At 62.7% G+C, this 228,595-nt stretch carries 203 protein-coding genes and 4 tRNA genes (1 of these 207 cut by a window edge); 100 read left to right on the forward strand and 107 right to left on the reverse strand.

What is annotated here, in order from left to right:
- Positions 1-172 precede the first annotated feature (172 nt).
- The gene (locus J2W40_RS08345; protein WP_310223549.1) at positions 173-1,498 is read right to left on the reverse strand and encodes a PQQ-dependent sugar dehydrogenase; all 1,326 of its coding nucleotides are present in this window, start codon (positions 1,496-1,498) and stop codon (positions 173-175) included.
- Between the two features lie 51 nt (positions 1,499-1,549).
- Positions 1,550-1,723: a hypothetical protein gene (locus J2W40_RS08350; RefSeq protein ID WP_310223551.1), complete on the reverse strand. Its 174-nt coding sequence runs from the start codon at positions 1,721-1,723 to the stop codon at positions 1,550-1,552.
- Positions 1,724-1,953: 230 nt separating this feature from the next.
- On the opposite strand from J2W40_RS08350, the gene J2W40_RS08355 reads away from it, so the two are divergent.
- Positions 1,954-2,163, forward strand: coding sequence for a hypothetical protein (locus tag J2W40_RS08355; RefSeq protein WP_310223553.1), 210 nt, complete (start codon positions 1,954-1,956; stop codon positions 2,161-2,163).
- A gap of 9 nt (positions 2,164-2,172) precedes the next feature.
- Here the strand turns inward: J2W40_RS08355 and argC are convergent, their stop codons facing one another.
- The 4 genes from argC to J2W40_RS08375 are packed head-to-tail and all read right to left on the reverse strand — an operon-like array spanning position 2,173 to position 5,846.
- Positions 2,173-3,117 carry an N-acetyl-gamma-glutamyl-phosphate reductase gene (gene argC / locus J2W40_RS08360; RefSeq protein WP_310223555.1) on the reverse strand — a complete coding sequence of 315 codons (945 nt, stop codon included), beginning with the start codon at positions 3,115-3,117 and terminating at the stop codon, positions 2,173-2,175.
- The gene (locus J2W40_RS08365; protein WP_310223557.1) at positions 3,114-4,022 is read right to left on the reverse strand and encodes a C40 family peptidase; all 909 of its coding nucleotides are present in this window, start codon (positions 4,020-4,022) and stop codon (positions 3,114-3,116) included. Before J2W40_RS08365 ends, argC begins: the two co-directional genes overlap by 4 nt.
- Positions 3,982-4,389 (reverse strand): MarR family transcriptional regulator, encoded by a 408-nt coding sequence (locus J2W40_RS08370; protein ID WP_069064834.1) that lies wholly within the window; start codon positions 4,387-4,389, stop codon positions 3,982-3,984. The genes J2W40_RS08365 and J2W40_RS08370 overlap by 41 nt, the downstream gene beginning before the upstream one ends.
- A 59-nt stretch (positions 4,390-4,448) precedes the next feature.
- Entirely contained in the window at positions 4,449-5,846 is a 1,398-nt protein-coding gene (locus J2W40_RS08375) for a leucyl aminopeptidase family protein (protein ID WP_310223560.1), read from the reverse strand.
- A 145-nt stretch (positions 5,847-5,991) separates the two neighbouring features.
- On the opposite strand from J2W40_RS08375, the gene J2W40_RS08380 reads away from it, so the two are divergent.
- Both J2W40_RS08380 and J2W40_RS08385 read left to right on the forward strand, forming a co-directional pair.
- Positions 5,992-6,192 carry a hypothetical protein gene (locus J2W40_RS08380; RefSeq protein WP_069064833.1) on the forward strand — a complete coding sequence of 67 codons (201 nt, stop codon included), beginning with the start codon at positions 5,992-5,994 and terminating at the stop codon, positions 6,190-6,192.
- Positions 6,192-7,019, forward strand: coding sequence for a DUF4163 domain-containing protein (locus J2W40_RS08385; RefSeq protein ID WP_310223563.1), 828 nt, complete (start codon positions 6,192-6,194; stop codon positions 7,017-7,019). Before J2W40_RS08380 ends, J2W40_RS08385 begins: the two co-directional genes overlap by 1 nt.
- A gap of 100 nt (positions 7,020-7,119) precedes the next feature.
- Here J2W40_RS08385 and rimO read toward each other — a convergent pair whose 3' ends face one another.
- From rimO to serS, 5 genes are all read right to left on the reverse strand, one after another.
- Positions 7,120-8,502 (reverse strand): 30S ribosomal protein S12 methylthiotransferase RimO, encoded by a 1,383-nt coding sequence (rimO, locus tag J2W40_RS08390; RefSeq protein ID WP_310223565.1) that lies wholly within the window; start codon positions 8,500-8,502, stop codon positions 7,120-7,122.
- A 46-nt stretch (positions 8,503-8,548) separates the two neighbouring features.
- A complete protein-coding gene (locus J2W40_RS08395) occupies positions 8,549-9,526 on the reverse strand; it encodes a potassium channel family protein (RefSeq protein WP_409050359.1) in 978 nt (325 codons plus the stop codon).
- Between the two features lie 65 nt (positions 9,527-9,591).
- Positions 9,592-10,623: a peptidoglycan DD-metalloendopeptidase family protein gene (locus J2W40_RS08400; protein ID WP_310223569.1), complete on the reverse strand. Its 1,032-nt coding sequence runs from the start codon at positions 10,621-10,623 to the stop codon at positions 9,592-9,594.
- Positions 10,624-10,670: 47 nt separating this feature from the next.
- Positions 10,671-11,435: a 5'/3'-nucleotidase SurE gene (gene surE / locus J2W40_RS08405; protein WP_310223572.1), complete on the reverse strand. Its 765-nt coding sequence runs from the start codon at positions 11,433-11,435 to the stop codon at positions 10,671-10,673.
- Positions 11,436-11,543: 108 nt separating this feature from the next.
- Positions 11,544-12,824 (reverse strand): serine--tRNA ligase, encoded by a 1,281-nt coding sequence (gene serS / locus J2W40_RS08410; protein WP_310223574.1) that lies wholly within the window; start codon positions 12,822-12,824, stop codon positions 11,544-11,546.
- A 95-nt stretch (positions 12,825-12,919) separates the two neighbouring features.
- Between serS and J2W40_RS08415 the strand changes: the two genes are divergently transcribed.
- The 6 genes from J2W40_RS08415 to J2W40_RS08440 all read left to right on the forward strand — a co-directional run bounded on the left by J2W40_RS08415 (position 12,920) and on the right by J2W40_RS08440 (position 15,753).
- Positions 12,920-13,360, forward strand: a complete 441-nt coding sequence (locus J2W40_RS08415; RefSeq protein WP_310223576.1) for a host attachment family protein — start codon at positions 12,920-12,922, stop codon at positions 13,358-13,360.
- A gap of 194 nt (positions 13,361-13,554) precedes the next feature.
- Positions 13,555-13,740, forward strand: coding sequence for a hypothetical protein (locus J2W40_RS08420; protein WP_310223578.1), 186 nt, complete (start codon positions 13,555-13,557; stop codon positions 13,738-13,740).
- A 6-nt stretch (positions 13,741-13,746) separates the two neighbouring features.
- The gene (locus J2W40_RS08425) at positions 13,747-14,316 is read left to right on the forward strand and encodes a hypothetical protein (protein WP_310223581.1); all 570 of its coding nucleotides are present in this window, start codon (positions 13,747-13,749) and stop codon (positions 14,314-14,316) included.
- Positions 14,317-14,403: 87 nt separating this feature from the next.
- On the forward strand, positions 14,404-14,559 hold the full coding sequence (locus J2W40_RS08430; protein WP_310223583.1) for a hypothetical protein: 156 nt from the start codon (positions 14,404-14,406) through the stop codon (positions 14,557-14,559).
- A gap of 294 nt (positions 14,560-14,853) precedes the next feature.
- Positions 14,854-15,318 (forward strand): RNA polymerase-binding protein DksA, encoded by a 465-nt coding sequence (gene dksA / locus J2W40_RS08435; RefSeq protein WP_069064824.1) that lies wholly within the window; start codon positions 14,854-14,856, stop codon positions 15,316-15,318.
- Between the two features lie 66 nt (positions 15,319-15,384).
- Positions 15,385-15,753 (forward strand): PilZ domain-containing protein, encoded by a 369-nt coding sequence (locus tag J2W40_RS08440; RefSeq protein ID WP_310223928.1) that lies wholly within the window; start codon positions 15,385-15,387, stop codon positions 15,751-15,753.
- 162 nt (positions 15,754-15,915) lie between these two features.
- Here the strand turns inward: J2W40_RS08440 and J2W40_RS08445 are convergent, their stop codons facing one another.
- Positions 15,916-16,074 carry a YdcH family protein gene (locus J2W40_RS08445; protein WP_069064823.1) on the reverse strand — a complete coding sequence of 53 codons (159 nt, stop codon included), beginning with the start codon at positions 16,072-16,074 and terminating at the stop codon, positions 15,916-15,918.
- A gap of 188 nt (positions 16,075-16,262) precedes the next feature.
- Between J2W40_RS08445 and J2W40_RS08450 the strand changes: the two genes are divergently transcribed.
- The 6 genes from J2W40_RS08450 (at position 16,263) to J2W40_RS08475 (ending at position 25,622) form a co-directional block, all read left to right on the forward strand.
- Positions 16,263-16,442: a YdcH family protein gene (locus J2W40_RS08450; protein ID WP_043151224.1), complete on the forward strand. Its 180-nt coding sequence runs from the start codon at positions 16,263-16,265 to the stop codon at positions 16,440-16,442.
- Positions 16,443-16,552: 110 nt separating this feature from the next.
- Positions 16,553-17,032 carry a DUF1465 family protein gene (locus J2W40_RS08455; protein ID WP_310223586.1) on the forward strand — a complete coding sequence of 160 codons (480 nt, stop codon included), beginning with the start codon at positions 16,553-16,555 and terminating at the stop codon, positions 17,030-17,032.
- A gap of 188 nt (positions 17,033-17,220) precedes the next feature.
- Entirely contained in the window at positions 17,221-19,212 is a 1,992-nt protein-coding gene (locus tag J2W40_RS08460; protein WP_476470234.1) for a BamA/TamA family outer membrane protein, read from the forward strand.
- Positions 19,212-23,402, forward strand: coding sequence for a translocation/assembly module TamB domain-containing protein (locus J2W40_RS08465; protein ID WP_310223590.1), 4,191 nt, complete (start codon positions 19,212-19,214; stop codon positions 23,400-23,402). Before J2W40_RS08460 ends, J2W40_RS08465 begins: the two co-directional genes overlap by 1 nt.
- 3 nt (positions 23,403-23,405) lie before the next feature.
- Positions 23,406-24,797: an L-serine ammonia-lyase gene (locus tag J2W40_RS08470; protein ID WP_310223592.1), complete on the forward strand. Its 1,392-nt coding sequence runs from the start codon at positions 23,406-23,408 to the stop codon at positions 24,795-24,797.
- 171 nt (positions 24,798-24,968) lie between these two features.
- On the forward strand, positions 24,969-25,622 hold the full coding sequence (locus J2W40_RS08475; protein ID WP_310223594.1) for an outer membrane protein: 654 nt from the start codon (positions 24,969-24,971) through the stop codon (positions 25,620-25,622).
- Positions 25,623-25,689: 67 nt separating this feature from the next.
- Here J2W40_RS08475 and J2W40_RS08480 read toward each other — a convergent pair whose 3' ends face one another.
- The gene (locus tag J2W40_RS08480; RefSeq protein WP_156106348.1) at positions 25,690-25,848 is read right to left on the reverse strand and encodes a hypothetical protein; all 159 of its coding nucleotides are present in this window, start codon (positions 25,846-25,848) and stop codon (positions 25,690-25,692) included.
- A 184-nt stretch (positions 25,849-26,032) separates the two neighbouring features.
- On the opposite strand from J2W40_RS08480, the gene J2W40_RS08485 reads away from it, so the two are divergent.
- Entirely contained in the window at positions 26,033-26,449 is a 417-nt protein-coding gene (locus J2W40_RS08485) for an acyl-CoA thioesterase (RefSeq protein ID WP_310223597.1), read from the forward strand.
- A gap of 4 nt (positions 26,450-26,453) precedes the next feature.
- Here the strand turns inward: J2W40_RS08485 and J2W40_RS08490 are convergent, their stop codons facing one another.
- From J2W40_RS08490 to J2W40_RS08505, 4 genes are read right to left on the reverse strand one after another with little or no spacing between them, the layout of a single operon-like run.
- On the reverse strand, positions 26,454-27,218 hold the full coding sequence (locus J2W40_RS08490) for a TIGR02186 family protein (protein ID WP_310223599.1): 765 nt from the start codon (positions 27,216-27,218) through the stop codon (positions 26,454-26,456).
- Positions 27,218-28,132, reverse strand: coding sequence for a sulfite exporter TauE/SafE family protein (locus tag J2W40_RS08495; protein WP_310223601.1), 915 nt, complete (start codon positions 28,130-28,132; stop codon positions 27,218-27,220). The genes J2W40_RS08490 and J2W40_RS08495 overlap by 1 nt, the downstream gene beginning before the upstream one ends.
- A 58-nt stretch (positions 28,133-28,190) precedes the next feature.
- Positions 28,191-29,231 carry a hypothetical protein gene (locus J2W40_RS08500; protein ID WP_310223603.1) on the reverse strand — a complete coding sequence of 347 codons (1,041 nt, stop codon included), beginning with the start codon at positions 29,229-29,231 and terminating at the stop codon, positions 28,191-28,193.
- Positions 29,228-30,616, reverse strand: coding sequence for a glycosyl transferase family protein (locus J2W40_RS08505; RefSeq protein WP_310223605.1), 1,389 nt, complete (start codon positions 30,614-30,616; stop codon positions 29,228-29,230). Before J2W40_RS08505 ends, J2W40_RS08500 begins: the two co-directional genes overlap by 4 nt.
- A gap of 310 nt (positions 30,617-30,926) precedes the next feature.
- Between J2W40_RS08505 and J2W40_RS08510 the strand changes: the two genes are divergently transcribed.
- On the forward strand, positions 30,927-31,106 hold the full coding sequence (locus J2W40_RS08510; protein ID WP_310223607.1) for a hypothetical protein: 180 nt from the start codon (positions 30,927-30,929) through the stop codon (positions 31,104-31,106).
- 3 nt (positions 31,107-31,109) lie between these two features.
- Here J2W40_RS08510 and J2W40_RS08515 read toward each other — a convergent pair whose 3' ends face one another.
- Entirely contained in the window at positions 31,110-31,508 is a 399-nt protein-coding gene (locus J2W40_RS08515) for a low affinity iron permease family protein (protein WP_310223610.1), read from the reverse strand.
- 68 nt (positions 31,509-31,576) lie between these two features.
- Here J2W40_RS08515 and J2W40_RS08520 point away from each other — a divergent pair, with 68 nt between their 5' ends.
- From J2W40_RS08520 to J2W40_RS08535, 4 genes are all read left to right on the forward strand, one after another.
- A complete protein-coding gene (locus J2W40_RS08520) occupies positions 31,577-31,897 on the forward strand; it encodes a hypothetical protein (RefSeq protein ID WP_310223931.1) in 321 nt (106 codons plus the stop codon).
- A gap of 145 nt (positions 31,898-32,042) precedes the next feature.
- A complete protein-coding gene (gene sucC / locus J2W40_RS08525; protein WP_310223614.1) occupies positions 32,043-33,242 on the forward strand; it encodes an ADP-forming succinate--CoA ligase subunit beta in 1,200 nt (399 codons plus the stop codon).
- A 96-nt stretch (positions 33,243-33,338) separates the two neighbouring features.
- Positions 33,339-34,088 (forward strand): electron transfer flavoprotein subunit beta/FixA family protein, encoded by a 750-nt coding sequence (locus tag J2W40_RS08530; RefSeq protein WP_310223616.1) that lies wholly within the window; start codon positions 33,339-33,341, stop codon positions 34,086-34,088.
- Positions 34,085-35,014 (forward strand): electron transfer flavoprotein subunit alpha/FixB family protein, encoded by a 930-nt coding sequence (locus tag J2W40_RS08535; RefSeq protein WP_069064937.1) that lies wholly within the window; start codon positions 34,085-34,087, stop codon positions 35,012-35,014. Before J2W40_RS08530 ends, J2W40_RS08535 begins: the two co-directional genes overlap by 4 nt.
- 57 nt (positions 35,015-35,071) lie before the next feature.
- Here the strand turns inward: J2W40_RS08535 and J2W40_RS08540 are convergent, their stop codons facing one another.
- The 7 genes from J2W40_RS08540 to relB form a co-directional block, all read right to left on the reverse strand.
- Entirely contained in the window at positions 35,072-35,428 is a 357-nt protein-coding gene (locus J2W40_RS08540) for a glycine zipper 2TM domain-containing protein (protein ID WP_310223617.1), read from the reverse strand.
- A 134-nt stretch (positions 35,429-35,562) separates the two neighbouring features.
- The gene (locus J2W40_RS08545; protein ID WP_037479446.1) at positions 35,563-35,772 is read right to left on the reverse strand and encodes a hypothetical protein; all 210 of its coding nucleotides are present in this window, start codon (positions 35,770-35,772) and stop codon (positions 35,563-35,565) included.
- 75 nt (positions 35,773-35,847) lie between these two features.
- Positions 35,848-36,042, reverse strand: coding sequence for a hypothetical protein (locus tag J2W40_RS08550; RefSeq protein ID WP_069064935.1), 195 nt, complete (start codon positions 36,040-36,042; stop codon positions 35,848-35,850).
- Between the two features lie 87 nt (positions 36,043-36,129).
- The gene (locus tag J2W40_RS08555; protein ID WP_037479442.1) at positions 36,130-36,345 is read right to left on the reverse strand and encodes a cold-shock protein; all 216 of its coding nucleotides are present in this window, start codon (positions 36,343-36,345) and stop codon (positions 36,130-36,132) included.
- 191 nt (positions 36,346-36,536) lie between these two features.
- Positions 36,537-37,565 (reverse strand): hypothetical protein, encoded by a 1,029-nt coding sequence (locus J2W40_RS08560; protein WP_310223621.1) that lies wholly within the window; start codon positions 37,563-37,565, stop codon positions 36,537-36,539.
- A 164-nt stretch (positions 37,566-37,729) separates the two neighbouring features.
- Entirely contained in the window at positions 37,730-38,008 is a 279-nt protein-coding gene (locus tag J2W40_RS08565; protein ID WP_310223623.1) for a type II toxin-antitoxin system RelE/ParE family toxin, read from the reverse strand.
- Positions 38,005-38,175 carry a type II toxin-antitoxin system RelB family antitoxin gene (relB, locus tag J2W40_RS08570; protein WP_310223624.1) on the reverse strand — a complete coding sequence of 57 codons (171 nt, stop codon included), beginning with the start codon at positions 38,173-38,175 and terminating at the stop codon, positions 38,005-38,007. Before relB ends, J2W40_RS08565 begins: the two co-directional genes overlap by 4 nt.
- An 89-nt stretch (positions 38,176-38,264) precedes the next feature.
- Here relB and J2W40_RS08575 point away from each other — a divergent pair, with 89 nt between their 5' ends.
- Positions 38,265-38,585 carry a DUF433 domain-containing protein gene (locus J2W40_RS08575; protein WP_310223626.1) on the forward strand — a complete coding sequence of 107 codons (321 nt, stop codon included), beginning with the start codon at positions 38,265-38,267 and terminating at the stop codon, positions 38,583-38,585.
- An 889-nt stretch (positions 38,586-39,474) separates the two neighbouring features.
- On the opposite strand, the gene J2W40_RS08580 is transcribed toward J2W40_RS08575, so the two are convergent.
- Positions 39,475-40,533: a DUF262 domain-containing protein gene (locus tag J2W40_RS08580; protein WP_310223629.1), complete on the reverse strand. Its 1,059-nt coding sequence runs from the start codon at positions 40,531-40,533 to the stop codon at positions 39,475-39,477.
- A gap of 95 nt (positions 40,534-40,628) precedes the next feature.
- Complete coding sequence (gene uvrA / locus J2W40_RS08585; RefSeq protein ID WP_310223631.1) at positions 40,629-43,631, reverse strand: excinuclease ABC subunit UvrA; 3,003 nt, start codon at positions 43,629-43,631, stop codon at positions 40,629-40,631.
- A 442-nt stretch (positions 43,632-44,073) separates the two neighbouring features.
- Between uvrA and J2W40_RS08590 the strand changes: the two genes are divergently transcribed.
- On the forward strand, positions 44,074-46,491 hold the full coding sequence (locus J2W40_RS08590) for an NACHT domain-containing protein (protein ID WP_310223633.1): 2,418 nt from the start codon (positions 44,074-44,076) through the stop codon (positions 46,489-46,491).
- 26 nt (positions 46,492-46,517) lie between these two features.
- Positions 46,518-47,432 carry an IS1595 family transposase gene (locus tag J2W40_RS08595; protein WP_310223635.1) on the forward strand — a complete coding sequence of 305 codons (915 nt, stop codon included), beginning with the start codon at positions 46,518-46,520 and terminating at the stop codon, positions 47,430-47,432.
- Between the two features lie 573 nt (positions 47,433-48,005).
- Here the strand turns inward: J2W40_RS08595 and J2W40_RS08600 are convergent.
- Both J2W40_RS08600 and J2W40_RS08605 read right to left on the reverse strand, forming a co-directional pair.
- Positions 48,006-48,782, reverse strand: a complete 777-nt coding sequence (locus J2W40_RS08600; protein WP_310223637.1) for a DUF1828 domain-containing protein — start codon at positions 48,780-48,782, stop codon at positions 48,006-48,008.
- Positions 48,779-49,321: a hypothetical protein gene (locus J2W40_RS08605; RefSeq protein ID WP_310223638.1), complete on the reverse strand. Its 543-nt coding sequence runs from the start codon at positions 49,319-49,321 to the stop codon at positions 48,779-48,781. Before J2W40_RS08605 ends, J2W40_RS08600 begins: the two co-directional genes overlap by 4 nt.
- 109 nt (positions 49,322-49,430) lie before the next feature.
- On the opposite strand from J2W40_RS08605, the gene J2W40_RS08610 reads away from it, so the two are divergent.
- The 4 genes from J2W40_RS08610 (at position 49,431) to J2W40_RS08625 (ending at position 53,240) form a co-directional block, all read left to right on the forward strand.
- Complete coding sequence (locus J2W40_RS08610; protein ID WP_310223640.1) at positions 49,431-49,757, forward strand: pentapeptide repeat-containing protein; 327 nt, start codon at positions 49,431-49,433, stop codon at positions 49,755-49,757.
- A 590-nt stretch (positions 49,758-50,347) separates the two neighbouring features.
- The gene (locus J2W40_RS08615) at positions 50,348-51,400 is read left to right on the forward strand and encodes an ArsO family NAD(P)H-dependent flavin-containing monooxygenase (RefSeq protein WP_310223642.1); all 1,053 of its coding nucleotides are present in this window, start codon (positions 50,348-50,350) and stop codon (positions 51,398-51,400) included.
- Positions 51,401-51,489: 89 nt separating this feature from the next.
- Positions 51,490-52,365, forward strand: coding sequence for a phosphotransferase family protein (locus J2W40_RS08620; RefSeq protein WP_310223644.1), 876 nt, complete (start codon positions 51,490-51,492; stop codon positions 52,363-52,365).
- 530 nt (positions 52,366-52,895) lie between these two features.
- The gene (locus J2W40_RS08625; protein ID WP_310223646.1) at positions 52,896-53,240 is read left to right on the forward strand and encodes a UrcA family protein; all 345 of its coding nucleotides are present in this window, start codon (positions 52,896-52,898) and stop codon (positions 53,238-53,240) included.
- Positions 53,241-53,452: 212 nt separating this feature from the next.
- Here the strand turns inward: J2W40_RS08625 and J2W40_RS08630 are convergent, their stop codons facing one another.
- Together J2W40_RS08630 and J2W40_RS08635 are read right to left on the reverse strand one after the other, a co-directional pair.
- Positions 53,453-54,196, reverse strand: coding sequence for a LytR/AlgR family response regulator transcription factor (locus J2W40_RS08630; RefSeq protein WP_310223648.1), 744 nt, complete (start codon positions 54,194-54,196; stop codon positions 53,453-53,455).
- A 5-nt stretch (positions 54,197-54,201) separates the two neighbouring features.
- Positions 54,202-55,314: a sensor histidine kinase gene (locus tag J2W40_RS08635; RefSeq protein ID WP_310223933.1), complete on the reverse strand. Its 1,113-nt coding sequence runs from the start codon at positions 55,312-55,314 to the stop codon at positions 54,202-54,204.
- A 158-nt stretch (positions 55,315-55,472) separates the two neighbouring features.
- Between J2W40_RS08635 and J2W40_RS08640 the strand changes: the two genes are divergently transcribed.
- The 3 genes from J2W40_RS08640 to J2W40_RS08650 all read left to right on the forward strand — a co-directional run bounded on the left by J2W40_RS08640 (position 55,473) and on the right by J2W40_RS08650 (position 56,729).
- Positions 55,473-55,682, forward strand: coding sequence for a hypothetical protein (locus J2W40_RS08640; protein WP_310223650.1), 210 nt, complete (start codon positions 55,473-55,475; stop codon positions 55,680-55,682).
- A gap of 83 nt (positions 55,683-55,765) precedes the next feature.
- Positions 55,766-56,020: a hypothetical protein gene (locus J2W40_RS08645; RefSeq protein WP_310223652.1), complete on the forward strand. Its 255-nt coding sequence runs from the start codon at positions 55,766-55,768 to the stop codon at positions 56,018-56,020.
- Positions 56,021-56,180: 160 nt separating this feature from the next.
- Positions 56,181-56,729, forward strand: coding sequence for a hypothetical protein (locus J2W40_RS08650; RefSeq protein WP_310223654.1), 549 nt, complete (start codon positions 56,181-56,183; stop codon positions 56,727-56,729).
- Positions 56,730-56,834: 105 nt separating this feature from the next.
- Here J2W40_RS08650 and J2W40_RS08655 read toward each other — a convergent pair whose 3' ends face one another.
- Both J2W40_RS08655 and secA read right to left on the reverse strand, forming a co-directional pair.
- Positions 56,835-57,185 (reverse strand): PilZ domain-containing protein, encoded by a 351-nt coding sequence (locus J2W40_RS08655; RefSeq protein ID WP_310223657.1) that lies wholly within the window; start codon positions 57,183-57,185, stop codon positions 56,835-56,837.
- A gap of 130 nt (positions 57,186-57,315) precedes the next feature.
- Positions 57,316-60,051, reverse strand: coding sequence for a preprotein translocase subunit SecA (gene secA / locus J2W40_RS08660; RefSeq protein ID WP_310223659.1), 2,736 nt, complete (start codon positions 60,049-60,051; stop codon positions 57,316-57,318).
- A 626-nt stretch (positions 60,052-60,677) separates the two neighbouring features.
- Between secA and J2W40_RS08665 the strand changes: the two genes are divergently transcribed.
- Together J2W40_RS08665 and J2W40_RS08670 are read left to right on the forward strand one after the other, a co-directional pair.
- Complete coding sequence (locus J2W40_RS08665) at positions 60,678-61,655, forward strand: tetratricopeptide repeat protein (RefSeq protein ID WP_310223661.1); 978 nt, start codon at positions 60,678-60,680, stop codon at positions 61,653-61,655.
- Positions 61,656-61,658: 3 nt separating this feature from the next.
- A complete protein-coding gene (locus J2W40_RS08670; RefSeq protein WP_310223663.1) occupies positions 61,659-67,037 on the forward strand; it encodes a glycosyltransferase in 5,379 nt (1,792 codons plus the stop codon).
- 57 nt (positions 67,038-67,094) lie between these two features.
- Here the strand turns inward: J2W40_RS08670 and pyrF are convergent, their stop codons facing one another.
- From pyrF to J2W40_RS08705, 7 genes are read right to left on the reverse strand one after another with little or no spacing between them, the layout of a single operon-like run.
- The gene (gene pyrF, locus J2W40_RS08675; RefSeq protein ID WP_310223665.1) at positions 67,095-67,769 is read right to left on the reverse strand and encodes an orotidine-5'-phosphate decarboxylase; all 675 of its coding nucleotides are present in this window, start codon (positions 67,767-67,769) and stop codon (positions 67,095-67,097) included.
- The gene (locus J2W40_RS08680) at positions 67,766-68,173 is read right to left on the reverse strand and encodes a lipopolysaccharide assembly protein LapA domain-containing protein (protein ID WP_310223667.1); all 408 of its coding nucleotides are present in this window, start codon (positions 68,171-68,173) and stop codon (positions 67,766-67,768) included. The genes pyrF and J2W40_RS08680 overlap by 4 nt, the downstream gene beginning before the upstream one ends.
- A 33-nt stretch (positions 68,174-68,206) precedes the next feature.
- Positions 68,207-69,079, reverse strand: coding sequence for an aldose 1-epimerase (locus J2W40_RS08685; RefSeq protein ID WP_310223669.1), 873 nt, complete (start codon positions 69,077-69,079; stop codon positions 68,207-68,209).
- A 17-nt stretch (positions 69,080-69,096) separates the two neighbouring features.
- The gene (locus J2W40_RS08690; RefSeq protein ID WP_310223671.1) at positions 69,097-70,509 is read right to left on the reverse strand and encodes a sugar porter family MFS transporter; all 1,413 of its coding nucleotides are present in this window, start codon (positions 70,507-70,509) and stop codon (positions 69,097-69,099) included.
- 18 nt (positions 70,510-70,527) lie between these two features.
- On the reverse strand, positions 70,528-71,436 hold the full coding sequence (locus tag J2W40_RS08695) for an SMP-30/gluconolactonase/LRE family protein (RefSeq protein ID WP_310223672.1): 909 nt from the start codon (positions 71,434-71,436) through the stop codon (positions 70,528-70,530).
- Positions 71,405-72,163 carry a D-xylose 1-dehydrogenase gene (xylB, locus tag J2W40_RS08700; RefSeq protein WP_069066577.1) on the reverse strand — a complete coding sequence of 253 codons (759 nt, stop codon included), beginning with the start codon at positions 72,161-72,163 and terminating at the stop codon, positions 71,405-71,407. The genes J2W40_RS08695 and xylB overlap by 32 nt, the downstream gene beginning before the upstream one ends.
- The gene (locus J2W40_RS08705; protein ID WP_310223935.1) at positions 72,160-73,305 is read right to left on the reverse strand and encodes a fumarylacetoacetate hydrolase family protein; all 1,146 of its coding nucleotides are present in this window, start codon (positions 73,303-73,305) and stop codon (positions 72,160-72,162) included. Before J2W40_RS08705 ends, xylB begins: the two co-directional genes overlap by 4 nt.
- A 208-nt stretch (positions 73,306-73,513) precedes the next feature.
- Between J2W40_RS08705 and J2W40_RS08710 the strand changes: the two genes are divergently transcribed.
- Complete coding sequence (locus J2W40_RS08710) at positions 73,514-73,717, forward strand: hypothetical protein (protein WP_310223675.1); 204 nt, start codon at positions 73,514-73,516, stop codon at positions 73,715-73,717.
- A 107-nt stretch (positions 73,718-73,824) separates the two neighbouring features.
- Here J2W40_RS08710 and J2W40_RS08715 read toward each other — a convergent pair whose 3' ends face one another.
- Positions 73,825-74,232: an EF-hand domain-containing protein gene (locus tag J2W40_RS08715; protein ID WP_310223677.1), complete on the reverse strand. Its 408-nt coding sequence runs from the start codon at positions 74,230-74,232 to the stop codon at positions 73,825-73,827.
- A gap of 280 nt (positions 74,233-74,512) precedes the next feature.
- Between J2W40_RS08715 and purB the strand changes: the two genes are divergently transcribed.
- The gene (purB, locus tag J2W40_RS08720) at positions 74,513-75,829 is read left to right on the forward strand and encodes an adenylosuccinate lyase (protein ID WP_310223679.1); all 1,317 of its coding nucleotides are present in this window, start codon (positions 74,513-74,515) and stop codon (positions 75,827-75,829) included.
- Between the two features lie 52 nt (positions 75,830-75,881).
- On the opposite strand, the gene J2W40_RS08725 is transcribed toward purB, so the two are convergent.
- Positions 75,882-76,952, reverse strand: coding sequence for a LacI family DNA-binding transcriptional regulator (locus J2W40_RS08725; protein ID WP_310223681.1), 1,071 nt, complete (start codon positions 76,950-76,952; stop codon positions 75,882-75,884).
- Positions 76,953-77,027: 75 nt separating this feature from the next.
- Entirely contained in the window at positions 77,028-79,172 is a 2,145-nt protein-coding gene (locus J2W40_RS08730) for an alpha-glucuronidase family glycosyl hydrolase (protein WP_310223682.1), read from the reverse strand.
- Between the two features lie 199 nt (positions 79,173-79,371).
- Here J2W40_RS08730 and J2W40_RS08735 point away from each other — a divergent pair, with 199 nt between their 5' ends.
- The 4 genes from J2W40_RS08735 (at position 79,372) to J2W40_RS08750 (ending at position 85,658) form a co-directional block, all read left to right on the forward strand.
- The gene (locus tag J2W40_RS08735) at positions 79,372-81,747 is read left to right on the forward strand and encodes a glycoside hydrolase family 3 N-terminal domain-containing protein (RefSeq protein WP_310223684.1); all 2,376 of its coding nucleotides are present in this window, start codon (positions 79,372-79,374) and stop codon (positions 81,745-81,747) included.
- A gap of 14 nt (positions 81,748-81,761) precedes the next feature.
- Positions 81,762-82,973 (forward strand): D-mannonate dehydratase ManD, encoded by a 1,212-nt coding sequence (manD, locus tag J2W40_RS08740; RefSeq protein WP_310223686.1) that lies wholly within the window; start codon positions 81,762-81,764, stop codon positions 82,971-82,973.
- Between the two features lie 133 nt (positions 82,974-83,106).
- A complete protein-coding gene (locus tag J2W40_RS08745; protein WP_310223688.1) occupies positions 83,107-84,390 on the forward strand; it encodes an MFS transporter in 1,284 nt (427 codons plus the stop codon).
- Positions 84,391-84,458: 68 nt separating this feature from the next.
- The gene (locus tag J2W40_RS08750; protein ID WP_310223937.1) at positions 84,459-85,658 is read left to right on the forward strand and encodes an SGNH/GDSL hydrolase family protein; all 1,200 of its coding nucleotides are present in this window, start codon (positions 84,459-84,461) and stop codon (positions 85,656-85,658) included.
- 10 nt (positions 85,659-85,668) lie between these two features.
- On the opposite strand, the gene J2W40_RS08755 is transcribed toward J2W40_RS08750, so the two are convergent.
- Positions 85,669-86,148 (reverse strand): Lrp/AsnC family transcriptional regulator, encoded by a 480-nt coding sequence (locus J2W40_RS08755; RefSeq protein ID WP_310223939.1) that lies wholly within the window; start codon positions 86,146-86,148, stop codon positions 85,669-85,671.
- Positions 86,149-86,247: 99 nt separating this feature from the next.
- On the opposite strand from J2W40_RS08755, the gene putA reads away from it, so the two are divergent.
- Positions 86,248-89,844, forward strand: a complete 3,597-nt coding sequence (putA, locus tag J2W40_RS08760; RefSeq protein ID WP_310223689.1) for a trifunctional transcriptional regulator/proline dehydrogenase/L-glutamate gamma-semialdehyde dehydrogenase — start codon at positions 86,248-86,250, stop codon at positions 89,842-89,844.
- Between the two features lie 4 nt (positions 89,845-89,848).
- Here the strand turns inward: putA and J2W40_RS08765 are convergent, their stop codons facing one another.
- On the reverse strand, positions 89,849-90,319 hold the full coding sequence (locus J2W40_RS08765) for a nuclear transport factor 2 family protein (protein WP_310223691.1): 471 nt from the start codon (positions 90,317-90,319) through the stop codon (positions 89,849-89,851).
- A gap of 164 nt (positions 90,320-90,483) precedes the next feature.
- Between J2W40_RS08765 and J2W40_RS08770 the strand changes: the two genes are divergently transcribed.
- A complete protein-coding gene (locus tag J2W40_RS08770; protein WP_310223693.1) occupies positions 90,484-91,821 on the forward strand; it encodes an aromatic ring-hydroxylating oxygenase subunit alpha in 1,338 nt (445 codons plus the stop codon).
- 7 nt (positions 91,822-91,828) lie between these two features.
- On the opposite strand, the gene J2W40_RS08775 is transcribed toward J2W40_RS08770, so the two are convergent.
- Entirely contained in the window at positions 91,829-93,877 is a 2,049-nt protein-coding gene (locus tag J2W40_RS08775) for a transglycosylase domain-containing protein (RefSeq protein WP_310223695.1), read from the reverse strand.
- 108 nt (positions 93,878-93,985) lie between these two features.
- On the opposite strand from J2W40_RS08775, the gene J2W40_RS08780 reads away from it, so the two are divergent.
- A complete protein-coding gene (locus tag J2W40_RS08780; RefSeq protein WP_310223697.1) occupies positions 93,986-94,183 on the forward strand; it encodes a hypothetical protein in 198 nt (65 codons plus the stop codon).
- A 26-nt stretch (positions 94,184-94,209) separates the two neighbouring features.
- On the opposite strand, the gene J2W40_RS08785 is transcribed toward J2W40_RS08780, so the two are convergent.
- Positions 94,210-95,520 carry an MFS transporter gene (locus J2W40_RS08785; RefSeq protein ID WP_310223699.1) on the reverse strand — a complete coding sequence of 437 codons (1,311 nt, stop codon included), beginning with the start codon at positions 95,518-95,520 and terminating at the stop codon, positions 94,210-94,212.
- A gap of 138 nt (positions 95,521-95,658) precedes the next feature.
- Between J2W40_RS08785 and pgsA the strand changes: the two genes are divergently transcribed.
- Genes pgsA through J2W40_RS08800 form a run of 3 tightly spaced genes read left to right on the forward strand, consistent with a single transcriptional unit; the run spans position 95,659 to position 96,927 of the window.
- A complete protein-coding gene (gene pgsA / locus J2W40_RS08790; protein ID WP_310223701.1) occupies positions 95,659-96,222 on the forward strand; it encodes a CDP-diacylglycerol--glycerol-3-phosphate 3-phosphatidyltransferase in 564 nt (187 codons plus the stop codon).
- A gap of 10 nt (positions 96,223-96,232) precedes the next feature.
- Positions 96,233-96,487 (forward strand): molybdopterin converting factor subunit 1, encoded by a 255-nt coding sequence (gene moaD / locus J2W40_RS08795; protein WP_310223941.1) that lies wholly within the window; start codon positions 96,233-96,235, stop codon positions 96,485-96,487.
- Positions 96,484-96,927, forward strand: a complete 444-nt coding sequence (locus tag J2W40_RS08800) for a molybdenum cofactor biosynthesis protein MoaE (protein WP_310223703.1) — start codon at positions 96,484-96,486, stop codon at positions 96,925-96,927. Before moaD ends, J2W40_RS08800 begins: the two co-directional genes overlap by 4 nt.
- Here J2W40_RS08800 and J2W40_RS08805 read toward each other — a convergent pair.
- Positions 96,924-97,853 (reverse strand): hydrogen peroxide-inducible genes activator, encoded by a 930-nt coding sequence (locus J2W40_RS08805; RefSeq protein WP_037476606.1) that lies wholly within the window; start codon positions 97,851-97,853, stop codon positions 96,924-96,926. The two genes, J2W40_RS08800 and J2W40_RS08805, sit on opposite strands and share 4 nt — an antisense overlap.
- Positions 97,854-97,892: 39 nt before the next feature.
- On the reverse strand, positions 97,893-98,666 hold the full coding sequence (locus J2W40_RS08810) for a sulfite exporter TauE/SafE family protein (RefSeq protein WP_310223705.1): 774 nt from the start codon (positions 98,664-98,666) through the stop codon (positions 97,893-97,895).
- Positions 98,667-98,837: 171 nt separating this feature from the next.
- Between J2W40_RS08810 and epsC the strand changes: the two genes are divergently transcribed.
- Complete coding sequence (gene epsC, locus J2W40_RS08815) at positions 98,838-99,551, forward strand: serine O-acetyltransferase EpsC (protein WP_310223707.1); 714 nt, start codon at positions 98,838-98,840, stop codon at positions 99,549-99,551.
- Positions 99,551-99,901, forward strand: coding sequence for a DUF2794 domain-containing protein (locus J2W40_RS08820; protein ID WP_310223709.1), 351 nt, complete (start codon positions 99,551-99,553; stop codon positions 99,899-99,901). The genes epsC and J2W40_RS08820 overlap by 1 nt, the downstream gene beginning before the upstream one ends.
- 90 nt (positions 99,902-99,991) lie before the next feature.
- On the opposite strand, the gene J2W40_RS08825 is transcribed toward J2W40_RS08820, so the two are convergent.
- Complete coding sequence (locus J2W40_RS08825) at positions 99,992-101,050, reverse strand: hypothetical protein (RefSeq protein WP_310223711.1); 1,059 nt, start codon at positions 101,048-101,050, stop codon at positions 99,992-99,994.
- Positions 101,051-101,188: 138 nt separating this feature from the next.
- Here J2W40_RS08825 and J2W40_RS08830 point away from each other — a divergent pair, with 138 nt between their 5' ends.
- Entirely contained in the window at positions 101,189-102,121 is a 933-nt protein-coding gene (locus J2W40_RS08830; RefSeq protein WP_310223713.1) for an NAD(P)H-dependent flavin oxidoreductase, read from the forward strand.
- On the opposite strand, the gene J2W40_RS08835 is transcribed toward J2W40_RS08830, so the two are convergent.
- Both J2W40_RS08835 and J2W40_RS08840 read right to left on the reverse strand, forming a co-directional pair.
- Positions 102,116-102,994, reverse strand: a complete 879-nt coding sequence (locus tag J2W40_RS08835; protein ID WP_310223715.1) for an alpha/beta fold hydrolase — start codon at positions 102,992-102,994, stop codon at positions 102,116-102,118. The two genes, J2W40_RS08830 and J2W40_RS08835, sit on opposite strands and share 6 nt — an antisense overlap.
- A 150-nt stretch (positions 102,995-103,144) precedes the next feature.
- Positions 103,145-105,109 (reverse strand): hybrid sensor histidine kinase/response regulator, encoded by a 1,965-nt coding sequence (locus J2W40_RS08840; RefSeq protein ID WP_310223717.1) that lies wholly within the window; start codon positions 105,107-105,109, stop codon positions 103,145-103,147.
- Between the two features lie 186 nt (positions 105,110-105,295).
- Between J2W40_RS08840 and J2W40_RS08845 the strand changes: the two genes are divergently transcribed.
- Positions 105,296-106,204 carry a sugar kinase gene (locus tag J2W40_RS08845; protein WP_310223719.1) on the forward strand — a complete coding sequence of 303 codons (909 nt, stop codon included), beginning with the start codon at positions 105,296-105,298 and terminating at the stop codon, positions 106,202-106,204.
- A gap of 14 nt (positions 106,205-106,218) precedes the next feature.
- Here J2W40_RS08845 and J2W40_RS08850 read toward each other — a convergent pair.
- From J2W40_RS08850 to cyoA, 8 genes are all read right to left on the reverse strand, one after another.
- Positions 106,219-106,292, reverse strand: a tRNA-Gly gene (locus J2W40_RS08850).
- A gap of 35 nt (positions 106,293-106,327) precedes the next feature.
- The gene (locus J2W40_RS08855) at positions 106,328-106,861 is read right to left on the reverse strand and encodes a response regulator transcription factor (RefSeq protein ID WP_310223721.1); all 534 of its coding nucleotides are present in this window, start codon (positions 106,859-106,861) and stop codon (positions 106,328-106,330) included.
- Complete coding sequence (locus J2W40_RS08860; protein WP_310223723.1) at positions 106,851-108,176, reverse strand: ATP-binding protein; 1,326 nt, start codon at positions 108,174-108,176, stop codon at positions 106,851-106,853. Before J2W40_RS08860 ends, J2W40_RS08855 begins: the two co-directional genes overlap by 11 nt.
- On the reverse strand, positions 108,173-108,886 hold the full coding sequence (locus tag J2W40_RS08865) for an SURF1 family protein (protein ID WP_310223725.1): 714 nt from the start codon (positions 108,884-108,886) through the stop codon (positions 108,173-108,175). The genes J2W40_RS08860 and J2W40_RS08865 overlap by 4 nt, the downstream gene beginning before the upstream one ends.
- On the reverse strand, positions 108,883-109,254 hold the full coding sequence (cyoD, locus tag J2W40_RS08870) for a cytochrome o ubiquinol oxidase subunit IV (RefSeq protein ID WP_310223727.1): 372 nt from the start codon (positions 109,252-109,254) through the stop codon (positions 108,883-108,885). The genes J2W40_RS08865 and cyoD overlap by 4 nt, the downstream gene beginning before the upstream one ends.
- Complete coding sequence (gene cyoC / locus J2W40_RS08875) at positions 109,251-109,895, reverse strand: cytochrome o ubiquinol oxidase subunit III (protein WP_310223729.1); 645 nt, start codon at positions 109,893-109,895, stop codon at positions 109,251-109,253. The genes cyoD and cyoC overlap by 4 nt, the downstream gene beginning before the upstream one ends.
- Positions 109,896-109,899: 4 nt before the next feature.
- The gene (cyoB, locus tag J2W40_RS08880; protein ID WP_037472343.1) at positions 109,900-111,918 is read right to left on the reverse strand and encodes a cytochrome o ubiquinol oxidase subunit I; all 2,019 of its coding nucleotides are present in this window, start codon (positions 111,916-111,918) and stop codon (positions 109,900-109,902) included.
- Between the two features lie 186 nt (positions 111,919-112,104).
- A complete protein-coding gene (gene cyoA, locus J2W40_RS08885) occupies positions 112,105-113,244 on the reverse strand; it encodes a ubiquinol oxidase subunit II (protein ID WP_310223732.1) in 1,140 nt (379 codons plus the stop codon).
- 165 nt (positions 113,245-113,409) lie between these two features.
- Here cyoA and J2W40_RS08890 point away from each other — a divergent pair, with 165 nt between their 5' ends.
- On the forward strand, positions 113,410-114,762 hold the full coding sequence (locus J2W40_RS08890; protein WP_310223734.1) for an MFS transporter: 1,353 nt from the start codon (positions 113,410-113,412) through the stop codon (positions 114,760-114,762).
- Here J2W40_RS08890 and J2W40_RS08895 read toward each other — a convergent pair.
- Together J2W40_RS08895 and J2W40_RS08900 are read right to left on the reverse strand one after the other, a co-directional pair.
- Complete coding sequence (locus tag J2W40_RS08895) at positions 114,759-115,604, reverse strand: glycosyltransferase (RefSeq protein ID WP_310223736.1); 846 nt, start codon at positions 115,602-115,604, stop codon at positions 114,759-114,761. The genes J2W40_RS08890 and J2W40_RS08895 overlap by 4 nt on opposite strands.
- 5 nt (positions 115,605-115,609) lie before the next feature.
- On the reverse strand, positions 115,610-116,881 hold the full coding sequence (locus J2W40_RS08900) for an ammonium transporter (protein WP_310223738.1): 1,272 nt from the start codon (positions 116,879-116,881) through the stop codon (positions 115,610-115,612).
- A gap of 121 nt (positions 116,882-117,002) precedes the next feature.
- Here J2W40_RS08900 and J2W40_RS08905 point away from each other — a divergent pair, with 121 nt between their 5' ends.
- From J2W40_RS08905 to J2W40_RS08920, 4 genes are all read left to right on the forward strand, one after another.
- Complete coding sequence (locus tag J2W40_RS08905; protein ID WP_310223740.1) at positions 117,003-117,338, forward strand: hypothetical protein; 336 nt, start codon at positions 117,003-117,005, stop codon at positions 117,336-117,338.
- Between the two features lie 69 nt (positions 117,339-117,407).
- Positions 117,408-118,652: a TolC family protein gene (locus J2W40_RS08910; RefSeq protein ID WP_310223743.1), complete on the forward strand. Its 1,245-nt coding sequence runs from the start codon at positions 117,408-117,410 to the stop codon at positions 118,650-118,652.
- 4 nt (positions 118,653-118,656) lie between these two features.
- Positions 118,657-119,817, forward strand: a complete 1,161-nt coding sequence (locus J2W40_RS08915; protein WP_310223745.1) for an efflux RND transporter periplasmic adaptor subunit — start codon at positions 118,657-118,659, stop codon at positions 119,815-119,817.
- Positions 119,818-119,820: 3 nt separating this feature from the next.
- A complete protein-coding gene (locus J2W40_RS08920; protein ID WP_310223746.1) occupies positions 119,821-122,994 on the forward strand; it encodes an efflux RND transporter permease subunit in 3,174 nt (1,057 codons plus the stop codon).
- A 39-nt stretch (positions 122,995-123,033) separates the two neighbouring features.
- On the opposite strand, the gene hppD is transcribed toward J2W40_RS08920, so the two are convergent.
- Positions 123,034-124,077 (reverse strand): 4-hydroxyphenylpyruvate dioxygenase, encoded by a 1,044-nt coding sequence (gene hppD, locus J2W40_RS08925; protein ID WP_310223748.1) that lies wholly within the window; start codon positions 124,075-124,077, stop codon positions 123,034-123,036.
- Positions 124,074-124,946: a phenylalanine 4-monooxygenase gene (phhA, locus tag J2W40_RS08930; RefSeq protein WP_310223750.1), complete on the reverse strand. Its 873-nt coding sequence runs from the start codon at positions 124,944-124,946 to the stop codon at positions 124,074-124,076. The genes hppD and phhA overlap by 4 nt, the downstream gene beginning before the upstream one ends.
- 94 nt (positions 124,947-125,040) lie before the next feature.
- Between phhA and J2W40_RS08935 the strand changes: the two genes are divergently transcribed.
- Entirely contained in the window at positions 125,041-125,511 is a 471-nt protein-coding gene (locus tag J2W40_RS08935) for an Lrp/AsnC family transcriptional regulator (RefSeq protein ID WP_310223752.1), read from the forward strand.
- Between the two features lie 4 nt (positions 125,512-125,515).
- Here J2W40_RS08935 and trmFO read toward each other — a convergent pair whose 3' ends face one another.
- From trmFO to J2W40_RS08955, 4 genes are all read right to left on the reverse strand, one after another.
- Positions 125,516-126,859: a methylenetetrahydrofolate--tRNA-(uracil(54)-C(5))-methyltransferase (FADH(2)-oxidizing) TrmFO gene (gene trmFO / locus J2W40_RS08940; protein WP_310223755.1), complete on the reverse strand. Its 1,344-nt coding sequence runs from the start codon at positions 126,857-126,859 to the stop codon at positions 125,516-125,518.
- A 473-nt stretch (positions 126,860-127,332) separates the two neighbouring features.
- Entirely contained in the window at positions 127,333-128,103 is a 771-nt protein-coding gene (locus tag J2W40_RS08945; RefSeq protein WP_310223757.1) for a hypothetical protein, read from the reverse strand.
- Positions 128,100-128,597, reverse strand: a complete 498-nt coding sequence (locus tag J2W40_RS08950) for a hypothetical protein (RefSeq protein ID WP_310223759.1) — start codon at positions 128,595-128,597, stop codon at positions 128,100-128,102. The genes J2W40_RS08945 and J2W40_RS08950 overlap by 4 nt, the downstream gene beginning before the upstream one ends.
- A gap of 306 nt (positions 128,598-128,903) precedes the next feature.
- Positions 128,904-130,208, reverse strand: coding sequence for a dicarboxylate/amino acid:cation symporter (locus J2W40_RS08955; RefSeq protein ID WP_310223761.1), 1,305 nt, complete (start codon positions 130,206-130,208; stop codon positions 128,904-128,906).
- Between the two features lie 301 nt (positions 130,209-130,509).
- On the opposite strand from J2W40_RS08955, the gene J2W40_RS08960 reads away from it, so the two are divergent.
- Positions 130,510-131,877 carry a M20/M25/M40 family metallo-hydrolase gene (locus J2W40_RS08960; protein ID WP_409050357.1) on the forward strand — a complete coding sequence of 456 codons (1,368 nt, stop codon included), beginning with the start codon at positions 130,510-130,512 and terminating at the stop codon, positions 131,875-131,877.
- Positions 131,878-131,986: 109 nt separating this feature from the next.
- On the opposite strand, the gene leuA is transcribed toward J2W40_RS08960, so the two are convergent.
- Entirely contained in the window at positions 131,987-133,660 is a 1,674-nt protein-coding gene (gene leuA / locus J2W40_RS08965) for a 2-isopropylmalate synthase (protein ID WP_310223765.1), read from the reverse strand.
- A gap of 334 nt (positions 133,661-133,994) precedes the next feature.
- Here leuA and alaS point away from each other — a divergent pair, with 334 nt between their 5' ends.
- From alaS to J2W40_RS08985, 4 genes are all read left to right on the forward strand, one after another.
- Positions 133,995-136,649, forward strand: a complete 2,655-nt coding sequence (gene alaS, locus J2W40_RS08970) for an alanine--tRNA ligase (protein WP_310223767.1) — start codon at positions 133,995-133,997, stop codon at positions 136,647-136,649.
- Between the two features lie 259 nt (positions 136,650-136,908).
- Positions 136,909-138,306: a TolC family protein gene (locus J2W40_RS08975; protein ID WP_310223769.1), complete on the forward strand. Its 1,398-nt coding sequence runs from the start codon at positions 136,909-136,911 to the stop codon at positions 138,304-138,306.
- Positions 138,303-140,030, forward strand: coding sequence for an ATP-binding cassette domain-containing protein (locus tag J2W40_RS08980; protein ID WP_310223771.1), 1,728 nt, complete (start codon positions 138,303-138,305; stop codon positions 140,028-140,030). Before J2W40_RS08975 ends, J2W40_RS08980 begins: the two co-directional genes overlap by 4 nt.
- Positions 140,027-141,331, forward strand: a complete 1,305-nt coding sequence (locus tag J2W40_RS08985; RefSeq protein WP_310223773.1) for an HlyD family type I secretion periplasmic adaptor subunit — start codon at positions 140,027-140,029, stop codon at positions 141,329-141,331. Before J2W40_RS08980 ends, J2W40_RS08985 begins: the two co-directional genes overlap by 4 nt.
- Before the next feature lie 156 nt (positions 141,332-141,487).
- Here J2W40_RS08985 and J2W40_RS08990 read toward each other — a convergent pair whose 3' ends face one another.
- Positions 141,488-141,874, reverse strand: coding sequence for a hypothetical protein (locus tag J2W40_RS08990; RefSeq protein WP_310223776.1), 387 nt, complete (start codon positions 141,872-141,874; stop codon positions 141,488-141,490).
- 308 nt (positions 141,875-142,182) lie between these two features.
- Here J2W40_RS08990 and J2W40_RS08995 point away from each other — a divergent pair, with 308 nt between their 5' ends.
- Positions 142,183-145,230 (forward strand): M10 family metallopeptidase, encoded by a 3,048-nt coding sequence (locus tag J2W40_RS08995; RefSeq protein ID WP_310223778.1) that lies wholly within the window; start codon positions 142,183-142,185, stop codon positions 145,228-145,230.
- Between the two features lie 81 nt (positions 145,231-145,311).
- Here J2W40_RS08995 and pth read toward each other — a convergent pair whose 3' ends face one another.
- From pth to J2W40_RS09015, 4 genes are all read right to left on the reverse strand, one after another.
- The gene (gene pth / locus J2W40_RS09000; protein ID WP_069066625.1) at positions 145,312-145,881 is read right to left on the reverse strand and encodes an aminoacyl-tRNA hydrolase; all 570 of its coding nucleotides are present in this window, start codon (positions 145,879-145,881) and stop codon (positions 145,312-145,314) included.
- Positions 145,882-146,053: 172 nt separating this feature from the next.
- On the reverse strand, positions 146,054-146,677 hold the full coding sequence (locus J2W40_RS09005; protein ID WP_310223782.1) for a 50S ribosomal protein L25/general stress protein Ctc: 624 nt from the start codon (positions 146,675-146,677) through the stop codon (positions 146,054-146,056).
- A gap of 248 nt (positions 146,678-146,925) precedes the next feature.
- Complete coding sequence (locus J2W40_RS09010; RefSeq protein WP_310223784.1) at positions 146,926-147,813, reverse strand: TraB/GumN family protein; 888 nt, start codon at positions 147,811-147,813, stop codon at positions 146,926-146,928.
- 6 nt (positions 147,814-147,819) lie between these two features.
- Positions 147,820-148,725, reverse strand: coding sequence for a TraB/GumN family protein (locus tag J2W40_RS09015; RefSeq protein ID WP_310223786.1), 906 nt, complete (start codon positions 148,723-148,725; stop codon positions 147,820-147,822).
- A gap of 136 nt (positions 148,726-148,861) precedes the next feature.
- Between J2W40_RS09015 and J2W40_RS09020 the strand changes: the two genes are divergently transcribed.
- The 4 genes from J2W40_RS09020 (at position 148,862) to ppdK (ending at position 155,489) form a co-directional block, all read left to right on the forward strand.
- Positions 148,862-149,734, forward strand: a complete 873-nt coding sequence (locus tag J2W40_RS09020) for a glycine--tRNA ligase subunit alpha (protein WP_310223788.1) — start codon at positions 148,862-148,864, stop codon at positions 149,732-149,734.
- On the forward strand, positions 149,722-150,201 hold the full coding sequence (locus tag J2W40_RS09025; RefSeq protein WP_310223789.1) for an endonuclease domain-containing protein: 480 nt from the start codon (positions 149,722-149,724) through the stop codon (positions 150,199-150,201). Before J2W40_RS09020 ends, J2W40_RS09025 begins: the two co-directional genes overlap by 13 nt.
- Positions 150,198-152,648 carry a glycine--tRNA ligase subunit beta gene (gene glyS, locus J2W40_RS09030; protein WP_310223790.1) on the forward strand — a complete coding sequence of 817 codons (2,451 nt, stop codon included), beginning with the start codon at positions 150,198-150,200 and terminating at the stop codon, positions 152,646-152,648. The genes J2W40_RS09025 and glyS overlap by 4 nt, the downstream gene beginning before the upstream one ends.
- 138 nt (positions 152,649-152,786) lie before the next feature.
- Entirely contained in the window at positions 152,787-155,489 is a 2,703-nt protein-coding gene (gene ppdK, locus J2W40_RS09035; RefSeq protein WP_310223791.1) for a pyruvate, phosphate dikinase, read from the forward strand.
- Positions 155,490-155,542: 53 nt separating this feature from the next.
- On the opposite strand, the gene J2W40_RS09040 is transcribed toward ppdK, so the two are convergent.
- Positions 155,543-156,022, reverse strand: coding sequence for a hypothetical protein (locus J2W40_RS09040; RefSeq protein WP_310223792.1), 480 nt, complete (start codon positions 156,020-156,022; stop codon positions 155,543-155,545).
- A gap of 140 nt (positions 156,023-156,162) precedes the next feature.
- Here J2W40_RS09040 and J2W40_RS09045 point away from each other — a divergent pair.
- Both J2W40_RS09045 and J2W40_RS09050 read left to right on the forward strand, forming a co-directional pair.
- Positions 156,163-156,239: transfer RNA gene (locus J2W40_RS09045), tRNA-Arg, on the forward strand.
- 56 nt (positions 156,240-156,295) lie between these two features.
- A tRNA-Arg gene (locus tag J2W40_RS09050) sits at positions 156,296-156,372 on the forward strand.
- Between the two features lie 15 nt (positions 156,373-156,387).
- Here J2W40_RS09050 and J2W40_RS09055 read toward each other — a convergent pair.
- The 7 genes from J2W40_RS09055 to J2W40_RS09085 all read right to left on the reverse strand — a co-directional run bounded on the left by J2W40_RS09055 (position 156,388) and on the right by J2W40_RS09085 (position 163,155).
- On the reverse strand, positions 156,388-157,836 hold the full coding sequence (locus tag J2W40_RS09055) for a cobyric acid synthase (protein ID WP_310223794.1): 1,449 nt from the start codon (positions 157,834-157,836) through the stop codon (positions 156,388-156,390).
- Between the two features lie 46 nt (positions 157,837-157,882).
- Entirely contained in the window at positions 157,883-158,101 is a 219-nt protein-coding gene (locus J2W40_RS09060; RefSeq protein ID WP_310223797.1) for a hypothetical protein, read from the reverse strand.
- 31 nt (positions 158,102-158,132) lie between these two features.
- Positions 158,133-159,392: an N-succinylarginine dihydrolase gene (locus tag J2W40_RS09065; RefSeq protein ID WP_310223799.1), complete on the reverse strand. Its 1,260-nt coding sequence runs from the start codon at positions 159,390-159,392 to the stop codon at positions 158,133-158,135.
- On the reverse strand, positions 159,389-160,405 hold the full coding sequence (locus J2W40_RS09070; RefSeq protein ID WP_310223801.1) for an arginine N-succinyltransferase: 1,017 nt from the start codon (positions 160,403-160,405) through the stop codon (positions 159,389-159,391). Before J2W40_RS09070 ends, J2W40_RS09065 begins: the two co-directional genes overlap by 4 nt.
- Positions 160,406-160,423: 18 nt before the next feature.
- Positions 160,424-161,635, reverse strand: coding sequence for a hydrolase (locus J2W40_RS09075; RefSeq protein WP_310223804.1), 1,212 nt, complete (start codon positions 161,633-161,635; stop codon positions 160,424-160,426).
- Between the two features lie 45 nt (positions 161,636-161,680).
- Positions 161,681-162,580, reverse strand: coding sequence for a DUF481 domain-containing protein (locus J2W40_RS09080; protein WP_310223806.1), 900 nt, complete (start codon positions 162,578-162,580; stop codon positions 161,681-161,683).
- An 89-nt stretch (positions 162,581-162,669) separates the two neighbouring features.
- Complete coding sequence (locus J2W40_RS09085; protein WP_310223807.1) at positions 162,670-163,155, reverse strand: RNA pyrophosphohydrolase; 486 nt, start codon at positions 163,153-163,155, stop codon at positions 162,670-162,672.
- 187 nt (positions 163,156-163,342) lie between these two features.
- Between J2W40_RS09085 and J2W40_RS09090 the strand changes: the two genes are divergently transcribed.
- Positions 163,343-164,725 (forward strand): cryptochrome/photolyase family protein, encoded by a 1,383-nt coding sequence (locus tag J2W40_RS09090; RefSeq protein ID WP_310223809.1) that lies wholly within the window; start codon positions 163,343-163,345, stop codon positions 164,723-164,725.
- A gap of 36 nt (positions 164,726-164,761) precedes the next feature.
- Positions 164,762-166,027 carry a class I SAM-dependent methyltransferase gene (locus tag J2W40_RS09095; RefSeq protein ID WP_310223811.1) on the forward strand — a complete coding sequence of 422 codons (1,266 nt, stop codon included), beginning with the start codon at positions 164,762-164,764 and terminating at the stop codon, positions 166,025-166,027.
- 46 nt (positions 166,028-166,073) lie between these two features.
- Here the strand turns inward: J2W40_RS09095 and J2W40_RS09100 are convergent, their stop codons facing one another.
- From J2W40_RS09100 to chrA, 3 genes are all read right to left on the reverse strand, one after another.
- The gene (locus tag J2W40_RS09100) at positions 166,074-166,790 is read right to left on the reverse strand and encodes an SDR family NAD(P)-dependent oxidoreductase (protein ID WP_310223943.1); all 717 of its coding nucleotides are present in this window, start codon (positions 166,788-166,790) and stop codon (positions 166,074-166,076) included.
- Between the two features lie 127 nt (positions 166,791-166,917).
- The gene (gene purF / locus J2W40_RS09105) at positions 166,918-168,378 is read right to left on the reverse strand and encodes an amidophosphoribosyltransferase (protein ID WP_333972528.1); all 1,461 of its coding nucleotides are present in this window, start codon (positions 168,376-168,378) and stop codon (positions 166,918-166,920) included.
- Between the two features lie 166 nt (positions 168,379-168,544).
- On the reverse strand, positions 168,545-169,741 hold the full coding sequence (chrA, locus tag J2W40_RS09110; protein ID WP_310223814.1) for a chromate efflux transporter: 1,197 nt from the start codon (positions 169,739-169,741) through the stop codon (positions 168,545-168,547).
- 208 nt (positions 169,742-169,949) lie between these two features.
- Between chrA and ccmC the strand changes: the two genes are divergently transcribed.
- The 8 genes from ccmC to J2W40_RS09150 all read left to right on the forward strand — a co-directional run bounded on the left by ccmC (position 169,950) and on the right by J2W40_RS09150 (position 176,969).
- Complete coding sequence (gene ccmC / locus J2W40_RS09115; RefSeq protein WP_310223816.1) at positions 169,950-170,678, forward strand: heme ABC transporter permease CcmC; 729 nt, start codon at positions 169,950-169,952, stop codon at positions 170,676-170,678.
- Positions 170,679-170,683: 5 nt separating this feature from the next.
- Positions 170,684-170,815, forward strand: a complete 132-nt coding sequence (locus J2W40_RS09120; RefSeq protein WP_310223818.1) for a hypothetical protein — start codon at positions 170,684-170,686, stop codon at positions 170,813-170,815.
- Entirely contained in the window at positions 170,812-171,258 is a 447-nt protein-coding gene (gene ccmE, locus J2W40_RS09125; RefSeq protein WP_310223819.1) for a cytochrome c maturation protein CcmE, read from the forward strand. The genes J2W40_RS09120 and ccmE overlap by 4 nt, the downstream gene beginning before the upstream one ends.
- Before the next feature lie 160 nt (positions 171,259-171,418).
- A complete protein-coding gene (locus tag J2W40_RS09130; protein ID WP_310223820.1) occupies positions 171,419-173,347 on the forward strand; it encodes a heme lyase CcmF/NrfE family subunit in 1,929 nt (642 codons plus the stop codon).
- Positions 173,344-173,871, forward strand: coding sequence for a redoxin family protein (locus tag J2W40_RS09135; RefSeq protein ID WP_037474627.1), 528 nt, complete (start codon positions 173,344-173,346; stop codon positions 173,869-173,871). The genes J2W40_RS09130 and J2W40_RS09135 overlap by 4 nt, the downstream gene beginning before the upstream one ends.
- Complete coding sequence (locus J2W40_RS09140; protein ID WP_310223822.1) at positions 173,868-174,278, forward strand: cytochrome c-type biogenesis protein; 411 nt, start codon at positions 173,868-173,870, stop codon at positions 174,276-174,278. Before J2W40_RS09135 ends, J2W40_RS09140 begins: the two co-directional genes overlap by 4 nt.
- Positions 174,275-174,916 (forward strand): tetratricopeptide repeat protein, encoded by a 642-nt coding sequence (locus tag J2W40_RS09145; RefSeq protein WP_310223823.1) that lies wholly within the window; start codon positions 174,275-174,277, stop codon positions 174,914-174,916. The genes J2W40_RS09140 and J2W40_RS09145 overlap by 4 nt, the downstream gene beginning before the upstream one ends.
- A 127-nt stretch (positions 174,917-175,043) precedes the next feature.
- A complete protein-coding gene (locus J2W40_RS09150; protein WP_310223825.1) occupies positions 175,044-176,969 on the forward strand; it encodes a potassium transporter Kup in 1,926 nt (641 codons plus the stop codon).
- A 56-nt stretch (positions 176,970-177,025) separates the two neighbouring features.
- On the opposite strand, the gene J2W40_RS09155 is transcribed toward J2W40_RS09150, so the two are convergent.
- Positions 177,026-177,499 (reverse strand): Hsp20 family protein, encoded by a 474-nt coding sequence (locus tag J2W40_RS09155; RefSeq protein ID WP_171899275.1) that lies wholly within the window; start codon positions 177,497-177,499, stop codon positions 177,026-177,028.
- Positions 177,500-178,017: 518 nt separating this feature from the next.
- On the opposite strand from J2W40_RS09155, the gene J2W40_RS09160 reads away from it, so the two are divergent.
- Both J2W40_RS09160 and J2W40_RS09165 read left to right on the forward strand, forming a co-directional pair.
- Complete coding sequence (locus J2W40_RS09160) at positions 178,018-179,268, forward strand: lipoprotein-releasing ABC transporter permease subunit (protein ID WP_310223827.1); 1,251 nt, start codon at positions 178,018-178,020, stop codon at positions 179,266-179,268.
- A complete protein-coding gene (locus J2W40_RS09165; RefSeq protein WP_310223829.1) occupies positions 179,261-179,938 on the forward strand; it encodes an ABC transporter ATP-binding protein in 678 nt (225 codons plus the stop codon). The genes J2W40_RS09160 and J2W40_RS09165 overlap by 8 nt, the downstream gene beginning before the upstream one ends.
- 40 nt (positions 179,939-179,978) lie before the next feature.
- Here the strand turns inward: J2W40_RS09165 and J2W40_RS09170 are convergent, their stop codons facing one another.
- A complete protein-coding gene (locus J2W40_RS09170; protein ID WP_310223831.1) occupies positions 179,979-181,151 on the reverse strand; it encodes a Yip1 family protein in 1,173 nt (390 codons plus the stop codon).
- Positions 181,152-181,279: 128 nt separating this feature from the next.
- Here J2W40_RS09170 and dnaE point away from each other — a divergent pair, with 128 nt between their 5' ends.
- Positions 181,280-184,825, forward strand: a complete 3,546-nt coding sequence (gene dnaE, locus J2W40_RS09175; RefSeq protein ID WP_310223833.1) for a DNA polymerase III subunit alpha — start codon at positions 181,280-181,282, stop codon at positions 184,823-184,825.
- Here the strand turns inward: dnaE and J2W40_RS09180 are convergent, their stop codons facing one another.
- Positions 184,826-185,890: a PA0069 family radical SAM protein gene (locus J2W40_RS09180; RefSeq protein WP_310223835.1), complete on the reverse strand. Its 1,065-nt coding sequence runs from the start codon at positions 185,888-185,890 to the stop codon at positions 184,826-184,828.
- A 105-nt stretch (positions 185,891-185,995) separates the two neighbouring features.
- Between J2W40_RS09180 and rnr the strand changes: the two genes are divergently transcribed.
- Positions 185,996-188,296 carry a ribonuclease R gene (rnr, locus tag J2W40_RS09185; RefSeq protein ID WP_310223836.1) on the forward strand — a complete coding sequence of 767 codons (2,301 nt, stop codon included), beginning with the start codon at positions 185,996-185,998 and terminating at the stop codon, positions 188,294-188,296.
- A gap of 58 nt (positions 188,297-188,354) precedes the next feature.
- Here rnr and J2W40_RS09190 read toward each other — a convergent pair whose 3' ends face one another.
- Complete coding sequence (locus tag J2W40_RS09190; RefSeq protein WP_069067086.1) at positions 188,355-188,810, reverse strand: universal stress protein; 456 nt, start codon at positions 188,808-188,810, stop codon at positions 188,355-188,357.
- Between the two features lie 186 nt (positions 188,811-188,996).
- Between J2W40_RS09190 and J2W40_RS09195 the strand changes: the two genes are divergently transcribed.
- The 4 genes from J2W40_RS09195 to J2W40_RS09210 are packed head-to-tail and all read left to right on the forward strand — an operon-like array spanning position 188,997 to position 192,744.
- A complete protein-coding gene (locus tag J2W40_RS09195; protein ID WP_310223838.1) occupies positions 188,997-190,292 on the forward strand; it encodes a pyruvate dehydrogenase complex dihydrolipoamide acetyltransferase in 1,296 nt (431 codons plus the stop codon).
- The gene (locus J2W40_RS09200; RefSeq protein WP_037474587.1) at positions 190,292-190,693 is read left to right on the forward strand and encodes an acyl-CoA thioesterase; all 402 of its coding nucleotides are present in this window, start codon (positions 190,292-190,294) and stop codon (positions 190,691-190,693) included. Before J2W40_RS09195 ends, J2W40_RS09200 begins: the two co-directional genes overlap by 1 nt.
- 22 nt (positions 190,694-190,715) lie before the next feature.
- Positions 190,716-192,131, forward strand: a complete 1,416-nt coding sequence (gene lpdA / locus J2W40_RS09205) for a dihydrolipoyl dehydrogenase (RefSeq protein WP_310223842.1) — start codon at positions 190,716-190,718, stop codon at positions 192,129-192,131.
- Positions 192,109-192,744: a phosphatase PAP2 family protein gene (locus tag J2W40_RS09210; RefSeq protein ID WP_310223844.1), complete on the forward strand. Its 636-nt coding sequence runs from the start codon at positions 192,109-192,111 to the stop codon at positions 192,742-192,744. Before lpdA ends, J2W40_RS09210 begins: the two co-directional genes overlap by 23 nt.
- Here J2W40_RS09210 and J2W40_RS09215 read toward each other — a convergent pair.
- From J2W40_RS09215 to J2W40_RS09265, 11 genes are all read right to left on the reverse strand, one after another.
- Entirely contained in the window at positions 192,721-194,163 is a 1,443-nt protein-coding gene (locus J2W40_RS09215; protein ID WP_310223846.1) for a DUF2142 domain-containing protein, read from the reverse strand. The genes J2W40_RS09210 and J2W40_RS09215 overlap by 24 nt on opposite strands.
- Positions 194,164-194,293: 130 nt before the next feature.
- The gene (locus J2W40_RS09220; RefSeq protein ID WP_310223848.1) at positions 194,294-195,238 is read right to left on the reverse strand and encodes a hemolysin family protein; all 945 of its coding nucleotides are present in this window, start codon (positions 195,236-195,238) and stop codon (positions 194,294-194,296) included.
- 8 nt (positions 195,239-195,246) lie between these two features.
- A complete protein-coding gene (gene ybeY, locus J2W40_RS09225; protein WP_310223850.1) occupies positions 195,247-195,762 on the reverse strand; it encodes an rRNA maturation RNase YbeY in 516 nt (171 codons plus the stop codon).
- 117 nt (positions 195,763-195,879) lie between these two features.
- Complete coding sequence (locus J2W40_RS09230) at positions 195,880-196,884, reverse strand: PhoH family protein (RefSeq protein WP_310223852.1); 1,005 nt, start codon at positions 196,882-196,884, stop codon at positions 195,880-195,882.
- A gap of 100 nt (positions 196,885-196,984) precedes the next feature.
- Complete coding sequence (miaB, locus tag J2W40_RS09235; protein ID WP_310223854.1) at positions 196,985-198,334, reverse strand: tRNA (N6-isopentenyl adenosine(37)-C2)-methylthiotransferase MiaB; 1,350 nt, start codon at positions 198,332-198,334, stop codon at positions 196,985-196,987.
- 9 nt (positions 198,335-198,343) lie between these two features.
- Positions 198,344-199,102 (reverse strand): lysophospholipid acyltransferase family protein, encoded by a 759-nt coding sequence (locus J2W40_RS09240; RefSeq protein WP_310223945.1) that lies wholly within the window; start codon positions 199,100-199,102, stop codon positions 198,344-198,346.
- A gap of 2 nt (positions 199,103-199,104) precedes the next feature.
- Positions 199,105-199,527 carry a Fur family transcriptional regulator gene (locus tag J2W40_RS09245; RefSeq protein ID WP_037474568.1) on the reverse strand — a complete coding sequence of 141 codons (423 nt, stop codon included), beginning with the start codon at positions 199,525-199,527 and terminating at the stop codon, positions 199,105-199,107.
- Between the two features lie 137 nt (positions 199,528-199,664).
- Positions 199,665-200,093: a Ros/MucR family transcriptional regulator gene (locus J2W40_RS09250; RefSeq protein ID WP_310223870.1), complete on the reverse strand. Its 429-nt coding sequence runs from the start codon at positions 200,091-200,093 to the stop codon at positions 199,665-199,667.
- 113 nt (positions 200,094-200,206) lie between these two features.
- On the reverse strand, positions 200,207-200,686 hold the full coding sequence (gene rimI / locus J2W40_RS09255; RefSeq protein WP_310223872.1) for a ribosomal protein S18-alanine N-acetyltransferase: 480 nt from the start codon (positions 200,684-200,686) through the stop codon (positions 200,207-200,209).
- Positions 200,683-201,312 (reverse strand): tRNA (adenosine(37)-N6)-threonylcarbamoyltransferase complex dimerization subunit type 1 TsaB, encoded by a 630-nt coding sequence (gene tsaB / locus J2W40_RS09260; RefSeq protein ID WP_310223874.1) that lies wholly within the window; start codon positions 201,310-201,312, stop codon positions 200,683-200,685. Before tsaB ends, rimI begins: the two co-directional genes overlap by 4 nt.
- 86 nt (positions 201,313-201,398) lie before the next feature.
- Complete coding sequence (locus J2W40_RS09265) at positions 201,399-201,974, reverse strand: NifU family protein (protein WP_310223876.1); 576 nt, start codon at positions 201,972-201,974, stop codon at positions 201,399-201,401.
- A 95-nt stretch (positions 201,975-202,069) separates the two neighbouring features.
- On the opposite strand from J2W40_RS09265, the gene J2W40_RS09270 reads away from it, so the two are divergent.
- The 4 genes from J2W40_RS09270 (at position 202,070) to J2W40_RS09285 (ending at position 208,473) form a co-directional block, all read left to right on the forward strand.
- On the forward strand, positions 202,070-202,540 hold the full coding sequence (locus J2W40_RS09270; RefSeq protein WP_310223877.1) for a pyridoxamine 5'-phosphate oxidase family protein: 471 nt from the start codon (positions 202,070-202,072) through the stop codon (positions 202,538-202,540).
- A 306-nt stretch (positions 202,541-202,846) separates the two neighbouring features.
- The gene (locus J2W40_RS09275) at positions 202,847-204,232 is read left to right on the forward strand and encodes a DEAD/DEAH box helicase (protein WP_310223880.1); all 1,386 of its coding nucleotides are present in this window, start codon (positions 202,847-202,849) and stop codon (positions 204,230-204,232) included.
- A gap of 121 nt (positions 204,233-204,353) precedes the next feature.
- Complete coding sequence (locus J2W40_RS09280) at positions 204,354-207,245, forward strand: M16 family metallopeptidase (RefSeq protein WP_310223882.1); 2,892 nt, start codon at positions 204,354-204,356, stop codon at positions 207,243-207,245.
- Positions 207,246-207,348: 103 nt separating this feature from the next.
- Positions 207,349-208,473 carry a glycosyltransferase family 4 protein gene (locus J2W40_RS09285; protein ID WP_310223884.1) on the forward strand — a complete coding sequence of 375 codons (1,125 nt, stop codon included), beginning with the start codon at positions 207,349-207,351 and terminating at the stop codon, positions 208,471-208,473.
- A gap of 4 nt (positions 208,474-208,477) precedes the next feature.
- On the opposite strand, the gene J2W40_RS09290 is transcribed toward J2W40_RS09285, so the two are convergent.
- Positions 208,478-209,086 (reverse strand): TetR/AcrR family transcriptional regulator, encoded by a 609-nt coding sequence (locus tag J2W40_RS09290; protein ID WP_409050358.1) that lies wholly within the window; start codon positions 209,084-209,086, stop codon positions 208,478-208,480.
- Between the two features lie 117 nt (positions 209,087-209,203).
- Between J2W40_RS09290 and J2W40_RS09295 the strand changes: the two genes are divergently transcribed.
- From J2W40_RS09295 to J2W40_RS09310, 4 genes are all read left to right on the forward strand, one after another.
- On the forward strand, positions 209,204-210,376 hold the full coding sequence (locus J2W40_RS09295; RefSeq protein ID WP_310223888.1) for an efflux RND transporter periplasmic adaptor subunit: 1,173 nt from the start codon (positions 209,204-209,206) through the stop codon (positions 210,374-210,376).
- Between the two features lie 3 nt (positions 210,377-210,379).
- A complete protein-coding gene (locus J2W40_RS09300) occupies positions 210,380-213,532 on the forward strand; it encodes an efflux RND transporter permease subunit (RefSeq protein ID WP_310223890.1) in 3,153 nt (1,050 codons plus the stop codon).
- 2 nt (positions 213,533-213,534) lie between these two features.
- Positions 213,535-214,935: an efflux transporter outer membrane subunit gene (locus tag J2W40_RS09305; protein ID WP_310223892.1), complete on the forward strand. Its 1,401-nt coding sequence runs from the start codon at positions 213,535-213,537 to the stop codon at positions 214,933-214,935.
- A 108-nt stretch (positions 214,936-215,043) separates the two neighbouring features.
- Positions 215,044-215,988, forward strand: a complete 945-nt coding sequence (locus J2W40_RS09310; protein WP_310223894.1) for a glutaminase — start codon at positions 215,044-215,046, stop codon at positions 215,986-215,988.
- Here J2W40_RS09310 and J2W40_RS09315 read toward each other — a convergent pair.
- The 3 genes from J2W40_RS09315 to J2W40_RS09325 all read right to left on the reverse strand — a co-directional run bounded on the left by J2W40_RS09315 (position 215,985) and on the right by J2W40_RS09325 (position 219,279).
- Positions 215,985-217,772, reverse strand: coding sequence for a cation:proton antiporter domain-containing protein (locus J2W40_RS09315; protein WP_310223896.1), 1,788 nt, complete (start codon positions 217,770-217,772; stop codon positions 215,985-215,987). The genes J2W40_RS09310 and J2W40_RS09315 overlap by 4 nt on opposite strands.
- 86 nt (positions 217,773-217,858) lie before the next feature.
- A complete protein-coding gene (locus J2W40_RS09320; RefSeq protein WP_310223898.1) occupies positions 217,859-218,581 on the reverse strand; it encodes a GIN domain-containing protein in 723 nt (240 codons plus the stop codon).
- On the reverse strand, positions 218,533-219,279 hold the full coding sequence (locus J2W40_RS09325; RefSeq protein ID WP_310223900.1) for a head GIN domain-containing protein: 747 nt from the start codon (positions 219,277-219,279) through the stop codon (positions 218,533-218,535). Before J2W40_RS09325 ends, J2W40_RS09320 begins: the two co-directional genes overlap by 49 nt.
- A gap of 119 nt (positions 219,280-219,398) precedes the next feature.
- Here J2W40_RS09325 and J2W40_RS09330 point away from each other — a divergent pair, with 119 nt between their 5' ends.
- Positions 219,399-220,982 (forward strand): M28 family metallopeptidase, encoded by a 1,584-nt coding sequence (locus tag J2W40_RS09330; RefSeq protein ID WP_310223903.1) that lies wholly within the window; start codon positions 219,399-219,401, stop codon positions 220,980-220,982.
- Positions 220,983-221,020: 38 nt separating this feature from the next.
- Here J2W40_RS09330 and J2W40_RS09335 read toward each other — a convergent pair whose 3' ends face one another.
- Complete coding sequence (locus J2W40_RS09335) at positions 221,021-221,638, reverse strand: YceI family protein (protein ID WP_310223905.1); 618 nt, start codon at positions 221,636-221,638, stop codon at positions 221,021-221,023.
- A gap of 165 nt (positions 221,639-221,803) precedes the next feature.
- A complete protein-coding gene (locus tag J2W40_RS09340) occupies positions 221,804-221,929 on the reverse strand; it encodes an entericidin A/B family lipoprotein (protein WP_310223947.1) in 126 nt (41 codons plus the stop codon).
- Positions 221,930-222,068: 139 nt separating this feature from the next.
- On the opposite strand from J2W40_RS09340, the gene J2W40_RS09345 reads away from it, so the two are divergent.
- From J2W40_RS09345 to J2W40_RS09355, 3 genes are all read left to right on the forward strand, one after another.
- Positions 222,069-222,143 (forward strand) — tRNA-Val (locus J2W40_RS09345).
- A 115-nt stretch (positions 222,144-222,258) separates the two neighbouring features.
- Complete coding sequence (locus J2W40_RS09350) at positions 222,259-224,478, forward strand: S9 family peptidase (protein ID WP_310223907.1); 2,220 nt, start codon at positions 222,259-222,261, stop codon at positions 224,476-224,478.
- Between the two features lie 98 nt (positions 224,479-224,576).
- Positions 224,577-226,307, forward strand: a complete 1,731-nt coding sequence (locus tag J2W40_RS09355) for a putative 2OG-Fe(II) oxygenase (RefSeq protein ID WP_310223909.1) — start codon at positions 224,577-224,579, stop codon at positions 226,305-226,307.
- A gap of 6 nt (positions 226,308-226,313) precedes the next feature.
- Here J2W40_RS09355 and J2W40_RS09360 read toward each other — a convergent pair whose 3' ends face one another.
- On the reverse strand, positions 226,314-227,024 hold the full coding sequence (locus J2W40_RS09360) for a class I SAM-dependent methyltransferase (RefSeq protein WP_310223911.1): 711 nt from the start codon (positions 227,022-227,024) through the stop codon (positions 226,314-226,316).
- Positions 227,025-227,189: 165 nt separating this feature from the next.
- Here J2W40_RS09360 and J2W40_RS09365 point away from each other — a divergent pair, with 165 nt between their 5' ends.
- The 3 genes in view from J2W40_RS09365 to J2W40_RS09375 are tightly spaced (at most 45 nt apart) and all read left to right on the forward strand, a layout consistent with a single transcriptional unit that may run on beyond the window.
- Positions 227,190-228,215, forward strand: a complete 1,026-nt coding sequence (locus tag J2W40_RS09365; protein ID WP_310223912.1) for an aspartate-semialdehyde dehydrogenase — start codon at positions 227,190-227,192, stop codon at positions 228,213-228,215.
- Positions 228,216-228,260: 45 nt separating this feature from the next.
- Positions 228,261-228,503: a FitA-like ribbon-helix-helix domain-containing protein gene (locus J2W40_RS09370; protein WP_310223913.1), complete on the forward strand. Its 243-nt coding sequence runs from the start codon at positions 228,261-228,263 to the stop codon at positions 228,501-228,503.
- Positions 228,503-228,595, forward strand: partial view of a type II toxin-antitoxin system VapC family toxin gene (locus J2W40_RS09375; RefSeq protein ID WP_310223915.1) — the 5' end (the start) only. Its footprint extends 345 nt past the window's final position; only the first 93 of its 438 coding nucleotides appear in the window; it begins with the start codon at positions 228,503-228,505; the stop codon falls past the right edge of the window. Before J2W40_RS09370 ends, J2W40_RS09375 begins: the two co-directional genes overlap by 1 nt.

Genomic DNA, 228,595 nt, shown 5'->3' on the forward strand with positions numbered 1-228,595 from the left:
CGGACAAGGGATCAATCAAAGGCAAAATCAAACGAGCAGGGTGGAACGATGCATTCCTTCTCTCAATGCTTGGTCATATGCGATAGCCCTGCCCTACAAGGGGAGGATGCGGAACCGTGCAGGGCGGTCCATCTTAACGACTGCTGGGGTGCCACGGACTTACCGTCTAGCGCTACTGCGCCTTCGTCACCCGCCACACCACGCCGCCGACATCGTCGCTGACCAGCAGCGCGCCCTTGGCGTCGGCGGTTACGTCGACCGGACGGCCACGAGCATTGCCATCGGCATCCAGAAATCCGGTCAGCACATCGACTGGCTTGGCCTTGCCCGCTTCGCCATCGGCAAAGCCCACGAACACGACTTTGTATCCCGCAGCCGGCTTGCGGTTCCAACTGCCATGCAAGCCGACAAACGCTCCCTTGGTGTAAGGTGCGCCCAGCGTCACCTTGTCCGCGAAGGTCAGGCCCAGCGGCGCGACGTGATTGCCCAGGGCATAGTCGGGCCGCTTGGTATATTCCCGCAATTCCGGGCGCTGCGGCTGCACCCGCCGATCTTCATACCCGCCCCAATAATTCCACGGCCAGCCATAGAAGCCGCCAAATTCCACCCGCGTCAGATAGTCGGGGACGAGATCCGCGCCCAGCATATCGCGTTCGTTGACCACACCCCATAGGGCACCGCTATCCGGCTCGAAGGCGAGTCCGACGGGATTGCGCAGGCCCGATGCGAAGATGCGATAGCTGCCATCCTTGGGATCGACCTCCAGCACGGCAGCCCGGTTGGTTTCGGTATCCATGCCGTTTTCGCCGATATTGCTGTTGGAACCGACACCGACATAGATCAGTCCGTCGGGGCCAACTGTCAAGCTGCGGGTCCAGTGCATATTGGGGGCTTGCGCGGGCAGGTTCAGAATCTTGCGGCCAGCCACACTGATCTTGAGGTCGCCCGGCTTGTAGGGAAAAGCCATCAATGCGTCGGTATTGGCGACATAGAGCGTGTCATCAACGAGCGCCATGCCATAGGGCGAGTTCAGCCCGGTCAGGAACGCCGTCTTCGTTTCCGCGCGACCATCGCCATCGGCGTCGCGCAACAGGGTGATGCGGTTGGCTGACGGGTCGCCCGCGCCAGCCTTCGCCATCAGATAATTCATGACCCGCTGAACGATGCCGTCTTTGGGGCGGGGTGGGCTGTTGGTTTCAGCCACCAATATGTCGCCATTGGGTAGCTGCAACATGGAACGCGGATGCGCCAGGCCATCGGCGAAGCGCGTCACCGCCAGTCCAGCGGCCGGAACAGGTTGCTCACTGCCTGCCCACGGTTTCACCTTGGCGATGTTGATTGTCGGGATCGTTTCGCTGCGCGGTGTCGTGAAAACCGGCTCGCGCCCCATATCCGCGCCGGGCGGCAATTTGGCTTTGTCTCCCTGCGCCAGATACAGGAACGCGCCACCAGCTACAGCAATGGCGATGAGGGGTAGGGCAATGACATGCTTGTTCATGCCTACCCATCTATGTCGCCGTGCCGCGCCGGGCAAGGCGGATGGACGGGCTTATTTGCCGCGTTCGCGCAGCCAAAGCAGCAGGGCGATGAAGATACCGAGCGCCAGGCCGGACAGCAGGCCGATGCTGGGTTGTCCCATCATGCCGCCGGTGATCGCGCCGCCCAGGATCAGGAAAGCGATGATGGCGCCCGCGCCGGTGGGGTCTTTCTTGCGCTTCGTCATGCCCCGCCCTTGCCACGGCAGGGCGGCCAATACCAGCGGCTTTGATCCGCGATCCCGTCGGACTGTTTCGGGACAGGCCGTGCCAGCATGGGGCAATATGTCCCGCGATAGGACTTGGCTAACGGATCGTTCACGCTGCTAACCCGCCTCCCATGCCAAAGCGGGGAAATGGCACGGCAATTGAAGCACTTGCCCGACCAGCCTATTGCTATAATCGTCGGGGGATCATCATGCAGCTACCATATCTTTCGGATCGAAAGAGCTATGACGACGCGACCGAGCTGATGGCGATATTCGGTGCCGATGCGGGCTATGAAGCCGCCGCCCGCGCCGACCGCAGCCTGGACCTTGGCAATCACATCCATTTTTGCCACTGGCGTCAGATCGAGCGCCTGATCATCCTGCTGGCGGATGACCAGCCGGTCGGCACCATTCACTGACCGGCGACGTTAGAGGCGCAAGCCCGCTATTTCGGACAGGCCCGCCAATATGTTGAGATTCTGCACCGCCGCGCCGGCCGCGCCCTTGCCCAGATTGTCGAGCGCCGCCACCAGCCGCGCCTGACCACTGTCGGCGTTGCCGAACACGAACAGCGCCAGCCGGTCGGTCGCGCCGACATGCTCCAACTGCACTTGCCCCATCGCAGCGCTCTCCGCCAGAGAGGCAACGCTGACCAGCGGTGACCCGGCATAGGCGTCCGCCAGAGCGGCATGGACGTCTCCAAGCGACGGCGCACCCGGCATGGCGCGCAGTTGCAGCGGCACTTCCACCACCATGCCGCGATAGCCATTGGCGACGGCCGGTGCGAACAGCGGAGGATGCACCAGCCCCGAATAGCGGGTCATTTCCGGCACATGCTTGTGGCCAAGGCCAAGCCCATAGGCGCGGAATGCGGTCGGCGCGCCGTCCGCGCCCTCATATTCAGCGATCATCGCCTTGCCGCCGCCCGAATAGCCCGACGCGCCCGACACCGTCACCGGCCAGTCGGCTGGCACCAGCCCTGCGAGCGTCAGCGGGCGGACGAGTGCCAAGAAACCGGTTGGCCAGCAACCCGGATTGGCGACGAAGCGCGAGGCCGCCAGCTTCTCGCGATGGCCCGGCTCCAGTTCGGGAAAGCCATAGGTCCACCCGTCCGCCACGCGATGCGCCGTCGATGCATCGATCACCCGCGTATGATCATTGTCGATCAACGCCACGGCCTCGCGCGCGGCATCGTCGGGCAGGCACAGGATGACGATATCGGCAGCGTTCAGCGCATCGCGCCGCGCTGCCGCATCCTTGCGGTCCTTCTCGTCCAGCGTGATCAGCGACAATTCGGGGCGTCCCGCCAGCCGGTCGCCGATTTCGATACCGGTCGTGCCGACGCCGCCGTCGATGAAGATTGTGTGGCTCATGCGCCGATCCTCCGCCGTGCGATAATGGGTTGGGCATGGTCGTCGGCCAATCGCGCGACGACATCGGCCAGCGGCTCCTTGACCACCGCCATCCAATGCGCGTTGGCGTGCAGCAGCGTCTTGCCATCGGTCATGATGCCGACATGGCCCGGAAAGAAAATCAGGTCGCCCCGCCGCAACGCCGCGTCGCTTTCGATCGGCAGCCCGATGCCCTCGCATTGCAGGTCGGTGTCGCGCGGCACGGCGATGCCGCATTGGCCAAGCGCCGCCTGCACCAGCCCCGAACAGTCGATCCCGCGATGACCGCGCCCGCCCCAGACATAGGGCTGGCCGAGATAGGCTTCGGCAACCGCGACCCAATCGCTGTCCGCTTCGCTGATCGCTTTGGCATGGCGAACATGCACATAGCCTTCGGCGCAACTGACGAACGCCCCTTCGACTTCGCCGGTAAACTGCGCGCCCATCGGCCAATAGTCCAACACCTGCGCCTTGATGTCGGGCTTGCGAAACAGCGGCGCGGTGTGCGCGGTGATGCGATGCGTCACCGTTTCGGCGACGTCCAGCGCCTCGCGCCGGATATAGCCGACATAGCCGTCATGGCCGCAAAAGCCCCACGCCCAGTCGGTCATCACGTCGAGCGCATGAAATGTCTCGCCGCGCAACAATTCGGTCACGGCTTCGGCGCTGGGGGAGGGGGCCGACAGGATCGGCGTGCCCGGCATCACGCAGGTAAAGGGCACCGCGCGCGCATAATGGGCGGAAAAAAGAATGCCCGCCAGCGCCAGGTCGGCCAAGTCGCCGCGCGCGGCGTGGATACGGCGGTCAAGCGCGACCGAACGGCCATCCAGCTTGAACCGGCTTCTTTCAGGCGGTGCGTTCCGCTTTGCTGTTGTCGTGCCTATCATCGCGCGCGGTTCCTGCGATGAAATGATGAAAGGCGTCAAGGAATTCCGCCCCCTTGGGGGTCCGGGTGATGAAAATATTGCGCCGATCGGCCACATCGCGCTCGCGGCGAAGATAGCCCAGCGCCGATAATTTGTTCAGCGCGCGGGTGATGACGGGCTTCGACACATGCAGCGCTTCGGCAAGGCCACGCACCGTATGCGGCCCGGCACCGATATAGACGGTCATCATCAACGCCATCTGCCGGTTGGTGAGGTCGGGTTTGCCCGACCTTACATAATCCACCAGCGTCCGCATCCATTGGCGAAGCGGCTGAACTCCGGGGCGTTCAATGGCGGCAACCTGATCTTGTGCTGTGTGGACGTTCATGCGGGCTTAACGCACGATGCCCAATCGGGTTGCGTAACGGTCCTGCGGAATGTGACGCTTTACTTAGCGGGCTGGTAACGCTGCTGTAACAGCTTGAACGCGGCGCGCAGCCCCAGCGCCTCGCCGCCTTTGGGACGACCCGGCTTGGTCGATGGCCGCCAGGCAAAGGTGTCGAGATGCAGCCAGGGCGTTTCTTCCGGCACGAAGCGCTGCAGGAACAAAGCGGCGGTGATCGCGCCTGCAAAGCCGCCTTCGCCCGCATTATTGATATCGGCGATGTCGGACTTCAGCATGTCGGCATAACCCTCCCACAAGGGCAGCCGCCAGGTCGGATCATCCACGTCCGTTCCCGCCTGCGCCATGTCGGCGGCCAGTCGGTCGTCATTGGCGAACAGGGCGGGCAGGTCCGGTCCGACCGCGACTCGCGCTGCGCCGGTCAGCGTAGCGAAATCGACGATCAGTTCGGGTTTCTCCTCGCCCGCGCGGGCCAGCGCATCGCCCAGCACCAGCCGCCCTTCGGCATCGGTATTGCCGATCTCGACGGTCAGCCCCTTGCGGCTACGCAGCACATCACCGGGGCGGAACGCATTGCCGCTGATCGCATTTTCCGCCGCCGGGATCAGCAGGTGCAACCGCACGGGCAGCCGCGCCGCCATGATGAGCTGCGCCAGCGCCAGCGCATGCGCCGCCCCGCCCATATCCTTCTTCATCAGGCGCATGCCTGAAGACGGCTTGATGTCGAGGCCACCGCTGTCGAAGCTGATGCCCTTGCCGACGATGGCGATGCGCGGCGCGGCCGGATCGCCCCAGTTGAGTTCAATGAGGCGCGGCGCGAAGTGCCGGTCGGCGGCCCGCCCAACGGCGTGGATCATCGGATAGCCATGCGCCAGCGCGTCGCCGCGCGTTACCTCCACGGTCGCGCCAAAGGGCTTTGCGACCGCTTCCGTCGCCGCTTCCAGTTCGGCCGGGCCCATATCGGCGGCGGGCGTATTCACCAAGTCCCGCACCAGCGCGACCGCCCGCGCCAGATCGACCGCGGGATCAATCCGCGCAACGTCGCTGGTCAGCAATTGGCGCGGTCCCACCGGAACATCCTCGCGGCGATAACGGTCGAACCGATGCTGCCCCAGCATCCATCCCAGCATCGCCGCACCGGGTGATCCTTCCGCCAGGCGATAGCGCCCTTCGGGCAACGTCTCAGCCAGGCGCGCCAGGCACCAGGGGCCAAGCGCCGCCTTGTCCGCCACCCCGGCAACGACCATCCAGTCGCCGTCCCGCTCGCCCGGCAGGATCGCCGTCTCATTTGGCTTGGCCCGGAATTTCTGCGCCGCCAGCAGCGCGCGACGCTGTTCCGGGCGGCTCGCCAGCCAAGTGTCCAGCGCCTTGGCCTCGACCAGATGGATCGGATGGGCGGGCTGGCCCGTGTCGGCTTTGATCATGTCGGCAAAATCGGTCATGGCAGGCATGTAAGGGAAAGCGTCGAGCCAAGGGAAGGCGTAATTTATTCGTCGCCCCTGCCGCACGGTCGGCCCTTTCTTCCTTTGCACTATCGCGCGCGCGCGCCTAGTTTCGAAGCCATAACCACAGCCAAGGAGAGTGACGATGCTTCATGCAGACGATCGTGGCCTACAGGCCCTTCGCGCGCGCGCCTACACGCTCGCGGAAACAGGACATTTCGAAAATATCCGCGCAGTCGAACAGGCGCTGATCGCCGAGGGCTGGCCCAATGCCGCCCAGGCGCTCGACAGCGAATATGCCCGCAAGGCGGTCGGCGAACGCTGCCGCATGGCGCAGGCGCATTGATGCGGCGGGCGCACGCACCAAGCGGCCTGATCGCGGTGTTGCTGGTTGCAGCCTGCGCCCCGTCGTCCGACGCCCCCGTCGGCAATGCTGCCGAGAATGAAGCGGCCGCCCGCTATGCCGATCGCATGGCGGGCACGCCGCCCCCCGCGCCGCCGTCCAAGCCCTTTGCGGTGAAGGAAACGGCGGGTGGCCTCGAATTCGCCTATGCCTATCCCGCGGAGGCCGCCGCCGTCCCCGCACTGGTCGACAAGTTCGCGCGTGACATGGCTGCGACCAAGGCCGACGCACTGAAAATGGCGAAGGAAGACAGCGCAGCCGCAAAAGGGTCCGGCTATCCCTTCCGCCCGCACAGCCTGGAAACACAATGGAGCGTCGCGGCCGACACGCCCCGCTTCCTCGCGCTCCAATCGCAAACCTATGTCTATACCGGCGGCGCGCATGGGATGACCGGCTATGATGCGGTACTGTGGGACAAGGCGCGCAAACAGGAAAGCAGTGTCAAGGCGCTGATGACCTCACCCGCGGCCTTCTCCACCGCGATCCGCGACCGCTTCTGCGCCATACTCGACCAGCAACGCGCCGAAAAACGCGGCGCGCCCGTCGTGCGCGGCGATGATGACTTCACCCAATGTATCGACCCGATGGAACAGGTGCTGGTGCCGACATCGAAGGACGGCAAGCTGATCGACGGCCTGACCGTGGTGGTCGGCCCCTATAGCGCCGGTCCCTATGCCGAGGGCAGCTATGAGGTCGGGTTGTCGGTGGACGCGGCGATGCGGAATGCGATCAAGCCGGACTATCGGGATGCGTTCGTGGCGGTAAAATAGCCCCGTCATCCCAGCGAAAGCTGGGATCTCTCTATCTTCCTTCTACCACCACAGAAGAAGCGAGATCCCGGCTTTCGCCGGGATGACGAGCGTTCATGATCTAAACCGGCACGCCATAAAGATCATGCTCGTCGGCATCCTCGATCAGCACGTCGAAAATATCGCCAGCCTTCCGCCCTTCGCCGACATCGCGCAAAAACACATTGCCGTCGATTTCTGGCGCATCCGCCTGTGACCGGGCAGTCGCGCCGATGGAGCCATCCTCCTCGTCCGGCTCGCCGACTTCATCGACGATCACCGGCAGCACGCGCCCGACCTTGGCCGCGAGCTTGGCGGCGCTGATCGCGGCGGTCTTTTCCATGATCCGCTGATAGCGTTCTTCCTTGACCGCCTCCGGCACCGCGCCGGGCAGGGCGTTGGCCGCAGCCCCCTCGACCGGTTCGAAGCGAAACGCGCCGACGCGGTCGAGTTGCGCTTCGTCCAGCCAATCGAGCAGATATTGGAAGTCGGCTTCCGTCTCGCCGGGAAAGCCCACGACGAAGCTCGACCGGATCGTGATGTCGGGGCAGATGGCGCGCCATTTATGAATGCGGTCCAGCACCTTGGCTTCATTGGCCGGGCGCTTCATGGCTTTCAGCACCGACGGCGATGCGTGTTGGAACGGAATGTCGAGATAGGGCGTCAGCAGCCCCTGCGCCATCAACGGAATGACCTGATCGACATGGGGGTAGGGATAGACATAGTGCAGCCGCACCCAGGGGGCTTTACCGTCCGCGTCCCGCAATTGCCCCAGTTCGCGCGCCATGTCTGTCATGTGCGCGCGCACCTCGCGGCCCTTCCACTGGCGCGGCTCATGCCGGGTGTCGACACCATAGGCCGATGTGTCCTGGCTGATGACCAGCAATTCCTTGGTCCCCGCCGACACCAATTTTTCCGCCTCGCGCAGCACCGCGTCGATGCGCCGCGATACCAGGTCGCCCCGGATCGAGGGGATGATGCAGAAGGAGCAGCGATGGTTGCAGCCTTCGGAAATCTTCAAATAGCTGTAATGGCGCGGCGTCAGTTTGAGGCCACCTTCGGGCACCAGGTCGACAAAGGCGTTGGGGATCGGGGGCGATGCGTCATGCACCGCATTGACGACCTGCTCATATTGATGCGCCCCGGTGACGGCCAGCACCTGCGGGAATTTCGCGCGGATCAACTCCGCCTCGTCGCCCATGCAGCCGGTGACGATGACGCGGCCATTTTCGGCCATCGCCTCGCCGATCGCCTCCAGCGATTCTTCCTTCGCCGAATCGAGAAAGCCGCAGGTGTTGACCAGCACAACGTCGGCCCCGGCATAATCCGCAGACATCTGGTAGCCGTCCGATCGCAGCTTGGTGAGGATGCGTTCGGAGTCCACCAGGTTTTTCGGACAGCCGAGCGAAACCATGCCGATCTTCGGCGCGTCAGGAAATTTGGTTGCCATGATTGCCGCGCACATAGGGATTTTCGCGCCCAATGTCACGCGCTGCGGTCAGCCCGCGGGTTTACGCGATGCGCGGGCCATTGCCTTCCGCAATCTCGATGATGACATCGCCGCTCTGAAGGCTCTTCGCCTCCGGCTCCCAGAAGCCGACCGGCCGATCGTCGCGATAGATGCGCACACCAAGCCCGGTGGTGATCGCCGCCAGCGGCTGGCCGATTTCCTCCGGCAAAACCGCTCGTTCATTCAGCTTCACGCGCCCGCCAGACGCGGCAAGATCCGCCATATAATCGGCAATATGCTGGCCGCCAGTGCTGCCCGCCAGCAGGAGGCCGGCAAAGCTCACCGGATTGATTACCGTCGTCGCGCCGGCCTGACGCGCGGGCAACTCATTATCCTCGTTACGCACCACGATGCTGATTGGCAGGCGCGGGGCCAGGTGCCGCGCGGTCAGCGTGATCAGGATGGAGGTATCGTCGCGCCCGGCCGACACGATCATGCTGCGCGCCCGGTGGATCGCCACATCCTTCAATGTCCGGTCACGGGTCGAATCGCCGCACAGGACGTTGCAGCCGCGCGACTCGGCCAACTCCAGCGCTTTTTCGCTGCCATCGATCACCACGATCTCGCGCGGGTCGGTGCCGCGCGCCAACAGCTCATGCACTGCTTCCTGTCCGCTGGTGCCGAAACCCGTGACGATGATATGATTGTGCAGATCGGCCTGAATACGCGCCATACGCCACCTATGAAGGATGTTGCGGAGAAAAAGACTATAGGCCGTGCCAAGAAAGATCAGCCAGACGAACAGTCGGATCGGCGTGACGAACAGCGCTTCGAACAGGCGCGCTTCCGGCGTGACCGGCACGATATCGCCATAGCCCACCGTGGTCACGGTGACCGTTGTGAAATAGAGCACATCGATGAAGCTGATGTGATCGTCGAGATTATCCTTGAGCCCGTCCCGCCCGACCCAGTGCAACAGCAACACCAGCGCGATCAGCCCGAATACGAGCCCCACGCGCCAACTCAGGTCCACCCACATCGGCATAGACGATCGGCGCCGCAGGAAACCGGCCGTGCTGTTCGTTGAAAATGGCTTGTCTATCCTCATGGCGTCGGCAACTGGGTGACGGGGTTCACCGGCACCCGGTCTTTGCGCAGTTCGAAATGCAGCTTGGGCTGGCTGGCATAGCCGGTGTCGCCGGTCAGGCCGATCACCTGGCCCCGCGTCACCTTCTGCCCGCGCACCACATCGACGCGGCTGGCATGCCCATAGGCGCTGACCCAGCCGCTACCATGGTTGATCAGCACCAGCCCGCCGAACACAGCCACCTGGTCCCCGGCATAGGCGACCACGCCATCGGCACTGGCCTTGATCGGGGTGCCTTCGGGTACGCCGATGTCGATGCCGTTATTTTTCGCACCACTCGCGCCGGGACCAAAGCGCGAGACGATGGTGCCCTTGACCGGCCAGGCGAACCGGCCGGTCAGGCGGCTCGGCTGGGCGATCGGCACATTGCTCGGCAGCGGGCGGGGCGCGGCGGACGCTACCGCCACCGGCGCATTCTCGGCCGCCGCAGGCTGCCCCCCGGTCAGCACGTCGTCAATGTCGATGCGAAACGCAGCGGCGCGCTGTTCCAGGTCGGGCGCACGCACCGGCGTATTGCCGGGCAGCAGCAGGCGGCGTCCGCGCCGCAGCGTATAGGGCTCCTCCAACCCGTTGACCGCGACGATCTGGCGCCATGGCACGCCATAGGCAGCCGCGATCGCGATCCCCGTCTCGCCCTCAGCTACCAGATGATAGCGGCCGCCGGGAATGGACAAGGCCTGTCCCGCGCGCAGGGCGAAGGGCGGCGTCAGCCCATTGACGCGCGCGATCATTTCCGACCCCGCGCCGGTGCGGTTGCCGATGCCGCGTAGCGTATCGCCGGGCTGCACGACATAGCGCGATGCCGTGACCGTCTGCGCATTGGCGACCACCTGCTGCGCGGTCCATACCGGTTCGGGTTCGACCAGTTCCACTGTGGAGGCATCGGCGTCCAGTCGCGGCGGCGGCGTGTCGCCACCCGTGCGGGTGCTTTCGGTCGGGATGCAGCCGCTCAGCAGCAAGAGGACAAAAGGTAAGCGCGCGCGAGACATCGACGCCTGTCTATCGCAATAGTGCGAACTTGCCACCCCCTGCGCTGTCAGGCGGAAAAGGCAGCCGCCGTCACCGCCATGGCGCTGTCCTGCGTCAGGTCATAATGCAGCGGCGTGACCGTGATATAGCCCTCCGCGATCGCCGCCAGGTCGCTGCCTTCGGGCACCGCATCGCTGCTGCCCAGCGAGAACCAGAAGTAGCGATAGCCGCGCGGGTCGGTGCCTTCGACGATCTTGGTGCGATCAACATCGTGGAAGCCCTGCCGCACCACGCGGATGCCTTTGATCGCGTCGGGGTCTATCGCCGGGAAATTGACGTTGAACAACATGCGCGGGGTCACGGGCAGCGCGATCAGCGGGCGCAGCACCTTCTCGCCCCAGGCCTGCGCCGCGGCGAACGGCACATCGTCGCCCATCCCCGCCCGCGCATAGACCTGGCTCAGCGCGATGGACCGTATGCCCGAAATCGTCCCCTCCATCGCGGCGGCGACCGTGCCCGAATAGGTCACATCCTCGGCCAGATTAGCGCCGCGATTGACGCCGGAGAGGATGAGGTCCGGCTTGGCATCCTTCATCAAATGCCCCACCGCCATCATCACCGCGTCGGTCGGGGTGCCGGTGACGCTATAATGGCGCTCGCCATGTTGGCGGATGCGCAGCGGTCGGGTCAGCGTCAGGCTATGCCCGGCCCCCGACTGCTCCTCGCTCGGCGCGACGATCCAGATATCGTCGGACAATGTCCGCGCAATCGCCTCCAACACCTTGAGGCCGGGCGCATGCACGCCATCGTCATTGGTCAGCAGGATACGCATCAAAAACACTCCGTTCGGGCTGAGCTTGTCGAAGCCTTCTGCTGAGCGAAGCGAAGCCAGCCTCGCTTGCGCTCGGCAAAGCCCTTCGACTTCGCTCAGGGCGAACGGCTAGGACTTCGGCTCCAACACCGTCACCCCACCCATATAAGGCACCAACACCTCCGGCACGATCACGCTGCCATCGGCCTGCTGATAATTTTCCAGCACCGCGACCAGCGTCCGCCCGACCGCCAGCCCCGATCCGTTCAGCGTATGCAGGAAGCGCGTCTGCTTCTCCCCCTCCGGCCTGTAGCGCGCGTTCATGCGCCGCGCCTGGAAGTCGCCGCAGTTGGAGACGGAACTGATCTCGCGATAGGTCTGCTGGCTCGGTAGCCACACCTCCAGATCCCATGTCTTGCGCGCGCCAAAGCCCATGTCGCCGGTGCAGAGCAGCATCTTGCGATAGGGCAGGGCAAGCGCCTGCAATATCCCTTCCGCCGCCGCGCACATACGCGCATGCTCGGCTTGCGACTCGTCGGGCGCGCAGATGGTGACCAGTTCGACCTTCTCGAACTGATGCTGGCGGATAAACCCGCGCGTATCGCGCCCCGCCGACCCGGCTTCGGACCGGAAACAGGGGGTCAGCGCGGTCAGCCGCACCGGCAGTTCGGCCAGCGGCACGATCTGGTCGGCGACCAGATTGGTGAGCGACACTTCGGCAGTCGGGATCAGCCAGCGGCCATCCGTGGTGCGGAACAGGTCTTCGGCGAATTTCGGCAATTGCCCGGTGCCAAACAGCGCTTCATCCCGCACCAGCAATGGCGGGTTGGTTTCCTCATAGCCGTTCACACCGGTCTGCGTGTCGAGCATGAACTGCGCCAGCGCCCGGTGCAGCCGCGCCATCTGCCCGCGCAGCGCGGTGAAGCGCGCGCCGGACAGTTTCGCACCGCCCTCGAAATCTAGCCCTAGCGCCGGGCCGAAATCGGCATGGTCCTGCGGCGCAAAGTCAAAGGCGCGCGGCGTGCCCCAGCGACTTACCTCGACATTGGCGTCCTCATCCGCCCCCTCCGGCACATCGTCGGCGGGCAGGTTGGGGATTGCCGCCAGTCTGTCTTGTAATGTTTCGCTGTGAGTCTGCTCATCTACCTCAAGCCACATCATATCTTCTTTGAGCTTGGCCACTTCGGCTTTCAGCGCCTCGGCCTTGTCCTTATCGCCAGCCGCCATGGCCTGGCCGATCAGCTTGCTCGCCTCGTTGCGGCGGGCTTGCCCGACCTGCAACTGGGTCTTGATCGCCCGGCTCTGCTCGTCGAGCGCCAAGATTTCGGCGGACAGGGGCGCCAGCCCGCGCCGGGCAAGGCCAGCGTCGAAAGCGGCGGGATTTTCGCGGATGAAACGGATGTCGTGCATGGCCAGTCCTATGCCGCCCTGCGATCGGCCACGCAACCCTGCGCGCTGTCATCCGTTACAGGTCTATCCCCTGAAAAAGAGAGAAGGAAAAGGCGATGCAAATAGATCCAGGCGCACTTGTGCTGGTAGCCGATGGCCGCAAGATGTTGTTTTTCCGTAACAAGGGTGATGCCGCCATCCCCAATCTGGAAACGGAACAAGTCGAAAAGCAGGATAACCCCGCCGATCGCGACCAGGGCACCGACATGCCCGGCCGCGCCTTCAATTCGGTTGGCGGTCATCGCAGCGCCATGTCGGAAACCAATTTCCACGATCTGGAGGAAGACCGGTTCGCCGCGCAGGCCGCCGACATCCTCAAGCATCGCGCCTTTGCCAACGACTATGAAAAGCTGATCATCGTCGCACCGCCCGGCACGCTGGGCGAAATGCGCAAACATTATCACAAGGAAGTGCAGGACCGCTTGGCCGGCGAGATTGCCAAGGATCTGGTCAACCATCCGATCGCCGACATCGAAAAGATCATCGCCGACAATTGATCCCGCGCTGACAAAGCACAAACGAAAAGGGCGGCCTCCGATACCGGAAGCCGCCCTTTCTTTATGACCTATGTTGAAAGCGTCAGGCGGCAGCCTGCGCCTTGCGATCGGCAAAGCGGCGACGGGCGACCAGCGCCACGGCGGCCGCGCCGAACAGCAGCACCATCGGCGGGGCGGGGACATCGGTGCCGCCCGTGCTGCTCGAACCGCCGCTGGACGAGGAACTGCTCGACGACGCGCTGCTCGATGAGGTCGAGGACGACGTGCTGCCGGTGCTGCCGAAGCTGGACGAGCCACCTGACGACGAGGATGAACTGCCCGACGAGGAGCTGCTCGAAGACCCGCTGCTGCCACTGCTGCCGCCCGTCGAACCGGGATGATCCGGCTTGTCGGGCTTGCCGCCGCTCGATCCACCCGAACTGCTGGAGGAGGAGCTGGACGAAGAGGACGACGAGCTGGAACTGGACGAGGACGAGCTGCTGCTGACGCCCGACGATGTCGAGACGTTGCCGCTCGATGTGGACACATTGCCGCTGGATGTCGAAACGCCCCCGGTCGAGGTCGAAACGCCCCCGGTCGATGTGGACACGCCGCCTGTGGAGGTCGAAACGCCGCCGGTGGACGTGGACACGCCGCCGGTCGTCGAACTGGTCGAGCTGCTGATGCCGCCGGTCGAGCTGCTGGTCGAGGAGATCACGACCGAACCCCCGCCGCTGCCGCCACCGCCGCCACCGAAGAAGCCGCCCATGAAGCCGCCGCCGCCAAATCCGCCGCCGCCGCCCATGACGATCGGCACGGCACCGCCGCCGCCCGACATCATCGGCATTTCCGCCGGTGCCATCGGGATGGGAGCGGGAAGGGGGATGGGCGCCTGCTGGCTGGTGACGGTCACCGTCTGGGGCGCGCAGGTCATGGCGGTCTTCACCACCTTGCGCTTCACCGTCCGCACGGCATAGCGCTTCTTGGGTGCAGCCTTGGTGCTTTTGGAGCTATGGACCACTGCCGGGCGCGCGCTTTCGGCCACATGGACGGCACCGCCGCCAATGATCGCGCCGCCGCAGGTGCAGGCGCATAATTTAGCCAATGCCATCCGTACCGACATAGGTTCCACTCTTCTTTTATGTTACCTTGCCGCCCGCTACCGGCAAATCCGGAAAACAGGCTGGCGGGTATTCCCTATCCGCATCAACGCAAAATAAAGCGTTAACTGCAACGGCGTTAACCCTCAATAGCAGCCGCCTGTCGAGCGGTAATCCATATTTTTACGAAGTGATATGGTTAACGTCCCACTATGGAACGGCGTTTGGGGGATGGGTAAAGAGGGAGCAGGCAACGCCCTGCGTCCGCCTCTGCGCAAAAATCCGCTCTCCCGCATGCGAGTCTCTGGAATGGCCGCTTGTGTCGCTGCCAGCCGATGGCTATGAGCGCCCCCAATGCATTATCACGGGCGACCGGTCGTTGAAACGCCGGGGCCTTGCGAGTCGGAGAGCCACATGGCATCGGTCCTAAATTCCGATAAAGACGGTGAAAAACCGCCCAAATCGACTGTAACGCTTCCCGCCGACTATCGTCCTTCGCCTGACGAAGAGTTTATGAATCCGCTGCAGCTGGAATATTTCCGCCAGCGGCTGTGGAGCTGGAAGAAGCAGATTTTGGCTGATTCCGAAGGGACGCTCGCCGTTCTGCAGAACGAACCGCTCCGCGAACCCGACCTCAACGACCGCGCATCGAGCGAGACCGACTGGTCGATCGAATTGCGCACGCGCGATCGCCAGCGCAAGCTTATTTCGAAGATCGAAGCGGCGCTCCGCCGGATCGACGATGGCGAATATGGTTACTGCGAAGTCACGGGCGAACCGATCTCGCTGGGCCGCCTGGAAGCCCGGCCGATCGCCACGATGACGGTCGAAGCGCAGGAACGGCATGAACGCCACGAAAAGATTTCCCGCGACGATTAACGGTTTTTCCATCCCTCGCGCGTAAATCATTGCCATTCTACTGAAATTTTACGCGCAGGTTGGATGATGGACGAAGACCGGAATATCGCTGATCGGGGACCGGCACGCACCGCGCCGCGCGACAGCCTGTTCCTGCTCACCAGCTTTGCCACGCCCGAAGGCGCGCCGCTGGGCAAGGCCCGCATCCGCAATCTCTCCGCCACTGGCCTGATGGCCGATTGCGAGCGTGCGATACCCGCAGATGCCAGGGTCGAATTTGAATTGCGCGGCGTTGGCAAGGTCAGCGGCGTGGTCGCCTGGTCGCGCGACGACAAGATCGGCATCGCCTTCGATGCGCCGATCGACCCGCAACTCGCGCGCAAGCCGGTATCGACCGGTTCCTCGCAACAGCAGATGCCCGACTATCTGCGCACCAACCCGCTGCTGCGCCGTTGAAGTCCACGCGCCCCACGGCGCGCCTCCCAATCGCATAAAATAGCCCCGATCATCCTCAAGGATGCGGGGCTTTTTGCTTCATGGGGTCTGTGGCCTGGGGTGAGGTCGGATCGGCAGTCGGACGCTGCCGGATCCTGACCTCCTCCCTGGCGAAGATGCGGCTTAATGCTTGGCCGACATCTCCTCCTTCAGCCGCAATTTCTGCTTTTTGAGCGAAGCCACCAACGTGGCGTCGGGCATGGGCCGACTCGTTTCGGCCTTGATTCGGGCATCAAGGCCGGCATGCTTTGCCGAAAGAGCGGAAATATGGCTGTTCTCCATGACATTCTCCTTACGAGGGGTGATGGACGTAGAAGTAAATCATGATTCGCGTGGCTTGTCTCGCGTCGATTCGGGCTTTGCGATGGTCGCGCGAAAATTTGCGATGGCCCGCATGGGCTCGCCCCGCTATCAGTCCACCATCTGCCACGTTTTGGATGCAAGGGAGCGCCGTGAGCCGGGAAGACATCATGCGCCGACTGGAACTGTTGCGGGTGGAGCATCGCGATCTCGACACGGCCATCGCCGCGCTGGTCGATAGCGGCGGCGGCGACCAGATGCAGATCGCCCGGCTGAAAAAGCGCAAGCTGCGGCTGCGCGACGAAATCGCCCAACTGGAAGACGAACTGGTGCCCGACATCATCGCCTGACCCGGCAAATCTGGTTAGCGCTGCGCTAACCGATCATAAATGGGACAGGATGCTGATCCTGACGCAAGGTCGGGCCTGACAAGGTTGCAGATTCATGTCAGTGATCGCCAATGCCCAGCACAATTTCTCTTGATCGCGGTCTGCATCGTGGCCTCGTGGACGGGCTCTATCTTGAGGCCATGCTGATGGCTGACGAGGCTCGATCCTATTTTGATGGCAGCGACGTACGGGGAGAGGGTATGGATGACCCACTCCGCCGCGTTGCCTTTGCCTGCGAATCGCTCAAGGTCACTACCCGGTTGATGCACATTATTGCTTGGCTACTTAGCCAGCGTGCCTGGCAACGCGGTGAGATAGGCGATACTGATCTGTGCGATGATAAATATCGGCTGGGTCGGGCCAGTGAAAGCGATCCGCTGCTCATTGCCAGCTTTCCCTTCGCTGCTCGCGCGCTGATAGAGGCGAGTCATGATCTTTACGACCGGGTAGCACGGTTGCAGGATCGTCTGGATCGCATGGTCGGCCCTTCTGCCATGTCGGAAAACAATCCTGCGCGGGCCTTGCTGGATCGCCTTCACACGGCATTTTGAGACCGGCGTTCCGCTATTACGACTTCCGGCTAAACGTCAAATCGCGACGAAACCCTGATTGATCGACGTTATGCCACTGGCGTTGGTACCAGCATTTGGTCTAGACCAGCGTCATGACCCATGGTTTGCGGACCCGATGCCGCTTTGTTGGCCGCCCGCAAGCCGCCCGGCTCTTCCTTGTGCCACTGTTGCTCGCGGCTCCGTGCGTCGCGAGAGCACAGGACGCGCAACAGTCGAGTTCAGCCCCTGAAGACGCGATGGCGGAAATCGATACGCAACTCGACGCGATGCCCGACATAGGGCTGGACTGGCCAGACTTGGGTCAGGCCGATACGGTCGTGCCGCTGACGGATGATGACGCAGACGTGGAAACCGCCACGTCGGACATGCCAATGCCAGTCGTCACGCCGGACTCCGAGGCTGACGAAGGTGTTGCTACCTTTGCCGACATTGGCGCGGAACGCCGCTACACGGTGGCATTGAATGGTCTCGACACCATTGCCGACGCCCAGTTCAAACTGCGGTTCGATGAATTGTCAGCTCTGCGCCAAGGAGAGAATAAGGCAGCGAACCTCGCCCAGATTAATCGTCGTATCAAGGAAGATAGTGATCTTCTCGACCGGCTGCTGCGTGCAAAAGGCTATTATGCTGCGCGTATTCGGGGTGCGGTATCCGCGCCGCCTGCGGGGAGCGACCGCCTCGCGGTGCGCTTCACGATCATACCGGGGACGCAATATCTGCTCGCTTCTGTGGATGTCGCGGGCATGGCCGAAACCGGCTCACGCGAACCCGCACTGCGGGCCGCCTTCTCTCCGAAAGTCGGCGACCCGGTGGACGCGGACCAAATCCTTGAAGGCCGCGACGCACTTGCCACGGCTCTATTGGAAAGCGGCTACCCCTTCGCCAAGGTGGACGAACCTGAAGTGCGGATCGACCATGAGGAACGGCAGGGCGACCTCGACCTCATCGTCACGCCCGGCGGCTATCGCACCTTCGGCGCGATCCGCCTGAGCAATGCGGAATTGTTCAGCGCCCGCCATGTCCAGAATATCGCCCGCTTCGATCCGGGCGATCCCTATATGGCCTCCGATGTGGAGGATCTGCGCCGCGCCATCGTCGCGACCGGCCTTGTGTCATCGGTGACGTTGAAGCCGACCGATGCGGGCGATGGCGAGCATGTCGATCTGGCGATCGACGTCCGCCCCGCACCGTTGCGCACCATCGCAGGCGAACTGGGCTATGGCACGGGCGAAGGCTATCGCGCCGAAGTCAGCTGGCAGCATCGCAATTTCTTCCCGCCCGAAGGCGCGGTGACGGTGCGCGGGGTCGTCGGCACGCAGGAACAGACCGCCTCCTTCACCTATCGCCGCAATAATTTCCGCCGCCGCGACAATGTGCTGACCGGCCTGCTGTCGGTCAGCAACATCCGGCGCGAAGCCTTTGATGCGCGGACCATCACGCTCTCTGGGGCACTGGAGCGGACCACCAACATCCTGTTCCAAAAGGACTGGGTCTGGCGCGTCGGCGCGGAACTGATCGCATCGGACGAAGCCGATGCCTTTTCCGGCGGTTCACGCCGCACCTTCCTCATCGGCGCGGTGCCGCTCAGTCTCACCTATGACGGCAGCGACGACCTGCTCAACCCGACCAAAGGCTTCCGCCTCGGCGGCCGGATCAGCCCCGAACTCTCCTTTCAAAACGAAACCTTCGGCTATGCCAAGGTGCAGCTCGACGGCAGCCTCTATCAGCCGATGGGCGAAAAGCTGGTGGTCGCCGCGCGCGCCCGCTTTGGCAGTATCCTTGGCTCGACCGTCGAACAGATCGCGCCATCGCGCCGTTTCTACGCGGGCGGCGGCGCATCGGTGCGCGGCTATGGCTATCAGGCGATCGGCCCGCGCTTCGGCGAGGATGACAATCCCGTGGGCGGCAAGAGCCTCGCGGAATTTTCGCTGGAGGCGCGGGTGCGCTTCGGCAATTTCGGCGTCGTGCCGTTCATCGACGCGGGTAATATTTCGACGAGCTTCTTGCCGCGCTTCCGCGACCTGCGCATCGGTACCGGCCTTGGCCTGCGCTATTACAGCAATTTCGGCCCGATCCGCGTCGATGTCGGCACGCCGATCAATCCGCAATCGGGCGATCCCAAGATTGCCGTCTATGTCTCGCTCGGTCAGGCCTTCTGATGACGGACGAAGACCCCACCCCCATCCCCATCACCGCCGCGCCGATCCGCCGCCGCGCCTGGGACGGGCGCTGGCAACGCTGGGTCGCGGGGCTGCTCGCGGCGCTGCTGCTGATCGTGGCGGGATCGCTCGCCTGGCTCGATACCGGGTCGGGGCATCGCTTCCTCGTGTCGCGCATCGCGACCATCAAGTCCCAGTCAGGCCTGCAGATCAGCGTCGGCCGGATCGACGGCAGCATCTATCGCAAGGCAGTGCTGCATGACCTGGTCCTGTCCGACCCCAATGGCCGCTTCTTCGATGCGCCCAGGGTCGAACTGGAATGGTGGCCCTTCGCCTGGCTGTCCAACCGGCTCGACATCGACCGGCTGGTGATCCCGCGCGCGACCCTGCACAAATTGCCGAAACTCAACCCGACCCAGCGGCAGGGACCGATCCTGCCCGGCTTCGATATTCGCCTGATGCAATTTTCGGTCGGCCAGTTGGCGATCGCGCCCGGCGTCACGGGCCGCGCCCAGATCGCGACGATCGCGGGCGACGCCGATATTCGCGGCGGCCGCGCGATCATCGACATTGCGGCGCGCACCCTCGATGGCCGCGACGCGCTCAGCATCGCGCTCGACAGCCGCCCCGACGATGATCGCTTCCGCCTCGACGTCACCGTCAACGCGCCCAAGGGCGGCGTGCTGGCGACGATGGCAGGCCTCACACAGGATGGCAATCTGCGTATCGGTGGCAAGGGCAGCTGGACTCAGTGGGACGGTCGCCTGTCCGCCACGCTGGACGCTGCCCCCGCCGCCGATTTCGTCCTCGCTGCGCGCAGCGGCGCCTATTCGGCGCGCGGCACGGTCGAGGGGTCGGCCATCGCCGGGGGCAGCCTGATCCAGCGCCTCTCATCCCCCCGCCTGACCGTGCGCGCCAATGGCACCCTGGTCGACCGGGTGATCGACGGCACGGCATCGCTCCGCTCCGCCGCGATCGACCTCAGCGCTGACGGCGCGATCGACCTGCGCAACAATGCGCTCGACAATATGCGGCTCGACCTCACACTTGCCCGCCCCGAAGCCTTGCTCAAGACGATGCGCGGGCGCGATGTCGTTGCCAAGATCCGCCTCGATGGCCCGTTGTCGCAGCTTGGCTATGAATATCTCCTCACCGCGCGCGAACTGACGTTCGACAAGGCCCGCATCAGCGACGTGCGCGCCGAGGGCAGGGGCCGCACGGTCGGGTCGGGCCCGACCTTGATCCCGCTGCGCCTGCGCGCGCGCCGCCTGGACGGGCAGGGCGATCTGGTCGAAGGCATCGTGCGCAATTTCGCGCTCGACGGCGTGCTGCAACTCAACGGGCAGCAGATCGTCAGCAACCCGATGGACCTGCGCTCCGACAAGCTGCGCGGCAAGCTGACCGTCCTCGCCAATCTCAAGACAGGCCGTTATGACATGGGCCTGGATGGTCAGATCGTCGGCCTCGCGATCCGCGGCTTCGGGGTGGTCGATGTCACCTCCAAATTGCGCGCCATGCCGCGCGCCGATGGCGGCTTTGGCCTCAGTGGCAGTGCGGCGGCGCGGGTGCGGCGGCTGGACAATGATTTCCTGCGCACATTGGGCGGCGGGCTGCCCACGGCACGCAGCGACCTGACGCTGCGCCCGGATGGCACGCTGGCGCTGACCAATATGCGCCTCACCTCGCCGCTGCTGACGCTTGCGGGCAATGGCGTGCGCTTCCGCGACGGCACGCTGCATCTGGAGGGCCAGGGGCAGCATGATCAATATGGCCCGCTCACTCTGACGCTCGACGGCAATATCGAACGGCCGACGATCGACCTGATGCTCGCCCGGCCGATGGATGCGCTCGGCCTGCGCGATGTCCACGCCCACCTCATCCCCGACGCCAATGGCTATAGCTATACGGCGGAGGGCGGATCGACGCTCGGACCCTTCACCGGGCGCGGCGTCATCCTGCTGCCCCAGGGCGGGCAGGCGGTGGTGCGCGTCGCCAATCTCGCCGTGTCGGGCGTCACCGCCAGCGGCGACATCCGCCCGGTCACCGGCGGGCTCGATGGCCAATTGGCTGTCAGCGGTCCCGTCACCGGCTATGTCGGCTTCAAGCCGGTGGGCGACATCCAGCAGGTCCAGCTCAAACTGACCGCCAATGATGCGAGTTTCGAAGGGCCGACGATCATCACCGTCCGGCGCGGCACGCTCGACGCGACGATCCTGCTCGATCCGTCGGGCACCACGCTCAAGGCGACGGCGCAGGCGCGCGGGCTGCGCGTCGGCGGCGCGCTGCTGGGCCGTTTCGCCGCCAATGCCGATCTGGTCGATGGGCGCGGCACGATCCGCGGCAGCCTGTCGGGCCAGCGCGGCCGCCTGTTCGACTTGCAGGGGGAGGCGCAGGTCGATGCCGACCGCATCCGCGTCACCGCTGGCGGCACCATCGACAAGCGCCCGATCCGGCTGACCCGCGCGGCGTTGCTGACCCGCACCGACGATGGCTGGCGCCTATCGCCCGCGACGATCAGCTATGCGGGCGGGTCGCTGCAATTGTCGGGCGAACTGGGCGCGACCGCCAACCATATCGAAGCGCGCATGGACAAGCTGCCGCTCGGCCTGCTCGACATTGCCTATGACAATCTGGGGCTGGGCGGCATCGCTACCGGCTCGCTAAGCTATGCGCAACCGCGCGGCGGCCTGCCCACCGGCACGGCGGAACTGCGCCTGCGTGGCCTGTCACGCTCCGGCCTGTCGCTCAGCTCGCGCCCGGTCGATGTCGGCGTCAACGCGGCGCTGGGGGCGGATCGTCTTGCGACCCGCATGGTGTTCGTCGCCGATGGCAAGACGATCGGCCGGGGCCAAGCGCTGCTTACCCCGCTTGGCCGCACCGGCAATCTGGTCGAACGGCTGAACGCCGCACCCCTGTTCGCGCAGCTACGCTATAGCGGCGCGGCCGATACGCTGTGGCGGCTGACCGGGATGGAGATTGTCGACATGGGCGGGCCGGTCAACGTCTCCGCCGACATGCGCGGGACGCTGGGCGATCCCCGCATCACCGGCACCTTCGCCACCGACAATAGCACGATCAACAGCCCGGTTACGGGCATGCGGCTGGCCAAGGTCAAGGCGCGCGGCCGCTTCTCCGGCGCGCAACTCGTCATTTCCAGCTTCGCCGCTGCGTCGCAAAATGGCGGATCGGTCAGCGGCACCGGCCGCTTCACCTTCAACGGCATAGCGGGCGTCGACATGGACCTGGCGATGCAGGCGGACAATGCCGCGCTGCTGGAACGCGATGACATTGCCGCGACCATGACTGGCCCCATCACCCTGCGATCCGATGGCACGGGCGGGACGATCGGCGGCGATGTCATCCTCAACAAAAGCCGCTTCACGCTGGGCCGCGCCGCCGCCGTCGCCGCCATCCCCGAATTGCGCGTCGTTGAAATCAACCGGCGCGGCGAGGAAATCGAAACGGTCCGCACCACCGTCCCCTGGGCGTTGGCGATCAAGGCGCGCGCACGCAACCGCCTGACCGTCACGGGCCTCGGCCTCGACAGCGAATGGCGCGCGGACCTGGACCTGGGCGGCACCGTCACCAACCCGGCGATCGCCGGGCGCGCCGAGCTGGTGCGCGGCAATTATGAATTTGCCGGCCGCCGCTTCGAACTGCGCGAAGGCCGCATCCAGTTCGATGGCAAAACGCCGACCAACCCGACGCTCGACATCGACGCCGTTGCCGATGTCAGCGACCTGACCGCCACCATCCATGTCGGCGGCACCGGCCTCAAACCCGACATCACCTTCAACAGCGTCCCCGCTTTGCCGCAGGACGAACTGCTCTCGCGCATCCTGTTCGGTACGTCGATCACCAACCTGTCCGCGCCCGAAGCGCTGCAACTCGCTTCGGCTGTCGGCTCGCTCCAGGGCGGCGGCGGGCTTGATCCGATCAACGCCGTGCGCAAGGCGGCGGGGCTGGACCGACTGCGCATCATCGCCGCAGATCCGACCCAGGGGCAGGGGACGTCGATCGCCGCGGGCAAATATCTCACCCGCAAAACCTATGTCGAGTTGATCACCGACGGGCAGGGCTATAGCGCCACCCGCATCGAATATCAGGTCACCCGCTGGCTGTCGCTGCTCGGCGCCATCTCGACGCTCGGCCGCCAGAGCGCCAACGTCCGCGTGTCGCGGGATTATTAAGCCATGACCAAGTCCCGCATCGACGCCGCCGCTGCGATCAGCGTCATGGACCTGTTCACCATCGGCATCGGTCCGTCCAGCTCGCATACGGTCGGCCCGATGCGCGCCGCGCGCCTGTTCATGGACTCTCTCCCGGCGCAGCCGGTGCGGGTCTCCTGCGATCTCTACGGTTCGCTGGCGCTGACCGGGCGCGGCCATGCCACCGACACGGCGATCCTGCTCGGCCTGTCGGGCTACAGCCCCGAAGCGCTCGACCCCGACACCATCCCCGCCATCCTCGCCGCGATCCGCACCGACGGCCGCATCCGCGCAGGCAGCGCCCATGACCAGTGGATCGCCTTCGAAGAAGCGCGCGACCTCCTCTTCCACATGGGCGAATTTCTCGAAGCCCATAGCAATGGCATGCGCTTTACCGCCTGGCTCGCCGGGCATGGCGAACCGCTGGTGCGCGACTATTATTCGATCGGCGGCGGCGCGGTGCTGCCCGGCGATCGCGTCGCCGACGACGCCCCGCTCGGCCATAATGTCGTCCAGCCCTATCCCTTCTCGTCGGGCGCGGAGATGCTGGCGCAGGGCGAAGCGACCGGCCTCTCCATCGCCACCCTCGTCCTGCGCAACGAAGGCGCGTGGCGCACCCAGGGGGAAACCGACGCCTTCCTCGACAGCGTGATCGACGCCATGAGCGCCTCGATCGACCGCGGCCTCCAGCAGGAAGGCTTGCTCCCCGGCGGCCTCAAGGTCCGCCGCCGCGCCCGCGCCATTCATCAGCGCCTGCGCCTACAACAGGACGCGCTTGGCCCGGCGCAGATTTTCGAATGGGTCAGCCTGTTCGCGCTGGCGGTGAATGAGGAAAATGCCGCCGGGGGCCGCGTCGTCACCGCGCCGACCAATGGCGCGGCGGGCGTCATCCCGGCGGTCCTGCATTATTATCGCCGCTTCGTCCCCGGCGCGGATCGCGATGGCGAGCGCCGCTTCCTGCTCACCGCCGCCGCCATCGGCTTTCTCTACAAGAAGCGCGCCTCCATCTCCGCCGCCGAAATGGGGTGCCAGGGCGAAGTCGGCGTCGCTTGCTCCATGGCCGCTGCTGGCCTCGCCGCCGTGCTGGGCGGCACCAACGGCCAGGTCGAAAATGCCGCCGAGATCGGCATGGAACATAATCTCGGCCTCACCTGCGATCCGATTGGCGGCCTCGTCCAGATCCCCTGCATCGAACGCAACACCATGGGCGCGGTCAAGGCGATCAACGCCGCCTATCTCGCGCTGCAGGGCGATGGCCATCATATCGTCAGCCTCGACGCCGTCATCGAAACGATGCGCCAGACCGGCGAGGATATGGCCAGCCGCTACAAGGAAACCTCGCTTGGCGGTCTGGCCGTCAATGTCGTGGAGTGTTGATACGGTTCCCTTCCGTTCATCGCTTTGCGCCGTCAAATCTGCGACGAAACGACAGCAATTGTGTCATATCTGCAACATAAGTCCTTGTTTATCTTAAGTTCATGAAACTTACGGCTCCCCGCGGCTTTCAGCGTCTCTCCCCTGCAGGGGGATGACAATGGAGTTTAGAATATGCGTAAGTTGATGGTCGCAACCCTTCTCGGCAGCGCCGCAGTCGCCGCCCCAGCGATGGCACAGAATGTCGGCCCGACCTTTACCGGTCCTCGCGTCGAAGCGATCCTGGGCTATGATCATGTCGGTGCCGGCAGCGATGTGGATAATGACAATGGCCGTGACGACCAGTCGATCGACGGCCTGCTTTACGGCATCGGTGCCGGGTATGACGTCAATCTGGGCAGCGCGGTTGTCGGCGTGGAAGGCGAATGGACCGGCTCCACTGCCAAGTCCGATCGGTTTGACCCGACCGACCAGTTCGGTTTCGGTCGCGTCAGCCAGGGCCGCGACCTCTATGTTGGTGCGCGCGCCGGTATCCTCGCCAATCCCGCTACGCTCATTTACGTGAAGGGCGGCTATACCAACAGCAAGCTCAATGTTCTCGCGGGCAACACCAATGAAACCACAGATACCGCGTTCAAACTGGACGGTTGGCGGATCGGTGGCGGTGTCGAGCGCGCGATCAACACCAACACCTTCGCCAAGGTGGAATATCGCTATTCCAAATATAGCGACGCGAAGATCGAGTTTGCCAATGGCGCAACCACTGAAGATTTTGGCATCGACACGGATCGCCATCAGGTCGTGGCTAGCGTAGGCTGGCGCTTCTAAAGACTTGAATGAAAGGGAAGGGGCCGATTGAAAATTCGGCCCCTTCCTTCTCCCGAAATGCAGGCTTTTAGCCCTTCTGCACTATGTCCAGGAAACGCTTGTAGATCGTGATCACCTGATCTTCGATCGGTTTGGTCGGATCGGGTTTCTTGACCCCTGATCGTATCGCCCATGCCTGCGTAAGCTGTGCGGCTACCTGAGCCGCCGTGTCGCTCGTGATCGCCATGATTATACCCTCAATCGTTTCGCTGTCAGCAGGATGGCGCAAGGTTATGTCAAGTCAATGTCATTTGCTGCAACGCAGCATAAGAGAATGAACGGCTTGGCAAATTTTTTCCGGGTCGGCCGATAGCCCTTTCGGCGGTACAGACCCCTAGCGCCATCGGGCCAATCATGGTATTAACATCGTTGTGAGTAACGCGATTCCCCACCAATATCCCGTCGGTATCGACGCCGCTGACATCGACTTTATGGGTCATGTCAATAATGCCAGCTATCTCAAATGGGTGCAGGAGGCTGTGTTGGACCACTGGCGCGCGCTGGCTCCTTCGGAAGCGGTAGCGCAGCATCTTTGGGTCGCACTCAAACATGAAATCACCTATCGCAAACCAACCTTCCTGAATGACGACGTGATCGCCACTGTGCTTCTGGAAAAGGTGCAAGGCGCGCGGGCTTTTTACGAGACCGTTATTCGTCGCGGTGAAGAAGTGCTGGCCGAAGTCAAATCCAGTTGGTGCTGCGTCGATGCCTCCACTTTGCGCCCAGCGCGCCTCGCCCGCGAGGTGATCGACCATTTTTTTGCGCCGGAAGAAAAGCCGGCGCAATAAATCTTTACAGACGGCGGGCAATCGCACCTGCGGTCCACCCCATGCCGACCGCGAGAGCGATGGCGACCAAGCCGTAAAGGAAGGACCAGTTTTCTGCCGCGCTGGCCATAAACTGTTCGAACCCAGATTTGCGAACGGTAATATCCCGCACTGCCGCAGCGACCACGCGGCCATCCTGCACGAGAAAGGTTTCGGCGGTATAGTTGCCGACGATCACGCGCGCGGATAGCGGCAAGCGAGCACGGTACAATACGCCGTCGCTGATCTCGACCGCTCCGGGACGTTCGACGAACAGGCCAGCGCGGTCGCGCAAGTCGACCAGCCCCGTCTGAAAGCGGTCCAGTTCGGCGCTATCGTTGAGCGAGGAGGGGGAAAGCTGCAGCTTGTCGACACCCAGCTCGTAGATGGCGGCGGTGCGCTCATCGACAATTGCTTCGATCGGACGGGATGAAGCCATGGCGTAAAAAGTTGGGGCTGACTCGAAGCGGGCGCTGTCGGCATTGACCCACATGCCGGCAACCTGGCGCTTTTCGCGCATCAGGATTGACTGATCGGGGCCCTTGAGTACAACCACTATATCAGCGGGCTTTTGTGGCCTGACGCCGCCGGGATAGACGATCGCACCGAACAACAGCAGGTCGGCACCTGTGAAGCTATATTGAATGATCACTTCGCGCTGGGAGACGTCGGGCACCAGTTGGGGCTCGTCCGCGGCGCTCAACATCATTGCGACGGGTAGTAGTAGAACTGGGAAAAGGCGGGAGCGCATCAGCGCACCTCAATCGTGAAAATCTCGTCCGGCCGCCATACCAGCCCCAGCGTCATGCGGGCCGCAACCAGCAGCACGATCGCCGCGAGCAGCACGCGCAGATATTCTGGCCGCATCGTCATCGACAGGCGCGTTCCAATTTGCGCGCCAGTCACGCTGCCGATCAGGAGCAGCATGGCCAGTACCAAATCGACGGCCTTGGTCGTCATCGCGTGCATCATTGTCGTGGCCATGGTGACAAACAATATCTGGAACAGCGACGTGCCTACTACGGACTGGGTGGTCATGCCGAGCAGATAGAGCATGGCAGGAACAAGGATAAAGCCCCCGCCCACGCCCAGCAGCATGGTCAAGATGCCGGTCGCCATGCCCAGCAGCAGCGGTGCGAGTGGTGAAATATAAAGCCCTGATCCATAGAAGCGCCACCGCATCGGCAGCGCAGCCACCAAAGGATGGTGCCGCCGCTTGCGCGCAGGTGGGCGCTTTCCGGTCTTGAGTGCGATCAGCGCCTGTATGGATTCCTTGGCCATCAGCAAGCCGATACCACCCAGCATCAGGACGTAGAGAAGCCCGATCACCGTATCAATCTGACCCAGATATTGGAGCAGGCGAAAAATGAGCACACCCAGGCCAGCGCCGACAACACCGCCCGCAATCAAGACGCCGCCCATGCGAAAATCCACGGTGCCGCGCGCAATATGCGTGACCACACCGGAAACAGAAGCGCCCGTTACCTGCGAGGCGGCCGATGCGGCAGCGACGGTAGGCGGGATGCCGTAGAAAATAAGCAGTGGCGTCGTCAGGAAGCCGCCACCTACGCCGAACATGCCGGATAGCAGGCCTACGACCCCGCCCAGGCCGATAATGACCAAGGCGTTGACCGACAAATTGGCGATGGGCAGGTAAAGATCCATGGCCTTTGACGGGTAGAACTAAAGGACGGAGATATAAAGCCGTTGTGGCGCTCCGCCGTCAAAAATCCGCGCCGAGCGTGAGGGCAAGGCCCGACGCGGGTGCAGCGCGCCCGCCAATCCGTTCCCGCCACTCGATCGATAGCCGCGCGTTCATCGGCCTCAACGGCAGCCGGATCTGGACTTCAGGCCCGATATCGAGCCGATCCGCGCTTGGCTGCGCACCGCCTGATAAGGCCCCACCCAGCCGCAATGCCGTGTTCGGAACAGGCGCAAACAAAGACAATTTCCCGTCGATAAAGGCGTCGCGCTGGCGGAAGCCAACAATGCCCGCTTGCGCATAGGCTTCGGCTTGCAACCCGAATGCGACGGGTGTCGGACCAAAGCCGCCGACGGCCATTACTGCCATGGCGTTGCTCCCACCCGTATCAATTGCGATCCGCCGCTCGATAGCGAAATTGACAGGCAGGGCGCGCAGTGGCTGAATAGCTAGGCCCACGGCAACTTCCGGGGCGGCTGGGCTATCAAGCGCGGCACTCATACGGGCATAGGCTGTCGCACGGTGGGCGGCGACAGGGTTCAGAACATAATCCAGTCGAGCGCCGATCTGCGATCCGCCCAAGCGTCCGGTTCTCGCGATATCGGCCCGCCGCATACCGCCGTCGCGCCAAAGCATCCAGCCACTGCCACTCCAATGATCCGACGATGGCGGGGATTCGACCGCCAGCCCAAGAGATTGAGGAGGGGGATAAGAAGAGACAATGTGGAGCGACTGATTAGCAGTGGTGGGCGGTCGTTTAATCGGCATCACATCGACGGCTGATTGACCTGTCTTGTCTATGGGTGGGAGGCTTATGGCTGTAAAAGGATCAGCTTTGCGAAAGCGGCTTATCGTCTCACGGTGAGATTCTTGAGTTGCCTTGGCCGACGCAACGGGGATGGTCTGGCGCGGCGCAATGGCTGCGGTTGCGGTGAGGCCGTCAATTAGCGGCAACGGGCTGAGGGGGGATGGACCGGGCTGTGCGGCAATACGTAGAGTAATCCAAGCGATCATCAACAGCGCCATAAAGCGCAAAGGTTGACCGCTTTTGTTGCTGGTCACGGATCAGCGCTCAAATCAGGGAAGTGATGCTGGGTCTTGTCCCAGGTCAGCGGCGTACCCAGCAATGATCGTGCATAGAGCGAGATGGCGCGCTGGGTCGCCATGATAGCGATAAGATTTGCAAGAAAGGTGCGCGGGATGGCGCCCAGACCATAGCGCCAGCCATAGGCATGGCTGACAAACACAACACGCATGAGGATGCGCCATACCATCAGGAAGAAATTGACCCGAAGCAATGCATTAACCACTGGCGAGGGCGCGCGATGATAGTCTGGTTGGAACTGGGCGGCGATCCACAATATCGGCCAGAGCAGGCAGGCAGCATAGGCCGCGCACAGCACCAGGGCAGCGATCGCTGCCCGCCGATCCCGCACACGCATCCATAGTTCTGCGGTGCCGCCGCGCCAGCCCATGCGGTCCCATCCCGCCAGCGAAATGCCGACGATCCAGCGCGCCTTTTGCTTGACCGCTGCTTCGATCGTGTCGGGGAAATATTCGCGGGTTGCGACCAGATTGCCGTTTGCATCGCGAATGCGCACAAATACGCCATGACCGCCGCCATCGCGTATGCGCAAACCCGCTTCATAATCTTCCGTCAGTGACGAGGGGTCAAACGGGCCATGTACGGGATTATCCGCTAAAGCAGCCAGAGCATCGCGTTCAAAGGCGCAGGCGACGCCGGCAGACGGTATCGATGCGCCCAAGGCTTCGCGCACGGTCAGATATTTGCCATGGCTCTCTGCAAATTCGTCGCAATAATGATTGGCGATGGCGCGAGAGAACCAGGAGCCTTCGCCGGGTAATGGGAGAACGGGCAACTGCACAAGTTGAAACCGGTCGATCATGAAATCGAACAGGCGAATTTCATCAGGGTGGACGACATCTTCCGCATCATGGAGGACGACCGCTTTGTAGCGAAAATCCAACTGCTCCTCCTCGGCCACCATGGCGCGCCAAAGGACGTTGAGGCAGTCTGCCTTCGTGCTGGGGCCGGGCAGCGGATTGATCCCAACCACCACGCGCGGGTCGCCCTCGGCCACAGCGGCGATGGCATCGATCGTATCGGGATCATTGGGATAGGTGCCGACGAAGATGCGATAGTCGGCATTACCCCAGCAGCTAAGTGCATGGGTCAGCATCGGACCGATCACCTCGACTTCCTTCCAGGCCGGGATGAAGATGGCGATCCTGCCCGGATTTGCCGAAGCGGGCAGCGTTGCCGTCGTCATGCGGGGATAGCGGGCGTAGATGACAAGATCGCGCCACATCCGGCGCGACAGGAACAAGAGGTCGATGAGAAAGTCGTCAATCCCGCCTATGGCGAGGCCGACGACGGCGAATAGCAGGATTTCATGATGCAGGGTCGCAAGGAAAGCGACCGCCATGTCCCCCAATTTCCCGCCCTTCCCCTGCAAGCGTGATGCAGGATGCCATTGGCGCAGGGGGATGCCAACCCTTTTTACTGTGATTATCCGGGATGTTATCGCTTCTTATCATGGCTGCCTCGCAATCGCGTATATTTGGCCCGTGGATGAATGGGCCAGGTCGCCTGTCATTTGCGTCGAATGGCGTGTCGATACTCTACCGCTTACTTCGCGATGATCGCCGATCGTGATACAAGCTGAGTCGCTGCTTCTGCCTATGCCTTGCCAGCGCAGCCAATCGACCAGTCTCATGCAAAGAGAGGACGGCGACATGACTAGGGAGACGGATATCAATTATTTGCTGCACCGGCAGCAAATGTCCCTGATCCGGGCGCAAAGCTGCCCATCGCATCAGGCGCGTATCGCTTATGAAAATCTGGCGCGCGGTTATATCGACCGGGTGGATGCCTATCGACGGCATAATGAAAGCATGACCGGCCGGGCACATTGAGGCTTATCGTCGTTTGAGCAGCCGCTCGATAACCAGATGATAGTCTTCATCGTCCCGGTACTCCTGTTCCAGAACCGCCTTGATACGATGAAGTTCGGTTTCGGTCAGATGTTCGATACCGATGAAGTCGTTGCGCGCATTATCGACTGCGCGGATCAGTTCGTCCAGCTTCGCCTGTATGGCTGACCCGTCGCGATTTTGCGCATTCTGGATCAGGAATACCATCAGGAAGGTGATGATGGTGGTTCCGGTATTGATCACCAATTGCCACGTATCGGAATAGCCGAAAAGCGGGCCGGTCGTCAGCCAAATCAGGATGGTGGCGCTGGCCAGGATGAAGGCCAGCGGCTGGCCGGTCCATCCAGCGACGCGATGGGAAAGCCGGGTGAATATCCTGTCCATGTGCCTTTGCTCCCCTATGGCGCGCGATGACCATTGCGCCAGTCATCGCCTGTTGCCATCAGGGGCGGATGACCGCCATCCTCTTTCGCCCCATGACCGTCGCGCTGTGCCTTCTGCTGCCCGCCTGCGCCAGCCTTTCACCCGAATCACGGCTACGCGCCGGATTGGTCGAAGCCGGTCTAGCGCCCAAACTGGCGGGGTGTATGGCCGAAGAGATGGCTGACAGGCTCAGCCTCACACAGTTGCGCCGACTGCAATCGCTGGCATCGGTCCGCAAGTCGCACATCGGGACGCTTGGTGTCGACCAATGGCTGCATAAGGTGCGCGCGCTCGGCGATGGGGAGATATTTTTGGTGACGAGCAAGGCGGCTGTGGGCTGCAGTTTTTAGCGCCGATTTCGCAATATTTTGGCCGAGGGCTTCGCAAAGGTTTTGCAATTTTGCAAAGTCGTTTTGCGAAATCACTCTGGCCATCAAAACAGGCCTGTGCTTTATCCGTCGCATCACGGTTCGACGGAAAAGGACGGCAAGCCCCATGAATATTCATGAATATCAAGCCAAGGAATTGCTCGCGAAATATGGCGCGCCGATCGCGGCTGGCTACTCCGCTTTCTCCGTCGAGGAAGCCGTCGAAGCCGCCAAGAAGCTGCCGGGACCGCTTTATGTCGTGAAGTCGCAGATCCATGCCGGTGGCCGCGGCAAGGGCAAGTTCAAGGAACTCGCCCCTGAAGCCAAGGGCGGCGTCCGCCTCGCCTTCAACCTGGATGAGGTCAAGGCCCACTCGACCGACATGCTGGGCAACACGCTGGTGACGATCCAGACCGGTGATGCCGGCAAGCAGGTCAATCGCCTCTACATCACCGACGGCGCCGACATCGACAAGGAATTCTACCTCGCTTTGCTGGTCGATCGCGGCAGCAGCGAAGTCGCGTTCGTCGTGTCGACCGAAGGCGGCATGGACATTGAGGAAGTCGCGCATTCGACGCCCGAAAAGATCCACAGCTTCTCGGTCGATCCCGCCACCGGCTTCATGCCGCACCATGGCCGTTCGATCGCCGCTGCGCTGGGCCTCACGGGTGACCTCGCCAAGCAGGCATCGAAGGTCGCCTCGTCGCTTTACGCCGCGTTCCTGGACACCGACGCCGAGCAGATCGAAGTCAATCCGCTGGCGCTGACCAAGCAGGGCAATTTGCTGGTACTCGACGCCAAGGTCGGTTTCGATGGTAACGCCATGTTCCGCCACAAGGACATCGCGGAGCTGCGCGACCTGACCGAGGAAGATGCGGCCGAAGTCGAAGCCTCCAAATATGACCTCGCCTACATCAAGCTGGACGGCAATATCGGCTGCATGGTCAACGGCGCTGGCCTGGCCATGGCGACCATGGACATCATCAAGCTGAACGGCGAATTCCCGGCCAACTTCCTCGACGTTGGTGGTGGTGCCACGACGGAGAAGGTGACGGCAGCGTTCAAGATCATCCTGCAGGATCCGGCCGTGAAGGGCATCCTGGTCAACATCTTCGGCGGTATCATGAAGTGCGACATCATCGCCGATGGTATCGTGGCCGCAGCCAAGGAAGTGAACCTGTCGGTTCCGCTGGTGGTTCGCCTGGAAGGCACCAATGTCCAGCAGGGCAAGGATATTCTCGCGGCTTCGGGCCTGGCGATCGTCCCCGCGGACGATTTGGGCGATGCGGCACGCAAGATCGTGGCGGAAGTGAGGAAGGCAGCCTGAGGCCGCTTTCAACCTGAACTGACACCATTTGGGTGCGGGTAGTCCGGTAACGGGCTGCCCGCGCCCGTGTTGGCGTTTATAATGGAGGATGTTGAAATGAAGATCCTTGTGCCCGTTAAGCGGGTCATTGATTATAATGTGAAGCCGCGCGTGAAAGCGGACGGCACGGGCGTCGATCTGGCGAACGTCAAGATGAGCATGAACCCGTTTGACGAGATCGCGGTCGAGGAAGCCATCCGCCTGAAGGAAAAGGGCGTGGCAACCGAGGTAATCGCCGTGTCCATCGGCGTCGCCAAGGCGCAGGAAACGCTGCGCACGTCGCTGGCGATGGGCGCTGACCGGGCGATCCTGATCCAGACCGACGAGGATGTCGAGCCGCTGGGCGTGGCGAAGCTTCTGGCCAAGGTGCAGGAAGAGGAAGGCGCTGGCCTGATCATCCTGGGCAAGCAGGCAATCGACGATGACAGCAACCAGACCGGCCAGATGCTCGCCGCGCTGCTGAACCTGCCGCAGGGCACGTTCGCGTCGAAGGTCGAGGTCGAAGGCGACAGCGTGTCGGTGACGCGCGAAGTCGATGGCGGGCTGGAGACGGTGAAGCTGTCGACGCCTGCGATCATCACCACCGACCTGCGCCTCAATGAGCCGCGCTATGCGTCGCTGCCCAACATTATGAAGGCGAAGTCCAAGCCGCTCGCGCAGAAGACGCCCGCTGACTATGGCGTGGATATCGGCGCGCGGCTGGAGACGCTGAAGGTGATCGAACCGCCCAAGCGCACCGCCGGCGTCAAAGTCGCCGATGTCGATGAACTGGTTGCCAAGCTCAAGGCCATGGGAGTTGCCGCATGAAGACGCTTGTCTGGGTTGAACATGAGGGCGGCGCGGTCAAGGACGCGACGCTTTCGGCCATCACCGCCGCTGCGAAGCTGGGCGAAGTGCATCTGCTCGTCGCTGGCGAAGGCGTCGATGGCGTTGCCGCTGCCGCCGCGCAGATTGCGGGCGTGGGCAAGGTGCATGTCGCCGACGATGCCGCCTATGGCCATGCGCTTGCCGAGAATATCGCGCCGCTGGTCGTTGAACTGATGGGGCATCATGATGCTTTCATCGCGCCCGCCACCAGCAACGGCAAGAATATCGCGCCGCGCGTCGCGGCTCTGCTCGACGTGATGCAGATCAGCGATATCCTGTCGGTCGAGAGCGAGGACACGTTCACGCGGCCGATCTATGCGGGCAATGCGATTGCCACGGTCAAGAGCAAAGATGCCAAGAAGGTCATAACCGTTCGCGGTACGGCGTTCGAGAAGGCGGCTCGCGAAGGTGGTTCGGGCACGGTGGAAGCGGTGGCTTCGACCGGAGACAAGGGGCTGTCGTCCTTTGTCGGCGCGGAAATCGCCAAGCTGGAGCGGCCCGAACTGACCAGCGCCAAGATCATCGTGTCGGGTGGCCGGGCGCTCAAGGATGGGCCGACGTTCGAGGAAGTCATCTATCCGCTGGCCGACAAGCTCGGCGCTGCGGTCGGGGCCAGCCGGGCCGCGGTCGATGCGGGCTATGTGCCCAACGACTATCAGGTCGGGCAGACCGGCAAGATCGTCGCGCCGGAAGTCTATGTCGCCGTGGGCATTTCCGGGGCGATCCAGCATCTTGCCGGAATGAAGGACAGCAAGACCATCATCGCCATCAACAAGGATGAGGATGCCCCGATCTTCCAGGTCGCCGATATCGGCCTGGTGGGTGATCTGTTCAAGATCGTGCCGGAACTGACCAGCAAGCTGTAAGGGTTGGGCAAGACACAAAAAAGGGCGCGGACCATGTGGTCCGCGCCCTTTTTTGCGTCATTCGCAGTTGACGTCATTCCTGTCGATGGCTCGACCGGCCAGAGCGCCGGCGCCGCCGCCAAGGATGGTGCCGAGCGTCTTGGAGCCGCCGGGGGCGATGACGTTGCCGAGGACGCCGCCAGCCAGGGCACCGACGATGGTGCCGGTGGTGCCGTCGTCGCGCTTGCAATAATAGCGGCCGTCGCGGTCGCGGTAGATCTGGTCATTGTCGCGTAGCACGCGGCGTTGGCCGCGGGGCGGGCCGCGACGGTCGCTGGGACGGTCGTAGCCGTAGCCGCCGCCACGATTGTCAGTGGCGCAGGCTGCCAAGGGCAGCATGCTGAGGATCGCGGCAGCGAGAATGGGTTTGCGCATGGGGTGGCTCCTTCTTTGGGATGGCCGAGCAGACGAGGATGCCGTCCGTCCGAGCCGCTAGAGGGAGCGGCGGCTCAGGACGGACGGCGACCGGCGGCGAACGGGGGGTGAGCGGCCGCCGGTATCCGAAGAAATCAGTTGAAGTTGGTCGCCGATGCCACCGAAGGGCTGGTCATGGCAGGCGTCGTCGGGCGCAGCGTGGTGTCGCTCTTGTCGGCCAGTTCCGCCTTGGCTTCGCCATAGCGGGCGACGATGTCGTCCTTGAACTGGGTCAGCTTGCCGTCGTCATACAGCTTCTTGCCGACATAACCTGCGATGGCGCCGAAAATCAGGGTGCGGATCATGATATACTCCTTGGGGATGGGGTTCGCCAGTCATAACCGGCGGCGGCCCCAGGAGTTCCGCAGCGATGTGGATTGTCAGGCGGCGTCGAGCGCTTCCGGTGCGGTCTTGTCGCGGCGGGCGCGGCCCGCGTCGGTCAGATCCTGGCGGCCGGCCATGGCGAGCCATGCGGCTTCAGCACGCAGGCAGCGGTCGCGGACATTATTGAGGGTGGCGGCGTCGGCGTCGGTGCGCGCCTTGGCAGCGAGAGTGCGGTAATCAGGAGCGGCCATGCTGTATATCCTCTTGAAAAAAGGGAAAATGGAAAGGGCGCGGGGCTTTTTTGCAAAGCGCCGCGCCCGATCCGAAGGCCGTCTGAATTACTCGGCGTGCGAGATATTCACCGCAGCCATCTTGCCGCGCTTGTCCTGCTCCAGGTCATAGGACACGCGGTCCTTTTCACGCAGGGTAGCCAGGCCAGCACGCTCGACGGCGCTGATGTGAACGAACGCGTCCGCGCCGCCATTGTCGGGGGCGATGAAGCCATAGCCCTTGTCGGCGTTGAAGAACTTGACGACGCCAGTGATGCTGCTCATAAATTATTCCTTCTTTGCTGTCGGCGCACCCCGTGTGGATACGCCGGGTTGCTAAGGGGCAGGGAAAGAAGGAAGTAAGGTGCCGCAAAGCGCCAAAAACCGTCGATTTGCGACTGTAGCCTCCCCTATGTAGGGCAAGGCGCAGCAAATAGCAAATGCCATGCGCGCGGCCGACCCGATGCGGGCTCCGTTCAGCCGGATGCAGCGGCGCGTCCGACCCCGAAATAGGCGTCGCGGGCACGGGCGGCGGCTTCCTCATAGGGGCGGCGATCGGCGGCGACGCGGGCGTTGACGGCGTCTTCCTCGTCCGGCGTCAGGTCACGCTCATAGGCGTCGATCTCATAGATGCTGTCGCTTTCCTCGCCAACGAAGCCGGGCGGAGGGGGATAATCGGTGCGCCATTGTTCGAGAAATTCATCCCACCAGATGCCGCGCAGATGGGTGACGGCCTCTTCGGGCGGCAGGGTGGTGAGGTCCAGCTCCGGTTCGCGGGGCGGATCGGGCGGAAGTTCACACCGTTCCTGGAAGGCGGAAAAGGGCGGATAGGCGGCCTTGGCGGTGCCGGTCATCAGCGTCATGCGCGCGGCGACGAACAAAGCGGCGGAGGCACCGGGCGACAGGGCGGTGGCGGCAGTCTCGACCGCTTCGGGCGTGGCGGGGCTGGTGCCGTCGAGCAGGCGGGCATCGTCCATGTCGCGCGCCATCGTCTCGGCACCGGGGCGGGGCAGGCCGAGCTGGTCGGCCTCCGCCTGCGCTTCGTCGGCCGGGCAGAGCATGTCGAGATAGGCGGCGAAATCCTGTGCGACGACGCGGGCGAGCGCGGCGTCGCTGCCCGGTGTCGGGCAATCGGCCATGCGATCGAGCCGGGCGAGCATCGACATGGCGAGGCGATTGTCGTGGCGGTGGCGGGTGACTTCGAAATTATCCTCATCCTTGCGGATGGTTTCGGTCTGGCCGACGATGGCGCGGGCCATCAGATCATCGGCGAGGCGCGCGCGGGCGATGAGGATCGCCGCGTCCCAGCCCAGGCGAAAGGCCGCGCCGTCCTGACGAATGCGCAGATTATAGGCCGAGCGCGCCGTGATGCGGACCGCTTCGCAGGCGAGGCGGATGACGCCGGTGGCGGCGAGGGTTTCGAGAAAGCGCCGCTGCCGCGCGGGGGACCAGCCATCGGCGCGGGTTTCGGGCGACGGGGTGAGGGTGGGGAAGTGGTACGACATGAGTGCGCGCGCCTCCGGCAATGGGATTTGCGGCAAGGGTAGGCAGAAAGGGGGGATGTAGGAAAGAACAAAATGGGAACGGTGTGGTCGTCATTGCGAGCGGAGCGAAGCAATCCAGGACCCGACGGTGGATTGCTTCGCTCCGCTCGCAATGACGGAGGCGTTCAGGGATATTGCTGGCGCGCGTGGACGAGGGTCAGCACTTCTATTGCCTCCGCGGCGACGCGATAGATCAGGATATAGTTGGGATGGACGACGACCTCACGCGTGCCGGGCGCGCGCCCCGGCCGGTGCGCGCAGGGATGCAGCGGAAGGTTATCGGCGGCGTGCCGAATGGCAGCGTGGAGGCGATCCGCCGCTGCTTTGTTGCGGGGACCGATATAGTCAAGGATGGTGAGCAAGGCGGCTTCGGCCTCATCATCCCAGACGACCGACAGGGTCATTTATATTTATCGAGGACGGCCTGCGCTTTGGCCATCACTTCGTCGTGTGGGATGCGCGGCTTGGTGGAGATGAGCGCCCGTTCCACTTTGGCGCGGACCCATGCATCATGCGCGTCGGCATCCTCGCTGGTCGCAAATTCGGACTCGATGGGGGTTAGCTTGGTCATGGAAATGATATAGCAAAACTGCCGTGGATTATCCATATCGGATGATGACGAGATTTGTCCGTATCGGACAATCTGATAGGTTCCATCCGATGACCATTGAAGGCTTCCCCCGTATCGCCATCGATCCTGCCGTCTGCGGCGGACGGCCTATCATTGCGGGTACGCGGATGCGTGTCAGCGACATTTGGGAGATGCTGGCTGGCGGTGGGACGATGGGGGAGATTGTCGAGGATTTCCCCTATCTGTGTGAGGACGATGTTCGGGAGGCAATGGCGCTTGCATCGATGATGCTGGGTCATCCTGAGCATTTGGATTATGAGCGCCTTCTGCGCCGGGATCGTCAGGCCATGTATGTCCACGAGTTGGACGAAGAGACGATCGAGGCATTGAGGAATGTGGAAATCCCCTAAGAATCCTTCGCGCTCAACCATATTATGGACGATCCCGAAGCCCGCTAACGTCTTGTCCTACAGCTATTTGTGGCGACTCCGATGGGATGGCGATGTGACGCCTTTTTATGGGTTACTGCCTAAGCGGCTGTTTCGATCAGTGCTGGATGCGGTGATTGCGGGGACGGAGGAGGCAGAGTTGAAGGCGGAGTGAGGCGAGAATTTGGGGATTGTTGCACCTATCACCGCAACCAAATCTTATTCGCACATAAGTTGAGCCATGGAACGAAAGTCAGCAATCCACTCGAGAAATGCAATTTCACCAGAGCTGCGTGACCTCCAAAATATTAAATCAGTCGGATGGCGAAAGACCAAACCTTGATAATGGGTCTGCAAAGCGGCAGCGTCTGCGAGTGCTGTATTACTTAAGTGCGCCGAAGCGTTTCTGATAATGCGTAGATGATCAGGCGCAAATGTAGGATATGCTAAACCACCACGAAGTTGTAGGTGGTTACTGGGAGTATATACTGCAAAAAACTGCGCAAGAGCAGTAGAATCTCCCCACGTAACCTCTTTCCAGTAGTCTGTTATCTCTTTTCCAGGCTTAGCTATGTGCCCAAGAAAACTAGATTTGACCAAATAGCAGACCCTTCCCTCTCCAATTGCTTCTGGATGGCGGGGTACGACCATAGAAGAAACTGTCGTCGTCCCAGTCATCGATCGTAAAGTCGTTTCTCGGCAGAAAGCGCACCAAGATTGCCAGATATAAGAGACTAGTCCTTCACAGCTTTGCCAATGACTAAGCCTCGAAAATCCAGTTGCGATCGATCGCTTCGATGCTTGATCGAAAAGATGTTCGCCAACAGATAGGCGGGCTTCGAAAGCCTTCAGAGACTTTCTCAACATCAATCTAAACCGGCAATTTTCCGTTCAAAGCCATAAGTAAAAAGCGAGTGCGATCGACGCGTTGAGCTTTACGGTTAGTCGCCTTTAAACAGGCTTTGACGTATGGCCCATAAGGACCGACCTCATCTTTGGATTCGTGAGCGGCTGCAAGAGCGAGAATACCTTGGTTCGCAAGATATACATCGTTACAAAACCTCCCCGTAGGCATCATCTCTAGATCAGATTCTCCATTTGGAATGCCCCAAAAATTATGAACCATCGCCGAAATGAGGGAATGAAAGGCATAAGATTTCGTTGCGAATGTTCCAGATATATCAGGAAAGTTATTCATAATAAATCGCAAGGATTCATAAACTTTCTCTGTCATTTCTGATAATCTAGGAAATTCTTCATCATTTTCTTTATATAATTTAGTAAATGATGTTGGCTCTCGGTGTTGAATCCCACGCGCAATTGTATCTACCAAATCAGCGATAAATTCCGCGTCTGACATCCTAATAATTTGCTTTTGAGTTAGCACCCCAAATCTATTCAACATTGGCGAAAATTCATCAGCAACACCATTAACGAACCATTTAAATTCGCCGTGAAACTGAGAGTGCCGTTGTTCCGCTGGGTTTAGTGGAACTGTAAACGCATTCATTCTACGAAACATCTCTAATATTTCGTTCTGATCAGGCGAAAAAATAGTTACAACCGGAACAGAATAAGAGAGAATCCGTTCCTTTACATCGTTATCCATCTCACTAAATTTCTGCCCGCGGTATTCCTTGCTGCTTGAAGATAGCGTAAATTTGTCGCCTAAAAATTCAAATATTGTGGTCAGTCGTTGTTGACCATCAACAATATCCTTAGAAATCTTATTTGTTTTTAAACTGAGACGTTCGTGAATATAAACCGACGAAAACGGATATGTATTCAATATCGTATCAATAAAGTAACTCTTTGCCGAAACCGGCCAAAGTCCTGCTGACCTTTGATAGATTGGATTGGCTTTGAGAACTTCCGACTCCATTTGATCGCGAATCTCAGCAATCGAAAGGTGGCCTGCTGTTGTTCGCATACGTCTGTCCTTCAAGCTGTAGGCAATATGGCGGTGTATATATGGAAATGTGGTGAATGATGTCGACTGGCAAATCATCAGTGGATTTTAATCGCTCACTCCGCCGCCACACTCTCCAACCCCAACAGCGGCGCAAGATAATGCCCCGTAAATGACCGTGGCTCCTTCGCGACCTTTTCCGGCGTGCCCTCGGCCACAACTTCGCCGCCTTTGACACCGCCCTCTGGTCCCATGTCGATGATCCAGTCGGCGGTCTTGATGACGTCCAGATTATGTTCAATGACCACGACGCTATTGCCCTGGTCGACCAGCGCGTGGAGCACTTCGAGCAGTTTGCGGACATCTTCGAAATGCAGGCCGGTGGTGGGTTCGTCCAATATGTAGAGCGTCTGGCCGGTGGCTCTGCGGGCAAGTTCCTTGGCGAGTTTGACGCGCTGGGCTTCGCCGCCCGACAGGGTCGTGGCCTGCTGGCCGACCTTGACATAGCCCAGGCCCACTTCGGCGAGCATGGCCATCTTGTCGCGGATGGGGGGGACGGCCTTGAAGAATTCGACCGCATCCTCGACCGTCATGTCGAGCACGTCGGCGATCGAGTGGCCCTTGAACTTCACCTCCAGCGTTTCGCGATTGTAGCGCGCGCCGTGGCACACATCGCATGTCACATAGACGTCGGGGAGGAAGTGCATCTCGATCTTGATCAGGCCATCGCCGGTGCAGGCTTCGCAGCGGCCGCCCTTGACGTTGAAGCTGAAGCGGCCGGGTTTGTAGCCGCGCGCCTGGGATTCGGGCAGGCCCGCGAACCAGTCGCGGATGTTGGTGAAGGCGCCGGTATAGGTGGCCGGGTTGGAGCGGGGGGTGCGGCCGATGGGCGACTGGTCGATGTCGATCACCTTGTCGCAATGTTCGAGGCCCGTCACCTTGTCATGCGCGCCGGCCAGGATGCGCGCGCCGTTGAGGGCGCGGGCGGAGGCGGCGTAGAGCGTGTCGATGGTGAAGCTGGACTTGCCGGAGCCGGAGACGCCGGTGATGCAGGTGAAGGTGCCGAGCGGGATCGACGCGGTGACGCCGCGCAGATTGTTGGCGCGGGCGTTGTGGACGGTGAGCTTCTTGCCGGTGCCCTTGCGGCGTTTCTTGGGCACTTCGATGCGGCGGGTGCCGTTCAAATAATCGGCGGTGAGGGAGTTTTTGGCTTTGAGGATCTGCTTGAGCGTGCCTTGCGCGACGATCTCGCCGCCGCGAATGCCGGCGCCCGGTCCCATGTCGACGATATAGTCGGCGTGGCGGATGGCGTCTTCGTCATGCTCGACGACGATGACGCTGTTGCCGAGGTCGCGCAGGCGTTTGAGGGTGACGAGCAGGCGGTCATTGTCGCGCTGATGCAGGCCGATCGAGGGTTCGTCGAGGACGTAGAGGACGCCGGAGAGGCCGGAGCCGATCTGCGACGCCAGGCGGATGCGTTGGGATTCGCCGCCGGAGAGGGTGCCGCTGGTGCGGTCGAGGTTGAGATAGTCGAGGCCGACATTGTTGAGGAAGCCCAGGCGCTCGACGATTTCCTTGAGGATGGCCTTGGCGATCTGGTTCTGCTGGTCGTTGAGCTTGGCGGGCATCGCGGTGAAGAAGGCGAGCGCGTCCACGACCGAGCGGCGGGTGGAGAGGGAGATGTCCTCGCCCGCGATCTTGACGGCGAGCGCTTCGGGCTTGAGGCGGGCGCCGTGGCAGGTTTCGCAGGGCTGGGCGCGTTGATATTTGCTCAGTTCCTCGCGCATCCAGGCGGATTCGGTCTGGAGCAGGCGGCGGTTGAGGTTGCCGATGACGCCCTCGAACGCTTTTTTCACTTCGTAGCTTTTGCGGCCGTCCATGAATTTGAGCGTGACCGGCTTGCCGCCGGTGCCGTGGAGGATGATGAGCTTCACTTCGCCGGGGAGGTCGGCCCAGGGGGTGTCGAGGCTGAACCCGAATTCCTTGGCGAGGGAGCCGAGGACTTGCATGTAGTAGGGCGATGGCGGGTTGGACTTGGCCCAGGGGACGACCGCGCCTTTCTTGAGGGAGAGGGCTTCGTTGGGGACGACGAGTTCGGGGTCGAACTCCTGCCGCTCGCCCAGGCCATCGCAGGCGGGGCAGGCGCCCATCGGGGCGTTGAAGGAGAAGAGGCGCGGCTCGATCTCGGCGATGGTGAAGCCGCTGACGGGGCAGGCGAATTTTTCGCTGAAGACGATGCGGTTGGCGGGGATGCCGGTGTTTTTCATGCCTTTGGCGGGTTTGCCCCCACCGCCGTTCGTGTCGAGCGCAGTCGAGACACCTTGCGCGGCGTCTGGGGCGGGTTTCTCGACTTCGCTCGAAACGAACGGACTTTGTCGGGCTACCTCAGCCACCGTGCCATCCGCCAGATCTACGAATGCCAGCCCGTCCGCCAGCTTCAACGCCTGTTCAAAACTGTCGGCCAGGCGCGTGCCCATGTCGGGACCGACGGCGAGGCGGTCTACGACGACTTCGATGTCGTGCTTATATTTCTTGTCGAGCGCGGGGGCGTCTTCGATCAGCATCATTTCGCCGTCGATGCGGACGCGGGTGTAGCCCGCCTTTTGCCATTCCGCGAGTTCCTTGCGATATTCGCCCTTGCGGCCGCGCACGACGGGGGCGAGCAGGTAGAAGCGCGTGCCTTCGGGCAGGAGCATGACGCGATCGACCATCTGGCTGACGGTCTGCGCGCTGATGGGCAGGCCGGTCGCGGGGCTGTAGGGAATGCCGACGCGCGCCCAGAGCAAGCGCATATAATCGTAGATTTCGGTTACGGTCGCGACGGTGGAGCGGGGATTGCGGCTGGTCGTCTTCTGCTCGATGCTGATCGCGGGGCTGAGGCCTTCGATATGTTCGACATCGGGCTTCTGCATCATCTCCAGAAACTGGCGCGCATAGGCGGAGAGCGATTCCACATAGCGGCGCTGCCCCTCGGCATAGATGGTGTCGAAGGCGAGCGAGGATTTGCCCGACCCCGAAAGCCCGGTGATGACGATCAGGCTGTCGCGGGGCAGATCGACATCGACGCCCTTGAGATTATGTTCACGCGCGCCGCGGACGGATATGTGGGTAAGGCTCATGTGGGGCGTTGTTCCAGATTTGTTCTAATTGGGCAAGGCCATCGGCCGGTCGCCCTGACAAATGGGGCGGGCGCAGGGTTTTGAGAAGAGACAATCCGCGCGAGGCGCGCGCAAAGGGGTTTGCGCTGCACCAAAGGTTATGGGGTGAGAGGCAAAGAGAGTTTGCTTTTGCTTTGGCCGGAACTGGCCGATTTCGGAATGTCGCCTTACCGGCGGGTAAGATGGACAACCGCTGGTCCTCTTAGGCCGTCCCAAAAGGACTAAGTTTGACGCCGCGATACCAAAAACGCGAGATTCGAAATCGCTCGGGTCGGCGGCGCTAGCACGCATTATATATGACTTTCGCTGTATGCTAATGCTTGGCTAACATTTTGAGATAGCCTACCGTTAGTCATGAAAATTCGTACAATGGCGTAATTGATGTCTCGAGGGGACCTGACTAATGAGCGAAGAACAGCTGCCATTGCGAGGTGTAGCACTACCCTTGTCAAGAAAGTTGACTATATCTGTAGACTGGAAAAATTTTGCTACCGAAGCAGCGGAAGCTGTCGCTTCATTTTTTATTAAAAGCTCAGCGGATGCAGGCGTCAGCGGATTTTCAGCACTTGTGAAAGCATTTAATAGCGTTGCTGTCGCTCAAACTCCATCTGAAAAGGCTTGGTCTCTAACCGCATTGAGCTTCGCCTGGGCAGTTGGGAATTTAACCGACAAAGCCAATTTAGACCCCGAACAGTTCAAACGCATTATAATCAATTGTTACGAAATTGCCAAACAAGAAGTAGATAATGGCGAATATTATCTTCCAGATTCATTTGTTAATTATCCAAACACAATACCTATATACAAGGTCATGCTAGATTTTGTAGTTAAATGTGCGTTGGAATCGCAAGTTAACATGAAAGATACCGAACTCGTATTTCGGCACAAGATGGATATTTCTTTTAACAGGGCAGTTTTTGAAATTTGGTCGCGATCCCCAGCGGAATATAAATCAATTCTTGAATATTTCAATTCACCCGGCGCAAAATCGGTAGAGCTTGATTTAAACTGGAAGGCTTATCGAGCTAGATTAGTGCATAGTTTTGACGTCATTCCAGTATTTGGACAGGAGAATGACGCGAACTCTTTAGCTTCTTTATATATTCCGCTCAGAGCTACGTGGATTGAGGAAGAAGATTCACACATTTTAAGGGTCGCGGACGGCATCGACATACGAAGCAGCTCAAAGATAGATTTGCTCGACAATTTACTATCAACCTGGGTTGAAAGCAGCGGAGATAACGATGCGCTGCGATTAGTCGGTGGCGGACCTGGTAGCGGCAAATCTACTACATTGAAAGCACTCGCTAGGAAATATGCACAGCGCGAGGATTGGCGTCCATTGTTTATTCCGTTGCAACATATCGGTATTGACAGTGACCTTCGCGAAAGCATCAATCAACACTTTACACAAAAAACTGACGGCGCATTTACGCAACCCCCGTTAGCAAGACCAGCAATAGAAAATGGTCCACCTTTGCTGCTGATATTTGACGGACTAGATGAGCTTGTCGCACCCAAAGAAACAGCCAATGATGTCATTAACACGTTCGCGGCTAGGCTATCCAGTCTCATTGCTGCTCTAAAAGGCGACGGGTCACGCCAGATTCGAGTGGTCATAAGCGGCCGAATGCCTGCTTTTCAGGCAGCTGGAAAATTTCTAGCGCCGCCCAAGATAGGTAGACTGGAGGTGTTTGGTTATCTCCCAATCAACAACCCAGAATTAGTTGGCCAAAACTCTCTTTGGTCAATTGATCAGAGATCCGAATGGTGGTCAAAATATTCGACAGCGAATTCTTTGTCATCGACTATGCCTCCAGCACTTGAAGCCGAAAGCTTAGCCGGAATCACCCATGAACCCCTGCTTTGTTATCTTTTAGTTCTAGCGGGTTATGCCACTAAAGATTGGGAAAAAGCAGCAGACAATCCAAATCGTATCTATGCCGCTTTAATGAAAAATATATATGATCGAGGTTGGGGTGACGGTGTGCCAAAGAGGCATGGGCCCGGCAGAACCATGTCTCTCGCAGATTTTCTTCTGCTTATGGAAACAATTGGACATGCCGCTTGGCTTGGCGGGGACACTCGGGTAGCAACCGAAGACTCTTTTGTTTCAACTAGTAAAATTACGCGAGCGGAAACTGCTTGGAAGTTATTTATAGATGACAATGGCTCAGACGTAACTAACTTGGCCATGAACTTTTATCTGAAAGCGGCGGAGGGTTATTACCGGGGTTTTGAGTTTACACACAAGAGCTTTGGCGAATATTTAACCGCCAGATCACTCATAGCGGTTGCCGAGTCCATTCATGATCTCGCCGAACGTCGGGTCGAATTAGCCATGATCGAGTGGGCAAAAGCCACCTCTACGGGGCAAATGACATCAGAAATACTTACGTTTATGCGAAACGAAGTTCGCCTGCGATGCAGCGAATCTGCCGATTCCATTGGAAAGATAAAAGATTTAAAAGATGCTTTCGTTGTTATTGCCAAGGAATCTATTGATAATGGTTTTCCGATCGAAAATGCAGCAAGCTGGCGTTCTCAGGAAATAAGACACAATAATTGCGAAATATCAACTTGGTCTATATTAAACTCATCCGCACTTTCCATTGCTGAATTTTTGTCAAAAAAAGACGCAATAATTGATGTCGGATGGAAATCTAGCTTTGATTTAAGAAATATTATCATGAAATTGAGTGCGACGGCAAACATGAATATATTTTCTTCTTGTTTGTCATACATAAAAGCTGAGAAAGCTTTTCTCTATGGGATTCCTTTTTTCTCAGGGGATTTTAGGGCAATTATATACTTTACTTAGCAGCGTAATCCTGTCATACGATGTTTATGGCACAGAACATCACTGACCCAATCTTCCACGACGAAGACAAGGCGCGCGCCCATATCGAAGCCTCGCGCTGGAATGGCGAAGTGTCCTGCCCCCATTGCGGATCGCTTCGCGTTCGCCGAATGGAAGGCAAGACGCAGGCTGGCATGTTCCTGTGCAACGATTGCCGCGACAAATTCACCGTGCGTACTGGCACCGTCATGGAACGCAGCCACGTTCCACTGCATAAGTGGCTGCTGGCAACGCACCTCATGGCGGCGTCGAAGAAGGGTATGAGCGCCAAGCAAATGGAACGTATGCTGGGTGTCACCTACAAGACGGCTTGGTTCCTTTGCCACCGTATCCGTGAAGCTATGGACGGCGCGGTTCCTACTGGCCCTCTGGGTGGCCCCAACACCGTTGTCGAAGCCGATGAAACCTATGTCGGCGGCAAGGCTAAAAACCGCGCAACCCGCAAGCCAGCCCCTAAGAAGGCGGTTGTCGCGCTGGTCGAGCGTGATGGCCACGTTCGCAGCTTCCATGTCGCCAACGTTAACGCCAAGGACGTGCGCGGCCTGATTGTCACGAACATCGATCGCGCCTCGCACCTAATGACCGACGAAAGCCCGGTTTACACCCGCCTTGGGCGCGAGTTCGCTGGTCATTCGGTCGTGAACCACAGCGCCAAGGAGTATGTCACAACGGGTGGTTTCAAGCACAGCAACACCGCTGAAAACTTCTTCTCGATTTTCAAGCGCGGTGTGATCGGCACCTATCATCACATGAGCGAAGCGCACCTTGGCCGCTACACGGCTGAGTTCGACCTCCGCTACAACACCCGCGAATTGACGGACGGGGAGCGTGCGGCGCTGATCCTCAAAGGCGCGGAAGGCCGCCGCCTTACCTATCGGCGGGTTGATAAACTCGCCGCCTAAGCATCCTGCGCTGCCCCGCCAGATCGGGGACCGCCGCAAGCGATGGACCGGCTGAGGCTGGACTCTCGCTGTAAATCTGCCAACATGGCTGGGTTGGTGGCCTCGATCCTATAGCCAAATAGGGCACCGGGGACCCAGCAGCCATGCCAACTGCATGTAGGAGCCCGGAATGGATGTTCCGCTAACGGCCACCCGAAACGCAGGCGGAGGCAACATGGTATCACTTGAAGCGGTCTAGAACGCAGAGAGTGAGGGGATTGCTCGCAACCGACCTAACAGGTTGCACTAGAACGTTTTCGTATCCCTTTAAGGGCTGCGAGCGCTTGCGGCCTTGGGACCTCGCCATGAGTATCAAGACTGCTGTAACTGTGAACGTGACCTTTGACGTAGCCGCCACCGTAAGGTGGATATGCTTACTGTTTTTGGTCCTTTTCCAGTGAACGGCTAGGGGCGGGCTTTTGAGCCCGCCTCGGCTTACCCATAGCTTCATGAGGCTTATGCGGAGTCTCCAGCATGCGCTTTAAGGCCGTCTCCCGACGAGCCTCTGTCTCCGCTTCGGAGTAGGTGTCATCGTCAGTTGATGGCATGGCCTAAACCGACCTCCTTAATGACCCGTCCAATTGCCGCAGCTTCATCCCCTCTGAACTGTAGTAGAGCATCCAGCCTGTTGGTTGCTTGCTGACGCACCGCAGCACTGATCGATTTTTCGCGTTCGAGAAGCGTGACGATCTTAACCGGAATTCGCTCCTCGTGTTCCGCCCTAAGCTGCACAAACAGTGCTTCTAAGACCCGTGCATCACTGGTCCCTAAGAACAAGGCGACTGGATCACGCCCTTCCGCCTGAATAAGATAATCGGGCGGAAAATCGGCCAAGTTAGCGCTGATTGCTTGCCCAGCTTGAATGAGTACACCTTCCCCAAGCCGCTCACGTAAAATACGCTCCACATCAAGTCGGAACGTACTCGCTACCCTTTCCTCCGCAAGGAGCAACAGGTCGCCCACGCGCAGTAGGAAAGAAACGAAGCGCAGTGCGGCAGCAGGAAGTTCGACCCTAGTACGCGCCGACAGGAAAAACTCCTTATCATCCTCATCAAGGATGACGTCATATTCCTCCATCAGCGCCGTCAACGCATCGGCGCGGCTTTTGTTTTTACGATCCAGCCCGTTGGCCTCAAGGGCCGGAAAAACCATTCCGTTATCTTGGATTTCGAATCCGTCATCAACTTCCTTTACATAGAAGCCAATGCGGTCCCCATCTGGGAACGAGAAGGCAGTGCTGACAGCCAATCCCATTGGCACATCGCGCACCGTAAGCTCATTGCAAAAGGCTTGGCAGAGTTCCTCTTTCATCCGAACAGGCCCTCGGTTTCTGCACCAATCACAACCCTAAACGCCCTATATGCAATGTTTTGCGCGGTGATCTGGCTCATCGAAAAGCCATCTAACACGGCACCACCCGCCGCAGTTCGTGGACGATGATATACTCCTTTGCGAGGTATGCGAATCCCTAAATTGCGCTGCCTGGTGCAGCCAGTCGCAAACTCATGGATTGCCCCCTTGCCCGAATGAGCATGCCAGCCATCGTGGTCGCCATGGAATTCGAGGCAAGCAATCACTGCAAAGTCCTTTGGACCTCGCTCCAGTGAAATCCAAGCGAGGTAATTGCCCTTGCCTAAATGGTAGGCAATCAACAAGCGCCCCGTGGCAGTTCCGACCTGCCAATGATCGACCCGCCAGTGCCATTGATTTCCAAGCTGGAATGACGATCGCTTAGAAAGAGGGAAGGCATCTTTACCCATCTTCCCTTGTTTGGAATCGAGCGCGCCGCATCGCCATTTCCCGGCTTGCGTGATCTTCTTTTGGGTGGTGACGAATTGCCGTGCCCGCATCGCCAGCAGCCTACTGTTCGCGAGCGATCCGTCAACCCGCTAAGTAAAGTATATAATTGCCGATTTTAGAGGAGCCATACTGTCAAACTCGCTCTTTGATGTAGGTAGAATGTATAATATTAACTTTAGTGGTTCCCAATTGCAGGGCTGTGGTTTTTACGGTTGCGAAATATCGGAGTGTGATTTTAGTGACGCAAATCTTTCCGATGTTTCTTTTGTCAATTCAGCTATCAGTAATGCGACGTTCGATAAAGCGGACATGTCAGATTTACAGTTGGATATAAACAGTATTCGCAAATCGAAGTTGCACACCTTTCGTGGGAGAGAGGATGAAATATTTCTCCGTCCGCAAGCCGATGAATCGGAGCTGACTTATGCCGATCGGCCTCAAGAACTAGATGAATTTGTACAATCTCTCCGTAAATCAAATGTTTAAATCATGACATTTCCGCTAACCAAAAATGACGGTCTCGTTTCGCGTGCATTAGAACGCACAAATTTCGATACTTCAGTGAAATGAGCGCTTTTAAAGAGGAAAAGGATGCGGATTCTCTGGAGGGTCGCCCTCAACGGTTCTAGACGCCCTGCGATTTGGCATGCCTATGCCACTGTCGCCAACGTGCTGGTTGACCAAATTTGGTCGAAGATCGACTGGAATCTTTCCTATTCCCCGAGACGCGGCGCACGTCCTAAACGAGTGCCCGCATTCGGGAAGCGAAAGCTAAACGCTCAGCGGCGTGAAATGGCGCTTAGAAGACCAAACCGCAATTTCTCTCCCCCCGCGCATTTCCAGTCCATCCGTAACACCAGGGATGCGGTTTTGTGGACGCCGCTGACGTTGCTAAATCCCTCAGCATTTTTTGGGCGTGATAGCCAATCGCCCTGATGCCACCTGACCACCCAGCCTTTCCGCGAAATGTCTGGCCAAGTGTGCCTTGCTGGCGCACCTTCGGCGCTACCGTGCCGCTGCCTGATCCTGCCGCCTGCGCGGCGGACGGGCGGGGCGCCGAGTGAGGATGTGAGGCTATGACCGATCCTGTCGTGCGCGATATCGTTATCATCGGGGGCGGGCAGATGGGGCTGTCGCTGGGCTATTATCTGCGCCGGGCGGGGGCGGATTTCCTGATTTTGGATGCGGAAGACGGGCCGGGCGGGGCGTGGCGGCATGGGTGGGAGTCGTTGCGGCTGTTTTCGCCCGCTGGCTATAGTTCGCTGCCCGGCTGGCTGATGCCGCCGCCGGCGCATGAAGGCTATCCGACGCGCGATGACGTGCTGGCCTATTTGCGGGACTATGAGGCGCGCTATGCGCTGCCGATCGAGCGGCCGGTGCGGGTGGCGGCGGTCGAGCGGGCGGGCGATCGTCTGGACGTCGTGACCGACAAGGGGCGCTTTGCCGCGCGGATGGTGGTCAGCGCGACGGGCACCTGGTCGCACCCCTATATTCCCGACATGGCGGGGCGGGCGCTGTTTGCGGGGGTGCAGGTCCATTCCGCCCATTATGTCGGGCCGGATGCCTATGCGGGGCAGAGCGTGCTGGTGGTGGGCGGTGGCAATAGCGGGGCGCAGATCGTGGCGGAGCTGGCGCCGGTGGCGCGCACGAGCTGGGTGACGACGCACGATCCGCTGTTCCTGCCCGATGATGTCGATGGCCGGGTGCTGTTCGAGCGGGCGGTGGCGCGCATGAAGGAGGGGCCAAGCGATGTGCCGGTGGGCGGCATTGGCGATATCGTCATGGTGCCGCCGGTCAAGGCGGCGCGGGCGCGCGGCGACCTCAGCACCCGGCGGCCGTTCACGCGGATGACGGCGACGGGCGTGGTGTGGCCGGACGGGTCGGAGACAAAGGTCGATGCGATCATCTGGTGTACCGGCTTTCGCCCGGCGCTGGCGCATCTGGCGGAGCTGGGCGTGGTGGAGGCGGATGGCCGGGTTCTGGTGGAGGACCAGCGGTCGATCAAGGAACCGCGGCTGTGGCTGGCGGGCTATGGCGACTGGTGCGGGGCGGGATCGGCCACGCTGATGGGCGCGGCGCGGACGGCGCGGGATCTGGCGGCGAGGCTGGTCGAGGCGCGGGCCGGATAGGCGATGGGGCTGAGCGGGGTTGAGGGGCGCGTTCCTCCCGCCGCAAAAGGGCTGGCCAAGCGCGCTTCGCTGCGGCACATCGCGCGGTGATGCGCCTGCCTGATCCTTCCACCTTCATCGCCGCCGGGGCCAGTGCCGAGGTGTTCCGGCTGGGCGAGGGGCGGGTGTTGAAGCTGTTTCACGACGGGATCGACCCCAGCATCATCGCGCGCGAATATGCGATCGCGCGGGCGGTGCAGGCGAGCGGGCTGCCGGTCGCGCGCGCCTATGGCCTGCAGGAAGCGGGTGGGCGGCAGGGGATCGTCTATGCCGACATGGTCGGCCCGGACCTGCTCGCTTATATGGCGCGCAATCCGCATCGCGGGCGCTGGGCACTGGGCGAGATGGCGCGGTTGCAGCAGCGGATTTCGGACTGTCATGTGCCGACGCTGCGCAGCCGCAAGGCGATATTGCGCGTCGACATAGAGGCGGCGCCGGTGGGCGAGCGGCTGCGCGCGGCGGCGGTCGACCGGCTGGACCAGTTGAACGAGGGTGATGCGCTGTCGCATGGCGACCTGCACCCCGCCAATCTGATCGTGACCGAGGAGGGGCTGGCGGTGATCGACTGGTCGCGCGCGGCGCGGGGCATGGCGGCGACCGATGTGGTGCGGACGGAAATGGTGATGCGCTTCGGGCCGGGCGGGGATGTCGGTGGCGAGGGCGGCGCGGCCGTGCTGGGCTGGGCCGCGGCGAAGATGCGCGATGCGGCGAGCGCTTATTATGTGCGGCGGCACCGGGCGCTGACCGGGCTGGACCCCGAAGCGCTGGCGGCGTGGCGGGCGCTGGTGGCGCTGGCGTGGATGCGGCAGCGGGCGCCGTCACGCGATGCGGCGTTCGAGGCCTATCTGGTGGCGGCCTTGCAGGTGGCGGGGCTGCCGCCGCTGGAGCGGGATGCGGCGGCCATGTCGTTGGTCGGGCCTGATTGACGGTTGGTCCCCGGCCGATGCCGCCCACCGGGTCGCGAAGGCGGGTCATCGAACGGAGGGCGCATGGGGCGGGCGCGACGCTATGGTGGGGCCAAGTTCAGCGACGGTTCAGCGCCGATGGTGTCGTCTCTTAACTGACAGTTTATCCTGATCCCGGTGTGCCCGACAGCAACCTGGATACGCCCCCGGTCATCCCTTGCGCCGGGGGCGTTTTCTATTGTCCCTCCCATCGTTACGATTCGCGCTTTCCGTTACGGCAGATGTCGTTTGTCGGGCGGCCGCATGTCGTTCGTCCTGCGGTTTGTCGGCGCGATTTTGCGCTTCGTCGGCGCAGGCGTCGTTCGCCGATGACGCGGGCTGCCGGTCGAAGCGGGCGGGCATCGGGCGGGGCGCGCGGCTAAACAAAATGGGCGAACGGGGCAGGATGCCGACCCCAAGACCCCGGCTCCCCCCGTTCGCACCCCGGCCCGCTGCGCAGCCCCCCATTTGGCGGCGGACCGGCCCAACCAGATTTTGTAAGGAGATAGATGATGTTCCGTTCGACCCTGTTTGCCGCCGCCGCTTCCGCCATCCTGTTCGCCAGCGCCGGTGCCGCTTCCGCCGAGGATTTCGTGTCCAATGGCCGCACCGCCCAAGTCTATCATGGCGACCTCGACCTATCGAACCCCGCGCATCAGGCGCAGTTGCGCAGCCGCATCGCGCGGGCCGCCAAGCGGGTGTGCAGCACCAGCGAGCTTGCCACCGAGCAGGCGTGCAAGGCCAAGGCCATGGCCCATGTCGCAGCACCGATCAACGCCGCCATCGCCCGCGCAGAGACGCGCGACCGCTATGCCGATGCGCGGGTCAAGGATGGGCTGCCGCTGGTCGCGAACTGATTGGCAGCGCGACGTGATGGAGAGAAGGCCCGGTGATTGCCGGGCCTTTTTTTGTGTTTCGACATCCTCCCCTGGCAGGGGAGGTGGCAGGGCGTAGTGCTGACGGAGGGGTGTCACCCTATCGATAGGGTGACACCCCTCCACCGGCTTCGCCGGTCCCCTTCAACAGAGTCACGTGCCTCTGTTGAACCTTACAGGGGAGGATTTTTTGTTTAGCGGCCGGTCATGGCTCTGGCGTTGGCGAGGAAAGTGCGGCCGATGCGGATTTCGTTGCCGTCGGCGAGCGCGGCGAACCAGACGCCGCTGCCGTCGTGGCGCAGGCGGGCGATATGGTCGCGGCGGACGATGTGGGAGCGGTGGAGGCGGACGAATTGCTGCGGGTCGAGCCGTTCCTCCAGGCTGCTGATCGTCTGGTGGAGGAGGTAGCTGTGGGTGCCGACATGGAGGCGCATATAGTCGCGCTCGGCCTCGATCCGGTCGATCTGGTCAGTGGCGATGCGGATCAGCTCGGAGCGGTGCGGCACCCAGAATTCCTCGGCCCAGTCGGTCTGGGCTTCGGTCGAGATGGCAGGCGCGTCGGTGGAGGGCAGGCTGCGCGCGGCCTCCACCCGGTCGATCGCACGGGTCAGCCGGTCATGCGCGACGGGCTTGAGCAGATAGTCGACGGCGGCGAGATCGAACGCCTCGACCGCGAAGCCTTCGAAGGCGGTGACGAAAATGACGGCGGGGCGCAGGCCCATGCGGCCGACCGCGCGGGCGACGCCGATGCCGTCGAGCAGCGGCATGGCGATGTCGAGCAGGACGAGGTCGGGCTTCAAGGCTTCGATGAGGCGCAGGGCGGCTTCGCCGTCGCTGGCGGTGCCACACAGCGTCAGGCGCGGTTCGCGGGCGCACAGCATTTGCAGCCGTTCGATCGCGAGCGGTTCGTCATCGACGATCATGGTGCGGATGGACATCGGGATCAGCAACTCTGGCGGATGATGGGGAGGGTGATGAGGACGGAGAAGCCGCCGCCCTCACGCGGACCATAAGCGATGCGGCCCTGATCGCCAAAGCGCGCGGTCAGCCGGTCGCGCACATTGGCGAGGCCGATGCCGCTGCCGCGATCGGCGTCGCCGGGCGGCTGGTCGCCATCGTCAGTGACGTTGATGTGCATCAGCTCGCCATCGGCGCGGGCGGTGATGCGGATCTGCACCGGGCTGGACGTGCGCGAGACGCCATATTTGATCGCATTTTCCACCAGCGGCTGGAGGATGAGGCCGGGGACGCAGGCGGTCATCAGGTCGGCGGGAATGTCGATGACGCTGGTCAGCCGTTCGGGGAAGCGGACGCCCTCGATATCGAGATAGAGTTGCTGGAGATGGACTTCCTCGGCCAGCGGCACGTCGTCCAGCGGATCGCCGGTCAGGCTGGTGCGGTAGAAGTTGGAAAGCGACAGGATCATCTTTTCCGCTTCGTCCGGCTTGTTGCGCATGACGAGGGTCGAGAGGCTGTTGAGTGTATTGAACAGGAAATGCGGGTTCACCTGATAGCGCAGCGAGCGCAGTTCGGCTTGCTGCGCGGCGCGTTCCAGCCGGGCGGCGCGGCGTTCGGTGCGGTGGACTTCGCTGGCGTAAGACAAAGCGAGGTAGAGCGCGGCCCAGGCGGAGAGGAAGAAATAGCGGCTGATCGCATCCTCGACGATCTGGATCAGCGCGAAATATTCTTCGCTGCGATATTTCATCCGGTCGCCATCAGTGAAGATGTTGACCGGGTCATAGACGTTGAACATGTAGAAATTGGCCGACGCCATGGCGAGCGCGAAGGGCGCGGCGAGCGAGAAGGCGGCGACGACGCGGACGCTGAGGGGCTTCGTGTCGAAGCGGCGCAGCATCAGGTAGAAGATCCAGGTGGTGACGATGCCGATGACGGTGACGATGGCGCGGCGCGCGGCGAGTTCATAGGGGGCATCAAAGCCCATGACTGTGGCGCGCAACGTGACCAGCACGGCGTAGAATAACCAGAAGCCGAGAATGGAATAAAGTGCGATCGCGGGCGAAACGCCGCGTTCGCCGTCGTCGGGCGCATATGTCATGGCATCCTGTTTACCCGCGTGCGTGATGCTTGTCGCCCCATCGCGTGGCTGCTGGTCGAAGCGGTTGGCGCGTTGGTCGAACGGCATGCGGGAACCGGGATGCGGCCCGGTCCGTTGATCGGGGGAGATGCCTGTGTGGCATCGAGCAGGAGAGACGCATGACCCCGATTGATCATTCCCAGACCAAAGGCCATGAGCAGGCCGACACGGCGCGCAGCAGCGACGCGCAGGACCATGTTCGCGACGCCGAGGAAAAGCTGGACGAGGAATTGGAGGATTCGATGGACGCTTCCGATCCGCCGTCCAGCACGCGACCCGGCGACAAGGGTGAACCCGTGCCATCTTCGGGCTTTACGCCGGAGGATTAATGGTTTTTCGATCCGAACGATGATAGAGTTTGCGGGCGGCAGATGAAACCATCGCCGCCCGTAATGAGAGGAGCCTGCACCCTATGCCGACATCCGCAACCCCCGCCGTCGAGCGCATTGCCCGCGTCCTGGCCGGACGCCACCTGAGCCAGAATGGTGAGGGTAGCGATCCCCATGCAGCGAGTGCGGTGGATGCAGCATGGTGCAACCATGTCGAGGATGCCTATGCGATCCTGCACACGCTACGCGAGCCGGACGCGCAGATGGCGCAAGCGGGCGACGTGGCGGTGTGGCGCAGCATGATTGGCGCGGTGTTAGCGCGCCGGTCGGAGGCGTGAGGGACGGCGCGACCAACCGAACCTTGGCTTCGCATTTTCATGTTGCGCTGCACAAGGAAATCTGATCCCTTGTGAATGGCGGCGGAACAGGCGCTTAAGCCTTCAGTAACCATAGAGGGCGCATGTTCTGACGATCGACTACACGTCGGAGGGCATGAATATGGGTACGAGTGCAAAACCTGCAGACGGCGCCATCACCTTGGCGGAACTGCGCGAATTCGCGAGCTTCTCGTCTGCCACGCAACGCTATATTCGCCGGTCGCTCGACATCGGCCTGCATCGCCGCGATGCGATGAAGCTATGGTCGCGCGACATGGTGGAGGAAGCCTCCATCCGGGCACAGGCGCGCATCTATGGGCGGCTGGACGAGATCAAGGCGCGCGTCCCCGATGATAGCGGTCTGGAGCAGGTCGAACCCTTCATGGCGCCGCTGGTGACGATGTCCGCCTTCGACCTGGGGCAGGATCGTCTGGCGAGCTTTTCCTCCTATCGTTTCCTGTACGAACGCCTGCTGGGCGCGGGCGCACGACCCTGGCTGCCGGGCGCCTTCTGCGCGGCGGCGAGCCTGCCGCATCTGCACCCTGAAAAGCGGCGCATCTTGTTGCAGTCGATCAGCGAAGCGGCGGCGACGGCGGCGGGCTGGTCCAATCGCGAGCCGAGCTTCTATCCTGAATGGGTGGAAAAGGTGGATCTGAGCAAGGCCAACTGACTGCGCACGGCGATGCCCGCATCCGGGGGGAGCGGGCATCGTCACGGAGCGCGGTCGGCCCTTAGCCGGACTTTGCCGGGGCGCGCCGTTCCGTTTGGATTGCCGTCAGGCGTAACGGCCGGGGGCGATTTTCTTCAATATGATGGGTGGTTCCGTGGTGCGAACCGATGGCCCGTCGATCACGGCGAGCGGGTCTATGGCGTGGCTGAGCAACAGGCCGCAGCGATCCGCGCCGTGCCAGATCACCGTGCCGCATACCTCCAGATGATCGCTGATCAAGGTGATGCGCGCGCCGATGGGTGGCAAATAGGCGGTGTCGAGCAGGGCACCATAGACCGAGATGTTGAGAATGGTCACCGGCTCGCTGACACCCTCCCACAGCAGGGTAGCAGGGGTGTTGGCGACGAAACGGCTGTCGCGACGGCGGTCGGGCTGATGTTGGGGCAGGTGTGTCATGACGTTCTCCGGGCTCCCCCCAGGATCGGCCACGATCATGATCGGGTTGCGTTACCGAAACCACACATCATCTGCTCAATGCTATATTAACCATGGCGGGCGGGCCACGCCGTGACCCACCCGCGCGGCATCAGGCCAGCGCGCCGTGGCAATGCTTGTATTTCTGGCCCGAACCGCAGGGGCAGGGGGCATTGCGGCTGATATCGAGATTGGCGAACTGATTGTCCGGGGCGGTGTCGAGCGGCCGGGTGGGAATGGTGGTGGTGATACCGCCCGTCTGGCCCGCGTCGATGTCCGCGCTGTTATCCTCGCCGGAAAAAGGATCAATGTGGGTGGTGATGAAGTCGGGCAGCACCGGCAGGTCGAATTGCGGCAAGGGCGCTTCGTCCATGCGGAACTGCACCCGCGCGATTGAACCCGTCACATCTTCGCGGATATTTTCGAGCATCCGTTCGAACAGCGCGAAGGCTTCCTGCTTATATTCGTTGATCGGCGTCTTTTGCGCATAGGCGCGCAGATGGACGACCTGGCGCAGGGCGTCGAGCGTCGCCAGATGCTCCTTCCAATGATGATCGAGGCTTTGCAGCAGGATCGACTTCTCGATCATATGCCAGTCGGACGCATCGACATTGGCGACCTTTCCGGCAACGGCTTCGTCGGCCATCGCCACAAGCCGTTCCTCGATCATTTCCGGGTCGATGGCATCTTCGGCGAGCCAGGCGTCGAAATCGACGTCCAGTCCCAGAATTTCTTCCGTGCGTGCCTTGAGCTTCACCATGTCCCATTGTTCGGGATAGGTGCCGGGCGGGCAGGATGCGCCGACAATGTCATTCACCGTTTCATGGCGCATGTCGGTAACGACGTCGTCCACTGTATCGGCGTCCATGATGTCGGAGCGCTGCTCGTAGATCACCTTGCGCTGGTCATTCATGACATCGTCATATTCGACGACCTGCTTGCGGATGTCGTAATTGCGCGCCTCGACCTTCTTCTGCGCGGTCTCGATCGCCTTGCTCAGCCATTTGGACGGGGGCAGCGCCTCGCCATCTTCCAGGTTGGAGCGGATCATCTTGGCGAACATGGTGTCCGGGCCGAAGATGCGCATCAGGTCATCGTCGAGGCTGAGATAGAAGCGCGACAGGCCAGGGTCGCCCTGACGGCCAGAGCGGCCGCGCAACTGATTGTCGATGCGGCGGCTTTCATGGCGCTCGGTCGCCAGCACGAACAGGCCGCCCGCCGCCAGCACTTCCTGCTTCTCCACCTCGATCTCGGCCTCGATCCGCTGGATCGCCGCTTCACGCTCCGGCCCTTCGGGCATGTCGCGCAATTCGTCCTCGACCCGCATTTCGAGATTGCCGCCCAGTTTGATGTCAGTACCGCGCCCGGCCATGTTGGTGGCGATCGTCACCACGCCCTTGCGCCCGGCCTGCGCCACGATATGCGCCTCGCTCTCATGGAAGCGGGCGTTGAGGACGGCGTGGGGCACGCCTTCCTGATTGAGGAATTCAGACAGCATTTCGGACTTTTCGATCGACACCGTGCCGACGAGGACCGGCTGGCCGCGTTCGGCATGTTCCTTGATCGTCCGGGCGATGCCGCGGAATTTATCCTCGATATTCTTGTAGAAACTGTCCTGCTCGTCGATCCGCAGCACCGGCTTGTTGGTGGGGATGGTAACGACGTTCATCTTGTAGATTTCGTAAAATTCGGTCGCTTCGGTCGAAGCGGTGCCGGTCATGCCCGAAATCTTGGGATACATGCGGAAGTAATTCTGGAAGGTGACCGACGCCAGCGTCTGGTTTTCCGGTTCGATCTGGACGCCTTCCTTGGCCTCCACTGCCTGATGCAGGCCGTCCGACCAGCGGCGGCCGTCCATCATGCGGCCGGTGAACTCGTCAATGATGATGACCTTGCCGTCCTTGACGATATAGTCGATGTCGCGGCGGAACATGACGTTGGCGCGCAGCGCCTGGTTCACATGATGCACCACCTGGGTATTTTCGAAATCATAGAGGTTGGTGCCCTGGAGCAGCCCGGCATCCTCCAGCAGACGCTCGATCCGCTCGGTGCCATCCTCGGTCAGGGTGACGGAGCGCTGCTTTTCGTCCTTCTCATAGTCGGCTTCCGTGACCTGCTTCACGATCGCATCGACCGAAACATACAGCTCGGACTTGTCGTCGGTCGGTCCAGAAATGATCAGCGGCGTGCGCGCTTCGTCGATCAGGATCGAATCCACCTCGTCGACGATGGCATAGTTGAAAGGCCGCTGGACCATCGACGCGCGGTCATATTTCATATTGTCGCGCAGATAGTCGAAACCCAGCTCGTTGTTTGTCGCATAGGTGATGTCGGCGGCATAGGCGGCGCGGCGCTGATCCTCGCTGATGTTCGGCACGATGACGCCGGTGGTCAGCCCCAGGAAACGATAGACCTGTCCCATCCAGTCGCAATCGCGGCTGGCGAGATAGTCGTTGACGGTGACGACATGGACGCCCTTGCCCTCCAGCGCGTTGAGGTAGGTAGCGAGCGTCGCCACCAACGTCTTGCCCTCACCCGTGCGCATTTCGGCGATCTCGCCGCGATGCAGGACGATGCCGCCCACCATCTGCACGTCGAAATGGCGCATGCCCAGCACCCGGACGGACGCTTCGCGCACCGTGGCAAAGGCTTCGGGCAGCAGATCGTCCAGCGTCTCGCCAGCCGCCAGCCGCTCGCGGAACTTGACGGTCTGCGCGGCCAGATCCGTATCGTTCAGCGCCTGCATCGCGGGTTCGAACGAGGCGATCCGATCGACGATCTTGCCCAGCGACTTCACATAGCGTTCGTTGGACGAACCGAAGATGGACTTGGCGAGTGCGCCGAACATGGACATTCCTGACTCAAAAGGGAGGCGCGGCCCATTGAAGGACAGGCGCGCGGACATGCGCGGCGATTTAGGGATGGCTCAACGGTTAGTCAATCAAGGTGCGCGCGGCGCGTCCTGCTGTCTGACCCTCGTCGGGGGCGACGGATACGGCTATTTGGGCGGGGCGGCGTCATGTCGGTGAAGGATTGTCCGCCCTCAATCAATCAACCGTGTGGATAGAGCGACTTGCAAGGCCGATGCGCCCCACGCCGCAACGGCCGATTTCCGCCCTATTTATGCAACATAGATTAGTGCATCCGCCGATAAAAAAACTGTTTTTTCAGTAAATGGCCGATTAAAGCATCATGGCTACGCCGATGGCCTGATTCCGATCCGAGTTTTCCCATATCTGTCACAACATTCTGATTTTAAATAGTTTAGCCTTTCATCGTGGCTGTGTGGTGACGGCATAGGTCGCAACCGCTGTCGTTAAGCCAAGCTATGGGATTGCAATCGGGGTGCATGGCGGGCATGCGCGCCGGTCGCAAAGGCGCTTACAGCACAGGATGCTGTCGATGTCTGATTCGGCCGGAACGGAATTTTGGCGGCGTGGGCTCGTCACGCGAGATAGAAATTTAGAGTAAACTATGAAATTAGTCGATCCTGTCTCGAACATACCGTTTGCGACGCCCCCATTGAAGATGCCGCCTTTCCTGGCGCGGTTTCTGGCGCGCATCGCGGTCAGGCAGGGGCGGGCCGCGGCGCGCAGGGCGGACTGGGGGCAGGCGTTGGACGCCTATGGCCGCGCCTTGCGGCTGGTGCCGAAAAATGCCCGCATCTGGGTTCAGACCGGGCACGCTTATGGCAATCTCAACATGCCGGAGGCCGCGCAACTTGCCTATCGCAACGCCACCGTCGCGCAGCCCGATGACCCGATCGGCCATCATCATCTGGGCCATGTCCATCACCAGACGCATATGCACGACCAGGGGATACGATCGCTGGCGCGGGCGCTGCTGCTCGATCCGGACAATCGGGACATTGCCGGGATATTGCGTGCGGAAAAGGGCGAGGAAGGGTGCCAGGAATGTCTCGTCCAGGCCGCGTTCGCCCATGCCGACGAATGTCGCCCCGCCCGTACCATGGGGTGGCGAGCGACCTGGTTGCGCTCCAGGGCGCGGAAGGCTGCGCGGGCGCGGGATTGGAAGGACGCCGAAAAATTATTCACGGCCGTAGCCCAGCTTGAACCCAATGACCCGGACGTCTTCCTTCAGCTTGGCCATGCACTCAACCATCAGAACCGCCAGCCCGAAGCCGAACTGGCCTATCGTCGCGCGATTGCCTGCGATCCGCTCTATGTCGATCCATGGCTGCATCTTGGCTATGTGCTGACGGCGCAGAACCATCACGGGACGGCGCGCAAGGCGTTTGCGATGGTGCTCCGGCTTGCCCCCGACCGATTGGCGGCCCATCCCATATTGGCCGGTGCCCAGGTCGTCCATGCGCAGCCAAGCCCCAATCCAGTCGAACCCCCATCCGAATCCATGAAGTGCCCGCCCGAACTGGCCGAACGCGAAAAAGCCATCTGGAACCTTCTGGCCGCACATATTCAAGGAAAGCATTAATCAATGCGCATCGTCGTAGATATGCAGCCCTGCCAAAATGGCAGTCGCCATCGCGGCATTGGCCGATACGCCATGTCGATGGTTCGGGCGATGGTCGAATCAGGCAGAAACCACGAATTCATCATCGCGCTCAATCGGTCCTTTCCTGATTCCATTGCCGATATTCGTCGCGCCTTTGATGGCCTGCTTCCGCCCAGCGCGATCGTCACTTATTCCGTGCCGCCGATGGCGACCGCCGCCGATCCGTTCAACGCCTGGCGTAATCGCGCCGCCGAAATGGTGCGCGCGCATTTCCTTGAAAGCCTGTCGCCGGATATCGTGTTCATCCCCAGCCTGTTTGAGGGCTTTTGGGACGACACAATTGTATCGGTCGAGCGTGACGCGCCCTATCTGACTGTCGTAACGCTGCATGATCTGATCCCGTTGGAAGATCCCGCCCGGCATTTGGGTGGGGAACATGATCGGGCGGCCTATTTTCGTCGCCTCAACGATGCCCGTCATGCCGACCTGCTGTTGGCGGTGTCCCGCTATGCGGGGGATGATGCGATCGCCAAGCTCGGCATTGCCGATCACAAGGTGGTGGTCGCCTATGGCGGGGTGGACGATCAGTTTCGCGCGCCCGCATGGGATGCCGCGCAGAAGGCGGCGTTGCTGGAAAAATACGGGATTAGCCGCCCCTATGTGTTGACCGCCAGCCCGCTGGAACCGCGCAAGAATATCGAAGGGCTGATTGCCGGCTATGCCAGCATGGCCAAGCGCGTGCGCGAACGGCATCAGCTTGTGCTTGCCGGCAAGATGGACGGCTTTGCCCAGCGCTATATTCACGATCTGGCCCGTGGCGAAGGCCTGGACCCCGAAACCATCGTTCTGCCGGGCTTTGTGTCGGACGCCGACCTGCCCGCGCTTTACCATTATAGCAGCACATTCGCTTTCCCCTCGTTCAGCGAGGGCTTCGGCCTTCCCCTGCTGGAGGCCATGGCGTGTGGCGCGCCGGTGGTGGGGTCTTCGCGCACCAGCATTCCGGAAGTGGTGGGGCGCGTTGACCTGGCACCCGATCCCGCCAATATCGTCGAAATCGGACAGGCGATCGAGCGCATCCTGACGGACCGGGCGTTCGAAAGGCAATTGCGCGACTTCGGACCGCGCCGCGCCGCCCAGTTCACCTGGGAAAAGTCGGCTGTCGTCGCCCTGGACGCGCTTGAGCAGCTATGGCGGGACAACCGCATGACCGTATCTGCCAAGGCACCGGCGCTCGATCCCGTAACGCCCACGCGCATGTCCATGGCCCTGTTGACGATGGATGTGCCGGCCGAACATCGGCTGGCCGGGCTTAACAACGCGCTTGCCGCCGCGCTCGCCGACAAATTTGATCTGACCATCATCACCACTGGCCGGATGCCGACAAGCGAGTGGCTGCGTGCTAATTGCGCCATCCGAAATGTGGATTGGTTCGAAACCCACGGCGACCAGTTCGACCATATTCTGTACAGCGCGGACCTTATGGCGGATGCCGCCTTTCGCCGGTTGATGCGTCGCCAGAAAGGCGATCTGATGCTGGCGGCGCGTCTGGGTCATCCCGGTGCCGATACGCTGACCGGCCGTCGCCTGTTCGATGGCGCTGAACTGGCCATGTTCGAGGCATCCGGTTTTGGCGGCCTGTCGCGCGTCGCTGCCAATCAGGTGCCTGTGGAGGCGATGGTCGATCTGCTGGTGCGGGATTTGGCGGATCGGGCCGACAGCCTGTATGTCGAGGCGGACTCGGCTGTGGACGATGCGGCGTGCCGCATGTCCATCCTACCCATCGCGCTCTCCGATCAGGCGCGCCAGGCCTTATGCGATAAGGTCGGCCTCCCGGCGGAGGCCGCTGTCATCGTTGCCGTGACGCAGGATGACGATGCCGCTACGCGGGTCATTCAGCATTTTCGTATGGCCGTCGTCGATATGGCTGATGCGCCGGCGCTGGTGGTTTTCTGCAAGGAGGATACGCCGCAACGCGACGGTTCGACGGTCAGCAAATTGGTGTCCGGCATCATCCGGGTCACCGGCGATCTGGATGCCCTCTATTGCGGGCTGCTCTCCGCTGCCGATGTCCTGATCATGGACGGCCGCTTGCCCGAAGCGATCCGCGCCAGGATCGAGATTGATTGTCCAGCGCCGCGCCTGTGCCCGATGGAAGCGCTCGATAAGGCGATGTTGATCGACATGGTCGACAGGGTGAGAAAGATACTGCCGGAGGGGAACATCACCGGCGCGTCCAATCCCGGTGCGGTCGATGTCGCGCGTCAGATCAGCGTGCTTCCGCCAAAGCGGCACCGCCGGGCAAATGGATTGAGCCGTTTCATCGCGCGATTGCCGGCTGACGTGCGGGGCAGGCGGCCCGATGGCAACGACCTTGCCAAGGTCGCCGTGGCGCTGGCGCGCAATGAGGCGCATGCGCAGCCGCCGCAAATCTATATCGACGTGACCGCCTTTGCGAAACCCGATCCCACCCACCGGCTCGATCGGGTGACCAAGGACTGGCTTGAGGCGGTTTTCCAGCGCGGCGGCAACAGGGTTAAGGCCGTTTATGCCCATGGCGATAATTTCGTCGTCAGCAATCAGTTTGCCGCCCATGTGTGCAATATCGCCAATAGCTGCCTGAGGGATCATCTGCTCCGGCCGCAAATCGGCGATCATATCCTTGGTTCGGATTTGCTGCATTCCTTTGCGAAGGGCAGCTTCGACCTGCTGCGCGCGGTGCGGAATGACGGCGTCGCGCTGGACTATATCATTCTCGATAGCCTGGCCTTTCAGCGCGATGCTTTGCGGCCGTTGTTCGCCCACATCCTGATGACATGGATCGAGGAAGCGACCCCGACAAATGGCATGACATTGGCGGGCCTGTCGGTAGAGCAGGCCAAGGCGCACTCGTCCGAGTGGACGGAACGCCATACCTGCGTGCAGGCCTTGAACGACGCCCATATTCCGGTGGCGGTTCTGGATGGACCGGCGCTTTTGGGCGATTCGTCGTCCATGCCCGATGCCCGCGCTCATTTGCCAGCGACGGTGGTGGAGGCCATTGAGAGGTGGGACGTTGAACGGCGCAAGCCGCTCTCGCTCTCTCGCGGCGGCACCCATGCGGCGGATCTGGGCCATGTGGTCGCCGGGCATATATTGGGCAGCTACAGCCTTGCGATCATCAATCGGATGCTGGCGCGATCGCTGGAGGCGAGTTTCCCCGGTCAGGCGCGCTTCCTGGCCATCGAAACCGACCCGATAGATCATACCGAGGGCGTGCCAGCCGATGAAAAGCCGCTCATGATCGAGCTGGCGACGCGGACGGCACCCGATGAAGGCAATGAAGTCGTTATCAGCCATCATTATCCGGTCATCATACCGAGCGGCTCCTATCGTTTGATGATGGCGCTGTTCTTTTGGGAGGAAAGCGCCGTTCCTCACCAGACGGTTCAGCTATTGGCCAAGAGTTTCGACGCGATCATTTCGCCGGCGCGCACGGTGACCAATGCGCTGCTCGATTCCGGCTTGCCTATTCCGATCGCGACCATCGGCCAACCGGTCGACATCGAACCCTATCAGGCGCTGGCCAGTGCGCGGCGCGCACGCGGCAAGCAGGTCCGTTTCCTCCATGTCTCCTCCTGCTTCAAGCGCAAGGGCATCGACGTGTTGCTGGAGGCATGGGCGAAGGCCTTTACGGCGGCCGATCCGGTGTGCCTGATTATCAAGACCTTCCCCAATCCGCATAATGATGTCGAGCAGCAACTGGCGGACCTGGGCAGACGCTATCCCGATCTGGCGACAGTGGAGATCATCAATCGTGACGTCGAGCGTGAGGAATTGCTGCAATTCTATGCGGACGCCGATGTCATGGTGCTGCCGTCGCGGGGCGAGGGCTATAATCTGCCGGCGCTTGAGGCGATGGCGTCGGGCCTGCCGCTGATTGTGACCGGCCATGGCGGGCAGCGCGATTTTTGCAGCGAGCGGGAGGCGCGGCTGATCGACTATCGCTTTGCGCGTTCGGAAAGCCATGTCAGCGGGCATCATTCGCTGTGGGTGGAACCCGATGTCGACGATCTCGCGGCGGCGCTGCAAGAGCAGGCCGATCCTGACCAGGCGGCGGTGATCGAGGAGCGGCGGCAACGCGCGCTGGCGGCTGCCGCGCGCGAAAGCGACAAGATGGCCTGGCTCCATCGCTATACGGCGATGGTGGAAAATCTGCTCGATCGGGCCGATCGACAGAAAGCGCGGGTCGCCTGGGTCAGCACATGGGGCGTGCAATGCGGTATCGCCCAATATTCCCAATATCTTATCGACCATTTCTCACCCGCCGCCCAACGCGAGATGACCATTTTGTGCGACCATCGCACGGCGCGGCATATGCCCTCGATCACCCGGCATATTCCCTGCTGGGCGGCCGACAATGTGCCCAAGATTGATGATATATTGAAGGCCGCCGATGATGTTCAGGCCGAAGCGCTGGTCATCCAGCATCAGGATGGGCTGCTGTCCTGGGATCAGCTTGGCCGCATGGCGTTCGATGATCGTCTGGCTGGAAAAGTAACGGTGGTCGTCCTGCACAATGCCGGAAACATGGTGAGGGCCAGTGCACAGGAATTGACGACATTGCTGGAGGGGCTAGGCAAATTCAGCCGGGTATTGGTCCACAATATCGCTGACATGAATTTCCTGCTGTCGATGGGGCTAAAGCATAATATCGGGCTGTTGCCCCATGGTGCCTTCGCGCCGGACCAGGCACCATGGCCCAAGCGTTTCAGCCAGCAGGACGCGCCGATCATTGGCTGCCATGGCTTCTTCTTCCAGCATAAGGGGATAGACAAGCTCATTCGCGCGGCTGCTATTCTGCGTCAGGAATGGCCCAATCTCAGGCTCCGTCTCGTCAATGCGCAATTCCCTGGAGAAGGGCACCAGGCCTATATCTCCGAGTGCAAGGCGCTGGCGCAATCGCTGGGCGTCTATGATGCGATCGAATGGCATCAGTCATTCATGCCGATCGAGCAGGTGAATAGCCTGCTGTCCGACTGCGACATTATCGCGCTGCCCTATAGCGAAAGCACGGATTCAGCGAGCGGTGCTGTGCGCGTCTCGCTGGCCAGCATGGTGCCGCTCGTGGCGACGCGGGTGAAGATATTCGCGGAACTGGGCGATGCTGCGGCATGGGCGGACAATAATGAGCCGGAGGTGCTGGCCGATGTCATCGCCGAGCTGTTGCGCAGCCCCGAAATGCGCCGCACGGTGCAGGCCGCGATGCATGAATGGCTCCACGCCCATGACTGGAGCCGCGTGGCGGGAATGCTGGAGGGCATGATACAGGGGCTGGTTCAGGAAAAGCGCCTGCACTGGGACACGAGCCGTATGCAGTCTTGAGGGCCATGGCGTCTGATCCTTCCCTGGTGGAGGGTCAGACGCCTTGCGCTTAAACGGCTATAGCGTCGCTTCGATCTCGCGCGCTGCCATGTCGGGATTTTCCGCCAGGCTGATCGGCCGCCCCACCACCAATATCGACGCACCCCGGTCCAGCGCCTGGCGCGGGGTCACGGCGCGTTTCTGGTCGCCCATTGCGCCGCCAGCGGGCCGCACGCCCGGCACCACGAAAAAGCCGTCATGCCAGGCCTTCTTGGCCATCGCCACTTCCTCGCCCGAACAGACGATGCCGTCCAGCCCGGCGCTTTGCGCGAGGTCAGCGAGCCGCCGCACCTGGTCCTCGGCCTTACCGCCGACCCCGATGTCGAGCAGGTCGCCATCGTCCAGGCTGGTCAGCACGGTCACCGCCACCACCTTCGTATTGACGCCCGCCGCCGCCTTGGCATCCTCCAGCATGGCGCGGCCGCCTGCCGCATGGACGGTCAGGATCGCAGGCTCCAGCAGATGCAGCGCCTGCACCGCCTTGGCCACCGTATTGGGAATATCATGCAGCTTGAGGTCGAGAAAGATCGGCAGGCCGAACTTCATCATCTCCAGCACGCCATGATGGCCATGGGCGCAGAAAAATTCGAGGCCCAGTTTCAGGCCGCCGACATGATGGCGCACCTGCCCGGCCAGATGTTGCGCCTTGGCGAGGTCTGGCGTGTCGATGGCGACATAGATGGGGCTGCTCATGCTGGTCCTGCGGGCGAAAGAGGCGAGGGTGGGGAAGGGGTCGGCGTTACCGGGGTCAACGCCGGACCTGCTGCTGCGGGAGCCGCAGGAGCGGGTTCTGCGGCCACGGCGGCTGTCTCGACGGGGCTGGCGGGTGCCAAAGGCGGCACAGGCGGCGTGGTGACCGCTGCCAGCGCCCGTTCGGTGCTGTCGAGCCGCCGCTTCAAGCGCCAGCGTGTGGCGCGCGCCACGATCCAGAAGGGCAGGGCACCCAGAAGATAGGCACCGATCAGCAGGACCGGCAGCTTGGTTTCCATCACCAGATCGCCCCACAGGCGAACGGTCACGGGAACATAATTCGCCATGCAGAAGAAGGCGAGGGCGACGGCGATGACGACCCAGAAGGCAGTCCGCAAAAATTGCATCGGCTTTACCTCATGCTGCTGTTGCGATGCAGCTTAGGCGATCCTTGCGGATTTCGGAAGCGCCTGATCGCTTTTGTCGATTTCGATGCACATGGACAGGCTGCGGGTTGCGCCGGGGGGCTGTATCGCCATGCCGTCGGCCCGGTTCAGGGCGTCGGGCATATGGCTGACTGGCTCCAGGCAAAAGGCATCGGAGCCGGGCGGCCGATAGACATGCAGCCAGTCCGCGCCGCTCGCCGTCAGCATCAGGCGCAGCCCGTCCCCCCGTTCCACGATCGCCAGACCGTCCCAGCCGCCGTAGACATTGTCGATCAGGCTGTCGCCCTGCACCGGGGCGAGCCGCGACCAGTCGCCGAGCGTGTCGGCAGGCACGGATCGTTCGGGCAGCATGTCAGGGGTGGACAGCCACAGGCTGCCCGCCGCGAATTGCAGGCGCGTGTCGGCATCGGCGTGAAAATAGGGATGAAAACCCAACCCGACCGGCGCATCACCATCAGCATCATTGGTCAGCGCCAGCGTCAGGACGATCGCATCGGGGCTGAGCGCAATATGCTGCCGCGCGGTAAACGCCCATGGCCAGCGCGCATCCGGGCGATGTACCAACGTAAATTGCGCGGCATCATCGCTCTGTTCCGTCACCGCCCAGCCGCTTTGCCAGCCATGGCCGTGGAGGCTGTGCGGATGATCGCCGAAATTGAGCGGCAGGTGATAGTCCTGCCCTGCGAAACAGAAGCGCCCGTCCGCGATGCGATTGGCATAGGGCACCAGCGGAAAGCTCGCCATATCGAGCGGATCGACGCTCCCCTCCGGCGCGCGCCGCAACAAATCGGTGCCATCGAGCGCGAGCCAGCGCAGCGCCCCGCCGCAAGCGGGCGAGAGCGCTGCCTCCAGCCCTCCCGCCCGCAACAGGATCGTCTCGTTACTCAGCCGACCATATCCTCTAGCTCGCGACCCTTGGTCTCATACACCATCTTGCGCACGAAGAAGAAGGAGATCGCGGCGAACAGGGCATAGCCCATATAGGTCCATACCAGCCCCGGCGAGACGGCCAGCGAAGGGAAGCTGACCGAAATCGCTGCATTGGCGATCCACTGGGCAAAGCCGGCGATGGCCAGGCCCGAACCGCGAATCTGGTTCGGGAACATTTCGCCCAGCATCACCCACATGATCGGACCCCAGCTCAGGTTGAAGAAGATCACATAGAGATTGGCGGAAATGAGCGCCATCAACCCGTTATGGCCGGGCAGCGACACCGCGCCATCCGCGCCGGTGACGGCGGTGGAGAAGGCATAGGCCACGACCGACAGCGTTACCGCCATACCGGCCGAACCGATCAGCAGCAATGGCTTGCGACCGATCTTGTCCACCAGCGCGATCGCGCCAAGGCACGCGCCGATCGACAGCACGCCCGACAGGATGTTGATCTGCAGCGCATTGTCTTCGGAAAAGCCCACCGCTTCCCACAGCGTCGCGCCATAATAGAAGACGACGTTGATGCCGACCAACTGCTGGAACACTGCCAGGCCAATGCCGGTCCACACGATCGGACGGATCTTGCCGCTCGTCTTTTCAATGAGGTCGGACAATTTGGGCCGGTGGTGATCGGCGGCGAGGCTGGCGCGGATTTCCGCGACCTTGCGTGCGGCTTCCAGCGGGCCGAACAGCCGGGTCAATACCACTTCGGCGTCCGCATCCCGGCCGCGTGCGACCAGATAGCGGGGGCTTTCGGGGATGAAGAGCAGGGCGACGAGATAGATAGCGGCAGGAATCGCCTGCAACCAGAACATCCAGCGCCACGCCGGGAAGTCGAGCCACAGCGGCGCGGTCGATCCGCCCGCATAGCGCGCCAGCACGAAATTGGCGATGAACGCGCCGGTCAGGCCGGAAATGATCATCACCTGCTGGACGCTCGACAGCCGCCCGCGCACCGCCGCTGGCGTGACTTCGGAAATATAGACAGGCGAAATGACGCTGGCCGCGCCCACGCCCAGGCCGCCGATGATGCGGGCGAAGATGAAGATGGCGGATGACCCGGCCGCGCCCGCCAGCAGCGCGCTGACGAGGAACAATATGGCCGCCAGCATCATGACGCCGCGGCGACCGATGAGGTCGGCCATCCGTCCCGCCATGAACGCGCCGACCGAAGAGCCGACCAGAATAGCGCCGACATTGATGCCGATGCCCAGCTTGCCCAGGTCAAAGGCGCTTTCCAGCCCCTTCTGCGTGCCATTGATGACACCCGAATCATAGCCGAACATGAACCCGCCGATCGTCGCCACCGCGACGATCGCTGCGATGAAGGCCATGTTGACCTTCTCGGCGCTCCCCTCATTCATCCGTCATTCTCCCAAATCTTATATCGTTGCGACATGGCCCGGCAATCCTGCGACGCCGGGGTCGAAGGCGAACAGATCACCCGCAAGGGGCTGCTCTGTCAACGCTGTCATGTCCAATCCCTTGCGCGCGGTCGTGGCATAGGCGACCGACAGGTCGTCGCCGCCGAACGCGATCTTGGTGATGTTGGCGACGGGAAAGCGGATTTCGCGTATCAGCGTGCCCGCCGGATCATAGCGCCGCACCGCCCAGCCACCGAAGAGGCCCGTCCACAGGCAGCCTTCGGCATCCACCGTCGGCCCATCGGGATAGCCCGCGCCATCCTCAATCGTTGTAAAGAGCGACGTTTCGCCGATCGCGCCATCGGCGTCGAGCGTGGTGCGCCAGATATGGCGACCGAGCGTATCGGTATGATAAAGCGTTCGGCCATCGGGCGAAAGCGCCGGACCATTGGTGATGGAGACCGGGGGCAGGCCGACATTGACGCAGGTGCCCTGATGCAACCGATAGATGTGACCGCTATCAGCCTTTTCCGCATCATCCATAGATCCGAACCATAGCGCCCCGTCCGGCGCAACGGTCGCGTCGTTGAGCCTGTTGCCGGGCAAATGCGCTTCGGGTGCGTGCAGCAGTCGGAAGCTGGCGCTCGCCGGGTCGAAGCGGTGGATGCCCGACTGCAGCCCGACCGCGAACATGCCGTCAGCGGTCGGCACGATCCATCCGACCTGTCCGGGCGTGGTCCAACTCCGCGCAACATTGAGCGCGGGGTCGAAACGGTGGACGCAATGGCCCTTTATATCCACGAACCACAGCGCGGCGTCGCGTGCGACCCAGATCGGGCCTTCGCCCAGTATCGCGCCGACGCTCAGCACGCTTTTTGGCGTTGGCCCGACCATCTCAGCGCCAGCCGGCATCAATGAAATAGTCATGGCCGGTGCAATAGCGGGCATCGTCCGACGCCAGGAACATGGCCAGCGCGGCGACGTCGACCGGCATGATGCGCCCGTCCAGGCATTGCGCGGCGACGATTTCCGCTTCGCCTTCGGGCGTGTACCATTTGAGCTGGCGCGGCGTTTTGACATTGCCCGGAATGATCGTGTTGACGCGGATATTGTCGCGGCCAAGGTCGCGGGCCAGGCTGCGGGTCAGCCCCTCGATCGCCGCCTTGGCGGTCTGGTACAGCACCAGTTCGGGCAAGGCGAGGTGCCAGCTGATCGACCCGAAATTCAGAATCACGCCACCGCCCGCGCGCTTCATCGCCGGAACGGCCGCCTGCGCGGCGAAGAACAAATGGCGCAAATTTACCGCCATCCGCTCGTCCCAATAGGTCGGCGTAACCTCTTCGATCGTATGGCGATCATCATTGGCGGCATTGTTGATCAAGATGTCGATACCGCCCAGTTCCGCCTCGACCTGCGCCATCATCGCCTGCACCGCGTCGATGTCGCACAGGTCGATCGCGTGAAAAATCGGCGTGAAGGCCGCATCGCTAAGGCGCGCTACCAGCGCTTCGCTCTCGGCCACGGCGATATCGCAAAAGGCGACATGCGCGCCCTGCGCAACAAACCCCTCGACCAGTCCCTCGCCAATACCGCTGCCACCGCCACTGATGAACACCCGTTTGCCCGCAAGGCTGGGGTAGGATGCGCGTTTCATGCGTCGGCTTTCTCTTTGGCGGCTTTCAGCAGGCCGCGTTCGGCCAGGTTCATCATCAGCGCGGTCAGGCCATAGGTCCATGGCGTCGCGTCCTTCGACGTCACGACTTCGTTCACCAGCTTGCCGAGGCGGGGGGTGGCGATAGCAACGATATCGCCGACCTTGTGGGTAAAGCCGCGACCCGGCTCGTCGCGGTCCTGCACCGGCGCGAACAAAGTGCCCAGGAACAGCGCGAAGCCATCGGGATATTGATGCTCCGACATGGTCTGGCGCATCAGCTCCAGCGGATCGCGGCTGATCTGGTTCATGCTGCTGCTGCCCTCCAGACGATAGCCTTCCGGCCCGTCGATGGTCAGCGCGACTTCGGCATTGCGTACATCGTCGATGGTGAAGCCGTCGTCGAACAGGCGGATGAGCGGACCCAGCGCGCAGGAGGCATTATTGTCCTTCGCCTTGCCGAGCAGCAGCGCCGAGCGCCCTTCGAAATCGCGCAGATTGACGTCATTGCCCAGCGTCGCCCCGATAGCGCTCCCGGCCGAATTGCCGATCAGCACGATTTCAGGTTCCGGGTTGTTCCAGGTGGAATCGGACCGGATGCCGATCTGCGCGCCCGCACCCACGGTCGCCAGCACCGGCGCCTTGGTGAAGACCTCCGCATCCGGGCCGATCGCGACCTCCAGATATTGCGACCACAGATCGTCTTCGATCAGCGCCGCCTTGAGCGCGGCGGCCTCAGGCGATCCGGGCACCACGGCGCGGATCGACCCGCCGACCCGCTCTTCCAGGCGGCCGCGAATGGCCGCAGCGGCACCGGCATCGCCGCGCGCCCGTTCCTCGATGACGCGCTCGATCGCCGAAAGGGCAAAGGTCACGCCCGCCGCCTTGACGCATTGCAGGTCGACGGGGCTGAGCAGCGGGAGTTCCAAAGAATCGAGCGCACCCAATGCTTCGCCGCCATCGCTGCCGAGCGGGAGCATCTCCACCAACTGGGCGACGGTGGGGGCCACCTTGCTCATGTCATAGGCGATGCCTTGATCGACCAGGATCGGGCTGGGGCCAGCGGCTGTCAGCACGCGACCGAGAAAGCGGCCCGCGCGCCAATCGGCGGGCAGGGCGTCGAGCAAGACATGGTCCCCCGGCATCATCAACTCCTAAACAAATACTCTTGATTGATAGCGCTACCAACATAAATCCGGGGATGAAGTCAAGGGGGCACGTCGCGAATCTTCGGCTATCGCTGCCATCCCGCCCTGCGCTCATGACGGTGTATGGAAAAAATGCTTGCCCGCGCGCGCAGGCGCATATGTCATCTTTTCATCGTTGCCGGACTTTGCCATAACCTGTCTCATTATGGATAACTCAGACAAGGGCGCGCCGCAGGACGGCGCAGATGATGCTCCCGCCGCAGGATTGCCGGACGATGAGCCTACCACCCTGGATATGGTGAACGCAGTTAGCCGTTCGATAAGCAAGACGGCCTGGACCGGCGCGGCGGTAGGCATCGGCTCGGCCGCGATCGTCGCAGCGCTGCTCTACACCCGCAAGCGGTCCTGATACGCGCAAAAAAAAGGCGGCATGGCGTTGCTGCCATGCCGCCGTCGGTGCGACCCGACTGACCCTTATCCCTTCCTTCGTGACAGGTCGGGAAATTCTCGTCTGTGTCAGCCCGCGCCACCGCTCAGATAGGTGACGAGTTCAGGCTTGCTGATCGTTGCATTCTTGTCGGTATCAGCGGTCACAAAGGCTCCGTTGGCCCAGGCGGTGACCTCCGCTTCGGGAAGGGTCTGACCCGTGGCCTTGGTTTCCTGCGCCTTCAGCGCCACCATCCAGCGGGAAAATTCCGTCTGGCTGAGCTTGCCATCACCATCTGTATCATAGGCCGGAAATTCGGTATCAACGATGGTCGCCACCGTGTTGGCGGGATTGGCGGGCGTCGCCGCCTGCGGTGTTGCCATTTCGGGCTGGGCCGGGGCAGTCTGTGGCGTGGCGGTATCAGGCATCATATCTTGCTGCGCCATGGCGGGCGCGGCGATGGCCAGAGCGGTAGTGAACAATAGAGTGCGGATCATGACAATCTCCTCTTAAGCGACCCGTTTTTCGCGATATTGAATTAGCATCAATACTGCTTGAATAGTGCAATAAGAATAGATGAACTGCCGCTATTGTTCCTGAACATCCATTTATCTTGCCCCATTCGTCTTGCGAATCGCGTCAATTCATCTTGTTTGGCGTATCGGCTGCGTGCGGCATGCCGACCGGCACGGATAGGGCCGCCCGCCGATTTGCCCCGCGCTGCCGACGCTGCTAGGCGGCGCGGCATCCTATCTCCTCCAGTTGCAGGATTCGCTCATGGTCCCTCGCTATTCCCGCCCCGCAATGACCGCCCTCTGGGAGCCGGAAGCCCGCTTCAAGATCTGGTTCGAGATCGAGGCGCATGCGACGGAGAAGCTGGGCGAGCTGGGCGTCGTGCCGCCTTCGGCCGCCAAGGCCTTGTGGGACTGGTGGGCGACAAACCCGGTGATCGACGTCGCCGCGATCGACGCGATCGAGGCTGTCACCAAGCATGACGTCATCGCTTTCCTCACTTGGGTTGCCGAACAGGTGGGCGACGAAGCCCGCTTCATGCATCAGGGGATGACGTCGAGCGATGTCCTCGACACCTGCCTCGCGGTCCAGCTTGCCCGCGCGTCGGACCTGCTGATCGAGGATCTCGACCAGTTGCTCGCGGTCATCAAGCGCCGCGCCTTCGAACATAAGCTGACCCCGACCATCGGCCGCAGCCATGGCATCCACGCCGAACCCGTCACCTTCGGCCTCAAAATGGCCGAAGCCTATGCCGAATTTTCCCGCTGCAAGGCGCGCCTGATCGCGGCCCGCGCCGAAGTCGCCACCTGCGCCATTTCCGGCGCGGTCGGCACGTTCGCCAATATCGACCCGCGCGTGGAAGATCATGTCGCCGAGAAACTGGGCCTCGCGATCGAACCCGTCTCGACCCAGGTCATCCCGCGCGATCGTCACGCCATGTTCTTCGCGACGCTCGGCGTCATCGCCTCGTCCATCGAACGCCTCGCGGTCGAAGTCCGCCATTTGCAGCGGACCGAAGTGCTGGAGGCGGAGGAATATTTCTCGCCCGGCCAAAAGGGCAGCAGCGCCATGCCGCACAAGCGCAACCCGGTGCTGACCGAAAACCTCACTGGCCTTGCCCGCGTCGTGCGCGCCGCCGTCGTGCCCGCGCTCGAAAATGTCGCGCTCTGGCATGAACGCGATATCAGCCATTCGTCGGTCGAGCGTTTCTTCGGCCCCGATGCGACGATCACGCTCGACTTCGCGCTGGGTCGCCTGACCGGGGTGATCGACAAGCTGCTCGTCTATCCTGAGCGGATGATGAAGAATCTCGATAAGATGGGCGGCCTTGTCCACTCGCAGCGGGTGTTGCTCGCGCTCACGCAGGCCGGTGTCAGCCGCGAGGACAGCTATCGCTATGTCCAGCGCAACGCGATGAAAGTGTGGGAATCGGACGGCCAGCTATCGCTGCTGGAACTGCTCAAAGCCGACACCGACGTTACCGCCGCGCTGCCGCCCGAACAGATTGAGGAAAAATTCAACCTAGATTATCATTTCAAGCAGGTCGACACGATCTTCCACCGCGTCTTCGGCGAGGCGTAAATCTATAGACTCTGTTCCCCGGCGAAAGCCGGGGAACAGGAACTACAGGCCGTTATCGCACACCCAACCTCGGCCGCATCCTCGGCGCGGCGTCCGACTGCCGCCGCACCAGCTTATGCGCCAGCACCAGATGTTCGGACGCCATGTCCGCGCCGCGCCGTCCTTTCAGCAACCGCACCAGCACCTCCACCGCCGCGCGCGACATGTCGCTGATCGGCTGGCGGATGGTGGTCAGTTCGGGCCAGATGGTGGTGGCGAGCGACGTGTCATCGAACCCGCACACCGTCAGGTCGCCCGGCACATCCAGCCCGCTGCGATGCGCGATCGCCACGGTCGCCGCCGCCATATCGTCGTTGCTGGCAAAGATGGCGGTGGGCGGATCGAGCAGCGACAATATCTGTTCGGCCGCGTCCAGCCCCGACCGATAGGTGAAATAGCCCTGCGCAATCAGTTCATCTAGCACCGGCAGGTTCGCTTCGCTCAGCGCCGCGAGATAGCCCTCGAACCGCTTGCCGCTCGCAGTCTGGTTGGGGTTGCCTTTGACGAAGCCGATGCGCGAATGGCCAAGCGTGATGAGGTGGCGCGTCATTTCATAGGCGGCTTGAAAATCGTCGATGCTGACCGCGGCGAGGTCGCCGGGCGCCCGGCCCGTCGCCACCGCGACGGCGGGAATATCGGCGGCCTTCAACGCCGCCACCATTTCCTCCAGGTCGCACAGCGGCGGCGGCAGGATGACGCCGTTGATCCGCCCGCGCAGCAGATGATCGACCACCGCCTTCACCGATGTCTGCTCGTCCCATTTCTCGACGACCAGATCGACGCCGCTGCGGCTCGCCTGGTCCAGGCTGCCGACGAGAAATTCGCTCAGATAGGAGGAAGACGGGTTGCTGTAGAGCAGGCCGATCCGCAGTTCATCGCCCCCCGCCAGGCTGCGCGCGGCCGCGCTGGGGGCATAGTTGAGCGCGACGATGGCGGCATCGACCTTCGCCTTGGTCGCCGGGCGCACCACCTGCTCGCCATTGATGACGCGCGACACCGTCATGGGCGATACCCCGGCATGGCGCGCCACGTCGTTGATCGTGGGGGCATTGCGCTGACGGCGGGAGGATCGGGTATCGGTCAATGCGGGGTACTTTCGGGTCGGTAATGATGTCGCCGAAGTGGTAGCGACATCACCCCGTCGGATTAAAGCGAAAAATCACGGATTGCCCGGCGCATAGGGGAATTTGCGCATTTTATAGGCTTCCAGGCTCTCCGGCGGCGACGCGGCCCCGGCGGGCAGGGGGCGACGGGCGATCGACTGGAAATAAGCGATGCTCGCGTCACGCCACCATTGCGCTTCCCTTTGCTGGATGGCGAGGAAAGTCTGCGTCTGCGCAAAGCGCTCCCCATCGACCATCGGACGCAGCCCTTCCCACGTCGCGCGCATCCCCGCGACATAGGCAACGCCCCGGTCATAGCGATGGACCATCCCATCCCACAGCGTCTCGCCCGACGCCAGCCGATAGCCCCAAGGCAGATGATGGAACCACAGCAAGTCCCGCTCCGGCGTCGTGCGCGGATCGGCGAACCGTTTGGCCAGCGGCGGCGCGTATTGGGCGATGGCATTGCTGCCGCTCTTGGTCCGGTCAAAGCCGATCCCGGTCGCATCCGCCTTATGATAATAGACCGGGTTCCATTCGGGCCGCGCCAATTCCGACACCCAGGGACCGGGACCATAATGGTGGCCGGTGTCCATCACATGGGCCAGGCCCAGCGGCGTCATATAATCCACCGCCGCCTCGCGTGATCCCATCATCATCGCGACCACCGGCTCGACCACCGCCTTGTCGGGCGTGAAGGTCAGCGCCGTCCATTCGCGCGCCACCGCATCGGCGGTCAGGTCCGGGTTCCAAGCCATCCGCCCGAACGCATACCAGTCCGCCTGGTTGAAGATCGACCCGCTCCAGTCGCGATCCGTGCCGATATTGGCGACGCCCGCAATCCCGGTAAGCCTGTGCCCGTCCAGCGACCCGTCGATCACCTTGGCAACGGTCGATCCCTTGCCCTTGGCAAAGGTATCGCTTTTCAGCGTCTCCTCGAACAGCGGCCCCAAATAGGTCAGATGCGTCGATTGCCCCAGATATTCCTTGGTGATCTGAAACTCCATCATCAACGGCGTCCTGGACATCGCTCCGAACAGCGGATGGAACGGCTCGCGCGGCTGAAAGTCGATCGCGCCATTCTTGACCTGGACGATGACATTGTCAGCGAACTGGCCATCGAGCGGCTTGAAATCGGCATAGGCTTGCTTCGCGCGATCGTCGGGATTGTCATGCGCGTAGACGAAGGCGCGCCACATCACGATCCCGCCATGCGGCTTCATCGCGGCGGCCAGCATGTTCGCGCCATCGGCATGGGTGCGCTTATAATCCTGCGGACCCGGCTGCCCCTCGCTATTGGCCTTGACCAGGAAGCCGCCAAAATCGGGGATCGCCTTGTAAATCTCGTCGGCCTTGGCCTTCCACCAGGCAGCAACGGTCGGGTCGAGCGGATCGGCGGTCTTGAGCCCATCCAGTTCCATCGGCGCGGTCCATTTGACCGACAGATAGACCTTGATGCCATAGGGCCGGAACACATCGGCCAGCGCCGCCGCCTTGGCGATATAGGGCGCGGTCAGGCTATCCGACTTGGCATTCACATTGTTGAGGACGGTGCCGTTGATGCCGATCGACGCATTGGCGCGGGCATAGTCGGCATAACGCGGCCCCTTCCAGTCGGGCAGCCGCCACCAGTCCCAGATCGAAGACCCTGAATAGCCGCGCTCGACCGTGCCATCCAGATTGTCCCAATGATTGAGCAGACGCAGGCCGATGCGCGGCGCGCTGCGTATATCCATCGCATCGAGCGCCGCGCCCGATTGCGCCAGCCGCAGCCAGTGGAAGGCGCCATGCAGCAGCCCCATCTCGCCCTGCGCCGCGATCAGCGTCACCGGCTTGCCTTCGACCCGGATCGACCGGATCGCATAGCCTTCCTGGCCCAGCCCCTCCAGCTTGAGCGGCAGCGCGGGCGCGGTCCGCGGCGTCGCCAGCCACAGCGCACCCGGCGCGACGATATTGGACAGGGTGGGTGTTGCGCCGGTCAGGCCTGTGATGCCACGGAGCAATTCGTTTCGTGCGGCCTGCATCGTGGCGCTGTCGCCGGGCGCAGCGATCACTTGTCCATGGGCTGCGATCCGTGCAGATGTTGCAGCGTCTGCGCGCATGTAGCGCAGCCAGAGGTCATAGCCATCTTCTGCCCGTGCCAAGGGTGTCAGGCTGGCCAAGGCGACAGCCATCATCCAGCAAAATAGGCGCGCGATCATCCGTTCCTCTCCCCGGTGTCAGCTTCGTCAACCCGTGATCGGGCATTGACAAGCGCGACTTGCCTTACCAATGGTAACGCTATCAGGAGCGGTCCGGCAAGCAGAAACATGACCGTGCGGCACAGTGGGAGAGAGGAATCATGAATCATTATCGCGCCATATTGATCCGGGGGACGGTTTCGATCGTCCTGATGACGTAATGACCATGACTGTTGCGCGACGCCAGGCGCTTGGACTGTTGGCTTCCACGTCGCTCGCCACGGCAACCCCGGCCGTGGCCGCGAAAAAGAACGGCCCGCTCTACAAGGATGCGACCGCGCCGATCGACCTGCGCGTCCGCGACCTTCTCGGCCGCATGACACTGGAGGAAAAGGTCGGCCAGATCATCGCGCTCTGGGCGACCAAGGCCGACATCATGGACGGCCTGACCTTCTCCCCGGCCAAGGCGAGTAAGGCCTATCCGGCGAGTTTCGGCCAGATCACGCGCCCATCCGACAAGCGCGGCGCGCCCGACGGGTCGCAACAGGCGGGCGGCGTCGGCGCGCGCTGGCGCACCCCGGCGGACACCGTCGCCTTCATTACCGCGATCCAGAAATGGGCGATCGAGGACACCCGACTGGGCATCCCCGTGCTGTTCCATGAAGAATCGCTGCACGGCTATATGGCGACCGAGGCCACCAGCTTCCCGATGGCGATCGGCCTGGCGGGCAGTTTCGACCGCCAGCTAATGCACGACATCCAATCCGTCACCGCCCGCGAAGTCCGCGCCCGCGGTGTGCATCTTGCTCTGTCCCCGGTGGTCGATATCGCCCGCGATCCGCGCTGGGGGCGCATCGAGGAAACCTTCGGCGAAGACCCCTATCTCTGCGGCGAAATGGGCGTCGCCGCTGTGCTGGGCCTGCAAGGCGAAAGCAAGCAGCTTGGCCCGGACAAGGTGATGGCGACGCTCAAGCACATGACCGGCCATGGCCAGCCCCAAAGCGGCCAGAATATCGCGCCCGCGTCCATCTCCGAACGCGAATTGCGCGAGAATTTCTTCCCGCCCTTCCGCGAAGTCGTCCGCCGCACCGGCATCGCCGCCGTTATGCCCAGCTATAATGAAATCGATGGCGTCCCCAGTCATCAAAGCCAGTGGCTGCTCGGCGACATATTGCGCGGCGAATGGCATTTCGACGGCGCAGTGGTCAGCGATTATGGCGCGGTCCACGAACTCGACACCATCCACCATGTCCAATCCGACCCGGAAGCATCGGCCCGCGCCGCGCTACGCGCCGGGGTAGATTGCGAACTGCCCGACGGCCTGACTTATCGGACGCTGGTGGCTCAGGTGCGCGCGGGCAAGGTGCCGGTCGAAGCGGTCGATATGGCCGTGCGCCGCATGTTGACGCTCAAATTCCGCGCCGGCCTGTTCGAAAACCCTTGGCCGCGGAAAGATTATGCCACGCTGACCGGCAACGCCGAAGCGCGCGCCCTCGCTTTGAAAGCCGCGCACAAGTCGATCGCGCTGCTCAAAAATGACGGCACGCTACCCCTGACCGCAGGCGCGCAGCAGCGCGTCGCCGTCATCGGCCCCAATGCTGCCGTCGCGCGCCTTGGCGGCTATTCCTCGATCCCACGCCAGGAAGTGTCGCTGCTCGACGGCATAGAGGCCAAGCTCAAGGGCAAGGCGCAGGTGGTTCATGCCCAGGGCGTCTTCATCACCCAGAGCGAGGATCGTTCGGCGGACGAGGTGCTGCTCGCCGATCCCGCAAAGAACCGCGCCCTGATCGCCCAGGCGGTCGAGGTCGCGAATAGCGCCGATGTCATCATCCTCGCGATCGGCGACACCGAACAGACCAGCCGCGAAGGCTTTGCCAAAAACCATCTCGGCGACCGTACCAGCCTTGATCTGCTGGGCGAACAGAATGCGCTGTTCGCAGCCATGAAGGCGACCGGAAAGCCCGTGATCGTTTGCGCCATCAACGGTCGCCCGCCCAGCTATCCAACCGTAGTGGAGGGCGCGAATGCGCTGCTCGAATGCTGGTATCCGGGGCAGGAGGGCGGCACGGCGATGGCCGATATTCTCTTCGGTGACGTCAATCCCGGTGCAAAACTGCCTGTCAGCGTCGCGCGGAATGAGGGACAAATTCCCATTTTCTACAATCGTAAGCCTTCCGCTACGCGCGGCTATCTGTTCGCCGAAAACACCCCGCTCTTCCCATTCGGATTCGGCCTCAGCTACACCCGCTTCGAATTTGGCCAACCCCGCCTGTCCGCACCGCGCATCGGTTCTGGCGGGCAGGTGACGGTCGAGGTCGACGTGCGAAATGTGGGCGACAGGGCAGGGGACGAAGTCGTCCAGGTCTATGTGCACGACCAGGTCGCCAGCGTCACCCGCCCGGTCAAGGAATTAAAGGGGTTTGAGCGAATCACTCTCGCGCCGGGCGAAAGCCGCACTGTCCGCATCACGCTCGGCCCCGATGCCTTCGCGCTTTGGAATCTCGACATGCACGAAGTGGTCGAACCCGGCCTCTTCGACATCATGGTCGGCCCGGACAGCGAAACTCTCCAGACCGTCACGCTTGAAATCATCTGAACAGGACCGCGTTCATGCCTAAAATCCTTGATGCAAAAGTCATCATCACCTGCCCTGGCCGCAATTTCGTCACGCTGAAGATCGTCACCGAAGACGGCGTCTATGGCCTTGGCGACGCGACGCTTAACGGTCGCGAACTTTCTGTGGCCAGCTATTTGCAGGACCATGTCATTCCCTGCCTGATCGGGCGCGATGCCCATCGGATCGAGGATATCTGGCAATATCTCTACAAGGGTGCCTATTGGCGGCGCGGGCCGGTCACCATGTCGGCCATCGCCGCCGTCGATACCGCGCTGTGGGATATCAAGGGCAAGCTGGCGGGCCTGCCCGTCTATCAACTGCTCGGCGGGGCCAGCCGCGAAAATGTGATGGTCTATGGCCATGCCAACGGCACCACGATCGAGGATACGGTAGCGGTCGCGCTCGATTATCAGCGGCAGGGCTATAAGGCGATCCGCATCCAGTGCGGCGTGCCCGGCATGGCGTCCACCTATGGCGTGTCGAAGGACAAATATTTCTACGAACCCGCCGACGCCGACCTGCCGACCGAAAATGTCTGGAACACGTCCAAATATATGCGCGTCGTGCCCGAATTGTTCAAAGCCGCGCGCGAAGCGCTGGGCTGGGACGTCCACCTGCTGCACGACATCCATCACCGCCTGACGCCGGTCGAAGCGGGCCGTCTGGGCAAGGATCTGGAACCCTATCGCCCCTTCTGGCTGGAGGATGCGACGCCCGCAGAAAATCAGGAAGCCTTCAAGCTGATCCGCCAGCACACCACGACGCCGCTGGCCGTGGGCGAGATTTTCAATTCCATCCACGACTGCCGCGAGCTGATCGAAAACCAGCTGATCGACTATATCCGCGCCACCGTGGTCCATGCAGGCGGCATCAGCCATTTGCGCAAGATCGCAAACCTCGCCGATCTCTATCAGGTCCGCACCGGCTGCCACGGCGCGACCGACCTGTCGCCAGTCTGCATGGCCGCGGCGCTGCATTTCGACCTCAGCGTCCCCAATTTCGGCGTGCAGGAATATATGCGCCACACGCCCGAAACCGACGCGGTCTTCCCCCACGCCTACACCTTCGCCGACGGCGCGATGCATCCCGGCGACGCACCGGGCCTGGGCGTCGACATCGACGAGGAACTGGCCGCCCAGTACGAATACAGCCGCGCCTTCCTGCCGGTGAACCGGCTGGAAGACGGCACGATGTTCAACTGGTGATCGGCTTATCCATTCACATGTTGTTTTTCACGGCACCCACATCCGTTCGTGCTGAGCTTGTCGAAGCACGTCCGCGCCCTTCGACAGGCTCAGGGCGAACGGATGTAGGCGGAACTGGCGGGTGAATGAGTCAATGAATATAGCGATCCCCAAACCCTCCGGCAAAGTCCGCTGGATCGTCTGCGCGTTGCTCTTCTTCGCTGTCGTGCTGAGCTATGTCGATCGCCTCGTCCTGCCAACGCTCAAGCCCGATCTTCAGGCGCGCTATGACTGGAGCGAGAGCGGCTATGCCGACCTCGCCATCTGGTTTCAGGCGGGCTATGGCATTTCCTACGTCTTTTTCGGCCGCCTGATCGACAAGATCGGCGCGCGGGCCGGCTATACGCTGGCGGTGTCGCTGTGGACCATCGGCCATGTCGCGCACATCTTCTTCACCTCGACGGCGGGCATGTTGATCGCCCGCATTCCGCTCGCAATCGGCGAGGCTGGCACCTTCCCCGCCGCCATCGCCGCGACCAATGAATGGTTCCCCAAGAAGGAGCGCGCCTTCGCGATCGGCATCTTCAACGCCGGGTCCAATGTCGGCGCGATCCTGACCCCGCTGATCGTGCCGATCATCGCCGTGACCCTCGGCTGGCGCTGGGCCTTCATCCTGACCGGATTGCTGACGGTCATATGGCTCGCCGCCTGGCTCAGCTTCTACCGCAGCCCGCGCGAGAAAAAGAGCCTCACCGCGGAGGAACTGGCCTGGATCGAAACCGATCCCGTCGAGCCGCAACGTCCCGTCAAATGGGCGACCCTGTTCCGCCTGCGCCAGACCTGGGCCTATATGGCCGGGCGCTTCCTGATCGATCCGGTCTGGTGGACCTTCCTCTTCTGGCTGCCCGATTTCTTCAACAAACAATATGGCGTCGAGATGCTCGACTTCGGCCCGCCGCTGATCGCCGTCTATCTGCTGGCAGATGTCGGGTCGGTCGCGGGCGGGTGGGCGTCGTCGCGCTTCATCGGCCGGGGCTGGAGCATCAATCGCGGGCGCAAGACCGCGATGCTGCTCGCCGCGCTCTGCGCCGTCCCCATCGCCTTTGCCACGCACGCGCCCAATATGTGGGTAGCGGTTGCGCTAATTGGGCTTGCCTGCGCCGGACATCAGGGCTTCTCCGCCAACCTGTACGCTTTGCCGGGCGACGTCTTCCCGCGCTGGATGGCCGGGTCGGTCGTTGGCCTCGGCGGCCTGGCGGGCGCTGTCGGCGGCATGATGATGGCCAAGTTCGCCGGGGTCATCCTCGAAACCGTCGGCAGCTATGGTCCCATCTTCGCCGTCGCCTCCTGCGCCTATCTCGTCGCGCTCGCCACCATCCACCTCATCATCCCGCGCTATCAGACAGTCGATAGCGCCGCCATCAGGGCTGAACCATGACCCGCCCCCTCCTGCCGCGAAAAGGGCAAACCAGTGTACGGGTCGCTGTTCGCTTGGCCTGCATCGCCATGGCCTTGGCCGCCATGCCCGCCCATGCGCAAAGCTGCACCCCGGCCTGGGTCGCGGGCTGGGCCTCGTCCCAATTCCGCCCCACCGGCGACGCCGCGCTCCCGCCCGGCACGCTGGCGAACCAGACCCTGCGGCAGATCGTCCGCCCCTCGGTCAGCGGCAACCGGGTCCGTGTCCGCCTGTCCAACCTCGCCGGCACCCGGCCGCTCCCCATCCTGGGCGCCAGCATAGCCCGCGCGACCAGTTCCGCCGCGCCCACCATCGATCCCGCCACCCGGATTGCGCTCCGCTTCGATGGCAAGCCCGACGTCATCATCCCGCCCGGCGCGGACTATCTGTCCGACCCAGTGACGCTATCGGCCAAAGCGCTCGACACGCTCGCCATCTCGATCCGCTACGCCGCCGCCGATCCCGAACAGACAGCGCATCCCGGATCGCGCGCGACTTCCTGGCATCTGCCCGGCGACCATCTGTCCGACCCGCAATTCGCCGGAGCGGCGACCTTCGACCATTGGTTCAACCTCGCCGCGCTCGAAGTCGAACGCTGCGCCCCCGCCCAACTCATCGTCGCGCTGGGCGACTCGATCACCGACGGCAAGAACAGTAGCACCAACGGCAATGATCGCTGGACCGACCGGCTGGCCGAACGCTTGCAGGCCGATCCAAAGCGCCGCCACATCGCGATCGTCAATCAGGGGATCGGTGGCAACCGGCTACTCGACGATGGCCTTGGTCCCAACGCACTCGCCCGGCTTGACCGCGACGTTTTGGCGCAGCCCGGCGTCACCCATCTCATCCTGCTGGAAGGGATCAACGATCTCGGCACGCTCACCCGCGAAGCCCCTGTCAGCACCGCCGCGCATCAGGCCCATGTCGCCCGCATCATCGGCGTCTATCGCCAGATCATCGCCCGCGTCCGCGCCAAAGGGATCAAGGTGATCGGCGCGACCGTCATGCCCTTCGTCGGCAATGATTATTATCACGCCGATGCCCAGAATGAAGCCGACCGCCAGGCCGTCAATGCCTGGATCAGGCAACCCGGCAATTTCGACGCGGTAATCGATTTCGACGCCGCAACCCGCGACCCCGCACGCCCCGACCGCTTGGCCCCCGCCTATGACAGCGGCGATGCACTCCACCCGTCACCGCGCGGCTATCGGGCGATGGGCGATGCGATCCCGCTCAACCTGTTCGACTGACCGGCAGACGCTATTTCCGCCGTCCCCCGGCATCCAGCACCGTCTCCATCGCCACGAAGGTGGAGGTGCTGGCAACATGGGGTAGGGCGGAAATCTTCTCGCCCATCACCATGCGATAGCGCCGAATATCCGCCGTCCGTACTTTCAGCAGATAGTCGAAGCTGCTCGCGATCATATGGCATTCCTCGACTTCTGCGATCCGCCGCACTGCCGCATTGAACTCCCGCAGCGCCGATTCGCGCGTGTCGCTCAGCTTGACCTCGGCAAAGGCGACATGGTCCATCCCCAGCTTGGCCGGATCGACGATGGCGCGGAATCCATGGATCACGCCGGTTTCGATCAATCGTTTCAACCGCACCTGGCACGGCGTCTTGGACAGGCCGACCAGCGTCGCGAGATCGGTCACGGTCATGCGCCCGTCCTCCACCAAAGCGGCGATGATCTTGCGGTCGAATTCGTCCAGATCGACTATTGCGGCGGCTTTATCCATCATTGCTGCCTAGCATAGAGGCATGAATAAGTCATATCCGCCATCCAAACGGACCGGATAAGGCAGATCGACGTCATTACATGCGATATTAGGCACGGTATGACCGTCCAGCCCCCCTTTGCCGCCTTCGCCCCCGCCATCCGCGCCCAATCCCCGCTGCGCCAGGCGATCACCGACGCCTATCGCCGCGATGAAGCCGAGGCGCTTGCCCCGTTGATGGTAGCGGCGACGCTGCCCGACGCGAACCGCGCCGCAGCGCGCGAAACAGCGCATAAGCTCGTCACGGCCCTGCGCGCCAATCACAAGGGCACCGGCGTCGAGGGGCTGGTGCAGGAATATGCGCTGTCCAGCCAGGAGGGCGTCGCGCTGATGTGCCTCGCTGAAGCGCTGCTGCGCATCCCCGATGCCGCGACCCGCGACGCGCTGATCCGCGACAAGATCGCCGACGGCGACTGGGGGTCGCATCTGGGCACCGACAAGTCGCTGTTCGTCAACGCCGCCACCTGGGGGCTGGTGGTCACCGGCAAGCTGGTCGGCAGCGTCGATGATCGTGGCCTTGGCGCAGCGCTGACGCGCCTCGTCGCACGGGCGGGCGAACCGGTCATCCGGCGCGGCGTCGACCTCGCCATGCGGATGATGGGCGAACAGTTCGTCACCGGCGAAACCATCAAGGAAGCGCTCAAGCGCGCCAAGGTGATGGAGGCCAAGGGGTTCGCCTACAGCTATGACATGCTCGGCGAAGCGGCAACGACGGCGGATGACGCCGCGCGCTATTATACCGATTATGAACAGGCGATCCACGCCATCGGCAAGGCATCGGCCAAGCGCGGCGTCTATGCCGGTCCCGGCATTTCGATCAAGCTGTCCGCCCTCCACCCACGCTATGCCCGCGCCCAGGCCGACCGCGTCATGACCGAGCTTCTGTCCCGCGTGCAGCAACTCGCCGCGCTCGCCAAAAGCTATAATATCGGCTTCAACATCGACGCGGAGGAAGCCGACCGGCTCGACCTGTCGCTCGACCTGCTCGAAAGCCTGGCGCTGCATCCCGCTTTGTCCGACTGGAACGGGCTTGGCTTCGTGGTCCAGGCCTATGGCAAGCGCTGCCCCTTCGTCATCGACTGGATCGTCGATCTTGCCCGTCGCGCCGATCGCCGCATCATGGTCCGCCTGGTCAAGGGCGCCTATTGGGACGCAGAGATCAAGCGCGCGCAGGTCGATGGCCTTGCCGATTTCCCGGTCTACACCCGCAAGTTGCACACTGACATCGCCTATATCGCCTGTGCGCAAAAGCTGCTCGCGGCGAAGGATGCGGTGTTCCCGCAATTCGCCACCCATAATGCCCAGACGCTCGCCACCATCCATGCGATGGCCGGGCCGGATTTCAGCATCGGCACTTATGAATTTCAGTGCCTCCACGGCATGGGCGAGCCGCTCTACGAACAGGTGGTCGGCGCGGGCAAGCTCGATCGCCCCTGCCGCATCTATGCGCCAGTCGGCACACATGAGACGTTGCTCGCCTATCTCGTCCGTCGCCTGCTCGAAAATGGTGCGAACAGTAGCTTCGTCAACCGCATCGCCGACCCAGCCGTGTCGGTGGAGGAGATGATCGCCGATCCGGTCGATACCGTCCGCGCCATGCCACAACCCGGCGCCCGTCATGACCAGATCGCGCTCCCGGCCGCCATCTTCCCTGATCGACGCAATTCCGATGGCATCGACCTCAGCGACGAGAAAGCCTTGGCAGGCCTGACACAAGCGCTCCAGCACAGCGCGACGCTGGACTGGACCGCTGCGCCGGAAGGCGGGGCTGGCGAGGGGCGACCTGTCCGCAACCCCGCCGATCATCGCGATATCGTTGGCACTGTGGTCGAAGCAACGGTGGATGATGTCCGCGCCGCTGCGATCCGGGCGGCCGCATCGCTCTGGCGCAACACGCCGGTTGCCGATCGCGCTGCCACGCTTGATCGCGCCGCCGACGCGATGCAGACGCGCATGCCGATCCTGCTTGGCCTCATCGTCCGCGAAGCGGGCAAGTCCATCCCCAACGCCATCGCCGAAGTGCGCGAGGCGATCGACTTTCTACGCTATTATGCGCAGCAGGCCCGCACGACCTTCGGCCATCAGCAACCGCTCGGCGTGGTCACCTGCATCAGCCCTTGGAACTTCCCGCTGGCAATCTTCACCGGCCAAGTTGCCGCTGCGCTGGTCGCGGGCAATGCGGTCCTGGCCAAGCCTGCCGAGGAAACGCCGCTGATCGCCGCCGAAGCCGTTCGCCTGCTCCACACCGCAGGCGTGCCGACCGACGCGCTCCAGCTTTTGCCGGGGGATGGCGCGATCGGGGCCGCGCTCGTCGCCGCGCCGCAGACTGGGGCCGTGATGTTCACCGGATCGACCGAGGTTGCCCGCCTGATCCAGCGCCAGCTTGCCACCCGCCTGTCGCCGCAGGGCCGGCCGATCCCGCTCATCGCCGAAACCGGCGGGCAAAATGCCATGATCGTGGATTCATCGGCGCTCGCCGAGCAAGTCGTCGCCGACGTCATCGCCTCGGCTTTCGACAGCGCGGGCCAGCGCTGCTCGGCGTTGCGCGTCCTGTGCCTGCAGGAGGATGTCGCCGATCGCACATTGACGATGCTCAAGGGCGCGCTCGCCGAACTCAGCCTTGGCCGCACCGATGCGCTCAAAGTCGATATCGGCCCGGTCATCACCGCCGAAGCCCAAACGGGCATCAACGCCCATATCGACGCCATGCGGGCGATGGGACGGGCGGTGGATCAACGCCCGCTGGCGCCCGAAACCGCGCATGGCACCTTCGTTGCGCCGACCATCATCGAGATTGACAGCCTGGCGGACCTGGATCGCGAAGTCTTCGGCCCGGTCCTCCATGTCTTGCGCTTTCGTCGCGACGGATTGGACGTGCTGGTCGATGCGATCAACGCCACCGGCTATGGGCTGACCTTCGGGCTGCACACTCGGCTCGATGAAACGGTCGCGCGAGTCACGCGCCGGGTGAAGGTCGGCAATATCTATATCAACCGCAACGTCATCGGTGCGATCGTCGGGGTTCAGCCCTTTGGCGGCTGTGGCCTGTCGGGTACCGGACCAAAGGCTGGCGGTCCGCTCTATCTGGGGCGGCTGGTCGCCACGCCGCCGGTTCTGGCAGCGCGGGTCAGCCGCCTGCAGACGCCGCTTCATGCCTTTGCCGACTGGCTCGATGCGCAGGGCTATGGCGAGGCCGCGAGCGAGGCGCGCCGGGCGGGCGATGCGTCCGCGCTGGGTGTCGAACTGACGCTGCCGGGGCCGGTTGGCGAGCGCAATCTCTACACCCTCCATCCGCGTGGGGCGATGCTGCTGCGCCCTGCTACCCGTGCCGGACTATTCCGGCAGATGGCCGCGATCCTTGCCACCGGCAACAGCGCAACGGTGCAGGGCATGACGGTCCCGCCAAGCCTGCCGCCGGAGGTGGCTGCGCGCTTCACAGCAGATCCGATCGCGCCCATAGCCGCGATACTGGTCGAGGGAGATGCCGAGCGCGTCGCCGCTGCGGTCCAGGCCGCCGCCGATCTGCCCGGCCGGATCGTGCCGGTCCATGCAGAGACGGCGGAGGGCTATTGCCTCGACTGGCTGTTGGAGGAAGTCTCGACCTCGATCAACACGACGGCCGCAGGGGGCAATGCCAGCCTGATGATGATCGGCTAAAGGCTCAGCCTCCGATCATTACCTGCAGCCGGGAAATGCGCGAGCGGTGGATGCGCCAGCGGCCATCCACCCGTTTATAGTCTTCATGATAATGGCCGCAGCCATGCAGGGTCATGCTGGTGCCGCTTGCGTCCCAAATCTGGTCCTCCATCGCGATCACACCGCGCGCGTCATCCGCGCCGATGATCTCGATTTCATGACAATGGCCATGATGGACCGTGCGTTGCGTGCCGATCGCGGCCTGGATGAAGGCGATGATGGTGTCGCCGCCTTCATAGACCCAGTCGTTGCTTTCTGCTGCCCGGCCTTCGTCGCCTTTGCCGTCGATGCTGAGCGACGCGCGTGCGTCGAACAGGGCGTCGTCGCAGAAGATGTCGCGCAATCCGGGCCAGTCCTTATTGTCCATCAAGCGGAAATAGCGGGCCTTGAGCTGTTTGATCGCCTCAATCGCCAGCAATGTCTCGACGCCGTCCATGCCACCATCTCCCATCAATTATATCGCCCTATTATGCGGTCGAACATCGTTCCGCCCCACCTGCGACAAGTGCCAGCCCGCGCCGCCTGACAGAAGTGCAAGGCGACGGGGCAGGCCATGACGCCTATTCCTTGGGTACAAGAACGCCAGCAGGAGAGAGCAGCATGGACCAGCCCGCCATTCATCCGCTGACCATGGACGGTCGCGATCCCGCCGCGTTGCGCGGCGATCCGATCAGTGGCGATCGCTATACCAGTCGCGAATTCATGCAGCAGGAATGGGATCATCTGTGGACCCGGATCTGGCATGTCGCGGGGCGGACGGCGGAGTTGGAGGAGCCGGGCGACTATGTCGTTCACGACTTCCGGCATGAAAGCGTCATCTGCATCCGGCAGGATGATGGGAGCATCAAGGCCTTCTACAATGCCTGCGGGCATCGCGGCATGCGCCTGACCGAGGGCAGCGCTTTTGCCGAGGCGTTCACCTGTCCCTATCATGGCTGGAAATGGGGCAAGGACGGCGTGTTGCACTATGCGCAGGACCCGCATGATTTTCCGCAGGGCAACCCTTGCGGCAAGTTGAAGCTGAAGGAACTGCGCTGCGCCACTTGGGGCGGGTTCGTCTGGTACACGATGGACGATGCCGCGCCCGCCCTGCTCGACTATCTGGCACCAATGCCGGAGCTTTATAAAAATTACCCGATGGATACCGGCGTCCGGGTGTTCTGGATGAAGATCAACCTCAACACCAATTGGAAGTTCGCGACCGACAATTTCTCCGAAAGCTATCACACCCGCACCGCTCATCCGCAGGTGCCGCCATGGATCGACCAGGATGTCGATACCGCCCGGCATGAAATGTATCCCGCAGGCCACGGGCGCACTGTCCAGCCGATGCGGCCCTCGCTCAGCGACCGGCTGCCCGACGGGGTGCCGCACCCGTTCGACCATATCTTGCGCCAGTGGGACATCGATCCGGACAGCTACCCGGACTATGAGACCAAGGCGATGCAGGGCTGGCTGGACCTCAAGGCGGCCAAGCGTCGGCTATGGCGCGAGCGGGGCTATGTTCATTATGAACATATGGACGATGAGCAGATCACCGACAGTCCGCATACGGTGATCTTCCCCAATGTCACCATTTCCTTCCTGCCTGACAATATCCTGTTCTTCCGCACAGAACCCCATGCCGATGATCCGGGGAAATGCACGTTCGATCTGTGGTGCATGGCCTTTCCGGTGGCGGGGCAGGCGGAAGTGGAATCGATCATGGCGGGTCCACAACCGTTCAGCGAAGCGGACATGCTATGGCGTGATTTCGACAATGGCCGGGGCGTGCCAGAGATTGAGGGGCAGATCGTCTATCAGGACATGATGCTGGCCGAAGGGATGCAGCGGGGCATGCACTCGCGCGGCTATGGCGACGCCTATCTGAGCGCCCAGGAAACGCGGGTGCGCTATTTCCATGAGGTGTTGAACGATTATCTGGCGGGACGGCGATAAGCCTGGATCAGGGTGCGCCGTCCGCATTTTCCGGTGGCTGGGTCGGGGCGATGCGCGGAGGTAGGGTGCCGGCTGGTGCGGCGGGCTGGTCGATCGGCAAGCGGATTTGATTGCCACCGATATTAACCGTTACGCCGTCCCCATCGACACCCACGCCGACATTACCGATGCCGGTTTCGACCGCGATATTGGCGATGGCATTGACGAGGTCGGCGTCCTGGGTTTCTTCGGGCGCATCCGCAACGGGCTCGTTGATCGCCCCGCTCATGAAATTGCGCCAGATGCGGGCGGGCATGCCACCGCCTGCTGCGCCGCCGGGGAGCGGTTTGTTGTCGTCATTGCCGACCCAGACGGCGGTGACGAGGCCGCCCGCATAGCCGACGAAAATGGCGTCGCGGCTGTCCTGCGTCGTGCCCGTCTTACCGAAGGTACTGGTGCGCAGCGCCGCCGCGCTGCCCGTGCCGCGATTGGCGGCGGAAGAGAGCAGATCGCGGATCATCGCGAGTTCGCCGCTGTCGAAGGCGCGCTGCCGCTCCATCAGCCGTTCGAACCAGCCCCGTTCTTCGGGCGGCAGGCCATGGGCGAGGACGGGATAGGCTCCGGCTGCGACCGCCGCATAGGCTTCGGCCAGTTCGATCAGCGGGATTTCCGACGTGCCAAGCGCAAGGCTCAAATCTTCGGTCAACGGCGCGGTGATGCCGAGATCGCGCGCGACCTTGATCACGGCATCGACGCCGACCTTTTGCGTCAGGCGAATGGCGGCGACGTTGCTGGATGCGGCAAAGGCCTGACGCAGGCTGATGCGGCCGCGATATTTGCCGCCATGATTGGCTGGGCGGTAACTGCCGGTGGTGATCGGCGTGTCGTCGATCATGTCTTCGGGCGTCATGCCCGCGCGGAAGGCGGCGAGATAGACGAACAGCTTGAAGGTCGATCCGGGCTGGCGCTTAGCCTGCACCGCGCGGTTGAAGCTGCTTTTGTCGTAATTCTTGCCGCCGACCATGGCGACGACGCTGCCGTCGGGCTTCATTGCGACGAGCGCCGCCTGCGCGCCGCCCAGCGGCGCACGGCGGACAGCGGCTTCGGCGAGGCGCTGGATGCGCCAGTCGAGCGTCGTTTCGATCTTCTGCTCGCCATAGACCGCGCCCGCCCGGTCGCGCGCCTGCGGCAGCACCCAGTCAGCGAAATAGGTGCCGGTGGTGGCGTCGGGCACGTCATGGACGTTGAGGCGGGCAGGCGGCAGGGCGTTGCGCTCCGCCTGGGTCAGATAGCCCGCATCGACCATCGCCTGCGTCACCAGCGCGGCGCGGGTGCGCGCGCCTTTGAGGTTGCTGGTAGGCGCGAGGCGCGAGGGGGCCTTGAGCAGGCCCGCCAACATCGCGGCCTGTGGGATGGTGAGGCGGTCGGGCGAGCGGTTGAAATAATGGCGGGCAGCGGCGCGCAGGCCATAGACATTATCGCCGAAATAGACGTTCGACAGATAGCGTTCCATGATCTGGTCCTTGGTCAGCCAAGCCTCCAGCCAGAGCGCGATCATAGCTTCGCGGGCCTTGCGCCCCATGGTGCGGTCGCTGGACAGGAACACGCCCTTGGCGAGTTGCTGGGTGATGGTGCTGCCACCCTGCGAAGCGCCATCATTCCACAGATTATGCCAGGCCGCACGCGCGATGCCGCGCGGGTCGATGCCCCAATGGCTGGCGAAGCGGCGGTCCTCGATCGCCATGAAGGCCTGGGGCACATGGGTGGGGAGGTCGGCCATCGTTACGGGCGTGTCAATGACCGCGCCGCGCCGGGCGATGAGATGACCGTCCGCCGACATGAGGCTGAGGCTGGGCGGGGCGATCGGTTTGAGCGACTGCGACAAGGGCGCGGTAATGGCGAGCCAGGCGATGGCGATCATCACGATGGCGAGGCCCGCTGCCATGATCCAGCCCATTATCTGCAACCGTCGCCGCCATGGCGTGGGCGGCGCGAAGGCGCTGGGCGGCCCCGCGCCAAATTCGCGCGGCTGCGTGGATGGATCAATAGGGCCAGGCTCAGTCATTGGTGTCGACATGCTGTGTTATTCATATGACACAGTCAAGCCTGTCCCGCAGTGGGACAGGCGAAAATTGCCCATCAAATACAATGGTCGAAATGGTAAATAATGCGTTAACCTGTCGCTATGCGAAACCGAACCCTTGTCCTGACCACAGAATCGGCCCGTCATCCCTTTCGCCAGCGGCTGCCCGCCCATGTGCTGCGCGTGATGGAAAAATCCCCCGCTAGCAAGGCGCGGGTGGTGGATGACGATAATGACTGGAAGCTGTTCGGCTTGAGCTTCTGCGCTTTCTTTATCGCCTTCTACAGCTTCATTTCCTGAGGGACGCGCCATAGGGGCAGCCCTCATCAATGACATATCGGGCCGTCGCAAGCCTTATGCAGCTTCCACGCCATCGCCGCACAGGGCAGAGTCAGGAAGGCGACGAGCAGCAACTGCATTACCACGGGCATGCCAGCAATGCTGAGGCCGATCGCGCAGAGCGAGCCGATGACCATCGCACCTGAATTGACGATATTATTGGCCGCGACGGTGCGGGCCGCTTCGCATTTTTCGACCGTCGTGGTGAGAAAGGCATAGAGCGGCACGACGAACATGCCGCCGAAGGTCGAGACTCCGAGCAGGCAGAGCGACAGCGGAATGGCCAGCGGATGCGCCATGAAGTCGCGCAACGACAGCATCTCGCCAGCGGGTTCGGGTGGCCACATAACGCACACGAAATGGAAAGCCACGATGCACAGGCCCATGCCGATGACGGAGGCAGGCGCATATTTGGCGGAGACATGACCCTGAAGCAGGCGGTTGATCGCGACCGAACCGATGGCGATGCCGATGGAGAAAATCGCGAGGAACAGGCTGGCGACGGCCTTTTCGGCAGTCAGGACGTTTTTAACGAGGGGCGGGAACTGAATGAACAGGATCGACCCGACCGCCCAAAACAGGCTGATCGACATGATCGCCAGAAACAGCCGACGGATATGCATCGTCCCGCGCACCAGCGCGACCGACGAGCGGATGATATGATAGTCGATCGGTTGTGCGGAGAGGAGCGAGGGCGCGGAGGGTACTTGCCGTCCGGCGACATAGCCGATCAGTGCGGTGATGATGATGCAGACCGCCGCAATCTCGACCGGGATGATCCCCGCCAGGATCGTGCCAGCCAGGATCGCGATATAGGTGCCTGCCTCGACCAGGCCGGTGCCGCCCAGCACTTCTTCATCATGGAGATGCTGGGGCAGGATCGCATATTTGATCGGGCCGAAGAAGGTCGAGTGGATGCCCATGGCGAACAGCGCGGCGAGCAGCAGCGGAATGGCGATCGTATGGACGCCGATGCCGCTCCAGATGAGGCCGAGGCCGACCGCGCCGACCAGCATGATGAGGATTTCGGCCGCCTTTACCCAGCGGATAATGAGCGCCTTGTCGCGTTGATCGGCGAGTTGGCCGGAGAGGGCGGAGAGCAGGAAGAAGGGCAGGATGAACAGCCCCGTCGCCAGCGCGCTGAACCAGGTTTCGGACCGCTCATCATTATAAACCTGATACACGACGAACAGGACCATCGCGTTCTTGAACAGGTTATCGTTGAAGGCGCCCAGCAACTGGGTGACGAACAGCGGCAGGAATCGGCGCTTGTTCAAGAGCCTGAGAGAGGCTTGCATGGATAGGGGCGTCTTCTTTCCCGTTAGCGACCGGGGCGGGGTCTAGCGGTTGGCGGCGTCCCTGTCCAATGCCCCTTGCATGGAGGTCGATATGCCGTCTGGCTTGTGCGCCGCGCCCGACTGTGGCAGGCGGCGGCTATGCTGACGCTGCCTAATCTGCTCACGCTTTCGCGTATCGTCACGGTGCCGTTGCTCGTCGCGCTGCTTTGGCCTGCAGAGATGGGCGCGCGCTGGACCACCGGCTATGCGCTGGCCTTCGGTCTTTACTGCCTGATGGGCGTGACCGATTATTTCGACGGTTATCTGGCGCGGGCGCAGGGGACGGTGTCGAAGCTCGGCGTCTTCCTCGATCCCATCGCCGACAAGATCATGGTCGGCGCGGTCATTTTGATGCTGGCGGCGACGCGCGATATTGCCGGGCTGCACATCATTGCGGCCATGGTCATCCTGCTGCGCGAGATTGCGGTGTCTGGCCTGCGCGAATTTCTGGCGGGCTTGCAGGTGTCGATGCCGGTGTCGCGATTGGCGAAGTGGAAGACGACGTGCCAGATCGTCGCACTGGGCGCGCTGATCCTGGCGGGGGCGGTGCCGCATCTTGTGTTCGTGCAGACCGTGGGCATCGTGACGCTGTGGGCCGCCGCTATTCTGACGTTGATGACGGGCTGGGATTATCTGCGCGTCGGCATCCGGCATATGGACTGAGGCGATGGCGATGCTGTCGATCGTCTATTTCGCTTGGGTGCGCGAGGCCATTGGGCGTGATGAGGAGCAGATCGAGCGGCCTGATCCGGGCATGACGGTTGCCGATCTGGTGGCGATGCTTGCGGCGCGGGGTGACGGCTATGCCGAGGCATTGGGCGATCCGGCGCGGTTGCGCGCGGCGGTCGATCAGCGATTCGTGCCGATGGACAGCCTGATCGGCGCGGCGAAGGAAGTGGCGCTGTTCCCGCCAGTGACCGGCGGATGAAGCGGGTCGCGATCCAGGCGGACGATTTCGATGTCGGCGGCGAACTGGCGGCGCTCGAAGCGCTAGGCGGCGGCGGGGTAGCGAGCTTTACCGGCGTGGTGCGCGGCGGCGACGGGCTGGTGGCGCTGGAACTGGAACATTATCCCGCGATGACACAGGCGCAGGTCGGGCGGATCGTCGATGAGGCGATGGGGCGCTGGCCGCTGCTGGGCGTGCGCGTGATCCATCGCTTCGGGCGGCTGGAGCCGGGCGCGCGGATTGTGTTCGTCGGCACCGCGTCGCGCCACCGCACGGCAGCGCTCGAAAGCTGTGCCTTCCTGATCGACTGGCTGAAATCGGATGCGCCCTTCTGGAAGAAGGAGCATTTCGCGGGTGGCGCGACGCAGTGGGTGGCGGCGCGCGACGAGGATGCCGTCAAAGCCCAGGGTTGGGACAGCTAGGCGGCTTCGGGCAGGCGGCAGTTGAGTGCGGCGGCGTCGCGGAGGATTTCGGACAGCAAGTGAAATTCTTTCTCGCGCGGGCTGTTCTTGCGCCAGACAAGGGCAATGTCGCGCCAGGCGCGTTCGGACTTGAGCGGGCGGGCGGCGATGCGGGTATGTTCCAATATGCCGGCCGCGATCGCCATTTCGGGGATCATCGTGACGCCCAGGCCATTATCCACCATCTGGATGAGCGTATGGAGCGAGGTGCCCATCATCGTCGCGCTGGCGCGTAGTTCGGGGCGGTTGCAGGCGGCGAGCGCATGATCCTTGAGGCAATGGCCATCCTCCAGCAGCAATAATTTGCTTTCATCAATCATGTTTGGGCCGATCCATTCGGGCAGGTCGACCGGCTCGTCATGGGGGAAGGCGACGAAAAGCCGGTCCTGAAACAGGATTTCGCTGTCCAGTTCGCCGATCGGGAAGGGCAAGGCCATCAGCACGCAATCGACATTGCCATGGCGCAGCGATTCGACGCCCGCTTGGGTCGTTTCTTCGCGCAGATAGAGTTTGAGTTCGGGCCGGTCGGCGCGCAATCGGGGGAGCATGCGCGGCAGCAGGAAGGGGGCGATGGTCGGAATGACGCTCATACGCAATTCGCCGGTCAGGGGCTTGCCGGATGCTTCGGCGATGGCGGCGAGTTCTTCCGCTTCGCGCAGCACGCGATGGGCTTTCGCCACGATGCGGTCGCCGAGCGCCGTGAAGCGGACGACGCGGCGGGTACGTTCGACCAATGTCACGCCGACCAGCGATTCCAGTTCGCGGATACCGGCCGACAGGGTGGATTGGGTGACATAGCAGCTTTCGGCCGCCTTGCCGAAATGGCCCTGTTCCTTGAGCGCGACGAGATATTGCAACTGTTTGAGGGTGGGGAGGTAGCTGGACATTTATCGGTTTCCTCGATCAGAAAGCCGAATATAAGTTTCTTAGCCGATAAATCCAAGCCATTTGACCACGCCGAACAGCGACGTCAGCGTGAGGATGATGCCGACTGCCGTGAAGAGGACGCGGGGGGCAACACGGCGGGCAAGGATCGCGCCGAAGGGGGCTGCCACCACGCCGCCGATCAGAAGTCCGACCGTGTAGGTGGTGAAGGTCTCCCAACCCAGATGAAACAGGAAGGTGATGCTGATCGACAGCGTCAGGACAAATTCGACACTGTTCACCGTGCCAATGGTGTGGCGCGGGCTAGCCCCTTGCAGCAAGAGGTTGGAGGTAACGACAGGCCCCCAACCGCCGCCGCCGGTTGCATCCATGAAACCACCGACCAGACCCAGCGGTGCCACCCATTTGGGATCGCGCGGCTTGGGCGGCAGATGAAAGCCCCGCCAGATCAGGTAGACGCCGATCGAGGCGAGATAGACCTGCACGAAGGGCTTGATTATGGCCCCGTCGATATTCGACAGCAGATAGGCACCCGCAACACCGCCGATGACGCCGGGGATGATTAGCCGGGCAAAGAGCCGCCAGTCGACATTCTTGTGCAGGATGTGGCTGATCGCCGAAACCCCGGTGGTGAAGGTTTCGGCCGCATGGACGCTGGCCGAGGCGCGGCTGGGAGGGACGCCGAGCGCCAGCAGCAGCGTGCTGGAGATCACGCCATAGGCCATGCCAAGTGCGCCGTCGATCATCTGTGCGCCGAAGCCGATGAGGATGAAGGGCAATATGTCGCCGAAATTGGCGATGAAGGCGTCGATCATCCATGGTCCCCTGACTTTATTCTCTACCTGTATGATAGTCATATTCGAAAAGGCAAAGCAAGTTTCCGTTTGGGCGGCGATATCCCCCCTTTTTGGGCATCACTGGAAATGCAGATGTCTCTTCTCTATATCCGCTGTCAGGTTCAGTTTTCATCAGGCAGGGGCGCGTTCATGTTGCGCAATCTCATTTCCTATCTGGATTCGGTAAAAAGCCGCGATCCTGCGCCCCGCTCCCGCGCGGAAATCCTGCTTTATCCGGGCGTCTGGTCGCTCGGCTATCATCGCATTGCGCATCGGCTCTATCGGGCGCGGCTCTATTTCCTGGCGCGCCTGGTCAACCATATATCGCGTTTCCTGACCGGGAACGATATTCATCCCGGTGCCAAGATCGGCAAGCGCTTCTTCATTGATCATGGTTTTACCGTGATCGGCGAGACGGCGGAGATTGGCGACGATGTGACGCTGTACCAGAATGTGACGCTGGGTGGGACTGACCCGGCTAATGGCATTGCGGGCAAGCGGCATCCGACCCTGTGCGACGGCGTGATCATCGGGTCGGGCGCGCAGGTATTGGGGCCAGTGACGGTCGGCGCACGGGCGCGCGTGGGTGCCAATGCGGTGGTGACCAAGGATGTGGCCGAAGGCGCGACCATGGTCGGCATTCCGGCGCGGGCGATGCTGGTCGATGTCACTGCCTATCAGCGCGATTTCATGCCCTATGGCACGCCCTGTTCCGATTGTTTCGATCCCGAAAAGCAGAAGTTGGAACTGCTGCAGTGCGAGGTCGAGCAGTTACAGAAGCGGCTGGCCGAATTGATGGTGGAAAAGCAGCGGCCGTCGCTGCCCGATGATGCCAGCCTGTTTCAGGAGCGTGACCGGGCCTGATGAGCAATGTGACGCCGTTTCCCCATCCAGGGACGGGACCGGGCGAGCGCCAGGTGGGGTTCGAGCGGTTGGAGTTGCAGCGGATCATGGACCTTTATGGGCGAATGGTCGCCGCCGGGCATTGGCGCGACTATGCGATGGATATGGGGCGCGAGGTCGCGATCTTCAGCGCCTTTCGCCGCACCGCCGAGCGCCCTGAATATCGTATCGAGAAGCGACCGGCGCTGCGCCATCGGCAGGGCATGTGGGTGCTGGTTGGGGAGGGGGGCCAGATCCTCAAGCGCGGGCAGGATTTGCAGAATGTGCTGGCCCCGGTCGAGCGGAAATTGATGCGGGTGGTCGAGGGGTGAGGTGGGCGCTGGCCCACCCCGCTGCGACTAACCTCGCCTTCGGCTCGGTAAGTCTCGCTGCCCCTCCCGCTGGCGGGAGGGGTGCTTGGATCATGCTGGTGCGCTGCCGGCGTAGGGGAGGCGGTTGGTCAGGGACGGCGGCAAAGTGCCCACTACGAGCATGCGGGCATGGTGCCAGAGTGCCGAGAGCAGCAGCAGCGACGAACCGATGACGAGCGCCGTGAAGGCGGCCGATAGTTCGACCGCGCCTGCCTGCTTGAACAGAGCGTAGAGGGCGAAGAGGACATAGGCTAGGCTCGACACGAGTAGCGCGCGTCGGTCGATCGCGAGGCCGACCAGGCCGAAGGCGATGTAGAGCAGGATCACGACGATCGCCTTGCCCATGCTGATGTCATCGCCCCGGAACACACCGAGCAGATTGAACAGCGAATGGGCGATCATCGGCGCGGCGGTCAGGTGCAGCCAGAAGGCGACATCGGCGCGGCGCGTGGTGCGTGTCCGATCGCTCATGTCCCAGCGCATGGCGAGCGCGAAGATGGCGAGGCCACCGGCCAGCAGCAGCAGATAGGCCAGCCGGATATCGCCGGGGAAGGCGGCAAGGACAAGGCCGCCGACGACGCCAGCGGCGGCGGCCGCGCCCGCCGCGACCGTGATCGGCACCATGAAGCGCCGCCAGTGCATCCAGGCGGCCAGCGCGCTGACGGCCGCGACGCCCGATATGATCAGCGAAGCCACCCGATCGCCAACGTCGGGAAATAACTGTCCCGCCAACGCGCCCAACGCGAAGGCGACACCGCCGACAAAGCCCGCGAGCAGCAGAATGGAGGGCAGCGCCATGCGCCGTTGGCGGGTGAAATATTCCGCCAGACCCCAACTGACCGCCGCGACCAGCGCGCCCGACATGAAGGAGGGATGATGTTCCGCCGCGCCGAGTCGCACGCTGTTGCCGAGCCAGCCGACCGCGACGAGCAGGATGATGCCGGCGATGGCGACGAAAATGTCGTTGAAGCCGGTCAGGAGGCGGAAATTTTCTTCATCGACCACGGGGCTGGCGCGCAGTTGTGCGACATGATCGCGCAGCGCCTGTGCGGCCTGCGGTGACAGGACGCCCGCCGTAACGGCATCCTGCAAGTCGCCTTCGCTATACATCGTCCAGCTCTCCTGTCGGTTTCGACCGCACGACGCTACCACAGCTGTATTATGTCATCAACACAGTTCCTTTTGCTCTTTTTCGGGACGCTGCGCGATGATAGCGCGGTGGGGCAAAAGAGAGAGGAAAGTCCGCCCATGTCCCTGCCGTCTGCGCTCGAAGGCCGCTTGTCGCTGCCGCTGATCGGATCGCCGATGTTCATCATTTCGCAGCCCGAACTGGTGATCGCCCAATGTCGTGCGGGAATTGTCGGTGCTTTTCCGTCGCTCAACGCCCGGCCTTCGGGCATGTTCGAACAATGGCTGCAACGACTGGGCACGGAATTGACGGACGCGGATGCGCCGTTCGCGGTCAATCTGATCGTCCACAAGAGCAACAGCCGGTTGGACGAGGATCTGGACCTGTGCGTCCAATATCAGGTGCCGATCATCATTACCTCGCTGGGTGCGCAGGAGCGGGTGAATGCGGCGGTGCATAGCTATGGCGGCATTGTGTTGCACGACGTCATCAACGACAGGTTCGCCAGGAAGGCGATCGAGAAGGGGGCCGATGGCCTGATCGCGGTTGCGGCCGGGGCAGGGGGCCATGCGGGCACGTTGTCGCCCTTTGCTTTGGTGCAGGAAATCCGGGCCTGGTTCGACGGGCCGCTGGCGCTGTCGGGGTCGATCGCGACCGGGCGCGCCATTGCGGCGGCGCGGATGATGGGGGCTGACCTTGGCTATATGGGGTCGCCCTTCATCGCCACGACCGAGGCCAATGCGGATGGAGCCTACAAGCAGATGATCGTGGACAGCAGCGCGGGCGACATCGTCTATTCCGACGTGTTCACTGGCGTCCATGGCAATTATCTGCGCCCCAGCATCGTCGCGTCGGGCATGGACCCGGACAATCTGCCCAAGGCGACCGAAATGGATTTTGCCAGCATGACCGGCGGTGACAAGAAGGCGTGGCGCGACGTGTGGGGATGTGGCCAGGGGATCGGCGCTATTGGCAAGATTCAGCCCGCTGCCGACTTCATCGCGCAGTTGAAGGCGCAATATCGGTCGGCGATCGACGGCTTCACCTCATAGGAAGGCGCGCAACTCGGCGATGAAGCGGTCGAACTGGTCGTGATGGAGCCAGTGGCCAGCATTGGGAAATTCGACCAGCCGCGCATCGGCGAAATGCGCCATGCGGCCGTCCTTCGCCGGATTGGAGGCCCAGCTATCTTGCCCCAGACACAGCAGGGTCGGGCAAGTGATGCGCGACCAGAAATCGGGCAGGTCTGCGTCACTGCCCGCCTGCGGCGCGGCGCTGCTGAGATAAGGGTCGAACTTCCAGCTGAAGCTGCCATCCTCATTGCGGTTGACGCCGTGGATGGTGAGGTGCAGCGCCTGTTCGACCGAAAGATGCTCATTGCGTTCGCGCATGCGGCCGACCGCTGCCTCTATCGTGGCATAGCGTCGGGGCGTGCGGCGGGCATTGGCACGGCGCGTGTCGATCCATTGCCGCCAGACGTCAAGCGATGCTTCCTCGGCTTTTGCCTTCAAGCGGTCAGGTGACAGGCCGAGCCCTTCGAGAGCGACGATGCGCTGCACCTTGTCGGGGAACAGGCCAGCATAACGCAGCGCGATCGACCCGCCGAGCGAATGGCCGACGATGGTGACGGGCGGTCGGTCGAGCAGATCGACGAGTTGGGCCAGGTCATAAATATAATTGGCCATCATATAGGAACCGTCGGGCGACCAGGCGCTGTCGCCATGGCCGCGCAAGTCCGGCGCGATGACATGATAATCCTTCGCCAGCGCGCGCGCCGTCCAGTCCCAGCTACGCCCATGATCGAAGCCGCCATGGATGAGGATCAGCACCGGCGCGGCGCTATTGCCCCAATCAAGATAGTGGAGACGGGTGCGCAGGGAGGTGAAGAAATGCGAGGTCGGGGTCAGGGCGGTCGGCGTGTCCATGCAGTCCTGCTGGCCGGAGGAGAAGGTTTTTAAGCTTGCGCACTCCCTTTGGCGAACTCCACCCCGCTTGCAAGCAAAGAGCGACCAAAATCGTGGAATTTTTCGAATGTTTCAATGCTGTTTCCAGCAGTATGACGGACTTCCTACACTCTATTCGCCATCGACGTGGGGCAGGATATGGGGCGCGCGCGCAGCCGCCGCTGCGCGACCAGCCTGCGCCACGACCCGCGCCAGTTCCGCTTGGCGGAAGGGTTTGTCAAGACGAGGGCGGCTGCTGGCATGGGGCGGCAATTCCGCGAATCCGGTGATGATGATCACGGGTAGTCCCGGCCGTATCTTGTCGATCGCATCAGCCAATTGTGCGCCTGTCATGCCTGGCATGGCGTGATCGGTCACGACCAGATCGACATCCCCTTGCTCCAGCATGCGCAAGGCTTCGGCAGCGTTCGATGCCTGGAACACGGTATGGCCCAGATCCTCCAACATGCCGGCCGTGTTGGTCAGCACCAGTTCGTCGTCATCCACTGCCAAGATCACGAGCGGGACGGATGGGCTATTACTATAATCGACGGGCATCACGGCATCCGTGGTGGGTCCGGCCTGCGACACGGGGAGCCAGAGCGAGACGGTCGTACCTTCGCCGAGTTCGCTGGCGATGGTGAGCGAGCCGCCGCATTGCTGAACAAAGCCATGGACCATGGAGAGGCCAAGGCCAGTGCCTTTACCCACACCCTTAGTCGTGAAGAAAGGTTCGCGGGCGCGCGCGATCGTGGCGGCATCCATGCCTTCGCCCTGGTCGGCAACGGTCAGTTCGACATAGGTGCCGGGCGACAGGTCGGGCCGGTTGTCCGGCTCGATGGTCCAGTTTTGCGCTGCGATGATGATGTTTCCGCCTTTGGGCATGGCATCGCGCGCATTGACCGCCAGGTTCAGGATCGCGAGCTCCAACTGGGCCGGATCGGCATGCACATTGGCTAACGACATAGGAAAACGGGTTTCGATGTCGATGGCGCTGCCCAGCGTCGTTTGCAGCAGGTCCGCCATGCCCAGCACCAGCGCGACCGGATCGACGCTCTGCAGTTTCAATTCCTGCTTGCGGGCGAAGGCCAGCATCCGCTGCGTCAGCGTTGCGCCGCGTTCGGCCGCCGCCATGGCATTGTCGAGATAGCGGCTGATATCCGCGCCGCTTGCCATGCGTTGGCGGGCGAGGTCGAGGCTGCCGACAATGACGGCAAGCAGGTTGTTGAAATCATGGGCGACGCCGCCGGTCAGCTTGCCGATCGCGTCCATTTTCTGCGTCTGGATGATGGCGTCACGCGCGGCGTCGAGCGCCTGTTGCGATTCGCGCCTTTCGGTCAGGTCGCGAGTGACCTTGGCAAAGCCGAGCAACTGGCCATGGGGATCGCGGATGCAGTCGATGACGACATTGGCCCAGAAGCGCGATCCATCCTTGCGGATGCGCCATCCCTCGGCTTCGAACCGGCCGTCGCGCTCGGCGGTATGGAGCGCGCGCGAGGGAAGCCCCGCCATCCGATCCTCCTCCGAATAGAAGCGGGCAAAATTTTGGCCCAGTATTTCGTCGGCTTTATAGCCTTTGAAGCGTTCGGCCCCCATGTTCCAACTGGTGATCGTGCCCACCGGATCGAGCATGTAGATGGCATAGTCGGTGACGCTTTCGACGAGCAGGCGAAACCGCTCCTCGCTGGAGCGGAGCGCTTCCTGCACCGCGCGCCGTTCGGTCAGATCGCGCGTGACCTTGGCAAAGCCGAGCAACTGGCCGTCCTGCGCGTCGCGGATCGGGTCTATGACGACATTGGCCCAAAATTGCGTGCCGTCCTTGCGGACGCGCCAGCCTTCGGCTTCGAACCGGCCGTCATGGTCGGCTGTGTAGAGGGCAAGCGCGGGAATGCCGGTGGCTTGATCTTCCGGCGTATAGAAGCGGGAGAAATGCTCGCCGATGATCTCGTCGGCGGCATAGCCCTTGAACCGCTCCGCACCCGCATTCCAGCTGACCACCACGCCATCGGCATCGAGCATGTAGATGGCATAGTCGGTAACGCTTTGAACCAGCAGTTCGAAGCGGTTGCCCGTATAACCGGATAGACCCTTGTTCATTATATTCCCGATCAGGACGCCATGGTCATGACGTCATCCCCTTGCCTTTAGGCAAACGCCGCAACCGCCCGATCGTTCCACATGTCGGGAAGGATGTCGTGGGGGCGGTGGGATGGCTTGACTTGGGCAGCCGCTCTGCGCCACCACGCCCCGGCAAAGACGGGTTTGGCTGGACGGGATGTGGGCATGGGCGAGGGTGTGACGGTCACGGTGATTGGTGAGGCCATGCTGGAACTGAGCCGGGGAACGGGCGATAGTTGGAACCTGCGTTATGGCGGCGATGTCATCAATACGGCGGTGCATCTCGCCCGCTTTGGTAACAGAGTCCGGCTGGCAAGCGCGATGGGCAGCGACCCGATGAGCGCCGACCTGTGCGCGGCGTGGGAAGCTGAAGGGGTCGATACATCGCTGGTGCTGCGCGCCGCCGATCGGTTGCCGGGCCTCTATGCGATCGAGACGGACGCGAGCGGGGAACGCAGCTTCCATTATTGGCGCAGCGAAGCAGCGGCACGGCGGATGTTCGCGCTGCCCGATAGCGCGGCGATGGTCGAGGCGGCGGCGCAATCGGACCTGCTCTATTTCTCGTTGATCACGCTTGCGATCCTGCCCGACGAGGGACGGGAGGCGTTGCTAGACCTGTGCGCGGCGGTGCGGGCGCGGGGCGGCAAGGTGGCCTTCGATGGCAATTACCGGGCGCGCTTGTGGGACGATGCGGCCACCGCGCGGCACTGGCGCGACCGCGCGATCGCGCTGGCCGATATCGGTCTGCCGACGCTGGCGGACGAAGTCGAGATGGGCGAAGCGGACGATGCGCAGGATGCCGCGATCCGCTGGGGCGCGGGTGAGGGCCGTGAGATCATCGTCAAACTGGGCGGTGATGGCTGTCTGGTCGATGGGCAGGTGGTGCCCATTCCCCGATCACTGGAAGTCGTGGATTCGAGCGGCGCGGGCGATGCCTTCAACGGCGGCTATCTCCACGCCCGACTGGGCGGCGCGACTCCGGTGGACGCCGCGCTGGCCGGGCATCGGCTGGCCGGATGGAATATCGGGCGGCGGGGCGCGATTCCGCCAAAGGATGCCGACGCGCCTTACTAATCTATTGGTGAGCGTGGAGCGGGTGAGGGGAATCGAACCCCCGTCGTCAGCTTGGGAAGCTGCTGCTCTACCATTGAGCTACACCCGCGTTCGATTGCCCATTGCCACGGCGGAAATGCGCCGTCAACCAACCTGGCGCTTGGCCAGTTTGCGCGCCAGCGTGCGGCGGTGCATGCCCAGACGGCGGGCGGCTTCGGAGATGTTGAAGTCGCTGTCCTTGAGCGCTTCGTGGATATGCTCCCATTCCAGCGTCTTGATCGACGTCGGGCGGGGGGCGAGCGGGGTGTCGGGGTCGCCGCCGGAGCGGGCGAAGGCGGCCTCTATGTCGTCGGTGTTGGACGGCTTGGCGAGATAATGGGTGGCGCCGAGCTTGATCGCATCGACGGCAGTCGCGATGCTGGCAAAGCCGGTCAGTACGACGATGAGCATCGCGGGGTCATGGGCGTGCAGCGCCTGGACGCAGGCAAGGCCGGACTGGGGGCCGAGCTTGAGGTCCACGACGGCAAAGCCGGGGCGGTGGTCGGCGAGGCGGGCGTTGACGCTTTCCAGACTGTCGGCGAGCAGGACGCTATAGCCGCGCCGCTCGAACGAGCGTTTGAGCGTGCGGGCGAAGGCTTCGTCATCCTCAACGATCAGCAACAGCCGTTCAGACGTCATGCTTGCCCTCCTCCAAGGCCAGGGTCGCGAGCGGCAGCCGCAGCAGAATCATCGCGCCGCCCTCTACGCTGTTGCTGGCATTGACCCGTCCGCCCAGCTTGCGCACGACATTGACCACCAGGAAGAGGCCGAGGCCGCCGCCCTGCTTGCCCTTGCTGGACCTGTAGGGTTTGCCGACATCGGCCAGCATCTCTTCGCTAAAGCCTGGGCCATTGTCGCGCACGGCGATATGGAGCCAGCGATTGTCGCGGCTGACGAGCATGTCGATATAGGTCGCGCCGGCTTCCCGCGCATTGTCGAGCAGGTTGGTGACGGCCTGGCGGATCACCGGATCGGCGACGATGCGGGGATAGTCGTGCGGGCCAAAGTCGCAGCGCAGCGGCATGCCGGGATTGGCGCTGCGCCAGTCGCGGGCGATGGCATCGACGAAATCGCGGACATTGGTGATCTGCGGCGCTTCGCCGCGCGCTTCGCCGGCCGACATCAGGATGCCGGACAGGATCGCCTTGCAGCGTTTGATGGCGGTTTCCATCTCGCCGACTTCCTCGACCAGGGCGGGATGGCCAGTGATTTCGGGCATGTGGCGCCAATCGCCCAGCACGACGGCGAGTTGCGCGAGCGGCGTGCCCAATTCATGTGCCGCGCCCGATGCGAGCAGGCCCATGCGGACGATATGCTCCTCCTCCGCCGCCTGCTGCCGCAACCGGGCGAGATAGGCTTCGCGCTGTTGCAGGTTGCGGGTGATGCGGGTCATGAACAGGACGAGCAGCACCGCGATCATCGTCAGGCAGATCCAGGTGCCGATGATATGCAGGTCGAACAGACGGCCTTCGAACGCTTCGCTCAGATCCAGCGGGCGATAGACGAGCGAGAGCATCGCGGCGCAGAGCGAGGAGATGGCGACGATGCCCCAGACGCTCCAGCGGTGGAGCAGGACTGCACCCAGCGCCACCTGCACCAGATAGAGCGAGATGAACGGGTTGGTCGCGCCGCCGCTCAGATACAGTTGGGTGGTGAGCGCCAGCACGTCGAAGAGCAGCGCCAGGAAGAGTTCGGCATGGGAAATGTCGGTGCGCCGCCGCAATATCATCATGCTGCCAAGGTTCATGGCCGCCGCGATGCAGGGCACGACCAGCATGGACGGGAAGGGCAGGCGGATGTCCATGCCATAATGAACGATCAGGATGGTCGCAACTTGCCCCGCGATCGCGATCCAGCGTAACTGGACCAGTAGCGCCATATTCTTGCGCCCGGCTGCATCGGCGGACCATTGGCTGGGAAGCCAGCGCGCGCGCAGGGGCGTGTTGCCCTTCATGCCCGGCGATCTTTTCCTGACTGGCGCATGACGAAGATATAGGCACCCGCGACCATCGCCGCCAGCGTGAACCAGGTGATGGCGTAAACGAGATGGTTGTTGGGGAATTGCACCACGGTCAGCCCGCCGATGGGCAGGGCGTCGGGCTGCGCCCCGGCGTCGGCGTCGATGAAATAAGGCAGCGTCGCGGGCAGGGCGCGGGCGGCGGCGATGGCGGCAACGTCGCGCGAATACCAGCGGTCGGCAGCGGGGTCATTATCGCGCAGGAAACCGCCGCCCGGTTCGGTCAGGCGCAGCAGGCCGGTAATGCGGACTTGCCCCGTCGGGCGGGTGTAACTGGTGCGGGCGTCGGGCGGCACGAAGCCGCGATTGACCAGCAGCGTCGAGCCGTCCGCGCGCTGGAGCGGGGTCAGCACCCAAAAGCCAGGGCCGCGGACGGTCGAGGCCTGTACCAGTGTCGCGCGGTGGTGGAGGAAGGTGCCAGTCGCGGCGACGCGGCGATATTCGTCGGATTTGGTCGCTCTGGCGGGCGCTGGCACCGGCGGGGCGTGAATACGGACAGCGACCCGGAAAATCAAATCGCGTTTCCACGCCAGCCGTTCGACCTGCCAGACGCCAAGCGTACATAGGGTCGTAAACAGCAAAGCCGCGATCAGCGTCAGGCCGATCGCGAACCCCGCCCGGCCATGGCGGGGGTTCGCGGCTGTCACGGCATCTGGCTCATGTCATGCGTCATGGCGGGCATCATGTTGGTGTTGAGATGATACATGACCCACATCGAACCGGACAGGGTGATGACCACCAGGACCAAAGTGAACATCAGCGCCATCATCGACCAGCCGCCTTCCGAACGGGTGTTCATGTGCAGGAAGTAGATCATGTGGACGACGATCTGCACGACCGCGAAGGCCATGATGACGAGCGCGGTGGTCTGTGTATTGGCGAAATAGCCGGTCATGACCAGCCAGAAGGGGATGGCCGTCAGGATGACCGACAGGCCGAAGCCGATCATATAGCTGCCCATCGTGCCGTGGGCGCCATGCGCCTCGCCGTGAGTGTCGTGATCGTGCGCGCTCATCGCAGCATCCCCATGAGATAGACGAAGGTGAAGACGCCGATCCAGATGACGTCGAGGAAGTGCCAGAACATGCTGAGGCACATCAGGCGGCGCTGGTTCGCCGCGATCAGCTCCTTTTTGGCGACCTGTACCATCAGCGTCACCAGCCAGATGATGCCGAAGGTGACGTGCAGACCATGGGTGCCGACCAGCGCGAAGAAGGCGGACAGGAAGCCCGACCGCTGCGGCGTCGCGCCTTCATGGATGAGGTGCGCGAATTCGTAGAGTTCGATGCCGAGGAAGGCGAGGCCGAACAGGCCGGTGATCGCTAGCCAGCCCTGGGTCGCGGCGACCTTGTTCTTTTCCATCGACAACATGGCAAAGCCATAGGTGATGGACGAGAAGAGCAGCATTGCGGTGTTGAGCGCGACGAGGTTCAGGTCGAACAGGTCGCGCGGGCCAGGCCCAGCGGCAAAGCTGCCGCTCAGCACTGCATAAGTCGCGAACAGGCAGGCAAAGATGAGGCAATCGCTCATCAGGTAGATCCAGAAGCCCAGCGACGTGCTGGAGCCTTCGGGATGATGCGGTTCCTCGCCCAAGTGGAAGAGGGGCTTGCCGTCCTGGTCGAGGAAGGCGGGGTCGATCTTGGAGCGTGTGGCCATGATGTTAGCCCTGTGTTGCGAGCAGCGCGCTGCGCTCGCCCTCGGTGCGCTCGACCACATCCTGAGGGATGTAGAAGTCGCGCTTATAGTTGAAGGTATGGCCGATCGCGACGGCGAGGATGCCGACGAAGGACAGGCCCGCCAGCCACCAGATGTACCAGATCATGCCGAAGGAGAAGGCCACGGACAGGCCGGCGATGATCAGGCCGGTTGCGGTATTGGACGGCATATGGATCGCCTTGTACCCGGTCAGGGGACGCTGATAGCCGCGCTTCTTCATGTCCGCCCAGGCGTCACCATCATGGATGACGGGCGTGAAAGCGAAATTATAGTCTGGCGGGGGCGAACTGGTCGCCCATTCCAGCGTGCGGCCGTCCCAGGGATCGCCGGTCGTGTCGCGCAATTGATCGCGATTCTTGATGCTGACTGCGAACTGGATGAACATGCAGGCGATGCCGGCCGCGATCATCACAGCGCCCAGCGCCGCAATCTGGAACCAGATCTGCAAGCTCGGATCGTCAAACACGCGCATCCGGCGGGTGACGCCCATCAGGCCCAGCACATAGAGCGGCATGAAGGCGGTCCAGAAGCCCACGACCCAGAGCCAGAAGCTGCGCTTGCCCCAGGTGGTTTCCAGGCGGAAACCGAATGCCTTGGGCCACCAATAGTTGATCGCTGCGAACAGGCCGAACAGGACGCCGCCGATGATCACATTATGGAAATGCGCGATCAGGAACAGCGAGTTGTGCAGCACGAAGTCGGCGGGTGGCACGGCGAGCAGCACGCCGGTCATGCCGCCAACGGTGAAGGTCAGCATGAAAGCGACCGTCCACATCATCGGCAGTTCATAGCGGATACGGCCGCGATACATGGTGAAGAGCCAGTTGAAGAGCTTGGCACCCGTGGGAATCGAGATGACCATCGTCGTGATGCCGAAGAAGCTGTTGACGCTGGCACCCGATCCCATGGTGAAGAAATGGTGCAGCCAGACGAGATAGCTGAGCAGCGCGATGACGATGGTGGCGTAGACCATCGAGCTATAGCCGAAGAGGCGCTTGGACGAGAAGGTCGAAGTGACTTCGGAGAAGACGCCGAACAAAGGCAGGATCAGGATATAGACTTCCGGGTGACCCCAGATCCAGATCAGGTTCACATACATCATGGGGTTGCCGCCCATGTCGTTGGTGAAGAAGGCCGTACCGATGTAGCGGTCGAGACTGAGCAGCGCCAGCACGGCGGTCAGCACCGGGAAGGCGGCGACGATCAGGACGTTGGCGCAGAGCGAGGTCCAGGTGAAGATGGGCATCTTCATCATCGTCATGCCGGGCGCGCGCATCTTGACGATGGTCGCGATCAGGTTGACGCCCGATAGCAATGTGCCGATGCCCGCTATCTGCAAGCCCCAGATATAATAATCGACGCCGACGCCCGGCGAATAGGCGATGCCCGACAGCGGCGGATAAGCGAGCCAGCCAGTGCGCGCAAATTCGCCCACGAACAGCGACATCATGACGATGATCGCGCCCGCCGTGGTCATCCAGAAGCTGAAATTATTGAGGAAGGGGAAGGACACGTCGCGCGCGCCGATCTGGAGCGGGACGATATAGTTCATGATTCCCGTAATCATCGGCATCGCGACGAAGAAGATCATGATGACGCCATGCGCCGTGAAAATCTGGTCGTAATGATGCGCGTTCAGATAGCCTTCAGAACCGTTGAAGGCCATCGCCTGCTGCAGACGCATCATGATCGCGTCGGCAAATCCGCGCAGGAACATGATGAGCCCCAGGATCATATACATGATGCCGATGCGCTTGTGATCGACGGTCGTGAACCAGTCGTTCCAGAGCGTGCCCCAGAGTTTGTATTTCGTGACCAGCCCGAACACCACCGCGCCCCCCAGCGCGACCATGAGGAAGGTGCCGACGACGATCGGCTCATGCAGCGGGAGCGAACTCCAGTCGAGACGACCGAAGATCAGCTTCCAGATGCCACTATTTTCGGAGGCGGGATGCGGGGACATGGGCGTTACGGCCTTGATGTAGAGAGAAGGGGGAGGGGGAATGATCCTCCCCTGGAAGGGGAGGTGTCTGGCGTAGCCAGACGGAGGGGTGTCCCGCTATCGAGAGGGTGACACCCCTCCGTCAGCCCTTCGGGCTGCCACCTCCCCTGCGAGGGGAGGATGGCGTGGGGGAGGGGGGCAGGTGCCTTAATTCCCATGGCCTCCTCCGTGCCCGTCATGGTCCTGCTGACCCGGTGCCTGGTTGCCCTGCGCGGCGGGGGTCTGCTCGGCAGCCGGGGTCATGCCGGCGGGCTGGGCGATCTCGCCCTTCTTGCCGGGTTCGACCGGGTGATAGCCGCCGACGTCGATCGTGCCGTCATGGCGCAGGCCCTTGGTGTCGTGGGCCGATTCCTTGCCAGCGCCACCATGCATGTCGGTCATCATGATCTCGTCCATGCAGCGCTTGCCCGGTTGCGCGCACATGTTGAGCGCGGCGTGGAACAGGCGGGGTTCGACGCCAGCGAAATAGATCGGCTTCACCTTCTCGCTCGGTTGTTCCAACTTCACATAAGTTGCGCGGTCGAGCGTCGCGCCGCTGGCCTTTACGCGGGCGAGCCACTGGTCGAACCCGCCCTGATCCATGGCGTGGAACTTGAAGCGCATGTTGGAGAAGCCTGCGCCGGAATAGTTGGCGGAGAAGCCGTCGAACGTGCCGGGCTTGTTGGCGACGGCGTGGAGCGTCGTCTGCATGCCGGGCATCGCATAGATCTGGCCAGCCAGCGCGGGCACGAAAAAGCTGTTCATGATGGTGGAGGAGGTGATCTTGAACTCGATCGGGCGATCGACCGGCGCGGCCAGTTCATTGACCGTCGCGATGCCGAGTTCGGGGTAGATGAACAGCCACTTCCAATCCATCGCCACCACTTCGACCTGCAGGCGCTTGGCCGCAGGATCGACCTTGCGCGCCGAATCGATGCGCTCGATCGGACGATAGGGGTCGAGCAGATGGGTGCTGGTCCAGGTCACCGCGCCTAGCGCAATGATGATCAGCAGCGGGGCCGACCAGATCAGCAGTTCCAGGCTGGTGGAATGATCCCAGTCGGGGTCGTAATCCTTCGCCTGCGCCTTGGCGCGATATTTCCACGCGAACCAGCCGATCGTGCCCATGACGGGCAGGACGATCAGCAGCATCAGCGCGGTCGATATCAGGATGAGGTCGCGTTGTTGCATTGCAACATCGCCCGACGGTGCCATGACTACCCAGTCGCATGCGCCCAGCGGCAGCAGCAGGAGGGGAGCGAATCGGCGCAGAAATGCGCGGCTTGGGGCGGGCGTGCGGGCGATCATGGGGTTCGTCTAGTCGGGAACATTGCGGGGTGACATTGGACCTTTTGTCCTATCCCTGCGCAGTGGCGAAATAGGGCATGGCTGTATTCGACCACCAGAATGATTCGTCGTGCAGCCTTGTGCGGCCCCGAATCGTTCCCGCAGCATGAAGGCCCGTTTCACGCCATGACTTCCGCGACGACCACGCCCGGCCCTGGCCTGGAGACCAACTCCACCCAGGCGGAACGCGACATGCGCAACCTTCACGCCCATGACGGCAAGAAGATTGCGCCGGGCGAGATCGCCATCGGCGTGATCATCGGCCGGACGTCGGAGTTTTTCGACTTCTTCGTCTACGCGATCGCATCGTGCATTGTCTTTCCCGCGCATGTCTTTCCCTATCTGTCGCCGCTGGAAGGGACGCTTTGGTCGTTCGCCATCTTCGCGCTGGCTTTCGTGACGCGGCCGATCGGGTCGCTGATCTTCATGGCGGTGGACCGGCAATTCGGGCGCGGGGTGAAGCTGACGATCGCGCTGTTCCTGCTGGGCGGATCGACCGCGGCCATCGCCTTCCTGCCGGGCTATGAGACGATCGGCCATTGGTCGGCGGTGCTGCTGGCGCTGTTCCGCGCGGGGCAGGGCGTGGCGCTGGGCGGGACATGGGACGGGCTGGCCTCGCTCCTGTCGCTCAACGCGCCGCAGGCCAAGCGCGGCTGGTATGCGATGATGCCGCAATTGGGCGCGCCGCTGGCGCTGATCGTGGCAGCGGGTCTGTTCGCTTTCTTCCTGTCCACCCTGTCCACCGCTGATTTCCTGAGCTGGGGTTGGCGCTATCCCTTCTTCGTCGCTTTCGCGATCAACGTCGTGGCGCTGTTCGCGCGGTTGCGGATCGTGGTGACGGAGGAATTTGCGCGTTTGTACGAAGCGCGTGAATTGCAGCCCTCGCCCGTGATCGAAACCGTGCGCAGTGAAGGACGCAACATCGTGATCGGCGCTTTTGCGCCGCTGGCCAGCTTCGCGCTGTTCCATATGGTCACGGTGTTTCCGCTGTCGTGGATCGCGCTCTACACCGACCAGCCGCTGGAACGCTTCCTGATGATCGAGGTCATCGGTGCGTTCGTGGGCGTGCTGGCAATCATCGTGTCGGGCTTCGTCGCGGATATGATCGGGCGGCGTCGCCTGCTCGGCTATTCGGCGATCGGCACGGCCTTTTTCGCGGTGGCCGCGCCGTTGCTGCTCAATGGCGGCGATCTGGGCGAAGTCGCGTTCATGGTGATCGGTTTCATCCTGCTGGGGCTGAGCTTTGGTCAGTCGTCAGGTGTGGTGGCGTCCAACTTCCGGTCGGCGACGCGCTATACTGGATCGGCGCTGACGTCGGATCTGGCCTGGTTGGTGGGCGCGGGTTTCGCGCCGCTGGTGGCGTTGCTGATCTCGACCGAGTTCGGGCTGGCGGCGTCGGGCGCTTATCTGCTGTCCGGGGCTATCGTCACCGGCTTTGCCCTGTTCGTGAACAAGGAACTGGCGGGCCGCGACCGCTAAAGCGCTTTGCGCATTCGGGCGAGTGCCTTGCGGTCGAACCAGCCGGTGAGGCCGGGGCGCGGGCGGTAGCGGGGGAGCCAGTCGGGATAGAGGCTGGCGAGGCGCGGGGGTAGGCCGTCTGGCCCCTCCCGCGTCATGATGTCCGACACGATCCGGTTCTGGAAGAAGCGCACCGAATAGCTTATCAAACGTTTGTATTGCATCGTCCAGGTCGAAGGGCGGGCGAGGCTGACCTGTTCGCACAGAAAGCCCGCTGCGTCGCACGCCAGCACCCGGCCATGCTGCCAGTCGGCATCGTTGGCAAGGTTGGTATGCGCCCAGGCGGCGACCAGGCCATCATCGCCAATCAAATCGTCGGGCAGACGCAGGCCGCGCGCGCGGATCGCCGCAACGAACGGTCCCGACAGAGCGTAGAGATCGCCGAACAGGCCGCCTTCGATTTTGAGGTTGCGGCGGTAGAAGTCGGCCATGCGGCCGTTCATCGGCATGCCCGCGCTGGCATTGGCTTGGGGGTTGGCGGCGAGGTCCGCGACCAGCGCGTCGATCGACCCGGCGACGATCTGCGCGTCGCCGTCCATGAAGATGACGGCCTCCTCCGTCCCCGTCAGCAGGCCATGGACCATATGGTTCCAGGTGCGCGACTTGCCGCCCGCCTTGATGTCGTGGACGATGACATTGGCGCGTCCGTTCGCCGCCGCCGTGGCACGGGCGACGGTGGCGTCGGTCGTGCCGTTGACCAGCACATGGAAGTAGGTGTCGGGCCGGTCGAGCGGAAGCGAGGCCAGGCAGGCACCGATCCGGCGCTCCTCCTGATGGGCGAAGATGGCGACGGCGACGGCCATGGCGTCTAGCGGAAGTCCCAGCCCTGTTGGCCATGCTGGGCCAGATCGAGGCCATCGGCTTCCTCCTGCGCGGTGGCACGCATGGGGATCAGCATCGACACGATGAGTGCGGCAATGGCGCTGCCAACCATGGCCCAGAGCGCGACAATGACAAGGCCGATGGCTTGGGATGTCAGTGCGCCGGTCAGGGTGATGCCGATGTCGAAGCCGACGCCGCCCATCAGCGGCAGGGCGAAGACGGGCAGGAACAGGATGCCAGTCGCGCCGCCAAGGCCATGGATGACGAAGACGCTGGCGCTGTCGTCTACCCGTCCAGCGACGAGGGGTTGAGCGAGGCGGCAGACGAACGCGGCGATGACGCCGATCAGCATCGCCCCCCCGGTGCCGACCAGCGCGGCGGAGGCGGCGATGGCGGCGATCCCGGCCAAAGCACCGGACAGGATGCCGGTGGCGGTGGTGCGCTTGCCCAGCACATGGTCGAGCAGCGCCCAGGTCAGCGCAGCGGCGCAGGCGGCGAAATGATGGTTGAGCAACGCGGTCGCGGCATCGTCCGTCGCGCCGAGCGCCCAGCCGCCGACCATGCCGGACAGGCCGATCCACAGCAGCGCCCCACCCGCAACGCTAAGCACCGGCGCATGGCCGACACTGGCGGGATCGCGCCTGCGCCCGGCGATCAACGCCAGTGCAAGGGCGGAGAAGCCCGCGACGCCATGGACGACCAGGCCGCCGGCAAAATCCATCACGCCCAAGTCCGCGAGCCAGCCACCGCCCCACACCGCATGGGTGATCGGCGCATAGACGAGCAGCAGCCACAGCGGCGCGAAGGCGAGGAACCAGCCGATCCGCGTGCGTTCTGCGACGGCGCCGACCAGCAGGCAGGCGGCGAACAGGGCAAGGGTGAGTTGGAACAGGACGAAAGCGGATTCGGGAACTGTCAGCCCGTCGCGCAATTGCGCGAGATTGGCGAGCAGCAGGTTCGCCCCGCCGCCGAGCCAGACGCTGCCCGGTGCATAAGCGAGGCTGTAGCCGATAATCGCCCAGGCCAGCGACACGGTCGCGATGACGCCCGCGCCCTGCGCCATAACCGAGAGCGCGTTGCGGACATTGACCTGGCCCGCATGGCGCAGCATCAACCCCGGCAGGGCCGCAAGCAGGACCAGCAGCGCGCAGACCATCATCCAGCCCGTATCGCCGCTGTCGGCGACGGCGATCTGGGCATAAGCGGCTTGCGGCGCGGCCAGCGCGGCGATCAGGGGCAGGGTTAGAACAAAGCGCATCGGCAATCCCGGCAATCCAAACAGGCCCCCGTCCTAGCGCGGACAGGGTAAAGTTTTTGATAAGCAGCCGCCCCTATCAGCGGACGATGACAGGCGCGTGCAAGACTGTTAAGGGCAAGCCATGCGGGGTTTGCTGTCTTTCTTTGCGGCGGTCATGATTCTCCTCTCCATGGGGATGGGAACGCTCGCGCATGCGACCGAGGCCTTAGGGTGCGTCGAAGATGAGAGCAGCCTGTCGATCAGTGCGGCCGACATGCATGGCGACCTACAACCCGGCGACGCGGATAATGGCCTGCTGCATCATCATGGCGGCTGCCATGGCCATCATGTCGGCACGGCGGGATCGCGCGTCGCTTTCGATGGGACAGTAGCCATCCGCGATCGGTTGATGATCCCCCCGGTGCCGCGCCTGTCCGCTGTGGAACCTGCCCGGACATTGCGCCCGCCCATCGCCTGATATCGACCGAATAGACCGCGCTCGCCCGGCGTCGCGGTTCCTTTCTCGTTGATTTCAGGAATTGTCTTCATGAAACGCATCTTTGCGGCCTGTCTGGCCGTGTCGTGCTGCACCAGCGCCTTTACGGCGCGGGCGGACGAACCATCTTTTACCTTGGCGCAAGCGCTGGAGCGCGCGGGCGCGACATCGCCCGCCATCGAAAGCGGGGCGGCGGGCGTACTGGCCGCGCAGGCGGCGCGCAGCGTCGCCGGGCTGCGGCCCAATCCCGAACTGAATATCCAGACGGAAAATGTCGCGGGCAGCGGCGACTATCGGGGCTTTCGCAGCGCCGAGACGACGGCGCAGGTCACGCTGCCACTGGAACTGGGCGGAAAGCGCCCGGCGCGGGTGGCGCTGGCCAATGCGCAGCAGGACCGGGCGCAAATCGAACAGGCGGTCATCGTCGCAGACCTGCGGCTGGCCGTGACGCAGGCTTATGTCACTGCCGTTTCGGCGGCGGAGCGGGCGAGCGTGGCGCAGCGGCAGGTCGCGATAGCGGCGGAAGCGCTAAGGGCGGCGCAGGCGCGCGTGCGGGCGGGGCGGGCCTCGCCGCTGGAGGCGCAGCGCGCGGAACTGGCGCATCTCAATGCGCAGGCGACACAGGAACAGGCCGAGCGGTTAGCGAATGTCGCTCGCGCCAATCTGGGCCGGTTGATCGGTGGCCCGGTCGCGGGGACGCTCGACCTGCGCTGGTTCGAGACGCTGGCGGTTGCCGGGCCGGTTGACCGCGCGGCCGTGAGCGACATGCTGACCGCACGCGCTGCCGCGCTCGATGTGGCGACGGCCGATGCGCAGGTGCGGCTGGCGGGCGCGCAGCGGGTGCCTGACCTGCAACTGTTCGCCGGGCCACGCCGCCTGTCGGGCAGCAACGACACGGCGATGCTGATGGGCATCAACATCCCATTGCAGATCTTCGACAATGGCGGCGCGGCGCAGGCGCAGGCGCGAGCCGAACGGCAACGCGCCGACGCTACCCGGCGGATGACCGAAATCCAGCTCGACCAGGCCATCGCCTCGGCCGATGCGGAAGTCGCCAATGCCGAAATCGCCGCGCGCATCGCCAGCGGTCCGGCACTTGCCGCCGCGCAGGAGGCCGCCCGTATCGCGCGTATCGGCTATCGCGAAGGCAGGTTCGGGCAGATCGACCTGATCGAGGCCGAACGCGCGCTGCTCGACACCCGCATGGCCGCGATCGACGCACTGGCCACCTATCATGATGCTTCGGCGCGCCGTGACCGGCTGGTCGCCCCGGCATCCTTGTTTGCGAAAGATTGATCCGATGAAGAACTGGATATTGTCAGCGGCGCTGCCGCTATCGTTCGCGCTTGTCGCCTGTGGCGAGACCGGGACGAAAAATGAAGCACATGAAGAAGCGGGCCATGCCGAGGAAGAAGGCGAGGAGGAGCATGCCGAAGAAGAAGGCGTAATCACGCTGTCCGAGGCGCAAATTCGCAGCGCCGGTATCATGCTGGTGCCGGTCGGCATGGCGGGATCGGGTGGCGCGGCAAGCCTGCCCGCGACGATCGAGGCCGATCCGCAGGGGATGCAGGTGGTGACCGCGGCAGTGAGCGGGCGCGTGGTCGCGCTTCATCGCAATCTGGGCGAGGCGGTGCGGCGGGGCGATCCGCTGGCCGTCATCGAAAGCCGCGAGGCGGCGCAGATGCAGGGCGAGATCGAGGCGGCCCGCGCCCGGCTGGCACTGGCACGCAGCAATTTGGGGCGGGAGCAAAGGCTGTTTGCCGAGCGTGTATCGCCCGAACAGGATCTGATCGCGGCGCGCACGAGCGCGACCGAGGCGGGGATTGCGCTGCGGCTGGCGCAGCAGCAACTGGCGGCGACGGGCCGCGCGGGCGGTGGCCTCAACCGTATCAGCCTGCCTTCGCCGATCGGCGGGCAGGTGGTCAGCCGCACTGCTATGCTGGGGCAGGTGGTGGCGGTCGACACCGAACTCTATCGCGTCGCCAATCTTGGCAAGCTCTCGGTCACCTTGTCGCTGTCAGCCGCCGATGCGGCAACCTTGCGACCGGGTGGCATTGTCACCGTTACCGCGCCGGGGCGCACGGCGCAGGCGCGGATCAGCTTCGTGTCGCCGATCCTCGACGCGCAGACCCGGCTGGTGCCGGTCATCGCCACGATCGACAATCGCGACGGGCAATGGCGTGTGGGCGAAAATGTCTCCGCTGCCGTCGACCTGCCGTCCAGGGATGGCGGGCGCGCTATCGCCGTGCCGCAGATCGCGGTGCAGACGGTCGAGGGCAAGAGCAGCGTGTTCGTGCGCACCCGCACCGGGTTTCAGGCGGTTCCAGTAGACCTGGGGCCGGTGAGCGGCGATCGTGTCATCGTCACCAAGGGATTGAAAGGCGGCGAGCGGATCGCCGCCACCGGCAGCTTTACGCTCAAGGCCGAACTCGGCAAGGGCGAAGCGGAACATGGGCATTGATCGATGATTGACCGGATCGTCACATTCGCGGTCGCGCGGCGCTGGCTGGTGCTGCTGCTGACCCTTATCGCCTGCCTCATCGGCGGCTGGGCGCTTCAGCGCCTGCCGATCGACGCAGTGCCCGACATCACCAACAACCAGGTGCAGGTCAATGTCCGCGCGCCGTCGCTCTCGCCCGAACTGGTCGAGAAACAGGTCGCCTTTCCCATCGAAACCGCGCTGTCGGGGATCGAGGGGCTGGAATATAGCCGATCGCTGAGCCGCAACGGCTTTGCCCAGATCACCGCTGTCTTCACCGATTCCACCGACATCTACTTCGCCCGGCAGCAGGTGAATGAGCGGCTGGCGGGGCTGGCCGAAAGCCTGCCTACGGGCGTGACGCCGGAAATGGGGCCGATCGCGACGGGGCTGGGCGAGGTCTATATGTGGACCGTCCACCTCGCCCATCGCAAGGATGACCAGCATGATCCGGGCGAACCGGGGCTGCAACCCGATGGCAGCTATATCACGCCGGAGGGCGAGCGGCTGGTCAGCCAGGCGGATCAGGCGACCTATCTGCGCACCGCGCAGGACTGGATCGTCGCGCCGCTGCTCAAAAATACGCCGGGGCTGGCCGGGGTCGATTCGATCGGCGGCTATGTGAAGCAGTTTCAGGTAGTGCCCGATCTGGCGCGGCTGGCGGCGTTGCGGATTAGCATCGACGATCTGGCGCGCGCCTTAGAAGAGAATAACAATGCGGTCGGCGCGGGCGTGGTCGATCGCAATGGCGAGGGGCTGGCAGTCCGATCCGATGCGCGGTTGACTGGGGCGGAGGATCTGTCCCGCACCGTGATCGCGACGCGCGAGGGCGTGCCGATCCTGCTGAGTCAGGTCGCCACGGTCCGGACGGGGCAGGCGATCCGCATGGGGTCGGCCTCCGAAAACGGGCGCGAGGTCGTGGTCGGCACGGCGGTCATGCGGGTGGGCGAGAATAGCCGCACCGTGGCGTCGGCGGTCGCTCGGCGGCTGGAGGAGATCAACGCTTCCCTGCCCACCGACGTCATCGTTCAGCCGGTGCTGGATCGCACCGCGCTGGTCCATTCGACCATCAACACGGTGGCCAAGAACCTGGCCGAGGGCGCGTTGCTGGTCGTCGTCGTCCTGTTCGTGCTGCTCGGCAATTTCCGCGCGGCGCTGATCGCGGCGCTGGTGATCCCGATCACCATGTTGATGACCAGTTTCGGCATGTTGCAGGGCGGCGTGTCGGCCAATCTCATGAGCCTGGGCGCGCTCGATTTCGGCCTGATCGTCGATGGCGCGGTGATCATCGTCGAACATGCGTTGCGACGGATCGCCGAGGGGCAGCATCGCGAAGGCCGGGTGCTGACGCTCGACGAGCGGCTGGCCGTGGTTGTGGGCGCGGCGCGGGAAATGATCCGGCCGTCTGTCTATGGTCAGGCGATCATCATCCTCGTCTACGTCCCGTTGCTGACGCTGACGGGGATTGAGGGCAAGACCTTCACGCCGATGGCGCTGACGGTCATCCTGGCGCTCGTCTGCGCCTTCATCCTCTCGCTGACCTTCGTGCCGGCCCTGCTCGCGGTGCTGTTATCCAAGCCGGTGGAGGAGAAGGAAGGGCGGATCATGGGCTGGCTCAAGACACGCTATGAACCCGGCCTCGACAAGGCGATGCAGCGGCCAACGCGGACGATGGGCGTGGCGGTGGCGGCATTCGTGCTGGCGATCGGCGCGTTCCTGACGCTGGGGCAGGAGTTCCTGCCGCAACTCGATGAGGGCGATCTGACCGCGCAATTGCTGCGCATTCCGGGCACGTCGGTCGAACAGAGCCAGGCGATGCAGTTCGATGTCGAAAAGGCGATCGCCACATTGCCGCAGGTCCGCTTCGTCTTTTCCAAGACCGGCACGGCGGAACTGGCGTCGGACCCGATGCCGCCCAACATCTCGGACACCTTCATCATCATGAAGCCGCGCGACGAATGGCCCGACCCGAAACTGCCCAAGGCGGAACTGGTGGAAGCGGTCGAGAAGAAGCTGGAAGTGCTACCCGGCAATGCCTTCGAAATCAGCCAGCCGATCCAGATGAGGTTCAATGAACTGATTGCGGGCGTGCGGGGTGACGTGGCGGTCAAAGTGTTTGGCGACGATGCCGACGCGATGGCCCGCACCGCCAATCAGGTCGCGACGATCCTGCGGCGGACGGACGGCGCGGTGGACGTGCGGGTCGAGCAGACCGAGGGGCTGCCAATGCTCGACATCCGGCCCCGGCGCGAGGCGCTGGCGGCGATGGGCCTGTCGGCCAAGGCGGTGCAGGATGTGGTGGCCGCCGCCATCGGCGGGCGCGACGCGGGCATGATCTTCGAGGGGGATCGGCGCTTTGCGGTGACGATCCGGCTTGATGACGGACAGCGGGCGGATATCGAGGCGGTGGGGCAGATCCCTGTACCGACGCCCGATGGCGCCTTCGTGCCGCTGGCGAGCGTCGCGGAGATTGCGGTGACGACGGGTCCCAACCAGATCAGCCGTGAAAATGGCAAGCGCCGCATCGTGGTGCAGGCCAATGTGCGCGGGCGCGACGTGGCGAGCGTGGTCGCCGATGCGCAGGCGGAGATTGCTTCGGATGTGCGCCTGCCGGCGGGTGCCTATCTTGAATGGGGCGGGCAGTTCGAAAATCTGGCGTCGGCCCGCGATCGGCTGTTGCTGGTCGTTCCGGCCTGTTTCGTGCTGATCCTGCTGCTGCTCTATGGGGCGCTGGGCAATGTGCGCGATGCGATGATCGTCTTTACCGGCGTGCCATTGGCGCTGGTCGGCGGCGTGCTGGCGCTGTTCCTGCGGGGCATGCCCTTTTCCGTGTCGGCGGCGGTGGGCTTCATCGCCTTGTCGGGCATTGCGGTGCTCAACGGGCTGGTGATGGTGACGGCGATTCAGGAACTGATCGGGCAGGGTATGGCGCGCGCGCGGGCGGCGGAGTTGGGAGCCATGCGTCGCCTGCGGCCGGTGGTGATGACCGCCCTGGTCGCCTCGCTTGGCTTCGTGCCGATGGCCTTGGCGACCGGGTCGGGCGCGGAGGTGCAGAAGCCGTTGGCGACGGTGGTGATCGGCGGGCTGGTGTCGGCGACGCTGCTGACCCTGTTCGTGCTGCCGACGCTTTATGCGCGCTTCGGCGGGCGGCGGGCTTAAGGTTGGGGCAGGGGGCGGCGGTGCCGCCCCCTGTCGCGTTCAGGCATCGACCGACACGACGCCGCGGCGGATCTGGTCGAGTTCGATGCTTTCGAACAGGGCCTGGAAATTGCCGTTGCCGAAACCGTCATTGCCCTTGCGCTGGATGATTTCGAAGAAGATCGGGCCGAACATATTTTCGGTGAAGATCTGTAGCAAGATGCCCTCACCCGTCTCTACGCTGCCGTCGATCAGGATGCGGTTGGCGCGCAGCCGGTCCAGATCCTCGCCATGGCCGTGGACGCGGTTGTCGACCAGATCATAATAGGTCTCGATCGTGTCCTGCAACCGCACGCCGCGCGCGCGCAATTTCTCGACCGTGTCGTAGATATTGTCGGTGGTGAGCGCGAGATGCTGGATGCCTTCGCCATGATAGTCGCGGATGAACTCCTCGATCTGGCTCTTGTCGTCCTGGCTCTCGTTCAGCGGGATGCGGATCGCCCGGTCGGGCGCGATCATCGCCTGGCTGGTGAGGCCGGTGGCCTTGCCTTTGATATCGAAGAATTTCTGCTCCTCGAAGCCGAAGAGGGTGCGGTAGAATTCGCTCCACACCTGCATCTGCCCGCGCCGGACATTGTGGGTCAGATGGTCGAGCAGATCGAGCCCGACATTATTCTGCGCCTCCGCTTCCTGCCAGCCGGGAAATTCGGCCCAGTCGGCATAGGGGTCTTGGCCATCGGGCATGAAATAGAGGTAGGAGCCGCCAATCCCCTGGATCACCGTGTCATCCTCTTCGGTCGCCTGCGCGCCATGGTCGAGCGCCCAGCGCATCGCGGCCTTGGGATCGGCAACGCGGAAGGCCATGGCGCTGGCCGACGGGCCATGCACCCCGCGAAAGGCTGCGACGCGCCCGGCATCATCGCGGTTGAGCATCAGGTTGATGCGGCCCTGCTTGTAGCGGGTGATATTCTTGGTCGGGTGGCGGTGCGTCGGCACGAAGCCCAGTTGTTCGAACTGCGCCGCCATCGCCGCCGGATCGGGCGAGGTGAATTCGGCGAATTCGAAGCCGTTGAGGCCCAGGGGATTGTCTATGGTGGCGGTCATTGCGGCTCCTCTTCCTTTTTTGTTTTGGCATAGGCCTGCGTGCCGCGGGTGTAGACCCGGTCGGTCGGCAGGATGGTGTCGGTGTCGAGATCGGGCAGGCCGTCCAGCTCGGCGTAGAGCGGGGCGAAATCGGTTTCGACCGTCTGGCGCAGCAGGTCTTCGAATCTGTCGATGACGAAATAGCTCTGCTGATAATCGTCAATGCGATAGCGGGTGCGCATCAGCCGCTTGAGATCGAAGCCCAGCCGGTTGGGCGAGGGATCGTCCAGGGCGTAGATGGATTCGCCGTGGGACGACACGATGCCCGCGCCATAGAGTTTGAGGTTGTCGTCCTGACGGATCATGCCGAACTCGACGGTGTACCAGTAGAGCCGGGCCAGCCGGTCGATGGCCCCCAGACTGTCAGCGCGCAGGCCGCCCTGGCCATAGGCCTGCATATAATCGGCGAAGGCGGGGTTGGCGAGCAGGGGGACGTGGCCGAACACGTCGTGGAAAATGTCGGGCTCGGACAGATAGTCGATCTGGTCGGGCGTGCGCAGGAAGCGCCCGGCCACGAAGCGGCGGTTGGCGAGATGGTCGAAGAACAGCCGGTCGGGGACGAGGCCGGGGACGGCGACGACCTGCCAGCCGGTCAGCTTCATCAGCCGTTCCGACAGCTCATCGAAATCGGGGATGCCCGGCCGCGTCATGCGCAGCACGTCCAGCCCGTTCATGAATTCGGCCACGGCGCGGTCGGGGAGCATTTGCGCCTGACGGGCGAAGAGCTTGTCCCACAGCGCATGTTCCTGCGGCGTGTAGGCGGCCCAATCCTGCGGGATCGTCCAGTCCTCGGCGGTGCCTTCCGGGCGCTCTATGTCGTTTTGGGCCATGACGACAATATTGCATGGCTTGTGTGAAAAAGGGTTTCAATCTCCTGCTTTGCTGCGCAATATCGGACATGATTTCATCATATATGGGCCGGATATGAAACAGGATTATCAGATGGATGCGATCGACCGGCGGATCATTGCCATCCTGCAGGCCGATGCCGCCATCCCCCATGCGCAACTGGCCGAACAGGTCGGCGCGTCGACCGCATCCTGCTGGCGCCGGATCAAGGCGCTGGAGGCGGCGGGGGTGTTGACCCGCGCGGTGCGGCTGGTCGATCCGGCCAAGGTCGATCGCGGGGTCAATGTGCTGTGCAATATCCGCATGCGCAGCCACGCCCGCGAACCGCGCAGCGCCTTTGAGGCCTTTGTCGATGCCTGTCCGGAAATCGTCGAATGTTTCTCCATGTCGGGGGAGTGGGACTATCTGTTGCGGGTCGTGGTGGCGGACGTCGCCGATTATAACCAGTTTTTGATGCACACTTTGTTGGCGCAGCCGACTGTGGCGGGGGCCGCGTCACATTTTGCGCTGTCGACCACCAAATATACCACCGCCTTGCCGGTGTGATGGGTCAAGCGATCGCCATCTCGCCCATCCACGCGCCGAAGGACGCGCGGGCGCGGGAGGTATAGGCTTCCTTGCGCTGCTTCTTCTTGACGTCGTCCAGCGTCGGGAAGAGGCCGAAATTGACGTTCATCGGCTGATAGTCCGCCGTCGCCACATTGCCCGTCACATGGCCGAGCAGCGCGCCGAGCGCCGTGTCGGCGGGCGGCGGCGTCAGCGCCTGGCCCAGCAATTCGGCCGCGGCGAAGCGCCCGGCGATGAGGCCGATCGCCGCGCTTTCGACATAGCCTTCGCACCCCGTCATCTGCCCGGCGAAGCGGATATGGGGGGCGCTTTTGAGGCGCAGCGTCGCATCGAGCAGCTTTGGCGACTGGATGAAGGTGTTGCGATGCAGCCCGCCTAACCGCGCAAACTCCGCATTTTGCAGGCCGGGGATGGTGCGGAACAGTTCGACCTGCGCGCCATGTTTGAGCTTGGTCTGGAAACCGACCATGTTCCACAGCGTGCCCGACGCATTATCCTGGCGCAACTGCACCACGGCATAGGGCCAGCGGCCGGTGCGCGGATTGTCCAGCCCCATCGGCTTCATCGGCCCATGGCGCAGCGTTTCCGGTCCGCGCGAGGCCATCACCTCGATCGGCATGCAGCCCTCAAAATAGGGGGTGTTGGCCTCCCATTCCTTAAACTCGGTTTTCTCGCCGTCGAGCAGCCCCTGGACGAAGGCCTGATATTGGTCCTTGTCCATCGGGCAGTTGATATAATCTTTCCCCTCGCCGCCGCCGGGGCCGATCTTGTCCCAGCGATTGGCCATCCAGCACTGGTCCATGTCGATACTGTCATGGTGGATGACCGGCGCGATCGCGTCGAAGAAAGCGAGATGCTCCATCCCCGCCGCATGGCCGATGCTGGTCGCGAGCGCGGGCGCGGTGAGCGGGCCGGTGGCGACGATCGTCATGCCTTCGGTCGGCAGCGTGTCGATCCGTTCGCGGATGATCTGAACATTGGGATGATCGGCCAGCGCGCGGGTGACGGCACCGGAAAAAACATGGCGGTCGACCGCCAGCGCGGAGCCTGCGGGCACTTTGGCGGGCTCGGCGCTCGCCATGATGAGCGAATCCAGCCGCCGCATTTCCTGATGCAGCAGGCCAACGGCATTTTTGTCGGCATCGTCAGAACGGAAGCTGTTGGAGCAGACCAGTTCGGCGAGGCCTTCGGTCTGGTGGGCGGGCGACATGTCGCCGCTTCCGCGCATTTCCGACAGGCGCACCTTGATCCCCGCCTGCGCCAACTGCCACGCCGCTTCGGACCCGGCGAGCCCGCCGCCGATGATATGCACCTGATAGTCTGCCACTGATATTCGCCTTGATGTCGCACTTCTGCCGTTCGGGCCAAGGCCTATAGCCGATGGCGGCGCAGTAGGACAGGGCGGCGTGGGTGGCTTTTGGGGTGGTGCGGTGGGGGGTGGTGTTCTGCGAAAGCTGTGAAGTTCACACCGTTGCAGGGTTCGATTTTGCTTGGGTTGGGGTTTGCAGGGCGGACTTCGCAATAGGAGGATTTTTGCGAAGTTGGGGGCATGTGCGTGTTGGATGGGCGGGTTAAGGAGCCTTGAACGCACCATTGTTGCGTTATCTGGACGAGTTCACTTGCTGAGCAGACCAGTGTGACCGGGTTAACGTCACTTTTGAGCCTTTGGCGGCCGCTCTTTGATGACGGGACGCATTAGCTTAACAAATTGAGCCTCGTCCGCCCCGAATATGGCGTAGCGTTCAGCATATTCTATGAGTTCATAAGTACGGCTCTTAGCTAACGCAGGGACCAACGTGATTAGGCAGCAGTCCCTACCAAGCGTCGCAGCGTGTCGTCGCTCGCGCTTTCTTCGATAACAATGGCAGTTTGCGACAAAAGAGGAAGCCACTTGCCCATTGCTTCTTTGTTTTCAACTACAGCAACTGATACCGTTTTCTCTTCTAAACGAGCAATATCGTTAAATTTACTCGACGCGGAAAAAACGGACGCATGATGCGGGGAAACGGCATCAAAAATGACATCTCTATCATCTATGGTGACCTTGGCAGCTACGCGCCATTGAACGCTAGATGCGCCTGTTTTTGAGGCCTTCGCAAAAACATGATCGGTCCCAAAAAGACCCACCAGCCTTTGGAATAAGTCTGCGGCCAACTCCGTATCATCCCAATCTGGAGATGATGCGAATGTTTTATAGACGGCTTCACGCGATACGGCGGCGATCAGTTTTATCGCACCGGATAGTTGTTCCGGTCTGGCAAGGATGCGAAGCTGATGCCCTGCCGCATATTCAGCATGGCATTGTTCGGCTAACTTGGCTGCATGCTTTGCATAGGAACGCTCAGCCCCATAATTTTCTGCCTGCCTGTAGCCAAAAGCGAAATCAGATACCGCATAGCCACCTGGTGCTGGATCGACGCGTATGCCTACGCCGGTTCCATCTGGATAGGTTTGCGGCATCGAGATGAGAGCAGCGTCTGAAATGAAACTGGCGCGCACAAGCGACTTCACTGCGGCCATCACCACCGGGTCAAACACGCTTTTTTCAGCCGCTTTTTGTTCCGAACTCATGAAAACAAATCCTGCGCCCAGCTAGGTTCTGGAATAACGCCTATATCATTGATTCTAAAGATTTTCCCTACCCCGTCAAGGAGATCGATAAACCCTTGAAAGTCGGGATTAATTGGCTCGGCGACCGGAAGCCATTTAAGGGGGCGACCATGAGCAGATAGCCAATTCAGCTCGAATGAGTGATGATGAGTACCGGAAATTTCCACCATAAATAGCGCTGGTGGGGAGTGCTCATCATTGTTTGTGTGCGACGTGCGTGGACGCCAGTCCAAGCGCGCAAGCGATACTGCGTCACGCCGACTGCTTGTCGGAAAGTAGGTTAAAGAAAAACTGATATCTGCCTGCGGAGAGTCAATCCGCGCACGTCCGATAAGTTCTAAGCCTTGAAGAGTAGCTTCTCCAACGTCGAGCGATGCAGCCAGCCGAATGCCCTTGTCCGGCCCATCTGGTTCCGACCACTGTGGCAAACCGGCAATTTTTTTGTCCATGCCCATCAGGGCGCGAAAGGGAAGTGGCATCACTCTGCATAACGCGAACTGTTCCTCTTGGCGAGTCAGCGGTTAAGTGCCAGCGTGTATTAGGGGCATACGAAGTTACTTGAACGATACTTTTTATGGGGTTTGAAACGAAAGCACCCAATAATCCGCAATTTTCATAAATTTGATATAGCGACTATCTGACCGATCCTGAAAATTTGGATTTTGTAAGCTGTAAGGTAAGTTCTAGTTGTTCGTGTCAGAAATGCGTTTGCATGCGCAGACAGGGTAGTGATTGACGACAACTAAATGCTATTTTCACATCTAAACCCCCACCAACGCCCCCTCCCCATAATAAGCCGCCTCGTCCAATATCCCTTCGCGTTTCGCCACGACCACGCCGACCAGCACTTGGCCCCCGACGTTGACCGCAGTCCGGCCCATGTCCAGTATCGGGTCGATGGCGAGCAAGAGGCCTGCGCCTTCGAGTGGGAGGCCCAGCGTCGAGAGGGTGAGGGTGAGCATCACGACGGCGCCGGTCAGGCCTGCGGTCGCGGCGGAGCCGATGACCGAGACGAGGGCGATCAGGGCATAGTCGAGCGGGCCAAGCGGAATGCCGTAAAAGCCTGCGACGAAGATGGCAGCGAGCGCGGGGTAGATCGACGCGCAGCCGTCCATCTTGGTGGTCGAGGCGAGAGGGATAGCGAAGGCGGCATAGGCCTTGTCCACGCCGAGCCGTGCGGTGACGGCTTCGGTGACGGGCAGGGTGCCGACCGAGGAGCGGGAGACGAAGCCCAACTGGATCGCGGGCCAGGCCTTGGCGAAGAAGGGCAGGGGCTTGAGGCCATGGGCGAGCAATAGCGTCGGATAGACGATCAGCAGCACGATGCCGAGGCCGAGATAGATGGCGCCGGTGAAGACGCTGAGCCTTGCGAGCGCGTCCCAGCCATAGGTGGCGACCGCTGCGCCGATCAGGCCCGCCGAGCCGATCGGCGTCAGGCGGATGACCCAGCCGAGCAGCGCGCGCACGACCGCCAGCAGGGAGCGGACGAAGGCTAGGAAGGGTTCGGCTTTCTCCCCGACCTTGAGCGTGGCGAGGCCGACTGCGATGGCGATGACCAGCAATTGCAGGATGTTGAAGGAGAGGCTGGTGCTGGCGGTGCCGTCGGGCGCGATCTTGGTGCTACCGCTCAGCGCCAGGCTGTTGCCGGGGACGAGCCCTTTGAGGAAATCGAGCCAGCCGCCGACCGCGTCGGGCTGTTTGGCGGCGAGCGCGGCGGTGCCAAGGCCCATGCCGGGCTGGACGATGATGCCGATGGCAAGGCCGATGCTGACCGCGATCAGCGCGGTGATGGCGAACCAGAGCAGGGTCTGCCCCGCCAGCCGCGCGGCATTGTCGAGCGCGCGCAGATTGGCGATCGACGCGACGATGGCGGCGAAGACGAGCGGCGGGACGATGGCTTTGAGCAGGGAGACGAAGATGGTGCCGACCGTCTGGAGCGCGGTGGCGAGCCAGTTGAGGTCGCCACCCGACCCTGTGCCCATGGTCCGGGCGAGGAGGCCGAGCGCGAGGCCTGCGACCATGCCGACCAGCACCTGAAATCCGAAGCTGCGATAAGGGAGGGTCATGGGCGCAAATCCTTTGGGCGAACGGCGTAGCATATGGGGGCGTGGCGCAGGATTGCGCGCAAGCAATAATTGGGTGGGGTTTAGTTTTTGGCGGGGGGGTGGCCCTTTACATCCTCCCCTTGCAGGGGAGGTGTCTGGCGTAGCCAGACGGAGGGGTGTCCCGCCATCGATAGGCTGACACCCTTCCGTCAGCACTGCGTGCTGCCACCTCCCCTGCAAGGGGAGGATGGGTGCGGAGGATTGGCGGTTGCCTGTCGCTGTGCCACATTGGTCGCCTGACAGGATCAAGAGGGGCAGGTTTATGGGGTGGCGGTGCGGGTTTCTGGCGGGCGTGGCTTTGATGCTGCCGCAAGTTGCGATGGCGGCGGCGGACCCGGTGGTGGCCAAGGACATATTGATGCGCTCCGTCGCCTTTCGCACGGTCGAGGGGGCGGGTGAGATGCCGAAGCTGGCGGCCTATTATGCGTCGGTGCTGAAGGCGGCGGGCTTTGCCGAGGGCGATATCGTCATCACGCCGATGGGTGAGACGGCGACCTTTGCCGCTACCATCCGGGGGCGGGATGCGGCGCTGAAACCCTTGTTGATGATCGGCCATATGGATGTGGTGGCGGCAGACCCGAAGGACTGGACCCGCGACCCGTTCGTGCCGGTGGAGGAGAAGGGCTATATTTTCGGGCGGGGTGCGGAGGATAATAAATATGACGTCGCGATGATGGTCGCGACGCTGGCGCAGTTGAAGAAGGACGGCTGGACGCCGCGCCGCACCGTGACGCTGCTGCTGTCGGGCGACGAAGAGACGGCGATGGTGACGACGCGGGCGCTGGCGGCGCAGTATAAGGACGCGGAGCTGTTGCTGAACGGCGATGGCGGTGGCGGGTTGCTGAACGAGGCGGGCGAGCCGGTGCTATATCAGTTGCAGGCTGGTGAGAAGACCTATGCCGATTTCGAGATCGGCTTTACCGATCCGGGCGGCCATTCGAGCGCGCCGACGGCGGGCAATCCGCTCTATCGGCTGGCGCGGGCGATCGACAGGATTGCGGCCTATCAGTTTCCGCCGATGCGCAATGAATTGACCAAGGCGTCGTTGGCGCTGTCGGCCGACCGGATCGGTGGGGAGGTCGGCGCGGCGATGAAGCGCTATGCGCAGAGTGGGGACGCGGCGGCGGCGGAATTGCTGTCGGGCCGCCCGGAATTTGTCGGCCAGGTGCGCACGACCTGCGTCGCGACCATGGCGCAGGCGGGCCATGCGCTCAATGCGCTGCCGCAGAGTGCCAAGGTGCAGGTCAATTGCCGGATCTTTCCGGGCGTGGCGATCGACGCGGTGAAGGCGGAACTGGTGCGGGTGGTGGCGGACGAGAGCGCGACCGTCACGACGCTGGGCGATCCGCTGGCGAGCGATGCCTCGCCGTTGCGTGCCGATGTGATGCAGGCCGTGGTCGCGGCAGTTTCGGCGCGGGCACCGGGTATTCCGATCATGCCGAGCATGTCCGGCGGCGCGACCGACAGCGTGCATTTCCGCGCGCTCGGCGTGCCGAGCTATGGTGTGTCGAGCCTGTTCATGAAGGCCGAGGATGGCTTTGCCCATGGGCTGAACGAGCGGGCGCCGGTCGCGGGGATCGGCGCGGCGCTGGTGCAGTGGGAGGCTGTGGTCCGGGCTTTGGCGAAGTAGGGGAACCTCTCAATCCGTTCGGTTCGAGCTTGTCGAGAACTGTTCTCGACGGACGCTTCTCGACTTCGCTCGAAGCTGCTCGAACCGAACGGATTAAATAAGCGAGGTTTTAGGTCCGCACCGCCACCGCATTCGCCGCCGACAACACCGCCTGCACCGACGCCGTCGCGACGTCCGCGTCCGTCCCCACGCCGAACACGGTCCGCCCGTCCGGCGTGCGGCATTCGACATAGGCGGCGGCGTTGACGTTGCTGCCGGCGCCGATCGCATGTTCGCTATAGTCGGCGATTTCCAGCTCCACACTCAGCTCGTCGCGCAGTGCGGCCAGCACGGACGAAAGCAGGCCGTTGCCGCGCCCCGAAATGCTGCGTTCGCCGCCCTTATAAGCGATCTTGCCGGTGAAGATGCGGTCGCCCGCCGCGCCGCTTTCATGATAGTCGATCAGCGCATAGGCTTGGGTTCCGGTCAGGCGATAATGGTCCTGGAACGCCGCCCAGATGTCGGCGGCGTTGAGTTCGCGGCTCGACTGGTCGGCCAGCCCCTGCACCACGCGGGAGAAGTCGGCCTGCATCCGCTTGGGCAGTTTGAAGCCCTTATCCTGCTGCAATACCCAAGCGACGCCGCCCTTGCCCGATTGCGAATTGACGCGGATGACCGCTTCATAATCGCGGCCCAGATCCTTGGGGTCGATCGGCAGATAGGGCACGTCCCAGATGAGGTCGTTGCGCGCCTCCTGCGCGGCAAAGCCCTTCTTGATCGCGTCCTGATGGCTGCCGGAAAAGGCGGTGAACACCAGCTCGCCCGCATAAGGATGGCGCGGGTGGACGGGCAGTTGGTTGCAATATTCGACCGTCTGGATGACCGTGTCGATGTCGCTGAAATCGAGGCCGGGGTTGATGCCCTGCGTGTACATGTTCAGCGCCACGGTCACGATGTCGCAATTGCCGGTGCGCTCGCCATTGCCGAACAGGCAGCCTTCGACCCGGTCCGCACCCGCCATGAGGCCGAGTTCCGCCGCCGCAACGCCGGTGCCACGATCATTATGCGGGTGCAGCGAGATGACGACGCTGTCGCGCTTGCTGATATGGCGGCACATCCACTCGATCTGGTCGGCATAGATGTTGGGGGTGGCGCATTCAACGGTCGCGGGCAGATTGAGGATCAGCGGCCGCTCCGGCGTGGGCTGGAGGATGTCCATCACCGCCTCGCAACATTCCAGGCTGAAATCCAGTTCGGCGGTGGAGAAGGTTTCCGGGCTATATTCGAAATGCCAGTCGGTGTCGGGCTGTTTGGCGGCATTGTCGCGCAACAGCTTGGCGGCGTGGACGGCGATGTCCTTGACCTGCGCCCGGTCCATGCCGAACACGATGCGGCGCCAGGCGGGCGAGACGGCGTTATAGACATGGACGATCGCCCGCTCCGCGCCGCGCAGCGATTCGAAGGTGGTGGCGATCAGGTCTTCGCGGGCTTGCGTGAGCACCTGGACCATCACATCATCGGGGATGCGGCCTTCCTTCACCAGGCTACTGATGAAGTCGAACTCGGTCGCGCCGGCCGACGGGAAGCCGACTTCGATCTCCTTGACGCCGACCTGGACCAGCAGATCGAAGAAGCGGCTCTTCTTTTCCGCGTTCATGGGATCAATCAGCGCCTGATTGCCATCACGCAGGTCGGTCGAGAGCCAGCGCGGGGGGCAAGTGATGACATTGCCCGGCCATTGGCGATTGGGCAGGTCGACTTGCGGGAAGGCGCGATATTTCTGGGCGGGATCGGTCAGCATCATGGGACAGCTACTTCTTTATGCGAACGGGCGTGCCCTGTTACGAACGGGACGGCCCGGTTAACGACTATCAGCGAAAAGGAAGCCCTTAGGCGTATCGTTGCTGCCCATAATCGAAAGGCAGCACAAAACCACGCCTAAGGGCGTGTAAGTCGTAGCAGGGGAAGAAGCGTCGCGCTCTGCATCATGCCGGGGACATAGCGGCTTGAGGGGCGGGGCGTCCAGTCGTTTTTGCGCCTTTGTGCGAGCCGATGCTGAAGGAAGTTGGCGCGGCTGGAAAGAGAAACGGCGAAAAGCCCCGCTTGTGCGACGGGCCGCTTCCCCCTAAATCGCCTCCATGACCTCGACCAACGACATTCGCCGCTCTTTCCTCGACTATTTCGGGGCCAACGGCCACACCATCGTCCCGTCCGCGCCGCTGGTGCCGCACAACGATCCGACGCTCATGTTCGTCAATGCGGGCATGGTGCCGTTCAAGAATGTCTTTACCGGGCTTGAAACCCGCCCCTACAAGACGGCGACGTCGAGCCAGAAGTCGGTGCGCGCCGGTGGCAAGCATAATGACCTCGACAATGTCGGCTATACCGCGCGCCACCATACCTTCTTTGAAATGCTGGGCAATTTCAGCTTCGGCGATTATTTCAAGGAACAGGCGATCACCCATGCCTGGACTTTGCTGACCAAGGAATGGGGGCTTCCCGCCGACAAGCTGACCGTCACCGTCTATCATACCGATGACGAGGCGTTCGCGCTGTGGAAGAAGGTTGCGGGCCTGCCCGATCACCGCATCATCCGCATTCCGACCAAGGATAATTTCTGGGCGATGGGCGATAGCGGCCCATGCGGTCCTTGCTCCGAAATCTTCTACGACCATGGCGACCATATCTGGGGTGGCCCTCCCGGCTCACCCGAAGAAGATGGCGATCGCTTCGTCGAGATCTGGAATCTCGTCTTCATGCAATATGAGCAGGAAGCCAATGAGATCGTCAGCGAACTGCCCAAGCCGTCGATCGACACCGGCATGGGCCTGGAACGCATCGCCGCCGTCATGCAGGGCGTGCATAATAATTATGACATCGACACGTTCAAGGCGCTGATCGACGCGTCCGGCGCGATTACCCGCACTGCGACCGACGGCGACCATCAGGCGAGCCATCGCGTTATCGCCGATCATCTGCGCTCGACCAGCTTCCTGATCGCCGATGGCGTGCTGCCCGCCAATGAAGGGCGCGGCTATGTGCTGCGCCGGATCATGCGCCGCGCCATGCGCCACGCGCACATCATCGGCGCCAAAGACCCGTTGATGTATCGCCTGGTCGGTAGCCTCGTGTCCGAAATGGGCGCGGCTTACCCTGAACTGGTGCGCGCCCAGCCGCTGATCGAGGAAACCTTGCTGCGCGAGGAAACCCGGTTCCGCAAGACGCTGGAAAACGGCCTGCGCCTGCTCGACGAAGCGACGGTCGATCTGGCCGAAGGCGGCACGCTGCCCGGCGAAACCGCGTTCAAACTCTATGACACGTTCGGCTTCCCTTATGACCTGACCGAAGATGCCCTGCGTTCGCGCGGGCTGGGCGTCGATCGTACCGGTTTCGACAGCGCGATGGCCGAACAGAAAGCCGCTGCGCGCGCCGCCTGGAAAGGGTCGGGTGACAAGGCATCGGACGATGTCTGGTTCGACATTGCCGAAACCACCGGCAGCACCGAATTTATCGGCTATGCCTCGACCGTGGGCGAGGGCGAAGTGCTGGCGCTGGTCCGCGACGGCGCGCGCATCGACAGCGCAAGCACTGGCGACAGCGTCATCATCATCACCAACCAGACGCCCTTCTATGGCGAAAGCGGCGGGCAGATGGGCGACACTGGCCGCATCAGCACGCAGGGCGGTCTGATCGCCAGCGTCGAGGATACCGCCAAGCCGCTCGGCCGCCTCCATGCGCATCGCGCGACGATCGAGGCGGGCAGCGTCAAGGTCGGCGACACCGTGCAACTGACGGTCGATGTCGATCATCGCGACCGCGTGCGCGCCAACCATAGCGCCACCCACCTGCTCCATGCCGCGCTGCGCCATCGCTTGGGCGGCCATGTCACGCAAAAGGGCAGCCTGGTCGCGCCCGACCGGCTGCGCTTCGACTTTTCGCATCCCGAATCGCTGACCCACGCGCAGATCGCGCAGGTCGAGGCGGACGTGAACGCGCAGATCCGCCATAATGAGGAGGTCACCACCCGGTTGATGACCCCGGACGATGCGATCGGCGCGGGCGCGATGGCGCTGTTCGGCGAGAAATATGGCGACGAAGTCCGCGTCCTTTCCATGGGGCGCGGCGATGACGCCAATTATTCGGTCGAACTGTGCGGCGGCACCCATGTCCGCGCGACCGGCGACATCGCCCTGTTCAAGATTGTGTCGGAAAGCGCCGTGTCGAGCGGCGTCCGCCGGATCGAAGCGCTGACCGGCGAGGCCGCGCGTCTGTGGCTGGCCGACCGCGACGATAAACTGCGCCAGTCCGCCGCCGCGCTCAAGACGACGCCCGAAGATGTGCCCGCGCGCATCGCCGCGCTGGTCGAACAGAGCCGTCGTCTGGAACGTGAACTCGCCGAGGCCAAGAAGGCCTTGGCGCTCGGCGGTGGCGGAGCGGCGCAGGCTGCCGGTCCCGAACAAGTGGGTAATGTCAGCTTCCTGGGCCAGGTCATCGACGGCCTCGACCCCAAGGAATTGCGCAGCATCGTCGATGGCAACAAGAAGGCCTTGGGCAGCGGCGTGTCTGCCATCCTCGCCGTGGTAGACGGTCGCGCGACCATCGCCGTGGGCGTCACCGACGACCTGACCGGCACGCTGAGCGCCGTCGATCTCGTCCGCATCGGTGTGGAAGCGCTGGGCGGCAAGGGGGGCGGCGGGCGTCCCGACATGGCGCAGGGCGGTGGTCCTGACGGTGACAAGGCGCAGGCTGCACTGGAGGCAGTGAAGGCGGCGCTGGGCAAAGTGCCAGCGTGAAGACACGCGCCATGCCCCTGGGTTTTGGCGCATTTTCCGCAGTCAAATGCTAGAATAATGGGGTCGCTACGCATAGCGATCCAAGTTGCGCGGAATTGTCACATCAGGCATATAGCGTCGCACTACACCCGAACATGGTCTTAACTGGGGTCGCAAAGCTCATGTTGGGATAACCATTATGTGATTTGGGGTGGGGGTTTTGTCGATCGCTAGGCTGCCTGGGGGGCGGTCGAACCTGTTTGGACGGTGGCATAGGGGCATGATGACGCGCATGGCGTTGTTGGCCTGCTGCGATGTCTCGTCCGGCGCATGGGCGCAGGACAGTCTCATCCTTCCCCCCAATCCAATGCCTTTCAGCCATCCGCTGCAGGCTGATCCGTTGATGGATCTGGTCGATCGCATCGGGCCGCCGGACCAGTTTCGCGCGGAAATCGAATCGGCGGTGCAGACCAATGCGCTGATGGATGAGGCCCGCGCGGGCGAGCGCGAGGCGCAGGCGGCGCGGGTGCAGGCGCGTTCGGCGATCTTCCCGACGATCGACCTCAGCGTGGACGCGCATCGCTCGCTTGCGCGCAATTTCTCCAATGATCCCGGCAATATCGTCGAACGATCCCGACCCGAAGGGCGGACGGACGCCACGGCTTCGCTGCGACAGCGGCTCCTCGATTTCGGCGCGGCGTCGAGCCGCATCAATGCGGGCAATGCGCGGGTCGAGGCGGCGCGATCGGCGATCGAAGGCTATGGCACCGATGTCGCGCTGCGCACCGTGACCGCCTGGTATTCGATCCTGGCACAGCGGCTGATGGAGCAGGCGGCGATTGATTATGGCGTGCGGCAGATGCGCCTGCGTGCCGCGGTCGAGCGCCGCATCGAGCAGGGTTTTTCCGCGCGGGGCGACCTGCCGCGCATCGACAGTTCGATCGCCTCGGTCCAGACCCGGCTGGCCATGTATCAGCGTGACCGGGCCAGCGCCGAAGCGCAATATCGTGCGCTGGCCGGGCATGACGCTCCCATCGACCTGATGCGCGCGCCCGTGCCACCGATGGACGCCAGCAGCCGCGAATCGCTGGAAACGCTGATTCTGCAATCGCCGACCGTGCTGAAGGCGGAAGCCGAAGCACGCGCCGCGCGGCAGGATGCGCGCGCGGTGCGGTCCGACCGACTGCCGACGATTGCTGCCGGGGTGGATGCGGGCCGCTATGGCGTGTTCGAAAATCCGGGCGACTATGACATTCGCGGCCGCCTGATCATCCGTGCCCAGCTTGGCGCAGGGATCAATGCGAAGGCCGATCAGGCGACCGCGCGCGCCGATGCCGCCGACGCCTATGCCGCGCGCGTCCGGCGCGAGGCGCTGCGCGACGCGGAGATGGCGTGGGGCGACATGCGCGGACTCGACGCGCAACTGACGGCGGCGCAGGCGACCTACCTTGCCAGCCGCGACAGTCGCGATGTCTATGCCGCGCGCTTCGCGTCGTCGGGCGGCACCTTGTTCGATGTCATCACGTCCGAAGACAATTATTTCGCATCCATCGCGACCTATGTGCAGACTTTGGCGGAGCGCGACCTGTCGCGCTTCGTCCTGCTGGCCAGAGCGGGCCAGCTGCTGGACGAACTGTCGATCGCGGTCGATTCCTCCGACGGGGCCGCCAGACCATGAATGAAGAGCCTCTGCTTGCAACCGGCAAGCGCCGTTTCGCGCCGTGGCTCATTGAACCGATGATGCGCAATCGCGGCATCTATATGAAGGTCGCAGTCGCTGCCGCGCTGATCAACATCTTCGCGCTCGTGTCGGCGCTCTTTACCATGACCGTCTATGACCGGATCGTCCCCAATGACGGCGCCGCCTCGCTGGTGGGCCTGAGCATTGGCCTCGTCTTCGTCATCATCTTCGATTTCGTGCTGCGGTTGCTGCGCGTCTATTTCGTCGATGTCGCCGGGGCCAATATCGACCATGATGTCGGCGAAACGCTGTTCGCCAAGCTGCTCGCGCTGCGGCTCGACCATCGGCGGGGGTCGACCGGCGCGCTGACTGGCCTGATGCGCGAGTTGGAGACGTTGCGCGACTTCTTCGCATCGGTGACGCTGACTGCGCTCATCGACGTGCCCTTCATCTTCGTCACCCTGACCGTCATCGCCATGCTGGGCGGCGTGCTGGTGTTTCTGCCGCTGGCGATGATTCCGGTCGTGATCCTGTCGGGCATCCTCACCACGCCTGCGCTCGACCGTATGTCGTCGCGAAGCCTGGGCGATGGATTGCTCAAGCAAACGGTGCTGGTCGAAACCATCGGCAGCCTGGAAACGGTCAAGGCGATCGGGGCCGGGCCGATGCTGAGCGGGCGCTGGCAGAAGGCGCTCATCAGCCATTCGGAAAGCTCGCTTGGCCAACGGCTGATCTCCTCCATCCCGATGACGGTCGCCAACAGCGCATCGACCATTGCCTATTGCGGCATCATCATCGTGGGTGTCGGCCTGCTGCGCAGCAACGAGATTACGACCGGGGCGCTGCTCGCCTGCTCCATCCTGTGCGGCCGCGCGCTTGCGCCGCTGGCACAGATCGCGACCTTGCTCTCGCGCCTGTCCGCCACGCGCGTCGCCTATCGGCAGATCAACGCGCTGATGGATGCGCCGAGCGAAGGGCCGCAGGGCGATGCGCTGCACCCCGGCGTGCTGCGCGGGCAGATAGAATTGCGCAATGTCGGCTTCCGCTATCCTGGTTCGCCGGAAAAGGCGTTGGAGCAGGTCAATCTGACGATCGCGCCGGGCGAGCGGGTCGGCTTTTTGGGGCGAGTCGGGTCCGGCAAGTCCACGCTCGCCCGACTGGTCCTGGGCCTCTACGAACCCGAAGATGGCGTCGTCATGATCGACGGCATCGATGTGCGTCAATATGACCCCAATGAACTGCGCCGCCTGATCGGCGCTGGGATGCAGGACAATGTCCTGATCGCCGGGACGGTGCGCCAGAATATCTGCCTGGACCGCGCCGTCGTGGATCAGGACGAGATGATCCGCGCGACGGAGATCAGCGGCACGCATCGGTTCATGGGGCCGATCACCAATGGCTATGATTTGCGCCTGACCGACCGGGGCGATGGCCTGTCGGGCGGCCAGCGCCAGTCGATCGCGATCGCCCGCGCGCTGGCGGGACGCCCGCAAATCCTGATCTTCGATGAACCCAGCAGCTCGATGGACGCGCAGACCGAGGCGGAACTCATCACCCGCCTGCACCCCGAAGTGCAGGGCCGCACGCTGATGCTGATCACCCACCGCACGTCCTTGCTGGCGCTGGTCGACCGAATCGTCGTGCTCGACAAGGGCCGGATCGTGGCGGATGGCCCGCGCGATGCCGTGCTGCAAAAACTGACCAGAGGAAAAGCGGCATGACCGGCCGGGCGCTGACGCAGGAGCCTGCGACCTATATCAAGCCCAGGGTGCCTGCGAACATCATCCTGTGGACCATCGCCGCCTTCGTGCTGATATTTCTGCTCTGGGCCTGGCTCACGGAAATCGACCGTACCGTCCGCGCCAATGGGCGGGTCATCCCAAGCTCGCAATTGCAGATCATTTCCAATCTGGAAGGTGGCGTAGTCGAGTCGATCCTGGTGCGGACGGGACAGGATGTAAAGCAGGGCACGGCGTTGGTCCGGCTCAGCCCGATCCAGCCGGGCGCGGAACTGGAAAGCAATCGCGTCAGCAGCGACTCGCTGCAGTTCAAGATCATCCGCCTGGAAGCCGAAATTACGGGCCGCGCGCCGCGCTTCCCGCAACCGCGCAATGCCCAGATGGCGAATCAAATCGCCGTTGAACAGAGCCTCTATCAATCGCGCATGGCCGAGCTTGCCGCCCTGTCCAACATAGGCACCGCCCGTATCGCGCAGGCGTCGCGCACCATTGCCGAGGCCAGTGCCGCACAGGACGCGCGCATCTCCGCCCGCGAAACCGCGCGTGCCGATCTCGACCTGGTGCGACCCTTGGTGCAGGAGGGGATCGAGCCGCGCCGCACTTTGTTGCAGGCGCAAAATGCCTTCAGCATATCGACCAGCGACGCGCAGGGTGCCGCCGCCGCGCTGAGCCGCGCCCATTCGGTATTGGCCGAGGCCAAGGCCAGTGCGCTGCAACAGAAGCGCGACTGGCTAGCGCGCGCTGCTGCGGAACTGACCGCCGCGCGCGCGGAAATGTCGGTGCGGCAGGCGACCATGCCAGCCTATAAATACAGACTTGAACGCACCACGCTCAAAGCGCCGATGGACGGCCGCATCAACCGCGTTTTCGTGACGACAGTGGGGGGGAGCGTGCGCCCTGGCGATCCGCTGCTTGAAATGGTGCCGGCGCGCGATACGCTGATTATCGAAGCGATGGTGGCGGCCAAGGACATCGCCTCGGTGAAACTGGGCCAGCGGGCCAAGGTCCATATTTCCGCCTATGACAGCGCAGTTTATGGGTCGATGCCCGGTTCGGTTATCGCCGTGTCGCCCGACGCGGTGGTGAATGAACGGACGGGCGAAAGCCATTATGTCGTGCGCGTTCGTACCACTGCGACGGGGATCAAGGACGCGGCTGGACGCGATCTGCCGATCGGGCCTGGCATGGGGGCGGAGGTCAATCTGCTGGGCGATAAGCGGTCCATCCTGGCCTATATTCTCACGCCCATCACGCGATTGAGCGAGACTGCGTTTCGCGAATAGGGTGGTCGATTGAGCGCAGCGCAAAATTCTGGTAAGAAGAGTCTCTTGTTGTCGCGGGGTATTCCTATGCGCGATACTGTGTTCATCGTGACTTTATCTGTCTTGACAGCCGCGTCCCTCGGCCTGTCCGCTTGTGCGGCAGCCCCCCGGTCTGCGTCATCCACGGCAACGCACATGCCGGGCGCGCCGCCCGGAACCGGAGGTATCATGCGCCCACCTGGAGATGCTGAACGCGCCATTCGCGAACAGTTTGCGGAAGCCGAGCGGCGCAATAGCGAGGCGGCTTATCGCCTGTTTGTCGAACGCCATCCCGGCCATGCGCTGGCGCGCGAGGCAGAGCGCCGGATAGAGCATCTGCATCACGAGACGCCACGTTAGGCTTCGCCGCAATATCGTTAGCGGTTTTTGATCATCTATATGGTCGGTTTTTCCGGAGTGACCCACCATGGCCGAGTGACTCAAGACATCTTTGAAATAAATTCCATATTCGGTGGAATATGCCGTTGAAATAATGGATTGAATTTCAATAGCATAGATATTCATACTTAGCATCATATTGTAATGATTGAGAAATCTATCGCTTGGAAGTTACCCATAATGGTGCCATTACGTCGCTCCATAGTGGTCGCCTAAAAAGGCACAGTTAACGTGTCATCCAACGCAGTTTTGCAGGAGGATGTATGCTTAGGATCACCGAGGGCGGCCCCCTAATGGCCAAATTGAAAGATGAGGACGATGATGTGTCGCTATTCGACACACCATCCTCTTTTACAAATGTGTCAGACATCTGGTCTCTTTCCAGTAATCCCGAAATTCGTAGTCAGGTTCGATTGCTTTATCCGCAGGATGTGATGCCTGAGCCGGTCAGTACGGGTGTGGCAGGCAATCTTGATGCGCCCCAGGAAAATGGCAACGGCAACACGACGCTGGCCCAAGGCGCTACCGGCAATCAGATTATTGATGGCATTTTGAGCGGCATCAAATGGAATCCGGCCCAAACCGTTTATTATAGCAACACGGATTCGCCCGCCGATTACACCGGCGGCTATTTTTCTGATGCCGACGGCGACGGCATAAGCGCGCAGAATGAAGGCTTTTCGCAATTCACCGCGCAGCAGACGCTTGCCCTCCACACCGCTCTTAATGCCTTTGCCTACACCCAACCGAGTGCGGCAACAGCATTTGGCGTGGCATCCTTTACCAACCTCTCGCTTGCTTATGATGGCGTAGGATCGCCGATTGCGACTATACGCGCCGCCAATTCCAGCGATGCTGGCACGGCTTATGCCTATTATCCCAGCAACAGCATCTATGGCGGCGACACATTCTTCGGCAATGCTTATGATGGCACGATCAATTCGCTCAAGACGCCAACTGCGGGCAATTATGCCTGGCACACGATGTTCCATGAACTTGGCCACTCGCTGGGGCTGAAACATGGGCAGGAAGTGGGCGCCTTTGGGGCTTTGCCGACCGCGTGGGACTCGATCGAATTCACGGTTATGACCTATCGCAGCTATGTTGGCGATCCTCTGATCGGCGGCTATTCCTACGAACAATGGGGTGCGCCGCAAACCTATATGATGCTCGACATTGCGGCTTTGCAGACGATGTATGGGGCAGACTATTCGGTCAATTCGGGCAACACCGTCTATACGTGGAACCCGACCAACGGCGAAACCTATATCAATGGATCGCTGGCGATTGATCCGGGTGGCAATCGCATCTTCGCCACCATCTGGGACGGGGGCGGCGTCGATACCTATAATCTGTCCAACTATACCACCAATCTGACGCTGGACCTCAACCCAGGTGGGCATTCGACGTTCAGCAGCGCTCAGATCGCCTATCTGGGTGATGGCCAATATGCCCGCGGCAATATCTTCAATGCGCTGCTTTTCGGCGGCAACACAGCATCGTTGATTGAAAATGCCAATGGCGGGTCGGGGAACGACTCGATCACGGGCAACGTCGCCAATAACGTGCTCAACGGTAACGGGGGTAACGATACCCTTATTGGTTTGAGCGGCAATGACACGCTTAATGGCGGTGCCGGCAACGACGTTCTCGATGGCGGTGATGGCGATGATACGCTTTACGGCGGCGACGGGAACGACATATTGGATGGCGGTAGCGGCACGGACGTTATTTATGGCGGAAGTGGCGATGACATCATTTATGGTGGCTTTTTCGGCGACACAGTCTTCGGCGAATCTGGGAATGATGTATTCATCATTCGCCAGAATAATATTGGAACGGAATTCGGCGATAATATCGACGGTGGCACTGGCACCGATCGACTGGACCTGAGCCAAATCGCCACGACCTATGGCTCGACGGTCAATCTGACGTCGGGTAGCTGGCAATATAATCCCTTATATGGCGGCCCGTGGACGATTATCTCGGTCGAAAATGTGGATGGCACACAATTGGCCGACACAATCACCGGCAATTCTGTTGCCAATATCATCAATGGCAATGGCGGCGATGACATAATCAGCGGTGCCGGTGGCGATGACACGCTCAATGGCGGCGGCGGCAATGATCTGCTGATCGGCGGTGACGGCAACGATATTCTCGACGGCGGCAGCGGCATCGACATTCTGTATGGCGAGGCGGGAGACGATACGTTCCGCATATTCAATGGATGGAATGGCGGCTATGGCGAGATATATCTCGGCGGTGCCGGTTCGGACACGTTTGATTTCTCGGCTACGACGGTCAGTACGTCGATAGTCGATCTGGCCGATGGCACATTCACCTACACGCCTGGCGGTTCCGGGGCACTTAGCCTTTCGAGCATAGAAAACGCCATTGGCAACAGCGGGGCAGACACGCTGCGTGGTTCGGCGGAAGTCAATTATCTAGTCGGCAACGGCGGGAATGACGCACTTTATGGCCGGGGCGGCAACGACACGTTGATCGGTGGTGAGGGCGACGACATTCTCGACGGCGGCACCGGGGCCGATGTCATGAATGGCGGTAATGGCAACGACGTTTATTATATCGACTCCACCAATGATAATGTGGTGGAAAGCTCCACCACGGGCGGTAGCGCCGATGTCGCCTATTCGACGGTCAGCTACAATCTGACAGGCCGCTACATCGAAACGCTAACATTGACCGGAACAGCCAATGTCGATGCGGTCGGCAACGAACTGGCTCAAACGCTGTACGGCAATAGCGGCAACAACAGGCTTTCAGGCCTGGGCGGCAACGACATACTTGATGGGGGCGGCGGCAACGACATTCTGGAAGGGGGTGCCGGGGATGACACGCTTCTGGGCGGCAACGGCAATGATACGGCCAGTTATGCGTCCGCTACCAGCGGCGTTACCGTCAGCTTCCAGATTGCTGGCCCACAGGCGACTGGCGGCGCGGGAACCGATACTTTGTCCGGCATTGAAAACCTGACAGGTTCAAACTTTGCCGACACGCTTTCGGGTAATGCCAATGTCAACATCCTGAACGGTGGCAGTGGTGCGGATACGCTATTCGGCAATGGCGGCAATGACATATTGATCGGTGGTTCGGGCAACGACATCTTGAATGGTGGTTCGGGGTCCGACACGCTAACAGGGGATACAGGGGCCGACATCTTCCTGTTTGCCAACGCTCTGGGTGCGACCAACGTGGATACCATAACCGACTATTCGGTGTCGGCCGACACGATCCATTTGGATGATGCTATCTTTACCGGTTTGGCGCTCGGCACGCTCACTGCCGCGGCCTTCCACATTGGTACGGGGGCTGCGGATGCCAACGATCGGATCATCTACAACAGCGCCACCGGCGCGCTGCTGTTCGATGCCGATGGCAATGGGGCGGGGGCTGCGGTGCAGTTCGCGTCCATCTCCACGGGCCTGGCGATGACCAACGCCGAGTTCGTGATCGTCTGACATATACGGGGCGGGGGCCAACCCCTCCTGCCCACAGGAAACGGCGTCCGGCACCCTGTCGGACGCCGTTTGCCGTTGCGCTCAGTCCGCCAGCCGCAGCGCGACCTCGTTCATGAAGCGGGCATCATCGCCCTTGGCCAGCCACTCCGCCTCAGCCCCGATCGCGCCCAGCATCGCGGCGAGCGCGTCCATCTCGCTCTTGGCGTAATTGCCCAGCACATAGCCATGGACCTTGTCCTTATGGCCCGGATGGCCGATGCCGATCCGCACCCGGCGGAAATCCGCGCCGATATGCGCGTCGGTCGATCGCAGGCCATTATGCCCGGCATTGCCGCCGCCGCGCTTCACCTTCACCTTCATCGGCACCAGGTCGAGTTCGTCGTGAAAGACGGTCACGTCCTGCGGCGTCAGCTTGTAGAAGCGCATTGCCTCACCCACCGAGCGGCCGCTTTCATTCATGAAGGTTGCGGGCTTGAGCAGCAGGATTTTTTCCGTCCCGATCCGCCCTTCCTGCACCCAGCCTTGAAACTGCTTCTTGGGCGGCGAAAAGCGATGCAGGTCGGCGATCAGGTCGGCGACCATGAAGCCGACATTATGCCGGTGCATCGCATATTGCGTGCCCGGATTGCCGAGCCCCACCCAGATTTGCATGGCTTTTCTTCCCGAATCAAAAACCTCCGTTCGTCCTGAGTAGCCATTGAGCGAAGTCGAAATGGCGTATCGAAGGATCAGTCCTTGGGACCAATGCTTCGATACGGGCCTTCGACAAGCTCAGTCCCTACTCAGCACGAACGGAGGTTTGAGAGTTTGACGTGTTAGAGGCTTATTCGGCCGTGGCTTCCGCCTCGGCGTCGCCTTCGCCACCTTCGGCGCTCTTCAGCGCAGACGGGGCAACGATCGTCGCGATGGTGAAGTCGCGATCGTCGATCGCTGCCTTCGCGCCCTTGGACAGCTTGACCGCGCTGATGTGGATCGAATCGCCGACTTCGAAGCCGGTCAGGTCGACAACGACATCTTCGGGGATTTCGGCGGCATCGACAATCAGTTCGACGTCATGACGAACGACGTTCAGCACGCCACCCTTTTTGAGGCCCGGCGAAGCGGCTTCATTTTCGAAGCGCACCGGCACCGCGACGGTGACGCTGGCATGTTCCGAAACGCGCAGGAAGTCGGCGTGCAGCGGACGGTCGGAGACGGGGTGGAAGGCCACGTCCTTGGCGAGGGTGCGGATGGACTTGCCACCGACTTCCACCATGACGACCGAATTGAAGAAATGCCCGGTGCCCAGCAGCTTGTTGAGAAGCTTTTCCTCGACGTGGATCGACTGGGGTTCTTCGTTCATTCCATAGATGACGGCGGGTACGCGGCCCTCACGGCGGAGGGCGCGGGAGGCTCCCTTGCCTGCCCGATCGCGTGCCTCGGCCGACAGCGTAAGCTGCTCGCTCATTGCGTGTCTCCAAAAGCTGGTTTGAGTTACATTTTCCCGCCACGCCTCCAGGGATGACCATCGCGGGAGCGCGCCCTTTAGCAGAAAAGGGCAAGATTGCAAGATGGGGCAGCGACACAATGTCCGTTCGTCCTGAGTAGAGGCTGAGCTTGTCGAAGCCTCGTATCGAAGGATGCGCGTGAGCCGGTCCTTCGATACGCTATTTCGACTTCGCTCAATAGCTACTCAGGACGAACGGACATTTGCAATCACTGCACCCGCGTCACCGTAAAGCCCTTGGCCTTCAGCAGCTCGATCAGATTCTCGCGCCCCGTCAGATGCCCCGCGCCCACCGCGATGAAGGGCCGCCCCGTCATCGGCTCGATCGCCTTCACCCAGTCGCGGTTGCGCGCGACCAGCACGGCTTCCTCAACCACCGGATCGGGCTGCTCGCCATTCTGGTCCTCCTTGGCGATCGCCTCCATGTCACCCTTGCGCCAGGCGGTCAGGATGCGGTCGAACAGAGCCTTCATATCCTTGGTCTCGCGCACCGTCTGCACCAGCAACTTCGCCTGGGCCGCATCGGGCAACGTGTCGAACGCAGCGAATTGCCGTTCCACCGTTTCCAGCCCGCCAATCGGCTTGCCCGCTTTGTTGAACGCGGCGATCAGCACCGGCTCCACGCCATCATCCTGACTGACCTTGAGCGCCTGCTGGCTCGCCGCCGACAACAGCATCGCCGCCGCCCAGCTTTCATAGCCCGACAGGAGTTGTGTGCTGGTGCCGCCATCCTCCACGGCCTTGACGAGCGCGGCCTGATCTTCCTCCGGCACGCGCTGGTCGAGCGGCGGCAAGCCGGGGCTGCGGCCCATGGATTCGAACAGCGCCAGCGTCTTCTGCTCGTCCTGCAAATCCGCCGCTTCCAGCACCAGCCGATCCGCCTGCGCCATCGCCTCGCTGATCGTCGGCGTCTCCCACGCCACCCCCTTGGGCAGGACATGGATGGTCCCGAACAGCCAGCCCTTCATGGACCCGCGCGACACCTGCCACAGCGCCGGGCCGCCCTGCGCGGCCTCCGGCTTGGGACTGCCATCCTGCCCGCAGGCCGCGACCAGCGTCAGCGCACACAGCGCCAGGAAATGGGTGAACCGCCGCATCGTCCCTTACTCCTTGATCCGCCGGGCGGTGATGCCCAGCGTCTTCAACTGATCCTGCACGCTGCCCTTGCCCGCCAGATGCCCCGCGCCGACCGCGACGAATATCGTCCCCGGCGTCGCCATCCGCGCTTTGATCCATTGCGCCCAGTTCGCATTGCGCCCGATCAGCAGCACCTGCGCCAGTTCCGGCGTCGCCTCCAGCGACTCGTTCATGGATTTGCCGAGCTTGTCCGGATCGCCCGCCTGCCAGTGGCGCAGCAAGGCGGCGAACTCCGTTTCCATCTCCGGTAGGCCATCGACAGTCGCGTTCAGGAAAGCGACCTGCTGTTCCATCGGCAGCGTCGCGAAGAAATCAATCTGCTGCTCGACCGTCTCCAGCGCCTCGACCCGCTTGCCCGCCTTCACCGCCGCCGAGCGCAGGATTTTCTCCGCGCCCAGATCCGCCTGATAGCCCATCTTCGCCAGCGGCGCGACGGCCAGCGCCATGCCCGCCATCCACGGGTTCATCCGGTCGAACGCCGGTGCGGGCAGGCCATTCGCCGCCATCGCCGCGCGATATTTGTCCCGTGCCTCCGGCGTCAGCCGGTCGGACAGCGCCACGCCATCCTGCGCCAACGCCTTGGGCATCATGATCGCGCCCATCGCATTGGGATCGTCCGGCTCGATAATCTCCAGCACCAGCTCGTCCGATCCCTCGAACGCGGCCTTCACCCCGCCGCGAAACCAGTCCACGTCCGGCTTCATCACATGCACGGTGCCGAACAGATAGAGCGTCGTGTCCGCATCCTGAACCTGCCACAGGGCAGGCGTCGCAACATTGGTGGCTGGCGGGGCAGGGCGGGCGGCCACGGGGCCGCTGGTCAGCAACAGCGCGGCGGCAAGGCCATGGGCCAGATAAGCAAGCATCTTCATAGCCCCAACCATGCGGGGCGGATGGCGCAAGGGCAAGCCACTTAACCCTGTTTCGCTCCGTCCTGCCCTTGACCCTATCGGCCCCATGCGCCAAGGCGCGAGCCAGCAAAACCGACCATTTCGCGAAGGACTATTCGTGGCCGAAGGCAAAGCGCTTTCCTTTCAGGACCTCATCCTGACCCTCCATGCCTATTGGGGGAAACAGGGCTGCGTCATCCTCCAGCCCTATGACATGGAAGTCGGCGCGGGCACCTTCCACCCCGCCACCACCCTGCGCGCGCTTGGGCCGCAGCCGTGGAACGCCGCCTATGTCCAGCCCAGCCGCCGGCCCACGGATGGCCGCTATGGCGAAAACCCCAACCGGCTGCAGCATTATTACCAATATCAGGTGATCATGAAGCCCAGCCCCGCCAATCTGCAGGAGTTGTATCTCGGCAGCCTGGTGGAAATCGGCATCGACCCGCTGGTCCACGACATCCGTTTCGTCGAGGATGACTGGGAAAGCCCGACGCTGGGCGCCTGGGGCCTTGGCTGGGAAGTGTGGTGCGATGGCATGGAAGTCACGCAATTCACCTATTTCCAGCAGATGGGCGGCTATGACTGCAAGCCGGTCGCGGGCGAACTGACCTATGGCCTCGAACGGCTGGCCATGTATATTCAGGGCGTCGACAGCGTCTATGACCTGAAATTCAATGATGCCGGCGTCACCTATGGCGACGTGTTCCTGGCCAATGAACAGCAGATGTCGAAATGGAATTTCGAGGTCGCCGACACCGAAAAACTGTTCCGCTGGTTCAAGGATTGCCAGTCCGAATGGCGCAGTTGCATCGACAATGGCGTACCGCTCGCCGCCTATGACCAGGCGATCAAGGCCAGCCACGTCTTCAACCTGCTGCAAGCGCGCGGCGTGATCTCAGTCCAGGAACGCGCCAGCTATATGGGCCAGGTCCGCGACATGGCGAAGGGCAGTTGCGAAGCATGGATGGAATCCAACGGATGGACCGCGTGAATCCTCCCCGGCACGGGGAGGGGGACCGCGCGGCGCAGCCGCGTGGTGGAGGGGGGGTGCCCCACACACGCCGCCCGGAAACCTACACCGCCCGCAAACTCCGCTGCGACCTATCCCTGCCCGAAGTCCTGCTCTGGCAAAGGCTTAGAGGCCAGGCCACCGGCCTGAAATTCCGGCGGCAACATCCCATCGGAAGCTATATAGCCGACTTCTACTGCAGCAGCTTGAAGCTGGTCATCGAGGTCGACGGGGAAGCGCATAATCGGGCCGATCGTCCGGCGCGCGATCTCCACCGGGACAGGTTCATGGAAGAGAATGGATATCAGGTGCTTCGCATAGCTGCTTCTGAGATTTTGAAGGATGCCGACATAGTGGCTGCCTCGATCGCCGCGCTTGGGGCCAGCCCCCTCCACCATCAGCCTGCGGCTGACGGTCCCCCTCCCCGTGCCGGGGAGGAACGGGCATGACCGACTTCCTCCTCGAACTGCGCTGCGAGGAAATTCCCGCGCGCATGCAGCTCAAGGCCAGCGACGATCTCGCGCGCTTCTTTACCGAGGAACTGGCGAAATCCGGCCTGACGCCGGGCCGCATCGACAGTTTCGTCACGCCCCGCCGCCTCGCGCTCATCGCCCGCGACCTGCCGCTCGAAACCGCCGCCGTCAGCGAAGAGCATAAAGGCCCGCGCACCAGCGCGCCGCCCCAGGCGCTCGAAGGCTTCCTGCGCAAGACCGGCCTGACCCAGGACCAGCTCGAAGACCGCAACGGCATCTGGTTCGGCACCGTCAACAAGCCCGGCCGCGCCACCGCAGAGGTGCTGGCGCAAGCCATCCCCGCCATCATCCGCGCCTTCCCCTGGCCCAAATCCATGCGCTGGGGCGTCGCGTCGCAGACGACGGAGAGCCTGCGCTGGGTCCGCCCGTTGCAGGGTATCGTCGCGATCCTGGGCGAGCAACTGATCGACTGCGAGATCGACGGCATCCGCAGCGGCTATGCCACGCTTGGCCATCGCTTCCACCACCCGGCCGAAATCACCATCGGCGGGGCGAGCGATTATGCCGAAAAGCTGCGCGCCTGCCATGTCATCGTCAGCCATCAGGAACGCCAGGCGATCATCGCGGAGAAGGCCGCGCAGGCCGCCGCCGCGCATGGCTATACGGTGATCGAGGACAAGGGCCTGGTCGCGGAAAATGCGGGCCTGACCGAATGGCCGGTGCCGCTGCTCGGCGATTTCGATCCCGTCTTTCTTGAGGTGCCGCCTGAAGTCATCCAGCTAACCCTGCGTATCAACCAGAAATATTTCGTGCTGCGCGACGGCGCGGGGAAACTCGCCCCCGCCTTCATCTGCACCGCCAATATCGACGCCAAGGATGGCGGCGCCGCCATCATCGCAGGCAACCGCAAGGTGCTGGCCGCGCGCTTGAGCGACGCGCGCTTCTTCTGGGAACAAGACCGCAAGACGCGGTTGGAAGACCACGCCAAGAAACTCGAACGCATCACCTTCCACGAGAAATTGGGGACGGTGGCCGACAAGGTAGAGCGGGTGGCGAAACTGGCAAAATGGTTGGTAGACGAGGGCATCGTGACTTCTGGAACCCTCTCCCTTGAGGGAGAGGGCAGGGAGAGGGTGCTCGACGCTAATGGTGCGCGCGACACTGGCGTAGAACCCCCTCTCCCCAGCCTCGAAGGGAGTCACGTGCCTCCCTTCGACCCCGCAGGGGAGAGGGAGCATTTGGCCAACCTCGCCGAGCAAGCCGCCCGCCTCTGCAAAGCCGACCTCGTCACCGAAATGGTCGGCGAGTTCCCCGAATTGCAAGGCGTCATGGGCGGCTACTACGCCCGCGCCGAAGGCCTGCCGGATGCCGTAGCAGACGCCATCCGCGACCATTACAAGCCGATCGGCCAAGGCGACGACGTCCCCACCGCGCCGGTCACGGTGGCGGTGAGTTTGGCGGATAAGCTGGATACGTTGGTTGGGTTCTTCTTTGTTGACCAACAGCCTACAGGATCGCGAGATCCGTTCGCTCTTCGCCGAGCGGCACTCGCTGTTATTTCCTTGATAACGTACAACTCAATTCGAGTTCGCTTGGTCGGGGTACTCGCCCAAGCCAGTGGCGAATTTGCGGTTGGCGAAATTGAGGAAGGATTTGAGAAATCAAGTGAGGTGTTCAACAAGATTTTCCAACACGTTGACGGCATACCTGAAGATATGGCTCAAGCTATTATCGATAGCCATAAAAAGGCGATAGACGATAAAGGTCTAGCTGAACTAGTTTTCAAAAATGCACTTTCCCTCCTCGACTTCTTCGCCGATCGTCTCAAAGTCCAACAACGCGAAGCCGGGGTCCGCCACGACCTGATCGACGCAGTGTTCGCACTCGGCGGCGAGGATGATCTCGTCCGCCTGCTCGCCCGCGTCCATGCGCTGCAATCCTTCGTCGCGACCGACGACGGGGCGAACCTGCTCGCAGGCTATAAGCGCGCCGCGAACATCCTCAAGAAGGAAGTGCCATCTTCTTCCCCCCTCCCTATTAGGGAGGGGCCGGGGGTGGGTGCCGCCGCAGGCGGCTCCGACCTCTCGACGGAGGAAGGCTCGCTCCGCTCGCCACCCACCCCCAACCCCTCCCTGGAAGGGAGGGGCGTAAATTCGCTGTCCTACACGCCCGAAATAGCCGAAGCTGCGCTCATCGCCGCGCTCGACGTGGCGGAACCGCGCACGGCACGGGCGGTGGCGGCGGAGGATTTCGAGGGCGCGATGGCGGCGCTCGCCACCCTCCGCGCGCCCATCGACGCCTTCTTTGAAAGCGTGACGGTCAATGACCCCGATCCCGCCAAGCGCGCCGCCCGGCTTGCGCTGCTGACGCGGGTGCGTGACGCCGTGCATAGCGTCGCGGACTTTTCAAAGATTGCGGGATAACGCAACGAAATGACAAAATCAGCGGGAAAAGTGCGAAGTTAAAGCGTAATAATCCTATTCGATCGCGCATCATCCCGCTATTGCTGCTGGATTGTTGCAACGCAATATAATCGGCAATCAGTGCAGGGAGAGCCGGGAATGACCGAGACACAAGAGGCCATCATGACCACCACCGCGACCCGTTATGTCTATCGTTTTGGCGGCGGCGTGGATGATGGCGGGCAGGGCGACCGCAACCTGCTGGGCGGCAAGGGCGCGAACCTCGACGGCATGGCCGCGATCGGCCTGCCGGTGCCGCCGGGCTTCACCATCACCACGGAAATGTGCACCCGCTATTATGAAGATGGCGGCGTCTATCCCGACAGCGTGAAGGCGGAAGTCGCCACTGGCCTTGCCCATATCGAAGGGATCACCGGCAAGAAGTTTGGCGATGCCGCCGATCCGCTGCTCGTCTCGGTCCGGTCGGGCGCGCGCGCGTCGATGCCCGGCATGATGGACACGGTCCTCAACCTCGGCCTCAACGACGAAACCGTCATCGGCCTTGCGAACACATCGGGCGACGAACGCTTCGCCTGGGACAGCTATCGCCGCTTCATCCAGATGTATTCGGACGTCGTGCTGGAACTGGACCATGGCGCGTTCGAGGAAGCGCTCGAAGTCGCCAAGGAAGATCAGGGCTACAGCCTCGACACCGAAATGACCGCCGACGACTGGAAAGCCCTGGTCGCCGAATATAAGGCGCTCGTAAAGAAGCTGTGGGACAAGCCCTTCCCGCAGGACGTCCATGACCAGCTTTGGGGCGCGATCAGCGCCGTGTTCGGCTCCTGGCAGTCGGAGCGCGCCAAAGTCTATCGCCGCCTCAACAACATCCCCGGCGAATGGGGCACCGCCGTCAATGTGCAGGCGATGGTGTTCGGCAATATGGGCGAAACCTCGGCCACCGGCGTCGCCTTCACCCGCGATCCGTCGACCGGCGAGAATGTCTATTATGGCGAATTCCTGATCAACGCGCAGGGCGAAGATGTCGTGGCCGGCATCCGCACCCCGCAATATCTGACGCTCGCGGCGCGGGAGCGGGCAGGGGCCAAGCCGCTGTCGATGGAAGAGGCGATGCCGGAAACCTATGCCGAACTGGCCAAGGTGTTCCAGATCCTCGAAACCCATTATCGCGACATGCAGGACATCGAATTCACTGTCCAGCAGGGCAAGCTGTGGATGCTTCAGACCCGGTCGGGCAAGCGCACCGCCAAGGCTGCGTTGAAAATGGCCGTGGACATGGCGCACGAAGGGCTGATCACCGAGGAAGAGGCCGTCGCCCGCGTCGATCCCGCCGCGCTCGACCAATTGCTCCACCCCACGCTCGATCCCAAGGCGCCGCGCGACGTGCTGACCAAGGGGCTGCCCGCTTCGCCCGGTGCCGCATCCGGCCTGATCGTGTTCGACGCCGACACCGCCGAGCGCCGCAATGAAATGGGCGACGCCGTCATCCTCGTCCGCGTGGAAACCTCGCCCGAAGACATCCACGGCATGCACGCGGCCAAGGGCATCCTGACCGCGCGCGGCGGCATGACCAGTCACGCCGCCGTCGTGGCGCGCGGCATGGGCCGTCCCTGCGTCTCCGGCGCGGGCGGCATTTCGATCGACAGCAAGGCGAAAATCCTGCGCATCGGCGGTCGTGAATTGAAGGAGGGCGATATCCTCACCCTCGACGGATCGACCGGCGAAGTCATGGCGGGCGAAGTGCCCACCGTGCAGCCTGAACTGGCGGGCGATTTCGGCACGCTGATGGTCTGGGCCGACAAGGTCCGTCGCCTCAAGGTCCGCGCGAATGCCGAAACGCCGCAGGACTGCAAGGTCGCGCGGGAGTTCGGCGCAGAAGGCGTTGGCCTCTGCCGCACCGAACATATGTTCTTCGACGCGGCCCGCATCACCGCCGTCCGCGAAATGATCCTGGCCGACAGTGAAAAGGGCCGCCGCGTCGCGCTCGAACGGCTGCTGCCCGAACAGCGGGACGATTTCGCGCAGATCTTCATGGTCATGGCGGGCCTGCCCGTCACCATCCGCCTGCTCGACCCGCCGCTGCACGAATTCCTGCCCCACGCCGAAGCGGAATTCGAGGAAGTGGCCAAGGCAGCAGGCGTGTCGGTGGACGTGCTCAAGCGTCGCGCCAACGAACTGCATGAATTCAACCCGATGCTCGGCCATCGCGGGTGCCGTCTGGGCGTCACCTATCCCGAAATCTACGAGATGCAGGCGCGCGCGATCTTCGAAGCGGCGCTGATCGTCAAGCAGCGCGGCGGCGAAGCGCCGATCCCCGAAGTCATGATCCCGCTCGTCGCCACGCGCAAGGAACTGGAACTGATGAAGGCGATCGTCGATCGCGTCGCTGCCGAAGTCTTCGCCGAACAGGGCGACAGTGTCGAATATCTCGTCGGCACGATGATCGAACTGCCGCGCGCCGCGCTCAAGGCCGGGGAAATCGCGGAAGTCGGAGAATTCTTCTCCTTCGGCACCAACGATCTCACCCAGACCACAATCGGCATCAGCCGCGACGATGCGGGCCGGTTCCTGGGCACCTATGTCGACAAGGGCATCTTCGCCCGCGATCCCTTCGTCAGCATTGATGTCGAGGGTGTGGGCGAACTGATCCAGCTGGCCGCTGAACGCGGGCGCAAGACGCGCCCCGGCATCAAGCTTGGCATCTGCGGCGAACATGGCGGCGATCCGGCCTCGATCGCCTTCTGCGAAGAGACAGGCCTCGATTATGTCTCGGCCTCGCCCTATCGCGTGCCGATCGCCCGGCTGGCGGCGGCGCAGGCGGCGCTGGCGAAGAAGGCATAAGAAAAGGGCGGGGAGTGATCCCCGCCCTTTCTCCTTGTCGTCGAAGCCTGGGCTTAGCCGAACAGGCCACGCTTGGCGGGCTTGGTCTCCAGCGTCCGGGCCTGACCGCGCCAGTCTTCCTGAACGATCGTGCCGGGCACCAGCCCCAGCCGTGCTTCCAGCGCCGCTTCCTGCTCGGCACCCAAGGCCGCGATCTGCTCGAAGCGCTGATAGCCTGCCTCGTTGAGCGACACTTCCTGCGCCTGGCTGATCCCTTTGATGCGGCTCAGATCATCGCGCTCATGCGTAGCACTGGCCGCAGCCACGCCCGCCGCACCGGCCCCCACGGGGACCGCCTGCCGTTCCAGCTCGCGCACGCGCGCCTCCGCCGCCTCGATCCGCGCATCGCGTTCCTTCACCGACTGCCGGTGCAGCAATTGCTCGTCGCGCCAGGCCCGGCGATATTTGCCGCGCCCGCTCATCATCAGGCCGAATATCATACCGATGACCAAAGCGATCAGCAGCAAGGCAATGTCATTCAGGGTAAAGCTCATGGCGGGTCCTCCTGCGCATCCGAACGGTGCAGCGCGGCAAAAGTTGCCCTTTCCTCGTTCCGGTTCGGAAACGGGCCATAAAAGTGCAAAAAAGGGGCTTGCCCAAATGGCCGAGCGCTTCTATCTGCGCCTCTCCAAATGCACCCATAGCTCAGCTGGATAGAGCATCAGACTACGAATCTGAGGGTCGGGCGTTCGAATCGCTCTGGGTGCACCATTTTTCCGAAGGACTTTATCGGTCGGGCTTCCAGCCTCTCCGCCAGTCTTTCCTCTGCACCCATAGCTCAGCTGGATAGAGCATCAGACTACGAATCTGAGGGTCGGGCGTTCGAATCGCTCTGGGTGCACCATTTTTCCCATCAGCGTCAGCCCATTGCCAGCGCGATCATCGCGTCGACATCGGCATGGGTTTCGAGCAGGTCCGCGACCTCGTCCAGCGCATCCTCGACCGACTGGTCATAATCCTGCCCCGCCGACGCGCTGCCCAACCGCCGCAGCACCGCATCGCGCAACTCCGTGCTGGCGAGCAGCCCATGGACATAGCTGCCCATCACCCGCCCATCACGGCTGATCGCGCCATCCGCCCGATCGCCCAGCATCGCAAAGGGCCGCGCACGATCCGGCCCGTCGGTCTGCCCCATATGCATCTCATAGCCGCCAAATTCCGCCCCCAGTGCGTGCCCTCGCACCGCTTCCAGCGTCTTGGTCCCGCCGAGTACTGTCTCGACATTCAGCAGCCCCAGCCCCGCGACCGATCCCGGCGGCCCCTCCAGCCCGTCCGGGTCGGCAATCGTCCGCCCCAGCATCTGGTATCCGCCGCATATCCCCAGCACCGCCCCGCCGCGCCGGTGGTGCGCACGAATGTCGATGTCCCATCCCTGCGCCACCATCGCCCGCATATCCGCCACACTCGCCTTGGAGCCGGGCAGGATCACCAGCGCCGCCTCGGCCGGGATCACCTGTCCCGGCCCGACCATGCGCAGGTCCACGCCCGGCTCCAGCTTCAGCGGATCGACATCATCGAAATTGGAAATACGCGGCAGCACGGGACAGGCGACCACCAGCGGCGCTTCGACAGAAAATTGCCGCCGCTCCAGCACGACCGCATCCTCGCTCGGCAGCCGCGCCACAGCATCCAGCCATGGCACGACGCCCAGGCCGCGCCAGCCCGACAGCGCCTCGATCTGCGCATAGCCATCTATGAACAAAGCCGGATCACCGCGAAATTTGTTGATTAGGAAACCCCGGATCATCGCCGCATCTTCCGGGTCGATCACGCTGCGCGTGCCGACCACCGCCGCGATCACGCCGCCCCGGTCGATATCGCCGACCAGGACCACCGGTACATTGGCGGCGCGGGCAAAGCCCATATTGGCGATGTCGCCCGCGCGCAGATTGATCTCGGCGGGCGATCCCGCACCCTCGACCACGACGATGTCGCATTGCGCCTGCAACCGGGCATAGCTTTCCAGCACCGCCCCCAGCAACTCACCCCGCGCAGCGCGGAAATTGCCCGATCCCAAGGTGCCGCGCACCTGGCCATGGACGATCAGTTGTGATGTCCGGTCGGCCTGCGGCTTCAACAGCACTGGGTTCATGTCCGTATGCAGCGGCACGCCGCAAGCGACAGCCTGCAACGCCTGCGCCCGGCCAATCTCGCCGCCATCGGTGGTTACGGCTGCATTGTTGGACATATTCTGCGGCTTGAACGGGCGGACCCGATAGCCGCGCCGCACCAGCGCCCGGCACAATCCGGCGACCAGCACCGACTTGCCCACGTCCGATCCGGTTCCCTGCAACATGATGGCACCCATGGCCATCATCCCTGACCGGCGCGTGCCGTCAGCGCAAGCCCTTCACTTAACCGTAGCTGCGCCGATATTCCAGCGCGTCCAATATCATGCCGCCCGCCATGAACACCGCGCCGGTGCAGGCCAGCGCCAATATCTGCCCGCCTGTGCCGGGATATTGCTGCATATAGGTGACGCCGCGCTCGGTCGCGCCTAGGGCGAGCGCGTAGATGATCAGAAACGCCTCGAACTTGGTCTTGACGGTAAAAAGGCGTTTGATCCGTTCCATGTCCATCCCATCCGGCGTTTGGCCCCCGCCTTTATGGCATGAGATCGCCCGAAAGCTGCAAATGGTCAACAAGCGTTAACCATGATTGTTCGATGCGCGCGATCAACGTGGTGTCGCCCAGACCATCGGGCGCAATATCTTCGGGCCAATAGGCAGCCACGATTGCCGCGATGGCATCCAGCTTGGCTTCGTCCACCAGGAAGCGCGGATCGATCGTCGCCGGATCAGCCACGACGCGCAGCCGCAGGCAGGCCGGGCCGCCGCCATTGGCCATCGACTGGCGCACATCGACCGGGACGAGTCGCCGGATCGGCCCATTGCCCGCGATCATCTGCTCCAGCCACTGCCACACGGCGGGCGTCTCGCGCGCCTCGGTCGGCAGGACCAGCGCCATCTCGCCCGTCGGCAGCGTCACCAATTGCGCGTTGAAGAGATAGCTTTTGATCGCATCGGCCAGGCTCACCGCGCTGGCGGGCACCTCGACAATCTCGACGCAGGGCAGGGCGGCGCGCAGATCGGCATAGAAGCCTTCCTTGTCGGCAAAGGCCAGTTCATGGGTGAACAACACCCGCTCATTGGCCACCGCCACGACATCGTTGTGAAAGGCACCCGCTGCAATCGCTTCCTCGGACTGCTGCACGAACAAGGTCCGCGCCGGGTCCAGCCCATGCCGCCGCGCCACCGCCTTGCTCGCCTCGACATGCTGGCGCGCGGGGAAGGGGCCGTCGGACTGGCCATAGACGAATATCTCGACTCCCGGCAGGTCATGCCGTTCGGCCAACCGCATATGATTGGCCGCGCCCTCGTCGCCAAAGGGTGGCGGCACCGGGCCATGGACGGCAAAGACGCTCTGGTCGGAAAAGGCGACCCGCAACTGCGCCAGTGTCTGCGGCCATTCATGGCTGCGATGCGCCATCGTCACCAGATTGGCGACAGTAAGGTGGGTGCGCCCGTCGCTCGTGTCGCTGGCGGGCGAGACCGTCGCCGCATTGGCCGCCCACATGGACGAGGCCGACATCGCTGCTGCGCGGATATGCGGCTCGGCCGCACCGACATCGGTTCCTAATTGCGCCAGCCACGCCCCATCGGGCCGCCATTGCGGCAGGAAGATGCCCTGCGTCAGCCCCAGCCGGATATTGCCGCGCATCTTCTCAATGCCCTGCAACGCCGCCGCGCGCGGATGCGACACCGCGCCGGCATTGCGCGCCGACGCCAGATTGCCGACGCTTAGGCCCGCATAATTGTGGCTCGGCCCGATCAGCCCGTCGAAATTAATCTCGGTAACGCTCATGCCCGCCCCGCCATGGTAAATGCCGCACCCGGCTCCAGCCCGATTCGCGCTGCGCTTGGCCCATCTAGCGACACGACGCCGTCCGCCTCCTGCACGAAGCCCCAGGTGCAGCGATAGTCGGCCCGCCGCCCGGTCGCGATCAGCATCTTGTCGCCGCCCTTCTCATGCGTCGCGCCCAGCGTCACGTCGCGCGCGCCCGCAATCGTCTTCAACTGGTCGATCTGCCCCACCATTGTCGGGCCACCGTCGAAAATATCGACATAGCCCGCATTGTCGAACCCCTCGGTCTCCAGCATCCGCATCGCCGCCCGGCCATTGGGATGAGGCAGGCCGATGACGGCACGGGCGCTGTCGGTCAGCATCGCAGTATAGATGGGCGTTTTGGGCATCAGGTCGGCGATGAACTGGTTGCCGTTCACCGCATTGAACTCGTCCGCCTCCTGAAAGCTCATGCCGAAAAAGCGCCCGGCCAACCCGTCCCAGAAGGGCGATCCGCCTGCCTCGTCGATCACGCCGCGCAATTCGGCGATCACCTTGTCGCCAAAGCGCTGCCGATGCCCGCGAATATAGAGATAGCGGCTGCGCGACAGCAGCAGGCCAAGCCCCTCGGCCCGCTCGCGCGGATGCAGGAACAGCCCGCCGACCTCGACCGACCCTTCCAGATCGGTCGTGAGCGACAACATCTGCGCCCGGAATGTCCGGCCCAGCTCGCGGCTATGCTGGGTCAGCATCCCCAACCGATAGGAATAAAAGGGCCAGCTTTGCCCCACGGTCGAGAAAATCTGGCATGTACCGCGCACTTGCCCCGTCTCGACATTTTCCAGCACCATGACGATCAGTTCGTCGGCAATGCCCTCATCTTCGCGCGCCAGCGCTGCCTCGGTCCGCTCCAGCTTGGCGGCCAAAGACTTGCGGTCGGGCGGCAGGTTGGTGAAGCCACCCCCGGTCAGCTTCGCCATTTCATAGAGCGTCTGCAAATCCTCCGCCCGCGCGGTTCGCATGATGAAACTCAAACGCTTACCCTCTCTTCTTCATATTTTATGTCGTCCTTGCGCGATCCGCAGCAGCGCCAGCGCCGACAATCGCGCCCGTTCGGGCAGGCTGTCGGCGATCAGAAATTCGGCATCGCTATGGATGCTCCCGCCGCGCACCCCCATCGTGTCGACCACCGGCACACCGCAGGCCGCGATATTATTGCCATCGCACACGCCGCCCGTATCGCGCCAGCCAATCTCCAGCCCCAGATCAGCGCCGCACTGCTTGACCAGCCCGAACAGGCGCTCGGCCTTGTCATCCATCGGTTTTGGCGGCCGTCCGAAACCGCCATGCAGATGCAGGCTGACCTCATGGTCGCGCGCCACATCGGCCATCGTCCGCTCGATCAGCGCCCGTGCCGCCACCTCGTCCTGCGGCGTCCGAGGCCGGAAATTGACGCGCAGCACGGCATGGTCCGGCACGACATTATTCGGCCCGCCGCCTTCGATCTTCGCCGGATTGCACGAACAGCCGGGGCCGCTCCCGGCCTTGAGCCGCAGCGCCAGGTCCGCCGCCGCCAGCAGCGCGTTGCGCCCGTCATCGGGATTGCGCCCGGCATGGGCGCTGCGCCCGGTCACCACGATCGAGAAATTGCCGCTCCCCGCCCGCGCGCCAGCCAGCGTGCCATCGGGCAGGGCCGGCTCATAGGTGAAGGCTGCGACCTTGCCCGCCGCCACCGTCCGCAACAGGCCAGCGGAGGAGGGGCTACCCACTTCCTCGTCGCTGTTGAGGATGACGTCATAGCCAAGAATCTGCGCCGCCTCTGTCCCCTCGATCGCCCGCAACGCCGAGAGCATTACCGCAATCCCGCCCTTCATGTCGGCGACGCCTGGGCCGTTCAGTACGCCGGGTTTGATCCAGCGCTGCGCCTGAAACGGATGATCGGCGGCAAAAACCGTATCCATATGCCCGGTCAGCAATAGCTGCACCGGCGCGTTCGGCCGTACCGACAGATGGAGATGTTGCCCATGCAGGATGGTTTCGACCTGTCCGTCGGCGCGCATCGTTTCGACCGGCGTTGCATCGACCAGCGTGACGTCGCCCGGCAATGGCGCAAAGGCGTTGGCCAACGTCGCCGCCATCCGCGCCAGCCCCGCCAGGTTACGCGATCCGCTGTTGATCGCGGACCACTCCTGCACCTGCGTCAGCATCGGCGCATCCGCAGCCCGCTCCAGCATTGCAGCTTCGACCGTTGATAAGGGGTTCATGGCAAGGGTCTATCAGAGCGCGGCGCGCGTCTCCACCCCTGCGCGTCAGAAGTCGTAGGTCAGCGTCAATCGGCTGAGTGTATCGAAATCGCGGGCGCTCAGCAGCGTTTCCGATTCATATTGGACGTTGTAGGACAGGGCCGCCGACAGCCGTGCCGCCACCTTCGTCTCGATCGCGGTCAGCGAGTTGAGCGAATAAACCTCACTCTCGGCATAGCCTGCCGCGGTCTGCTTGAGCGTCAGCGTCGGCGACAAGCGCCACACTGCCGCCATCGATCCACGCGCGCCGAGCTTGGTTTCGCGCTCGCCGGTGAGATATTTGGCGTGGCGCACCGACGGACCGATATCGACCTGCAAATCCAGTGGCGCGCTGACGATCAGCTTGTAACCGATGCCGACCGACCCGGTATAGCGTTCGTCATAGCCGATCGACGTATCCCGCTCGAACTGGGTCAGCCCATAGGCGAAACCGCGCGGATCGAACTGATAGCGTGGCTCATAGCTGGCAAGATAGCGTTCGCGCGAAGTCACCCCGTTGGCGCGGCGATAATCCGCCGTCGCGCTCAACTTATGCGACCATTGAAGGCCTGCGCGCGTTGCCGTGGCTGTTCCGCTCAGGCCTAATTCGCTGGTCGAGCCGGTGGACCGAAACCCGCCTGCCTCGACGCGGCCCGTCCATAATTCGGTAAAACGCGCCTCGCGAATCACCGTGTCGTGAGTCGCCTTGGTCCTCTCCTTCCAGCTATTGACCATGCGCTGGATTTCGTCGCCGGACGCGGGATTGGTCTGCCGGGCGATCTTGGCGACGGTGGCGATCTCCGTCTCGCTGCCATTGGCAATCGCCGCCTCCAGCATTTCGCGCACCGACGGCGGCAGCAATATGGGGTCGGCAGCCAGGGCAGGGGCCGCAAACAGGAAGGAGATCAGGATCAAACAAGCGCGCATGGGTCCGTCATACCCGCTCGACGGCAAAACTTAAGCCCCTAAGTGCCTGTTTTCCGCACGGCCTGCCGCAGGAACGGTATCGCAACGGTTCAGATCAACGATTTGAATTCGTGCAGGATATCGCGATACAGCTTGCGCTTGAACGGCACGATCAACTCCGGCAGCGTTTCAGGCTCGGCCCATTTCCAGCTACGAAATTCGGGATGCTTGGTCTGAATATTGACGTCGCTATCCTGCCCCAGAAAACGGGCGAGATACCAATATTGCCGCTGGCCGCGATATTTGCCGCCCCATAATTTGCCCAGCAATTCAGGCGGCAGGTCATAGAAATGCTCGTCCTTGGCCTTGGCGATGATCTCGACATGCTCCGGCCCGATGCCGGTTTCCTCGCCCAATTCACGCAGCGCCGCCGCCTTGGCATCCTCGCCCTCGTCGATCCCGCCTTGCGGCATTTGCCAGGCTTCCACGACATTATCGAGCCGCTGGCCGACGAAGACCTTGCCATCCCTGTTGACCAGCATGATGCCGACGCATGGCCGATATGCCATTTCCCGTTCATTGGGCGTGGAAGCCATAAATCCCCTGAATCTTTCTCATATGATGCCACACACCCCGGCAGGGCACCGGGCTTAAGGATAAGCGCGGCCGCCGCGCGCGTCCATGGATCGAATCGCGCATGGCCTGATTTGCGACGGGCCGTTGGCCAGCAATATGCCCGATAGGGTGGTTGGAACCCGGCCCGGTGCCGCGCATTGCCCACCCATGTCCAGTAACGCCCCCGTCCTGCTCTGGCTCCGCCAGGATCTGCGCCTGTCCGATCAGGCCGCGCTCGCCGCTGCGGTAGAGGAGGGGCCGGTCATCCCGGTCTATATATTGGATGACGACACGCCCCGCACTTGGGCGATGGGCGGTGCGTCGCGCTGGTGGTTGCACCACAGCCTGACCAGCCTAGACGAGCGGCTGCGCGAGAAGGGGTCGCGCCTCATCCTGCGGCGCGGGTCATCGGCCGAGATATTGGCGCAACTGGCGCAGGAAACCGGCGCGCGCCGCGTCCATGCCCTGCACCATTATGAACCCTGGTGGCGCAATGCGGAAAAGGCGGTGGCCAAGACGCTCGATCTTTGCCTTCACGACGGCGGGCTGCTGTTGCCGCCCGGCGCGGTGCGGACCGGGGCAGGGGGCATCTATCGCATCTACACGCCCTTTTCCCGCGCGGTCATGGAACATATGCCGCCGCCCACGCCGACCCGCGCGCCAGCCACCATCCCGACACCCGATGAGTGGCCAGCCAGCGACACGCTGGATGACTGGGCCTTACTGCCCATCAAGCCCGATTGGGCGAGCCGCTTCACCGAAGACTGGACTCCGGGCGAGGCAGGCGCGCGCGCACATCTTACCGCCTTTCTCGATGCAGTCGGCGACTATCCGGTCGCGCGCAATCTGCCTTCGGTCGAAGGCTCCTCGCGCCTGTCGCCCCATCTCCATTTCGGCGAAATCTCGCCCGCTACCGTCTGGCACCGCGTTGCCGCTTCAGGACAGGATGCAACAGTCTATCTCAAGGAATTGATCTGGCGCGATTATGCCCATGTGCAGATTTGCCAGATGCCGACCTATGGCTCCGAAAATGCCCGGTCGGATTTCGATGCGCTGCAGTGGCGCGATCTGCGCAGCGCCGGGGCCGACTTTACCGCCTGGAAGACCGGCCGCACCGGCTATCCGATCGTGGATGCAGGGATGCGCCAGCTTTGGGCGACCGGCTGGACGCATAATCGCGTCCGCATGATCGCTGCCAGTTTCCTCATCAAGCATCTGCTGATCGACTGGCGGCATGGCGCGCGCTGGTTCTGGGACACGCTGGTCGATGCCAGCTACGCGAATAACAGCGTGAACTGGCAATGGGTCGCGGGCAGCGGCGTTGACGCCAATCTCTTCACCCGCATCATGGCCCCGCTCAGCCAGTCGGAAAAGTTCGATGCCGCCGCCTATATCCGCCGCTGGGTGCCCGAATTGGCCGACCTGCGCGATAGCGTCATCCACGACCCTGACGCCCATGGCGCACGCCCCGCTGCTTATCCGCCCAAGATCATCGACCATCGCGAAGGCCGCGAGCGCGCCCTGGCCGCCTATCGCCACGCAAAGGGGTGATTGCAGCGCCCGCCTGCTTCGGGCAGGAATGACGTCATGAATGCAGTCGATCCCCGCCGCGGCCGCCGCGCGCTTTCCGTGCGCCAGCCGCCCCGTTCCGGCAAGCCCAGCCGGATGGGCCGCGCATTGGGACCGCTCTTCCATCGCCTGCTCGACCGGATCGACCGGGGATTGGATCAGGGATCGCTCGACGCCATCCTGCCCGACGGCGCGCGCCGGATGCTGGGCGGTCGTGCGCCGGGGCCGCATTGCGAAGTCCATCTCGTCCATTGGCGCGCGCTGGTGCGGCTGGCTACTGGCGGATCGGCGGGCTGGTATCGCGCCTGGGCCGCGGGCGAATGGACCAGTCCCGACCCGGTGCCACTCTTTGACCTGTTCATGACCAACGCCGTCGCGCTCGGCCGCGTGGCGCGCCCCAATGGCCCGACCCGCTGGATCGCCCGCGCGATCCATTGGGCGCGGCGCAACAGCCGCACCGGATCTCGCCACAACATCGCCTATCATTATGACCTGGGCAATGATTTCTACCAGCTCTGGCTGGACGAACTCATGCATTATTCCAGTGCCTTATTCAGCAATCCTGACAGCGAATCCGAAGATCTGGAGCAGGCCCAGCGGCGCAAGGTCGATGCGATCCTCGATCGGCTGGCGCTCAAGGATGGTGACAGCCTGCTCGAAATAGGCTGCGGCTGGGGTGGGCTTGCCGAACAGGCAATGGAGCGACACGCGATCACCTATGCCGGCCTCACCCTATCGACCGAGCAGGCCGACTATGCCCGCGACCGCCTCGGCTCCGGCGCGCAGATTTGCCTCACCGACTATCGCGATGCGCAGGGGCAATATGACGCCGTCGCCAGCGTCGAAATGGTCGAAGCCGTTGGCCAGCGCTACTGGCCCGCCTATCTCGCCGCCATCCACCGCCTGCTCAAGCCCGGCGGTCGCGCGGCGATCCAATATATCTTGATCGATGACGCCATTTTTGACCGCTATGCACGCGGCGCCGACTTCATCCAGGCCTATATCTTCCCCGGCGGCATGCTGATGTCGGAAAGCCGCTTCCGCGCGCTGGCCGAGCAACAGGGGCTGGAGTGGCGCGACGTCCACCGCTTCGGCCAACATTATGCGCAGACGCTCCGCCGCTGGCGCTTACGCTTCGACCAGGCGATCGAGCAGGGCCTGCTGCCCGCCAGTTTCGACCAGCATTTCGTGGCCTTATGGCGCTATTATCTGATGTATTGTGAAGGCGGCTTCCGCGGCGGCGGCATCGACGTGGCACAAGTGACGCTGGTGAAGCCCGCCTAAAACCGCCGTTCGTGTCGAGCGCAGTCGAGAAACGCCCGCGCTACGTTCAGCCCTCGACCCGCATCCGATGCCCGGTCGGCGTATCGGCCGCGACTAGCCCGACGATCGCATCGGCCACGACTTCCGGTCCCTTGAGCGTCGCCGGGTCTTCGCCCGGAAAGGCCCGCGCGCGCATCGCCGTGCGGGTCGCGCCCGGATCGACGATATGAGTGCGGATGGCCGAGATATTCTTCATCTCCTCGCCATAGGCGCCCACCAGCGTCTCCAGCGCCGCTTTCGACGCGCCATAAGCACCCCAATAAGCGCGCGGGCTGACGACCGACGACGTCACCGCCACCACCCGCGCATCCTTGCTTGCCCGCAACATCCCGTCGAACGCCGCGATCAGCGCTTGGGGGGCAGCAATGTTCAGCGTCAGCAGCCGCGCAAATTCCTTGGCGTCGATCGCTGGCACAGCCGCCAGCGCGCCCAGCGTCGCGGCATTCAGCACCAATATATCGAGCGCGTCCCAGCGCCCGCCGATCGCCTGCGCCAACCGCCCGATGCTCTCGCCATCGATCAGGTCGAGCGGCGCGATCGTCGCGCTGCCGCCTGCGGCATGGATGCGCTCCTCCACCTCTTCCAGCCCGCCGGTCGTCCGCGCGGTCAGCACGACATGCGCACCCGCCCGGCCCAGCGCCTCGGCCGTGGCTGCGCCAATGCCACGACTGGCCCCAGTGACGAGCGCTAGTTTACCGGAAAGGGGGAGAGAAGAAGATGCCATCATAAATCCGTTCGTGCTGAGTAGGGGCTGAGCCTGCCGAAGCCCCGTATCGAAGCATCCTTCGATACGCCACTTCGACTTCGCTCAGTGGCTACTCAGGACGAACGGAGGCGCTAGAATGGATGGGTCAGGCCACCCGCTCAGCCAGCAATTCCAACTGGTTGGTCACCACCACATCATCCTGATCGGTCAGCGCGGTGGGATAGTCGCCGGTGAAGCAGGCATCGCAATATTGCGGCCGCGTGTCGGCCCGCTTCGCCTCGCCGAGCGCCTTGTAGAGGCCGTCGATCGAGATGAAGGACAGGCTGTCGGCATGGATGAAATCCTGCATCCCGCCCACGTCCAGCTTGTGCGCCAGCAGCTTGGTGCGTTCAGGCGTATCGACGCCATAGAAGCAGCTATGTTTGGTCGGCGGCGATGCGATCCGCATATGCACCTCGGCCGCGCCTGCTTCGCGCATCATTTGCACGATCTTTAAGGACGTCGTCCCCCGCACGATCGAATCGTCGATCAGCACGATCCGCTTGCCTTTGATGAGCGCGCGGTTGGCATTATGCTTCAGCTTCACGCCCAGATGGCGCACCTTGTCGCCTGGCTGGATGAATGTGCGCCCGATATAGTGCGAGCGGATGATGCCGAGTTCAAACGGAATGCCCGATTGCTGGGCATAGCCGATCGCGGCGGGTACACCACTGTCGGGCACGGGAATCACATAATCGGCCTCGACCGGATTTTCGATCGCCAGTTGCGCGCCGATCGCTTTGCGGACCGAATAGACGCTCGACCCATCGACGATCGAATCGGGGCGGCTGAAATAGACATGCTCGAAGATGCAGGGACGCGGATGCACGGGGCCGAACGGCCGATGCGACCGGATTTCGCCTTCATTGGTGACGATCACCAGTTCGCCCGGCTCGATCGTGCGTAGATATTCCGCACCCACCACGTCCAACGCCACCGTTTCGGACGCGAAGATCGTCGTATCGCCAAGCTTGCCCATCACCAGAGGCCGGATGCCGAGCGGATCGCGGCAGGCGATCATCCCTTCGGGCGTCATGACGATCAGCGAGTAGGCACCCTCGACCTGCTTCAACGCATCGATGAACTTGTCGAGCAGCGTGCGATAGCTGGACGTCGCCACCAGATGGATGATGACCTCGGTATCAGACGTCGACTGAAAGATCGACCCGCGCCGAATCAGCTCGCGCCGCACCTTCATCGCGTTGGAGATATTGCCATTATGGGCGATCGCGAATCCGCCCGAATTCAACTCGGCATAGAGCGGCTGCACATTGCGCAGCGACGTCTCGCCCGTGGTCGAGTAGCGCACATGGCCGCAGGCCGCGTCGCCCGGCAATCCGCGAATCACCTCATCCCGGTCGAAATTCCCCGCCACATGGCCCATGGCCCGGTGGGTGTGGAAATCATGCCCGTCCCAACTGGTGATACCGGCGGCTTCCTGCCCCCGATGCTGGAGCGCGTGAAGGCCAAGTGCGACGATAGCGGACGCCGTATCAGCGCCCGAAACGCCGAAAATGCCGCATTCCTCGCGCAACTTGTCGTCGTCGAAGGGGTTCGTAGTCATCATGGGTGCGAGCGGTTCCATAGCCGTTCCTGACGACCCATAAGGAATATCCAAGGGTCGTCGTTGAGCGCGCATATAGTCACTCCAAGCCGCTTTGTCGCCCTCCTGTCACAAAAAAGCGTCGAGGCGCGTTTTCGACCCGCCGGGACCGACCCGGCGGCCCCCATCATCACGGCGCGATCAGCCATCCGGCCAGCGCCCCGCCAGCGATGATTGCGGGCGTCACCCATGTCCCCTTGACCCGCCAAGCCACGGCCAAAGCGGCCATGAACAGCAGGATCGCGAAGACCGGCCTGTCCACCCGCGCGCCCGTCGCCTGGGCCAATTGCACGAATGTCGCGGCGATGATGCCCACTACGGCCGCCGCCACGCCGGTCAGCATCCGGTGCAGTGCCGGATTTTCGACCACCGCTTCCAGCCGTTCGAAGAAGATCATCGAAAAGGCGAAGGCAGGCAGGAACATCCCCGCCGTCACCGCCAGCGCGCCGACCGGCCCGCCCGCGACATAGCCAACAAAGGTCGCAAAGATCACTAGCGGCGCAGGCAAAATCCCTGCGAGCGCGATCCCGTCGAGAAAAGCCGAATCGCTGATCCACCCGCGACCGACCGTATCGGCGCGGACATAGGGAATGGCAGTATAGGCGCCGCCAAAGGTCAGCAGGCCACCCTTCAACCCCGCGATGAACAGCATCGCCACGGTAGCGGGGGCAGCCGTTACCATCGGCGCGGCCGTCTCCGCTTCGCCCGCAACATGGCCGATCATCCCCGCGCCGATGACCGGCACAAGCAGCACGAGCGCGGCGATCACCGGCCTCTCAGCCAGCGCATAGGCGGCTCCGCCCGCGATCAATATGACCCAGAATGGCACATTCGCCAGCGTCGCGACCAGCGCCACCACGGCGATCACCGCCAGAATCCGATCCTCGATAATATGCTGACCAATCCGCACGACGGCCCGCAAGATGATCGCCAGCACCACGATCTGAACGCCGAGCAGCACGCCCGCAAGTCCCGCATTACCCGCGATCCAGCTGACATAGAGCCATCCCGCGACCATCATCAGCGCCAGTCCCGGCAGCATGAAGCCCAGCCCGGCAAGCAGTCCGCCCAGCCGCCCGCGCGCCATCATCCCCAGATGGACACACAGCTCATGCGCTTCGGGTCCGGGCAATATCTGCAACACCGCGAGCAATCGGTTGAAGCGCCCCGGCGTCATCCAGCGCTCTTCCTCGACCAAGGCCTGGCGCACCATCGCGATCTGTGCAACCGGCCCGCCAAAGGCGAGCGCCCCGAACCGCAGGAATTTAAGGAACAGCGCGATCAGGCTGATGCGCGGTGGCTGGATTTCGGCAATCGGGTCAGTCATCTAACGCTCCTCACGCCGCAGGCGCGGCGAATGGAACGGACTTGGACGGACCCCGTCTGACCGGGCGTCCGTGTTGGCCCGATGGATCTGGCTATCAACGAAGTCAGCGCGGATTGTCAATCTCGTCGCTGCGCTTTCCAAATCCCCGTCCATCCGCAAAACGCCCCACTGGCATTGCTCCGCGCGCGCCGCTACAGACGCAGCCCTGATGCATCGTTTCGCCAATCCCGCCCGCTTCCTCAAGATCGCGCGCCCGTTGACGGGCTGGCTGTTCTGGCCGGGGCTAGCCCTGATGCTGGCGGGTTGTGCCTGCGGCCTGTGGCTGACGCCGGCCGACTATCTGCAGGGGCAGACGGTCCGCATCCTCTATATTCACGTGCCCGCTGCCTGGCTCGGCATGGGCGGCTGGACCGGCATCGCCATCGCCGCGCTGATGCAACTGGTGTGGCGGCATCCGCTCGCCGCCGTGGCAGGCCGCGCGATCGCCGCGCCTGGCGCGCTGTTCACCGCCATCTGCCTTGCTACCGGATCCATCTGGGGTCGACCCACCTGGGGCACTTGGTGGGAATGGGACGGGCGCATGACCTCCATACTGGTCCTGCTCTTCCTCTATCTTGGCTATATCGCGCTCGCCAATGCCAGCGCCCGCCAAGGCGCAGGGCAGGGCGGCGTCAGCACCGTCACCGCCATCTTCGGCCTCGTCGGTGCGATCAATATTCCGATCATCAACCGCTCGGTCGTCTGGTGGAACAGCCTGCATCAGGGGCCGTCGATCACGATGCGGGGTTCCAGCATCGACATGGCGATCCTGTGGCCGCTGGGCCTGACGCTGCTCGGCTTTACATTATGGTTCGGCGCGATCGTCCTGATGCGGATGCGCGCCATCCTGGCGCAGAACAAAGTCGAGGCGCGCATGCAGCGTCTCGCAAGAGGGTGACCCCGATGCAGCAATGGACCTTCGTCATCGCCGCCTATGCGGTCACTCTGCTGGGCACGGCGGCGGCAAGCTGGCAAAGCTGGCGCACGATGCGCCATGCCGAGGCCCAGGCTGAGCAACTGGCGGACCGCGCATGAAGGCCAAGCATCAACGGCTGATCCTCGCGCTCGCCGCGCTGGTCGCGCTTATCGGCGCAGGACTGCTCGCTGCCTCCGCGCTCAAGGATGAGGCCGCCTATTTCTATGCGCCCGGCGATGTGAAGACCAAGGGTGTCGAGCCCGGCAAGGCGATCCGCCTGGGCGGCATGGTGGTCAAGGGAAGCCTCAAGCGCGCACCCGATGGCGTCACCATCCATTTCGATGTCACCGATGGCAAGGCCACCGTCCCCGCCACCTTCAGCGGCATCGCGCCCGACCTGTTCAAGGAAGGCAGCGGCGTCGTCGCCGAAGGATCGTTCGACGCCAAAGGCACCTTCATCGCCACCAATCTGCTCGCCAAACATGACGAACGCTATATGCCGCGCGAGTTGGAAGGCATGAGCTACAATGAAACCACCCGTGAAATCGAGGTGGACCAGTGAGGCTGCGCGATATTCTCATCCTCCCCTGGCAGGGGAGGTGGCAACGCGAAGCGTTGACGGAGGGGTGTCACCCTCTCGATAGCGGGACACCCCTCCGTCTGGCCTGCGGCCAGCCACCTCCCCCACAGGGGGAGGATCTTTTTTGCGTGGACAAGGCCCTATGATCGCCGAAATCGGCCTCGCCGCGCTCTGGCTCGCCGCTGCGCTCGCGCTGCTGCAGCTTGTCCTCGCTTTCACTGGCCTTAGGGGCAACAAGCCCGACCTGCTCGCCGCCGTGCGCCCTGCCGCCGTGGCGCAGGGCGTGCTGACCGCCATCGCCTTCATCGCGCTCGTCACGCTCTTCCTGCGCTCGGACATGTCGGTGCTGCTGGTCGCGACCAACAGCCATTCGGCCAAGCCCTGGCTCTATAAGTTTGCCGGCACATGGGGCAATCATGAAGGCTCGATGCTGCTCTGGGTCACGGTCATGGGCGTCGCCGGGGCCGCCGTCGCGCTGTTCGAACGCGCACTGCGCCGCGACACCCATATGGCGACGTTGGGCGGGCAGGCGGCGATTTCCCTCGGATTCTATGCCTTCCTGCTCTTCTCCTCCAATCCCTTTGCCCGCCTCGCCCCGGCACCAGCGGACGGGCAGGGGCTGAACCCGCTGTTGCAAGACCCCGGTCTCGCCTTCCATCCGCCCACGCTCTACATCGGCTATGTCGGCCTCTCGGTCGCCTTCTCCTTCGCCATCGGCGCGCTGCTGACGCGGCAGGTCGATGCCGCCTTTGCCCGCGCGATGCGCCCCTGGGTGCTGGCGGCCTGGGTGATGCTGACGCTGGGCATCACCGCGGGCAGCTATTGGGCCTATTATGAGCTGGGCTGGGGCGGCTGGTGGTTCTGGGACCCGGTCGAAAACGCCTCGCTGATGCCTTGGCTCGCCGCTACCGCCTTGCTCCATAGCGTTACGGTGCTGGCGACCCGCGACGCCCTGCGCGCCTGGACGGTCATGCTGGCGGTCGTTGCTTTCTCCATGTCGATGGTCGGCACCTTCCTTGTGCGTTCGGGCATCCTCACCAGCGTACACGCTTTCGCCGTGGACCCGGAACGCGGCAGCTTCATCCTTGGCTTGCTCGCCCTCTATATCGGCGGCGCGCTCGCCCTGTTCGGCTGGCGCATCGGTGCCGTGCGCGAAGGCGCGCCGTTCGAGTTGGTCAGCCGCGAAACCATGTTGGTTATCAATAACTTGCTGCTCACCGTCATATTGGGCCTGGTCCTGATCGGCACGCTCTATCCACTGATGACGGAAGCCTTCGGGCACAAGGTCTCGGTTGGCGCGCCCTATTTCGACCGGATCGCCGGGCCGATCGCGCTGGCGCTGATGATCGCCATGGCTGTCGGCCCGCTTGTGCGCTGGCGCAGGGACGATGCGCGCGTGGTGACCAAACGTTTGTTAATCCCCTTCCTCATAGCGCTATCCTTGTCCGCTTCGCTGTCCGTTTTGGCGTGGGGCCGCATCGGCATCCTGCCCTTCCTTGGCCTCGTCGTCGCCGGAGCGGTCGGCGTCGCCAGCCTCGCGCCGTTGTGGAAACGCAATCTGCGCCGCACCCCGCTCTTCACCTATGGTATGGTCATCGCGCATCTCGGCTGCGCGGTCAGCTTGGGCGGCATGGCCAGCGACTCCGCCTTCACGGTCGAGAAACTGGTCGCCGCCCGCCCCGGCGACATGATCCAGACCGCAGGTTGGCAACTGCGATTCGTCCAGATCCAACCCATAGCGGGCGATAACTGGACTGCCCTTCAAGCCGACATGGAAGTCCGTCGCGGCGGTCGCCCGGTGATGATCCACCCCCAATCCCGCTTCTTCGCATCGCCCCCGACCACCACCAGCGAAGCGGCCTTGCTCACCCGCTGGAACGGCCAGCTCTACGTCGTACTGGGCGAGGAAGTCGAAGGCGGCCGCTGGCAATTGCGTATCTGGTGGAAGCCCTTCGTCACCCTCATCTGGTTCGGCGGCATACTGATCGCGCTGGGCGGCTTCCTCGCGCTGATTGGCCGCGAACGGCGCGGATGGCTGATGAAGTGGCGCGCTAGGGCTGCGACCGCATGAGGAAGCTTTTGATTTGGCTGCCGCTTGGACTTTTCCTCGGCTTCATCGCCCTGTTCGCCAGCGGCCTGTTCCAGCCCGATGACCGCGTTATCCATTCGCGCCTGATCGGCCAGCCGCTCCCGGCTTTCACGCTGCCCGCCGCCGCCAGCGACCGGCCGCCGCTCGCCAGCGCGCAGATGGCGACCGGCCAGCCGCGCCTGCTCAATATCTTCGCCAGTTGGTGCGTCCCTTGCGCTGCCGAAGCGCCGCAATTGCTGGCACTCAAGCAGGCCGGTGTCCCGATCGACGCCATCGCCATCCGCGACGCCCGGCCCGATGTCGATGCTTTCCTCGCCCGCTACGGCAATCCCTACGCCCGCATCGGCCTCGACGCCCGCAGCGCCGTCCAGATCGCGCTCGGATCGTCCGGTGTGCCGGAAACCTTCGTCATTGATGGCAAGGGGCGCATCGCCTACCAGCATATTGGCGACATCCGCGCCGACGATGTGCCGATGATCCTCGAAAAGCTGAGGGCCGCGCAATGAGACTGATCCTGGCTTTCTTCCTCATGCTGATCGCGACGCCGCTCGCTGCGCAAACCGCGCTGCCGCCTGCGCCCTGGGCCGATCGGCAGCTTGACGATCCAGCGCAGGAGCGCAAGGCCAAGGCGCTGATGGAAACCATCCGCTGCCTGACGTGCCAGAGCCAGTCGATCGCCGACAGCAATGCCAGCATGGCCGGCGACATGCGCTCGCAGATCCGCGAACGGATCATGGCGGGCGAACAGCCCGAAGCGATCCGCACCTGGCTGATCGCCCGCTATGGCGACTGGGTCAGCTACGAGCCCACCGCCGCGCCCATCCTCTGGCCGCTCTGGGGCGCGCCTTTGCTGCTGCTTGGCCTTGGCCTGCTGCTGCTGCGTAGCCGGATCAAGCGAAAGGCGCGGACATGACCGGCTGGTTCCTTGCCTTCGCCCTTGCCGCGCTGGTCTTCATTGCTCTGCTCTTGCTCGGCCGGATACCTCGCTCGGCGCGGGAGATCAGTGCGGCCGCGCTCGTGCTGGGGCTGGCCGGTTATGCGTGGCAGGGCAATCCTGGCCTCGCTGGCGCGCCTCGCTCGGCCGAGCCCGTCGAGGGCCAGTTCGACGAGAAGCTGGCCGAAGAACGGCGCAACCTCGGCGAACGCTTTGGCCCGACCGGGCAATGGTTGATCCTGTCCGATGGACTTGGTCGTCAGGGCAAGACCAAGGACGCCGCCAACATCCTGCTGTCGGGCCTGCGCGCCAGGCCCGATGACGCCACGCTGTGGCTCGGTCTCGGCAATGCGCTCGTCGCCCATGCCGATGGCATATTGTCGCCGGGCGCGGATTTCGCGTTTCGGCGTGCCATGGCGCTCGATGCCGATGGCCTTGCCCCCCGCTATTTCTACGGGCTTGCCCTGGCGCGCAACAACCAGTTGCAGGCCGCGCGTGGAATGTGGGCACCGCTAGCGGAGAGCGCGCCGACGGACAGCCGGATCAAGGCGGAACTTCAGGCCAACATCGCGCGTATCGACGCCCTTCTGGCTCAGGATGGAACGGCCGCACCTTAGGGACGCAGCGTCGCATTGCACGCCCCCGGAGGGCATGGTAGGGCGCGGCGGTTTGTGGGGTGACAGCATCGTCCGTCATCACTTCTCTTCGGATGTCGACACAGTATGACCATTGCGTTTTTCCTGCATGGCTGACCTGCTTCCCAACACCGCGCCGACGTCCGGCGAGGAAGAAACAGGCCACGGCCATGCTCGGCAGAAGGCCACCGTCAAACTGGTGGTCGGCGCGATCGGCATCGTCTTTGGCGACATCGGCACCAGCCCGCTCTACGCCTTTCGCGAGACATTTGCCGGGCACCATGAACTGACCCTCGATCCCGACCATATTTTGGGCGTCATCAGCCTGATGTTCTGGTCGATGATGCTGGTGGTGACGTTGAAATATGTCAGCATCATCATGCGCGCCGATAATAAGGGCGAGGGCGGCAGCCTGGCGCTGCTGGCGCTGATCAACGGCCAGACCAAGACACAGCGCTGGTCGCGCGGCATCGTCCTGCTCGGCGTGTTCGCGACGGCGCTCTTCTACGGCGACTCGATGATTACCCCGGCCGTCTCGGTCCTGTCGGCGGTCGAAGGGCTGGCCATCTACAATCCGGTTCTCGCCCCGGCGATCATACCCGTCGTGATCCTGATTCTGGTTGGCCTGTTCTGGATACAGGGCCTGGGCACGAACAAGGTTGCAACGCTGTTTGGGCCGATCATGCTGCTCTATTTCGTGACGATCGCGACGTTGGGCATAGTGTCGATCATCAAGACGCCGGGCATCCTCTACGCCTTCAACCCCTATTGGGCCGTCATGTTCTTCGTTACCGATCCGCTGCCCGCCTTTTTGGCGCTGGGCGCGGTCGTGCTGGCGGTGACAGGGGCAGAGGCGCTTTATGCCGATATGGGCCATTTCGGTCGCAACCCGATCCGCGTTTCCTGGCTCGCCTTCGTGCTACCCGCGCTGATGCTCAACTATATGGGGCAGGGCGCATTGCTGTTCCGTGAGGGCGCGGCGGCGCTCGATAGTCCCTTCTACAATCTCGCGCCGCAATGGGCACAGCTACCGCTGGTCGCCATGGCGACGATGGCGGCGATCATCGCGTCGCAAGCGGTCATTTCCGGGGCCTTCTCGGTGACGCAACAGGCAATCCAGCTCGGCTTCATGCCGCGCCTGCGGATTGCGCATACCAGCGCGGCGACGGCTGGCCAGATCTACATCCCGCTCGTCAACTGGGGCTTGATGGTGATGGTCATCCTGCTGGTGCTGACCTTCAAGACCTCGTCCAACCTGACCGCCGCCTATGGTATCGCTGTCACTGGCGCGATGTTCATCGACAACGTCCTGCTGACCGTCGTGCTGTACCGGCTGTGGAACTGGAAATGGTATTATGCCGCGCCGGTACTGGCCGTTTTCTACATCGTCGATGGTGCCTATCTCGCGGCGAACCTGACCAAGGTGCCCGATGGCGGCTGGTTCCCGCTGCTGATCGGCTTCATCATCTTCACTCTGCTGACCACCTGGTCACGCGGTCGCCGCTTGGTGCAGGATCGTTTGCGCGAAGCCGCCATGCCGATCCCGGTGTTCGTGGCGTCCGCCGCCAACAGCGCGGTGCGTGTGCCCGGCACGGCGGTCTTCATGACCTCGACGCCCGATGGCGTGCCCCACGCCCTGCTGCACAACCTCAAGCATAACAAGGTGCTGCACGAGCGGGTCATCCTGCTGACCGTCAAGATCAAGGATGTGCCGGTGGTCGAGGATGATGGCCGCTGCAAGCTGGAGGATCTGGGCCGGGGCTTTTTCCGCATGGTGCTGCAATATGGCTTCATGCAGGAGCCTGACGTTCCCGCCGCGCTCAAAAATGTGTCGGGCTGCGGTCAGGCGTTCAAGATGATGGACACCAGCTTCTTCCTGGCGCGTCAGACCCTGCTGCCGTCGTCCAAGCCCGGCATGCCGCTATGGCGCGAAAAAATCTTCGCCTGGATGCTGCGCAACGCGGAAAGCGCGATGGAATTCTTCCGCCTGCCCACCAACCGCGTGGTCGAATTGGGCAGCCAGGTCGAGATATAGAAAAGGGCGCGGCCTTCGCAAAGGCCGCGCCCCACAGGCTTACGTCATTCCACCGCTCAGGCGGCGTCGCGGTCCTTGGCGGTGATCTCCACAAGCTGACCGCCATTGATGGCGATCTTCTTGGGCTTCATCGCTTCGGGCACTTCGCGCAACAGGTCGATCACCAGCAGGCCATCGGCCAGATCCGCCTTTTCCACCCGCACGAAATCGGCGAGTTCGAACCGCCGCTCGAAGCTGCGGTTGGCGATGCCGACATGCAGATATTTGGACCGATCCGATGCCGACCCTTCATCCTTGCGACCGATCACCTGAAGCAGGTTCTGCTGCGCGGTGATGTCGATCTCGTCGGGACGAAAACCGGCGACGGCCAGCGTCACGCGATAGCGATCCTCCGACAGGCGCTCGATGTTGAACGGGGGATAATTGTCACCCTGGCTCAACCGGGCGTTGTTTTCGATCAGGTCGAACAGACGATCGAAACCCACGGTGGAACGACGATAGGGGGTAAGGTCAAATGCACGCATTGTCATAATCTCCCAAAGAGCAAAATGAACAGGCCGGACCCGAACAGGCATCCGGCGATACTATGTCCAACCCCATATGGCGGCTGGACAGCGCGGATATGGTTTTGTGCCCGGAGGTTTCAAGAGGGCGAAACGGGGGTGAGGGGCACAGAAAAATGCAGCCCTTGGACCTTTTGTCCAATGGCGATCGTTGGGCGCGAAGGACAAATAAAAAGCGCCCGGATCGTGTTTTCACGATCCGGGCGCTTCATAGACGATTGCTCGTCTCCCCCTTGGTCTGCCTCAACCGCTTCTCAGCCCCCTAAGCTCGAAGCGGGATGCAGTATCCCTGAACCACGGCCTTTTACCTGTGCTTCTAGGGTCTTGCTATGACTGCGGCGGGCCGGAGTCACGGGCAAAATAGGCCGTCTGTGATTTTGCGGTGCGCCCTGTGGCCGTGATGCAACAATCTGGCAATGCTTGCCGTTCGGCCCCGCCATGCCTAGACGATCAGCCTATCCTTCCACAGGGGCCGTCCGCGCCACATGATTCTTTCCCGCTACGAACGCATGATCGCCAAGCGCTACCTTTTGCCCGGCAAGGGGGAGGGGTTCATCTTTCTTGTTGCCGGCATCAGCTTGGCCGCCGTGATGCTTGGCGTCGCCGCGCTCATCATCGTGATGAGCGTCATGAACGGCTTTCGCGCCGAACTGTTCGACAAGATCGTCGGACTTAACGGCCATGCCGTGGTTCAGGGCTATGGCGGGCGTCTGCCGGATTGGAAATCGGTGCTGGCGCAGGCCAAGGCGACGCCCGGCGTTACCAATGCCACGCCGATGATCGAACAGCCCCTGCTCGCCACCTTCAACGGCCGGGTGGAGGCCGTGCTGGTGCGCGGCATGACGGTGCCCGACATCCGCACCAACAAGACGCTCAAGGGCAAAGTGCTGGCAGGGACGCTCAACAATCTGACTGCCAATAGCAGCCGGATCGGCATTGGTTCGCGGCTGGCGGAAAATCTGGGTATCCAGTTGGGTGATAGCCTGACGATCATCAACCCGGCGGGCCGCTCCACCCCCTTCGGCACGGTGCCGCGCCAGGTTGCCTATCAGGTCGCCGCCATCTTCGAGGTCGGCGTCTATGATTATGACAAGGCCATGGTGGTCATGCCGATCGAGGATGCGCAGACGTTGCTGCTGCTCGGCGACGTGGTCGGCATGATCGAGGTCGAGACGGTCGATGCCGATCGGGTGGGCCAGATATTGCAGCCATTGGCGGCAAAAGTCGCGGGACGTGCCGTTGTCACCGACTGGAGACAGATGAACGCTTCGCTGTTCGAGGCGCTGGCGGTCGAGCGTATCGCGATGTTCGTCGTCCTCTCGATCATCGTGCTGGTCGCCGTGTTCAACATCCTTTCCTCGCTCATCATGCTGGTCCGCGCCAAGACGCGCGACATCGCCATTTTGCGGACGATGGGGGCCAGCCGGATCGGCCTGGTCAAGATTTTCATGACGGTCGGCGTCACCATCGGCACGCTGGGCATGGTGGCGGGCATGGTGCTCGGCTTCACCTTCCTCTTCTTCCGCCAGGGGATCGTCAACGCGATCCAGTTCGTGACGGGGCAAAATCTCTGGGATCCTTCGATCCGTTTCCTGACCGAACTGCCATCGCAGCCTGATCCGGTGGAGATCGCCAGCATCTGCATCATGGCGCTGGTGTTCAGCTTCCTTGCCACCCTTTATCCGGCCTTCAAGGCCGCCAATACCGATCCGGTCCAGGTGCTGCGCTATGAATGACATATTGAAGGTCACGGGCCTCACCCGCAGTTTCACCCAGGGCGGCGTCACCATCGAAGTGCTGCGCGGCGTTGACCTCAATGTGGGGCCGGGCGAGATCGTCGCTTTGCTGGGGCCATCGGGGTCGGGCAAATCGACGCTGCTCCAGGCCGTGGGTTTGCTGGAGGGCGGGTTCGACGGTTCGATCCGTATCGGCGGCGAGGAAGCAGCCAAACTCGACAATGACGGCCGCACCCGCCTGCGTCGCGACGCACTGGGCTTCGTCTATCAGTTCCACCATCTGCTGCCCGATTTCAACGCAACCGAAAATGTGATCCTGCCGCAGGTGATCCGCGACGTGGAAATGGGCGCAGCCAAGGCGCGCGCCGAATCGCTGCTGACCGCGCTTGGTCTTGGCCATCGCCTGGATCATCGTCCCAGCCAATTGTCAGGGGGCGAGCAGCAGCGCGTCGCCGTCGCCCGCGCCCTTGCCAACCGCCCCGCGCTGGTGCTGGCGGACGAGCCGACCGGCAATCTGGACGAGCGTACCGCCGACATCGTGCTTGCCGAATTTTTAGGGCTGGTCCGAGGCGAAGGGTCTGCCGCGCTGGTCGCTACCCATAATGAGCGGCTGGCGCTGAAGATGGACCGGGTGGTTCGCCTGCACGAAGGACGGCTGGAACAACATTAAGGCAAGGCGCGACACCAACAGGGGTGTCGCGCCTTGTCTATCACTGCGCCAATGCGGCCAGCTTCTCCGGGCCGATCGTCTGGACCGCAGACTTGAGTTCGTCGATATTGGCCACGGTGCCGCTGGCGGACAGCATGAAGCGATTGGCAATGCTCGTCGCATATTTGCCGTCGCGGCTTTCCTTATCCCAGCTTTCGTTGACCAACTGTCCATCGACCGTCTGCGTACGCTCATAGCCGGTCGCTGTTTCGCGGTTGGACTGGACGTTGAACGCTGCGCCGATCCCGGTCATCGCGCCCATCGCCGCCATGTCGATGATTTCCACCTTCATTTCGTCGTCGCCTGCCCGATAACGTGCGCTGGCCTGCGCGCCGCCAGCCATTCCCGCGCTTTCGATTTCGGTCCGCTCGAACCGGCCGATTCGGTCAGGCAGCAACGCCTGTAGCGCGGACGGGGAAAGGGCGACGGCGGGCGCGCCAGTCTTGGCCGCGTCCTCCATCTTGCGCGCGGCTTCCTCCATCTTCTTGCCGGCGGCATCGAGCTTGCCCAGATCGACCGTGCCGACACCCGGAATGGTCATTTGCCCATTGACTGTGGAGTCGCCCAACGATGGCGCTGCCAATCGCGAAAAGGGCGCAGCGACAGCACCGGCAAGGAGGGACAGCAATATGGCGGCGACGATCGTCACGACCGTATAAGGCATGGCCTTGTCGGCTGGTGCCCGCATCAATCGCGGCAGGCCGAGATACAGGAGATAGAGGCTGTAGAGCCCCAATATACTCAATATGCCGAGCATCGGCAGCAGCAGAAATATCCCGGCCAGCCAACTTGCCGTCGCCGAATAGGCCGCGACCTTGACTGCCTTGACCATATCCTTCTGGCCGCCGAACCGTGGTGCCAGCATGTTGATAAGCCAGGCCAGTGCGAACAGGCCGATCAGCGAAAACACATATTGGGCAATCGCGCTGCCAGCCGCGCCGACCAGCGATGGCCGAAAGCTTATGCCAAACGCGCCATAGCCGAACATCTGGCTACCAATCAGCCCGGCCAGCGGCGGTATCGCGGCCAGGATCATCGCATAGCCAATGAAGATGCTGCCGACGCTGGCAGGTTCGGCGTCGATGACCTCCCATTCGCTTTTGGGTTTGATCAATATGGATTTCGCCCTGTCGATCAGTCCGGGGGGCGTGGAAACCGGGTTCATGTCCGTCATGATGGCCTTCTCCCTGTTCGTCGCGGAATTTGACCAGCAGGACGCCGCGAACGCAAGATCAATATGCGATTTCGAAGAATGATCGGCATGGGGCTGGCGTCGAATCGCGGCAGGTGCATATTGGGGCCATGCCTCATGCCGCTTTCGTTCCCCTTCGTATCTTCTCCTCCTACACCATGCTGGAAGGCGCGATCGACCCCAAGGTCATCGCCAAACAGGCCAAGGCGCTGGGCTTTCCTGCCGCCGCGATCACCGACCGCAACGGGCTCTATGGCTCGATGGCCTTTTCCGACGCCTGCAAGAGCGACGGGGTACAGCCGATCATTGGCGCGATGCTCGGCATCCTGCGGCCTGGCCGCCCGGCCAATGCGTCGGCGGTCCATGACTGGCTTGCCCTCTATGCGCAGGATGCGACGGGCTATGACAATCTCTGCGCGCTCGTTTCCATGGCGCATCTCGACCGGCCCTTGGAAGAAGTGCCCCATGTCGGCCTCGACGTGCTGGAGGGCCGCACCGAGGGCTTGATCGCGCTGACCGCAGGTGGGGAGGGGGCGTTGGCGCGCCTCTTTGCCGAGGATCAGCCCGACGCGGCCTTCGCCTATGCCGACCGGCTGCAGGCGCTATTTCCCGACCGGCTCTATATCGAACTGTGTCGCCGCCTCGATCCGGTCGAAGGCAAGGCCGAACCGCATCTTCTCGATCTGGCCTATGCCCGCGACCTGCCGTTGGTGGCGACCAACCCGACCTGTTTCACCGAGCCGCATTTCCACGCGGCGCATGACGTGATGCTGTGTATCGCCGACAGCGCCTATGTCGACATGCCCGACCGACGCACCAGTTCGCCCGACGCCTGGATGAAGCCGACAGGCGAGATGAAGCGGCTGTTCGAGGATCTGCCCGAAGCACTCGCCAACACACTGGTCGTCGCCCAACGCTGCGCCGTCGCCGCGCCCAAGCGCAAGCCGATCCTTCCGAGCCTCGCTGGCGATATCGAGGGCGAGGCGCGGATGCTGCGCGACCTGGCGAGCGCAGGCCTCGACGCCCGGCTCGCCAAGCTGGGCATTATCGACGCTGCAGCCCGTCAGCCCTATCTGGACCGGCTCAAGTTCGAGACAGACATCATCATCCAGATGGGCTTTCCCGGCTATTTCCTGATCGTCGCCGACTTCATCAAATGGGCCAAGGATCATGATATTCCGGTGGGTCCGGGCCGTGGTTCGGGTGCCGGGTCGGTCGTTGCCTGGGCGCTGCTGATCACCGACCTTGATCCGCTGCAACTGGGCCTGCTGTTCGAACGCTTCCTCAACCCGGAACGTGTGTCGATGCCCGACTTCGACATCGACTTTTGCGAAACGCGGCGCGGCGAGGTGATCCGTTACGTCCAGCAGAAATATGGCGTCGATCATGTCGCGCAGATCATCACGTTCGGAAAATTGAAGGCCCGCGCTGTCCTGAAGGACACCGGCCGCGTCCTCCAGATGAGCTATGGCCAGGTCGATCGCCTCGCCAAGCTGGTGCCCAATCACCCCACTGACCCATGGACCTTGGAACGCTCCTTGAACGGCGTTGCCGAGTTCCGCGCGGAATATGACAATGACGCGCAGGTCAAACGGCTGATCGACTATGCGATGAAGCTGGAGGGCTTCCCGCGCCACAGTAGTACTCACGCAGCGGGCGTGGTGATCGGCGACCGGCCCTTGCAGCAGCTCGTGCCGCTCTATCGCGATCCTCGTTCCGACATGCCCGTTACCCAGTTCGACATGAAATATGTCGAGGGCGCTGGCCTCGTAAAGTTCGACTTTCTGGGGCTGAAGACGCTGTCGGTGCTGCAAAAGGCAGTCCAACTGCTGGCGGCGCGCGGGGTGACGGTCGATCTCGATACGCTCGCCTGGGACGATAGCGCGGTCTATGACCTGCTCCAGCGCGGCGACACGGTCGGCGTGTTCCAGTTGGAATCCGAAGGCATGCGCAAGACGCTGGCCGCCGTCCGACCGACCAATTTTGGCGACATCATCGCGCTCGTGTCGCTCTACCGGCCTGGCCCGATGGACAATATTCCGATGTTCGGCCGCCGCAAGAATGGGCAGGAGGCGATCGAATATCCCCACATATTGCTGAAACCGATCCTCGAAGAAACCTATGGCATCTTCGTCTATCAGGAACAGGTGATGCAGGCGGCGCAGATATTGGCGGGCTACAGCCTGGGCGACGCCGACCTGTTGCGCCGCGCCATGGGCAAGAAGGTCAAGGCGGAGATGGACGCGCAGCGCTCGCGCTTCGTCGAGGGCTGCGCCGCCAAGAGCGACATTCCCAAAGCCAAGGCGAACGAACTGTTCGATTTGATTGACAAGTTCGCGGGCTATGGCTTCAACAAAAGCCACGCGGCGGCCTATGCGCTGCTCGCCTATCAGACGGCCTGGCTCAAGGCGCATTATCCGGCGGAATTCTACGCCGGGTCGATGGCCTTCGATATTCATTTGACCGACAAGTTGACGATCTTCGTCGATGACATGCGCCGCATGGGGCTCACCTGTCTTGCGCCGGATATCAACCGCAGCCAGGCCGATTTCTCGGTCGAGCCGGTGCCGTATGAAGGCGAAGATCCCCGCCTTGGTTTTGCCGTGCGCTATGCGCTGGGTGGCCTCAAAGGGGTGGGCGAGAAGGCGATGGACCAGTTGGTGGCAGAGCGCGATGCGGCCGGGCCATTCAAATCGCTGGATGATTTTGCCGACCGGATCGAACCGCGCCTGCTCAACCGGCGGCAGCTGGAAAGCCTGGCGGCGGCGGGGGCGTTCGACGATGTCCATCCCGACCGTGCGGGAGTCCATGCGGCGGCAGAAACCATCCTGGCCGTTGGCGTCAGCGCGGCGCAAGCGCGTGAGAGCGGGCAGGGCGGTCTGTTCGGCGACGTTGAAACGCCCCATGCCGATGTCCGCATTCCCCCGCACCAGGCCTGGACCGTGTCCGATCGCATGGCGCAGGAAAAAGAGGCGTTCGGCTTCTATTTCTCCGCCCATCCAGTCGATCGCTACCGCCACCTGGCCGATGCGCGCGGCGCGCGCAGCTATGGCGCGGTCTGTCAGCAGCCGGTGGGCATGCCCAATGAGGAAGGGCGTGTTATGACCATCATGGCGGCCATGGTGGAAGATGTGCGCTGGCGCGAAACCAAGCGCGGGGCGCGTTATGCCAACGCGACTTTTTCTGACAGCAGCGGCCAGTTTCAGGCCAGTTGTTTCGAGGAGGATGCCTGCAAGGCGATCGAGGAACTGGCGCGAGATGGCGATTGCGCTTTGCTGGTCGTCGAACTGGACCGGCTGCCGGGCGAGGAGACGCCGCGAGTCACGGTGCGCGGCGTCGAGCCCTTCCGCCAGATCGCCAGTGCTTCGCGCATGGAATTGACCGTAGATGTCGAAACGGCGGAGGCGGTTGCCAAGCTGGCCGAGATATTGGGACAGGCCGAAGGCGGGCGCAGCGAAATCTTCCTGCGCGCGCCGGTCAGCGATGGCCAAGCGGCCCGCGTCTTCCTGGGCGACAGGTTCAGCCTCGGCGCGGATCAGGTCGATGCGATCGGGGCGATCCGGGGTCTGACCATCCATCGCTTCGAGCGGATGGACGTGAAGGCGGACGGCTATAAGACACGCACCCGCCGGTCGGGCATGCGATTGGTGGGTTAATCAGAAGAGCCGCATCTGCGCGCCTTCGGGCGGGCGGAACAGGTCGGTGCGCAATGTCAGCCGCTCGTCGTCAAAGCCCGCCTTCCGCCGCGCCTTGACGAAGCGGCTGCGGATCAGGTCGGCCCACACGCCTTGCCCACGCATCCGGCTGCCGAAATTGGGGTCATTATCGCGCCCGCCGCGCAGGTCGCGGATGATGGCCATTACTTTGGCCGCGCGGTCGGGATGATGCGCGTCGAGCCAGGCGCGAAACAGCGGCGCCACCTCATGCGGTAGGCGGACGAGGATATAGTTGATATCTCGCGCGCCTGCTGCCGCGACGCGGGCGACGACGTTTTCGATTTCATGATCGTTGATGGCCGGAATGATCGGCGACATATTGGCTGTCACGGGAATGCCCGCTTGCGCCAGTTGCGCGATCGCCTCCAGCCGACGTTCCGGGTGGGGGGCGCGCGGCTCCAGTGTGCGGGCGACCTTGGGATCGAGCGTGGTGACGGAGAGCATGACCGCCACCAGATTGTCGTGGGCCAGGTCCGCGAGCAGGTCGATGTCGCGCAGGATGCGGTCGGACTTGGTCGTGATGAACGTCGGGTGCCGCGTTTCGACCAGCACCTCCAGCACCTGTCGCGTGATCCGCCAGTCCTTTTCGATCGGCTGATAGGGATCGGTATTGGTCCCCATTGCGATTGGCGCTACGCTGTAATTTTTCCTGGCCAGTTCGGCGCGCAACAGAGCTGCCGCATCGGGCTTGGCAAAGAGCTTGGTCTCGAAATCCAGCCCTGGCGACAGGTCATGATAGGCGTGGCTGGGCCGCGCGTAACAATAGATGCAGCCATGTTCGCAGCCGCGATAGGCATTGATGGATCGGTCGAAGCCGATGTCGGGGGAGGCGTTGCGGACGATGATGGTGCGTGGTCGTTCGACCGTGACTTCGGTGCGGAGTCGCGGGAGCGCGCCTTCCAGCAATGCCAAGTCGAGCCAGTCGCCGTCCACCGCGCGCTGCGGCAGATTGAAGCGATCGCTTTCGCCGTTGACGGTCGCGCCTCTACCCTTTTCGATGGCCATGCCCACGAATAGAACAAATAAGGAACGATGACAACAGTACGGATGAGTGCCGGTTCGGAATGGGGGCACTGGCGTCGCAGGGGCGGCGTCCCTATAGCTAAGCACATGGCATCAACCCAAAAACACAAGACACCGGACAAGGTCCGCCCCGCAGGCTTCCCCACGCGCGATCAGGTGATGGACTTCATCACCACATCGGACCAGCCTGCGGGCAAGCGGGAGATCGCCAAGGCCTTCGGCCTCAAAGGGCAGGAGAAGATCGCGCTCAAGGCGCTGCTCAAGGATATGGCCGACGAAGGGCTGATCGACCTTGGTCCGGCGCGCGCCTTTCACAAGTTGGGCGGGGTGCCCAAGGTGACGGTGCTGCGGATCATCGATGTCGATGACACGACGCTGATCGCGACGCCCGAACGGTGGGAGGCCGAAGGCCAACCCGCGCCGCGCCTGCGGGTCGTGGAGCGCGGCAAGCGCGGGGCGCTGACCATCGGCGATCGCATATTGGCGCGGACCGAGGAGGCGGGGCGTGGCTGGGTTGCGCATCCGATGAAGAAGCTCGCCAAGGCGACCGAGATGCTGCTGGGCGTGGTCGAGGAGATGGCAGACGGTAAATTATGGCTTCGCCCGGTGGACAAGCGCATCCGCAAGGATACGCCGATCAGCGACGCGGGCACCGCCAAGAAGGGCGACCTCGTCCTGGCGGAACCGTCCGGTCGCCCGCCGCGCATTTCGGCGCGGGTGACCGACATATTGGGCGACCCCTTCGCGCCGCGCAGCTTCAGCCTGATCGCGATCCACAAACATGGCATCCCCCATGTCTTTCCCGAAGCGACCGAGGAAGAGGCGCTGGTCGCCGCTGCCCTGCCGCTGCATGAGGAGAAGCGCGAAGACCTGCGCCACTTGCCGATCGTCGCGATCGATCCGGTGGATGCGCGCGACCATGATGATGCCGTGTGGGCCGAGGCGGACAGCGACCCGGACAATAGTGGCGGGTTTCGGGCGATCGTCGCGATTGCTGACGTCAGCTACTATGTACGCCCCGGCAGCGCGCTCGATCGCGAAGCGCGCAAGCGGGGAAATAGCGTTTATTTTCCGGATCTTGTCGTGCCGATGCTGCCGCATCAGCTATCGTCGGACATGTGTTCGCTTCGGGCCGGACAGGACCGTGCGGCGATGGCCTGTCACCTGACCATCAATGCACAGGGGAAGGTGACGGCCTGGCGCTTCAGCCGCGCGGTGATCCGTGTTGCGTCGGTCATGGCCTATGAGGATGCACAGGCGGCGATCGACGGCACGGGCGAGCATGAACTGCTCGAAACGGCGCTCAAGCCGCTCTGGGCCTGCTGGGCCTTGTTGCACAAGGCGCGGCTGGCGCGCGAGCCATTGGCGCTCGACTTGCCCGAACGGCGGGTGGTGCTGGACGAATGGGGCAAGATCGTCAGCGTCGCCGTGCGCGAACGGCTCGACGCGCATATGCTGATCGAGGATTATATGATCGCGGCCAATGTTGCGGCGGCCAAAGCGCTGGAAGCGAAGAAGGCGCCGGTCATGTACCGCGTCCATGAACCGCCAAGCCGTGACAAGCTGGTGGCGCTCAAGGAATATCTGGCGACCTTCGACATTGAGTTCGCGCTGGGGCAGGTAATCCGGCCCGCGACCTTCAACCATCTGATCAAGCGGGTGGGGGAGGTGGAAGCCAAGCCACAGATCATGGAGCAGATCCTCCGCAGCCAGACCCAGGCCTATTATAGCCCGCAGAATATGGGGCATTTCGGCTTGGCGCTTGGCTCTTACGGCCATTTCACCTCGCCGATCCGCCGCTATGCCGACCTTTTGGTCCATCGTGCGCTGGTGGGGGCTTATGGCTTGGAACTGCCTGCGCCCAAGGGTGGGATCATCCCCGATCGATCCTCGCTCAGCCAGGAGGATTATGAGAATATGGGCAAGGTCGGCGAGATGATCTCCGGCCATGAACGGCGCGCGATGGAGGCCGAGCGCGATACGGTGGATCGCTATGTTGCCGCGTTCCTGGCCGCCCATGTCGGCGAGCTGGTCAAGGCGCGGATCACCGGGGTCCAGAATTTCGGCTTCTTCGCCACGGTCGATGGCCTGGGCGGGGATGGCCTCGTGCCGGTATCGACCATGGGGGCCGAACGCTTTTTCTATGACGAGGCAGGCAAGGCGCTGGAAGGCGTCGAGAGCGGCGATCGCTATACGGTCGGCCAGCGGCTTGAACTGCGGCTGGCCGAAGCCGACCCGATCAACGGATCGCTACGCTTCGAGCTGCCCGATCATCCCGCGCCGCGCGGCGGGCCGATGAAGCGCGACCGGACACGGCCGGGCAGCCATCGCGGGCGGCCGATCAACATCCGGCATATGGGCGCAAAGCGGGGCAAGCATAAGCGGTAATGTGAAGTTGGGAGATGGGTTCCCGCTTTCGCGGGAATGACGGTGGATGGATCGAGCGTCAGCTCAGGCGGTCGATCGATTCCGCGTCGAGTGCGCCGGGGATGACCATGATGGGGCAGGGCATTCGGCCCGCATCTGCTCCGGCGAAATGCGATACCAGAGGGCCGGGCGGGCCGCTGGCGGCGGCGCCCAATACCAGTGCGGCGACATCGTCCATTTCGTCGAGTGTTTCGCGCACCACGGCGACGGCTTCGCCCTGGCGCACGGTGATGCTGGGACGGATGCCGGATTCATCCATCAATGTTCCGGCTGCACTGGTCACCAGCGCCTCGGCGCGTTGCAGCGCTTCATCCTCCATCGTCGCTTGTACGCCGCCCCACTGGACGAATTCGGCCGGCGGAATCAGGGCGAGAATGCGGACGGTGCCGCCGGTCTTGGCTGCGCGCCGCGCGGCGAAGCGCAGCGCGGTTTCAGCCTCCGGCGATTCGTCCACGACAACCAGATATGCGCGCACTGAATATTGCCCCTGCAAAGATTTGATGGCCATGCCGTTCGGTCAATCGGACCGAACGAACCATAGGGGTGAAATGTGGGCCATAATCGGCTTTGGCGCAAGGCGTCCCTTGACCGTTCCGGCGAATGCGTGAAAACGAACAGCAAATGGCGCGTGCCGCATAATTGAAGAAGAGGCCCAGAACGCATGAGCAAGACGATCCAGATGCCCGCTTTGTCCCCCACCATGGAGGAAGGGACGCTGGCCAAATGGCTGGTCAAGGAAGGGGATACGGTATCGTCCGGCGATCTGCTGGCGGAAATCGAGACCGACAAGGCGACGATGGAGTTCGAAGCGGTCGATGAAGGCGTGATCGCCAAGATCCTGGTGTCCGAAGGCTCCGAGGGCGTGAAGGTCGGCACCGTGATCGCGATCATCGCGGAAGAAGGCGAGGACGTCGCGACCGTCGCTGCTGGTGGTGGCGAAGCTGCGCCCAAGGCCGAGGCGGCACCTGCCAAGGCGGAAGCCGAAGCGCCTGCCTCCGCGCCAAAGGCTGCTGCTGCGCCCGCCGCTGCTGCTCCTGCCGAGGGTCGGGTCAAGGCCAGCCCGCTCGCGCGCCGTCTGGCGCAGGACAAGGGCATTGATCTGGCGGCCGTGACCGGTTCCGGTCCCAATGGCCGCATCGTGAAGGGCGATCTGGACGGGGCCAAGGCAGGCACGGCCAAGCCGGCCGCTGCGCCTGCTGCCGCCCCTGCCGAAAAGGCTCCGGCGGCCCCGGCACCGGCTGCGCCGACCGGCGCGCAGGATTTCGGCATTCCGCACGAGGTCGTGAAGCTGAGCGGCATGCGCAAGACGATCGCGCGCCGCCTGACCGAATCCAAGCAGCAGGTGCCGCACATCTACCTGACGGTCGATATCCAGCTCGACAAACTGCTCAAGCTGCGCGGCGAACTCAATGCCGGGTTGGCCAGCCGCAAGGTCAAGCTGTCGGTCAATGACCTGCTGATCAAGGCGCTGGGTGTCGCGCTGGCCGAGGTGCCCGAATGCAATGTCCAGTTTGCGGGCGACCAGATGCTGCAGTTCAAGCGTGCCGATATTTCGGTGGCGGTGTCGATTCCCGGTGGCTTGATCACGCCGATCATCACCGACGCAGGCAGCAAGGGCGTCGCCGCCATCTCCGACGCGATGAAGGATCTCGCCAGCCGGGCCAAGGACGGCAAGCTCAAGCCGGAAGAATATCAGGGCGGCACCGCCTCGCTCTCCAACATGGGCATGTTCGGCATCAAGCAGTTCGAAGCGGTCATCAATCCGCCCCAGGGCATGATCATGGCGATCGGCGCGGGCGAGAAGCGGCCGTTTGTGGTCGATGACAGCCTGCAGATCGCAACGGTCATGTCGGCCACCGGCAGCTTCGACCATCGCGCCATCGACGGCGCCGATGGGGCGCGGTTGATGAAGGCGTTCAAGGAACTGATCGAAAACCCGATCGGCATGTTGGCCTGATGCCGTTCGTCGATGAGCAGCCGCCGGAGCATCATCCGGCGGTGCGGGTCATCGCCATGCCCGCCGATACCAATCCTTACGGAGATATTTTCGGCGGCTGGTTGATGAGTCTGATGGATTCAGCGGCAGGATCGGTAGCTGCGCGCTACAGCCATGGCCGTGCCGTGACGATCGCGGTGGAGGGCATGACATTTCTGCGCCCGGTCGTGGTCGGCGACGAGGTTTCGGTATTCGCTACCCTCAAATCCGTTGGGCGCACGTCGATGAAAATCGCGGTAGAAGCGTGGCGTCGTGCGCGACATGACGACCGATCCTATCGCGTGACCCAGGCGACCTTTACCTTCGTGGCGATCGGAGAGGATCGCCAGCCCCGTTCCGTTCCGCCGATCGCGGAAGCCTAATTTCAAGAAGCGAGTGTGACCCATGGCTGATACCTACGATCTCATCGTCCTCGGCTCCGGCCCCGGCGGCTATGTCGCCGCGATCCGCGCTGCGCAGCTCGGCCTCAAAACGGCCATCGTCGAGCGCGAAAATCTGGGCGGCATCTGCCTCAACTGGGGCTGCATCCCGACCAAGGCGCTGCTGCGGTCGGCCGAGATTTTCCATTATATGCAGCATGCCAAGGATTATGGCCTGGCCGCGGACAATATCACGGCGGACATCGAAGCGGTGGTGAAGCGGTCGCGCGGCGTTGCCAAGCAGCTCAATCAGGGCGTCACCCACCTGATGAAGAAGAACAAGATCACCGTCCATATGGGCGATGGCAAGCTGGTGGCGAAGGGCAAGCTGTCCGTCACCAAGGATGGCAAGACCGAGGAACTGACGGCCAAGCATATCATCATCGCGACCGGCGCGCGCGCCCGCGACCTGCCGCAGCTCAAGGCCGACGGCAAGCGGGTGTGGACCTACCGCCACGCCATGACGCCGCCGGAAATGCCGACCAAGCTGCTGGTCATCGGGTCTGGCGCGATCGGTATCGAATTTGCGAGCTTCTACAACGACATGGGCGCTGATGTGACCGTGGTCGAGATGATGGACCGCATCGTCCCCGTGGAAGATGCCGATGTGTCCGCTTTCCTCGAAAAGGCGGTCAAGAAGCAGGGCATGACCGTGCTGACCGGGGCCAAGATCGAGACGATCGCGACCAGCGACAAGGGCGTGACCGCGAAGATCAAGGACAAGACCGGCAAGGCGATCGAGGCCGAATATAGCCATGTGATCGTGGCGATCGGCATCGTCCCCAACGTCGAAAATCTGGGTCTGGAAGAGGTCGGCGTCGAGCCGGACCAGCGCTTCCACGTCAAGACCGACGCCTATGGCCGCACCAATGTCGATGGCATCTGGGCGATCGGCGACGTAACCGCGCCGCCATGGCTGGCGCACAAGGCGAGCCATGAGGGCGTCATCGTCGCCGAGATGATCGCGCAGACGCTGGGCAACAAGGATGTCCATCCTCATGCGATGGATGTGCGCAACATTCCAGGCTGCACCTATTGCCACCCGCAGATTGCCAGCGTCGGCCTGACCGAAGCGAAGGCGAAGGAAGCGGGCTATGAGGTGAAGGTCGGCATGTTCCCCTTCATCGGCAATGGCAAGGCGATCGCACTGGGCGAGGCCGAGGGCTTCACCAAGACCGTGTTCGACGCCAAGACCGGCGAATTGCTGGGCGCGCATATGATCGGCGCGGAAGTGACCGAGATGATCCAGGGCTATACGATCGGCAAGACGCTGGAGACGACCGAGGCGGAATTGATGCACACGGTCTTCCCGCATCCGACCATTTCGGAATCGATGCACGAAAGCGTGCTGGCCGCTTATGGGCGTGCGATCCATATCTGATCGCTGGACAATAAAAACGGGCGCGGGGGCTCTGGTCCTCGCGCTTTTGTGCGTGCTGGGTATCGCGGCGATACAGCAGGCCGGGTGGCTCGACGGGCTGAATAAGGGTCTGATGGGCACGGCTGGCGACGTGCGCGATAGCGCGTGGGGTGGGCCGTCCATTGCGCTGATGCGGCTGGCGACGGCGATTGGCGACACGATCGGCAGGATCGCGATATTGGCGGTGGTGTTTCCGTTGCTTCTGTGGCGCGGGCGACGTGCCGATGCGCGGTGGCTGGCGCTGTTGATGGCGGGGGGCACGGCACTCAACCTGATCCTCAAACAAATATTTTCCGCGCCGCGCCCCGACCTGCTGCCGCATCTCGACATCGTACATAGCTATAGTTTCCCCAGCGGCCATGCGGCGGGCAATATGATGTTGTTCGGCGCGCTGGCGATGCTGGCCGGGCGGCCGGTCTTTTACTGGATAGCGGCGATAATGACCGCGCTGATCGGGGTCAGCCGCGTGTGGCTGGGCGTACATTGGCCGAGCGACGTGATGGCAGGATGGATATTGGGGCTGGGCTGGCTGCTGCTGTGCCGCGTGTGGCTACCAGCGCGGCGAGGGCAATAGCAGCGCCCGTGTGAGGCTGCCATGCGCAGGCATACCATCGGTGGTGACGAAGCCATGGACCCAGAAACTGTCAACTAAGGTCGCGGCGGCGATGACGAGCAGCAGCAGGGCTGTGCCTGCGAACAGGCGCGGCGCGCTGCGCATCGGCCGGTCGGGCGAAAGCGCGATCAGGATCAACGGCAGTATCGGCAGGAAATAGCGGCCCTGCGTCCCCTGAATATAGTCAGCAGCCAGCGGCGTGCCGGTCAGATACATGGCGGTTTCGATCAGCAGCGCAATGCCGCCCGCCACTGCTAGCCACCAGAGCCGCTGACCGATGCCGAAACGCGCGCCTGTGCCGGTCGCGATGCCCGCGCCGAGCATCAACAGCGCCAGCGGATAGGCGATCAGCGGCAGCAGGATGGCGTTCCAGCCGAAGCGGCCGACGATTTGCAGCGCATAGACGGGCGCGCGTTCGGTCACGCTGGCGACGAGGATGCGGACATAGGCCAGCGGATCGCGCAAGATGACGGCCAGTTGATCGGCGAGCGGCGCAGTCATCATCGTTTCGCCGGTGCGGCGCGACTGGATATGGTAGAGCGCCTGGCTGCCGCCGGACAATGTCATCCAGAGGATGAAGCCGATGGCGCCGACCAGCATCGCGCCGATCAGCAGCCAGGGCCGATAGTCGCGCCGGTCGTGCGGCCAGCGCAGGCCTGCCGCCATGAGCGGGAGATAGACGCCTTTGGCGAGGGCCAGAAGTGGGGCAGTGACGAACAATCCGGCGGCGCGGGCGGGGCTTGTGCCCATGAAGCCGATCCGCAGCGCCAGGGCGAGGCCAAGAAAGCCGAGGCCATTGATGACCGCATCGGGCGAGAGTGATCCGGTCTGATAGGCGAAGGTCGGGAGCAGCGCGGTCGCCAGCAAGGCGTTGCGACCGAAGGGGAGAAGTTGCAGCGCGGCGATTAATAGCAGCAGTCCGGTCGCCGCGTTGATGAGGCGGCCGACATAGAAGGCATCGCGTCGCGAGAGGTCGAGCGCGTCGGCGAGATACAGGCCGACCGCGCCGGGGGCATAGAGGGTGGGCGCGTAGCTCGCCACATTGGGAAAGTCGGCGAAGGCAGTGCCGGGCCGCTGCGCATCGGCGTCGCCGCTCCGTTCCAGCATGGCGCGATCGAAACGGCGCAACGTGGGTGGGACATCAGTCGGGAAATCGACCGCGTGAAAGTCCACGGCGGCGCGCGGCAAGGTCGCGCCGATCAGATCGCCGCGCTGTTCGGTCATCACGCGGCCCTCCGACAGCAGCAGCGCCTTCATATAATGCTGGTTTTCGTCGGGCGCCTGAAAGGGCGGTGTGATCAGCGCGCAGAAAAGGGTGGCAATGGCAATGGCCACCAGCATGATTTTTTCCAGGCCGACCCATGGCGCAGACAGCAGCATGTCAGCGTCTCTCGCGCCTTTTGTCCTGAACCGTTCGTTTCGCATCGCAGCCGCATAACGTCCTTTGGTCGCGATGCTAGAGTTTAGCCCTTAATATTTCCCGTGCGTAACAAAATTTTGCTGAAGCGGTCTATCCGTCGATGTCGTCGGCCGTTGCAACGGGGGGATGGAGCCGCAGCCGACTGACGCGCCGTCCGTCGCTGGCCAGAATTTCCAATTTCCAGCCGCTCTGTTCATGATCGAGAATTTCACCCGGTTCAGGCACCCGGCCCGCTATAACGAAGGCAAGCCCGCCCAGCGTATCGACATCCTCGTCGATATCGCCCAATTTCTCGTCGATTTCCTCGGCGACGTCCTCCAGTTCGGCGCGGGCGTCGGCTTCCCACAGGCCGTCTTCCAGCGGGACCAGCATCGCTTCGGGGGCATCGTCATGTTCATCCTCGACCTCGCCGACGATTTCCTCGACCAAATCCTCGAAGGTCAACAGCCCCTCAGTGCCCGAATATTCGTCCAGTACGATGGCGAGATGCGTGCGCTTGGCGCGCATTTCGGCGAGCAGGTCGAGCGCACCCATGCTTTCAGGGACATAGAGCGGCTGGCGGATCAGCGGTTCGAGCGTGTCGGGAACGGGTTCCTTGCCCGCCAGGATGGCGAAGGCGTCGCGGATATGGACCATGCCGACGATCGTATCGAGCGTGTCGCGATAAACCGGGATACGGCTATGGCCCGCTTCGGCGAACAGCGCGGCGAGATCGGCGAAGCTCGCCTTCTCCTCGATCGCGATGATGTCGGCGCGGGGCACGGCGACGTCATCGACTGTATGTTCGGAAAAGTGGAGAAGATTGCGGACCATCTGCCGCTCGATCGCCGAAAGATCGCCCTTGGTCGGCGGCGATGCGCCGACGTCATCGCTATCCTCGTCATATTCGTCGAGCGCTTCTTCCAGTTCCTGCCGCAGGCTGGTGGATTCGCTGTCGCCGAACAGAAGCGACTTGATGCCGCTCCATAAGCCGCCGTCGTTACTACTGTCCGATTCCTTGGAACCGTTGCCGTCCTTCGGGCTGCCCTCAGCCATAGTTAGTCCTAATCCCCTGTCATCATGCGATCCCCATAGGGATCGGGAAGTCCGAGACTGGCCAGCGCGGCGATTTCCAACGCTTCCATGGCCTGCGCCTCATTGTCGTCCATATGATCATATCCGAGCAAATGAAAAGTCCCGTGAACAATCAAATGCGTTGCATGATCAGCGAGGGAGATGCCCTTGTCGGTGGCTTCGGCGGCGCAGACCCCCTCGGCCAGCACGATGTCGCCGAGCAGGACTTCGCCATCATCGGTATTGGCGGTGCTTTGCAGCAGGTCGGCCTGCACCATCGGAAAGGACAGGACGTTGGTCGGCTTGTCCTTGTCGCGATAGGCGCGGTTGAGTTCATGCACTTCGGCATCGCTGGTCAGCTTGACCGCGATTTCATACAGCGCCTCGTCGGTCGCGAAGGCGGCATAGGGGCTGTGGGCGATGGCGGCGGCGACCGCGCTTTGGGCGAGTTGTTCCCAGTCCGAACCGGGCCAGCCATCTTCGTGGAGGAGAGCGACTTCAATCATATTGTATGAATCTCATCATTCCATTCGGTTCGAGCCTGTCGAGAATAGTTCTCGACGGACGCTTCTCGACAAGCTCGAAGCTGCTCGAACCGAACGGGGATTGGGGCATCCGCGACGTTAGGCATCCGGCCCCTCATAGGCCTGGACGATGCGCCCGACGACGGGGTGGCGGACGACATCGCCGATGCCGAACGGCACCATGGCGATGCCCTCGACACCTTCGAGGCGCGCGACCGCGTCGGCAAGGCCCGATGCGCCGGGCTGCGGCAGATCGACCTGCTTGGGATCGCCGCACACGACCATGCGGCTGCCTTCGCCAAAGCGGGTGAGGAACATCTTCATCTGGGCGATGGTGGTGTTCTGCGCCTCGTCCAGCACGATGAAGGCGTTGGCGAGCGTCCGCCCGCGCATGAAGGCGAGCGGCGCGATCTCAATCTCTCCGCTGGCGATGCGCCGTTCGACCTGCTCGGCGGGGAGCGTGTCGTAGAGCGCGTCGTAGATCGGGCGGAGATAAGGATCGACCTTCTCCTTCATATCGCCGGGCAGGAAGCCCAGCCGTTCGCCCGCCTCGACCGCGGGACGCGACAGGATCAGCTTGTCCACCGTGCCGGTGATGAGCTGGCTGACCGCCTGGGCGACGGCGAGATAGGTCTTGCCGGTGCCTGCCGGCCCCAGGGCGAAGATGATGTCGTTGCGGTTCAGCGCCTCCATATAGGTGACCTGGGTGGCCGAGCGCGGCACGATCGTCTTCTTGCGGGTGCGGATCATCACCGTGGGCGGTTCGGCGACATCATGGCGGATGATGCCGTCGAGCGTCGGTTCGGACGACATGGCGATGACGGCCTCGACCGCGCCAGTGTCGATCTGCTGCCCCGCGACGATGCGGTTGTAGAGGCCGGTCATGACGTCGCGCGCACGGGCGGCGGCCTGCGCCTCGCCCTCGATCTGCAGCTTGTTGCCGCGCGCGGCGATGTAGACGCCCAGCCGATTTTCGATCGCGACGAGATTGCGGTCATATTGGCCGAACAACGTACCGAGCAGATGCGGTTTGTCGAAGATGACTTCGAGTTGCGCGCGTTCGGTCGATGGGCCGCCAAAGCGGGTATTGGGTTTCTTGCCCATGGTCAGCCTCCCTTGCTCGTCATGCATCTCGTGAAGATCCGTCCCAGTGGGAGATCGGGGAGATGGCGTCCCGCCCATGCGGGAATGACGAGGCTTTGGTTCAAGCGGCTTTCCTCCTGCTATACTCGCCGGCCAGACTATTGGGACCGGCGCTGATGATATCGACTTCGATGATGTCGCCGATCGCACTGTCGGGCGCGGTGACGTGGACGGACTGGAGCCAGGGCGTCTTGCCGATCAATTGACCGGGATAGCGGCCCTTGCGTTCCAGCAAGATGTCGGTGCGGCGACCGACGGTGGCGCTGTTGAACGCGACCTGATGCCGGTTGATCGCGGCCTGCAGCCGGGCGAGGCGTTCGTCCATGACGGCGGCGGGCACCTGGCCGTCCATGTCGGCGGCAGGCGTGCCGGGGCGGGGGCTATATTTGAACGAATAGCATTGGGCGTAGCCGACGGCATCAACGATGCGCAGCGTATCTTCGAACTCCGCATCCGTTTCGCCGGGGAAGCCGACGATGAAGTCACCCGACAGGGCGATGTCGGGCCGGACGGCGCGGACCCGGTCGAGGAGGTGCAGATAGCTCGCCACATCATGGCTGCGATTCATGGCCTTGAGAATGCGGTCATTGCCCGACTGCACCGGCAGGTGAAGGAAGGGCATCAACTTGACGCAATCGCCATGCGCGGCGATCAGGCCGTCGCTCATGTCGTTGGGGTGGCTGGTGGTGTAGCGGATGCGATGGAGGCCGGGCAGTTCGGCCAATCCGTGCACCAGCCCGTCCATGCCCTGCATCCGGCCCTTGCCATCCTCGCCCGACCAGGCGTTGACGTTCTGGCCCAGCAGGGTGATTTCCTTCACGCCGCCATCGACCAGCGCCTTGGCTTCATCAAGGATGGCGGTCCATGACCGGCTGATCTCCGCGCCGCGGGTGTAGGGCACGACGCAATAGGTGCAGAATTTGTCGCACCCTTCCATGATCGTCAGGAAGGCGGTAGGGCGCGCCTGTTTGGTGCGAGCGGGCAGCGCGCCGAATTTGGAGGCCGCGGGCATGTCGGTATCGACGGCCTCTTCCCCGCGTCCTGCCTTTTCGATCAGGTCGGGCAAGCGGTGATAGGCTTGCGGGCCGACGACAATATCAACGGTTTTGGCCCGGCGGCTGATTTCGCTCCCTTCGGCCTGGGCGACGCAGCCAGCGACCGCGATCATCGGGCGGGTGCCGTCTTCGCGGGTCATGCGGCCGATGTCGGAATAGACCTTGTCCACCGCCTTTTCGCGGATGTGGCAGGTGTTGAGGATGACCAGGTCGGCGTCCACGCCGTCCGCTGCCGCCGTCATCCCCTGCGCGCCAAGCATCTCGGCCATGCGCTCGCCATCATAGACGTTCATCTGGCAACCGAAGGATTTGACGTGGAAGGTGGCAGGCGCTTTGGGGGCATCGGTACGATTCATGACCACCAGCTATATAGAGGGCGGGGCAGAAGCGAAAGGGCGCTGGTGCAGGGCGATGCTCGCGGCGATCCGGTCCCGCGCGGTTGCCGCGATCACCTTGCGATCGGCGCATGTTGCCGGGTCGAAGGGCGACAGGAAGCGGAGCGTCACGACCAGCGGTCCCTTGCGACCGAGGACGCGCCAGGCGTTGGTGCCTGCCGGTTCATCGCCATGCCAGGCGATCTCGTCGGTCGCCGCGCCATAGTCGATATGCACCGGCTGGATCAGCACGGCGCGAGGCGGGGGAAGAAGGACGGCGAGCAGCGAGGGTTTGAACGGCAGCAGGCCGCTGCCGTCGCTGGTAGTGCCTTCGGGGAAGAGCGCGACCGGCTGATGCCCCTGCATTGCGGCGCGCAGGGCATCGAGTTGATGGGACAGGGCGCCGCGCCGTTCGCGCGCGACGAACAGCGTGTTGTTCTGTGCTGCAAGCCAGCCGATCACTGGCCAGCGTGCAATCCCGTCATGCGCGACGAAGGCTGCGCCGGTGGTGCCGCCGAGTGCCAATATGTCGATCCAGCTGACATGATTGGCGAGCAGAACCATGTCGCCGTCATGCGGCTGCCCTGCATGCTCCACGCGCGCGCCGATCGCGAGCGCCGCCAGCGCCAGAAAGCGATGTGGCCAGGGCGACCGTCGCCTGGCCAGTTTCCAGAGCAGATGGGGTATAAGACAGGCAAACAGGCTGGCGACCAGCGCTGCAATGCGGACCGTGCGGCGGACAGGGGCCAGCGTCAGTTCTTCCGTTCGAGCGCGACGCCGTACAGTTCCATGCGGTGATCGACCAGACGGAAACCCAGTTTTTCGGCAATCTGCTTTTGCAATTGCTCCAGTTCGGGATCGACAAATTCGATGACATTGCCGGTTTCGACGTCGATTAGATGATCGTGATGCGATTCCGGTGCCGCTTCGTAGCGGGCGCGGCCGTCGCCAAAGTCATGCCGTTCCAAGATGCCCGCTTCCTCGAACAGGCGGACGGTGCGGTAGACGGTGGCAATCGAGATGCCGGGATCGATCATCGCGGAGCGTTTGTGCAATTCCTCGACATCGGGATGATCCATGGCGTCGCTCAACACCTGAGCGATCACGCGCCGTTGTTCGGTGATGCGAAGGCCTTTTTCATGGCACAGGGCTTCGACGTCGATCTTGCGGTTCATGAAGGCTCGCTCAAATGGATAGGCCGGAGGATAGGTTCGATGCCTAGCGGCTTTTCAACGGTCAGGAAAGGCCGGATACAGGAAAGGGGCGCATCGACGATGCGCCCCTCATTTACCCTGTCAAAGCGGTCGGACGCTTATTTCGCGGCGCGAGTGGTCCGGCGACGCTTGGTGCCCAGGCCGATCTTCTTCGCCAGATTGCGGCGCTGTTCAGCATAGTTGGGAGCAACCATGGGATAGTCGGCTGGCAGGCCCCACTTGGCGCGATAATCGTCCGGGGTCATCTGATAATGGGTCATCAGATGGCGCTTGAGCATTTTGAGCTTCTTGCCATCTTCCAGGCAGATGATGAAGTCAGGCTTGATCGAAGAGCGAACCGAGACGGCCGGCTCCAGCTTGACTTCAGGCGCAGCGGCCGGCTCGTTCAGCGCCGATAATGCACCATGGACATTCTGTATCAGAGTGGCGACGTCGGATACGGCGACGCTATTGTTCGAGACATGCGCGGCGACAATGTCTGACGTCAAAGTAATGAGCAGTTCGCTCTGTACCGATTCGGTTTCCATTTTTCTATTTCCTACGAAGGCTTTTTATAATGCGACCCGCCGGTGGAAATGGATTTCTACAGCGGTGTATCTCCGCTAGACCTCGCAGCCTCATTTCGCAAGGGGCTATTGGGTCATATTCGCATATCAATACGAAAGCTCAGAGCATCATGAAGTTGTCCATCGTTGCCGCGATAGTAACCGGGGCGGCGGTGCACATATTCGAACCCCGTTTTCTCGTACAGTTTTATGGCGTTATTTGATGAACGCACTTCCAGGTTCATCGACGTGATGCCCCTACGGCGCGCGCGTAGCAGACTGTCGCGCAAGAGGGCTTCGCCGACACCCCGTCCGCGCCACAAAGGATCTACGGCAAGCAGAAGCAGTTCGCATTCATCCAATACTGACCGCACCAAAGCAAAGCCCAGCGGCAAGGCGTCGATCCGCGCGATGGTTAGCCAAGTACCCGGCATCATCATCACGCCTGCAAGCTGCGCCGACGTCCAGGCTTCACCAAATAAAGGGTCGAACGCAGCCTCCATTACGCTCATTGCATCGGCAATGGCGTTGCGCTCGCCTTCATCGTAGGTGTCGAAGATCAGGTCTGGCATCATGATGCGGCGCGCTCCGCGATCGTTTTGGCATCCGCGCCCCGACCGTAAAGCGGGGTCCAGGGCAGGGGGGGCAGGTCGGCGATCAACGGATGGTCTGCCGCATCGGGATAGATAGTCAGTGCCGCGCCGGACCCCCGCGCGGTGATAAGCGCTTCTGCCCCCGTGCCATAGATGACGGGCGCGCTGATCTGCGCTGCCAATGTGGGGATGGGTGTGGACTGAATGGCCGTGGTTGCGCTCAATCCGTCGCTGGTGAAGGATTGCCAGAAAAGTTCGCCATGGCCGCCGGTTATGGTGACGATGATGGGTGCATCGCTGGCATGTTGCCGCGCCGCGCTGGCGGCGATGATGGACGGGGCGCTATAGCCGCTCAGCGGGAGTTGCCATGCCAGCGCAAGTGCGCGGGCTGCGGCTATGCCGATGCGCACGCCGGTGAAACTGCCTGGCCCGACATCCACCGCAATCGCATCGGCGCGTCCTCCGTCGGGCAGGGCGGCAATGGCCGGCAGCAGAGCTTCGGCATGGCCGCGCCCGACGATTTCATGATGGCGGCCGATGAGCGCGCCGTCTTCCAGCAACGCCACGGACAAGGCCTGTGTCGCAGTGTCGATCACCAGCAGGCGCAAAGGATACTCCCGTTAGGCTCCGCAAAAGAGCGGATTCGCCTAGCGGTTAGTCGATCAGTCGCGTTTTGCCAAATCACATGCGCGGTTCAGACCGCGCGGACTTCCGTGACTTCGGGAACATAATGTTTGAGCAATTGCTCGATCCCGTTCTTGAGCGTCGCGGTGGACGAGGGGCAACCGGCACAGGCACCCTGCATCTTGAGATAGACCGTGCCCTTGTCGAAGCCGCGATAGATGATGTCGCCGCCGTCATTGGCAACAGCCGGGCGCACGCGCGTATCAATGAGTTCGCGGATTTGTTCGACGATTTCGGCGTCCGCCGGATCATCGCCAAAGCTTCCCTCATCGCCGGGCACGCTGATCTCGGCGGCGGAGCCAGCCTTGAAGAGCGGCATGTTGGCGGAAAAATGTTCGAGCAGGGTCGCGAGGATATCCGGCTTTACATAGGCCCATTCGGAACCAGGCGCGATCGTGACGGAAATGAAGTCGCTGCCGAAAAAAACGCCGGTGACATCGCCAAGGCCGAACAGCGCATCGGCGAGCGGAGAAGCCTCGGCTTCCTCCGGCGTCGCGAAGTCGCGAGTGCCTGCGCCCATGACGGTGCGGCCGGGGAGGAATTTGATGGTCGCCGGGTTGGGCGTCAGTTCGGTCTCGATCAGCATGGGCGCTATGTGGAGGCAAGCAGGCCCAAGATCAAGCGGTGGGGAACTTCGTTGGCTGCCGTCGATTGATTGGGGGAAGCAATTGGAGAGCCGATATGAGCACCGAATCCGAAATTCGCGACCGTTTCTGGAGCGATCTGGCGAGCAGCCCGTTCCTGATGATCGGTTTGCAGAACAGCCATGAGCATAGCCTGCCGATGACGGCGCAGCTCGATCCCGATGCCAATCATTGTTTCTGGTTCTACACCAGCCGCGACAACCGGCTGGCCCCCGGCGGCCCGGCGATGGCGCAATATTCGGCCAAGGATCATGATCTGTTCGCCTGCATCGACGGGACGTTGACCGAAGAGACGGACGCGGCGGTCATCGATCGTTATTGGTCCAAGCAGGTCGAGGCCTGGTATCCGGGCGGGCGCAACGATCCCAACCTGCTGATGCTGCGCTTTGATCTGGGCACCGCTGAAATCTGGCGCGCGGACATGTCGCTGACGGGGGTGTTCAAGATGATGTTTGGTGGCGATGTGCGTGACGAGATGAAGACCAAACATGTCGAGATAACGCTCTGAGCCTTTTCACCCAAAGAAATCAGCGGCCGCGACAGCATGTTGCGGCCGCTTGCTTTTTGTCTGCGCCTTCGCCATATACGTTGCAGCGCAGCAGAGGGACCATTTTGGCCCCACAGCGATTGGCAGCGTGATCGTCCGCAAACCTATGGTGGCTGAAGCAGTCACAAAGGGCTCACGGACCGGCCAATGAGAGTCTGCGTCAAGCTTGAGGCTTCCCTTTTCACGCGGGTCGTTTCGTAACCCGCCTTAGCGCCCTTGCTGCGTCCGCAGATCAGGTTGGCGCATGGCCCACTTGTGAGTTTACACATGGAATTCAATGACTTTGGTCTGGCTGAGCCGATCATGAAGGCGCTCGCCTCCAAAAATTACGTTACCCCGACGCCGATCCAGCAAAAAGCCATTCCGGCGCTGCTGGAAGGCAAGGATCTGTGCGGCATCGCGCAGACCGGCACCGGCAAGACGGCGGCGTTCGCGCTGCCCAGCCTCGACTATTTTGCGCGCAATCCCAAGGTCACGCCGCTCAAGGGCTGCCGCATGCTCGTGCTGGCACCGACCCGCGAACTGGCGGCGCAGATCGCGCAGAGCTTTCGCGACTATGGCCGTTTCCTCAAGCTGAGCGTCGAAACCGTGTTCGGCGGCGTGCCGATCAACAAGCAGATCCGCGTTCTGGCTGGCGGCGTCGACATCGTCGTCGCGACGCCGGGCCGCCTGCTCGACCTGATCGACCAGCGCGCGCTGACCATCAAGGACACGGAAATCTTCGTTCTCGACGAAGCCGACCAGATGATGGACATGGGCTTCATCCAACCGTTGAAGCGTGTCGCCAAGATGCTGCCGCGCGAACGGCAGAATCTGTTCTTCTCGGCCACCATGCCCAAGGAAATCGAAGCGCTCGCCGCCCAGTTCCTCAACGATCCGGTCAAGGTCAGCGTCGCGCCGCAATCGACCACGGCGGAGCGTGTGCGTCAGCGCGCGATCTTCGTGAACCAGGCGGAAAAGCAGGCGCTGCTTCACCTGATGCTCAAGAGCGAAGAGATTGATCGCGCGCTGATCTTCACGCGCACCAAACATGGTGCCGACCGTGTCGTGCGCTTCCTGGAAGGTGCCGGGATCGACGCTTTCGCGATCCATGGCAATAAGAGCCAGGGCCAGCGCACCACGGCCTTGCAGGCATTCCGCCAGGGCAAGGTCAAGCTGCTGGTCGCGACCGACATCGCCGCGCGCGGCATCGACGTGTCGGGCGTGTCGCATGTCATCAACTTCGAAATTCCCAATGTGGCGGAACAATATGTCCACCGCATCGGCCGCACCGCGCGCGCTGGTGCCGAAGGCATCGCGATCAGCTTCGTGGCGGATGACGAGCGTCCCTTCCTCAAGGCCATCGAAAAGACGACCCGCGTAAAGCTGGAAATCGAGGCGCTGCCTGAGAATTTCATGGAAGCGGTACGCAACATGCCCAAGCCCGCAGCCCCGAAAAAGGGTCCGAGCCAGTCGCCCCAGCAGCAGGCGCGTCGCGCCGATGGTCAGCGCAAATATCAGGACGGCCAGAAGCAGTCGCGCGGCACGCCGGATCGGGCGCATCGCCCCGACTCCGAGGGTGGTGAGAAGCGTCCCTTCCGTCGTCGCCGCAGCGGCGGCCCGGTCGGCGCGCACAAGAGCGCCGTCCAGCGCACGGGCGCACCGCGCGCATAAACAGGATCGAGCGTGCCGGGACGGGTTCCCGGCACGCTCCACCCGATGGGGGAAACAGTCTCCCGTCCTGACGATGATTGTCAGTGGCCATTCAGGAAAGTGCCGCTAGGCTAATGGGCCTATGCATTTTTTCCCCCGCCGTTCGGCCACTTCGCTCTCCGTTCTCGCCCTGTTGCTGTCGGTATCGTCCGTGCCGCTTGTCGCACAGACGCAATCTCCGACCGCTCTTGCCAGGACGGGCGCGGCGCAGGCGCAAACGCGCCCCTGGCTATATGAAAATAGCGATGTGCCGATTGATGCCGCATGGCAGTTCGGCACGCTGTCCAACGGCTTGCGTTACGCCATCCGCCGCAACGGCGTGCCGCCGGGGCAGGTGTCGGTGCGGTTACGGATCGATGCCGGATCGCTGATGGAGCGGCCCGATGAAATGGGATACGCCCATTATATGGAGCATCTGACCTTCAGGGGATCGCGCCATGTGCCCGACGGTGAGTCCAAGCGCATCTGGCAGCGGTTGGGCGTCACATTCGGCAGCGACAGCAATGCCCAAACAACGCCGACAGGAACGACCTATGCGCTCGACCTGCCGCAGGCGAATCCGGCGAGTTTGGGGGAGAGCCTTAAAATCCTGTCCGGCATGATGGCCGACCCGAATATCGTCGATAGTGCGGTGGCCGCCGAGCGCGCCGTGGTTCTGGCCGAGCGGCGGGAGAGCGACGGCATGCAGATGCGCGTGTCCGACGCCAGCCGCCAACATTTCTTCGCCGGACAGCCCTTGGCCGACCGTGCGCCTATCGGCACCGTGGCAACGATCAATGCAGCGACCGCCGCCCGCATGGAGGCCTTTCATCAGCGTTGGTATCGACCAGAAAATGCCGTCATCGCGATAGCAGGCGATATCGATCCGGCGCAGGCCGAGCAGCTTATTCGCGATCATTTCGCCGCCTGGACCGTACCGGGCAAAGGTGCCCCCGCCCCCGACTTTGGCAGGCCCGACCCCAAAAGCCCGGCAACGCGGGTGTTGGTCGAACCCGGCGCACCGGTGGGGCTGACCGCGGCCTGGCTGCGCCCGTGGGAGCCGCGCGCTGACACGATCCTCTATAATCAGGACAAGCTGACCGACATGCTGGCGCTGCAGATCATCAGTCGCCGGCTGGAACAGGCGGCAAGGGCCGGTGGCAGTTTTCTGCAGGCCAGTGTCGAGCAGCAGGATGTCAGCCGCTCTGCGGATGGCACTTTCCTATCGATCATTCCCGCCAATGATGATTGGGAGAAAGCACTGACAGATGTCCGTGCGATCGTGGAAGATGCCAAGGCCAGTCCACCCAGTCAGTTGGAAATCGACCGGGAATATGCCCAAATGGACACGGCCCTGTCGATCCAGGTCGAAAATGCCGATACCGAATCGGGTGCCAAGCAGGCGAGCGATCTGGTCAGCGCGGTGGATATTCGCGAAACCACCGTCAGCCCGCAGGCCGCCGTGGACATTTTCCGCGCCGGTAAGCCCGCCATGACCCCGCAGAAGATATTGGATTCGACCCGGCGGCTATTTTCCGCCGACGTGTTTCGCGCCCTGCTGGTAACCGGTAAGGTGGAGGCGGGAACGGACAAGCGCCTAGCGGCGGCGGTCGCGGCTCCGGTCAAGGCGGCGACCAATGTTCGACTGGCCGAAAAGCCCGTGACGATGGATGACCTACCCGCATTGGGCGCACCGGCAACGGTGGTATCGCGCAGCGCGATTGGTTTGCCGGGCATGGAGAGCATTAAATTTTCGAACGGCGTCAAGCTGACCCTGTTCGCCAATGATGCCGAGACCGAGAAGGTGCGGATCAACGTCCGTTTCGGGCATGGCCAGCAGAGTTTTTCGCCGACCAAGCCAGTGCCAAGCTGGGCGGGAGGATATGCGCTCGTCGCCAGCGGTATCGGCAAGCTGGGCCAGCGCGAACTGGACGAACTGACCAATGGCCGCCGCATGGGCATGGAGTTCGGCATCGACGATGATGCGTTCGAATTGCAGGCGGTGACCCGACCCGCCGATTATCGCGACCAGTTGCGCCTGTTTGCGACCAAGCTTGCGGCGCCCGGCTGGGACCCGGCACCGATCGAACGGGTCAAGACCGGGGCGATGCTGGCCTATGATGCCATGTCGCAATCGGCCGACGCCGTGTTGGCGCGAGACCTGAACTGGTTGCTGCATGACAAGGATGTGCGATTCCGCACGCCTTCGCGCGAAGAGATCGCGGCGCTTACGCCGCAGGCGTTCCGGGCGGTGTGGGAGCCGGTACTCGCGTCCGGGCCGATAGAGATCCAGATATTCGGGCATGTGAAGGCTGAGGAAGCGATCCAGGCGGTCGCCGCGACCTTCGGGGCGCTGCCACCCCGATCCGATACGCCCGCTCCCGCCGCCAATCGCGCGATGCGCTTTCCTGCGCCTGTCAAAAATCCGGTGGTGTTGCGTCACAAGGGCGACAAGGATCAGGCAGCCGCCGTCATGGCCTGGCCGACGGCGGGGGGCTTTGCCTTGCAGAAGGAAGCGCGGCAGTTGGAGATATTGACGCAGATCTTCAACGATCGCCTGTTTGACCGACTACGCTCTGCAGAGGGTGCGGCCTATTCGCCAAGCGTCCAGAACAACTGGCCTTTCTCCTATGATGCGGGCGGCTATATTTTGGTCACCAGTCAGGTCCGGCCCGACCGCATCAATTATTTTTACGATGTCGTTCGGAACACGGCCGCCGATCTGGTGAAGAATCCGGTCAGTGACGACGAATTGCAGCGCGCGGTGGCACCGATGCGGCAATTATTGACGCGGGCCAGCACCGGCAACGCCTTTTGGATGAACCAGATGGAAGGGGCGACTCACGATCCACGCTATGTCGAGGCGATGCAGCGTATGGGGCAGGATATGCTGACCGTGACCGCGCCACAATTACAGGAACTGGCCGCCAAATATCTTGTGTCCGGCAAAAGCTGGTCTGCCATTGTCCTGCCGGAGGGTGTGACGGCGAAATAATCTGGCGAGCAGCGGATTTTTGCTTGCGGTTTTACCCTGCCGGCCGATAGCCGCGCACGGGAATAGTGAGCGTGGGATGCGATGACGTGATGGATATGACGCCATGAGCCTGCGACTCATTCTTTCGGTCGAGGCGCTGGAACCGCGCCTTTCGGGGATCGGCCGCTATAGCTGGGAGCTGGCACAACGCCTCCCGCTGATGGATGACGTCGAAAAAATCCGATTCTACCGCAATGGCGAGTGGATCGTCGATCCAGCGAGCTTGCTGGTCGATAGGGCTGGCGGTCCTCGGCGGCATATAGTGTATCGCTGGCTGCGCAAGCATAGCAAATGGGCGCGCAATGTGCGGGACGCTTCGGTCATGCGGTCGCACCTGTTTCACGGGCCGAATTATTTTCTGCCGCCGCGCGGGGAGGGTGGCGTCATCACCGTCCATGACCTGTCGATCTTTCGCTATCCAGAAACCCATCCGGCGGCCCGGCTGCGGCAGTTCGAGCGCTATTTTCGCCTCTCGGTCGAAAGGGCGGCGCATATCATCACGGACACCGAGACGACGCGCGCGGAAGTCGCCAGTTTTCTCGCGATTGATCCGGCTATGGTGACGGCGGTGCCGCTGGCGGCCAGTCCCGACTTCCACCCACGCACCGACGCCGCGATCGCGCCGACGTTGGCGCGCTATGACCTGATGCCCCAAGGCTATGCCCTGTGCGTTTCCACGGTCGAGCCGCGCAAGCGGATCGCGGAATTGCTGTTCGCCTGGGAGAAACTGCCGCCCAGCGTGCGGAATCGTTGGCCATTGATGGTGACCGGCGGGGCCGGGTGGCTGAGCGATGTGGTCAAAGAGCGGATGATCAAGGGCGCGCGCGAAGGATGGGTGCGTTATCTGGGTTTTGTACCCGATGCGGACTTGCCCCTGCTTTATGCCGGTGCGGCGTTGTTCGTCTATCCTTCGGTCTATGAGGGCTTTGGTCTGCCACCCGTGGAAGCCATGGCAAGCGGGGTGCCGGTGGTCGTTGCCGATGCGTCCTGCCTGCCAGAGGTAACCGGCGGCGCAGCGATGCTGGTTGCGCCGGAGGATATTGATGCCTTTGCCAGTCGTCTGGAGCAGGCGCTGGTCGATGACGGCTGGCGGGAGCAAGCGCGCACGGCGGGGCTTCGCGTGGCGTCCGGTTATAGCTGGGACCGCTGCGCGCGGGAAACTATGGACGTCTATCGCAAACTGCGCTGACCATTCAGTCGATGGCGCGCAGCGCGGCGAGGATCATGCGCGCCGACAGGGCACCAGCGGCCGCTGCGCTCAATGTCGGCCGCGACAGGCTGCGATGGCCCAGCCCGAACATGCAGGCTAACACCACTTCCTCCGCGCCCTCCAGCGCTTCGCCCGACAGGTCGGGATTGGCCGCGCAGGCAAAATCGCGAATATAGGTGCGGAAGCGGGTGCACATATTCGCAATCGTGTCACCAACGGCGGGGTTGCGGAAACTTTCGGCCAATATGTCGAAGGAGAGAGCCTCGTTCTTTTCGTCGATCGTATGCAGCAGCAATTGTTCGAACGTCTGTTCGATCGACAACAAGCCGGCATGCAACCGTTCGCGCAGGATGGCCATGTCGTCACACCATTCGTCGGCGTCGGCATGGACAAGGGCTTCGATAATGTCTTCCTTGCCCTTGAAGAGCCGATATATCTGGCCGACCGACACTTGGGCAGCGGTCGCCAGTTCCGCCATCGAGGTCTGGTGGAACCCATGGCTGTCGAACAGGTCACGGGCCGCCGCCAAAATGCGGGCCTTGCCGGATTTCTCTATGTTCACCACGCTCTTGCTATGCTGCACCGCAACCAATTTCTGCTCCCCTGCGATTTTGTCTCTTGAATATCCTGTGGCACGAACCTAATTGCGGGGCAAGCGGAATGAACGTTCATTCCGAATGCATATCTACATCGGAACGGAATTCAGGCGATGCACAAGGGGACATTCATCGGGCTGCTGGCGTGCGCGTCGGCATTGGCGCTGAGCGCATGCGGGGAAAGCCCGCCGCCCGCGCCCCCGCCACCAGCCGTCGGCGTCGTCACGTTGAAAACCGAGTCGGTGCCGTTGGTAAATGAATTGCCGGGCCGCATCGTGGCCCTGGAAATTGCGGAGGTGCGTCCGCAGATCAGTGGCGTCATTCGCCGCCGCCTGTTTACCGAGGGCGGCACGGTGCGCGCGGGGCAGTTGCTTTACGAAATCGAGGACGCGCCGTACCGCGCGGCGCTGGCACAAGCGCAAGGCTCGCTGGCCCGCGCCAACGCCGCGATCCGATCGACGGCGTTGCAGGCGCAGCGCTACAAGGATCTTGTCGGTGTGAACGCCGTCAGCCGTCAGGAATATGATGATGCCGATGCGGCGGCGCAGCAAGCGCGCGCCGATGTTGCAGCGCAGCGTGGCGCGTTGCAGGCCGCCCAGGTCAATCAGGGCTTCACCCGCATCAAGGCGCCGATTTCGGGCCGGATCGGCCGGTCTCTGTTCACGCCCGGCGCGCTGGTTCAGACCGGGCAGGCCGATCCGCTGGCGACGATCCAACGCACCGATTCGGTGTATGTCGACATGACGCAATCCGCCGCCGAGATCATCGACCTCAAGCAAGCGATGAAGCGGGGCGGTGTCAGCGAAGCAGACGGCGCACGCATCCAGTTGCTGCTGCCCAATGGCAGCACCTACCCGATCGAGGGACGGCTGCAATTTTCCGAAGTGTCGGTCGATCCGACATCGGGTGCAGTAACATTACGCGCGACCTTCCCCAATCCCGACGGGATGCTGCTGCCGGGCATGTATGTCCGCGCCAAACTGGTCGAAGGCCAGCAGAGCGAGGCGATATTGGCACCGCAGCAGGGCATCACCCGCGATGCGCGTGGCCGAGCCACGGCAATGGTGCTGGGGAAAGACAATAAGGCCGAGATGCGCCAGGTGCAGGTGACCCGCGCCGTGGGCGACAAGTGGATCGTGACCAGCGGTTTGAAGCCCGGCGACAAGCTGATCGTGGAAGGGCTGCTCAACCTGCGCCCCGGCACGGTCGTCACGCCCGGCGCACCGCAGCAGGTGACGGCGGCGCAAGGCGCGCCGCAAGGATCAAAGCAGGGCGGGGCGAACTAAGCCATGGCACGCTATTTCATCGACAGGCCCATCTTCGCATGGGTCTTGGCCATAGTCATGATGCTGGCCGGCCTGCTTGCGCTTCGCACGCTGCCCGTGGCGCAATTCCCCGAAATTGCCCCGCCTTCGGTCGGCATTTCCACCAGCTATCCGGGCGCAAACGCCCAAACGCTGGAAAGCACGACGACGCAGATCATCGAGCAACAGCTCAAGGGCATCGACAATCTGCGCTATTTCTCCTCCACCAGTGACGGCGCGGGCAACCTATCCATCACCCTGACCTTCGAGCAGGGGACGGACGCGGACATCGCGCAGGTGCAGGTCCAGAACAAGCTGTCGCAGGCGACGCCGCTATTGCCGCAGGAAGTGCAGCAACAAGGGCTGCGCGTCACGAAATCGACGTCCAGCTTCCTGCTCGTCATGGCGGTCTATGCCGATGATGGCATTCATGATCAGCAGGATGCGGGCGATTTCGTCGCATCGACCCTGCAAGATCCTATCAGCCGTGTGGAAGGCGTAGGCGACACCCAGTTGTTGGGCGCGCAATATGCCATGCGCGTGTGGCTCGATCCCTATAAGATGGCCAATCTGGGGGTCACAACCGGCGATGTGAAAGCCGCGATCCAGGCCCAGAATGCCCAGGTTTCCGCTGGCCAGATCGGCGGCACGCCGTCGCCGAAGGGCCAAGCGCTCAACGCCACCATCACCGCCCAGTCGCGCCTGCGGACGCCGGATGAATTTCGCGCGATCCGCCTTCGCAGCAACAGCGACGGCGCAGTCGTGCGTCTGTCGGACGTGGCGCGCGTCGAATTGGGTTCCGAAAATTACAGCTTCGGTGCGAAGTTCAATGGCCATCCAGCGGCCGGTTTCGGTATCAAACTCGCCCCCGGCGCGAACGCGCTCGATACGGTGGAAGGCGTCAAGGATCAGATCAAGGCGCAGTCCAAGAATTTCCCGTCCTGGGTCAAATATGATTTTCCGGTCGATAACTCGACCTTTGTGGCCCTTTCGGTCGAGCAGGTCATCCACACGCTGATCGAGGCAGTTCTGCTTGTCTTCGTGGTGATGTTCGTCTTCCTCCAGAACTGGCGCGCCACGCTGATCCCAACCATCGCCGTGCCGGTGGTGCTGTTGGGATCGCTCGCCATCCTGAGCGCGGCCGGTTTCACCATCAACACGCTGACCCTGTTTGGCATGGTGTTGGCGATCGGCCTCTTGGTCGATGACGCGATCGTGGTGGTCGAGAATGTCGAGCGCCTGATCCAGGACGAAGGGCTTAGCCCCAAGGAGGCGGCCAAGAAGTCGATGGACGAGATCAGCGGCGCGCTGATCGGCATCGGCCTGGTCCTGTCGGCGGTGTTCCTGCCGATGGCCTTCTTCGCTGGATCGACCGGCGTCATCTTCCGCCAATTTTCGATCACCATCGTGTCCTCGATGATCCTGTCGGTGCTGGTCGCGTTGATCCTGACGCCCGCTTTGTGCGCCACGATCCTCAAGCCCGCCAAACATGGCCATGCCGACAAGAAGGGCTTTTTCGGTTGGTTCAACCGCACCTTCGACAAGGGCGTGAAGGGCTATGGCCGCAATGTCGAAAAGATCGAGCATCGTTGGGGCCGCAGCATGCTGGTCTATGCCGCGATCGTCGTCGGGATGGTCTTCATATTTCTGCGCTTGCCGAGCGGCTTCCTGCCGGAGGAAGATCAAGGATCGTTGATCAGCCAGGTCTCCTTGCCTGCCGGTTCTTCACTGGAAGAGACCGAACGCACGCTGGCCAGGGTGCGCGACCATTTCCTCCAGTCTGAAAAGGACAATGTCGCGGCCGTCTTCACCATTTCGGGCTTCGGCTTCGTAGGCCAGGGTCAGAATGTCGGCATCGTCTTTGCCCGCATGAAGGACTGGTCCGAACGCAAGGGTTCGGACAATAGCGTCATGGCGGTTGCCCAGCGCGCGAACATGGCGTTCAGCAAGATTTCTTCGGGCATGGTCATCGCTTTCGTACCGCCTGCTGTGCAGGAATTGGGCAATGCGTCCGGCTTCGACCTGCAATTGCTCGACAACGCCAATATCGGCCATGAAAAGCTGTTGGAGGCACGCAACCAGCTATTGGGCATGGCGATGGCCGACAAGCGTTTGGCGCAGGTGCGTCCCAACGGTCTGGAGGATACGCCGCAGCTCAAGCTCAATGTCGATCAGGCCGCAGCGGGCGCGTTGGGCATTGCCCAAGCGGACGTCAACGACACAATCAGCACAAACATGGGCAGCAGCTACGTCAACGATTTCATCGATCGCGACCGAGTAAAGCGTGTGTTCGTGCAGGCCGACGCGCCTTATCGTTCATCGCCCGACGCCATCGGCGCGTTGCATGTGCGCGGTAGCAGTGGCGTGATGGCACCCTTGTCTTCGTTCGTGACGTCCGAATGGACCCAGGGTCCGGCGCGTCTGGAACGTTTCAACGGCGTGCCGTCGATGAATATCATGGGCGCGCCCGCACCCGGCGTCGCGAGCGGCACGGCGATGCAGGCTATGGAAGAACATATCGCCAAATTGCCGCCGGGCATCGGCTATAGCTGGAACGGCATTTCCTATGAGGAACGGACGTCCGGCGGGCAGGCAGGCTATGTTTATGCGCTGTCGCTGCTGATCGTCTTCCTGTGCCTTGCAGCGCTCTATGAAAGCTGGTCGGTGCCGATCGCGGTTATGCTGGTGGTGCCGTTGGGCGTGCTGGGTGCGGTCATTGCCGCCACGCTGGCGGGCCTCAACAACGACATCTATCTGCAGGTCGGGTTGATCACCACCATCGGCGTGTCGGCCAAGAACGCGATCCTGATCGTGGAGTTCGCCGAAGAGAAGATGCGCGAAGGGCTGTCGCCTGCGGCGGCGGCGCTGGAAGCGGGCAAGCTGCGCTTGCGGCCGATCCTGATGACCAGCTTCGCCTTCATCTTCGGCGTGCTGCCCTTGGCCTTGTCCAACGGGGCGGGCGCGGGCGGTCAGAATGCGATCGGCTGGGCCGTGGTCGGCGGCATGTTGTCAGCGACAGTGCTGGCGATCTTCTTCGTCCCCGTGTTCTTCACCGTCGTGAAGCGGCTATTCCGCGAACATAAGACTCATGAAGCGGCCGACGACCGGGCAACGCCCGCCGCGCCGCAGGAGGCATGATCATGCATAATATAAAGGCGCTGGGCGCCATCACCCTGTCGCTGGCACTCGCCGCGTGCGACATGGCACCCAAATATGTGCGGCCGCAACTGGCGGTCCCGGCCGCCTCTCCGCAGGGACCAGCCTATGGCACCGATGGCGGCGCGGCGATCGTCCCGGCCGATACCGCGTGGCGTGATTTCTTCACCGATGCGCGGCTGGCGCGGGTAATCGAGACCGCACTGGCGAACAACCGTGACCTGCGCATTGCCCTGGCCAATGTCGAACAGGCGCGGGCGCAATATCGGGTGCAGCGGGCCGACCTGTTGCCTGGCGTTTCTGCAGGCGGCACCGCCACGTACCAGGACTCGCCCTTTTCGCTGGCGGGATCGGGGCGGACGGACTTGTATCAGGCGCAGGTCGGCATTTCCGCCTGGGAAGTTGATCTGTTCGGCCGGGTGCGGAACCTGAGCAAAGCGGCGCAGGAGCAATATTTCGCGAGCGTCGAAACGCGCAATGCAGCGCAGACCGCGCTGATCGCCGAAACGGCCAATGCCTGGCTCACCATGGCCGCGGATCAGGAACGGTTGCGCATCGCGCGCGACCTAGAACAGGCGTTCGGCAAGACGCTGGAACTCAACCGCGCGCGCTTTGCCAAGGGCATCGCGTCCGAACTGGAAGTGCGTCAGGCGCAGACCAGCTATGATGCGGCACGATCGACCATTGCCGAAACGACGACCCTGGTCGCGCAGGATCAAAATGCGTTGAACCTGCTGGCCGGAACGACCGTGCCTGCGACCGACCTGCCCGACAGCTTTCCCACGACCGATGCCACGATCGAAAATCTGCCGGCCAATATCGCGTCGGAGGTGCTGCTGCGTCGCCCGGACATTGCATCGGCGGAGCATCAATTGCTGAGCGCCAACGCCAATATCGGCGCGGCGCGGGCGGCGTTTTTTCCCAATATATCGCTGACGGCGGCATTTGGTTCGCTCAGCCTTGGCCTGTCCAACCTGTTCGGGTCAGGCAGCAGTTTCTGGTCGGTAGCGCCGACAGCCTCTTTGCCAATCTTCGACTTCGGGAAGAACAAGGGCAATCTGGCCTATGCCAAGGCGACCTATGACGCGATGCTGGCGACCTATGAAAAGAGCGTCCAGACGGGCTTTCGCGAAGTTGCGGATGCGCTAGCTCGGCGTGGCACGATGGGGCAGCAGCTTGAAGCGCAGACGTCGCAGCGTGATGCGGCGCGCGTAGCTTATACGCTGTCCGATGCCCGGTTTCGGGCGGGCGTCGATGGCTTCCTGACCACATTGGATTCGCAAAGGGCTCTGTCCAATGCAGAACAGAGCCTGCTCACCACACGCCTGACGCGCGCCACGAATATGGTCGAACTGTATCGGGCGATCGGTGGCGGGCTGAAATAGCAGCGCGGCGCGCGACCGCCGATTGGGGTCAGGATAGATTTTCCTGTCCCGTGACAAACCATAGGGGCTATGATCCGGTCATCGCTCCTATGGATTGTACCAGCGCTCATGATGCCAGACCTCGATGCCATTGTTGCCGATATCATCGCTACAATGGCGCAAGCGGAGGAGCGTGGTGCCGTCGCGGCCTATATCCCCGAACTGGCCAAGGTGGACCCCGCCCAATTCGGCATCGCCATCGTTACAGCCGATGGACGGATGATCACGGGCGGCGACGCAGACACCGGCTTTTCGATCCAGTCGATTTCCAAGGTCTTTGCCCTGACGCTGGCATTGGGCAAGGTCGGGGATCAGCTATGGGAACGGGTCGGACGGGAACCGTCGGGCAATGCGTTCAATTCCATCACCCAGTTGGAGCATGAGCAGGGGATTCCGCGCAACCCCTTTATCAATGCGGGGGCGATCGTGGTGACCGACGTCAATCTGGGTGGGCATCAGCCGCGCGTTGCGATCGGGGAGATGCTGCGCTTTCTCCATTATCTCTGCGAGGACGACAGTATCGCGATCAATGAAGCGGTTGCCGCGTCGGAAACGGCGACTGGATTTCGCAACGCCGCTCTCGCCAACTATATGCGCGCCTTCGATAATGTCCGTCATCCCGTCGACCTGGTGCTGGGCAGCTATTTTCATCAATGCGCGATCGAGATGAGTTGTCGGCAACTCGCTCTGGCGGGGCGGTTTCTGATGCTGGACGGGCGGCATCCGGGCGGGGGCAGGGTTGTGTCACCGCGCCGGGCGCGACGCATCAACGCGCTGATGCTGACGTGCGGCCATTATGATGCGTCGGGCGACTTCGCCTTTCGCGTAGGCATTCCCGGCAAGTCCGGGGTTGGCGGCGGCATATTGGCCATCGTGCCTGGCAGCGCGTCGATCGCGGTCTGGTCACCGGGCCTCAACGCGAGCGGCAACAGCCAGATCGGCACACAGGCGCTAGAGGAACTGGCGCGGCATACGGGCTGGTCAGTGTTCAGTCCGCCTGTCGTGGAGGATTAAGCGGCCTCTTCGTCCTGCCGAAGCCGCCGCAGCCTGGGTGGGGTCGCCATCTGCGCGGCCTCCTTGATTCCGATGCGCAAATCTTCGCGGGTCTGGTGAATGGAGGCAATGACGGGCCCCATGGCGACGCCCAGATCGACCAGCGCGGTTTCGGCCAGTTGCAGCGAACTTTCCAACGTTTCCGGGACCGCATCGCTGGCGCCCACGCGATAAAGCTGCGCGGCATGGTCGGTATCGCGGGCACGCGCGATGATCGGCAGGTCGGGCACCCAGCCTCGCACCCGCTGCGTCACGCGCACGGACAGCACCGGATCGTCCATCGTCAGGATAAGTGCGCGGGCGTGGCCCAGCCGCAGCTTATCCAGCATCTCAACCCGCGACACATCGCCGAACAATATGGGATAGCCCGCCCGCCGCGCATCGGCGACAACATCGGGGTCGGATTCCACGACGATGAAGCGCTGCTTATGGATTTTGAGCAAATCGCACACCATGCGCCCGACCCGGCCGAAGCCGATGACGACCGCGGCCGCTTCGGCATGTTCCTCCGTGGCGTCGACGCGATCCTCGCCAAGCGCCATTTCCAGTCGCCGCGCAACGTCATGGCCGATCCGTGCCAGCAGAGGCGTGATCGTCAGGCCGATTGCGGTCACGATCTGCCAGAAGGCGGCGGTGGACGGCAGGATCAGTTGCGCCGCCGCCGCAGTGGACAGCACGATCAACGTGGTTTCCGACGGGCTGGACATCAAGACGCCGACTTCCAGCGCCGTGCCTTTGCGCGCGCCGGAGAAATAGAGGAGCGCGGATGTCACCAACGTCTTGGCGAAAACGACGCCGACGACCGCCAATAACAGGCTCTGCCAGTTTGCGAGAATGACCCGCAGATCGAGGCTCATGCCCACGGTGATGAGAAACACGCCGAGCGCCAGCCCCTTGAACGGCGCGGTCATCACTTCGACCTCGCCATGATAATCGGTTTCGGCGATCAGCAAGCCTGCGAGCAGCGCGCCAACAATCGGCGACAGGCCTGCAATAGAGGTGGCAAGGCTGGATACGATGACGACCAACAGGCTGGCGGCGAGGAATACTTCCGGGCTTTTGGTCCTTGCGGCCTGACTGAACACATGGGGCAGAAGGAAGCGGCCCATCACCAGCATGAAAGCGATGGTAATGCCACCGCGCAGCAACGTACCGCCCATCGCTGCCCATGCCCCGTCAGGACTGGCGGCGACGGAAGGAGCCAGCGCGCCCAGCATGAAGATGATCGGGACCAGGGCCAGATCTTCGAACAAGAGCATTGAAAAGGCCGCGCGACCGACCGCGCTCTGCGTGCCGACCATGGGCAGAACGACCGCCGTGGAGGAAAGGGCGAGGGCTAGGCCCAGTCCGATCGCACCCGCCGTCGGTTGCCCAAGCAGATACAGACCCGCCGCAATCAGCATCGCGCTCAAGATCAGTTCCGCAGCACCGACGCCGAACACCTGCGTCCGCATCGTCCATAATCGGCGGAAACTCAGTTCCAGTCCGATCGAAAACAGCAGCAATATGACGCCCAACTCGGCGAATGGCTCAATCGCCTCCTGGTTCGAGATCGTTACATGATAGAGCCAGGGATATTGCCCGACGAGCGCGCCAAGGCCGTTCGGTCCCACCGCTAATCCGACCAGGATGAAGCCAATGACCGGACTGATGCGAAAGCGGGAAAAGCCGGGAATGACTAGCCCGGCCGCGCCGAGAATGACGAGGGAGTCGCTAAAACTGTGGGGATTTATTGCACCGACCATGCCGCCACCATTGCGCCAAGTCAGCGCAATATCCAGTCATTTGGTTGAAAAATCTTAATGCGGTGCGAAGTCACCCGTTTCCAGGCTCAATAGGTCTCACCACCGCAGGATATTCTGCCCGTGCCGCGATTGTCGATCGTACAGGCGGGCTTGCCGTTCACTGCAACATCGCCTGATCCCGTGGTGACGATCCTGGCGCTTACCTCGCCAGTCAGGGTAACACTGCCCGGCCCATCATTGGAGATGCCTGCCTGTCGCGCCCGCAGCCCTCCTGCCGCGACCTCGCCTGGACCATTGACGCGGATATTGGCGACCCCTGCGCGACCGGCCAATGTCATCCGGCCACCACCCGACAAGGCGGCGTCGAGGCGATCCAGTGCCACGTCCGTAACGTGCACATCGCCATTGCCGCCCAGCATGATCTGCCCCTGCAATCCTTTCATCCGGTCGACTGTTACTGACCCGCCGCCGGTCAACATGATTCGTTCGACCATGCCGGTGGATAGTCGCAAAGTTGCCGAACCACCGCTCCGTTCGCCCGACCGGGGACGCGCCATGGTGACGATGAGCAATCGGCCCGAAACATCGACCTTTAACCGATCGAGTGTCGCTTGATCGCCCTCTGCCCGTGCTGACGCGCCGCTGCCGGTCGTTACGACGATGGTGACTGGCGCATCCGCACGGATCGCATCGAAGCTGGTTATGGTGAACCCGCGCGTCGCCGCCTGTGCGGGCGGTGCGATCAACAGCAGAGCCAGCGTCAGGGTGCGCAGCGCGCTTCGCCCGGTCCCATACTGTTGATCGTGCATTGCGCCTTGCCTTTCACTCTTACATCCCCCGCGCCCGTGATCTTGATAGCCACCCGGCCGTCCGACGCAATGTCGATATCCCCCGCGCCCAATGTTTCGACATCGGCGGTTCCGACCTTCAAGTCTTTACCGTCTATGTCGCCGGCGCCTGTGATCGACAGTTTCGCGTTCTCAGCGCGGCCGGTAATCTTGATCGATCCGGCTCCGGTCATGTCAGCCGTAAAACGGCCGACATTGATCTGGTCTGCACGAAAATCCCCCGCGCCCGTTAGGGACAGCTTCAAGGCCTCGCCCTCGACCCGGTCGATGGCGAAATCGCCCGCGCCCGTCAGCGCGACAGAAGAGATAGCGGGCATAGTGACGAAAATCTTCACACCCTTGCTTCTGTCCTTGCTGCCCCAATTCCAGATGCCCTTGGACTTGCGGCCGATGACCAGCTTGTCGCCCTTGACCGCAATGTCGAGGTCAGCGACCGCTGCGGCCTCGCCCTCCGCGCGAACATTGAAGGGCGTGCCGATCGTTACCGACACGTCGTCTGGCCCGGTCGCATCTATTGCCGCAAAATCCTTAAGCGCTGCCCATTGCTGCGCGCTCGTCCGCGCGGCCTGCCCAGCGGCAGACGGATCGGCGGAGCAGGCGGTCATCGGGAATGCAAGGCCGACAAGCAGCAAGGCATAGAGGTTGAAAGGGCGGGACATTGCAATCTCCATTACTGTATTGCGGTAATAATACACGTTGATGGTAGCGGTTCCAACCCCTCTTGTTCGTATAACCAGTTCGGGCAAGATAGGCCCGAACCGTTTTGGAGAATCCCATCATGCGTGCGCTTTTTTCCGCTCTCCCGCTTCTTTCGCTGGCGTTGTCCGCGCCGGTGCTGGCGCAGGGGGATGACGGTGCGGCCTGGTGGGCGCATGTGCAGATATTAGCCGACGATGCGATGGAGGGGCGGGGAACCGGCACGCCGGGTTATGACCGCGCGGCGGATTATGTCATCGACCAGTTCAAGGCGCTGGGCCTCAAGCCCGCAGGGGTGGGTGGCTACAAGCAGCCGGTTGACTTCGTCGAACAGCGAATCCAGTCGGACCGCAGCAGCGCAGCGCTGGTCGGGCCACAGGGGGAAGTGCCGCTGGCGGTGCCGGGCGACCTTATCTTCTCCGGCGGCGGCGGCCCGGTTCCCGAAAATATTGACGCGCCGATGGTGTTTGCCGGATATGGCCTGCACCTGCCCGAAGTCGGCCATGATGATTTTGCCGGGCTGGACCTTAAGGGCAAGATGGTGGTCGTCCTGTCGGGCGGGCCGACGACGATTTCGGGGGCGCTCAAATCCCATGCCCGGTCCGAGCGCGCGCAATGGCTCGCGGCGCAGGGCGCGGTCGGCCTGATCATGCTGGTCACGCCGAAACAGGTGGAGATACCATGGACGCGGCGCATCGCCCTGGCTGGGGCACCCGCTCTCTATTATTGCGACGCGGCGCTCCGCGAAACGCGCACGCCGTTTCTGGGCGCGCAGCTTGATCCCGCCAAGTCGGCAGCCCTGTTCGCAGGATCGGGGCAGGATTTTACCGCCATTGCCGCCGCCGCCGATGCGTCCGCGCCGGTTGCATCCTTTCCGCTTGCCGTGCGGCTCAAGGCACAGGTTGCCGCTACCCGGCGCGACCTGTCGTCGCCTAATCTGATCGCAGTCCTGCCCGGCAGCGACCCGAAATTGCGCAATGAATATGTCGTTATGTCCGCGCATCTTGACGGCTATGGCATCGGTACGCCGATGAAGGGCGACGCCATCTATAATGGCGCGTTCGACAATGCGTCGGGCGTGGCCAGCCTGCTGGAAATCGCCAAAGCGCTCAAGGCCAGCAAGGTGAAACCCAAACGCTCGATCTTGTTCGCGATGGTCACGGCGGAGGAAAAGGGCCTGCTTGGATCACGCTATTTCGCGCGGCGGCCGACCGTGCCGCAGAAGAGCATCGTCGCGAACCTCAATTTCGATATGGCGCTGCCGATCTTCCCGCTGACCAGCGTGACGCCGGTCGGCTATGATCAAAGCTCGCTGGGGGGCGTGGCGCAGGCGGTGAGCGCCGCGATGAATCTGCCGATCACGCCCGATCCTTTCCCAGACCGAAACGTCTTCATCCGTTCCGATCAATATGCCTTCATCCGTGAAGGCATTCCCGCCCTCTTTTTCAAATATGGGTTCAAGGCGGGTACGCCCGAAGCCGAAACGGAAAAAGCCTGGCGCGCGAACCTCTATCATTCGCCCTTCGATGATCTGAACCAGCCGGTGATGCCCGCCGAAACGGCGAAGCTGAACGCCTATGTGACGGCCGTGACGTTGCAGGTGGCGAACGTGGCGGAGCGGCCGACCTGGAATGAGGACAGCTTCTTCAAACGGTTCGCGAAATAGGGTGCCGGGGGGGGATGACCTCCCCCCAGCGATAGACTTTACTTCTGGAAACCGGCGATGATCTTGAGTTCGACTGCATCGCCGACCACGGGCACGGCATAGCCAAGGCCAAAGTCGCTGCGCTTGATTGATCCGGTGGCGACGAAGCCGACATTTTCCTGCTTGTTCATCGGGTTGGCACCCGCGCCGTAAAATTCGGCGTCCAACGTTACTGGCTTGGTGATATCCTTGATGGTGAGGTTGCCAGTGATGGTTGCGCCGGTGCCCTCTGCCTTGACGCTGGTGGACACAAATTTGGCGGTCGGGAATTTGGCGACATCGAAGAAGTCGGCCTTGAGCAGATGCTCGTCCAGCTTGGTCACGCCGGTCTTGAGGTTGGCGATCGGGATTTCAATGCTGACGGTAGAGGCGGATGGGTTCGCCTTGTCGAGGGTCAGCGTGCCGGTCGGTTCGGCAAAGATGCCGACATTATTCGTGAAGCCCATATGATCATAGGCAAAGACGACCTGGGTATGGCCGCCATCGACCTTGTAGCTGCCACCGCTGACCTTCGCGACATCCTTCGCGCCTGGTACGCCCGTGGGGGCTTGCGCAATGACCATGCTGCCACCGGCAATGGCGACGAGGGCGGCGGCGGGAATGAGATATTTCTTCATGGGGAAGACTCCAGAAACGATCAAGGGACGCCACCACAATAGGTTGCGGTCATAACAAGTTCCAGAGTCGTAACAGGAAACGGTCCGTTCGACATAACCATGTCTTGCCGACGGTCGATGATGGCCATAGGCTGTTCATACGGCACCATGGCGATGACCATTAAATCAGCGCATGGCGTCCTTGCCTGCGCGGCCGACCGACTCGATGTCGCGGCCGACGCCCTGCACCGTATTGCAGGCTGAAAGCACCAGGAGAAATCCGCTCATCAACAGGCACAGTGCCGGGCGCATCATGTCATCACTCCAATTTTACCGTCATCCTCCTCTATCGCCGGGCGTCGGCGGCGGGAAGAGCTATTGCGCAGGTCATCGCCCGCGTCCGCTTGACAGCAGCGGCCTTCAATGCCAATGGCCGCTTCCTCCTTGCAGGGGGCGCGTAGCTCAGTGGTAGAGCACACCCTTCACACGGGTGGGGTCGCAGGTTCAATCCCTGCCGCGCCCACCATGGCTTTAACGCCATGACAGGACAGATTATTTCCCGGCATTGATCTTTTGATACGCGGCTTTAATCCTGCGGTCCTGATCCGGCGCGTGCGCGCGTCGAGCCCGAAAGGATGTTGATGCCCCCTTATCTGAAAGCTGGTGCGGCGCTTGGCGCGTTGTTGGTGAGTTCTGCTATTGGCGTACAGGCGCAGGAAAGGCTGACGCTGGAACGGGTGTTCGCCAGCCCCGATCTTGCTGGACCACAGCCCCGCGCGCTCACATTGTCGCCGGACGGAAAGCTGGTGACGTTGCTCAAGCCGCGCGTGGATGAAAAGGAGCGGCTCGACCTGTGGGCGATCGACACCGCCACCGGCGCAGAGCGGATGCTGGTCGATTCGAAGAAGACCGGCAGCGGCGCGGCGCTGAGCGAAGCGGAAAAGATGCAGCGCGAGCGGGATCGCAGCGTCGCGGGCAGCACCGGCATCACCAGCTATGACTGGTCGTCCGATGGCAAGACCATCCTCGTGCCGGTCGATGGCGACCTGTATCTCGCCGCGCTGGATGGGCAGGTGACGCGGTTGACCGACACGCCCGATGGCGAGCTGAACGGCGTGGTCAGTCCCAAGGGGCGCTTCGTATCCTTCGTGCGCGGCGGCAACCTGTTCGTGCAGCCGATCGGCGGCGCGGAACGGCAGATCACGCAGGGCGCGAGCGATACGGTCAACTGGGGCGTGGCCGAGTTCGTCGCGCAGGAGGAAATGGACCGGCGCACGGGCTATTGGTGGTCGCCCGACGAGGCGATGATCGCGGTGGCGCGGGTCGATGAAGGCCCGGTCGGCATCGTCACCCGCACCGCGATCGGCGGGGAGGGGACCAAGGTTTATCAGCAACGCTATCCGGCGGCAGGCACGCCCAATGCGCTTGTCGACCTTTATGTGATGAAGCCGGATGGATCGGGCCAGGTGAAGGTCGATCTCGGCCCGGATCGCGACATCTATCTGGCGCGGGTCAACTGGTCGAGGGATGGCCGCACCCTCTATGTCCAGCGGGAAAGCCGCGACCAGAAGCGGCTCGATCTGCTGGCGGTCGATCCCGCGACGGGCAAGGGCCGGGTCATCCTCACGGAAACGGCGAAGAGCTGGGTCAACCTGTCCAACAATTTCCGGCCACTGGCCGACGGGAGTTTCCTGTGGTGGTCGGAAAAGACCGGCCATGGGCATCTCTATCATGTGCGTGGGAGCAAATGGACGGCGCTGACCAGCGGCAAGTGGGACGTGCGCGACGTGGTGGGCGTGGATGAGGGCAAGGGCCTCGTCTATTTCACCGGCAATCGCGAAACGCCGCTGGAGCAGCAGCTTTATGTTGCGCCGTTGACCAAGGCCGGGGCCGCGCAGGCGTTGACGCGCAGTGGCTGGTGGAACGATGCGGTGATGGACGGCAAGGCCAGCCGGATCGTCGTCAGCCGTCAGAATAGCGACCAGCCAAAGCAGGTCTATCTGGCCGACAATAAGGGCAAGCAATTACAATGGTTGTCGGAAAATGCGCTGACGGGCAGCCATCCTTATGCGCCCTATATCGCCAGCCATGTGAAGACGAGATTTGGCACGGTGAAGGCAGCAGACGGCACGAGGCTCTACACCAAGATCATGACCCCGCCGATCGAACCGGGGAAACGCTATCCGGTGTTCATGATCCATTATGGCGGTCCCGGCGGCGGGCGTCAGGTGACCAATAGTTGGAGTGGGGCGCTTAACCAATATCTGGTCGACCGGGGCTGGATTGTCTTTGCGATCGACAATCGCGGGACGCCCGATCGCGGCAAGGCGTTCGAGGACCATCTCTATCGCGCGATGGGCACGGTGGAGGTCGAGGACCAGTTGACCGGCGTAGACTGGCTCAAGGCGCAACCTTTTGTCGATCCAACGCGGATCGCAACTTATGGCTGGTCCTATGGCGGCTATATGTCGCTCAAGCTGCTGGAGAAGGCACCGGGGGTATTCGCGGCGGCTGTGGCTGGCGCGCCGGTGACGAAATGGGAATTGTACGACACCCATTATACCGAACGCTATCTGGGCCAGCCGCAGGATACGCCCAGCGCCTATCCCGCGTCGGGCGCTGTCGATGAATCGGTGAAGATCGTTGATCCGCTGCTGCTGGTCCACGGCATGTCCGACGACAATGTCGTGTTCGACAATGCCACCGCGCTGATGGCCAAGATGCAGGGCGCGGCAGTGCCGTTCGAAATGATGGCCTATCCGGGCCAGACGCATCGCGTCGGCGGGCCGGGCGTCAGCGTGCATCTGTGGCGCACGATCGAGGACTTCCTGACCCGCCGCGGGTTTGCGCCTGCGCCATGACAGGCACTTTGCACCCGGAAGATGTCAAGCGCCTTCAACAGGCCCTGGAGGCGTTGCAATCCGGGCGGGCCGCTGTCGCCGAACAAATGCTACGGGCGATGGACGTTCAGCTACGTAATCATCCCGATGCGCTGTATATATTCGCGTCCGCGCGCCGCGCCCAAGGCGACATGGCCGGAGCACGCCTGGCGTTCGAAGTTGCGCTGAAAGGGGCAGCGACCCATGCACAGCTTTGGAATGCCTATGGCAACCATCTGCATGACATGAAGGAAGGGGGCGCAGCCATAACAGCGCTGCAACGAGCAACGGCGCTGCAGCCTCATTATGCGGAAGGTTGGATCAATCTGGCAATCGTAGCGACAGACCAGGCGCGGTTTGCGATTGCAGAAAACGCGCTTGGGCAAGTGGCACGGATAGCCCCGCAGGATAATCGCATCCTTCATGTGCGGGCTATGTTGGAGCAGGCGCAAGGGCGGCCTGACGCGGCTGCAGAAGCGTATCGGGCCTTGCTCTTGCGAACCCCGTCGGATTTTCGAACATGCTATAATCTCGCTACTGCTTTGCGTGCCGCTGATGATCGTGCAGGCGCGCTCGAAGTTGTGGAACGCGCAATCGGAGGCGGATTGGACATCGCCCAGACCCTCACTTTGCGTGCGCACATTTTGGCCGAACAGGGGCGTGTCGATGAAGCAGTAGTCCAGTATCGCGCTGTGCTACGCCGTTTCCCTGATCATATTGATGCCCAGGATACGCTGGCCAGGCTGTTGCCACAGATCGGACGGGGGAGCGAAACGTTCGACTCTTTGGACCAGGCGATCGAACAGCGGCCACAACATCTCCCGCTTCTGATGGCAGCCATTCGCATTGCCATCGACATTCAGGATCATGAGCGCGCCTTGGCGTTTATAGATCGAGCGCAGCCACTACTCAGTGATCCCAATCAGCTAGGCGTTGCCCGCATCCGCGCATTGGGTCTGGCCGGGCGGCAAAAGGAAGCAATTGATGTGGGCCAACGCCTTGCCGTTGTCGACCCGGTGCGTGTGGGCCTGCAAGCCAATCTGGCCCAATTGCTCCTAGCGCAGGGCGATCCCAAGCAGGCCTTAGGCCATGCGCTGCTCGCTACCCAGCATGCGCCATTGGACCAGACGGGCTGGGCGCTGCTGACGATCATATGGCGGCTGCTTGGGGATGAGCGTGAGCATTGGTTGGCGGACTATGATCACTATATATGGGAACGCGATATTGGCACACCCGACGGGTGGAGCGACCAATCGACCTTCCTGGCTGATCTGCGCGAGTCACTTGAGCGCTTGCATGTGACGACTGTCCATCCTGCCGATCAAACGTTGCGCGGCGGGACGCAGACACGCGGCGATTTGTTCGATCGGCGCAGCTGCCCCGTTATCATGGCACTCAAGCAGCAATTACGTCGATGCGTACAATCCGTATTGGCAGAATTGCCCGTTGAGGCCGGTCATCCATTTCTGAGTCGGCGTACTGACGACATCCGATTTTCTGGATCATGGTCCGTCCGCCTCCGCGAGAGCGGCCACCATGTTCAGCACATTCATTCTCAAGGTTGGATTAGCTCGGCTTTCTATGTCGCCGTGCCTGATATTCTACCGACGGACCAGCATCCCAACGCTGGCGCGATCCTGTTCGGCGTACCCGACGAGGCCCTGAACCTGGACGCCTTGTCGCCCCGCCGGGTGATACAGCCGCAGGTCGGTCGGCTCGTACTTTTCCCCTCCTATCTATGGCATGGGACGGCACCTTTTTCGGGATCGCAATCGCGGATCACCGTCGCCTTTGATGCCTTGCCAGCCTGAAAACCGCTATCGCCAGGCGTGGAAGATCGCCCGGCGATAGCGGTCCTTGCGGCGGAGCGGCATGGCCCATTTGCGCCAGCCCTGATTGTCGAGCGCTTCGGGTAGCACCTGGAACCGGCTATAGCCGAAGCGGCGGCACATTTCCTGCAAGGCCAGGATATTGGGCGCCCAGAAATTGGTGGGATCGCCGTCCAGTTCCAGTTCGGTGAACAGCCGCATCGCGGGCACTGGTTCGTGACGCAGCGCCGTTACCGTTTCGACCACCAGATGATCGCGGCTCATGGCGGCGGCGGCCTCCAGTGTGCGATAGGGGTCGGGCACATGGTAGAGGACGCCCAGCAACAGCACCATGTCGAACTGGCCTAGTTCCTCTACATTATGCTCCGATACGTCGAGATCGAGCGAGCGCACCTTGGACCCGAAACGGGCATGGGCATGATCGAAGCCGCGCTTGTCGCCCCAGCCTTGGCCCGACCAGCAGAAATGGTCGGTCGCCAGAACATCCGCCGCGCCGCGCTGCTCGGCCTGAAAGGAGAAAAAGCCATCCCAGGCTCCGATATCAAGCACGCGCTTACCCGCAAGTGGCGCGATGAATATCTGGTCGGCTTCTTCCTGCAGCGAGGCTAACGGCTTGATGCCCTCGGCGCGGGTGCCGTCGGCAAAGGCGAAGCTGTGAAACCAGCGGTCGGGCAAGGGCGGCAGCAGCGCTGACTGCATTAGTTACGTTCCGTTTTTCAAGGAGGAGGAAGGAGGGCACATCGTTTCGACGCGATGGATATTGCGCCTGCTATCGGGTGGACAAGCCCTTCTTTCTGGACAAAAGGCCCAGTATCGCTATGGCGCGCACTCCGCAAGATTTGCTTTGGAGTGGAGAGTCTAGTCATGGGTTACAGGGTCGTCGTCGTAGGTGCCACCGGGAATGTGGGCCGCGAAATGCTGACCATTCTCGCCGAGCGCGAGTTCCCGATTGACGAGATCGCGGCGGTCGCTTCCTCGCGTTCGCAGGGGCTGACCGTCGATTTCGGTGATAGTGGCAAGACCATCAAATGCCAGAGCATCGAGCATTTTGACTTTACCGGCTGGGACATCGCTCTGTTCGCGGCAGGCAGCGGCCCGACGGCGCAATATGCACCCAAGGCGGCAGCGGCCGGTTGCGTCGTGATCGACAATAGCTCGCTTTATCGGATGGACCCGGACGTTCCCTTGATCGTGCCGGAAGTGAACCCCGATGCGATCGATGGGTATAAGAAGAAGAACATCATCGCCAACCCCAACTGCTCGACCGCGCAGATGGTCGTGGCGTTGAAGCCGCTGCATGACTTTGCCAAGATCAAGCGTGTCGTCGTCGCGACCTATCAATCGGTGTCGGGCGCAGGCAAGGCGGGCATGGACGAGTTGTTCGAGCAGAGCCGCAACATCTTCGTCGGCGATCCGGCCGAGGCCAAGAAGTTTACCAAGCAGATCGCCTTCAACGTGATCCCACATATCGACGTTTTCCTGGACGATGGGTCGACCAAGGAAGAATGGAAGATGGTCGCGGAAACCAAGAAGATCCTCGATCCCAAGATCAAGCTGACCGCAACTTGCGTGCGCGTTCCCGTGTTCGTTGGCCATAGCGAAGCGATCAACATCGAGTTCGAGAACGAAATTTCGGCCAAGGAAGCGCAGGACATATTGCGTGAAGCGCCCGGCATCATGCTGGTCGATAAGCGCGAGGATGGCGGCTATATCACGCCGATCGAATGCGTCGGCGATTTTGCCACCTTCATCAGCCGCGTGCGCGAGGATTCGACTGTCGACAATGGCATCAACCTGTGGTGCGTCAGCGATAATCTGCGCAAGGGCGCGGCGCTGAACGCGGTGCAGATCGCCGAACTGCTGGGCCGTCGCCACCTCAAAAAGGGCTGACCTCTCTGCCTTGCCTCTATGCTATCGTGATGATAGCATAGAGGGATGGGTCAGGTTCTTATCCGCAATCTTGATGATCATGTCATCGCGGCCTATCGCGAACTGGCGGTGCGTAATCAGCGTTCGTTGGAAGCAGAACTGCGCGATGCGCTGACGCGCGGTCGGCCGATGACCGGCGATCGCTTGAACCGCATGTTGACCCGGCTTGAAGATATTCGCGCGATGACGCCCAAAAACGTCCGGCAGACGCCGCCTGAAGAACTGCTGCGAGAAGATCACGCAGACTGATGCTCATCGTTGACACAAGCGTTGCTGCCCGTTGGGTCATTGGCAGCGATGATCCTGTTCTGTCGGATGAAGTCAGTATTGCTCTCACTCTT

It is taken from the genome of Sphingobium xenophagum (genome assembly GCF_031457465.1).
Lineage (GTDB): Bacteria > Pseudomonadota > Alphaproteobacteria > Sphingomonadales > Sphingomonadaceae > Sphingobium > Sphingobium xenophagum_A.

Excerpts from the sequence above, each read along its gene's own strand:
- J2W40_RS09085 (WP_310223807.1), bottom strand. The coding sequence starts at position 163,155 with ATGGCTTCCACGCCCAATGAACGGGAAATGGCATATCGGCCATGCGTC.
- J2W40_RS09275 (WP_310223880.1), top strand. The coding sequence starts at position 202,847 with ATGGAATTCAATGACTTTGGTCTGGCTGAGCCGATCATGAAGGCGCTC.
- lpdA (WP_310223842.1), top strand. The coding sequence starts at position 190,716 with ATGGCTGATACCTACGATCTCATCGTCCTCGGCTCCGGCCCCGGCGGC.
- J2W40_RS08715 (WP_310223677.1), bottom strand. The coding sequence starts at position 74,232 with ATGATCCGCACTCTATTGTTCACTACCGCTCTGGCCATCGCCGCGCCC.
- J2W40_RS08565 (WP_310223623.1), bottom strand. The coding sequence starts at position 38,008 with ATGACCCTGTCGGTCGTCTGGGATGATGAGGCCGAAGCCGCCTTGCTC.
- J2W40_RS08750 (WP_310223937.1), top strand. The coding sequence starts at position 84,459 with ATGGCCTTGGCCGCCATGCCCGCCCATGCGCAAAGCTGCACCCCGGCC.
- J2W40_RS08560 (WP_310223621.1), bottom strand. The coding sequence starts at position 37,565 with ATGTCGTACCACTTCCCCACCCTCACCCCGTCGCCCGAAACCCGCGCC.
- J2W40_RS08975 (WP_310223769.1), top strand. The coding sequence starts at position 136,909 with ATGATGACGCGCATGGCGTTGTTGGCCTGCTGCGATGTCTCGTCCGGC.
- J2W40_RS08495 (WP_310223601.1), bottom strand. The coding sequence starts at position 28,132 with ATGGATCTTTACCTGCCCATCGCCAATTTGTCGGTCAACGCCTTGGTC.
- J2W40_RS08745 (WP_310223688.1), top strand. The coding sequence starts at position 83,107 with ATGAATATAGCGATCCCCAAACCCTCCGGCAAAGTCCGCTGGATCGTC.
- J2W40_RS08595 (WP_310223635.1), top strand. The coding sequence starts at position 46,518 with ATGGCACAGAACATCACTGACCCAATCTTCCACGACGAAGACAAGGCG.
- J2W40_RS09365 (WP_310223912.1), top strand. The coding sequence starts at position 227,190 with ATGGGTTACAGGGTCGTCGTCGTAGGTGCCACCGGGAATGTGGGCCGC.
- J2W40_RS08895 (WP_310223736.1), bottom strand. The coding sequence starts at position 115,604 with ATGGCCGTCGCCGTCGCCATCTTCGCCCATCAGGAGGAGCGCCGGATC.
- J2W40_RS09170 (WP_310223831.1), bottom strand. The coding sequence starts at position 181,151 with ATGACGGACATGAACCCGGTTTCCACGCCCCCCGGACTGATCGACAGG.
- cyoC (WP_310223729.1), bottom strand. The coding sequence starts at position 109,895 with ATGGCCACACGCTCCAAGATCGACCCCGCCTTCCTCGACCAGGACGGC.
- J2W40_RS08980 (WP_310223771.1), top strand. The coding sequence starts at position 138,303 with ATGAATGAAGAGCCTCTGCTTGCAACCGGCAAGCGCCGTTTCGCGCCG.
- relB (WP_310223624.1), bottom strand. The coding sequence starts at position 38,175 with ATGACCAAGCTAACCCCCATCGAGTCCGAATTTGCGACCAGCGAGGAT.
- argC (WP_310223555.1), bottom strand. The coding sequence starts at position 3,117 with ATGAGCCACACAATCTTCATCGACGGCGGCGTCGGCACGACCGGTATC.
- purF (WP_333972528.1), bottom strand. The coding sequence starts at position 168,378 with ATGATGACTACGAACCCCTTCGACGACGACAAGTTGCGCGAGGAATGC.
- J2W40_RS08430 (WP_310223583.1), top strand. The coding sequence starts at position 14,404 with ATGATCGCGCCGCCGCAGGTGCAGGCGCATAATTTAGCCAATGCCATC.
- J2W40_RS09295 (WP_310223888.1), top strand. The coding sequence starts at position 209,204 with ATGCACAAGGGGACATTCATCGGGCTGCTGGCGTGCGCGTCGGCATTG.
- J2W40_RS09280 (WP_310223882.1), top strand. The coding sequence starts at position 204,354 with ATGCATTTTTTCCCCCGCCGTTCGGCCACTTCGCTCTCCGTTCTCGCC.
- J2W40_RS08845 (WP_310223719.1), top strand. The coding sequence starts at position 105,296 with ATGGGCGAGGGTGTGACGGTCACGGTGATTGGTGAGGCCATGCTGGAA.
- J2W40_RS08985 (WP_310223773.1), top strand. The coding sequence starts at position 140,027 with ATGACCGGCCGGGCGCTGACGCAGGAGCCTGCGACCTATATCAAGCCC.
- J2W40_RS08490 (WP_310223599.1), bottom strand. The coding sequence starts at position 27,218 with ATGCGCTCCCGCCTTTTCCCAGTTCTACTACTACCCGTCGCAATGATG.
- J2W40_RS09145 (WP_310223823.1), top strand. The coding sequence starts at position 174,275 with ATGACCGGCTGGTTCCTTGCCTTCGCCCTTGCCGCGCTGGTCTTCATT.
- J2W40_RS08645 (WP_310223652.1), top strand. The coding sequence starts at position 55,766 with ATGCCGACATCCGCAACCCCCGCCGTCGAGCGCATTGCCCGCGTCCTG.
- J2W40_RS08770 (WP_310223693.1), top strand. The coding sequence starts at position 90,484 with ATGGACCAGCCCGCCATTCATCCGCTGACCATGGACGGTCGCGATCCC.
- J2W40_RS08605 (WP_310223638.1), bottom strand. The coding sequence starts at position 49,321 with ATGCGGGCACGGCAATTCGTCACCACCCAAAAGAAGATCACGCAAGCC.
- J2W40_RS09230 (WP_310223852.1), bottom strand. The coding sequence starts at position 196,884 with ATGGGCAAGAAACCCAATACCCGCTTTGGCGGCCCATCGACCGAACGC.
- J2W40_RS08950 (WP_310223759.1), bottom strand. The coding sequence starts at position 128,597 with ATGGGCATGGACAAAAAAATTGCCGGTTTGCCACAGTGGTCGGAACCA.
- J2W40_RS08550 (WP_069064935.1), bottom strand. The coding sequence starts at position 36,042 with ATGGCCGCTCCTGATTACCGCACTCTCGCTGCCAAGGCGCGCACCGAC.
- J2W40_RS08730 (WP_310223682.1), bottom strand. The coding sequence starts at position 79,172 with ATGATCGCGCGCCTATTTTGCTGGATGATGGCTGTCGCCTTGGCCAGC.
- J2W40_RS08990 (WP_310223776.1), bottom strand. The coding sequence starts at position 141,874 with ATGAATATCTATGCTATTGAAATTCAATCCATTATTTCAACGGCATAT.
- J2W40_RS09285 (WP_310223884.1), top strand. The coding sequence starts at position 207,349 with ATGAGCCTGCGACTCATTCTTTCGGTCGAGGCGCTGGAACCGCGCCTT.
- J2W40_RS08835 (WP_310223715.1), bottom strand. The coding sequence starts at position 102,994 with ATGGACACGCCGACCGCCCTGACCCCGACCTCGCATTTCTTCACCTCC.
- J2W40_RS08400 (WP_310223569.1), bottom strand. The coding sequence starts at position 10,623 with ATGTCTCGCGCGCGCTTACCTTTTGTCCTCTTGCTGCTGAGCGGCTGC.
- J2W40_RS08900 (WP_310223738.1), bottom strand. The coding sequence starts at position 116,881 with ATGCGCTTTGTTCTAACCCTGCCCCTGATCGCCGCGCTGGCCGCGCCG.
- J2W40_RS09220 (WP_310223848.1), bottom strand. The coding sequence starts at position 195,238 with ATGGCTGAGGGCAGCCCGAAGGACGGCAACGGTTCCAAGGAATCGGAC.
- J2W40_RS08775 (WP_310223695.1), bottom strand. The coding sequence starts at position 93,877 with ATGTCGACACCAATGACTGAGCCTGGCCCTATTGATCCATCCACGCAG.
- J2W40_RS08805 (WP_037476606.1), bottom strand. The coding sequence starts at position 97,853 with ATGTCCAGCTACCTCCCCACCCTCAAACAGTTGCAATATCTCGTCGCG.
- J2W40_RS09065 (WP_310223799.1), bottom strand. The coding sequence starts at position 159,392 with ATGAGCGTTACCGAGATTAATTTCGACGGGCTGATCGGGCCGAGCCAC.
- J2W40_RS09120 (WP_310223818.1), top strand. The coding sequence starts at position 170,684 with ATGCAGCAATGGACCTTCGTCATCGCCGCCTATGCGGTCACTCTGCTG.
- J2W40_RS08370 (WP_069064834.1), bottom strand. The coding sequence starts at position 4,389 with ATGAACGTCCACACAGCACAAGATCAGGTTGCCGCCATTGAACGCCCC.
- J2W40_RS08755 (WP_310223939.1), bottom strand. The coding sequence starts at position 86,148 with ATGGATAAAGCCGCCGCAATAGTCGATCTGGACGAATTCGACCGCAAG.
- J2W40_RS08580 (WP_310223629.1), bottom strand. The coding sequence starts at position 40,533 with ATGCGAACAACAGCAGGCCACCTTTCGATTGCTGAGATTCGCGATCAA.
- J2W40_RS08780 (WP_310223697.1), top strand. The coding sequence starts at position 93,986 with ATGCGAAACCGAACCCTTGTCCTGACCACAGAATCGGCCCGTCATCCC.
- J2W40_RS08920 (WP_310223746.1), top strand. The coding sequence starts at position 119,821 with ATGATTGACCGGATCGTCACATTCGCGGTCGCGCGGCGCTGGCTGGTG.
- J2W40_RS08450 (WP_043151224.1), top strand. The coding sequence starts at position 16,263 with ATGCGCCGACTGGAACTGTTGCGGGTGGAGCATCGCGATCTCGACACG.
- pyrF (WP_310223665.1), bottom strand. The coding sequence starts at position 67,769 with ATGAGCAGCCCCATCTATGTCGCCATCGACACGCCAGACCTCGCCAAG.
- J2W40_RS09350 (WP_310223907.1), top strand. The coding sequence starts at position 222,259 with ATGCCCCCTTATCTGAAAGCTGGTGCGGCGCTTGGCGCGTTGTTGGTG.
- ccmC (WP_310223816.1), top strand. The coding sequence starts at position 169,950 with ATGCATCGTTTCGCCAATCCCGCCCGCTTCCTCAAGATCGCGCGCCCG.
- J2W40_RS09245 (WP_037474568.1), bottom strand. The coding sequence starts at position 199,527 with ATGAACCGCAAGATCGACGTCGAAGCCCTGTGCCATGAAAAAGGCCTT.
- J2W40_RS08910 (WP_310223743.1), top strand. The coding sequence starts at position 117,408 with ATGAAACGCATCTTTGCGGCCTGTCTGGCCGTGTCGTGCTGCACCAGC.
- J2W40_RS08515 (WP_310223610.1), bottom strand. The coding sequence starts at position 31,508 with ATGGACAGGATATTCACCCGGCTTTCCCATCGCGTCGCTGGATGGACC.
- J2W40_RS09150 (WP_310223825.1), top strand. The coding sequence starts at position 175,044 with ATGGCTGACCTGCTTCCCAACACCGCGCCGACGTCCGGCGAGGAAGAA.
- J2W40_RS08635 (WP_310223933.1), bottom strand. The coding sequence starts at position 55,314 with ATGACATATGCGCCCGACGACGGCGAACGCGGCGTTTCGCCCGCGATC.
- J2W40_RS09310 (WP_310223894.1), top strand. The coding sequence starts at position 215,044 with ATGATGCCAGACCTCGATGCCATTGTTGCCGATATCATCGCTACAATG.
- rimO (WP_310223565.1), bottom strand. The coding sequence starts at position 8,502 with ATGTGCGCGGCAATCATGGCAACCAAATTTCCTGACGCGCCGAAGATC.
- J2W40_RS09060 (WP_310223797.1), bottom strand. The coding sequence starts at position 158,101 with ATGGAACGGATCAAACGCCTTTTTACCGTCAAGACCAAGTTCGAGGCG.
- J2W40_RS08610 (WP_310223640.1), top strand. The coding sequence starts at position 49,431 with ATGTATAATATTAACTTTAGTGGTTCCCAATTGCAGGGCTGTGGTTTT.
- epsC (WP_310223707.1), top strand. The coding sequence starts at position 98,838 with ATGTTGCGCAATCTCATTTCCTATCTGGATTCGGTAAAAAGCCGCGAT.
- J2W40_RS09075 (WP_310223804.1), bottom strand. The coding sequence starts at position 161,635 with ATGAACCCCTTATCAACGGTCGAAGCTGCAATGCTGGAGCGGGCTGCG.
- J2W40_RS09090 (WP_310223809.1), top strand. The coding sequence starts at position 163,343 with ATGTCCAGTAACGCCCCCGTCCTGCTCTGGCTCCGCCAGGATCTGCGC.
- J2W40_RS08705 (WP_310223935.1), bottom strand. The coding sequence starts at position 73,305 with ATGCCGGGGGACCATGTCTTGCTCGACGCCCTGCCCGCCGATTGGCGC.
- J2W40_RS09325 (WP_310223900.1), bottom strand. The coding sequence starts at position 219,279 with ATGTCCCGCCCTTTCAACCTCTATGCCTTGCTGCTTGTCGGCCTTGCA.
- sucC (WP_310223614.1), top strand. The coding sequence starts at position 32,043 with ATGAATATTCATGAATATCAAGCCAAGGAATTGCTCGCGAAATATGGC.
- J2W40_RS08540 (WP_310223617.1), bottom strand. The coding sequence starts at position 35,428 with ATGCGCAAACCCATTCTCGCTGCCGCGATCCTCAGCATGCTGCCCTTG.
- J2W40_RS08590 (WP_310223633.1), top strand. The coding sequence starts at position 44,074 with ATGAGCGAAGAACAGCTGCCATTGCGAGGTGTAGCACTACCCTTGTCA.
- J2W40_RS08415 (WP_310223576.1), top strand. The coding sequence starts at position 12,920 with ATGCAAATAGATCCAGGCGCACTTGTGCTGGTAGCCGATGGCCGCAAG.
- dksA (WP_069064824.1), top strand. The coding sequence starts at position 14,854 with ATGGCATCGGTCCTAAATTCCGATAAAGACGGTGAAAAACCGCCCAAA.
- J2W40_RS09300 (WP_310223890.1), top strand. The coding sequence starts at position 210,380 with ATGGCACGCTATTTCATCGACAGGCCCATCTTCGCATGGGTCTTGGCC.
- moaD (WP_310223941.1), top strand. The coding sequence starts at position 96,233 with ATGCTGTCGATCGTCTATTTCGCTTGGGTGCGCGAGGCCATTGGGCGT.
- J2W40_RS09210 (WP_310223844.1), top strand. The coding sequence starts at position 192,109 with ATGGGCGTGCGATCCATATCTGATCGCTGGACAATAAAAACGGGCGCG.
- J2W40_RS08620 (WP_310223644.1), top strand. The coding sequence starts at position 51,490 with ATGCGCCTGCCTGATCCTTCCACCTTCATCGCCGCCGGGGCCAGTGCC.
- J2W40_RS08530 (WP_310223616.1), top strand. The coding sequence starts at position 33,339 with ATGAAGATCCTTGTGCCCGTTAAGCGGGTCATTGATTATAATGTGAAG.
- J2W40_RS09040 (WP_310223792.1), bottom strand. The coding sequence starts at position 156,022 with ATGAGCTTTACCCTGAATGACATTGCCTTGCTGCTGATCGCTTTGGTC.
- cyoB (WP_037472343.1), bottom strand. The coding sequence starts at position 111,918 with ATGTCCCCGCATCCCGCCTCCGAAAATAGTGGCATCTGGAAGCTGATC.
- phhA (WP_310223750.1), bottom strand. The coding sequence starts at position 124,946 with ATGGCCCAAAACGACATAGAGCGCCCGGAAGGCACCGCCGAGGACTGG.
- J2W40_RS09080 (WP_310223806.1), bottom strand. The coding sequence starts at position 162,580 with ATGCGCGCTTGTTTGATCCTGATCTCCTTCCTGTTTGCGGCCCCTGCC.
- glyS (WP_310223790.1), top strand. The coding sequence starts at position 150,198 with ATGACCGACTTCCTCCTCGAACTGCGCTGCGAGGAAATTCCCGCGCGC.
- cyoA (WP_310223732.1), bottom strand. The coding sequence starts at position 113,244 with ATGATCGCCCGCACGCCCGCCCCAAGCCGCGCATTTCTGCGCCGATTC.
- J2W40_RS08640 (WP_310223650.1), top strand. The coding sequence starts at position 55,473 with ATGACCCCGATTGATCATTCCCAGACCAAAGGCCATGAGCAGGCCGAC.
- rimI (WP_310223872.1), bottom strand. The coding sequence starts at position 200,686 with ATGATGCCAGACCTGATCTTCGACACCTACGATGAAGGCGAGCGCAAC.
- J2W40_RS08855 (WP_310223721.1), bottom strand. The coding sequence starts at position 106,861 with ATGACGTCTGAACGGCTGTTGCTGATCGTTGAGGATGACGAAGCCTTC.
- J2W40_RS08945 (WP_310223757.1), bottom strand. The coding sequence starts at position 128,103 with ATGAGTTCGGAACAAAAAGCGGCTGAAAAAAGCGTGTTTGACCCGGTG.
- J2W40_RS08695 (WP_310223672.1), bottom strand. The coding sequence starts at position 71,436 with ATGACTATTTCATTGATGCCGGCTGGCGCTGAGATGGTCGGGCCAACG.
- J2W40_RS08385 (WP_310223563.1), top strand. The coding sequence starts at position 6,192 with ATGCGGCGGGCGCACGCACCAAGCGGCCTGATCGCGGTGTTGCTGGTT.
- J2W40_RS09010 (WP_310223784.1), bottom strand. The coding sequence starts at position 147,813 with ATGCGGCGGTTCACCCATTTCCTGGCGCTGTGTGCGCTGACGCTGGTC.
- J2W40_RS08935 (WP_310223752.1), top strand. The coding sequence starts at position 125,041 with ATGAAACAGGATTATCAGATGGATGCGATCGACCGGCGGATCATTGCC.
- J2W40_RS08710 (WP_310223675.1), top strand. The coding sequence starts at position 73,514 with ATGGATAACTCAGACAAGGGCGCGCCGCAGGACGGCGCAGATGATGCT.
- J2W40_RS09140 (WP_310223822.1), top strand. The coding sequence starts at position 173,868 with ATGAGACTGATCCTGGCTTTCTTCCTCATGCTGATCGCGACGCCGCTC.
- J2W40_RS09005 (WP_310223782.1), bottom strand. The coding sequence starts at position 146,677 with ATGAGCGAGCAGCTTACGCTGTCGGCCGAGGCACGCGATCGGGCAGGC.
- J2W40_RS08800 (WP_310223703.1), top strand. The coding sequence starts at position 96,484 with ATGAAGCGGGTCGCGATCCAGGCGGACGATTTCGATGTCGGCGGCGAA.
- J2W40_RS08520 (WP_310223931.1), top strand. The coding sequence starts at position 31,577 with ATGACCGCCATCCTCTTTCGCCCCATGACCGTCGCGCTGTGCCTTCTG.
- J2W40_RS08650 (WP_310223654.1), top strand. The coding sequence starts at position 56,181 with ATGGGTACGAGTGCAAAACCTGCAGACGGCGCCATCACCTTGGCGGAA.
- J2W40_RS09320 (WP_310223898.1), bottom strand. The coding sequence starts at position 218,581 with ATGCACGATCAACAGTATGGGACCGGGCGAAGCGCGCTGCGCACCCTG.
- putA (WP_310223689.1), top strand. The coding sequence starts at position 86,248 with ATGACCGTCCAGCCCCCCTTTGCCGCCTTCGCCCCCGCCATCCGCGCC.
- J2W40_RS09315 (WP_310223896.1), bottom strand. The coding sequence starts at position 217,772 with ATGGTCGGTGCAATAAATCCCCACAGTTTTAGCGACTCCCTCGTCATT.
- J2W40_RS08955 (WP_310223761.1), bottom strand. The coding sequence starts at position 130,208 with ATGACCCTCCCTTATCGCAGCTTCGGATTTCAGGTGCTGGTCGGCATG.
- ppdK (WP_310223791.1), top strand. The coding sequence starts at position 152,787 with ATGACCGAGACACAAGAGGCCATCATGACCACCACCGCGACCCGTTAT.
- J2W40_RS08905 (WP_310223740.1), top strand. The coding sequence starts at position 117,003 with ATGCGGGGTTTGCTGTCTTTCTTTGCGGCGGTCATGATTCTCCTCTCC.
- J2W40_RS08785 (WP_310223699.1), bottom strand. The coding sequence starts at position 95,520 with ATGCAAGCCTCTCTCAGGCTCTTGAACAAGCGCCGATTCCTGCCGCTG.
- J2W40_RS08440 (WP_310223928.1), top strand. The coding sequence starts at position 15,385 with ATGGACGAAGACCGGAATATCGCTGATCGGGGACCGGCACGCACCGCG.
- J2W40_RS09360 (WP_310223911.1), bottom strand. The coding sequence starts at position 227,024 with ATGCAGTCAGCGCTGCTGCCGCCCTTGCCCGACCGCTGGTTTCACAGC.
- J2W40_RS08680 (WP_310223667.1), bottom strand. The coding sequence starts at position 68,173 with ATGCAATTTTTGCGGACTGCCTTCTGGGTCGTCATCGCCGTCGCCCTC.
- pgsA (WP_310223701.1), top strand. The coding sequence starts at position 95,659 with ATGCTGACGCTGCCTAATCTGCTCACGCTTTCGCGTATCGTCACGGTG.
- cyoD (WP_310223727.1), bottom strand. The coding sequence starts at position 109,254 with ATGAGCGCGCACGATCACGACACTCACGGCGAGGCGCATGGCGCCCAC.
- J2W40_RS09250 (WP_310223870.1), bottom strand. The coding sequence starts at position 200,093 with ATGGAAACCGAATCGGTACAGAGCGAACTGCTCATTACTTTGACGTCA.
- J2W40_RS09335 (WP_310223905.1), bottom strand. The coding sequence starts at position 221,638 with ATGAAGAAATATCTCATTCCCGCCGCCGCCCTCGTCGCCATTGCCGGT.
- J2W40_RS09265 (WP_310223876.1), bottom strand. The coding sequence starts at position 201,974 with ATGCTGATCGAGACCGAACTGACGCCCAACCCGGCGACCATCAAATTC.
- J2W40_RS08960 (WP_409050357.1), top strand. The coding sequence starts at position 130,510 with ATGGGGTGGCGGTGCGGGTTTCTGGCGGGCGTGGCTTTGATGCTGCCG.
- J2W40_RS08445 (WP_069064823.1), bottom strand. The coding sequence starts at position 16,074 with ATGGAGAACAGCCATATTTCCGCTCTTTCGGCAAAGCATGCCGGCCTT.
- miaB (WP_310223854.1), bottom strand. The coding sequence starts at position 198,334 with ATGAATCGTACCGATGCCCCCAAAGCGCCTGCCACCTTCCACGTCAAA.
- J2W40_RS09180 (WP_310223835.1), bottom strand. The coding sequence starts at position 185,890 with ATGGCCATCGAAAAGGGTAGAGGCGCGACCGTCAACGGCGAAAGCGAT.
- J2W40_RS09155 (WP_171899275.1), bottom strand. The coding sequence starts at position 177,499 with ATGACAATGCGTGCATTTGACCTTACCCCCTATCGTCGTTCCACCGTG.
- J2W40_RS08465 (WP_310223590.1), top strand. The coding sequence starts at position 19,212 with ATGACGGACGAAGACCCCACCCCCATCCCCATCACCGCCGCGCCGATC.
- J2W40_RS08380 (WP_069064833.1), top strand. The coding sequence starts at position 5,992 with ATGCTTCATGCAGACGATCGTGGCCTACAGGCCCTTCGCGCGCGCGCC.
- J2W40_RS08545 (WP_037479446.1), bottom strand. The coding sequence starts at position 35,772 with ATGATCCGCACCCTGATTTTCGGCGCCATCGCAGGTTATGTCGGCAAG.
- J2W40_RS08840 (WP_310223717.1), bottom strand. The coding sequence starts at position 105,109 with ATGAACAAGGGTCTATCCGGTTATACGGGCAACCGCTTCGAACTGCTG.
- J2W40_RS09215 (WP_310223846.1), bottom strand. The coding sequence starts at position 194,163 with ATGCTGCTGTCTGCGCCATGGGTCGGCCTGGAAAAAATCATGCTGGTG.
- J2W40_RS09095 (WP_310223811.1), top strand. The coding sequence starts at position 164,762 with ATGAATGCAGTCGATCCCCGCCGCGGCCGCCGCGCGCTTTCCGTGCGC.
- J2W40_RS09270 (WP_310223877.1), top strand. The coding sequence starts at position 202,070 with ATGAGCACCGAATCCGAAATTCGCGACCGTTTCTGGAGCGATCTGGCG.
- xylB (WP_069066577.1), bottom strand. The coding sequence starts at position 72,163 with ATGAAACGCGCATCCTACCCCAGCCTTGCGGGCAAACGGGTGTTCATC.
- uvrA (WP_310223631.1), bottom strand. The coding sequence starts at position 43,631 with ATGAGCCTTACCCACATATCCGTCCGCGGCGCGCGTGAACATAATCTC.
- chrA (WP_310223814.1), bottom strand. The coding sequence starts at position 169,741 with ATGACTGACCCGATTGCCGAAATCCAGCCACCGCGCATCAGCCTGATC.
- J2W40_RS08575 (WP_310223626.1), top strand. The coding sequence starts at position 38,265 with ATGACCATTGAAGGCTTCCCCCGTATCGCCATCGATCCTGCCGTCTGC.
- dnaE (WP_310223833.1), top strand. The coding sequence starts at position 181,280 with ATGCCTCATGCCGCTTTCGTTCCCCTTCGTATCTTCTCCTCCTACACC.
- J2W40_RS08735 (WP_310223684.1), top strand. The coding sequence starts at position 79,372 with ATGACCATGACTGTTGCGCGACGCCAGGCGCTTGGACTGTTGGCTTCC.
- J2W40_RS08665 (WP_310223661.1), top strand. The coding sequence starts at position 60,678 with ATGAAATTAGTCGATCCTGTCTCGAACATACCGTTTGCGACGCCCCCA.
- secA (WP_310223659.1), bottom strand. The coding sequence starts at position 60,051 with ATGTTCGGCGCACTCGCCAAGTCCATCTTCGGTTCGTCCAACGAACGC.
- J2W40_RS08510 (WP_310223607.1), top strand. The coding sequence starts at position 30,927 with ATGACTAGGGAGACGGATATCAATTATTTGCTGCACCGGCAGCAAATG.
- pth (WP_069066625.1), bottom strand. The coding sequence starts at position 145,881 with ATGCAAATCTGGGTGGGGCTCGGCAATCCGGGCACGCAATATGCGATG.
- J2W40_RS09160 (WP_310223827.1), top strand. The coding sequence starts at position 178,018 with ATGATTCTTTCCCGCTACGAACGCATGATCGCCAAGCGCTACCTTTTG.
- J2W40_RS09130 (WP_310223820.1), top strand. The coding sequence starts at position 171,419 with ATGATCGCCGAAATCGGCCTCGCCGCGCTCTGGCTCGCCGCTGCGCTC.
- J2W40_RS09015 (WP_310223786.1), bottom strand. The coding sequence starts at position 148,725 with ATGAAGATGCTTGCTTATCTGGCCCATGGCCTTGCCGCCGCGCTGTTG.
- alaS (WP_310223767.1), top strand. The coding sequence starts at position 133,995 with ATGACCTCGACCAACGACATTCGCCGCTCTTTCCTCGACTATTTCGGG.
- J2W40_RS09370 (WP_310223913.1), top strand. The coding sequence starts at position 228,261 with ATGGGTCAGGTTCTTATCCGCAATCTTGATGATCATGTCATCGCGGCC.
- J2W40_RS09340 (WP_310223947.1), bottom strand. The coding sequence starts at position 221,929 with ATGCGCCCGGCACTGTGCCTGTTGATGAGCGGATTTCTCCTGGTGCTT.
- J2W40_RS08830 (WP_310223713.1), top strand. The coding sequence starts at position 101,189 with ATGTCCCTGCCGTCTGCGCTCGAAGGCCGCTTGTCGCTGCCGCTGATC.
- J2W40_RS08355 (WP_310223553.1), top strand. The coding sequence starts at position 1,954 with ATGCAGCTACCATATCTTTCGGATCGAAAGAGCTATGACGACGCGACC.
- rnr (WP_310223836.1), top strand. The coding sequence starts at position 185,996 with ATGGCATCAACCCAAAAACACAAGACACCGGACAAGGTCCGCCCCGCA.
- J2W40_RS08535 (WP_069064937.1), top strand. The coding sequence starts at position 34,085 with ATGAAGACGCTTGTCTGGGTTGAACATGAGGGCGGCGCGGTCAAGGAC.
- J2W40_RS08915 (WP_310223745.1), top strand. The coding sequence starts at position 118,657 with ATGAAGAACTGGATATTGTCAGCGGCGCTGCCGCTATCGTTCGCGCTT.
- J2W40_RS08365 (WP_310223557.1), bottom strand. The coding sequence starts at position 4,022 with ATGATAGGCACGACAACAGCAAAGCGGAACGCACCGCCTGAAAGAAGC.
- hppD (WP_310223748.1), bottom strand. The coding sequence starts at position 124,077 with ATGACCGCCACCATAGACAATCCCCTGGGCCTCAACGGCTTCGAATTC.
- J2W40_RS08505 (WP_310223605.1), bottom strand. The coding sequence starts at position 30,616 with ATGGCGGTCGCTTTCCTTGCGACCCTGCATCATGAAATCCTGCTATTC.
- J2W40_RS09305 (WP_310223892.1), top strand. The coding sequence starts at position 213,535 with ATGCATAATATAAAGGCGCTGGGCGCCATCACCCTGTCGCTGGCACTC.
- J2W40_RS08475 (WP_310223594.1), top strand. The coding sequence starts at position 24,969 with ATGCGTAAGTTGATGGTCGCAACCCTTCTCGGCAGCGCCGCAGTCGCC.
- J2W40_RS08765 (WP_310223691.1), bottom strand. The coding sequence starts at position 90,319 with ATGGACGGCGTCGAGACATTGCTGGCGATTGAGGCGATCAAACAGCTC.
- J2W40_RS09135 (WP_037474627.1), top strand. The coding sequence starts at position 173,344 with ATGAGGAAGCTTTTGATTTGGCTGCCGCTTGGACTTTTCCTCGGCTTC.
- J2W40_RS09100 (WP_310223943.1), bottom strand. The coding sequence starts at position 166,790 with ATGGCATCTTCTTCTCTCCCCCTTTCCGGTAAACTAGCGCTCGTCACT.
- J2W40_RS09200 (WP_037474587.1), top strand. The coding sequence starts at position 190,292 with ATGCCGTTCGTCGATGAGCAGCCGCCGGAGCATCATCCGGCGGTGCGG.
- J2W40_RS09055 (WP_310223794.1), bottom strand. The coding sequence starts at position 157,836 with ATGGGTGCCATCATGTTGCAGGGAACCGGATCGGACGTGGGCAAGTCG.
- J2W40_RS08470 (WP_310223592.1), top strand. The coding sequence starts at position 23,406 with ATGACCAAGTCCCGCATCGACGCCGCCGCTGCGATCAGCGTCATGGAC.
- J2W40_RS08810 (WP_310223705.1), bottom strand. The coding sequence starts at position 98,666 with ATGATCGACGCCTTCATCGCCAATTTCGGCGACATATTGCCCTTCATC.
- J2W40_RS09025 (WP_310223789.1), top strand. The coding sequence starts at position 149,722 with ATGGACCGCGTGAATCCTCCCCGGCACGGGGAGGGGGACCGCGCGGCG.
- J2W40_RS08375 (WP_310223560.1), bottom strand. The coding sequence starts at position 5,846 with ATGACCGATTTTGCCGACATGATCAAAGCCGACACGGGCCAGCCCGCC.
- J2W40_RS09330 (WP_310223903.1), top strand. The coding sequence starts at position 219,399 with ATGCGTGCGCTTTTTTCCGCTCTCCCGCTTCTTTCGCTGGCGTTGTCC.
- J2W40_RS08995 (WP_310223778.1), top strand. The coding sequence starts at position 142,183 with ATGCCTGAGCCGGTCAGTACGGGTGTGGCAGGCAATCTTGATGCGCCC.
- J2W40_RS08455 (WP_310223586.1), top strand. The coding sequence starts at position 16,553 with ATGCCCAGCACAATTTCTCTTGATCGCGGTCTGCATCGTGGCCTCGTG.
- J2W40_RS08655 (WP_310223657.1), bottom strand. The coding sequence starts at position 57,185 with ATGACACACCTGCCCCAACATCAGCCCGACCGCCGTCGCGACAGCCGT.
- surE (WP_310223572.1), bottom strand. The coding sequence starts at position 11,435 with ATGCGTATCCTGCTGACCAATGACGATGGCGTGCATGCGCCCGGCCTC.
- J2W40_RS08615 (WP_310223642.1), top strand. The coding sequence starts at position 50,348 with ATGACCGATCCTGTCGTGCGCGATATCGTTATCATCGGGGGCGGGCAG.
- J2W40_RS09355 (WP_310223909.1), top strand. The coding sequence starts at position 224,577 with ATGGACGTTCAGCTACGTAATCATCCCGATGCGCTGTATATATTCGCG.
- J2W40_RS08630 (WP_310223648.1), bottom strand. The coding sequence starts at position 54,196 with ATGTCCATCCGCACCATGATCGTCGATGACGAACCGCTCGCGATCGAA.
- J2W40_RS08555 (WP_037479442.1), bottom strand. The coding sequence starts at position 36,345 with ATGAGCAGCATCACTGGCGTCGTCAAGTTCTTCAACGCCGACAAGGGC.
- leuA (WP_310223765.1), bottom strand. The coding sequence starts at position 133,660 with ATGATGCTGACCGATCCCGCCCAGAAATATCGCGCCTTCCCGCAAGTC.
- J2W40_RS08690 (WP_310223671.1), bottom strand. The coding sequence starts at position 70,509 with ATGAATGAGGGGAGCGCCGAGAAGGTCAACATGGCCTTCATCGCAGCG.
- J2W40_RS08350 (WP_310223551.1), bottom strand. The coding sequence starts at position 1,723 with ATGACGAAGCGCAAGAAAGACCCCACCGGCGCGGGCGCCATCATCGCT.
- J2W40_RS08860 (WP_310223723.1), bottom strand. The coding sequence starts at position 108,176 with ATGAAGGGCAACACGCCCCTGCGCGCGCGCTGGCTTCCCAGCCAATGG.
- J2W40_RS08395 (WP_409050359.1), bottom strand. The coding sequence starts at position 9,526 with ATGTGGGTGGACCTGAGTTGGCGCGTGGGGCTCGTATTCGGGCTGATC.
- purB (WP_310223679.1), top strand. The coding sequence starts at position 74,513 with ATGGTCCCTCGCTATTCCCGCCCCGCAATGACCGCCCTCTGGGAGCCG.
- J2W40_RS09195 (WP_310223838.1), top strand. The coding sequence starts at position 188,997 with ATGAGCAAGACGATCCAGATGCCCGCTTTGTCCCCCACCATGGAGGAA.
- ccmE (WP_310223819.1), top strand. The coding sequence starts at position 170,812 with ATGAAGGCCAAGCATCAACGGCTGATCCTCGCGCTCGCCGCGCTGGTC.
- J2W40_RS08480 (WP_156106348.1), bottom strand. The coding sequence starts at position 25,848 with ATGGCGATCACGAGCGACACGGCGGCTCAGGTAGCCGCACAGCTTACG.
- J2W40_RS08625 (WP_310223646.1), top strand. The coding sequence starts at position 52,896 with ATGTTCCGTTCGACCCTGTTTGCCGCCGCCGCTTCCGCCATCCTGTTC.
- manD (WP_310223686.1), top strand. The coding sequence starts at position 81,762 with ATGCCTAAAATCCTTGATGCAAAAGTCATCATCACCTGCCCTGGCCGC.
- J2W40_RS08600 (WP_310223637.1), bottom strand. The coding sequence starts at position 48,782 with ATGAAAGAGGAACTCTGCCAAGCCTTTTGCAATGAGCTTACGGTGCGC.
- serS (WP_310223574.1), bottom strand. The coding sequence starts at position 12,824 with ATGCACGACATCCGTTTCATCCGCGAAAATCCCGCCGCTTTCGACGCT.
- J2W40_RS09165 (WP_310223829.1), top strand. The coding sequence starts at position 179,261 with ATGAATGACATATTGAAGGTCACGGGCCTCACCCGCAGTTTCACCCAG.
- J2W40_RS08890 (WP_310223734.1), top strand. The coding sequence starts at position 113,410 with ATGACTTCCGCGACGACCACGCCCGGCCCTGGCCTGGAGACCAACTCC.
- J2W40_RS08670 (WP_310223663.1), top strand. The coding sequence starts at position 61,659 with ATGCGCATCGTCGTAGATATGCAGCCCTGCCAAAATGGCAGTCGCCAT.
- J2W40_RS08820 (WP_310223709.1), top strand. The coding sequence starts at position 99,551 with ATGAGCAATGTGACGCCGTTTCCCCATCCAGGGACGGGACCGGGCGAG.
- J2W40_RS08345 (WP_310223549.1), bottom strand. The coding sequence starts at position 1,498 with ATGAACAAGCATGTCATTGCCCTACCCCTCATCGCCATTGCTGTAGCT.
- J2W40_RS08825 (WP_310223711.1), bottom strand. The coding sequence starts at position 101,050 with ATGTATAGCGAAGGCGACTTGCAGGATGCCGTTACGGCGGGCGTCCTG.
- ybeY (WP_310223850.1), bottom strand. The coding sequence starts at position 195,762 with ATGATTGAAGTCGCTCTCCTCCACGAAGATGGCTGGCCCGGTTCGGAC.